This window comes from Williamsia deligens, from assembly GCF_024171765.1.
Taxonomy (GTDB): domain Bacteria; phylum Actinomycetota; class Actinomycetes; order Mycobacteriales; family Mycobacteriaceae; genus Williamsia_A; species Williamsia_A deligens.
The window spans coordinates 114,308-344,993 of record NZ_JAMTCI010000003.1 but is presented as its reverse complement, the minus strand read 5'-3'; the positions used below and the strand labels follow the sequence as shown (position 1 = coordinate 344,993).

208 protein-coding genes, 1 tRNA gene, 2 rRNA genes, 1 other RNA gene, 1 pseudogene and 1 riboswitch (2 of these 214 cut by a window edge) are annotated in these 230,686 nt (G+C 70.6%); of the genes and pseudogenes, 75 read left to right on the top strand and 138 right to left on the bottom strand.

Features of this window, described 5'->3' with window-relative positions; translation table 11 throughout:
• The 20 genes from LX14_RS18815 to infC all read right to left on the bottom strand — a co-directional run.
• Positions 1 to 2,858: ribosomal RNA gene (locus LX14_RS18815) — 23S ribosomal RNA — on the bottom strand; it reaches 275 nt to the left of the window's first position.
• Positions 2,859 to 3,203: 345 nt separating this feature from the next.
• A 16S ribosomal RNA gene (locus LX14_RS18810) occupies positions 3,204 to 4,715 on the bottom strand.
• Together the 16S and 23S rRNA genes form the textbook arrangement of a ribosomal RNA operon.
• A gap of 365 nt (positions 4,716 to 5,080) precedes the next feature.
• Positions 5,081 to 6,361 carry a tyrosine--tRNA ligase gene (gene tyrS, locus LX14_RS18805; RefSeq protein WP_253648885.1) on the bottom strand — a complete coding sequence of 427 codons (1,281 nt, stop codon included), beginning with the start codon at positions 6,359 to 6,361 and terminating at the stop codon, positions 5,081 to 5,083.
• Positions 6,358 to 7,038, bottom strand: coding sequence for a DNA-3-methyladenine glycosylase (locus tag LX14_RS18800; protein ID WP_253648884.1), 681 nt, complete (start codon positions 7,036 to 7,038; stop codon positions 6,358 to 6,360). Before LX14_RS18800 ends, tyrS begins: the two co-directional genes overlap by 4 nt.
• A 1-nt stretch (position 7,039) precedes the next feature.
• Complete coding sequence (locus LX14_RS18795; RefSeq protein ID WP_253648883.1) at positions 7,040 to 7,261, bottom strand: Trm112 family protein; 222 nt, start codon at positions 7,259 to 7,261, stop codon at positions 7,040 to 7,042.
• Between the two features lie 61 nt (positions 7,262 to 7,322).
• Positions 7,323 to 10,307, bottom strand: coding sequence for an AMP-binding protein (locus LX14_RS18790; protein WP_253648882.1), 2,985 nt, complete (start codon positions 10,305 to 10,307; stop codon positions 7,323 to 7,325).
• A gap of 74 nt (positions 10,308 to 10,381) precedes the next feature.
• Entirely contained in the window at positions 10,382 to 11,824 is a 1,443-nt protein-coding gene (argH, locus tag LX14_RS18785; RefSeq protein ID WP_253648881.1) for an argininosuccinate lyase, read from the bottom strand.
• Entirely contained in the window at positions 11,821 to 13,068 is a 1,248-nt protein-coding gene (locus tag LX14_RS18780) for an argininosuccinate synthase (protein WP_253648880.1), read from the bottom strand. Before LX14_RS18780 ends, argH begins: the two co-directional genes overlap by 4 nt.
• 66 nt (positions 13,069 to 13,134) lie before the next feature.
• Positions 13,135 to 13,641 carry an arginine repressor gene (locus LX14_RS18775; protein WP_253648879.1) on the bottom strand — a complete coding sequence of 169 codons (507 nt, stop codon included), beginning with the start codon at positions 13,639 to 13,641 and terminating at the stop codon, positions 13,135 to 13,137.
• Entirely contained in the window at positions 13,638 to 14,567 is a 930-nt protein-coding gene (argF, locus tag LX14_RS18770) for an ornithine carbamoyltransferase (RefSeq protein ID WP_253648878.1), read from the bottom strand. The genes LX14_RS18775 and argF overlap by 4 nt, the downstream gene beginning before the upstream one ends.
• Positions 14,564 to 15,748, bottom strand: coding sequence for an acetylornithine transaminase (locus LX14_RS18765; protein ID WP_253648877.1), 1,185 nt, complete (start codon positions 15,746 to 15,748; stop codon positions 14,564 to 14,566). Before LX14_RS18765 ends, argF begins: the two co-directional genes overlap by 4 nt.
• Positions 15,745 to 16,671, bottom strand: a complete 927-nt coding sequence (argB, locus tag LX14_RS18760) for an acetylglutamate kinase (RefSeq protein ID WP_253648876.1) — start codon at positions 16,669 to 16,671, stop codon at positions 15,745 to 15,747. The genes LX14_RS18765 and argB overlap by 4 nt, the downstream gene beginning before the upstream one ends.
• Positions 16,668 to 17,879 (bottom strand): bifunctional glutamate N-acetyltransferase/amino-acid acetyltransferase ArgJ, encoded by a 1,212-nt coding sequence (gene argJ / locus LX14_RS18755; RefSeq protein WP_253648875.1) that lies wholly within the window; start codon positions 17,877 to 17,879, stop codon positions 16,668 to 16,670. Before argJ ends, argB begins: the two co-directional genes overlap by 4 nt.
• Entirely contained in the window at positions 17,876 to 18,913 is a 1,038-nt protein-coding gene (gene argC / locus LX14_RS18750; protein ID WP_253648874.1) for an N-acetyl-gamma-glutamyl-phosphate reductase, read from the bottom strand. The genes argJ and argC overlap by 4 nt, the downstream gene beginning before the upstream one ends.
• 56 nt (positions 18,914 to 18,969) lie before the next feature.
• Positions 18,970 to 21,459 carry a phenylalanine--tRNA ligase subunit beta gene (gene pheT, locus LX14_RS18745; protein ID WP_253648873.1) on the bottom strand — a complete coding sequence of 830 codons (2,490 nt, stop codon included), beginning with the start codon at positions 21,457 to 21,459 and terminating at the stop codon, positions 18,970 to 18,972.
• Between the two features lie 59 nt (positions 21,460 to 21,518).
• Positions 21,519 to 22,526, bottom strand: coding sequence for a phenylalanine--tRNA ligase subunit alpha (pheS, locus tag LX14_RS18740; protein WP_253648916.1), 1,008 nt, complete (start codon positions 22,524 to 22,526; stop codon positions 21,519 to 21,521).
• A 167-nt stretch (positions 22,527 to 22,693) separates the two neighbouring features.
• Entirely contained in the window at positions 22,694 to 23,530 is an 837-nt protein-coding gene (locus tag LX14_RS18735) for a TrmH family RNA methyltransferase (protein WP_253648872.1), read from the bottom strand.
• A 23-nt stretch (positions 23,531 to 23,553) separates the two neighbouring features.
• Positions 23,554 to 23,934, bottom strand: coding sequence for a 50S ribosomal protein L20 (rplT, locus tag LX14_RS18730; RefSeq protein WP_253648871.1), 381 nt, complete (start codon positions 23,932 to 23,934; stop codon positions 23,554 to 23,556).
• Between the two features lie 65 nt (positions 23,935 to 23,999).
• Positions 24,000 to 24,194, bottom strand: a complete 195-nt coding sequence (gene rpmI, locus LX14_RS18725; protein ID WP_253648870.1) for a 50S ribosomal protein L35 — start codon at positions 24,192 to 24,194, stop codon at positions 24,000 to 24,002.
• Positions 24,195 to 24,252: 58 nt separating this feature from the next.
• The gene (gene infC / locus LX14_RS18720; protein ID WP_253648915.1) at positions 24,253 to 24,834 is read right to left on the bottom strand and encodes a translation initiation factor IF-3; all 582 of its coding nucleotides are present in this window, start codon (positions 24,832 to 24,834) and stop codon (positions 24,253 to 24,255) included.
• A 351-nt stretch (positions 24,835 to 25,185) separates the two neighbouring features.
• Between infC and LX14_RS18715 the strand changes: the two genes are divergently transcribed.
• Positions 25,186 to 25,569: a DUF1844 domain-containing protein gene (locus LX14_RS18715; RefSeq protein ID WP_253648869.1), complete on the top strand. Its 384-nt coding sequence runs from the start codon at positions 25,186 to 25,188 to the stop codon at positions 25,567 to 25,569.
• Between the two features lies 1 nt (position 25,570).
• On the opposite strand, the gene uvrA is transcribed toward LX14_RS18715, so the two are convergent.
• Complete coding sequence (uvrA, locus tag LX14_RS18710) at positions 25,571 to 28,552, bottom strand: excinuclease ABC subunit UvrA (protein WP_253648868.1); 2,982 nt, start codon at positions 28,550 to 28,552, stop codon at positions 25,571 to 25,573.
• Positions 28,537 to 28,659 (bottom strand): hypothetical protein, encoded by a 123-nt coding sequence (locus LX14_RS20785; RefSeq protein ID WP_301283868.1) that lies wholly within the window; start codon positions 28,657 to 28,659, stop codon positions 28,537 to 28,539. The genes uvrA and LX14_RS20785 overlap by 16 nt, the downstream gene beginning before the upstream one ends.
• Before the next feature lie 89 nt (positions 28,660 to 28,748).
• Here LX14_RS20785 and LX14_RS18705 point away from each other — a divergent pair, with 89 nt between their 5' ends.
• The 3 genes from LX14_RS18705 (at position 28,749) to LX14_RS18695 (ending at position 33,112) form a co-directional block, all read left to right on the top strand.
• Positions 28,749 to 29,432, top strand: coding sequence for an MBL fold metallo-hydrolase (locus LX14_RS18705; protein WP_253648867.1), 684 nt, complete (start codon positions 28,749 to 28,751; stop codon positions 29,430 to 29,432).
• Between the two features lie 148 nt (positions 29,433 to 29,580).
• Positions 29,581 to 30,726 carry a DoxX family membrane protein gene (locus tag LX14_RS18700; protein ID WP_253648866.1) on the top strand — a complete coding sequence of 382 codons (1,146 nt, stop codon included), beginning with the start codon at positions 29,581 to 29,583 and terminating at the stop codon, positions 30,724 to 30,726.
• A gap of 133 nt (positions 30,727 to 30,859) precedes the next feature.
• Positions 30,860 to 33,112 (top strand): PhoH family protein, encoded by a 2,253-nt coding sequence (locus LX14_RS18695; RefSeq protein ID WP_253648865.1) that lies wholly within the window; start codon positions 30,860 to 30,862, stop codon positions 33,110 to 33,112.
• A 59-nt stretch (positions 33,113 to 33,171) separates the two neighbouring features.
• On the opposite strand, the gene LX14_RS18690 is transcribed toward LX14_RS18695, so the two are convergent.
• Positions 33,172 to 33,624 (bottom strand): universal stress protein, encoded by a 453-nt coding sequence (locus tag LX14_RS18690; protein ID WP_253648864.1) that lies wholly within the window; start codon positions 33,622 to 33,624, stop codon positions 33,172 to 33,174.
• Positions 33,625 to 33,763: 139 nt separating this feature from the next.
• Entirely contained in the window at positions 33,764 to 35,920 is a 2,157-nt protein-coding gene (gene uvrB / locus LX14_RS18685) for an excinuclease ABC subunit UvrB (RefSeq protein WP_253648863.1), read from the bottom strand.
• Positions 35,921 to 36,046: 126 nt separating this feature from the next.
• Between uvrB and LX14_RS18680 the strand changes: the two genes are divergently transcribed.
• Complete coding sequence (locus tag LX14_RS18680; RefSeq protein ID WP_253648862.1) at positions 36,047 to 36,565, top strand: ribonuclease FAU-1 family protein; 519 nt, start codon at positions 36,047 to 36,049, stop codon at positions 36,563 to 36,565.
• 7 nt (positions 36,566 to 36,572) lie between these two features.
• On the opposite strand, the gene coaE is transcribed toward LX14_RS18680, so the two are convergent.
• The 3 genes from coaE to rpsA form a co-directional block, all read right to left on the bottom strand.
• On the bottom strand, positions 36,573 to 37,484 hold the full coding sequence (coaE, locus tag LX14_RS18675; protein ID WP_253648861.1) for a dephospho-CoA kinase: 912 nt from the start codon (positions 37,482 to 37,484) through the stop codon (positions 36,573 to 36,575).
• Between the two features lie 51 nt (positions 37,485 to 37,535).
• Complete coding sequence (locus LX14_RS18670; RefSeq protein WP_253648914.1) at positions 37,536 to 38,777, bottom strand: MCE family protein; 1,242 nt, start codon at positions 38,775 to 38,777, stop codon at positions 37,536 to 37,538.
• 280 nt (positions 38,778 to 39,057) lie between these two features.
• The gene (rpsA, locus tag LX14_RS18665) at positions 39,058 to 40,539 is read right to left on the bottom strand and encodes a 30S ribosomal protein S1 (protein ID WP_253648860.1); all 1,482 of its coding nucleotides are present in this window, start codon (positions 40,537 to 40,539) and stop codon (positions 39,058 to 39,060) included.
• Positions 40,540 to 40,768: 229 nt separating this feature from the next.
• Here rpsA and LX14_RS18660 point away from each other — a divergent pair, with 229 nt between their 5' ends.
• Positions 40,769 to 41,584: a class I SAM-dependent methyltransferase gene (locus LX14_RS18660; protein ID WP_253648859.1), complete on the top strand. Its 816-nt coding sequence runs from the start codon at positions 40,769 to 40,771 to the stop codon at positions 41,582 to 41,584.
• A 15-nt stretch (positions 41,585 to 41,599) separates the two neighbouring features.
• Here LX14_RS18660 and LX14_RS18655 read toward each other — a convergent pair whose 3' ends face one another.
• The 5 genes from LX14_RS18655 to LX14_RS18635 form a co-directional block, all read right to left on the bottom strand.
• Complete coding sequence (locus LX14_RS18655) at positions 41,600 to 42,361, bottom strand: helix-turn-helix domain-containing protein (protein ID WP_253648858.1); 762 nt, start codon at positions 42,359 to 42,361, stop codon at positions 41,600 to 41,602.
• Positions 42,358 to 42,693 (bottom strand): hypothetical protein, encoded by a 336-nt coding sequence (locus LX14_RS18650; RefSeq protein ID WP_253648857.1) that lies wholly within the window; start codon positions 42,691 to 42,693, stop codon positions 42,358 to 42,360. The genes LX14_RS18655 and LX14_RS18650 overlap by 4 nt, the downstream gene beginning before the upstream one ends.
• 75 nt (positions 42,694 to 42,768) lie before the next feature.
• On the bottom strand, positions 42,769 to 43,533 hold the full coding sequence (locus LX14_RS18645; RefSeq protein ID WP_301283867.1) for an amino acid ABC transporter ATP-binding protein: 765 nt from the start codon (positions 43,531 to 43,533) through the stop codon (positions 42,769 to 42,771).
• Positions 43,530 to 44,489, bottom strand: coding sequence for an amino acid ABC transporter permease (locus LX14_RS18640; RefSeq protein WP_253648856.1), 960 nt, complete (start codon positions 44,487 to 44,489; stop codon positions 43,530 to 43,532). Before LX14_RS18640 ends, LX14_RS18645 begins: the two co-directional genes overlap by 4 nt.
• 4 nt (positions 44,490 to 44,493) lie before the next feature.
• Positions 44,494 to 45,396 carry an ABC transporter substrate-binding protein gene (locus LX14_RS18635; RefSeq protein ID WP_372505453.1) on the bottom strand — a complete coding sequence of 301 codons (903 nt, stop codon included), beginning with the start codon at positions 45,394 to 45,396 and terminating at the stop codon, positions 44,494 to 44,496.
• Between the two features lie 170 nt (positions 45,397 to 45,566).
• Here LX14_RS18635 and LX14_RS18630 point away from each other — a divergent pair, with 170 nt between their 5' ends.
• Entirely contained in the window at positions 45,567 to 46,091 is a 525-nt protein-coding gene (locus tag LX14_RS18630; RefSeq protein ID WP_253648855.1) for a 2'-5' RNA ligase family protein, read from the top strand.
• Between the two features lie 22 nt (positions 46,092 to 46,113).
• Here LX14_RS18630 and polA read toward each other — a convergent pair whose 3' ends face one another.
• From polA to LX14_RS18595, 7 genes are all read right to left on the bottom strand, one after another.
• Positions 46,114 to 48,870, bottom strand: a complete 2,757-nt coding sequence (gene polA / locus LX14_RS18625) for a DNA polymerase I (RefSeq protein ID WP_253648854.1) — start codon at positions 48,868 to 48,870, stop codon at positions 46,114 to 46,116.
• Between the two features lie 51 nt (positions 48,871 to 48,921).
• Positions 48,922 to 49,653: an ABC transporter ATP-binding protein gene (locus LX14_RS18620; RefSeq protein ID WP_253648853.1), complete on the bottom strand. Its 732-nt coding sequence runs from the start codon at positions 49,651 to 49,653 to the stop codon at positions 48,922 to 48,924.
• Positions 49,654 to 49,660: 7 nt separating this feature from the next.
• Positions 49,661 to 50,632 (bottom strand): ABC transporter ATP-binding protein, encoded by a 972-nt coding sequence (locus tag LX14_RS18615; RefSeq protein ID WP_253648911.1) that lies wholly within the window; start codon positions 50,630 to 50,632, stop codon positions 49,661 to 49,663.
• Positions 50,633 to 50,667: 35 nt separating this feature from the next.
• A complete protein-coding gene (locus LX14_RS18610; RefSeq protein ID WP_253648852.1) occupies positions 50,668 to 51,888 on the bottom strand; it encodes a branched-chain amino acid ABC transporter permease in 1,221 nt (406 codons plus the stop codon).
• Positions 51,885 to 52,919, bottom strand: coding sequence for a branched-chain amino acid ABC transporter permease (locus LX14_RS18605; protein WP_253648851.1), 1,035 nt, complete (start codon positions 52,917 to 52,919; stop codon positions 51,885 to 51,887). The genes LX14_RS18610 and LX14_RS18605 overlap by 4 nt, the downstream gene beginning before the upstream one ends.
• A gap of 94 nt (positions 52,920 to 53,013) precedes the next feature.
• Positions 53,014 to 54,240: a branched-chain amino acid ABC transporter substrate-binding protein gene (locus LX14_RS18600; protein WP_253648850.1), complete on the bottom strand. Its 1,227-nt coding sequence runs from the start codon at positions 54,238 to 54,240 to the stop codon at positions 53,014 to 53,016.
• 210 nt (positions 54,241 to 54,450) lie between these two features.
• Positions 54,451 to 55,038 (bottom strand): ANTAR domain-containing response regulator, encoded by a 588-nt coding sequence (locus LX14_RS18595; protein WP_253648910.1) that lies wholly within the window; start codon positions 55,036 to 55,038, stop codon positions 54,451 to 54,453.
• 258 nt (positions 55,039 to 55,296) lie between these two features.
• Between LX14_RS18595 and LX14_RS18590 the strand changes: the two genes are divergently transcribed.
• Positions 55,297 to 55,373 (top strand) — tRNA-Leu (locus LX14_RS18590).
• Positions 55,374 to 55,490: 117 nt separating this feature from the next.
• Positions 55,491 to 56,135 (top strand): DUF8020 domain-containing protein, encoded by a 645-nt coding sequence (locus tag LX14_RS18585; protein WP_253648849.1) that lies wholly within the window; start codon positions 55,491 to 55,493, stop codon positions 56,133 to 56,135.
• A gap of 22 nt (positions 56,136 to 56,157) precedes the next feature.
• Here LX14_RS18585 and LX14_RS18580 read toward each other — a convergent pair whose 3' ends face one another.
• From LX14_RS18580 to LX14_RS18565, 4 genes are read right to left on the bottom strand one after another with little or no spacing between them, the layout of a single operon-like run.
• Positions 56,158 to 56,541, bottom strand: coding sequence for a YchJ family protein (locus tag LX14_RS18580; RefSeq protein WP_253648848.1), 384 nt, complete (start codon positions 56,539 to 56,541; stop codon positions 56,158 to 56,160).
• Between the two features lie 22 nt (positions 56,542 to 56,563).
• Positions 56,564 to 57,313, bottom strand: a complete 750-nt coding sequence (locus LX14_RS18575; protein ID WP_253648847.1) for an MBL fold metallo-hydrolase — start codon at positions 57,311 to 57,313, stop codon at positions 56,564 to 56,566.
• A gap of 60 nt (positions 57,314 to 57,373) precedes the next feature.
• Positions 57,374 to 58,174, bottom strand: coding sequence for an alpha/beta fold hydrolase (locus LX14_RS18570; protein WP_253648846.1), 801 nt, complete (start codon positions 58,172 to 58,174; stop codon positions 57,374 to 57,376).
• Positions 58,171 to 58,749, bottom strand: a complete 579-nt coding sequence (locus tag LX14_RS18565) for a TetR/AcrR family transcriptional regulator (protein ID WP_253648845.1) — start codon at positions 58,747 to 58,749, stop codon at positions 58,171 to 58,173. The genes LX14_RS18570 and LX14_RS18565 overlap by 4 nt, the downstream gene beginning before the upstream one ends.
• 305 nt (positions 58,750 to 59,054) lie before the next feature.
• Between LX14_RS18565 and LX14_RS18560 the strand changes: the two genes are divergently transcribed.
• The 8 genes from LX14_RS18560 (at position 59,055) to LX14_RS18525 (ending at position 66,038) form a co-directional block, all read left to right on the top strand.
• A complete protein-coding gene (locus tag LX14_RS18560) occupies positions 59,055 to 59,723 on the top strand; it encodes an HAD family hydrolase (RefSeq protein ID WP_253648844.1) in 669 nt (222 codons plus the stop codon).
• Positions 59,724 to 59,748: 25 nt separating this feature from the next.
• Positions 59,749 to 60,972 (top strand): sedoheptulose 7-phosphate cyclase, encoded by a 1,224-nt coding sequence (locus LX14_RS18555; RefSeq protein ID WP_253648843.1) that lies wholly within the window; start codon positions 59,749 to 59,751, stop codon positions 60,970 to 60,972.
• Positions 60,965 to 61,837: an O-methyltransferase gene (locus LX14_RS18550; protein ID WP_253648842.1), complete on the top strand. Its 873-nt coding sequence runs from the start codon at positions 60,965 to 60,967 to the stop codon at positions 61,835 to 61,837. Before LX14_RS18555 ends, LX14_RS18550 begins: the two co-directional genes overlap by 8 nt.
• Positions 61,834 to 63,144 carry an ATP-grasp domain-containing protein gene (locus LX14_RS18545; protein ID WP_253648841.1) on the top strand — a complete coding sequence of 437 codons (1,311 nt, stop codon included), beginning with the start codon at positions 61,834 to 61,836 and terminating at the stop codon, positions 63,142 to 63,144. The genes LX14_RS18550 and LX14_RS18545 overlap by 4 nt, the downstream gene beginning before the upstream one ends.
• Positions 63,144 to 64,193 (top strand): D-alanine--D-alanine ligase family protein, encoded by a 1,050-nt coding sequence (locus LX14_RS18540; RefSeq protein WP_253648840.1) that lies wholly within the window; start codon positions 63,144 to 63,146, stop codon positions 64,191 to 64,193. The genes LX14_RS18545 and LX14_RS18540 overlap by 1 nt, the downstream gene beginning before the upstream one ends.
• Positions 64,190 to 64,960: a TauD/TfdA dioxygenase family protein gene (locus LX14_RS18535; RefSeq protein WP_253648839.1), complete on the top strand. Its 771-nt coding sequence runs from the start codon at positions 64,190 to 64,192 to the stop codon at positions 64,958 to 64,960. Before LX14_RS18540 ends, LX14_RS18535 begins: the two co-directional genes overlap by 4 nt.
• A 104-nt stretch (positions 64,961 to 65,064) precedes the next feature.
• Entirely contained in the window at positions 65,065 to 65,811 is a 747-nt protein-coding gene (locus LX14_RS18530) for a HemK2/MTQ2 family protein methyltransferase (RefSeq protein WP_253648838.1), read from the top strand.
• 80 nt (positions 65,812 to 65,891) lie between these two features.
• On the top strand, positions 65,892 to 66,038 hold the full coding sequence (locus tag LX14_RS18525) for a CDGSH iron-sulfur domain-containing protein (protein ID WP_253648909.1): 147 nt from the start codon (positions 65,892 to 65,894) through the stop codon (positions 66,036 to 66,038).
• 26 nt (positions 66,039 to 66,064) lie between these two features.
• Here the strand turns inward: LX14_RS18525 and LX14_RS18520 are convergent, their stop codons facing one another.
• Positions 66,065 to 67,162, bottom strand: coding sequence for an iron-containing redox enzyme family protein (locus LX14_RS18520; RefSeq protein WP_253648837.1), 1,098 nt, complete (start codon positions 67,160 to 67,162; stop codon positions 66,065 to 66,067).
• A gap of 131 nt (positions 67,163 to 67,293) precedes the next feature.
• On the opposite strand from LX14_RS18520, the gene LX14_RS18515 reads away from it, so the two are divergent.
• Complete coding sequence (locus LX14_RS18515) at positions 67,294 to 68,910, top strand: phytoene desaturase family protein (protein ID WP_253648836.1); 1,617 nt, start codon at positions 67,294 to 67,296, stop codon at positions 68,908 to 68,910.
• A gap of 32 nt (positions 68,911 to 68,942) precedes the next feature.
• Positions 68,943 to 69,377: an SRPBCC family protein gene (locus LX14_RS18510; RefSeq protein ID WP_253648835.1), complete on the top strand. Its 435-nt coding sequence runs from the start codon at positions 68,943 to 68,945 to the stop codon at positions 69,375 to 69,377.
• Positions 69,378 to 69,456: 79 nt separating this feature from the next.
• On the opposite strand, the gene LX14_RS18505 is transcribed toward LX14_RS18510, so the two are convergent.
• A complete protein-coding gene (locus LX14_RS18505; protein WP_372505451.1) occupies positions 69,457 to 70,317 on the bottom strand; it encodes a ferritin-like domain-containing protein in 861 nt (286 codons plus the stop codon).
• A gap of 166 nt (positions 70,318 to 70,483) precedes the next feature.
• On the opposite strand from LX14_RS18505, the gene LX14_RS18500 reads away from it, so the two are divergent.
• The gene (locus LX14_RS18500; protein ID WP_253648834.1) at positions 70,484 to 71,149 is read left to right on the top strand and encodes a hypothetical protein; all 666 of its coding nucleotides are present in this window, start codon (positions 70,484 to 70,486) and stop codon (positions 71,147 to 71,149) included.
• Positions 71,150 to 71,158: 9 nt separating this feature from the next.
• On the opposite strand, the gene LX14_RS18495 is transcribed toward LX14_RS18500, so the two are convergent.
• The 21 genes and pseudogenes from LX14_RS18495 to nadA form a co-directional block, all read right to left on the bottom strand.
• Entirely contained in the window at positions 71,159 to 72,031 is an 873-nt protein-coding gene (locus LX14_RS18495) for an acyl-CoA thioesterase (protein WP_253648907.1), read from the bottom strand.
• Positions 72,032 to 72,060: 29 nt separating this feature from the next.
• Positions 72,061 to 73,479, bottom strand: coding sequence for a pyruvate kinase (pyk, locus tag LX14_RS18490; protein ID WP_253648833.1), 1,419 nt, complete (start codon positions 73,477 to 73,479; stop codon positions 72,061 to 72,063).
• A gap of 332 nt (positions 73,480 to 73,811) precedes the next feature.
• Positions 73,812 to 74,661, bottom strand: a pseudogene (lgt, locus tag LX14_RS18485) (prolipoprotein diacylglyceryl transferase); the annotation flags it as partial.
• Complete coding sequence (trpA, locus tag LX14_RS18480; RefSeq protein WP_253648832.1) at positions 74,658 to 75,461, bottom strand: tryptophan synthase subunit alpha; 804 nt, start codon at positions 75,459 to 75,461, stop codon at positions 74,658 to 74,660. The gene trpA and the pseudogene lgt, both read right to left, overlap by 4 nt.
• A complete protein-coding gene (trpB, locus tag LX14_RS18475) occupies positions 75,458 to 76,759 on the bottom strand; it encodes a tryptophan synthase subunit beta (RefSeq protein WP_253648831.1) in 1,302 nt (433 codons plus the stop codon). Before trpB ends, trpA begins: the two co-directional genes overlap by 4 nt.
• A gap of 3 nt (positions 76,760 to 76,762) precedes the next feature.
• The gene (gene trpC, locus LX14_RS18470) at positions 76,763 to 77,581 is read right to left on the bottom strand and encodes an indole-3-glycerol phosphate synthase TrpC (RefSeq protein ID WP_253648830.1); all 819 of its coding nucleotides are present in this window, start codon (positions 77,579 to 77,581) and stop codon (positions 76,763 to 76,765) included.
• Between the two features lie 131 nt (positions 77,582 to 77,712).
• Positions 77,713 to 78,543 (bottom strand): TIGR02234 family membrane protein, encoded by an 831-nt coding sequence (locus LX14_RS18465; protein ID WP_253648829.1) that lies wholly within the window; start codon positions 78,541 to 78,543, stop codon positions 77,713 to 77,715.
• Positions 78,540 to 80,147, bottom strand: coding sequence for an anthranilate synthase component I (locus tag LX14_RS18460; protein WP_372505459.1), 1,608 nt, complete (start codon positions 80,145 to 80,147; stop codon positions 78,540 to 78,542). Before LX14_RS18460 ends, LX14_RS18465 begins: the two co-directional genes overlap by 4 nt.
• A complete protein-coding gene (locus LX14_RS18455) occupies positions 80,144 to 80,326 on the bottom strand; it encodes a tautomerase family protein (RefSeq protein WP_253648827.1) in 183 nt (60 codons plus the stop codon). The genes LX14_RS18460 and LX14_RS18455 overlap by 4 nt, the downstream gene beginning before the upstream one ends.
• 3 nt (positions 80,327 to 80,329) lie before the next feature.
• The gene (gene hisI / locus LX14_RS18450; protein WP_253648826.1) at positions 80,330 to 80,692 is read right to left on the bottom strand and encodes a phosphoribosyl-AMP cyclohydrolase; all 363 of its coding nucleotides are present in this window, start codon (positions 80,690 to 80,692) and stop codon (positions 80,330 to 80,332) included.
• A gap of 37 nt (positions 80,693 to 80,729) precedes the next feature.
• Complete coding sequence (gene hisF / locus LX14_RS18445; protein ID WP_253648825.1) at positions 80,730 to 81,503, bottom strand: imidazole glycerol phosphate synthase subunit HisF; 774 nt, start codon at positions 81,501 to 81,503, stop codon at positions 80,730 to 80,732.
• Positions 81,500 to 82,333, bottom strand: coding sequence for an inositol monophosphatase family protein (locus tag LX14_RS18440; protein ID WP_253648824.1), 834 nt, complete (start codon positions 82,331 to 82,333; stop codon positions 81,500 to 81,502). Before LX14_RS18440 ends, hisF begins: the two co-directional genes overlap by 4 nt.
• Positions 82,333 to 83,076 carry a bifunctional 1-(5-phosphoribosyl)-5-((5-phosphoribosylamino)methylideneamino)imidazole-4-carboxamide isomerase/phosphoribosylanthranilate isomerase PriA gene (priA, locus tag LX14_RS18435; protein WP_253648823.1) on the bottom strand — a complete coding sequence of 248 codons (744 nt, stop codon included), beginning with the start codon at positions 83,074 to 83,076 and terminating at the stop codon, positions 82,333 to 82,335. Before priA ends, LX14_RS18440 begins: the two co-directional genes overlap by 1 nt.
• Before the next feature lies 1 nt (position 83,077).
• Complete coding sequence (locus LX14_RS18430; RefSeq protein ID WP_253648822.1) at positions 83,078 to 83,329, bottom strand: hypothetical protein; 252 nt, start codon at positions 83,327 to 83,329, stop codon at positions 83,078 to 83,080.
• Complete coding sequence (gene hisH, locus LX14_RS18425) at positions 83,326 to 83,961, bottom strand: imidazole glycerol phosphate synthase subunit HisH (protein WP_253648821.1); 636 nt, start codon at positions 83,959 to 83,961, stop codon at positions 83,326 to 83,328. The genes LX14_RS18430 and hisH overlap by 4 nt, the downstream gene beginning before the upstream one ends.
• A gap of 13 nt (positions 83,962 to 83,974) precedes the next feature.
• Entirely contained in the window at positions 83,975 to 84,595 is a 621-nt protein-coding gene (gene hisB, locus LX14_RS18420; protein ID WP_372505449.1) for an imidazoleglycerol-phosphate dehydratase HisB, read from the bottom strand.
• A complete protein-coding gene (locus LX14_RS18415; protein ID WP_253648820.1) occupies positions 84,592 to 85,731 on the bottom strand; it encodes a histidinol-phosphate transaminase in 1,140 nt (379 codons plus the stop codon). The genes hisB and LX14_RS18415 overlap by 4 nt, the downstream gene beginning before the upstream one ends.
• Positions 85,728 to 87,089 carry a histidinol dehydrogenase gene (gene hisD / locus LX14_RS18410; protein WP_253648819.1) on the bottom strand — a complete coding sequence of 454 codons (1,362 nt, stop codon included), beginning with the start codon at positions 87,087 to 87,089 and terminating at the stop codon, positions 85,728 to 85,730. Before hisD ends, LX14_RS18415 begins: the two co-directional genes overlap by 4 nt.
• A 206-nt stretch (positions 87,090 to 87,295) precedes the next feature.
• On the bottom strand, positions 87,296 to 88,345 hold the full coding sequence (locus tag LX14_RS18405; RefSeq protein ID WP_253648818.1) for an NAD(P)-dependent alcohol dehydrogenase: 1,050 nt from the start codon (positions 88,343 to 88,345) through the stop codon (positions 87,296 to 87,298).
• A gap of 126 nt (positions 88,346 to 88,471) precedes the next feature.
• Positions 88,472 to 89,371 (bottom strand): carboxylating nicotinate-nucleotide diphosphorylase, encoded by a 900-nt coding sequence (gene nadC / locus LX14_RS18400; protein WP_253648817.1) that lies wholly within the window; start codon positions 89,369 to 89,371, stop codon positions 88,472 to 88,474.
• The gene (gene nadA, locus LX14_RS18395; RefSeq protein ID WP_253648816.1) at positions 89,368 to 90,378 is read right to left on the bottom strand and encodes a quinolinate synthase NadA; all 1,011 of its coding nucleotides are present in this window, start codon (positions 90,376 to 90,378) and stop codon (positions 89,368 to 89,370) included. The genes nadC and nadA overlap by 4 nt, the downstream gene beginning before the upstream one ends.
• 89 nt (positions 90,379 to 90,467) lie before the next feature.
• Here nadA and LX14_RS18390 point away from each other — a divergent pair, with 89 nt between their 5' ends.
• Entirely contained in the window at positions 90,468 to 91,157 is a 690-nt protein-coding gene (locus LX14_RS18390; protein ID WP_253648815.1) for an NUDIX hydrolase, read from the top strand.
• Here the strand turns inward: LX14_RS18390 and LX14_RS18385 are convergent.
• The 6 genes from LX14_RS18385 to LX14_RS18360 all read right to left on the bottom strand — a co-directional run bounded on the left by LX14_RS18385 (position 91,068) and on the right by LX14_RS18360 (position 96,378).
• A complete protein-coding gene (locus LX14_RS18385) occupies positions 91,068 to 91,769 on the bottom strand; it encodes a DUF2567 domain-containing protein (protein ID WP_253648814.1) in 702 nt (233 codons plus the stop codon). The two genes, LX14_RS18390 and LX14_RS18385, sit on opposite strands and share 90 nt — an antisense overlap.
• Positions 91,766 to 91,996 carry a biotin synthase auxiliary protein BsaP gene (bsaP, locus tag LX14_RS18380; protein WP_253648813.1) on the bottom strand — a complete coding sequence of 77 codons (231 nt, stop codon included), beginning with the start codon at positions 91,994 to 91,996 and terminating at the stop codon, positions 91,766 to 91,768. Before bsaP ends, LX14_RS18385 begins: the two co-directional genes overlap by 4 nt.
• Positions 91,997 to 92,004: 8 nt before the next feature.
• The gene (gene bioB / locus LX14_RS18375) at positions 92,005 to 93,054 is read right to left on the bottom strand and encodes a biotin synthase BioB (RefSeq protein ID WP_253648812.1); all 1,050 of its coding nucleotides are present in this window, start codon (positions 93,052 to 93,054) and stop codon (positions 92,005 to 92,007) included.
• Between the two features lie 107 nt (positions 93,055 to 93,161).
• Entirely contained in the window at positions 93,162 to 93,848 is a 687-nt protein-coding gene (gene bioD / locus LX14_RS18370) for a dethiobiotin synthase (RefSeq protein ID WP_253648811.1), read from the bottom strand.
• Positions 93,845 to 95,065, bottom strand: coding sequence for an 8-amino-7-oxononanoate synthase (locus LX14_RS18365; RefSeq protein WP_253648810.1), 1,221 nt, complete (start codon positions 95,063 to 95,065; stop codon positions 93,845 to 93,847). The genes bioD and LX14_RS18365 overlap by 4 nt, the downstream gene beginning before the upstream one ends.
• Positions 95,066 to 95,079: 14 nt before the next feature.
• A complete protein-coding gene (locus LX14_RS18360; protein WP_253648905.1) occupies positions 95,080 to 96,378 on the bottom strand; it encodes an adenosylmethionine--8-amino-7-oxononanoate transaminase in 1,299 nt (432 codons plus the stop codon).
• Positions 96,379 to 96,549: 171 nt separating this feature from the next.
• On the opposite strand from LX14_RS18360, the gene LX14_RS18355 reads away from it, so the two are divergent.
• The 4 genes from LX14_RS18355 to xylB all read left to right on the top strand — a co-directional run bounded on the left by LX14_RS18355 (position 96,550) and on the right by xylB (position 105,011).
• The gene (locus tag LX14_RS18355; RefSeq protein WP_372505446.1) at positions 96,550 to 98,838 is read left to right on the top strand and encodes an acyltransferase family protein; all 2,289 of its coding nucleotides are present in this window, start codon (positions 96,550 to 96,552) and stop codon (positions 98,836 to 98,838) included.
• A gap of 94 nt (positions 98,839 to 98,932) precedes the next feature.
• On the top strand, positions 98,933 to 101,311 hold the full coding sequence (gene glgX, locus LX14_RS18350; protein ID WP_253648809.1) for a glycogen debranching protein GlgX: 2,379 nt from the start codon (positions 98,933 to 98,935) through the stop codon (positions 101,309 to 101,311).
• Positions 101,312 to 103,609, top strand: a complete 2,298-nt coding sequence (treY, locus tag LX14_RS18345) for a malto-oligosyltrehalose synthase (RefSeq protein WP_253648808.1) — start codon at positions 101,312 to 101,314, stop codon at positions 103,607 to 103,609.
• Between the two features lie 7 nt (positions 103,610 to 103,616).
• Positions 103,617 to 105,011: a xylulokinase gene (xylB, locus tag LX14_RS18340; RefSeq protein WP_253648807.1), complete on the top strand. Its 1,395-nt coding sequence runs from the start codon at positions 103,617 to 103,619 to the stop codon at positions 105,009 to 105,011.
• Positions 105,012 to 105,227: 216 nt separating this feature from the next.
• Here the strand turns inward: xylB and LX14_RS18335 are convergent, their stop codons facing one another.
• A complete protein-coding gene (locus LX14_RS18335) occupies positions 105,228 to 106,697 on the bottom strand; it encodes a mannitol dehydrogenase family protein (protein WP_372505445.1) in 1,470 nt (489 codons plus the stop codon).
• Positions 106,694 to 107,704: an NAD(P)-dependent alcohol dehydrogenase gene (locus LX14_RS18330; protein ID WP_253648806.1), complete on the bottom strand. Its 1,011-nt coding sequence runs from the start codon at positions 107,702 to 107,704 to the stop codon at positions 106,694 to 106,696. The genes LX14_RS18335 and LX14_RS18330 overlap by 4 nt, the downstream gene beginning before the upstream one ends.
• 127 nt (positions 107,705 to 107,831) lie before the next feature.
• Here LX14_RS18330 and LX14_RS18325 point away from each other — a divergent pair, with 127 nt between their 5' ends.
• From LX14_RS18325 to LX14_RS18295, 7 genes are all read left to right on the top strand, one after another.
• A complete protein-coding gene (locus tag LX14_RS18325; protein ID WP_253648805.1) occupies positions 107,832 to 108,845 on the top strand; it encodes a sugar-binding transcriptional regulator in 1,014 nt (337 codons plus the stop codon).
• A 29-nt stretch (positions 108,846 to 108,874) separates the two neighbouring features.
• Complete coding sequence (locus LX14_RS18320) at positions 108,875 to 110,242, top strand: ABC transporter substrate-binding protein (protein ID WP_301283927.1); 1,368 nt, start codon at positions 108,875 to 108,877, stop codon at positions 110,240 to 110,242.
• Positions 110,243 to 110,245: 3 nt separating this feature from the next.
• Positions 110,246 to 111,199, top strand: coding sequence for a carbohydrate ABC transporter permease (locus tag LX14_RS18315; RefSeq protein WP_372505444.1), 954 nt, complete (start codon positions 110,246 to 110,248; stop codon positions 111,197 to 111,199).
• A complete protein-coding gene (locus LX14_RS18310; protein ID WP_253648804.1) occupies positions 111,199 to 112,077 on the top strand; it encodes a carbohydrate ABC transporter permease in 879 nt (292 codons plus the stop codon). The genes LX14_RS18315 and LX14_RS18310 overlap by 1 nt, the downstream gene beginning before the upstream one ends.
• Positions 112,078 to 112,130: 53 nt before the next feature.
• Positions 112,131 to 113,243, top strand: coding sequence for an ABC transporter ATP-binding protein (locus tag LX14_RS18305; protein ID WP_253648803.1), 1,113 nt, complete (start codon positions 112,131 to 112,133; stop codon positions 113,241 to 113,243).
• Between the two features lie 77 nt (positions 113,244 to 113,320).
• Positions 113,321 to 115,060, top strand: coding sequence for a malto-oligosyltrehalose trehalohydrolase (gene treZ, locus LX14_RS18300; protein ID WP_253648802.1), 1,740 nt, complete (start codon positions 113,321 to 113,323; stop codon positions 115,058 to 115,060).
• Positions 115,061 to 115,098: 38 nt separating this feature from the next.
• A complete protein-coding gene (locus LX14_RS18295; protein WP_253648801.1) occupies positions 115,099 to 116,112 on the top strand; it encodes an LLM class flavin-dependent oxidoreductase in 1,014 nt (337 codons plus the stop codon).
• 276 nt (positions 116,113 to 116,388) lie between these two features.
• Here the strand turns inward: LX14_RS18295 and ilvA are convergent, their stop codons facing one another.
• Complete coding sequence (ilvA, locus tag LX14_RS18290) at positions 116,389 to 117,702, bottom strand: threonine ammonia-lyase IlvA (RefSeq protein WP_253648900.1); 1,314 nt, start codon at positions 117,700 to 117,702, stop codon at positions 116,389 to 116,391.
• A 127-nt stretch (positions 117,703 to 117,829) separates the two neighbouring features.
• A complete protein-coding gene (locus LX14_RS18285; protein ID WP_253648800.1) occupies positions 117,830 to 118,273 on the bottom strand; it encodes a nitroreductase family deazaflavin-dependent oxidoreductase in 444 nt (147 codons plus the stop codon).
• Positions 118,274 to 118,437: 164 nt separating this feature from the next.
• Between LX14_RS18285 and LX14_RS18280 the strand changes: the two genes are divergently transcribed.
• Positions 118,438 to 118,659, top strand: a complete 222-nt coding sequence (locus LX14_RS18280) for a hypothetical protein (protein WP_253648799.1) — start codon at positions 118,438 to 118,440, stop codon at positions 118,657 to 118,659.
• Between the two features lie 42 nt (positions 118,660 to 118,701).
• Here the strand turns inward: LX14_RS18280 and dnaE are convergent, their stop codons facing one another.
• The 4 genes from dnaE to lspA form a co-directional block, all read right to left on the bottom strand.
• Entirely contained in the window at positions 118,702 to 122,241 is a 3,540-nt protein-coding gene (gene dnaE, locus LX14_RS18275; protein ID WP_253648798.1) for a DNA polymerase III subunit alpha, read from the bottom strand.
• A gap of 140 nt (positions 122,242 to 122,381) precedes the next feature.
• A complete protein-coding gene (locus LX14_RS18270; protein ID WP_253648797.1) occupies positions 122,382 to 123,086 on the bottom strand; it encodes a hypothetical protein in 705 nt (234 codons plus the stop codon).
• A complete protein-coding gene (locus tag LX14_RS18265) occupies positions 123,076 to 124,002 on the bottom strand; it encodes an RluA family pseudouridine synthase (RefSeq protein WP_253648796.1) in 927 nt (308 codons plus the stop codon). The genes LX14_RS18270 and LX14_RS18265 overlap by 11 nt, the downstream gene beginning before the upstream one ends.
• Complete coding sequence (gene lspA, locus LX14_RS18260) at positions 123,995 to 124,606, bottom strand: signal peptidase II (protein WP_301283925.1); 612 nt, start codon at positions 124,604 to 124,606, stop codon at positions 123,995 to 123,997. Before lspA ends, LX14_RS18265 begins: the two co-directional genes overlap by 8 nt.
• Positions 124,607 to 124,638: 32 nt before the next feature.
• Here lspA and LX14_RS18255 point away from each other — a divergent pair, with 32 nt between their 5' ends.
• Complete coding sequence (locus LX14_RS18255) at positions 124,639 to 125,643, top strand: hypothetical protein (protein ID WP_253648795.1); 1,005 nt, start codon at positions 124,639 to 124,641, stop codon at positions 125,641 to 125,643.
• 83 nt (positions 125,644 to 125,726) lie between these two features.
• Here LX14_RS18255 and LX14_RS18250 read toward each other — a convergent pair whose 3' ends face one another.
• A complete protein-coding gene (locus tag LX14_RS18250) occupies positions 125,727 to 126,260 on the bottom strand; it encodes a WKL family lipoprotein (protein ID WP_486389655.1) in 534 nt (177 codons plus the stop codon).
• A 187-nt stretch (positions 126,261 to 126,447) separates the two neighbouring features.
• On the opposite strand from LX14_RS18250, the gene LX14_RS18245 reads away from it, so the two are divergent.
• Positions 126,448 to 127,389, top strand: coding sequence for an asparaginase (locus tag LX14_RS18245; RefSeq protein WP_253648793.1), 942 nt, complete (start codon positions 126,448 to 126,450; stop codon positions 127,387 to 127,389).
• On the opposite strand, the gene LX14_RS18240 is transcribed toward LX14_RS18245, so the two are convergent.
• Positions 127,358 to 128,824: a DNA polymerase IV gene (locus LX14_RS18240; protein ID WP_253648898.1), complete on the bottom strand. Its 1,467-nt coding sequence runs from the start codon at positions 128,822 to 128,824 to the stop codon at positions 127,358 to 127,360. The genes LX14_RS18245 and LX14_RS18240 overlap by 32 nt on opposite strands.
• An 86-nt stretch (positions 128,825 to 128,910) precedes the next feature.
• The gene (locus LX14_RS18235) at positions 128,911 to 129,363 is read right to left on the bottom strand and encodes a nitroreductase family deazaflavin-dependent oxidoreductase (protein ID WP_253648792.1); all 453 of its coding nucleotides are present in this window, start codon (positions 129,361 to 129,363) and stop codon (positions 128,911 to 128,913) included.
• 112 nt (positions 129,364 to 129,475) lie between these two features.
• On the opposite strand from LX14_RS18235, the gene LX14_RS18230 reads away from it, so the two are divergent.
• Positions 129,476 to 130,150 (top strand): TetR/AcrR family transcriptional regulator, encoded by a 675-nt coding sequence (locus tag LX14_RS18230; protein ID WP_253648791.1) that lies wholly within the window; start codon positions 129,476 to 129,478, stop codon positions 130,148 to 130,150.
• Between the two features lie 15 nt (positions 130,151 to 130,165).
• Here the strand turns inward: LX14_RS18230 and ileS are convergent, their stop codons facing one another.
• From ileS to LX14_RS18120, 22 genes are all read right to left on the bottom strand, one after another.
• Positions 130,166 to 133,312, bottom strand: coding sequence for an isoleucine--tRNA ligase (gene ileS, locus LX14_RS18225; protein ID WP_372505458.1), 3,147 nt, complete (start codon positions 133,310 to 133,312; stop codon positions 130,166 to 130,168).
• A gap of 363 nt (positions 133,313 to 133,675) precedes the next feature.
• Positions 133,676 to 134,107 (bottom strand): hypothetical protein, encoded by a 432-nt coding sequence (locus LX14_RS18220; RefSeq protein ID WP_253648917.1) that lies wholly within the window; start codon positions 134,105 to 134,107, stop codon positions 133,676 to 133,678.
• Between the two features lie 110 nt (positions 134,108 to 134,217).
• Positions 134,218 to 135,069: a DivIVA-like cell division protein Wag31 gene (gene wag31, locus LX14_RS18215; protein WP_253648789.1), complete on the bottom strand. Its 852-nt coding sequence runs from the start codon at positions 135,067 to 135,069 to the stop codon at positions 134,218 to 134,220.
• A 290-nt stretch (positions 135,070 to 135,359) separates the two neighbouring features.
• Positions 135,360 to 135,650 carry a YggT family protein gene (locus tag LX14_RS18210; RefSeq protein ID WP_253648788.1) on the bottom strand — a complete coding sequence of 97 codons (291 nt, stop codon included), beginning with the start codon at positions 135,648 to 135,650 and terminating at the stop codon, positions 135,360 to 135,362.
• Positions 135,651 to 135,694: 44 nt separating this feature from the next.
• Positions 135,695 to 136,438: a cell division protein SepF gene (locus LX14_RS18205; protein WP_253648897.1), complete on the bottom strand. Its 744-nt coding sequence runs from the start codon at positions 136,436 to 136,438 to the stop codon at positions 135,695 to 135,697.
• A gap of 87 nt (positions 136,439 to 136,525) precedes the next feature.
• Complete coding sequence (locus LX14_RS18200) at positions 136,526 to 137,296, bottom strand: YggS family pyridoxal phosphate-dependent enzyme (RefSeq protein WP_253648787.1); 771 nt, start codon at positions 137,294 to 137,296, stop codon at positions 136,526 to 136,528.
• On the bottom strand, positions 137,293 to 138,054 hold the full coding sequence (gene pgeF, locus LX14_RS18195) for a peptidoglycan editing factor PgeF (protein ID WP_253648786.1): 762 nt from the start codon (positions 138,052 to 138,054) through the stop codon (positions 137,293 to 137,295). Before pgeF ends, LX14_RS18200 begins: the two co-directional genes overlap by 4 nt.
• Positions 138,055 to 138,058: 4 nt before the next feature.
• Positions 138,059 to 139,228, bottom strand: a complete 1,170-nt coding sequence (gene ftsZ, locus LX14_RS18190) for a cell division protein FtsZ (protein WP_253648785.1) — start codon at positions 139,226 to 139,228, stop codon at positions 138,059 to 138,061.
• Between the two features lie 199 nt (positions 139,229 to 139,427).
• Positions 139,428 to 140,177 carry a cell division protein FtsQ/DivIB gene (locus tag LX14_RS18185; protein WP_253648784.1) on the bottom strand — a complete coding sequence of 250 codons (750 nt, stop codon included), beginning with the start codon at positions 140,175 to 140,177 and terminating at the stop codon, positions 139,428 to 139,430.
• Complete coding sequence (murC, locus tag LX14_RS18180; protein ID WP_253648783.1) at positions 140,174 to 141,733, bottom strand: UDP-N-acetylmuramate--L-alanine ligase; 1,560 nt, start codon at positions 141,731 to 141,733, stop codon at positions 140,174 to 140,176. The genes LX14_RS18185 and murC overlap by 4 nt, the downstream gene beginning before the upstream one ends.
• Positions 141,730 to 142,860: an undecaprenyldiphospho-muramoylpentapeptide beta-N-acetylglucosaminyltransferase gene (gene murG, locus LX14_RS18175; protein WP_253648782.1), complete on the bottom strand. Its 1,131-nt coding sequence runs from the start codon at positions 142,858 to 142,860 to the stop codon at positions 141,730 to 141,732. Before murG ends, murC begins: the two co-directional genes overlap by 4 nt.
• Complete coding sequence (gene ftsW / locus LX14_RS18170) at positions 142,854 to 144,425, bottom strand: putative lipid II flippase FtsW (RefSeq protein WP_253648781.1); 1,572 nt, start codon at positions 144,423 to 144,425, stop codon at positions 142,854 to 142,856. Before ftsW ends, murG begins: the two co-directional genes overlap by 7 nt.
• Positions 144,422 to 146,005 (bottom strand): UDP-N-acetylmuramoyl-L-alanine--D-glutamate ligase, encoded by a 1,584-nt coding sequence (gene murD, locus LX14_RS18165; protein WP_372505441.1) that lies wholly within the window; start codon positions 146,003 to 146,005, stop codon positions 144,422 to 144,424. Before murD ends, ftsW begins: the two co-directional genes overlap by 4 nt.
• Before the next feature lies 1 nt (position 146,006).
• A complete protein-coding gene (gene mraY / locus LX14_RS18160) occupies positions 146,007 to 147,104 on the bottom strand; it encodes a phospho-N-acetylmuramoyl-pentapeptide-transferase (protein WP_253648780.1) in 1,098 nt (365 codons plus the stop codon).
• Between the two features lie 59 nt (positions 147,105 to 147,163).
• The gene (locus LX14_RS18155) at positions 147,164 to 147,655 is read right to left on the bottom strand and encodes a UDP-N-acetylmuramoyl-tripeptide--D-alanyl-D-alanine ligase (RefSeq protein WP_253648779.1); all 492 of its coding nucleotides are present in this window, start codon (positions 147,653 to 147,655) and stop codon (positions 147,164 to 147,166) included.
• Positions 147,652 to 149,310 carry a UDP-N-acetylmuramoyl-L-alanyl-D-glutamate--2,6-diaminopimelate ligase gene (locus tag LX14_RS18150; protein WP_372505440.1) on the bottom strand — a complete coding sequence of 553 codons (1,659 nt, stop codon included), beginning with the start codon at positions 149,308 to 149,310 and terminating at the stop codon, positions 147,652 to 147,654. The genes LX14_RS18155 and LX14_RS18150 overlap by 4 nt, the downstream gene beginning before the upstream one ends.
• A gap of 92 nt (positions 149,311 to 149,402) precedes the next feature.
• The gene (locus tag LX14_RS18145; protein WP_253648778.1) at positions 149,403 to 151,352 is read right to left on the bottom strand and encodes a peptidoglycan D,D-transpeptidase FtsI family protein; all 1,950 of its coding nucleotides are present in this window, start codon (positions 151,350 to 151,352) and stop codon (positions 149,403 to 149,405) included.
• 140 nt (positions 151,353 to 151,492) lie between these two features.
• Positions 151,493 to 152,449, bottom strand: a complete 957-nt coding sequence (gene ftsL, locus LX14_RS18140) for a cell division protein FtsL (RefSeq protein WP_253648777.1) — start codon at positions 152,447 to 152,449, stop codon at positions 151,493 to 151,495.
• 61 nt (positions 152,450 to 152,510) lie between these two features.
• Positions 152,511 to 153,485 carry a 16S rRNA (cytosine(1402)-N(4))-methyltransferase RsmH gene (gene rsmH / locus LX14_RS18135; protein ID WP_253648776.1) on the bottom strand — a complete coding sequence of 325 codons (975 nt, stop codon included), beginning with the start codon at positions 153,483 to 153,485 and terminating at the stop codon, positions 152,511 to 152,513.
• 176 nt (positions 153,486 to 153,661) lie between these two features.
• Positions 153,662 to 154,093, bottom strand: a complete 432-nt coding sequence (mraZ, locus tag LX14_RS18130) for a division/cell wall cluster transcriptional repressor MraZ (protein WP_253648775.1) — start codon at positions 154,091 to 154,093, stop codon at positions 153,662 to 153,664.
• A gap of 419 nt (positions 154,094 to 154,512) precedes the next feature.
• The gene (locus LX14_RS18125; RefSeq protein WP_253648774.1) at positions 154,513 to 154,920 is read right to left on the bottom strand and encodes an SCO2097 family morphological protein; all 408 of its coding nucleotides are present in this window, start codon (positions 154,918 to 154,920) and stop codon (positions 154,513 to 154,515) included.
• A 164-nt stretch (positions 154,921 to 155,084) separates the two neighbouring features.
• Positions 155,085 to 155,501, bottom strand: coding sequence for an SAV_6107 family HEPN domain-containing protein (locus LX14_RS18120; RefSeq protein ID WP_253648773.1), 417 nt, complete (start codon positions 155,499 to 155,501; stop codon positions 155,085 to 155,087).
• A 353-nt stretch (positions 155,502 to 155,854) separates the two neighbouring features.
• Here LX14_RS18120 and LX14_RS18115 point away from each other — a divergent pair, with 353 nt between their 5' ends.
• The 5 genes from LX14_RS18115 to LX14_RS18095 are packed head-to-tail and all read left to right on the top strand — an operon-like array spanning position 155,855 to position 160,920.
• Positions 155,855 to 156,442, top strand: a complete 588-nt coding sequence (locus LX14_RS18115; RefSeq protein ID WP_253648772.1) for a GNAT family N-acetyltransferase — start codon at positions 155,855 to 155,857, stop codon at positions 156,440 to 156,442.
• Between the two features lie 35 nt (positions 156,443 to 156,477).
• Positions 156,478 to 158,127 (top strand): phytoene desaturase family protein, encoded by a 1,650-nt coding sequence (locus LX14_RS18110; protein WP_253648771.1) that lies wholly within the window; start codon positions 156,478 to 156,480, stop codon positions 158,125 to 158,127.
• Positions 158,124 to 158,972, top strand: coding sequence for a carotenoid biosynthesis protein (locus tag LX14_RS18105; protein WP_253648770.1), 849 nt, complete (start codon positions 158,124 to 158,126; stop codon positions 158,970 to 158,972). The genes LX14_RS18110 and LX14_RS18105 overlap by 4 nt, the downstream gene beginning before the upstream one ends.
• A complete protein-coding gene (locus LX14_RS18100) occupies positions 158,969 to 159,700 on the top strand; it encodes an LppM family (lipo)protein (protein ID WP_253648769.1) in 732 nt (243 codons plus the stop codon). The genes LX14_RS18105 and LX14_RS18100 overlap by 4 nt, the downstream gene beginning before the upstream one ends.
• Before the next feature lie 20 nt (positions 159,701 to 159,720).
• On the top strand, positions 159,721 to 160,920 hold the full coding sequence (locus LX14_RS18095; protein ID WP_253648768.1) for a glycosyltransferase family 2 protein: 1,200 nt from the start codon (positions 159,721 to 159,723) through the stop codon (positions 160,918 to 160,920).
• Positions 160,921 to 160,973: 53 nt separating this feature from the next.
• Here the strand turns inward: LX14_RS18095 and metF are convergent, their stop codons facing one another.
• A complete protein-coding gene (metF, locus tag LX14_RS18090) occupies positions 160,974 to 161,909 on the bottom strand; it encodes a methylenetetrahydrofolate reductase [NAD(P)H] (protein WP_253648767.1) in 936 nt (311 codons plus the stop codon).
• Between the two features lie 71 nt (positions 161,910 to 161,980).
• On the opposite strand from metF, the gene LX14_RS18085 reads away from it, so the two are divergent.
• The 4 genes from LX14_RS18085 to LX14_RS18070 all read left to right on the top strand — a co-directional run bounded on the left by LX14_RS18085 (position 161,981) and on the right by LX14_RS18070 (position 167,290).
• Positions 161,981 to 163,093 carry a polyprenyl synthetase family protein gene (locus LX14_RS18085; protein WP_372505439.1) on the top strand — a complete coding sequence of 371 codons (1,113 nt, stop codon included), beginning with the start codon at positions 161,981 to 161,983 and terminating at the stop codon, positions 163,091 to 163,093.
• Positions 163,090 to 164,610 (top strand): phytoene desaturase family protein, encoded by a 1,521-nt coding sequence (locus tag LX14_RS18080; protein ID WP_253648765.1) that lies wholly within the window; start codon positions 163,090 to 163,092, stop codon positions 164,608 to 164,610. The genes LX14_RS18085 and LX14_RS18080 overlap by 4 nt, the downstream gene beginning before the upstream one ends.
• A 65-nt stretch (positions 164,611 to 164,675) precedes the next feature.
• Positions 164,676 to 166,247: a polyprenol phosphomannose-dependent alpha 1,6 mannosyltransferase MptB gene (gene mptB, locus LX14_RS18075; protein ID WP_253648764.1), complete on the top strand. Its 1,572-nt coding sequence runs from the start codon at positions 164,676 to 164,678 to the stop codon at positions 166,245 to 166,247.
• Between the two features lie 59 nt (positions 166,248 to 166,306).
• Positions 166,307 to 167,290: a phytoene/squalene synthase family protein gene (locus tag LX14_RS18070; RefSeq protein WP_301283911.1), complete on the top strand. Its 984-nt coding sequence runs from the start codon at positions 166,307 to 166,309 to the stop codon at positions 167,288 to 167,290.
• Here the strand turns inward: LX14_RS18070 and LX14_RS18065 are convergent.
• On the bottom strand, positions 167,287 to 168,165 hold the full coding sequence (locus tag LX14_RS18065) for a cutinase family protein (protein WP_253648762.1): 879 nt from the start codon (positions 168,163 to 168,165) through the stop codon (positions 167,287 to 167,289). The genes LX14_RS18070 and LX14_RS18065 overlap by 4 nt on opposite strands.
• Positions 168,166 to 168,239: 74 nt before the next feature.
• Positions 168,240 to 168,605 (bottom strand): Rv2175c family DNA-binding protein, encoded by a 366-nt coding sequence (locus tag LX14_RS18060; protein WP_253648761.1) that lies wholly within the window; start codon positions 168,603 to 168,605, stop codon positions 168,240 to 168,242.
• Between the two features lie 128 nt (positions 168,606 to 168,733).
• Here LX14_RS18060 and LX14_RS18055 point away from each other — a divergent pair, with 128 nt between their 5' ends.
• Complete coding sequence (locus LX14_RS18055; RefSeq protein ID WP_253648760.1) at positions 168,734 to 170,089, top strand: protein kinase domain-containing protein; 1,356 nt, start codon at positions 168,734 to 168,736, stop codon at positions 170,087 to 170,089.
• Between the two features lie 31 nt (positions 170,090 to 170,120).
• On the opposite strand, the gene LX14_RS18050 is transcribed toward LX14_RS18055, so the two are convergent.
• Together LX14_RS18050 and LX14_RS18045 are read right to left on the bottom strand one after the other, a co-directional pair.
• Positions 170,121 to 171,521 carry a class II 3-deoxy-7-phosphoheptulonate synthase gene (locus LX14_RS18050; protein ID WP_253648759.1) on the bottom strand — a complete coding sequence of 467 codons (1,401 nt, stop codon included), beginning with the start codon at positions 171,519 to 171,521 and terminating at the stop codon, positions 170,121 to 170,123.
• Positions 171,522 to 171,534: 13 nt separating this feature from the next.
• Entirely contained in the window at positions 171,535 to 172,020 is a 486-nt protein-coding gene (locus LX14_RS18045) for a polyadenylate-specific 3'-exoribonuclease AS (RefSeq protein ID WP_253648758.1), read from the bottom strand.
• A 44-nt stretch (positions 172,021 to 172,064) separates the two neighbouring features.
• On the opposite strand from LX14_RS18045, the gene LX14_RS18040 reads away from it, so the two are divergent.
• The gene (locus LX14_RS18040) at positions 172,065 to 173,411 is read left to right on the top strand and encodes a glycosyltransferase 87 family protein (protein WP_253648757.1); all 1,347 of its coding nucleotides are present in this window, start codon (positions 172,065 to 172,067) and stop codon (positions 173,409 to 173,411) included.
• Here LX14_RS18040 and LX14_RS18035 read toward each other — a convergent pair.
• The 11 genes from LX14_RS18035 to LX14_RS17985 form a co-directional block, all read right to left on the bottom strand.
• Positions 173,372 to 174,103 carry a lysophospholipid acyltransferase family protein gene (locus LX14_RS18035; RefSeq protein ID WP_253648756.1) on the bottom strand — a complete coding sequence of 244 codons (732 nt, stop codon included), beginning with the start codon at positions 174,101 to 174,103 and terminating at the stop codon, positions 173,372 to 173,374. The genes LX14_RS18040 and LX14_RS18035 overlap by 40 nt on opposite strands.
• Before the next feature lie 83 nt (positions 174,104 to 174,186).
• Complete coding sequence (locus LX14_RS18030) at positions 174,187 to 175,158, bottom strand: ROK family protein (protein WP_253648755.1); 972 nt, start codon at positions 175,156 to 175,158, stop codon at positions 174,187 to 174,189.
• Positions 175,155 to 175,574 carry a hypothetical protein gene (locus LX14_RS18025; protein WP_253648754.1) on the bottom strand — a complete coding sequence of 140 codons (420 nt, stop codon included), beginning with the start codon at positions 175,572 to 175,574 and terminating at the stop codon, positions 175,155 to 175,157. Before LX14_RS18025 ends, LX14_RS18030 begins: the two co-directional genes overlap by 4 nt.
• A 64-nt stretch (positions 175,575 to 175,638) precedes the next feature.
• Positions 175,639 to 176,787, bottom strand: a complete 1,149-nt coding sequence (locus LX14_RS18020) for an ArsA family ATPase (protein ID WP_253648753.1) — start codon at positions 176,785 to 176,787, stop codon at positions 175,639 to 175,641.
• 23 nt (positions 176,788 to 176,810) lie between these two features.
• Positions 176,811 to 177,260: an SRPBCC family protein gene (locus tag LX14_RS18015; protein ID WP_253648752.1), complete on the bottom strand. Its 450-nt coding sequence runs from the start codon at positions 177,258 to 177,260 to the stop codon at positions 176,811 to 176,813.
• A gap of 1 nt (position 177,261) precedes the next feature.
• On the bottom strand, positions 177,262 to 177,669 hold the full coding sequence (locus tag LX14_RS18010; RefSeq protein WP_253648751.1) for a hypothetical protein: 408 nt from the start codon (positions 177,667 to 177,669) through the stop codon (positions 177,262 to 177,264).
• Positions 177,670 to 177,743: 74 nt separating this feature from the next.
• Positions 177,744 to 178,865 (bottom strand): glycosyltransferase family 4 protein, encoded by a 1,122-nt coding sequence (locus LX14_RS18005; RefSeq protein WP_253648750.1) that lies wholly within the window; start codon positions 178,863 to 178,865, stop codon positions 177,744 to 177,746.
• A 44-nt stretch (positions 178,866 to 178,909) separates the two neighbouring features.
• Positions 178,910 to 180,292, bottom strand: coding sequence for a hypothetical protein (locus tag LX14_RS18000; RefSeq protein ID WP_253648749.1), 1,383 nt, complete (start codon positions 180,290 to 180,292; stop codon positions 178,910 to 178,912).
• Position 180,293: 1 nt separating this feature from the next.
• Entirely contained in the window at positions 180,294 to 181,331 is a 1,038-nt protein-coding gene (locus LX14_RS17995; RefSeq protein WP_372505456.1) for a C40 family peptidase, read from the bottom strand.
• A gap of 82 nt (positions 181,332 to 181,413) precedes the next feature.
• Positions 181,414 to 182,001 carry a C40 family peptidase gene (locus LX14_RS17990; RefSeq protein WP_253648748.1) on the bottom strand — a complete coding sequence of 196 codons (588 nt, stop codon included), beginning with the start codon at positions 181,999 to 182,001 and terminating at the stop codon, positions 181,414 to 181,416.
• Between the two features lie 14 nt (positions 182,002 to 182,015).
• A riboswitch (cyclic di-AMP (ydaO/yuaA leader) is annotated at positions 182,016 to 182,184 on the bottom strand.
• Positions 182,185 to 182,297: 113 nt separating this feature from the next.
• Positions 182,298 to 182,492, bottom strand: a complete 195-nt coding sequence (locus LX14_RS17985) for a hypothetical protein (RefSeq protein ID WP_253648747.1) — start codon at positions 182,490 to 182,492, stop codon at positions 182,298 to 182,300.
• Positions 182,493 to 182,708: 216 nt separating this feature from the next.
• Here LX14_RS17985 and LX14_RS17980 point away from each other — a divergent pair, with 216 nt between their 5' ends.
• Positions 182,709 to 184,508, top strand: coding sequence for a DEDD exonuclease domain-containing protein (locus LX14_RS17980; RefSeq protein ID WP_253648746.1), 1,800 nt, complete (start codon positions 182,709 to 182,711; stop codon positions 184,506 to 184,508).
• Positions 184,505 to 184,780 carry an Lrp/AsnC family transcriptional regulator gene (locus tag LX14_RS17975; RefSeq protein ID WP_253648745.1) on the top strand — a complete coding sequence of 92 codons (276 nt, stop codon included), beginning with the start codon at positions 184,505 to 184,507 and terminating at the stop codon, positions 184,778 to 184,780. The genes LX14_RS17980 and LX14_RS17975 overlap by 4 nt, the downstream gene beginning before the upstream one ends.
• A 30-nt stretch (positions 184,781 to 184,810) precedes the next feature.
• On the opposite strand, the gene trpD is transcribed toward LX14_RS17975, so the two are convergent.
• Together trpD and LX14_RS17965 are read right to left on the bottom strand one after the other, a co-directional pair.
• Complete coding sequence (trpD, locus tag LX14_RS17970; protein WP_253648744.1) at positions 184,811 to 185,887, bottom strand: anthranilate phosphoribosyltransferase; 1,077 nt, start codon at positions 185,885 to 185,887, stop codon at positions 184,811 to 184,813.
• Positions 185,888 to 185,909: 22 nt separating this feature from the next.
• The gene (locus LX14_RS17965) at positions 185,910 to 186,383 is read right to left on the bottom strand and encodes a hypothetical protein (protein WP_253648743.1); all 474 of its coding nucleotides are present in this window, start codon (positions 186,381 to 186,383) and stop codon (positions 185,910 to 185,912) included.
• 80 nt (positions 186,384 to 186,463) lie between these two features.
• Between LX14_RS17965 and ctaE the strand changes: the two genes are divergently transcribed.
• The 4 genes from ctaE (at position 186,464) to qcrB (ending at position 190,852) form a co-directional block, all read left to right on the top strand.
• Positions 186,464 to 187,075, top strand: coding sequence for an aa3-type cytochrome oxidase subunit III (gene ctaE, locus LX14_RS17960; RefSeq protein ID WP_253648742.1), 612 nt, complete (start codon positions 186,464 to 186,466; stop codon positions 187,073 to 187,075).
• Positions 187,076 to 187,140: 65 nt separating this feature from the next.
• On the top strand, positions 187,141 to 188,028 hold the full coding sequence (qcrC, locus tag LX14_RS17955; protein ID WP_253648741.1) for a cytochrome bc1 complex diheme cytochrome c subunit: 888 nt from the start codon (positions 187,141 to 187,143) through the stop codon (positions 188,026 to 188,028).
• Positions 188,025 to 189,230, top strand: coding sequence for a cytochrome bc1 complex Rieske iron-sulfur subunit (gene qcrA / locus LX14_RS17950; RefSeq protein ID WP_253648740.1), 1,206 nt, complete (start codon positions 188,025 to 188,027; stop codon positions 189,228 to 189,230). Before qcrC ends, qcrA begins: the two co-directional genes overlap by 4 nt.
• Positions 189,227 to 190,852, top strand: coding sequence for a cytochrome bc1 complex cytochrome b subunit (gene qcrB, locus LX14_RS17945; RefSeq protein ID WP_253648739.1), 1,626 nt, complete (start codon positions 189,227 to 189,229; stop codon positions 190,850 to 190,852). The genes qcrA and qcrB overlap by 4 nt, the downstream gene beginning before the upstream one ends.
• 398 nt (positions 190,853 to 191,250) lie before the next feature.
• On the opposite strand, the gene LX14_RS17940 is transcribed toward qcrB, so the two are convergent.
• Genes LX14_RS17940 through ctaC form a run of 3 tightly spaced genes read right to left on the bottom strand, consistent with a single transcriptional unit; the run spans position 191,251 to position 193,338 of the window.
• Positions 191,251 to 191,757: a GNAT family N-acetyltransferase gene (locus LX14_RS17940; RefSeq protein ID WP_253648738.1), complete on the bottom strand. Its 507-nt coding sequence runs from the start codon at positions 191,755 to 191,757 to the stop codon at positions 191,251 to 191,253.
• A gap of 28 nt (positions 191,758 to 191,785) precedes the next feature.
• Positions 191,786 to 192,202 carry a cytochrome c oxidase subunit 4 gene (locus LX14_RS17935; RefSeq protein ID WP_253648737.1) on the bottom strand — a complete coding sequence of 139 codons (417 nt, stop codon included), beginning with the start codon at positions 192,200 to 192,202 and terminating at the stop codon, positions 191,786 to 191,788.
• The gene (gene ctaC / locus LX14_RS17930; RefSeq protein ID WP_253648736.1) at positions 192,199 to 193,338 is read right to left on the bottom strand and encodes an aa3-type cytochrome oxidase subunit II; all 1,140 of its coding nucleotides are present in this window, start codon (positions 193,336 to 193,338) and stop codon (positions 192,199 to 192,201) included. Before ctaC ends, LX14_RS17935 begins: the two co-directional genes overlap by 4 nt.
• Before the next feature lie 229 nt (positions 193,339 to 193,567).
• Here ctaC and asnB point away from each other — a divergent pair, with 229 nt between their 5' ends.
• Positions 193,568 to 195,496, top strand: a complete 1,929-nt coding sequence (asnB, locus tag LX14_RS17925; protein WP_253648735.1) for an asparagine synthase (glutamine-hydrolyzing) — start codon at positions 193,568 to 193,570, stop codon at positions 195,494 to 195,496.
• Between the two features lie 22 nt (positions 195,497 to 195,518).
• Here asnB and LX14_RS17920 read toward each other — a convergent pair whose 3' ends face one another.
• The 3 genes from LX14_RS17920 to LX14_RS17910 all read right to left on the bottom strand — a co-directional run bounded on the left by LX14_RS17920 (position 195,519) and on the right by LX14_RS17910 (position 198,263).
• Entirely contained in the window at positions 195,519 to 196,493 is a 975-nt protein-coding gene (locus LX14_RS17920) for a carbohydrate kinase family protein (protein WP_253648734.1), read from the bottom strand.
• 127 nt (positions 196,494 to 196,620) lie between these two features.
• Positions 196,621 to 196,995 (bottom strand): HesB/IscA family protein, encoded by a 375-nt coding sequence (locus LX14_RS17915; protein WP_253648733.1) that lies wholly within the window; start codon positions 196,993 to 196,995, stop codon positions 196,621 to 196,623.
• 137 nt (positions 196,996 to 197,132) lie between these two features.
• Entirely contained in the window at positions 197,133 to 198,263 is a 1,131-nt protein-coding gene (locus LX14_RS17910; RefSeq protein ID WP_253648732.1) for a glycerate kinase family protein, read from the bottom strand.
• A 59-nt stretch (positions 198,264 to 198,322) separates the two neighbouring features.
• Between LX14_RS17910 and LX14_RS17905 the strand changes: the two genes are divergently transcribed.
• From LX14_RS17905 to LX14_RS17895, 3 genes are read left to right on the top strand one after another with little or no spacing between them, the layout of a single operon-like run.
• Complete coding sequence (locus LX14_RS17905; protein ID WP_253648731.1) at positions 198,323 to 199,015, top strand: DUF3043 domain-containing protein; 693 nt, start codon at positions 198,323 to 198,325, stop codon at positions 199,013 to 199,015.
• A 4-nt stretch (positions 199,016 to 199,019) separates the two neighbouring features.
• On the top strand, positions 199,020 to 200,795 hold the full coding sequence (gene cobT, locus LX14_RS17900) for a nicotinate-nucleotide--dimethylbenzimidazole phosphoribosyltransferase (protein WP_253648730.1): 1,776 nt from the start codon (positions 199,020 to 199,022) through the stop codon (positions 200,793 to 200,795).
• A gap of 2 nt (positions 200,796 to 200,797) precedes the next feature.
• The gene (locus tag LX14_RS17895; protein ID WP_253648729.1) at positions 200,798 to 201,574 is read left to right on the top strand and encodes an adenosylcobinamide-GDP ribazoletransferase; all 777 of its coding nucleotides are present in this window, start codon (positions 200,798 to 200,800) and stop codon (positions 201,572 to 201,574) included.
• A gap of 28 nt (positions 201,575 to 201,602) precedes the next feature.
• On the opposite strand, the gene LX14_RS17890 is transcribed toward LX14_RS17895, so the two are convergent.
• Together LX14_RS17890 and gcvT are read right to left on the bottom strand one after the other, a co-directional pair.
• Entirely contained in the window at positions 201,603 to 202,706 is a 1,104-nt protein-coding gene (locus LX14_RS17890) for a branched-chain amino acid aminotransferase (RefSeq protein ID WP_253648728.1), read from the bottom strand.
• Positions 202,707 to 202,791: 85 nt separating this feature from the next.
• Positions 202,792 to 203,904 (bottom strand): glycine cleavage system aminomethyltransferase GcvT, encoded by a 1,113-nt coding sequence (gene gcvT / locus LX14_RS17885; RefSeq protein ID WP_253648727.1) that lies wholly within the window; start codon positions 203,902 to 203,904, stop codon positions 202,792 to 202,794.
• Between the two features lie 112 nt (positions 203,905 to 204,016).
• Between gcvT and LX14_RS17880 the strand changes: the two genes are divergently transcribed.
• The 6 genes from LX14_RS17880 (at position 204,017) to LX14_RS17855 (ending at position 211,145) form a co-directional block, all read left to right on the top strand.
• Positions 204,017 to 205,525, top strand: a complete 1,509-nt coding sequence (locus LX14_RS17880) for a leucyl aminopeptidase (RefSeq protein ID WP_253648726.1) — start codon at positions 204,017 to 204,019, stop codon at positions 205,523 to 205,525.
• A 172-nt stretch (positions 205,526 to 205,697) separates the two neighbouring features.
• Positions 205,698 to 207,668, top strand: a complete 1,971-nt coding sequence (gene sucB / locus LX14_RS17875) for a 2-oxoglutarate dehydrogenase, E2 component, dihydrolipoamide succinyltransferase (protein WP_253648725.1) — start codon at positions 205,698 to 205,700, stop codon at positions 207,666 to 207,668.
• A gap of 5 nt (positions 207,669 to 207,673) precedes the next feature.
• Entirely contained in the window at positions 207,674 to 208,561 is an 888-nt protein-coding gene (locus LX14_RS17870) for a TIGR01777 family oxidoreductase (protein ID WP_253648724.1), read from the top strand.
• A 26-nt stretch (positions 208,562 to 208,587) separates the two neighbouring features.
• Positions 208,588 to 209,268, top strand: a complete 681-nt coding sequence (gene lipB / locus LX14_RS17865) for a lipoyl(octanoyl) transferase LipB (protein WP_372505455.1) — start codon at positions 208,588 to 208,590, stop codon at positions 209,266 to 209,268.
• Positions 209,265 to 210,323 (top strand): lipoyl synthase, encoded by a 1,059-nt coding sequence (gene lipA, locus LX14_RS17860; protein ID WP_372505437.1) that lies wholly within the window; start codon positions 209,265 to 209,267, stop codon positions 210,321 to 210,323. Before lipB ends, lipA begins: the two co-directional genes overlap by 4 nt.
• 78 nt (positions 210,324 to 210,401) lie before the next feature.
• Positions 210,402 to 211,145 carry a DUF4191 domain-containing protein gene (locus tag LX14_RS17855; protein WP_253648722.1) on the top strand — a complete coding sequence of 248 codons (744 nt, stop codon included), beginning with the start codon at positions 210,402 to 210,404 and terminating at the stop codon, positions 211,143 to 211,145.
• Positions 211,146 to 211,171: 26 nt separating this feature from the next.
• Here LX14_RS17855 and LX14_RS17850 read toward each other — a convergent pair whose 3' ends face one another.
• On the bottom strand, positions 211,172 to 211,636 hold the full coding sequence (locus tag LX14_RS17850) for an RDD family protein (protein WP_253648721.1): 465 nt from the start codon (positions 211,634 to 211,636) through the stop codon (positions 211,172 to 211,174).
• Between the two features lie 91 nt (positions 211,637 to 211,727).
• Between LX14_RS17850 and glnA (LX14_RS17845) the strand changes: the two genes are divergently transcribed.
• From glnA (LX14_RS17845) to LX14_RS17820, 6 genes are all read left to right on the top strand, one after another.
• Positions 211,728 to 213,161 carry a type I glutamate--ammonia ligase gene (gene glnA / locus LX14_RS17845; protein ID WP_253648720.1) on the top strand — a complete coding sequence of 478 codons (1,434 nt, stop codon included), beginning with the start codon at positions 211,728 to 211,730 and terminating at the stop codon, positions 213,159 to 213,161.
• Between the two features lie 372 nt (positions 213,162 to 213,533).
• Complete coding sequence (locus LX14_RS17840; protein WP_253648719.1) at positions 213,534 to 213,977, top strand: SRPBCC family protein; 444 nt, start codon at positions 213,534 to 213,536, stop codon at positions 213,975 to 213,977.
• A complete protein-coding gene (locus LX14_RS17835) occupies positions 213,974 to 214,426 on the top strand; it encodes a MarR family winged helix-turn-helix transcriptional regulator (RefSeq protein WP_253648718.1) in 453 nt (150 codons plus the stop codon). Before LX14_RS17840 ends, LX14_RS17835 begins: the two co-directional genes overlap by 4 nt.
• A 34-nt stretch (positions 214,427 to 214,460) precedes the next feature.
• Positions 214,461 to 215,057: a sulfite oxidase-like oxidoreductase gene (locus tag LX14_RS17830; protein ID WP_253648717.1), complete on the top strand. Its 597-nt coding sequence runs from the start codon at positions 214,461 to 214,463 to the stop codon at positions 215,055 to 215,057.
• Positions 215,058 to 215,069: 12 nt separating this feature from the next.
• Positions 215,070 to 215,801 (top strand): FAD-binding oxidoreductase, encoded by a 732-nt coding sequence (locus LX14_RS17825; protein WP_253648716.1) that lies wholly within the window; start codon positions 215,070 to 215,072, stop codon positions 215,799 to 215,801.
• A gap of 29 nt (positions 215,802 to 215,830) precedes the next feature.
• Positions 215,831 to 216,016, top strand: coding sequence for a hypothetical protein (locus LX14_RS17820; protein ID WP_253648715.1), 186 nt, complete (start codon positions 215,831 to 215,833; stop codon positions 216,014 to 216,016).
• Between the two features lie 7 nt (positions 216,017 to 216,023).
• On the opposite strand, the gene LX14_RS17815 is transcribed toward LX14_RS17820, so the two are convergent.
• From LX14_RS17815 to LX14_RS17795, 5 genes are all read right to left on the bottom strand, one after another.
• Positions 216,024 to 216,995 carry an endonuclease/exonuclease/phosphatase family protein gene (locus tag LX14_RS17815; RefSeq protein ID WP_253648714.1) on the bottom strand — a complete coding sequence of 324 codons (972 nt, stop codon included), beginning with the start codon at positions 216,993 to 216,995 and terminating at the stop codon, positions 216,024 to 216,026.
• Complete coding sequence (locus tag LX14_RS21020) at positions 216,992 to 217,972, bottom strand: endonuclease/exonuclease/phosphatase family protein (protein WP_253648713.1); 981 nt, start codon at positions 217,970 to 217,972, stop codon at positions 216,992 to 216,994. Before LX14_RS21020 ends, LX14_RS17815 begins: the two co-directional genes overlap by 4 nt.
• Positions 217,969 to 220,977 carry a bifunctional [glutamine synthetase] adenylyltransferase/[glutamine synthetase]-adenylyl-L-tyrosine phosphorylase gene (locus LX14_RS17805; protein WP_253648712.1) on the bottom strand — a complete coding sequence of 1,003 codons (3,009 nt, stop codon included), beginning with the start codon at positions 220,975 to 220,977 and terminating at the stop codon, positions 217,969 to 217,971. The genes LX14_RS21020 and LX14_RS17805 overlap by 4 nt, the downstream gene beginning before the upstream one ends.
• A gap of 82 nt (positions 220,978 to 221,059) precedes the next feature.
• Positions 221,060 to 222,400 (bottom strand): type I glutamate--ammonia ligase, encoded by a 1,341-nt coding sequence (gene glnA, locus LX14_RS17800; protein WP_253648711.1) that lies wholly within the window; start codon positions 222,398 to 222,400, stop codon positions 221,060 to 221,062.
• Positions 222,401 to 222,646: 246 nt separating this feature from the next.
• Positions 222,647 to 224,251: an alpha/beta hydrolase gene (locus tag LX14_RS17795; protein ID WP_253648710.1), complete on the bottom strand. Its 1,605-nt coding sequence runs from the start codon at positions 224,249 to 224,251 to the stop codon at positions 222,647 to 222,649.
• A gap of 204 nt (positions 224,252 to 224,455) precedes the next feature.
• Here LX14_RS17795 and panB point away from each other — a divergent pair, with 204 nt between their 5' ends.
• From panB to LX14_RS17780, 3 genes are read left to right on the top strand one after another with little or no spacing between them, the layout of a single operon-like run.
• On the top strand, positions 224,456 to 225,313 hold the full coding sequence (gene panB / locus LX14_RS17790; RefSeq protein ID WP_253648709.1) for a 3-methyl-2-oxobutanoate hydroxymethyltransferase: 858 nt from the start codon (positions 224,456 to 224,458) through the stop codon (positions 225,311 to 225,313).
• 43 nt (positions 225,314 to 225,356) lie between these two features.
• Positions 225,357 to 226,334 carry a prolyl aminopeptidase gene (gene pip, locus LX14_RS17785; RefSeq protein ID WP_253648708.1) on the top strand — a complete coding sequence of 326 codons (978 nt, stop codon included), beginning with the start codon at positions 225,357 to 225,359 and terminating at the stop codon, positions 226,332 to 226,334.
• Positions 226,331 to 227,830, top strand: coding sequence for a CYTH and CHAD domain-containing protein (locus LX14_RS17780; RefSeq protein ID WP_253648707.1), 1,500 nt, complete (start codon positions 226,331 to 226,333; stop codon positions 227,828 to 227,830). The genes pip and LX14_RS17780 overlap by 4 nt, the downstream gene beginning before the upstream one ends.
• An 81-nt stretch (positions 227,831 to 227,911) precedes the next feature.
• On the opposite strand, the gene rnpB is transcribed toward LX14_RS17780, so the two are convergent.
• Positions 227,912 to 228,321: RNase P RNA component class A (rnpB, locus tag LX14_RS17775), an RNA gene on the bottom strand.
• Positions 228,322 to 228,373: 52 nt separating this feature from the next.
• Here rnpB and LX14_RS17770 point away from each other — a divergent pair.
• From LX14_RS17770 to LX14_RS17760, 3 genes are all read left to right on the top strand, one after another.
• A complete protein-coding gene (locus LX14_RS17770; protein WP_253648706.1) occupies positions 228,374 to 228,892 on the top strand; it encodes a DUF1697 domain-containing protein in 519 nt (172 codons plus the stop codon).
• Positions 228,893 to 228,911: 19 nt separating this feature from the next.
• Positions 228,912 to 230,138: an SLC13 family permease gene (locus tag LX14_RS17765; protein ID WP_301283865.1), complete on the top strand. Its 1,227-nt coding sequence runs from the start codon at positions 228,912 to 228,914 to the stop codon at positions 230,136 to 230,138.
• A gap of 104 nt (positions 230,139 to 230,242) precedes the next feature.
• Positions 230,243 to 230,686 carry the beginning of an alpha/beta fold hydrolase gene (locus LX14_RS17760; protein ID WP_253648705.1) on the top strand. It continues 507 nt past the right edge of the window, so 444 of the gene's 951 nt are visible here — the first part of the coding sequence; its start codon is at positions 230,243 to 230,245; its stop codon lies off the right edge, out of view.

Sequence of the window (230,686 nt, the reverse complement as noted above, 5' to 3'; positions counted from 1 at the left end):
GCGCGCGGCGGATAGAGACCGAACTGTCTCACGACGTTCTAAACCCAGCTCGCGTGCCGCTTTAATGGGCGAACAGCCCAACCCTTGGGACCTACTCCAGCCCCAGGATGCGACGAGCCGACATCGAGGTGCCAAACCATCCCGTCGATATGGACTCTTGGGGAAGATCAGCCTGTTATCCCCGGGGTACCTTTTATCCGTTGAGCGACACCGCTTCCACTTGCCGGTGCCGGATCACTAGTCCCGACTTTCGTCCCTGCTCGACATGTCCGTCTCACAGTCAAGCTCCCTTGTGCACTTGCACTCAACACCTGATTGCCAACCAGGCTGAGGGAACCTTTGGGCGCCTCCGTTACATTTTGGGAGGCAACCGCCCCAGTTAAACTACCCATCAGGCACTGTCCCTGAACCAGATCATGGTCCGAGGTTGAGGTATCCAATACGATCAGAGTGGTATTTCAACAACGACTCCACCCACACTGGCGTGCGAGCTTCACAGTCTCCCACCTATCCTACACAAACCGAACCGAACACCAATACCAAACTATAGTGAAGGTCCCGGGGTCTTTTCGTCCTGCCGCGCGTAACGAGCATCTTTACTCGTACTGCAATTTCGCCGAGTCTGTGGTTGAGACAGCAGAGAAGTCGTTACGCCATTCGTGCAGGTCGGAACTTACCCGACAAGGAATTTCGCTACCTTAGGATGGTTATAGTTACCACCGCCGTTTACTGGGGCTTAAATTCTCAGCTTCACCACCGAAGTGATTAACCGGTCCTCTTAACCTTCCAGCACCGGGCAGGCGTCAGTCCGTATACATCGTCTTACGACTTCGCACGGACCTGTGTTTTTAGTAAACAGTCGCTTCTCTCTGGTCTCTGCGACCCCCACCAGCTCACCACGTACATGGGTCACCAGCAGAGGCCCCCCTTCTCCCGAAGTTACGGGGGTATTTTGCCGAGTTCCTTAACCACAGTTATCTCGATCGCCTTAGTATTCTCTACCTGACCACCTGTGTTGGTTTGGGGTACGGGCCGTGTTCCAACTCGCTAGAGGCTTTTCTCGGCAGCATAGGATCATGGAATTCGCCTCAATCGGCTACGCATCACCTCTCAGGCTGAATGAGACACGGATTTGCCTATGTCTCGCCCTACAGGCTTACACCAGTACAACCACTGACTGGCCCCACTACCTTCCTGCGTCACCCCATCGCTTGCCTACTACCACACAAGGTCCCATGCAGCCCCACACTCGAGACCCGAAGGTCTTCTCGATGGTTTTGGATGGTTAGTACATGTGATTCAGCATGGACGCTACGAACACGGGTACGGGAATATCAACCCGTTGTCCATCGACTACGCCTGTCGGCCTCGCCTTAGGTCCCGACTCACCCTGGGCGGATTAGCCTGGCCCAGGAACCCTTGGTCATCCGGCGGAAGAGTTTCTCACTCTTCTTTCGCTACTCATGCCTGCATTCTCACTCCCACACCCTCCACGCCTGGATCACTCCGACGCTTCCACGGATGCAGGACGCTCCCCTACCCACCCACACCACTACACGACCCCCCGCAGGAGACCGTGGATGTCTTGTGTGAGTGCCGCGGCTTCGGCGGTGTACTTGAGCCCCGCTACATTGTCGGCGCAGGATCACTTGACCAGTGAGCTATTACGCACTCTTTCAAGGGTGGCTGCTTCTAAGCCAACCTCCTGGTTGTCTTCGCGACCCCACATCCTTTTCCACTTAGTACACGCTTAGGGGCCTTAGCCGGCGATCTGGGCTGTTTCCCTCTCGACTACGAACCTTATCGCCCGCAGTCTCACTGCCGCACTCTCACTCACCGGCATTCGGAGTTTGGCTGACGTCAGTAACCTTGTAGGGCCCATCGGCCATCCAGTAGCTCTACCTCCGGTGAGAAACATGCGACGCTGCACCTAAATGCATTTCGGGGAGAACCAGCTATCACGGAGTTTGATTGGCCTTTCACCCCTACCCACAACTCATCCCCTCCATTTTCAACTGAAGTGGGTTCGGGCCTCCACGTCGTCTTACCGACGCTTCACCCTGGCCATGGGTAGATCACTCCGCTTCGGGTCTAGAACACGCCACTGAACCGCCCTGTTCAGACTCGCTTTCGCTACGGCTACCCCACACGGGTTAACCTCGCGACGTGCCACTAACTCGCAGGCTCATTCTTCAAAAGGCACGCCATCACCCACCCCTCACGGGCGCAGGCTCTGACGGATTGTAAGCGCTCGGTTTCAGGTACTATTTCACTCCCCTCCCGGGGTACTTTTCACCTTTCCCTCACGGTACTTGTCCGCTATCGGTCACCAGGAAGTATTCAGGCTTACCGGGTGGTCCCGGCAGATTCACAGCAGATTTCACGGGCCCGCTGCTACTTGGGCACCTGGCACACGAGACCACACACTTTCGACTACCGGACTCTCACCGTCTACGGTCGACCATTCCAGGCCAGTTCACCTAGCATGCAGTTTTCTCACTCGCACCCAACACGGCAGTATTGGGAAAACCAGACCCCACAACCCCACACACACAACCCCTGCCGGGTATCACATGCGCATGGTTTGGCCTCCTCCGCTTTCGCTCGCCACTACTCACGGAATCACTATTGTTTTCTCTTCCTGTGGGTACTGAGATGTTTCACTTCCCCACGTTCCCTCCACACCCGCTATACATTCACAGGTGGGTAACACGACATGACTCGTGCTGGGTTTCCCCATTCGGACACCCTCGGATCACAGCTCGTTTGACAACTCCCCGAGGACTATCGCGGCCTACCACGTCCTTCATCGGCTCCTGGTACCAAGGCATCCACCGAACGCCCTTACACACTTACAACAACAAACACTAAATAAAGATGCTCGCATCCACTGTGCAATTCTCAAACAACACACACCCACCACCCACACACCCAAACCCACACAGGCCACCGACTCTCACCGAGCCAGCGCGCCCCAGGTTCTTACCGGGCTGCGCGATGATGGACTACCGAGAAACCACACACAGTGTGTTCTCTCAGGACCCGATAGTGCATCGACACCCACACCACCTCACGATGATGCGGAACCACCACACCCACCCCACAACGGGGCCGGCACGGCACACGGCTTGTTGGCGCTCACAGATGAACACACCCACCCCACACACGAACGGTGTGAGCCTGAGCTGTTGTGTTCTCCTTAGAAAGGAGGTGATCCAGCCGCACCTTCCGGTACGGCTACCTTGTTACGACTTCGTCCCAATCGCCGATCCCACCTTCGACGGCTCCCTCCACAAGGGTTAGGCCACCGGCTTCGGGTGTTACCGACTTTCATGACGTGACGGGCGGTGTGTACAAGGCCCGGGAACGTATTCACCGCAGCGTTGCTGATCTGCGATTACTAGCGACTCCGACTTCACGGGGTCGAGTTGCAGACCCCGATCCGAACTGAGACCGGCTTTAAGGGATTCGCTCCACCTCACGGTATCGCAGCCCTCTGTACCGGCCATTGTAGCATGTGTGAAGCCCTGGACATAAGGGGCATGATGACTTGACGTCATCCCCACCTTCCTCCGAGTTGACCCCGGCAGTCTCCTGCAAGTCCCCGGCATAACCCGCTGGCAATACAGGACAAGGGTTGCGCTCGTTGCGGGACTTAACCCAACATCTCACGACACGAGCTGACGACAGCCATGCACCACCTGTACACCAACCACAAGGGGGGCTGTATCTCTACAGCTTTCTGGTGTATGTCAAACCCAGGTAAGGTTCTTCGCGTTGCATCGAATTAATCCACATGCTCCGCCGCTTGTGCGGGCCCCCGTCAATTCCTTTGAGTTTTAGCCTTGCGGCCGTACTCCCCAGGCGGGGTACTTAATGCGTTAGCTACGGCACGGATCCCGTGAAAGGAACCCACACCTAGTACCCACCGTTTACGGCGTGGACTACCAGGGTATCTAATCCTGTTCGCTCCCCACGCTTTCGCTCCTCAGCGTCAGTTACTACCCAGAGACCCGCCTTCGCCACCGGTGTTCCTCCTGATATCTGCGCATTTCACCGCTACACCAGGAATTCCAGTCTCCCCTGTAGTACTCAAGTCTGCCCGTATCGCCCGCACGCTTGATGTTAAGCATCAAGTTTTCACGAACGACGCGACAAACCGCCTACGAGCTCTTTACGCCCAGTAATTCCGGACAACGCTCGCACCCTACGTATTACCGCGGCTGCTGGCACGTAGTTGGCCGGTGCTTCTTCTCCAGGTACCGTCCTAAGTTCGCCCCTGGTGAAAGAGGTTTACAACCCGAAGGCCGTCATCCCTCACGCGGCGTCGCTGCATCAGGCTTCCGCCCATTGTGCAATATTCCCCACTGCTGCCTCCCGTAGGAGTCTGGGCCGTGTCTCAGTCCCAGTGTGGCCGGTCGCCCTCTCAGGCCGGCTACCCGTCGTCGCCTTGGTAGGCCATTACCCCACCAACAAGCTGATAGGCCGCGGGCCCATCTCGTACCGAAAAACTTTCCACCAACCCCCATGCGAGGGAAGGTCATATCCAGTATTAGACCCAGTTTCCCAGGCTTATCCCAGAGTACGAGGCAGATCACCCACGTGTTACTCACCCGTTCGCCACTCGAGTACCCCGAAGGGCCTTTCCGTTCGACTTGCATGTGTTAAGCACGCCGCCAGCGTTCGTCCTGAGCCAGGATCAAACTCTCCATGAAAAAACACTGAAACCAAACAGTTTCAACACAATCAGGAAAGCAAAACCTGACCAAACAATCCAAAAAACAAACCCACACCACCACTGACGAATGATGCAGGCAAACAAAACTCACCAACAAAAATGTCAACACACTATCGAGTTCTCAAAGAACACACATCCATACAGTCGGCCTCGCGGAGTTCCGTATGAACTGTCAGAGGAGTCAGCTGTTTCCAGCGATTCCATCTGGGGTTCTGCACCTCGCGCTAGCGGTTCCGGCGGGATTCGAACCCGACCGGCGTTTTCCCTCGCTGCGGTGCAAAGAAGAAGTTACACAGGCTGGAACACAGCGTCAAATCCCCTGGTCAGGGCGCTGCCGGCCGTTCACGTGCCGGCCGGGATACGCGCACCGGCGACGGTCCGCTTGCCCCGTCGCACCACCAACCAGCCGCCCGGCAGCAGGTCACCGGCCTGCGGGGACCACTCGGCGTCCTCGATCTTGGTGTTGTTCACGTAGGCGCCTCCTTCGGAGACCACCCGTCGTGCCGCCTTGTTGCCGTCGCTGAGCCCGGTTGCGACAAGCAGTTCGACGATCGTGGGGTGCGAGCCGGCCTCGAGGTCGACAGCCCCCGTCTCCCGCAGGGCAGCGGAGATGGTGGCCTCGTCGACATCGGTGAGGTCACCGCGTCCGAAGAGTGCCGCGCTGGCCGACTCGACCGCCGCGGTCTGGTCCGCCCCGTGGACCAGCGTCGTCATCTCCGCCGCCAGGCGCTTCTGCGCGCTGCGCAGATGAGGCGTGTCCCGCGTCGCCTGCTCGAGCGCCTCGATCTCGTCGCGCTCCAGGAAGGTGAACCAGCGCAGGTAGCGGACGACGTCGGCGTCGGCCGTGTTCACGAAGTACTGGTACCAGGCGTAGGGACTGGTCATCGCGGGGTCGAGCCACAGGCTCCCTCCCCCGGTCGACTTGCCGAACTTCGTACCGTCGGATGCGGTGACCAGCGGGACGGTCAGCGCATGCAGCGCCGTGCCGTCGGTCCGTCGGGCCAGGTCGACGCCGGCGACGATGTTCCCCCACTGGTCCGAGCCCCCGATCTGCAGCTCGCATCCGTGCGTCCGGTTGAGCTGCACGAAGTCGTTGGCCTGCAGGAGCATGTAGCTGAACTCGGTGTAGCTGATCCCGTCCCCCGCGAGCCGGCGCTTCACCGTGTCGCGCGCGAGCATGACGTTCACCGAGAAGTGCTTGCCGATGTCCCGCAGGAAGTCGACCACCGACAGTCCGCCGGTCCACTCGAGGTTGTCGGCGACCACCGCACCCGTCGGGGAGTCGTCGAGGGTGACGAAGCGCTGGAGCTGGGTGTTGATCCGCGCCGCCCAGTCCCGGACGACGTCCGCGGTCTGCATGGTCCGCTCCCCCACGTCACGGGGGTCACCGATCATCCCGGTGGCGCCGCCGGCCAGGACGACCGGTCGGTGCCCGGCCAACTGGAACCGGCGCAGGGTGAGCAGCGGCACGAGATGGCCGGCGTGCAGGCTCGGTCCCGTGGGATCGAACCCGGCGTAGAGCGCGATCGGTGCGCGGGTCACCCGCGCGCGGAGCTCGTCGAGGTCGGTCGACTGGGCGATCAGACCCCGCCACTGCAGGTCGTCGATGATGTCGGTGCTCACCAGTCCGATCCTTCCGCATCCCCGGTCCCCGATCCCAACCGGCGCGCACGCACCGCCGCCGAGCCGGGACGGTAGGCGGAGACCGACGGCTCACCGTCGATCCAGAACCGCCACGGGCGACCGGTCGCGACGGTCAGCCCGACCCGCGGTCCGGTCCCGACGGACGACGGGGCCACGGGCTCCCCCGGGAGGAGTCGCAGGTCAGACGTCCGGTCGAGGACATCGCGGCCACTGTCCTGCAACGTCACGCCCAGCGCGGCCCCCAGGTTGCCCGGCCCCATGGCCCATCGGTGAGGACTGGGCACGACACCGCTGCGCGACGTCCGCCGCTGCGCGACCACGTCGTCCCCGGTCAGGACGGCGGCCGAGCGCAGGAGGACCGCTCCCGCCTCACCGTCGCCCTCGCAGGTGATGTTGACGCACAGGTGGATCCCGTAGGAGCGGTAGACATAGGCGTGGCCGGCGGGTCCGAACATGACCGCGCTGCGGGGGGTGGGCCCCCGGTACGAGTGCGCACCCGGGTCGGGGTGCCGCCCGCCGTCCGGACCGCCGTACGCCTCGGTCTCGGTGATGCGCAGTGCGACGGGGCCGTGGACGACCACGTGACCGAGCAGCCTGCGCGCGGCGGTCACCGGGTCGACGGCGAGCCGCGACCTCGGCGGGGTCTCCCCCGCCACGTCAGCGGTGCGAGCGCGCGATCAACGCAGCGTGTTCGTCGTCGTCGACCGCACGGGCCTCGTCGAGGAGGAGAACCGGGATGCCGTCCTCCACCCGATAGACCGTCCGCAGGCGCGGGTTGTAGAGCACCTCGTCGGGACCGGAGTCGGTGCCCAGGTAGAGCAGGGGTCCGTGGTCGCGCGGGCACACGAGACGGTCGGTGAGAAAGGCGTCGAGCGGCATGCGGGTCTCCTCGTCAGGGACGGACGGACTGGCGCGGGTCCGGGGACACGAGCCGGGCGTGTCAGGACGACTTCGCCTGGCGCTCGGTGTCGCCCTGGTCGCTCCACCCCTTCTCGTGCGCGATCGTGCGGGTCAGTCGACGGTATCGGCCGTTCTCGTCGCGGTACCAGACGCGCGCGCTCGGACGCGGCAGCCCCTCGGCCCGGAAGCAGTTCGGGACCGGCCGGAACGAGTGACTCACCGGGATCTCGTCGACGGCCCAGATGACGTGCGGACGCTCGGCCGCGGGCAGGCCGGCCAGCGCCACCCGCAGCGACGACACGGTGAAGTTGGCGGTCCGTCGTCGCGGTGAGATGACCGCCACCGCCAGCTCGTGCTCGCCGACGGACGTCCCGTAGACGACGACCTGGTCGACGTCGGGGTGACGGCTCAGCGACGAGATGATCGGTTGTGGGTAGACCGGGCCCTCGTCGCTCTTGATGACGGCGTGCACGCTGCCCATCAGCCAGTGGTCGCCGTCGACGTCGCGGCGGACCAGCTGACCCGAGGTCTCCCATCGGTCGTGCGAGCCGAACACGTCACGCAGGACGGTGACCCCCGATTCGTCACGCTGACGAGTCTGGGCGAGCAGGACACCCACCTCGTCGACGTGGGCCTCACGGACGTACCCGCGGCCGTCGAGGAGGAACCGCTCCTCGAGGACGTCCCACGCGGCGACGCGGACACGGTTGGTCTCGGGCAGCGCGCGACCGATCGACCCGATCTTGGCGCCGGAGACGTCGCCGAGGATCGCGGACCCGTCGGCGGTCGCGAAGAACTCCATCACCCCGGCGTCGGGGAACCGCGCCACCACGTCGTCCCACAGTCCCGCGGGCATGCCTGCACCCATGAAGAGGCGGATCGGGTTGTGGTCGGTGATGGCCAGGTCGGGATCGCGCACGATCCCGGCGAGCATCGTCCACGTGTAGGCCACGACGGTGATGCCGTAGCGGTACACCTCACGGGCGAAGCTCTCCGGACCGATCCCCGACGACAGCGCGATGCGCGCGCCGCCGACGACCGTCGCACCGAGGGTGGTGAGCAGCCCCGACGCGTGGTGCAGCGGGGTGAGGCAGTACACGGTGTCGTTGCCACCGATCGCGGCGGCAGACGCCGCGCCGAACGCCGACAGAGCCCAGCGGTGGTTGGTGACCGGCCACCGCTGCAGGGTCCCACCGGAGGTCGTGAAGAGGATGAAGGCGAGGTCGCCGGCGAGCCCGGGGTCGGGGCGGAACCACGACGGCAGCGCGACCTCGTCGGGGTCGATTTGCTCCATGTCGACGACGACGTCGCCGTCCGCGGCGGGGATGGCCCGCTCGTCGCCACCACCGAGCACGAGGACGCGCTCGGCGTGTCCGACGACGTGGTCGACGTGGTCGGGGTCTGCCACGACCACGACGACGTCGGCCAGGGTGAGCATCGGGTCGATCGCCGCGTCCGGCGGCAGGGGCACGATGACCGCGCCCAGTCGCGACAGCGCCGCGATGGCGACGAGCGCACTGGGGCGCGTCTCCATCATCACGCCGACGTGTTCGCCGGGGCGCACACCGCAGGCGATGAACCCGCGCACGACGTTGTCGATGCGGCGGTTGACCTCGATGTGGCTCAGGACGCGGTCCTCGAACAGGAACAGCTCCCGCTGACCGAGGCGTTCGGCGTTCTCCGTCATGAGCTTGCCCAGCGAGATCCGGGTGCCCGGCTGGATCTGGCCCAGACGCACGAGACGCGGCAGCGTGCGGACCGACTCGCGCAGCACGGCCTGCGAGGTCCGCCGGAACGAGTCGGCGGCGTGGGCGATCTCGCGCCCGACGCCGGCGCTCGCGTCGGCGACCGCCCCGATCCCGTGGGTGAGCCGCGACGTGACGCTCACCCCCGAGCCCGTCGAGTCCTCGGGGTTCTCGATCATCGGTGCGATGGCCGCGGGCATCTCGTCGTCGCCCTCACGCCACCGGATCCACTGCGCGGTCGTCGGCCAACTCTGCGTCCCCGCCACGGACCCGACCACCAGCCCGAAATGCCCGACGGGCAACACCGACTCGAAGACCTCGGCGCGGGGCGCGGCGCGCTTGATGCCGCGGACCGCGAGCGGTTGACCGATGTCGTCGGCGCTGCCGACGAACGCCAGGACCGGGCAGGTCACCTCGGCCAGGGTGACGAGGCGGTCGCGGATGACGAAGCCGCCGGACACCATCCGGTTGTGGACGACGAACTGCCGCAGCAACTCCGCGATCGCCGGCCCGGACCAGGCGACCCACCCGTCGTTCTCGAGGAAGCGCCGCTGGTCCTCACGCGGCAGCAGTGCGTTGCGGTCGTGGAGTTGGCGGAGGAAGTCGATGCGACTGCGGGCGGCCTTCACCGGGTCGAGCATCTGGAAACCGGTGCGCGCGAGCCATCCCGGGATCGCGATGCGGTTGAAGACGTTGTCGGCGAAGACCTCGGCGAGCGGCGCCATGATGTTGGCCGGCAGTCCGAGCGGCAGGGCTGCGAGCACGTCGACCGGGCTGCCGAAGGTGGTCAGGCTCGCGATCTGCCGCGAGCGTCGGTAGGCCGCGGTCTGGTACGCGAACATGCCGCCCTGGGAGTACCCGACGAGGTGGACGGCCCGCCCGGTCTCCTCGTGGATCAGGTCGACGATCTCGTCGAGCGCGACGATGTGGTCGGCCAGGGTGCGCTCCATGCCGCCGGCCACCTGGTCGGGTGAGCCGAAGTCGACCACCCAGGGGTCGATGCCCGCCGAGTGCAGCACGGACACCGCGCCGTTGTGGCGGGTGACGTCGTAGATGTTGGCCGACACCATCATCGGGTGGATCAGCAGGACCGGCGGACCGTCGGGGATCTCGTCGGGGAAGTACCGACGCAGCCGGTACATCGGGGATGTCTCCTCGACCCGGAACGGCGCCGGCGTGGTGCCGGTGTCCAGCCCGCCCATGCGGACCACCTCGAGGCCGTTCTGGGCGGTCGCGACCACCCGGTCCAGAGCCCTGCCGAGATTCGGGATGCCCACCATCGAGACCACACCTCCTCATCACGATCCCGCTGCCCCCACCGCGGCGCCGGGGTCACACGCGCAACGCGCTCACTCTACTGGTGCGCTCCGATGGTCCGTACCCGTTCTCGCAGGCTGTCGACGCGGGCCGCGAGGCCGTCCCGCTGCTGCGCGACGCGCACCCCGGCGGTGCCGCCGCGCGCGGACCGCGATGCGATCGACCCCTCGACCGTGAGCACCGACCGGACGTCCGGGGTGAGGTGCTCGGAGATGCCCGCGAACTCGTCGTCGGTGAGATCGGCGAGGCCGACACCTTTGGCCTCGGCCGCACGGACACAGGCACCGGCGACCTCATGGGCCACGCGGAACGGCACGCCCTGGCGCACGAGCCACTCGGCGATGTCGGTGGCCAGCGTGAAGCCCGCGGGCGCGAGGTCGGCCATGCGCTGCGGATGGAATGTCAGCGTGCCGACCATCCCCGCGACCGCCGGCAGCAGCAGGGTCAGCTGGGCGACGGAGTCGAAGACCGGTTCCTTGTCCTCCTGCAGATCACGGTTGTAGGCCAGCGGCTGGGCCTTGAGGGTGGCGAGCAGTCCGGCGAGGTTGCCGATGAGACGCCCGCTCTTCCCGCGCGCGAGCTCGGCGACGTCGGGGTTCTTCTTCTGCGGCATGATCGAGCTCCCCGTCGACCACTCGTCGGCGAGGGTGGCGTACCCGAACTCCGAGGTGGTCCACAGGATCACGTCCTCCGACAGCCGCGACAGGTCCACCGCGATCATGGCGAACACGAACGCCGCCTCGGCGGCGAAGTCACGCGAACTGGTCGCGTCGATCGAGTTCTCCGCGGCCGCGTCGAAACCGAGGTCCTCGGCGATGCCGTCCGGGTCGAGACCCAGCGACGATCCCGCCAGTGCGCCGGATCCGTACGGGGACACCGCGGTCCGACGGTCGAGGTCCAGCAGTCGCTCGACGTCACGGGTCAGTGGGTGGGCGTGGGCCAACAGGTGGTGGGCGAGCAGCACCGGTTGCGCGGCCTGCAGATGGGTCTTGCCCGGCATCACGGCGTCGGGATATGTACGCGCCCGGTCGACCAGGGCGTCGCACACGTCGAGGACCTGGGCGGCCACCAGCGCCGCGGCGTCGCGCAGCCACATCCGGAAGAGCGTGGCGACCTGGTCGTTGCGCGAGCGACCCGCCCGCAGTCGACCACCGACCTCCGGACCGACCCGCTCGATCAACCCGCGTTCCAGCGCGCCGTGCACGTCCTCGTCGCCGTCCGCGGCGACGAACGCACCCGACGCGACGTCGGCAGCGAGGATCCCGAGACCGTCGAGCATGGTGGCGAGGTCGTCGTCGGACAGCAGCCCCGCGCGGTGCAGGACCCGGGCGTGGGCCTGCGAGGCACGCACGTCGTAGGGGGCCAGCGCCCAGTCGAAGTGGGTCGACTTGCTCAGCGCCGCCATCGCGTCGGCGGGACCGCCGGAGAACCGACCACCCCACAGCGCACCGGCGTTGGTGCCGTGCGGGGTGTCGCTCACGCGCCCGACTCCACGTTCCCCACGTCGGACAGCGCCTGCGGGGCCACCGCACCGCGGTCGCGACGGGCGGCGATCTTCGACGACAGGCCGTGCAGCTGGACGAAGCCCTTGGCCGCCGACTGGTCGAACGCGTCGCCCTCGTCGTAGGTGGCGAGGGTGAAGTCGTACAGGGACTCCCCGCTGCGCCGACCGTTCACGTCGATGACGCCCGCGTGCAGCGTGAGCCGGATGTCGCCCGTCACGTGCTCCTGGGTGCGCGCGACGAAGCTGTCGAGGGCGGTCTTCAGCGGCGAGAACCACAGTCCGTCGTAGACCTGCTCGGCCCAGTCCTGGTCGATGTGCCGCTTGTACCGGCCGACCTCGCGCTCGAGGGTGACGTGCTCGAGTTCCTCGTGCGCGCGGATGAGCACCATCGCGCCGGGCGCCTCGTACACCTCGCGGCTCTTGATGCCGACGAGCCGGTCCTCGACCACGTCGAGGCGTCCGACACCGTGCCGCCCGGCCCGCTCGTTGAGTTCCTGGATCGCTTGCAGCACCGACACCGGGCGTCCGTCGATCGCGATCGGCCGACCCTTGTCGAAGGAGATGACGAGCTCGTCGGGCGCGGTGAAGTTCGCGGCCGGGTCCTCGGTGTAGTCGTAGACGTCCTTGGTCGGCGCGTTCCACAGGTCCTCGAGGAACCCGGTCTCGACCGCGCGCCCCCACACGTTCTGGTCGATGGAGAACGGCGAGCGCTTGGTGACGTTGATGGGGATCGCGTTCTCCTCGGCGAAGGCGATGGCCTTCTCCCGGGTCCACGCGTAGTCACGGACCGGCGCGAGCACGTCGAGTTCGGGTGCGAGCGTGTTGAAGCCGACCTCGAAGCGGACCTGGTCGTTGCCCTTGCCGGTGCAGCCGTGCGCGACGACGGTGCCGCCGTGGGCGCGGGCGTTGTCGACCAGGTGCTTGACGATCAGCGGACGGCTGATCGCGGAGACCAGTGGATAGCGGTTCATGTAGAGCGCGTTGGACTGGATCGTCGGCAGGCAGTACTCCTCGGCGAACTCGTCGCGGGCGTCGACGACGACGGCCTCGACGGCACCGCAGTCGATGGCGCGCTGCCGCACGACCTCCATGTCCTCGCCGCCCTGACCGAGGTCGATCGCGACGGCGACGACCTCCTTGCCGGTCTCGCGACCGATCCAGCTGATGGCCACCGAGGTGTCGAGGCCTCCGGAGTAGGCGAGGATGACGCGTTCAGCCATGGTTGTCTGCAGCTCCTGGGTCGTGATGGATGGACGTACGTGCGGGCCGACGGTGAGCGCGGGCGCTCACGCGAGGTCCTCGATCATGCGGGCGATCTGCTCGCCGGTCACGGGGTCGCGGGCGACCACGAAGATGGTGTCATCCCCCGCCACCGTGCCGACCACCTGAGGCAGGCTCGCGCGGTCGATGGCGCTGGCGAGGTAGTGCGCCGCCCCCGGCGGCGTCCGCAGCACCGCCATCCCGCCGCTGTGGTCGGTGGAGACCAGCAGGTCGGCGAGGAGACGGGACAGCCGGTCGGTACCGCCGGAGACGCCGCGGACCGGCGATCCGTCCTCGGGGACGACGTAGACGCCGGCGCCGCCGTCGGCGGCACGGAGTTTGACGGCCCCGAGTTCGTCGAGGTCGCGCGAGATCGTGGCCTGCGTCGCCTCGATGCCCGACCGGACGAGCAGTGCCTGCAGCTCGGCCTGGCTGTGCACGTGGTTCTCGGCGAGCAGCGCGATGATGGCCGCGTGGCGCCCGGCCCGGGTGTGCGACAGGCGACCGGCCGGGACGTGCTCGGGCACGCTCATTTCGACCGCTCCAGCAACCACACGAGGAGGGCCTTCTGTGCGTGCAGTCGGTTCTCGGCCTCGTCGAACACGACGCTGCGGGGACCGTCGAGGACGTCGGAGGTGATCTCGTCGCCGCGGTGCGCGGGCAGGCAGTGCAGGACGATCGCCTCGGGGTCGGCGCGCTCGAGCAAAGCGTCGTTCACCTGATACGGCCGGAAGGGGCCGACACGGTCGAGACCGTCGGTCTCGTCCCCCATCGAGGTCCAGGTGTCGGTGACGACGACGTCGGCGCCCTCGACCGCCTCGTGGGGGTCGATGACGACCCGCGCGACCGCGCCGGTCTCGGCGGCCCTGGCCCGGACGGCCTCGAGCACGAACGGGGCGGGGACGAACCCCTCCGGCGCCGCGACGGTGACGTTCATCCCGGCCGTGACCCCACCGAGCAGCAGCGAGTGCGCCATGTTGTTCGCGCCGTCGCCGAGGTAGGTCATCGTCATGCCGGCCGCGCTGCCCTTGCGTTCGATGATCGTCTGCAGGTCGGCGAGGACCTGGCACGGATGGAACTCGGTGGACAGCGCGTTGACGACGGGCACGGTCGCCGTGGCGGCCATCTCGTCGAGGCGCTCCTGTCCGAACGTGCGCCACACGATGGCGTCGACGAAGCGCGACAGCACGCGTCCCGTGTCGGCGAGGGTCTCGTCGCGACCCATCTGGGTGCTCTTCCCGTCGACGATCACGGCGTGCCCGCCGAGCTGGGCGATGCCCACCTCGAACGAGAACCGTGTGCGCGTGGAGTTCTTGTCGAAGATGACCGCCACGCCCTTCGGGCCCTCGAGGGGTCGACGGGAGAACGGCTCGGCCTTGAGCTGCGCGGCGAGCGTGAGCACCTCCGCCTGCTCGTCGGGCGTCAGGTCGTCGTCGCGCAGGAAGTGTCGGATGGTCATGCTTCGGCCTCCAGAGCCGCGTCGAGGATCGCCGGCAGCGCAGTGACGAATCCGCGGGCCTGCTCGTCGGTGAGGACGAGCGGGGGCGCGAGCCGGATCACGTCGGCGGCCGGGGCGTTGACGAGAAATCCTGCTGCGCGCGCAGCGGATTCGACGGATCTGGCGCGGTTCTGGGTGAGGACGACGCCGAGGAGCAGCCCCGCGCCGCGCACATGGGACACGAGCGGGTGACCGAGTTCCTCGACCCCGGTGGCGATGGTCTTGCCGACGGCCGCGGCGTGGTCCCCGAGTCCCGCGGAGTCGACCTCGGCGAGCACGGCCAGCGCCGCCGCGGCACACACCGGGTTGCCGCCGAAGGTCGTGCCGTGTTGTCCGGGCGACAACAGGTCCGCCGCGGCACCGGTCGCCAGGCAGGCCCCGATGGGCAGTCCCCCGCCGAGGCCCTTGGCCATGGTCACCACGTCCGGGACGATGCCTGCCGCCTGGTGGGCGAAGAACGGCCCGGTGCGGGCGACACCGGTCTGGACCTCGTCCAGGACGAGCAGGGCCCCGTGGTCGGCGGTGACGGCACGGGCGGCGGCGAGATAGTCGGCGGGCGGGACCACCACGCCCCCCTCGCCCTGGATCGGCTCCAGGATCACCGCGGCGGTGTCGTCGTCGACGGCGGCGCGCAGTGCGTCGGTGTCGCCGTAGGGGACGAACTCCACGCCGGCGGGCATCGGCTCGAACGGCGCCCGCTTCGCGGGCTGACCGGTCATCGAGAGCGCGCCCATCGTACGGCCGTGGAACCCGTTGTCCGCGGCGATGATCCGGCTGCGTCCGGTGCGTCGGGCGATCTTGAAGGCCGCCTCGTTGGCCTCGGCCCCGGAGTTGCAGAAGAACGCCCGCCCCGGGACGCCCCACCGGCCGAGCAGTTCCTCGGCCAGTCGCACCACCGGCTCCGACACGTACAGGTTCGAGACGTGACCGAGGGTCTGCAGCTGCCGGGTCACCGCATCGACGATGGCGGGGTGCCCGTGACCGAGGGCATTGACCGCGATCCCGCCGAGAAGGTCGAGGTACTCGCGCCCGTCGGCGTCGACGACGACCGCGCCCGATCCGTGGCTCAACGCGAGTCCCGGCGTGCCGTAGTTGTCCATGAGTGCGGCGGACCACCGCTCGCGCACCGTGTCCGTGCTCATGACGCCACCCCTTCCGGAGTCCTCGGCGGTTCGGGGAGGACCATCGTCCCGATGCCCTCCTCGGTGAACAGCTCCAACAGCATCGAGTGTGGGATGCGGCCGTCGATGACGTGCGCCCGCGGGACGCCGCCGCGCACGGCGCGCAGGCACGCCTCCATCTTGGGCACCATTCCCGAGTCGAGGCGGGGCAGCAGCGTCTCGAGATCGTCGGCGACGATCTGCGATGTCAGCGACGTCCGGTCGGGCCAATCGGTGTAGAGGCCCTCGACGTCGGTGAGGACGACGAGTTTCTCGGCACCGAGGGCCTCGGCGAGCGCGGCGGCGGCGGTGTCGGCGTTGATGTTGTGGACGACCCCGTCGGCGTCCGGCGCGATCGACGAGACCACCGGGATGCGCCCCGCGGCGACCAGATCGGTGACGGCAGAGGGGTTCACGGTGGTCACGTCACCGACGAGACCGATGTCGGTGGCGACGCCGTCGATGTCGACCGTGCGGCGCGTGGCGGTGAACAGGTGCGCGTCCTCGCCGGAGATGCCGACCGCGTGTGGACCGTGGGCGTTGATCAGTCCGACGAGCTCGCGACCGACCTGGCCGAACAGGACCATGCGGACGACCTCCATCACCTCCGGCGTCGTCACCCGGTACCCGCCACGGAACTCCCCGCTCAGCCCCAGCCGGGACAGCATGGCCGAGATCTGCGGGCCACCGCCGTGCACGACGACGGGGTGCAGGCCGCACGTCCGCAGGAACACCATGTCCTGCGCGAACGCCGCCTTGAGACCGTCGTCGATCATCGCGTTCCCGCCGTACTTCACGACGATCGTCTTCCCGGCGAACCGCTGCAGCCACGGCAGGGCCTCGGTCAGGACGTGCGCCTTCGCCAGTGGGCTGAGCGCCGCGGCGGTGGGATCGGGTGCGGTCACGACGAGTACGCCGAGTTCTCTTCGACGTATGCGTGCGACAGGTCCGTGGTGCGGATGGTCGCGGTGGCGTCACCGACGCCGAGGTCGATCGCGAGCGCGATGTCGGGACCGGAGAGGTCGACGTCGCGAGCACCGGGCACGCCGCAGGTCTGCCGGTAGACCTCGATCCCGTCGAACGCGACGGTGAGCCGCTCGACGTCGAGGTCCACCGGTGCCATGCCGACGGCCGCGACGACGCGTCCCCAGTTCGGGTCGGACCCGAACAGCGCGGTCTTCACGAGGCTGTCCCGGGCGACGGTCCGGGCGGCGGCGACGGCGTCGTCCTCGGTCGCCGCGCCGGACACGGTGATGCGGATGCGTTTGGTGACGCCCTCCGCGTCGGCCATCAGCTGGTCGGCGAGGTCGTCGCAGACCGCGAGGACCGCAGCCGCGAGATCATCCGCGGCAGGGGTGATCTCACTCGCACCGGACGCCAGCAGCAGGACGGTGTCGTTGGTGGAACACGAGCCGTCGACGTCGAGCCTGTCGAAGCTGCGTGCGGTCGCCGCGCGCAGGGCCGCGTCGAGGGCGGCCGCGTCGACGGCGGCGTCGGTCGTGAGGACGACGAGCATCGTCGCCAGCGACGGCGCCAACATCCCCGCGCCCTTCGCCATGCCGCCGACGTTCCAGCCGTCCGGGTGGTGCACCGCAACCTGTTTGGGCACCGTGTCGGTGGTCATGATCGCGTGGGCGGCGTCGGTCCCACCGGACAGTCCGCCGGCCATGTCCTTGACGATGGCGTCGACCCCGGGGAGCAGCTTGTCCATCGGCAACCGGTCACCGATGAGCCCTGTCGAGCAGACGGCGACCTCGCCGGCCCCGGTCTCGGTGCCCCAGTTGCTCAGCGACGCCGCCACGGCCTCAGCCGTGGCGTGGGTGTCACCGAAGCCGTCCGGCCCGGTGCATGCGTTGGCACCGCCCGAGTTCAGCACGACGGCGCGCAGCCGTCCGGCGGTGAGGACCTGCTGAGACCAGAGCACCGGCGCGGCCTTGATCTTGTTGCGGGTGAAGACACCCGCGGCGGCGTACTCGGGGCCCTCGTTGAACACCAGGGCGAGGTCCGGTCGACCCGAGACCTTGATCCCGGCGGCGATCCCGGCGGCGCGGAACCCCAGTGGCGCCGTGACCCCCTGGCCCCGGACGACGGTCGGCGACGTCTCGACACTCACGGCGCGACCCCCACGGTGGTCAGGCCCTCGGTCTCGGCGAAACCGAGTGCGAGGTTCATGGACTGCACCGCGGCACCACCGGTGCCCTTGGTGAGGTTGTCGATGGCCCCGACCACGACCAGCGTCTGTGCACGCTCGTCGACGGTGACGGACAGCGCCACCGAGTTCGAGCCGATCACCGCGCCGGTGGTCGGCAGCACGCCCTCGGGCAGCAGGTGGACGAACGGCTCGTCGGCGTAGGCCTTCTCGTAGACGGCGCGCACCTCGTCGGTCGTGGCGGTGGTCCGCGCGGTGCAGGTCGCCAGGATCCCCCGTGCCATCGGGACCAGGACCGGGGTGAACGAGACGGTGACCGGCTCCCCGGCCGCCACCGACAGCGCCTGACCGATCTCGGGGTTGTGCCGGTGCGCACCGCCGACGCCGTAGGCGCGTGCGGACCCGATGACCTCCGAGGCGAGGAGGTCGACACGGGTCGACCGGCCGGCACCGGAGGTCCCACTCACGGCGACCACGGTCACCGCCGACTCGACGACCCCGGCGGACACCGCGGGCAGCAGCGACAGCACCGAGACGGTGGGATAGCAGCCGGGTACCGCGACCCGCGTTGTCCCCGACAGGACGTCGCGGGCGCCGGGGATCTCGGGCAGACCGTACGGCCACGTGCCCGCGTGCGGGGTCCCGTAGAAGCGGGTCCACTCGTCGGCGTCGGTGAGGCGGTGGTCGGCGCCGCAGTCGACGACCAGCGTCGCGGGCGGCAGGTCGTCGGCGAGCGGCCCGGAGGCCCCGTGCGGCAACGCCATGAACACGACGTCGTGGCCGGCGAGCACCTCCGGCGTCGTGTCGGCCAGGATGCGATCGGCCAGGGGGAACAGGTGCGGCTGGTGGTCACCGAGGCGGGTGCCGGCGTTGCCGCCCGCGGTCAGCGCCCCGATGGTCACCTCGCCCGAGGCGACGCGGGGGTGCCCGAGGAGCAGACGCAGGATCTCGCCACCCGCGTACCCGCTGGCGCCCGCCACGGCGATCGACATCGTCATGCGTTCATTATGCAGACCAGTGCAACTCTATTCAGCAGCGGGGTCTCGGGCACGCGTCAGCGCAGGTGCGCCCCGACCTCCCGCTCGGCGCGGGCGACCGCCGCCATCCGCGCCTCGCTCGCCTCGTCCTCGGTGAGGGTGCGATCGGGCGCACGGAACCGCAGGGCGAAGGCCAGCGACTTCACGTCGTCGCCCAGCCGCTCGCCGGTGAAGACGTCGAACAGCCGGATGTCCTCCAGGAGAGGCCCGGCGCCGGCCGCGAGCGCGGCTTGGACGTCTGCGGCGGCGACCGCCCGATCGACCACGACGGCGACGTCCTGGAGGACGGCGGGGTACGCGGACAGCGTCGGCGCGGGCAGGGTCGCACCGACCGGCAGCGCGTCGAGGTCGATCTCGACGGCGCACGACCGCGGGGGCAGCCCCGACCGTTCGATCACGCGCGGGTGCAGCTCACCCGCCCACCCGACGTCGACGGGTCCGTCGGCGGTGTCGACGACGACCCGGGCACACCGGCCGGGATGCCACGGCAGGTGGTCGTCGGCGACCATCCTCACCTCGACGCCCGACGCCTCCCCGACGATGCGGGCGGCCTCGAACGCGTCGGCGGGGTCGACGGGCCGGCCGGGCCCCCACGGGCCGGACGGTTCGCGATTTCCCGCCAGCAGGATCCCCACCGCGAGAGGCTGTCGCGGCAACGATGCGTAGAGCGCGGCGATCTGCTCGTCGCTCGGTCGGGCGGACACGTCGATCGGCCCGATCGGCCGCGCGTGTTCGTCGGCCTGGACGACCTGCCCGATCGCGTACAGGGCCACATCCCGCTGGCCGCGCGCGATGTTGCGGATGGCCATCTCGATCAGGTTCGGGACGAGGGTCGTCGCCAACTCCGCGCGGTCGGACTCCAGCGGGTTGAGGACGCGGACCGTCGCGCGACGCGGGTCGTCGGCGTCGAGACCCCAGGAGTCGAACACGTCGGCGGGCAGGAACGGGAACGGCAGCACCTCGACGAGACCCGAGACGGCGAGCGCACGTCCGATCGCGCGACGACGACGCTGGACGGGGGTCAGCCCGGTGCCCGCGGGTGCGGTCGGTGGCACCGCGGGGATGTTCTCGAGCCCCTCCAGCCGCACGACCTCCTCGACGAGATCGGCCGGACCGCGCAGGTCCGGGCGCCAGGACGGCGGCTCGACGCGCAGGGGTCCGTCGCCGCTCACGGTGCACCCGACCTGCTCGAGCCGCCGCACGGTGGTCCCCGGGGGGTAGGTGACGCCCGCGACGCGATCGGGCAGGTCCGCGTCGAGCACGATGACGGTCGGGTCCGGCTCCACGGCGACGTCGGTGTAGGTCGGGTCCACCGTCCCGCCCGCGATCTCGGCGAGCAACGAGGCCGCGCGCGCCAGTGCCACCGGCGCCAGCGCGGTGTCCACACCACGTTCGAAACGCTTGCCCGCCTCGCTGGACAGTCGATGGCGGCGCCCCGTGCGGAAGACGGCGACCGGGTCGAACCGGGCGGACTCCAGGACGACGTCGGTCGTCGAGTCGGCGACCTCGCTGTTCGCGCCGCCCATCACGCCGGCGAGGGCGATGGGCCCGTCGTCGTCGGCGATGACGACGTCGTCGGTGTCGAGCGCGCGGTCGGTGCCGTCGAGGGTGGTCAGCCGCTCCCCCGCGCTCGCCCGACGGACGACGATCGTGCCGGAGACCCGGTCGGCGTCGAAGGCGTGCATGGGCTGACCCAGTTCGAGCATCACGTAGTTGGTGACGTCGACCACGGCGGAGATCGGCCGCACCCCGGCGACGAGGAGCCGCTTGCGGATCCACCACGGCGACTGCGCGGACGGGTCGACGCCGCGCACGACCTGCGCGCAGTACCGGCCCGCGGCCGAGTCGGGATCGATCCGGACCGCGGGCGACGTCCGGCCACCGTCGGTGGGGGTCGCGTTCACGACGAGGTCGGCGGGATCGACGAAGTCGAGGTCGAAGCTGGCCGCCAGTTCACGTCCCAGTCCGCGAGCGCTGAACGCGTACCCCCGGTCGGGGGTCACGTTGACGTCGATGGCCGTGTCGTCGAGGCCCAGCACCGTCCGCGCATCGGCGCCCGGCTCGGCGGATCCCGGCGTCAGCACGAGGATGCCCGAGTGGTCGTCGCCCACACCGAGTTCGGTGACCGAGCAGATCATGCCGTCCGACACCCGGCCGTAGGTCTTCCGGGCGGCGATGGCGAAGTCGCCGGGGAGGACCGCCGACGGGAGCGCCGCCACGATCAGATCCCCCTCGGCGAAGTTGCGCGCCCCGCAGACGATCCCGCGCGGCTCGTCCTCACCGACGTCGACGCGGCAGAAACGGATCGGCTTCTTGAAGCCCTCCAGTTCCTCGATCTCCGCGACGCGGCCCACGACGAGCGGACCGGTGATCTCCGGGAACGGCTCGACCGACTCGATCTCGAAGCCGACGCGGACGAACGCGGCGTCGAGCTCCTCGGGCGTCGGGGTGAAGTCGGGGGCGCCGCCACGCACCACGTCGACCATCCAGGATTGGGTGACACGCACTTGTCTCTCGACCTCTCTCGGGGAGATACGGGTTGTCGGCTGGTGGGTCGGACCGCAGGTCAGACAGCGGGGCCGAACGGCAGGGTGAACCGGACGTCACCCTCGACCATGTCCCGCATGTCGGGCAGGTCGTTGCGGAACTGCAGGGTCCGCTCGAGACCCATCCCGAACGCGAAGCCGGAGTACACCTCGGGGTCGATCCCGCTGGCGCGCAACACCGCCGGGTTCACCATCCCGCAGCCACCCCACTCGACCCAGCCCGGCCCACCCTTCTTCGCCGGGAACCACACGTCGACCTCGGCGGACGGCTCGGTGAAAGGGAAGTAGTTCGGTCGCATCCGGGTGGTGGTGTCCGGCCCGAAGAGCGCCCTGGCCAGGATCTCCAGCGTCCCGCGCAGATTGGCCATCGTCAGGCCCCGGTCCACCGCGAGTCCCTCGACCTGGTGGAAGACCGGGGTGTGGGTGGCGTCGAGTTCGTCGGTGCGGAACGTCCGCCCCGGGCAGGCGACGTAGATCGGGACGTCGCGCTCGAGCATCGTGCGCACCTGCACCGGGGAGGTGTGGGTGCGCAGCACCTGCCGTGATCCCTCGGGGGCGATGTAGAAGGTGTCCTGCATCGACCGTGCCGGGTGGTCCGGGAGGAAGTTCAGGGCGTCGAAGTTGAAGTGCTCGGTCTCGACCTCGGGTCCGTCCGCGATCTCCCACCCCATCGCGACGAACACGTCGGCGACCTGCTCGGCGATCACGGTGATCGGGTGTCGCGCGCCGAGGGGTCGGCGCGACGACGGGAGCGTGACGTCGATGGACTCGGCGACGAGCACCGCGGCGTCCCGTTCGGCGACGAGCTCCTCGCGGCGGGCGTCGTGGGCGGCCTGCGCGCGGCCGCGCGCCTCGTTGACGGCCTTGCCCGCGGCCGATCGCTGCTCCTTGGGCAACTCGCCCAGCCGACGACGGGCCAGCGCGATGGGCGACCGGTCACCGAGGTGCTCGGTCTTCGCCTCGGCCAGGGCGGCCAGGTCGCCGGCGGCCGCGAACGCCGCCACCGCCGACTCGGTGGCCGGGGCCAGATCGAGGTCGTCGGTGGCGGGGGCGTCACCAGGGGCGGTCGGGTCGGTGGTCACGACGGCGCGGACTCCTTCAGGGGTCGGGGCGGGGGCGTCGCAGGGATGTCGGGGACGTCCAGGCGTCGAGGATATCGGATGACGTCGAGGGGATTTCCGCCCCGCGTCGCAGGTCAGACCGTTCGGGCGGCGGCGTGCACCCGCGCCGTGACGTAGAGACACATCGCAGCCGCCGCCGCGATGTTGAGGCTCTCGGCGCCACCGCGCAGCGGGATCGCGACGCGGTGGTCGGCCGCGTCGGCCGTCGTGGGCGCCAGTCCGTGGGCCTCGTTGCCGAACAGCCACGCCACGGGACCCGCGAGAACCCCGGTGGGCCCGGCGGCGTCGAGCTCGTCGAGCGAGACCTCGCCGTCGCCGGCGGTCGCGAGCACCGTGTGTCCGGTGGCGCGGAGTGCGGCGAGGACGGCGTGGACGTCACGGGCACGCGCGATCGGGAGGTGGAACACCGACCCCGCGCTGGCGCGGACGCATTTGCCGTTGTGGATGTCGACGGAGTCGCCCGCGAGGACGACGCCCGCGCATCCCATCGCGTCCGCGGTGCGCACGAGGGTCCCGGCGTTGCCGGGTTCGGACACGTCGACCGCGACGGCGACGGCACGGGTCCCGCCGTCCTGCGGAGCCGCGATCACGGCCTCGAGGGGCGCCTCGATCGTCGTGCACACCGCGAACAGACCGGGCGTGGTGGTGGTCTCGGCGAGCTTGTCCGCGGCGCGTGCGGTGATCGCGACGACCTCGACGCCGCGCCCGGTCGCCTCGGCGAGGACCGGGGCGAACGCGACGCGGTCAGCCTCGCGGACCAGCACCGCACGGGCCAGACCCGACGACACCGCCGCGTCGACCGAGTTCTCGCCCTCGACGAGGAACTCGCCACGGTCCCGTCGGACCGACGAGCGATGCAGCTTGGACAACGAGACGACCCGGGTGGAGCGCTCGGTGAGAGCGGCGTCCACCACGGGTCGTCTGGTCGGGTGCGTCAGGCCGCGGGGGCGTTGACGTCGGCCGGGAGCGCGGTCCGGGCCACCTCGACGAGGCCGGTGAAGGCCTCCGGATCGCTCACGGCGATCTCGGCGAGGATCTTGCGGTCCACCTCGAGGCCGGCGATCTTCAGGCCCTGGATGAAGCGGTTGTAGGTGATGTCGTTCGCGCGGGCCGCGGCGTTGATACGCGCGATCCACAGCTTGCGGAACTCACCCTTGCGGGCGCGACGGTCGCGGTAGGCGTAGGTCAGCGAGTGGAGCTGCTGCTCCTTCGCCTTGCGGTACAGGCGCGACCGCTGTCCGCGGTAGCCCTTGGATGCCTCGAGCGTCGACCGACGCTTCTTCTGGGCGTTGACCGCCCTTTTCACGCGTGCCACGTGCGTACCTCGTTACTTCTCGGGCGACCGCGCTGGCGGTCGACTGGGTGGGGTGAGCGCGGGGCTCAGATGTTCAGCAGGCGCTTGATGCGCGGGGCATCGACCTCGGCGACGACGGTGGTGCCGTCGAGCCGGCGGGTGCGCTTGGTCGGCTTGTGCTCCATCAGGTGGCGACGGTTCGCCCGCTGACGCTGGATCTTGCCGCTGCCCGTGACCTTGAATCGCTTCGCGGTCCCCTTGTGGGTCTTCGCCTTCGGCATGACTGCTCCTCGAGTGCTGTGTGGTTCCTGGCGTGGTGCTATGTCGTGGACGCGGTGGTCACTGCGCGGCAGGGGCTGCGCCGGCGGGGCCGGCGTCGCGTGCCTCCGCGACCTTCGCGCGCGTCTTCGCGCCCTTGTGCGGGGCGAGCACCATGGTCATGTTGCGTCCGTCCTGCTTGGCGGACGTCTCGACGAACCCGTACTCCCCCACGTCCGCTCCGAGCCGCTGCAGCAACCGGTAGCCGAGCTCCGGTCGGGACTGCTCGCGGCCACGGAACATGATGGTGACCTTGACCTTCGAGCCCGCCTCCAGGAATCGGATGACGTGGCCCTTCTTGGTCTCGTAGTCGTGGTCGTCGATCTTCGGTCGGAGCTTCTGCTCCTTGATGACCGTCATCTGCTGATTACGGCGTGACTCACGCTGCTTCTGCGCGGCCTCGTACTTGAACTTGCCGTAATCCATGATCTTGCAGACCGGCGGACGGGCGTCGGGCGCCACCTCCACCAGGTCCAGGTCGGCCTCGATGGCCAACCGCAAGGCATCTTCAACACGCACGATGCCCACCTGCTCCGAGTTGGGCCCGACGAGTCGGACCTCCGGGACGCGGATGCGCTCGTTGATGCGGGTCTCTGTGCTGATGGGGCCTCCTCGTTAGAACTCCGGTGGTGCGGGTCCGCCTGCCCTCTGGGCGGACGGTCCCGCTGTGTGCGACACGCTGCTCGTCGACACGCCCTCAGTCAGCAGAAGAGCCCCGTCCGATCGATGATCGGCGGGGCCCACACTGACCGGTCGACAGCGCTGTGTGGATCGTCGACCCACGCACACGTGCCACCTCCAACAGGAGGCACCGGACCGCTATTCCCGGTGAGGGACGGGTCCGGTGACCGGACCGTACAGCGACGACACGAGGTCGGGCCGGACGGTGGGAGCGGGCTCCACTTGCAAACCCCGACTCTCACCGGGGCGGTCTGACGTGGAAGTCTAACAGCCATGCCGGAGAATCCCCAGTTCGACGACGCGCCCGACGGCGGAATCCCCGGTTCGCCGGGCCCCGACGACATCCGCGACCTCGCCGACGTCCCGGCCGTCGAGGTGGTCACCCGCGCCATCGTGATGATGATGAGCGCCGCGGCGGAGAAGCTCGGCCTCGCCGACGACCCGACTGCGGCCGCACGCGTCGACCTCGACGAGGCCCGACGCCTGATCACCGCACTGGCCGGGCTGGTCACGGCGGCGCTGCCCGATCTCGGGCTGCACGCCGCCCCGATCCGCGACGGGCTCAAGGGCCTGCAGCTCGCCTTCCGTGAGGCGAGCAGCGTTCCCGACGAGCCCGGTCAGGGACCGGGCGAGAAGTACACCGGCCCGGTCCGCTGACCTACGCCGTCGCCCGGTCGCGTGATCGGGCGGTGGCCTTCGTCGCCCGCGCCTTCGTGGCTCCCGTCGAGGCGGACTTGGACGAGGCCGCCGACTTCGTGGCCTTGGCCGCGCTGCGCGGCTTCGCCGGCGTGAGGATCTCGCGCAGGAACCCTCCGGTGTGGCTCGCGGTCACGGCCGCGATCTCCTCGGGGGTGCCCTCGGCGACGACCGTGCCACCACCCGAGCCGCCCTCGGGTCCCATGTCGACGACCCAGTCCGCGGTCTTGATGACGTCCAGGTTGTGCTCGATGACGATCACCGAGTTGCCCTTGTCGACCAGGCCGTTGATGACGTCGAGCAGTTTGCGGATGTCCTCGAAGTGCAGGCCGGTCGTCGGCTCGTCGAGGACGTAGACGGTGCGTCCGGTGGAGCGCTTCTGCAGTTCCGACGCGAGCTTGACGCGCTGCGCCTCGCCGCCGGACAGGGTCGGCGCGGGCTGACCCAGTCGCACGTATCCCAGACCCACCTCGTCGAGCGTCTTGAGGTAGCGGTGGATCGAGGTGACCGGCTCGAAGAAGTCCGCGGCCTCCTCGATCGGCATGTCCAGGACCTCGGCGATCGTCTTGCCCTTGTAGTGGACCTCGAGCGTCTCCCGGTTGTACCGGGCCCCGTGGCACACCTCGCACGGGACGTAGACGTCCGGCAGGAAGTTCATCTCGATCTTGATGGTGCCCTCACCGGTGCACGCCTCGCAGCGCCCGCCCTTGACGTTGAAGCTGAAGCGTCCGGGCTGGTAGCCGCGCACCTTGGCCTCGGTCGTCGCGGCGAACAGGGTACGGATCTTGTCGAACACGCCGGTGTAGGTGGCGGGGTTCGACCGGGGGGTGCGACCGATCGGCGACTGGTCGACCTGGACGAGCTTGTCCAGGTGGTCCAGGCCGGTGATCCGGGTGTGACGGCCGGGGACCTGACGGGCACCGTTGAGCTTGTTCGCCAGCGTCGTGGCGAGGATGTCGTTGACGAGGGTCGACTTGCCCGACCCCGACACCCCCGTCACCGCGGTGAGCACGCCGAGCGGGAACGCGACGTCGATGCCGCCGAGGTTGTGTTCCCGGGCACCGATCACCTTGAGCTGGCGCTTCGGGTCGATCGCGCGGCGCTGCGCCGGGAGGGGCAACGTCTCACGACCGGACAGGTACGCACCCGTCAGCGATTCCGTGTTCGCCAGCAGCCCCGCGTAGTCACCGCTGTGGACGACCTTGCCGCCGTGTTCGCCGGCGCGGGGGCCGATGTCGACGATCCAGTCCGCCGAGCGGATGGTGTCCTCGTCGTGTTCGACGACGATCAGCGTGTTGCCCAGGTCGCGCAGGCGGGTGAGCGTGTCGATGAGGCGACGGTTGTCCCGCTGGTGCAGACCGATCGACGGTTCGTCGAGGACGTAGAGGACACCGGCCAGACCGGAACCGATCTGCGTCGCGAGTCGGATGCGCTGCGCCTCTCCACCGGACAACGAGCCGGCCGCACGCGACAGCGACAGATACTCCAGCCCGACGTCGAGCAGGAACCGGATCCGCGCCTGGACCTCCTTGAGCACCCGCCCGGCGATCGCCTGCTCCCGCGCCCCCAGGGTGAGGTCGGTGAGGAAGTCGGCGCAGTCGGCGACGGACAACGCACACACGTCGGCGATGGACTTCGTCCCCAGGCGGGGGTGGTCGAGGGTGACGGCCAGGATCTCCGGCCGCAGACGCGCACCGGAACAGACCGGGCACGGGACGTCGCGCATGTAGCCCTCGTACCGGTCCTTCATCTGCTCGGACTCGGTCTGTTCCATCCTGCGGTGCAGGAACTTCATCACACCCTCGAACTCGGTGTAGTACGACCGCGTCCGCCCGTAGCGGTTCCGGAACCGCACGTGCACCTGGTGGTCGGAACCGTTGAGCAGCGCGCGACGGGCCTTGACGGGCAGGCGGTTCCACGGCGTGTTCACGTCGAAGCCCATCTGCTCCGCGAGACCCGACATGAGACGGAGGAAGTAGTCGGCGTTGTGGCCGGTGGACCACGGCGCCACCGCCCCCTCGGCCAACGTCATCTCCGGATCGGGCACGACGAGGTCCTCGTCGACCTCTTTGCGGATGCCGAGGCCGTCGCATTCGGGACAGGCACCGTAGGGCGAGTTGAACGAGAACGAGCGCGGTTCGAGGTCGTCGATGGCGATGGGGTGACCGTTCGGGCAGGCCATCCGCTCGGAGAAGCGGCGCTCCCGCTCAGGATCGCCCTCCTCGAGGTCGACGAAGTCCAGGACGATCACGCCGTCGGCCAGGCGCAGGGCGGTCTCGACCGAGTCGGTGAGTCGCTGTTTGGCCGAGGTCTTCACGGCGAGACGGTCGACCACGACCTCGATGTCGTGCTTCTCCTGCTTCTTCAACGTGGGCGGCTCGGTGAGCGGGTACACGACACCGTCGACGCGGACGCGGGAGAAGCCCTGCGTCTGCAGCGAGGCGAACAGGTCGACGAACTCGCCCTTGCGGGTCCGGACGACCGGGGCGAGGACCTGGAAACGGACCCCCTGCTCCATCGCCAGGACCTGGTCGACGATCTGCTGCGGCGTCTGCTTGGCGATCGCGGCGCCGCACTCCGGGCAGTGGGCCTTGCCGGCGCGGGCGTAGAGCAGTCGGAGGTAGTCGTAGACCTCGGTGATCGTCCCGACCGTCGACCGCGGGTTGCGGTTCGTCGACTTCTGGTCGATGGAGACCGCCGGCGACAGACCCTCGATGAAGTCCACGTCGGGCTTGTCCATCTGCCCCAGGAACTGGCGCGCGTAGGCCGACAGCGACTCGACGTAGCGGCGCTGCCCCTCCGCGAAGATGGTGTCGAACGCGAGGCTCGACTTCCCTGATCCCGACAGCCCGGTGAAGACGATCAGGCTGTCTCGCGGGAGGTCCACGTCGATGCCACGGAGGTTGTGCTCACGCGCGCCCCGCACGATCAGACGGTCTGCCACTGGTTGATCCCCTGCTCTGCGTCGATGGCCGGGCGGTCGGTCGACAGCCCGGCATCCGGTTGCACGGCCTGCGAACACACGGCCGAATCCACTCTAGGTGTGGGCACCGACAGTCCGCGTGTCGGTGGCGGTGCCCCGTGCGGCCGGGCCGGAGACGACCGGTGCGACCCGGGCGGCCGCGGGTAACTTGGCCGGCATGAGCGCAACGCCGATCACGATCACAGACGACTACACCGGCGACGTGAGCGATCAGTCCGGGGCGCAACGCCGGTCCACGCCCACCGCGACGATCACCAAGATGTCCGTGGGCCCCATGGACAACAACACCTACCTGGTGACGTGTTCCCGGACCGGCGCGCAACTGCTCATCGACGCGGCGAACGACGCCGACCGCGTGCTCGGGCTCGTCGAGGCGGTGCCGGGCGACCTCGGCACGGTGTTCACCACCCATCAGCACTTCGACCACTGGCAGGCCCTGGCCGCGGTCGCCGCGGCGACCGGCGTCCCCACCGCCGCCGGCCGCATCGACGCCCCGGAGATCCCCGTGGCCGCCGACCGACTCGTCGACGACGGCGACGTGCTCGAGGTCGGCGACCTCCGCCTCGAGGCGATCCACCTCGTCGGGCACACGCCCGGGTCCATCGCGCTCGCACTCACCGACTCCGGCGGCACGCACCTCTTCACCGGCGACTCCCTGTTCCCCGGCGGCGTCGGGAAGACCTGGCAGCCAGGTGATTTCGAGCGCCTGCTCGACGACGTCAGCAGGAAGCTGTTCGACCGTTACGACGATGAGACCAAGGTCTACCCCGGTCACGGTCTGGACACGACCTTGGGGACAGAACGTCCCCACCTGGGTGAATGGCGCGAACGCGGCTGGTGAGACGTGTCGGGACGCCTCGCGGCACCCCTGTCGGCCGGTAACGTCGACCTCGCCCTGCCGGTGCCGGATGACATCCGGAGCTCCGGCGTGTGACCTGTCCGTTGCCCCAGGAGGCCCATCAGTGTTGATCCGCCGCATTGCCCGACCGATGCTCGCGAGCGTGTTCGTCGCGTCGGGTGTCACCGCCCTGCGTCACCCCGAACAGTTCGCCGACACCGCGCGGCCGTTCGTGAAGAAGTCGCAGGAGACACTCCCCGACGACATCACCGATCCGCTGCCCGACGACACCGAGTCGCTCGTCCGGATCAACGCGGCCGTCCAGGTCGGCGCCGGCGTGCTGCTGGCCACCGGCAAGGTCCCCCGCATCGCCGCCCTGGCTCTCGCCGGGTCGCTGGTGCCGACGACGTTGGCGGGTCACGACTTCTGGAACGAATCCGACGCCGAGGCGCGCAACGCGGCGCTGATCCACTTCCTCAAGAACGTGTCCCTGCTCGGCGGGCTGCTCATCACCGCCGTCGACACCGAGGGCAAGCCGTCGGTCGCCTACCGCGGTCGCAAGGCCGCCGAGCACGCGGCGGACGCGGTGAGCTCGGCCATCCCGTTCGTCGGCGACGACGACGACCGTTTCGACCACATCAAGTCCATCGCCGCCGATCGCGCGGGCCAGCTGGCCGAGGTCGCCCGCGAGAAGGCCCCGGTCGTCGCCGAGGCCGCCAAGGAACGGGCCATCCCGCTCGCCGAGGCCGCGAAGGAGCGGGCCATCCCGCTCGCCGAGGCGGCACGCGAGAAGGCCACCCCGATCGCGGAGTCCGCTGCGGAACGCGGCGCCGAGCTCGGACGGAAGGCCGCCAAGGCCGCGCGCAAGCGCGCCGAGGAGGCCTCGAAGGAGGCGTCCAAGCGCGCCGAGGAGCTGGCCAAGCAGGCATCCAAGGAGCGGGACAAGCTGGCGAAGAAGGCATCCAAGGAGAGCGACAAGCTCGCGAAGAAGGCCCGCAAGCGTGGGTCCGAGCTCGCCGACCGGGCCGCCGACCGCGGCTCCGACCTGGCCGACCGCGCGCGCGACCGCGGGTCGGACCTGCTCGACACGGCCAAGGACCGCGGCTCCGACATCGCCGACCGCGCCCGTGACCGCGGCGTCGATCTCGCCGACTCCGCGCGCGACCGTGGACCCGATCTGGTCCAGCAGGCCCGCGCGCGCGCCGAGGCACTCGCCGCGACCGCCCAGGACGAAGGCGTGCACCTGAGCCGTCGTGCGCGCAAGCGTCTCGAGAAGGCCGCCTCCGACCTGCGGTGACACCCCTGCACGCCCCGGCCCGGCACATGCCCATGTGCCGGGCCGTGGTGTGCGCGGACCACGGCGTCCGCCCCACCCCCGCCCCACCGCTCGCACCAGACGGACACATCTGCACACACATGATCTCGCCCCGATGACACAGACCACCCCCGATGCCACGACGGTGGAACAGGCCCACCTCGACAGCGTCTACGCCCGACTCGACCGGATGCGGTCGTCGACGAACCGGCGACTGGCCACGGCCCTGATCGAGTCCGACGGCACACCCCAGTCGCAGTCGGAACGCGAGTCCTACGAACGCAAGTACAGCGACGACCTCGCGAAGTTCGACGCCGCCGAGCACAACCTGTACTTCGGTCGCCTCGACCTCGAGGACGGTGAGATCCGCCGCATCGGCCGCATCGGCATCCTGGACGACGACGACGAGGACTCGACCCTCCTGCTGGACTGGCGGGCCCCGCTCGCCCGCCCCTTCTACCTGGCGACACCCGCCGAACCGGAGTCGGTCGCGGTCCGCCGCCACGTCCGCACCCGCAGCCGTCGCGTGATGGCCGTCAACGACGAACGCCTCGACTCCGGCGACCTCGACGCGACGACGCGCGGCGACGTGGTGAACGAGGCGGCCCTGATCGGGGCACTCACCGCGGCGCGCACCGGCGAGATGACCGACATCGTCGAGACCATCCAGCGCGAGCAGGACGAGATCATCCGCTCGTCGCACCGTGGGGTCACCGTCGTCCAGGGAGGACCGGGTACGGGCAAGACCGCCGTCGCACTCCACCGCGCCGCATACCTGCTGTACACACACCGGGATGTGCTGTCGCGCAGCGGCGTCCTGGTGATCGGGCCAAACGACGACTTCCTGCGCTACATCGGACAGGTGCTGCCGTCACTGGGCGAGACGGGCGTCCTGCTGGCGACGGTCGGGGACCTGTACCCCGGGGTACGCGCGGTCGCCCACGACCCCGCGGACGCCGCGACGATCAAGGGCGAGCTGTCGGTGATCGACGTCCTCAGAGATGCTGTGCGCGAACGGCAGTCGCTCCCGGACGAGACCATCACCGTCCGTTTCGACGGGTACCCGCTCCACATCGACCGCGCCGTCGTGAAACGTGCCCGCGGTCGGGCGCGGTCGACACGGCGTCCCCACAACCGTGCGCGCTCGGTCTTCGTCCGGGCCGCCCTGGACGCCCTCGCCGAACAGCACGCCGCCCGGATCGGGTCGTCGATCGTCGACGGTTCCCAGCTGCTCAGTGCGGGGGACATCGCCGACATCCGCGACGAGATGGAGCAGGACGACGCCATCCGGGCCGCCCTCGACGGGCTGTGGCCGCATCTGACCCCGGAGATCGTCCTCGACGAACTCCTCCACGACCCCGCACGACTGGCCGACGCCACACGCGGCCGGGACGCCGGTGTCCGCCGGGCGCTGCTGCGCCCGGGTGCGTCGCGGGGCACCTTCACCGTCGACGACGTCCCACTCCTCGACGAGCTGGCCGAGATCATCGGCTACGACACCGGCGAGGACGAGCGGGCCGAGCAGGAACAGTTCCGTCGCCGTCTGGTCGAGGCGCAGGAGGCGTTGGACATCCTCACCGGGTCAGCCCCGCAGGACATCGAGGACGAACTGGACCCCGAGGTCCTCATGGCCTACGACCTGATCGACGCCGAGCAGCTCGCGGCCCGACAGACGCGCCGCAGCTCGATGACGACGGCGGAACGGGCCCAGACCGACCGCACCTGGACGTTCGGGCATGTCATCGTCGACGAGGCGCAGGAGCTGTCCGCGATGGCGTGGCGGATGATCATGCGGCGCATCCCGAACCGCTGGATGACGGTCATCGGCGACACCGCGCAGACGGGTGCACCCTCGGGGACGCGCTCCTGGGCCACGGTGCTGGAACCCTATGTCGCGCAACGGTGGCGACGTCACGACCTGACGGTCAACTACCGGACCCCCGCCGAGATCATGGATCTCGCGGCCCGCGTGCTGGCGCGCATCGATCCGCAGGCGCAGGCACCGCGGTCGATCCGGCGCGCAGGCGTGTCACCCGCGATCGTCGAGGTCGACGCCGCCGCGCTGGCCCCCACCGCGGTCGAGGCGGCGCGGATGGACGGTGTGGACGGCATCAGCGCGGTCGTCGTCCCCGACGACCTCCACTCGACGGTGGTCGCAGCGGCGGGCGACACGGCCACCCAGGTCCTCACCGTCGCCGACTGCAAGGGCCTGGAGTTCGACCGAACCGTGGTCGTCGAGCCGGCGGCGATCGTGGCCCAGTCGCCCCGGGGTCTGAACGATCTGTACGTCGCGCTGACCAGGGCGACGCAGCGCCTGACCGTCGTGCATGCAGCGGGACTGCCGTCGTTCTTCGACGACCTCGACTGACCCGGATACGACGCGACCGCCGCACCCACGGGGTGTGGCGGTCGCGTCGTACGGACTTCTCAGACGGTGTGGACGATCAACACGTCGCACGCCGACTTGCGGGCCACATCGGCCGGGACCGAGCCCAGCAGGCGTCCCGCGATCGAGTTCAGGCCCTTGTTGCCCACGACGAGCAGGTCGGCCTTGGTGTCGCCGACGAGCTGCAACAGCGCGTCCACGGGGGCGCCCTTCACGGGACGGGTCTGGATGTTGGCGGTCGAGCCCCCGGCCTTGACCGCACGCTCGCGGGCGGTGCGCAAGATCTCCTCGGTCGGCGAGCTGCCGTGGACCTGGTACGCCTCGTCCTTCAGCACGTCGGACATGGTGTTCACGTCCTTGTTCTCGTGCGGGAAGAAGGCGCACGCGATGACGAGCTTCGCCGAGTCACCGGCGATCGCACCGGCCCGCTCGACAGCCTTCATCGACGACTCGGAGCCGTCCGTACCGACGACAACCGTGGTGTACGCGCTCATCCATTCCTCCGTCTGATCACCGATGACCGATCGCTCGCGGTGCTCGCAGATCGAACACCCACTCGATGCGGACAATAATGGCACGACACGGGGTTTGTCCGACGATCGTGGTGATCGACACACCGGTCCCCCGGTGTGGTCAGCGGATCCCCGCGGCGTCCATCCCCCGCAGTTCCTTCTTCAGGTCGGAGATCTCGTCACGGAGGCGACCGGCGAGCTCGAACTGCAGATCACGTGCGGCGGACATCATCTGATCGGTCAGGGCCGCGATGAGGTCGGCGAGTTCGGCCCGGGGCATCGCCGAGACGTCCCGCTTCTCGATCACGCCGGCGCTGGCACCGGACCGTCCCGGCTCACCCTGGGCACGACGACCCCGGCTGGCGTTGCGGCCCGACCCGCCGATGTCGACGCTGTCCTCGGCCTCCTTGTAGACCTGGTCGAGGATGTCGGCGATCTTCTTGCGCAGCGGCTGCGGGTCGACCCCTGCCGCCTTGTTGTAGGCGATCTGCTTCTCGCGACGACGGTCGGTCTCGTCGATGGCGTTGCGCATCGAGTCGGTGATCTTGTCGGCGTACATGTGCACCTCGCCGGAGACGTTGCGGGCCGCACGCCCGATGGTCTGGATGAGGCTGGTCGTGCTGCGGAGGAACCCCTCCTTGTCGGCGTCGAGGATCGCCACGAGCGAGACCTCGGGCAGGTCGAGACCCTCACGCAGCAGGTTGATGCCGACCAGGACGTCGTAGTCGCCGGAACGGAGCTGACGCAACAGTTCGACGCGGCGCAGGGTGTCGACCTCGGAGTGCAGGTACCGCACCCGGATCCCCATCTCGAGGAGGTAGTCGGTGAGGTCCTCGGCCATCTTCTTGGTGAGGGTGGTGACCAGGACACGCTCGTCGCGTTCGGCCCGGGTGGTGATCTCGTGCACGAGGTCGTCGATCTGGCCCTTCGTCGGCTTGACGACGACCTGCGGGTCGACCAGACCGGTCGGCCGGATCACCTGCTCGACGAACTCGCCGCCGGACTGACCGAGCTCGTACGGACCCGGGGTGGCCGACAAGTAGACCGTCTGGCCGATGCGGTCGACGAACTCGTCCCACGTCAGCGGGCGGTTGTCGACGGCGGAGGGCAACCGGAAACCGAACTCGACGAGGTTCCGCTTCCGCGACATGTCCCCCTCGTACATGCCGCCGATCTGGGGCACGGTCACGTGGGACTCGTCGATGACGAGCAGGAAGTCGTCCGGGAAGTAGTCGATGAGGGTCGCCGGTGCGGTGCCGGGGCCGCGCCCGTCGATGTGGCGCGAGTAGTTCTCGATCCCGGAGCAGAACCCGACCTGCCGCATCATCTCGAGATCGTAGGAGGTCCGCATGCGCAGACGCTGCGCCTCCAGCAGCTTCCCCGCCCGCTCGAGCTCGGCGAGACGCGCCTCGAGCTCCGCCTCGATGCTCTCCATCGCGCGGTGCATCCGGTCCGGTCCGGCGACGTAGTGGGTGGCGGGGAAGATCCGCAGCGAGTCCACCCGGCGGACCACGTCCCCGGTCAACGGGTGCAGGTAGTACAGGGCCTCCACCTCGTCCCCGAAGAACTCGATGCGCACCGCGAGCTCCTCGTACGACGGGATGATCTCGACCGTGTCCCCGCGGACACGGAAGCTGCCGCGGGTGAAGCTCAGGTCGTTGCGGGTGTACTGCACGTCGACCAGGAGGCGCAGCAGTGCGTCGCGGTCCACCTGCAGTCCGACCTCCAGCTCGACCGACCGGTCGAGGTAGGACTGCGGCGTGCCGAGGCCGTAGATGCACGACACCGACGCGACCACGACGACGTCACGGCGTGACAGCAGGCTCGAGGTCGCCGAGTGCCGGAGGCGCTCGACGTCGTCGTTGATGGACGAGTCCTTCTCGATGTAGGTGTCCGTCTGCGCGATGTACGCCTCGGGCTGGTAGTAGTCGTAGTAGGAGACGAAGTACTCGACGGCGTTGTTGGGCAACATGTCCCGCAGCTCGTTGGCCAGCTGCGCGGCCAGCGTCTTGTTCGGCGCCATCACCAGCGTGGGTCGCTGCAACTTCTCGATCAGCCAGGCCGTGGTCGCCGACTTGCCGGTGCCGGTGGCCCCCAGGAGCACCACGTCCTTCTCGCCCGCGGTGATCCGACGTTCGAGTTCGGCGATCGCCGTCGGCTGGTCGCCGGCGGGCTTGTGCTCGCTGACGACCTCGAACGTCGCCTCGGACCGTTCGATGTCGCCGACCGGCCGGAACTCCGAGTGGGCGACGACCGGGTGCTCTGCCGCGAATGCCATACCTGCCAGGGTAGGCGCGGGGTCCGACAGTGACACTTTCCGGCGACATCTCCCCGCGACATCTCCCGGCGACATCCCGGACGTTCTCGGCGGGACAGCGTCGGGAGTCGGCGTTAGAGTCCGCCGATGGAGCGCCCTCATCCGCCCAAACGCGAGGTGTTCGACGTGCCCGCGGGGACGAACACCGACAACAAGGGGTTCGTGCGTCCGGTCGCGGTGTTCCGGGAGACCGCGTACGGCCTGTACATGTCACGGGCGGCGGATCATGCGCGGTTCCACCACCTGGAGTCGTGGCTGCTCCCGCCTCTCGGGCTGCGGGTGAGCATCTTCCACTTCCGTCCCGCCCACGACACCGGGCAGCGTCTCTACCTCGACGTGGGGCACTTCCGCGGTCCGGACGAGTCGGGACGGTGGCACTCCGTCGACTGGTATCTCGACCTCGTCGACCACCCGGGGCGGCCGGTGGAACTCCTCGACGTCGACGAGCTCGTCGACGCCCACCGCGCCGACCTCATCTCGCGGGAGGACACCGTGGCCGCCGTCGAGATCGCCACGACGACGATGGCGGGGATCGCCGCGGCCGGTCACGACGTCGAGGCATGGCTGGCCGCGCAGGGATGTCCGGTGCGCTGGCGGGACGGCTGAGCGCCGCTCAGGCGCCGGGCACCACCCGCACGGTCGCGGGACGACCGGGGTCGGCCGACCCGTGCACCTGCTCGCCCCCCTGCGACCCCGCACGGGGGAACCCACCGTCGGCGAGCGTGTCGGTCAGAGCCTCACCCGCGGCCGCGTCGGCGACGGTGACCACCACCTCGACCCCGGCGCCGGGACCCCGCTCGACCCCGCGGGCCGCATCGCCGACGACCGCACGCACCCGGTTCACGACACGGGTGGCCACGGTGTCGGCATCGGTGTCGGCGCCGACGGACGGCACGGACGGGGTCGCGACCGTGCGCGCGCGGACGTGGGCCTCGAACGGGACGAGCCGGTCGTCCCAGAGCGATGCCGCGGCGACGGCGAGGTCCTCGGCGGATCCCGAGTTGTCCAGCCAGACGTCGGCGACCGCCCGCCGCTGTTCATCGTCGGCCTGTGACCGGATCCGCGCCAGGGCGTCGTCGCGGTCCATCCCACGCTGCTCGGTGAGGCGGGCCAGCCGCGTCCCGATGTCCGCGTGCACGATGACGACGAGGTGGAACCAGGCGGCCATCCCGCCCTCCACCAGCAGTGGGATGTCCTGCACCACGACCGCGTCGTCCGGCGCCGCCTGCAGCAACTCCCACGTCCGCGCACCCACGAGGGGGTGCGTGATCCCGTTGAGCCTCTTGCGGCTGTCCTCGTCGACGAAAGCCCGTGCCGCCAGGGCCGGTCGGTCGAGCGCGCCGTCGGCGTCGAGGATGTCGTCGCCGAACTCGGCGACGAGCTGCGCCAGACCGTCGGTCCCGGGGGCCACGACCTCCCGGGCTATGACATCGGCGTCGATGAGATACGCCCCGCGGTCGGCGAAGACCCGCGCGACCGTGGACTTGCCGGCACCGATCCCACCTGTCAGACCCACTCTGATCACCGGGTCAGTGTGGCAGACGCCAGTGGGGGCACCCGGGGGTGTCGTCCGCGGTCAGCGGGGTGTCACGCCGAGCAGGTACGACAGCTGCGTGACGATCGGGTTCAGGTCCAGCTTGTCGGGATCCCGCTTGGCTCGGGCGTCCCAGGGCTGCGTGACGCCCGGGTCGGCGTAGACGGCGTTCTGGGCGCCACGGACATCGGTCGGGTTCCCCTGCGCCACCGCACATCTGGCGTCGGTGTTGAACGGGAAGTCGTCGTAGTTCACGTCGAAGTCCGGGTTCTTGCGCTTCTCCTCGGCGATGATCTGCTGCGTCTTCTCGTAGCCGAGGGTGCAATCAGGGGGGTTGTTGGTCTCCAACGTCGTGCCGAAGTGGATGGTCCCGTCACCCGGAGCTGTCGAGTAGCTCCCGGAGGAGATCGCCGAGAGCTGACCCAGTGCGGGGGACACGCCGTAGAAGGCCCCGCTGACGTTCCGGATGTCCTTGCCCAGGTCCCGCAGGGCCGTGGTGACGTCGCCACCGCTGCGTTCGAGCAGCGCTGACAGCTGCGTCGCCGACGTCTGGCCCGTCGTCAGCAGACGACGCAGGTCGGGGTCGCTCGACGCCAGCTGCGCGGTGACCAGGGTGAGGTTCTTCGACCAGTCCAGGATCGCGTCGGACTGTGCGGCCTGGGTGCTGAGCACCGTGTCGGAGTTGCGGATGAGCGAGATCGTCTGCGGCAGGTTGTCGTTGCCCGACTTCGACAGGTTCGCCAACGAGTCGACGAGGACCCGAAGGTTCTCACCGTTGTTGTCGAACGCCTTGCCGAGCTCGGTGACGACGGTCCGCAGGTCGTCGATTGGCACGGACTCGGTGAGGTCCACCGCCGAGGCCAGGACGTCCTGCACGGGGACGGGGATGGACGTGTCGGTGATGACGGAGCCGTCGCCGAGTGCCGGTCCGCCCGTCGTGGCAGGCCGCAGATCGACGTACTGCTCGCCGATCGCCGACCGGTTCGCGACGACCGCCTGCGACGACGCCGGGATCCTCGGTCCCCCGGAGTCCAGGGCGAGGTCGACGCGGACACCGTCGGGCCGGAGGCTCAGCGCCCCGACCCGGCCGACGGGGACACCCTGGTAGGTGACCTCCGCGTTGGTGAAGATGCCGCCGGAATCGGGGAAGTCGGCGTGGACGGTGTAGACGCCGGCGCCGACGAGGTGGTCGAGCTTGACGTAGCGGATCCCGACGTAGGATCCGAAAACCAGTGCCACGAGCAGGATTCCGACCAGCTGCCAGATCTGCAGGCGCGAGACCATGTTCACGGTGGTCGTCCTGTCGCACTCGAGATGTGTTCGCGCCGCGCCGGACTCACGACGCCGATGACGAATCGATGCCATCCACCGACGTCGAGAACACTGTCAGGCGCCGATGAACGTTGGCAAGGTCGCGGGCCGGGAACTCGAGAACGGTTGCCCACGAATCGATCACATCACGGCCCATGTGTGATCCGCGTCATCCTCAATGGGGCGGAGAACGCGACGACGCCCCGACCGGGAACCGGTCGGGGCGTCGTCGGTGAATCAGACGAGGGAGATGTCAGGCGTTGCCGGACAGCTTCTCGCGCAGCGCTGCGAGCTGCTCGTCGCTGGCGAGCGATCCACCGCGCGGCGCACTCGTGGACGACGATGCCGCCTCCGAGGAACCACCGGTCGACGCGGACGACTCCGAGGAGTAGTCGGTGGGGGCGTTGGCCGCCTCCTCCGCCGCCTTGGCGAACTTCTCGATCTGCGCGGTGTGCAGCTTGTGGCGACGCTCGGCCTCGGCGTACCGGGCCTCCCATGCCTCACGCTGCTTCTCGAAGCCCTCGAGCCACTCGTTCGTCTCGGAGTCGAAGCCCTCCGGGAAGATGTAGTTGCCCGCGTCGTCGTAGCTGTCGGCCATGCCGTACTTCGAGGGGTCGAACTCCTCGGTGTAGTCCTCGTTGGCCTGCTTGAGGCTCAGCGAGATGCGGCGACGCTCGAGGTCGATGTCGATGACCTTGACCATGGCGTCGTCGTTGACGGCGACCACCTGGTCCGGCACCTCGACGTGGCGCTCGGCCAGCTCCGAGATGTGCACGAGGCCCTCGATGCCCTCCTCGACGCGGACGAACGCACCGAACGGCACCAGCTTGGTGACCTTGCCCGGGACGATCTGACCGATCGCGTGGGTGCGGGCGAACTGACGCCACGGGTCCTCCTGCGTCGCCTTCAGCGACAGGGAGACACGCTCGCGGTCCAGGTCGACGTCGAGCACCTCGACGGTGACCTCGTCGCCCACGGCGACGACCTCCGAGGGGTGGTCGATGTGCTTCCACGACAGCTCGGAGACGTGGACCAGACCGTCGACCCCACCGAGGTCGACGAAGGCGCCGAAGTTGACGATGGACGACACGACGCCCTTGCGGACCTGGCCCTTGGCCAGCTGGTGCAGGAACTCGCTGCGGACCTCGGACTGGGTCTGCTCGAGCCATGCGCGCCGCGACAGGACCACGTTGTTGCGGTTCTTGTCGAGCTCGATGATCTTGGCCTCGATCTCCTTGCCGATGTACGGCTGGAGATCGCGCACACGGCGCATCTCGACGAGCGAGGCGGGCAGGAAGCCGCGCAGCCCGATGTCGAGGATGAGGCCGCCCTTGACGACCTCGATGACGGTGCCCTTGACGGCCTCGTCCTTCTCCTTGAGCTCCTCGATCGTGCCCCAGGCGCGCTCGTACTGAGCGCGCTTCTTGGACAGGATCAGCCGGCCCTCCTTGTCCTCCTTGGTGAGGACGAGAGCTTCCACCGCGTCGCCGACCTCGACGACCTCGTTGGGGTCGACGTCGTGCTTGATGGACAGTTCACGGGAGGGGATGACGCCCTCCGTCTTGTAACCGATGTCGAGCAGGACCTCGTCGCGGTCGACCTTGACGATGGTGCCCTCGACGATGTCGCCATCGTTGAAGTACTTGATCGTGGAGTCGATGGCGGCGAGGAAGTCCTCGGCAGTGCCGATGTCGTTGACGGCAACTTGCGGCGAGGCGATTGTGGAGGACGGCATGTGGTGGGTTGCTCCGGACAAGTGGTAGTAGGTTTCGTGGAACTCGGGTGACGTCGATGCAACCGGCGAGGCGGATCTCGTGTTCCGCCACCGGTCGTCTCGTCGGCCGTGCGGCCGAACTGACCGGGGCATGACTCCCCACGCGAGCATGGGCACGCGCACGCCTGAGATTACGCGAGCGCGACGGTGCTGGACAAACACGGGTTCACGACAGGGCGGGAGTGGACGGGTGAGCAGACCGGCGCGAGGCCCCCGACCGGACTCCGCGGCCAGTGAGGACGCGAATCGTCGCTGGTGGGACGCCGATGCCGCCTCCTACGACGCCGAGCACGGACGATTCCTCGGCGTCGACTCCCCCGCCGGTGAGTTCGTGTGGTGTCCGGAGGGTCTGCACGAGGGCGACGCGCGGCTGCTCGGCGACGTCGTCGACCGCGACGTGCTCGAGATCGGGTGCGGGTCGGCGCCGTGCGCGCGATGGCTCGCCGACCACGGGGCGCACGTCGTCGGCCTCGACGTCTCGGCCGCCATGCTCGCCCGTGGGCGTCGGGCGATCGCAGACGGGTCCGCGTCCGGGGTGCCCGCGCTGGTGCAGGCCGGCGCCGAGAACCTCCCCTTCGCCGACGAGTCGTTCGACGTCGTGTGTTCGGCGTTCGGTGCGGTGCCGTTCGTGGCCGACTCCGCGCGGGTGATGGCAGAGGTGGCGCGGGTGCTGCGACCGGGCGGTCGGTGGGTCTTCGCGGTGAACCACCCGATGCGGTGGGCCTTCCCCGACGATCCCGGACCCGCCGGGCTCACCGTCGCGATCCCGTACTTCGACCGGACCCCGTACGTGGAGGTCGACGACGCGGGGCGGGTCTCCTACGCGGAGCACCACCGCACGATCGGCGACCGGGTCCGGGAGATCCGCGCGGCCGGACTCGTCCTCGACGACATCGTCGAACCCGAGTGGCCGGAATGGCTCGAGCAGGAGTGGGGTCAGTGGAGTCCGCTGCGCGGCCAGTACTTCCCCGGCACCGCGATCTTCGTGACCCACCTGCCCCGCTGAGGCGTCGGGGCCCCGTCATCGGGCGGTGAACCACGCGCGGGTCTCGTCGTCGGCCGGGAAGAACAGCTCGACGGCCAGCTCCTCGACGGTGATGTCCCCGGCCGTCTGCACCGCCGCGCTCATCGAGAACAGCGACACCACCGCGTCGCCGACGCGCAGCCGCAGCAGCACGACCGGATCCGTGGGCGCAGGCGCCTCGTCGGGGAACCGGTCGAACTCCGCGAGCACCGCGCGGAGATCCGCGTCTCCGGTCGCTCTGTGGCGCCGACGGACCCGCCCCAGCAGATGCGCGCGCCATGTCGGCAGGTCGACGATCCGCGGCGCGAGGCCGCCGGCGTCCAGTGTCAGCCGGAGCACGTCGATCGGCGGCGCGAGGAGCTCCTCGGCGCATCCCACGAGCAACGGCGCCACGGCGTCGTTCGCCGCGACGACCCGCCACCGGCGGTCGAGGACGAGGGCCGGGTACGGACGGTGCGCGTCGAGGATCGTCGTCATCGCCTCCGCGACCGCGGCCACCTCGGGGTCGTCGAGGGCGTGTTCGGAATGGACCGGGGCGTGCCCCGCCGCCAGCAGCAGGCCGTTGCGGTCGCGGAGCGGGACGTCGAGGTGGTCGGCGAGACGGAGGACCATCGCCGCCGACGGTCTCGACCGACCGGTCTCCACCCAGCTGAGGTGGCGGGTCGACACGCCGGTCTCCGCCGACACGGCCAGTTGACTCAGTCCCCGTCGCTCGCGCCATCCGCGCAGCTGCTCCCCCACCGGGACGCGGGTGCTCACCGGCGGCCCGGTGCGGATGGAGGCGCCGCCACCGGGGGCATCACGATGATCGACGCCCAGAAATCATGCGGCAGTTCGTCGCCCGCGCGGAGCACGTGGGCGAGGCCCCACGCCATGCCGATCCCGAGCAGACCGAGCCACAGTCCGGCGACGGCGATGACGGTCACCGCGAGGGCGGTCGCCCACGGTGCGTGCGCCACCGCGAGCAACAGCGGCGCGAACCCGAAGCCGCACCCGACGAACCAGGCGGACAGCGTGCGGTCGGCGACCATCACCGGCCGCAGCCACCGGGGCAGGCTCGCCGGGACCGGCGGCGTGGGCGGATGCGGCATGGTGACCTCCTCGGTGACGACCCCATCGTGGTCGCACACAGGTCATCGCGTCGATGACCTCGGAGGTCATGTCCGTCAGAGGATGCGGGAGAGGAAGGTCTTGGTGCGCTCCTCACGGGGCGCCGACAACACCTCGCTCGGGATCCCGCTCTCGACGATCCGCCCGGCGTCCATGAAGACCAGGTGATCGGCGACCTCGCGGGCGAAACCCATCTCGTGGGTGACGACGACCATCGTCATCCCCTCCGAGGCCAGGTTGCGCATGACCTGCAGCACGTCGCCGACGAGTTCCGGGTCGAGCGCGGACGTCGGCTCGTCGAACAGCATGAGCTTGGGGTCCATCGCCAGCGCGCGGGCGATCGCGACCCGTTGTTGCTGTCCGCCCGACAGCTGCGCCGGATAGGCCTCCGCCTTGTCGGACAGGCCCACCTGGTCGAGGAGATCGCGGGCACGGGAGACGGCCTTCGCCCGGTCGACACCCTTGACCCGGATCGGCGCCTCGACGATGTTCTCCAGCGCCGTGCGGTGGCCGAACAGGTTGAAGTGCTGGAACACCATGCCGATGTCCCGGCGCTGCCTGGCCGCCTGTTTCCCGCTCAGCTCGTAGAGCTTGCCGCCGGACTCGCGGTAGCCGATCAGGTCACCGTCGACGTACAGGCGGCCGGCGGTGACGGTCTCCAGGTGGTTGATGCACCGCAGGAAGGTCGACTTCCCCGACCCTGACGGTCCGATCACGCAGAGCACCTCGCCGCGCCCCACCTCGAGGGACACCCCGTTGAGCACCCGGAGGGACCCGAAGTCCTTGCAGACCTGCTCGGCCCGCACCATCGGTGTCGTCATGAGCCTCCCGCCCCCGCACTGCCGTCGCGATTGCCGGTCGCGGCCGCGAGGGCCGCGAGCTGCCGTCCCGTCAGCTGTCGTGTCGCCCCGCGGGCGTAGTACCGCTCGACGTAGAACTGACCGACCATGAGGATGCTGGTGACCACGAGGTACCAGGTCGACGCGACCAGCAGCAGCGGGATCGGTTGGAAGTTCACGCCGGAGATGTCGTTGGCGCGACCGTAGAGTTCCAGGCTGTAGGGCACCGCGGTCACCAGGGTGGTGGTCTTCAGCATGCTGATGACCTCGTTGCCCGTGGGCGGGATGATCACCCGCATCGCCTGCGGCAGGACCGTGCGCCACATCGTCTGCGCCCACGACATGCCGAGCGCCTTGGACGCCTCGGTCTGGCCCTCCCCGACCGACAGGATCCCGGCGCGCACGATCTCGGCCATGTAGGCCGACTCGTTCAGCGCGAGTCCGATCACGGCGAAGGTGAACGCGGCATTGAGGTCCTGGATGTCGAACTGGGCGAACGTCGTCGAGAAGGGGATGCCCAGCTTGATCGTCTTGTAGATCGACGGGAACAGACCCCAGAACACCAACTGCACGTAGACCGGGGTGCCGCGGAAGATCCACAGGTAGACCCAGCTCACCGTCCGCAGCACCGGGTTCGGGGTCAGGCGCATCACCGCGAGCAGCGCGCCGAGCAGCACGCCGATCACCATGGACAGCACCGTCAGCGCGAGGGTGTACCCGACGCCGGAGAGGATCCTGGTGTCGAACAGGTACTTGCCGTAGGTCGACCACCCGTAGGCCGGGTTGGTGGCCGCGCCGTAGACGAACAGCACGACGAGGATCGCGACGACCACAGCGGCCGCCCACTGCCCCGGGCGACGGACGGGTATGGCCTTGATCGGCACCGGATCCGACGGGCCGGGAACACCCTGGCCCCCGCCGGATTCGCTGGATGTCACCGCGTCAGCTGGTGGCGCCGTTGATCACGGACTGGGTGACGGCGCCGTCCTGCACGCCCCACGAGCCTGCGATGGCGCGGTACGTCCCGTTGTCGATCAACGCCTGGACGGCCTTCTGCAGGAGCGGTCCGAGCGGGGAGCCCTTCGTGACGGGGTAGCCGTAGGGCGCCGAGTCGAAGATGGACCCTGCCTTCTCGATCTTCCCGGTCGACTGCTTGATCGCGTAGGCGGTGACCGGCGAGTCCGCCGACATCGCGTCGACACGACCGAGGACGAGCGCGTTGGTGGCGTCGGCCTGGCTGTCGTACTTCTGCTTGTTGATGGCGGGCTTGCCGGCCTTGGTGCAGGCCTCGCTCTTCGCCGGGATCTCGTCGGTGTCCTGGACCGTGTCGGACTGGACGGCGACCCGCAGGCCACAGGCGTTGTTCGGGTCGACGGTCTTCCCCGACGGCTGCGCCCACTGCGTGCCCGCGCTGAAGTAGTCGACGAAATCGACCTGCTGCTGCCGCGCCTTGGAGTCGGTGAAGGACGACATGCCCATGTCGTATGTCCCCTGCTGGACCGCCGGGATGATCTTGGCGAAGTCCGACTCCTTGTACTCCGCCCGCACGCCGAGGGTGGCGGCGATCGCGTTCACGAGGTCGACGTCGAAGCCGACGATCTTGCCGCTGGAGTCCTTGAACTCGTTGGGCGCGTAGGGCACGTTCACTCCGACGACGATCGCGCCGGCGGTCTTGATCTTCTCGGGCAGCTGCGCCGCGAGCGCGTCGTTCTTCGCGACCGAGGTGGGCGCACCCGACGACGGGGCCGCGCCCGAATCACCGCCCTCGCTGTTCGAGCAGCCTGCGGCTGCGAGCAGGACCACCGCCGCGGCGGCGATGGTGGTGGCGAGTCGTGTCGATCGCACTGGGAATCCCCCTCGGGTCGTCGGGCGACACGGCCTGTCGTCGCCTCCGGTGACAGTAGACGACATCACCGCCCCGCAGCGCCTCGGTAACCGGCAATTAACTGACCCTCCCGGCTCGGGACAATCGAGCGACCTTCCCGGGTCGAGGCCACACCGATCAGACTGTCCCCATGGCACATTCCGTGGAGCTCCTGCCGGATCCCGACGCGCAGCGGCGGGTGCGGGCGCTCTGGGACGCGCTGGCGGCGGCCGACCTGCCCAGCCAGGCGTCCGTCCTCTCGGAGTCGAACCGCCCCCACATCACGCTGGTCGCTGCTCGCACGGTCGGCGACACCGCCGACGACGCGCTCCGCGAGCTGGCGTCGGCGCGGCTGCCGGTACCCGTGATGCTCGGTGCGCCGGTGGTGTTCGGCGGGCGGACCGCGACCGTCGCGCTCGCCGTCGTCCCCACCGCCGATCTGCTGGCCACGCACGCGGCGGTGGTCGAGACGAGCGCCGTGGCGGTCGACGACATGGTGGAGCACTGCACGCCCGGACGGTGGACCGCCCACGTCACGGTGGCGCGCCGGGTGCCGTTCGATCTCCTGGGCGCCGTGATGCGCGTGGTCGTCGACCACCGGATCGACGACGAGATCCACCTCGCCGGGCTCCGACGATGGGATTCCGACGCCCGGTCGGTGACCGACCTGACCTGACGCCGCCCGCAGCCCCGCAGCGCTAGTGCGCGGCCTCGTCCCAGCTGCGGCCGTAGCCGACCGACACGTCGAGCGGCACCGACAGCTCGATGGCGCCGCCCATCTTCGCGCGCACCATCTCCTCGAGTGCCTCGCGTTCTCCGGGCGCCACCTCGAACACGAGCTCGTCGTGCACCTGGAGCAGCATCCGGGACCGCAGTGCGCCATCGGTGAGCGCCCGCTGCACGTCGATCATGGCGACCTTGATGATGTCGGCCGCGGTCCCCTGGATCGGTGCGTTCAGCGCGGCACGCTCGGCGACGTCGCGACGCTGACGGTTGTCGCTGTTGAGGTCGGGCAGATACCGGCGTCGGCCGAACAGCGTGGACGTGTACTCGTTGCGGCGTGCCTCCTCGACCGTCTCGTGCAGGTAGTCGCGGACGCCGCCGAAGCGCGAGAAGTAGGCGTCCATCTGCTCCTTGGCCTCGGTGGTGCTGATCTTGAGCTGCGCCGCCAGGCCGAACGCGCTGAGACCGTAGGCCAGTCCGTAGGACATCGCCTTCACCCGCCGGCGCATGTCGACGGTGACCTCGTCGATGGGGACACCGAACGCCCGGGACCCGACGAAGCTGTGCAGGTCCTCCCCGGTGTTGAACGCCTCGATGAGTCCGGCGTCCTCCGAGAGGTGCGCCATGATCCGCATCTCGATCTGGCTGTAGTCCGCGGTCATCAGCGTCTCGTAGGGGTCGCCCGAGGGCGAGACACCCACCACGAACCCCTTGCGGATGTCGCGGCCGGCCTCGGTGCGCACGGGGATGTTCTGGAGGTTGGGTTCCGTCGAGGACAGCCGCCCGGTGGCCGCGATGGTCTGGTTGAACGTCGTGTGGATGCGGCGGTCGTCGGACACGGACTTCAGCAGTCCGTCGACGGTGACCTTGAGCCGGGTGGCGTCCCGGTGTTCGAGCAGGTGCTCGAGGAACGGGTGCTGCGTCTTCTCGTACAGACCTGCCAGCGCGTCGGCGTCGGTGGTGTAGCCGGTCTTGGTGCGCTTCGTCTTCGGCATCTCGAGCTTGTCGAAGAGGACGGTCTGCAGCTGCTTGGGGGATCCGAGGTTGATCTGCTCCCCGATGACCGCGTACGCGGCGTCGGCCGCGGTGCGGATCCGGTCGGCGAAACCCTGACCGAGCTCGTCGAGGTGTGCGGTGTCGACGGCGATCCCGGCCGCCTCGATCTCCGCGAGCACCATGAGCAGCGGCAACTCCATGTCGGTCAGCAGCGACAACGAGTCGATCGTCCTCAGCTCGCCGTCGAGCGTGGCGGCGAGCTCGTGGACGGCCTGGGCGGCGATCATCTGCTGCTCGGCCGCGTGGGCCTCCTCGGCCTCACCGTCGAGCAGGGACATCTGTCCGTCGTCGGGGGCGTCGTCCGACCGCAGCTCGCGACGCAGGTACCGCAGGGCCAGGTCGTCGAGGTTGAACGACCGCTGACCGGGCCGTACAAGGTAGGCGGCCAGCGAGGTGTCGCTGGTGACGCCGGCCAGAGGCCACCCGCGTCCCCGCAGCGCGTGGAACGCCCACTTGGCCTCGTGGACCGCCTTGGCGGCGGTCGTGTCACCGAGCCACTCGACGAGTGCGTCCTCGTCGTCGGGCTCGACGACGGCCGTGTCGAGATAGGCGGCGCTGCCGTCCTCCGCCGCGAAGGCGATGCCCTCGGTGTCGGAGTCGAACACGCGGGCCGGACCGACGACGCTCAGCGCGGTGCGCCCGGTGCGGGCGTGTGCGTCGAGCCAGGCGCGCACCGATCCCGGTGCCAGCACCTCGCCGTTGACCTCGAAACCGGACTCGGCCTCGGGCTCGACCGAGCTGAGGGTGGAGAACAGGCGGTCGCGCAGGACCCGGAACTCGAGGTCGTCGAAGAGTTGGTGGATCTTGTCGCGGTCCCACGGCTTGAGGGCGAGGTCCTCCGGGCCGTACGGCAACTCGACGTCGCGGACGAGCTCGGTGAGACGGCGGTTCATCAGCACCGACGAGAGGTTCTCGCGCAGCGCGTCGCCGACCTTGCCCTTGACCTGGTCGACGTCGTGCACGAGGGAGTCGAGCGAGCCGTACTCGCGGATCCACTTCGCCGCGGTCTTCTCCCCCACCCCGGGGATGCCGGGGAGGTTGTCGCTCGGGTCACCGCGGAGCGCGGCGTAGTCGGGGTATTGCGCCGGCGTCAGGCCGTACTTCTTGTCCACCTCCTCGGGGGTGAACCGGGTGAGGTCCGAGACGCCCTTGCGGGGATAGAGGACCGTCGTCTGGTCGTCGACGAGTTGCAGGGCGTCACGGTCGCCGGTGACGGCGAGGACGCGGAACCCGGCGGCGCGGGCCTGCGTGGTGAGGGTGGCGATGATGTCGTCGGCCTCGTACCCCTCGATGGCCATGACCGGGATGCCCATGGCCGCGAGGACGTCCTTGGTCAGGTCCACCTGTCCGGCGAACTCGTCGGGCGACTTGGACCGCTGCGCTTTGTACTCGGAGAACATCTCCGCACGGAACGTCTGGCGCGAGACGTCGAAGGCGGCCGCGATGTGCGTCGGCGCCTCGTCCCGCAGGAGGTTGATCAGCATCGACGTGAACCCGTAGACCGCGTTGGTGGTCTGTCCCGACGCCGTCTTGAAGTTCTCGGCCGGGAGCGCGAAGAACGCTCGGTAGGCCAGGGAGTGGCCGTCGAGGAGCATCAGCGTCGGCACCGACGACCCCTTCGCGGACGATCCCTTCGCGGGGGCGGTACGGGTCGCGGACGGCGAGGCGGGAGTCACAGCTCCCGAGTCTAGGGAGCGCCTGCGACAGGGCGCGAGGACCCGGTGCGCTCAGGCGACGCCGAGGTAGGCGTTGCGGATGGAGTCGTCGGCGAGCAGCTCGGCGCCTGTGCCCGACCGGGTGATCTCGCCGGTCTCCAGGACGTACCCGCGATCGCACCGCTTGAGCGCCTGGTGGGCGTTCTGCTCGACCAGGAGGATGGTGGTGCCCGCCGCGTTGATCTCGCCGATGATGTCGAAGATCTGCGCGATGACCATCGGTGCGAGCCCCATCGACGGCTCGTCGAGCAGGAGCAGCGTCGGACGCGCCATCATCGCGCGACCGATCGCGAGCATCTGCTGCTCGCCGCCGGACATGGTGCCGCCGAGCTGGGACCGCCGTTCGGCCAGTCGGGGGAACAGGTCGAAGACGCGGTCGCGGGTGGCGGCGTAGTCGGCCTTGGAGTCGAAACCCCGCCCGTAGCAACCCATGTCGAGGTTCTCGACGACGGTCATCCCCGGGAAGATACGACGTCCCTCGGGCACCTGGACGACCCCCATCTTCACCCGCTTGTGGGCGGGCATGCGGGTGATGTCGGTGCCGAGGAACTCGATCGACCCCGACGACAGCGGCCGCAGCCCCGACAACCCCCGCATCGTGGTCGACTTGCCCGCGCCGTTCGCACCGAGCAGCGTGACCAGCTCCCCGGATCCCACGGTCAGCGACAGGTCGCGGATGGCCTGGATGCGGCCGTAGTGCACCGACATGTTCTCGATGCGCAGGACGATCTCGCGGTCGGTCATCGTCGCCTCACTCATGATGGTCGGTGTCGTCGCGCACGGACTCGTCCCCGTCGGAGTCGTCGGGGACACCGAGGTACGCCGAGACGACGCGCGGGTTGTCCCGCACCTCCTGCGGTGTGCCCTCGGCGATCTTGCGACCGAACTCGAGCACGACGATGCGTTCGGTCACCCCCATGACGAGTTTCATGTCGTGCTCGATGAGCAGCACGGTGAACCCGTCGTCACGCACCTTCTGGATGAGCTCCATCAGGGCGACCTTCTCGCTGGGGTTGAAGCCGGCGGCGGGCTCGTCGAGGCACAGCAGCTTCGGCTCGGTGGCCAACGCCCGGGCGATCTCGAGCCGACGTTGATCGCCGTAGGGCAGGTTGCGCGCCTTCTCCGCCGCGCGCGCGCCGATGCCCACGAACTCCAGCAGCGCCATCCCGCGGTCGACGGCGTCGCGCTCCTCACGTCGGTGTCGGGGCAGACGGAGCGCTGCGCCGAGCACCGAGGTGCCGTGCCGCGCATCGGTTCCCACGACGACGTTCTCCAGGGCGGTCATCTCGCCGAAGAGACGCACGTTCTGGAAGGTGCGGGCGATGCCGCGACGCGTGATCTGGTGCCGCTTGACCTTCTTGAGCGGCCGGCCGTCGAACGTCACCGATCCCGCCGACGGTTCGTAGACACCCGTGATCGCGTTGAAGCAGGTGGTCTTCCCGGCGCCGTTGGGGCCGATCAGCCCGAAGATGTCACCCCGGTTGATCGTGAAGTCCACGCCGTCGAGCGCGGTCACACCGCCGAACCGGACGGTGAGGCCGGACACCTCCAGCAGCGGCTCGCCCACCTTCGCCGCGATGTCGCGACTCGGTGCGACGGCGTCGGCGACGAAGTCCGGATCGGCCAGATCGGGGTTGACGGCGGTGGGGTCGACGACGGTCGTCGACGCGGGGTCGGCGAGTACCGCCTGTACCTCCTGCTCGGGTGTCGGGTCCCCCGACACCGCGCCCTGCGAGCCGTCCGAGGTGTGTCGACCGGTCACGACTTCGCCTCCACCGCAGCGGCATCGGATCGCCTGGCGCGGGCTGGCCTGCTCATCGCGGCGTAGACCTGCCGTCCGTAGGAGAGCAGGCGCGCACGGGCCGGGAACATCCCCTGCGGCCGGAAGATCATCAGGGCGACCAGCGCCACACCGAAGAACAGGTACTTGAAGTCGCCGAGGGACTGGCCGCCCACCTCGATCCCCTGAACCCGCGCGGGCAGGTAGACGATGATGAACGCCCCGACGATGACGCCGAGCTTGTTGCCCTGACCGCCGACGACGACCGCGCACAGGAAGAGCATCGAGTTGATGACAGTGAAGCCCTTCGGGTCCACGTACTGCACCTGGCCCGCGTAGAGCGCACCCGACAGTCCGCCGATGCCCGCGCCGATCACGAACGCCCACAGCTTGAACCGGAACGTCGGGACGCCCATGATCTCGGCGACGTCCTCGTCCTCGCGGATCGCGATCCACGACCGGCCGACCCGGCTGCGCTCGAGGTTGCCGACGAAGAACAGCACGGCGATCACCAGGACGAGGCCGAGCCAGAACCACCAGACGCCGAAGTTGAGGGTGCCGGAGTTGTTGCCGGAGGAGAAGACGCCGTCGGGGTTCGCGTCCGAGCGACCGATCTCCGGGAAGAGCACGTTCTGCAGACCCGCCGCGCCGTTGGTGACGTCGGTGAGGTTGTCGGCGAGCAGACGGACGATCTCGCCGAACCCCAGGGTCACGATCGCGAGATAGTCACCCCGGAGTCGCAGCGTCGGGGTCCCCAGGATCACGCCGGTGACGCCCGTCAGCACGATCGCCAGCGGTACACACGCGAGCCACGCCCAGGGACCCGAGAAGAAGCCGTGGTCGCTCGAGTTCCACACCGGGCTGGCGGGACTGGTGAACAGGGCGACCACGTAGGCGCCGACGGCGTAGAAGCCGACGTAGCCGAGGTCGAGCAGTCCGGTCTGGCCGACCACGACGTTGAGCCCGATCGCGATCAGCGCGATCATCGCGAACTGCGCCATCATGCCGCCGAAGTCGACCGCCGTCGTCGAGATGAGGGGCGGCTTGATCACCGGCAGCAGGGCGATGGCGAGCACCGCGGGGATGCCGATGGCCCACTGCTGCGGACGGGGCAGGTTGTTCCACCAGGTCCGGAGCCGGTCACCCACGCCCCGACCCCGGCCGGGAGCGGCGGTCGTGTCCGACGTCGTGGCGCTCATACGCGGGCCCTCGTCAGCTTCTCCCCGAGGATGCCGGTCGGCCGGATCATCAACACCAGGATCAACAACACGAAGGCCACCACGTCCTTCCACTGGTTGCCGAACACCACCGAACCGTAGTTCTCCATCACACCGAGCAGAAGGCCACCGAGCAGCGCGCCGCGGATGTTGCCGATACCGCCGAGGACCGCCGCCGAGAACGCCTTGATGCCGAGGATGAAGCCACCGTTGTAGACGATGCCGGTCGGTACGCGCAGCGTGTAGAGCAGCGCGGCGGCGCCGGCGAGGAGACCGCCGAGGAGGAACGTCAGCATGATGACCCGCTCACGGGACACGCCCATGAGCGTCGCGGCCTCGGGATCCTGTGCCACCGAACGGATGCCGCGGCCCAGCTTCGTCCGGTTGATGAGCGTGTCGGCGAGGAACGTCAGCACCAGCGCACTGCCGATGATGATGAGCGTCAGGTTGAACACCGAGGCGTCGAAGAGGTCGAAGAGTTTCTTCTGCTCCACGAGACGGATCCCGGGCTGCGCCGTCGACCCGCCCAGCGGCGGGTCGCCGCCGAACTTGGGGAGCACGTAGTGCACGAACTCCTGGAGGACGAACGACATCCCGATGGCGGTGATGAGGAACGTCAGGGGCTTCGCGCCGCGCTTGCGCAGCGGTCGGTACGCGACGCGTTCGAGTCCGACCGCGGTCACACCGGAGACGATCATGCCGAACACGCAGGCGATCACGAGGTACATCAGCGTCATCGCCGTGCCCTCGGCGTAGGCGTTGCCCGACGGCGTGAAGCCGAGCAGCAACAGCGCGACGTACTGGCCGAACATGCCCACCATGAACACTTCCGAGTGGGCGAAGTTGATGAGTTTCAGGACGCCGTAGACGAGTGTGTACCCGACCGCCACGAGCGCGTAGATCGCGCCGTAGGTCAGTCCCTCGATGGTGAGCGTCCAGAACCCGTCGTAGAGCGACCTGAGGTCGAAGTCGACGGTCGAGGCCAGGACCATCCCGTCGGCCAGTGCATGCATTCCCGTGGTTCCCTCCCGGCCGAAGCCGACCGCGCGGAGCCGTCACACGGCGGTGCGCCCGGACCCGCGTCCGGGCGCACCACCGATCGTGCGACTACTTGACGTCGTACATCCAGATGAGCGAGCTGGTCAGCTCACCGTCCGACGTCCACTTGTAGGTGCGGGCCAGGCCCTGACCGTCGTAGCCGCGCACGTACTCGAGCAGCTTCGGACGGGTGGTGTTGCCGGCACCGATGCCGCGCATCAGGATCGTCGCGAGGTCGTAGGCCTCGACCGAGTACACGCCCGGGTCCTGGTTGAACTGCGTCTTGTACGCCGACTTGAAGGCGTCCGGCGCCGGCCCACACGGGCAGGACAGGTCCGAGCCCTTCGCGGCCGATCCGGCCTGCGAGACGAACTGCGGGTCGTTGACGCCGTCGCCGGAGACGAACGTCGCGCTGACGCCGGCGTTCTTCATCTGCTGCACCAGCGGTGCGGCCTCGGCGTAGTAGCCGGCGTAGAACACCGCGTCGGGCTTGGCGGCGTTGACCTTCGTGATGATCGCGGAGAAGTCGCGGTCCTTGGTCTTGACGTCACCGTTGCAGGAGCTGTCGTTCGCCGAGCCGAGGCCGGTGGTGATGGCCTTGGCCAGGCCGGCCGCGTACTCGCTGTCGTCCTTGATGACGCAGACCTTCTTGTAGCCCAGCTTGCCGGTCATGTACTTGGCGACGGCAGGACCCTGCACGTCGTCGTTGGCGAGGCCGCGGAAGAACGTCTTCCAGCCGTTGGACGCCAGCGTCGGGTTGGTCGCCGAGGCCGTCGTCGCGACGAGGCCCGCCTGGTTGAACACACTGCCGGTGGCCTTGGTCTCGCCGGAGAACGCCGGGCCGATGAGACCGATGATCGACTGGTCGTTGGTGATCTGCGGTGCGACCTGGCTGGCCTTCTGCGGGTCACCCTCGGTGTCGAAGGTCTTCAGCGAGATCTGGCAACCGGGGTTGGCCTTGTTGTGCTGGTCGACGGCGAGCTGCGCGCCGTCGCGGATGTTGATGCCCAGCGCGGCGTTGTCGCCGGTGAGCGCGCCGGCCATCGCGATGGTCGACGCGGGACAGGTCGCCTTGCCGTCACCGGCCGGCAGGATCGCCGACGAGGCGTCCGCGCTCGGCACCACCTTGCCGGAGGTGTCGATCTGGGCGACCGGCGAGATGGTGACGTCGGACGATCCGGCCGACGACGACGCACCACCCTCGGAGCCACCCGAACTCTTGCTGCCACAGGCAGACACGGTCAGCACGGTGGCCATCGCGACCGCGAAGACCCCCACCGTCACCCGACGATTCATTCCCACATCCTCCGATCGGCGGCGGCCGTGTGGACCCCGCGCGAAGTTCGTCAGCGACTGCCACTGACGCTGATGTGAGAACTTATCCCCGATCGTCCGTCCCCGCGCGACATCGGCGTCATTCATTCGTGTCGCCCCGCGTTGCCGCTCTCTTTGTGGCAAACACGTTGCGACAGTGTGACGTTCAGCCCAGGGAATAGTTAGTCGAGGTCACTTCCCCGGTTGGGTGGCGCTCTCACCGGCGTCGCCGAGGGTCTCCACGACGACCTGGGCCACCGCCTTCATCGTGGTGCGCCGGTCCATCGCCGCACGCTGGATCCACTTGAAAGCCTCGGGCTCGGAGAGTGATTGACCGGACATCAACAATCCTTTGGCGCGCTCCACGAGTTTCCGTGTCGCGAGCCGGTCGTTCATGTCCGCGATCTCACGTTCCAACGTCGTCAGCTCGGTGTAGCGCGACACCGCCACCTCGATGGCCGGGACGAGATCGGCTTTGCTGAAGGGTTTCACGAGGTAGGCCATCGCACCGGCGTCGCGGGCCTTCTCGACGAAGTCGCGCTGGGAGAACGCCGTCAGCATCACGACCGGCGCGAGACGTTTCCGGGCGATCTCCCCGGCCGCGTCGATGCCGTCCCGGACCGGCATCTTCACGTCCATGATCACCAGGTCCGGCGACAGGGACTCGGTGAGCTCGACCGCCACCTGTCCGTTCGGTGCCTCCCCGACCACGTCGTAGCCCTCCTCGCGGAGCATCTCCGTGAGGTCCATCCGGATGAGCGAGTCGTCCTCGGCCACCAGGACGCGACGGGGGGCGGGGGTCGTGTCGACGACGGGTTCGGCCGGGGCGGCGGACGGGGCCGGCTTCGGCGCCGGGCGCTGCGGCGGGACCGACGAGGGAGACGGTGCGGGCGACGACGTCACGGCGGACCTCCGGGGGACGGGGCGCGGTTCCGAGAGGCTCGGATCGCGACGGCATGTGCCGGGCAACCCTACCGGCTGGCTCCCACCACCGCGGATCCACTAGCGTGGTGCAGCGCGCTCGGCGACGGGCGCCACGCCCTCGTAGCCCAATTGGCAGAGGCAACGGATTCAAAACCCGTCCAGTGTGAGTTCGAGTCTCACCGAGGGCACCACGACAGACCCCGGTCACGCCGTCGGCGTGGTCCGCGCGCGCCGCCCGATCCCTCCGCCGATGTCGGATAGCATCCGCATCGACGCAGTTGAGGGGGATCGATATGCGGGGTGGACGCATGGGTGTCGGCACACGGGCGGTGTCGTCCATGGCGGTGCTCGTCAGTACGACGTTGGCGATCGTGGGCGGGACGGGCGTGGCGGACGCCGCGGGCCACGCCGGCTACCGGGTGACCGCGTCACCCGGCGGGGGCATCACCTCGACGGTGACGAATGCGACCTTCTCCCCCACCCCGGGTGCCCTGGCGGTCACCGACCCCCGAGGCACCGTCCTGGACCGCATCCCCACATCGGTGGTGCTGAACGGCGTGACGGTCCCGCTGCGCACCACGGTCGCGGCCGACCGGCGCACCGCGACCATCGACCCGGTCCTGAACCCGGCACTGTGGTCCGCGATCGAACACGGGCGGCATCCGGCGTCAGCACGCAAGGACCGCGCCTACTACGACATGTTGTTCCACGTGGCCAACGGCCTGAACCGAGCGGGCACGGTCTCGGCCGCCGCGGGTGCGGGTGTCGGGACCGCCGTGGGGGCCGCGGTCGGTCTCGTGGTGGGTTGCACGGTGTTCGGTGCCTGCCTCCTCGCGATCCCCGCCGCCGCCGCGGGCGCGGCGATCGGCGGGACCGTCGCCGGCGTGGTCGGGACCCAGTACGGGGACCCGCGGGCAGCACAGTCCGTCCTGACCTGGCTGTCCACCCGCTGACCCCGGCCGTCGGCGACGACGATCAGCCGACGACACCGTCGAGGTAGAACCACCGGCCGTGCTCCCGGACGAACCGGCTGCGCTCGGACAGCACGCCACGACCGTCCGCCGAACGGTGATGTGCCCGGAAGACGACCTCACCGGAGGAGTCCAGGAGACCACCCGCGGACACGGACTCGATGTCGAGGCGGTACCACCGCGTGCCCGGGTCGAGGTCGAGGCGATCCGGACGTGTCGTCGGGTGCCACGACGCGCGCAGATGGTCGACGTCGCCGAGCGCGAACGCGGTGAACCGTGACCGCATCAGCGCGACGGCGGTCGGAGCGGGTCGATCCCCCGCGAGGACGGGACCGCAACAGTCCTCCAGCGGCAGGCCGGACGTACACGGACAGCGCTCGCTCGACATCACCCCGCGAGTCTCGCAGCCGTCAGCCGGACGTGGTGCGCGCGAGGTCCACGGCCGCGGCGACCCCATCGCGCCACGGTGACCCGTGGCCGGGGAGGACGACCTGTGCCCCCGTCTGTTCCAGAGCCCCGAGCGACGCCCGCGTGCGATCGATGTCCGCGGTCGCGGCCCCGGCGACGATCCGCGGACCCGTGGCCCCTGTGTAGGGGTCGAGGGTGACCAGCGCGTCGCCGGAGATCACCGCGTCGCGGTCCGGCAGGTGCAGCGCGACGTGCCCGGCCGTGTGACCCGGCGTCGGCACCAGCACCGCCCCGCCGGGGAGCGGGGTCGTCGCGTCGAGGGTGGTGACGAGTCGGGACGGCACCCCGCGGACCGTGAGCGCGCCCGCGCCGACCATGCCGGCCAGCAACGGCCATGACCGCGGGTGGCGCAGCGGCGCCCCCACGCGGGTGTCCTGGTGCGCGTACCGGTAGGGATGCGCGACGAGACGCCGGTCCAGTTCGGGCGCGAGGACCGGGAGATCCCACTGCGACGCCAGTCGACGCGCCGTCCCCACGTGGTCGAAGTGCCCGTGGGTGAGCACGATCGCCGACAGGTCGCGCGGGGTGCGCCCGAGGTCGGCGATCGCGTCGAGCAACGGGCCGTACGACCGTGGGAGACCGGTGTCGACGAGGAGGAGACCGCCGTCGGTCTCCACGAGATAGAGATTCGTGTGGGCGTGCTCGAGGCGGTGGATCCCCGGTGCGGCGTCGCGTTCCCAGCGTGTGGTCATCGCTGCGGGTTACCCGGTGCCGGGCCCGACAACCCTGCGGGGACGAGGACGACGTCGGAGTCAGTCGCGAACGCCCACGGGGTCGCCCCGGAGGAACGCCACGACCGCCCGCGTGAAGGGGTCCGGCCGGTCGCGGTGCACGCTGTGGCCGGCGTCGATCGTGAGGAATCGACCAGCAGGCAGGGTCCCGGCGAGTGTGCGCAGGTGCCGCGGCGGCAGGAAGCTGCGGTCGCCGCCGGAGACGACGAGCACCGGCGACCGCACGCCGGCGACGGCGGCCCACCAGTCCGGGTCAGGCACGTCGAACGCCGCCTGCACGCTCGGCGCGACGGTCACGTCGAAGCGCATCAGGGGCCGCGGGTCGCGGATGAGGTCGACGACCCCGAGCACCGCCTCCCACGCCGACGCCCGCGGCGCGATCCCCTCGGCGACGTCGGCGGCGTCGCGCGGCATCGGCGGCACCTCCTCGAGCACCAGTCGACCGAACCGGTCGGGTTCGGCCATCACCGCACGCAGGGCGACGTGAGCCCCCAACGAGTGCGCGACGACGTCCACGCGTCCGGACGGACCGGCCTCGGCGAGTACCGCGAGGAGGTCGTCACGCAGAGCGTCGAGGCCATACGGCCCGCGCGAGCTCAGTCCGTGGCCGCGCTGGTCGTAGGAGACGACCGGTCGACCCTCGTCCCGCAGCCGGGACGCGAGCCGGCGCCACGTCGTGTGGTCACCACCCATCCCGTGGACGAGGAGCACCGGCCGTCCGTCACCGGTCCCGGACCGCCGGATCGCGAGATCGATGGCCCGGTCGCCGTCCAGACGCCGATGCAGTCGGACCCCACCGTCGTCGGCGGCGGTGTCGCTCACGCGGTGCCGGCGCCCTGTCCGCCTGTGCCCAGCCCGCCCAGCAGGATGTCGACCGCCTGGGCGATCAACTCGTCGTCGGGGAGTTCGCCGTACATCACCGCCGGACACAGCACCACGCCCGACATCATCTGCACGGCGGCGTCGCACCGGGGACCGTCGGCGACGGTGCCGAGCAGGTACCGGACGTGACGCTCACCGTCGGCGACGAGCGCGCGTCGGACCTCGGCGATCTGCTCCACGGTCGCGCCCTGCTGGGCCAACGCCATCAGCACCTTGTCCAGGGCGAGTTCCTCGATCGCGATCCGGAAGGCGGTGACCTCCGCGATCAGGTCCGCGCGCAGGTCGCCGGTCGCCTCGCTGTGCGGGAGATCGCCGAGCGACTCGACCGCGATGCGTAGGAGGTCGGCCCGCGCCGGCCAGTGGGTGTAGAGCGTCGTCTTGGAGTAGCCGGCGACACGGGCCACGTGCGCGTGGGTGACCGCGTCCCACCCCTCCTCGGCGAGGAGGCGACGCACGGTTCGCGAGACGTCGGCGCGGGTACGTGCCACGCGCGCATCCTCGTTGCCCACCGTCATCTCCGGTCCCTGAAGTCATCCCCCGTCGTGCCACTGTCCCCGTCGACTCTGCCATCTCCGGCCGGGAAAGCCCGGAGACGGTCCCGACAACGTCGCGTCGAAACTTCTCACCTGAAGCCTATTGGACGATGCATCCAATACTGTACGCTGTGTTTTTGACACTGTCCTGAGGGTGAAAACCGCGCGCCTTCAACGAGTTTCATCAGGAGAACTGATCCGCCGCTGTGGCGTGTTCTCCCAGGCACCCCGAGCGGGCCGATGTCGACCGCGACGTCGTCCCGTCACCCCCACCCGGAAGGCCCACCGTGTCCGCAATCCTGTTCGGCTCCATCAGCACCCTCGTCGACACCTCCGAGACGCAGCGCCGCGCCTTCAACGAGGCCTTCCGCGCCCATGACCTCGACTGGCAGTGGTCGCGCGAGGACTACCGCGCGATGCTCGACAGCAACGGTGGCGCCGACCGGATCGCCGAGTACGCCCAGCAGCGCGGGGACACCGTCGACGCCGCGGCCGTCCACCAGACCAAGTCCGAGATCTTCCGGACCCTCCTGCAGCAGGGCGACGCGACCGCACGCCCCGGCGTGCTCGAGACCATCACCACGGCGCGCGAGCGTGGCATCAAGGTCGGTCTCGTCACCACGACCTCGTCGGAGAACGTCGCCGCGATCATCTCCGCACTCGGCCCCGACGTCACCGCCTCGTCGTTCGACGTGATCACCGACGTGACGTCCGTCGACTCCCCCAAGCCGGACAAAGCCGTCTACATCCATGCGCTCGACCAGCTCGGCGAGCAGGCCGGCGACGTCGTCGCGATCGAGGACAACAAGGGCGGCGTCACCGCCGCCGCCGCCGCGTCCATCCGCTGCATCGCGTTCCCCAACGAGAACACCGCCGGCACCACCTTCGCAGAGGCACTCGAGCAGGTCGACTCCCTCGACCCGGCCCACGTCGGCGATCTCGCCGCCGCCGCCTGATCCCCGACCGTCACCAGGAGACCCCATGAGCACCATGCAGGCCAGCGTCACCGCGACCGACACGTCCTTCCACGTCGAGGGCTACGAGAAGATCGAGTACGACCTCGTCTACGTCGACGGCGTGTTCGACACCGCCAACACCCACCTCGCCGACGCCTACCGCCCGTACGGCCGGTGCCTCATGGTCGTCGACGAGTCCGTCGCCGCCCTCTACGGCGACCGCTACCGTGCCTACTTCGAGCACCACGGCATCGAGCTCACGGTGGTGCAGGTCGCCATCGCCGAGACCGCGAAGTCGCTGGAGACCTTCGAGCAGATCGTCACCGCGTTCGACGCGTTCGGTCTCGTGCGCACCGAGCCCGTCCTGGTCGTCGGCGGCGGCCTGAGCACCGACGTCGCCGGGTTCGCCTGTGCGGCCTACCGCCGCAGCACGCCCTACATCCGCATCCCGACCACGCTGATCGGCCTCATCGACGCCAGCGTGTCGATCAAGGTCGCGGTCAACCACGGCAAGCACAAGAACCGTCTCGGCGCGTACCACGCCTCGCAGCAGGTGCTGCTGGACTTCTCGTTCCTCGCCACGCTGCCCGAGGACCAGGTCCGCAACGGCATGGCCGAGCTGATCAAGATCTCGGTCGTCGGCAACCGCGAGATCTTCGACCTCCTCGACGAGCACGGACCCGATCTGCTCCGCACCCGCTTCGGGCACCTCGACGGCACCCCGGAGATCCGCGCCATCGGTGACCGCGTCACCTACGCCGCGATCGCGACGATGCTCGAGCTCGAGTCGCCGAACCTGCACGAGATCGACCTGGACCGGGTCATCGCGTTCGGCCACACCTGGAGCCCGACTCTCGAGCTGACACCGCCCGCGCCGTACTTCCACGGACACGCGATCAACGTCGACATGGCGTTCTCGACCACCCTCGCCGAGCAGCGCGGCCACATCACACCCGAGGAGCGCGACCGCGTCCTGGGTGCGATGAGCCGCATCGGTCTCGCCCTCGACAGCCCGTACCTGACCCCGGAGCTGCTCACCGAGGCGACCGACTCGATCCTGCGGACCCGCGACGGCATCCTGCGCGCGGCGATCCCCGACCCGATCGGCAATTGCGTCTTCCTCAACGACGTCACGACGGGTGAACTGGTCGACACCCTCGAGGCGCACCGCAAGATCTGCGCCGACTTCCCGCGCGGGGGTGACGGCACGGGGATGTTCACCGACGGCAGTGACGTCCGGGATGCCTGACGACCCCACCCGCGGGGCCTTCGCCCCGACCGTGTCCGCTCCCCGACCGGTCACCCCGACCACGGTGCTGGCGGCCGAGTTGATCGACCTGTGCGATCGGCTCGACGCCGGCACCGGGACGGACCCGGAGGTCGTCGCCGCGGCACGCCGGGCGCGGGATCTCGCCGTCGGGCTCGACGACTACGTCGCCGCGTGCACGTCGCCCGAGACATCCGCGCTCGCCGGTCTCGCGCGGCGGACCCACGAGCACGACTGGGACGCCGACGAGCACGCCGTCCATCTCGAACAGGAGATGCTCTCCGGACACGTCGAGGGTCGATTCCTGGCCTTCCTGGTCCACATGACCGGGGCGCGTCGGATCCTGGAACTCGGGATGTTCACCGGCTACTCCGCGTTGGCCATGGCCGAGGCGGCCGGGCCGGGAGCAGTGGTGGTCGCGAGTGAGATCGACCCCGCGGTCGCCGGGTTCGCCGCCGAGTCGTTCGAGCAGTCGGGGATGGCCGACCGGATCGACGTCCGCGTCGGACCCGCCTCGGAGCTGCTGCGCGACCTGGCCGCGTCCTGCGCCGCGGGCGACACGGCACCCTTCGACCTCGTCTTCGTCGACGCCGACAAGGGCGGGTACGCCGGATATCTCGACGCCCTGCTCGACTCGGACCTGCTCGCCGACGGTGCGGTCGTCGCCGTGGACAACACGCTCATGCAGGGACAGCCCTACCGCGACGGTGTCCCGAGCACATCGAACGGCACCGCGATCGCAACGTTCAACGCGTCGGTCGCCGACGACCCCCGCGTGGAGCAGGTGCTGGTCCCCCTCCGGGACGGCGTCACGCTCATCCGACGCACGGGGGACCCGAGGTCGTGACCCCACTGCGGGAGGCCAACGCCGGTCGGACCGCCGCCGCGCTGCTCGCCTCGGTCGTCACCCTCGCGGTCGACGCACCGGTGGTCGCGGCGGCGGTTCTACGCCGTCGTGGCGAGACGACCACGACCGCCACCGCCGACAGGCGGACGGTGCTCGTCACCGGGGGCAAGATGACCAAGTCGCTCGCCCTCGTCCGGGCGTTCCACGCCGCCGGCCATCGCGTCGTGCTGGTCGAGTCTGCGAAATACCGTCACACGGGGCACCGATACTCGCGGGCGGTGGACGCGTTCCACACCACGCCGGAGACCGGATCACCGGACTACGTCGAGGCACTGGCCCGCATCGTCGACCGTGAGCGCGTCGACGTGGTCGTGCCGGTGTCGAGCCCGGCGTCGAGCGTGGTCGAGGCGGCTGCACGGTCCGTCCTCGACGAGCGCTGCGAGGTCCTCCACGGCGACGTGGCGACGATCCGCATGCTCGACGACAAAGCGCAGTTCTCCACCCGCGCCGAAGAACTCGGCCTGTCGGTGCCGCACTTCGCCCGCATCTCCGATCCCGCACAGATCGACGACTTTCCGTTCCGCCCCGGATGCGAGTACATCCTGAAGCGGATCGCCTACAACCCGGTCGGACGCATGGACCTGACCCGATTGCGTGCCGAGACCCCCAGGGAGAACGCGGAGTTCGCCCGCCGGCTGCACATCACGCCCGACGACCCGTGGATCCTGCAACAGTTCATCCCCGGCCGGGAGTACTGCACACACGGCACGGTGCGCGACGGCCGGCTGCAGGTGTGGGCGTGCTGCGAGTCCTCGGCGTTCCAGATCAACTACGCCATGGTCGAGCACCCCCGCATCCGCGCGTGGGTGGAGGCGTTCCTCGCGCCCACCGGCCTCACCGGACAGGCGTCCTTCGACTTCATCGAGGCCGACGACGGCGAGGTGTACGCGATCGAGTGCAACCCGCGGACGCATTCGGCGATCACCATGTTCTACGACCACCCGGATCTCGCGGCGGCCTACCTGCAGGACGGACACCCGACGATCGTCCCGACTGCGACATCCCGTCCGACACACTGGATCTACCACGAGGTGTGGCGTCTGCTCACCGGGCCGGACCGGCGGGCGCGGTGGGCGAGCATCCGCCGCAGCACCGACGCGATCTTCTCGTGGTCGGACCCCCTGCCGTTCCTCATGGTCCACCACCTGCACATCCCGTCGCTGCTGCTCGCGAACCTGCGCGCCCGTCGGGGATGGACCCGGATCGACCTGAACATCGGCAAACTCGTCGAGAACGGTGGGGACTGATGGCACCCGTCGCCCCGCGCCGCCGACTGCTGCACCTCGCCGGTTCACCAGTCGACGAGTTCTTCGCCGACCTGTCCCGGCTCTACGCGGCGGGGGCACTCGACGCACTGTCCGGTGACGACCGGTACGAGCACGTGATCGTCCACGTCGCCCCGGACGGCACCTGGACGTTCCCCGCCGGGCTCACCGCCGCCGACGTCGCGGCCGCCGAACCGTTGTCCGCCGCATCGGCGATCGACCGGATCACGCGGTCCGACATCGATGCGGTGCTGCCGCAGATGTTCTGCCGCCCGGGGATGACCTCGTACCGATCGCTCTTCGACGTCCTCGACATCCCCCTGGTCGGCAACCCCGCCGAGGTGATGGCGATCGCCGCGGACAAGGCCACCGCGCGGGCCGTCGTCGCGGCCGCCGGGGTGGCCGTCCCCGCCGGGGAGGTCGTCGTGTCCGGTGACCGACCGTCCACGCCGCTGCCCGTCGTGGTCAAGCCCGTCGACGCCGACAACTCGCTCGGCGTCACCCTGGTGACCGAGCCGGATGGTCTCGTCCCGGCGCTGGAGTCGGCGTGGGAACACGGGACCCGCGCACTGGTGGAGACGTTCGTGCCGCTGGGGCGGGAGGTGCGCTGCGGCGTCGTCGTCCGCGACGGCGAACCGGTCTGTCTCCCGCTCGAGGAGTACTCGGTGCACGCCGAGGGCTCCCCCATCCGGACGCCGGCCGACAAACTCGCGCGCACCGGCGACGGCGACCTGTACCTCGTCGCGAAGACCGCCGACCACGCGTGGATCGTGCCCGACGACGACCCCGTCGTCCCGGCCGTGCACGCGGCGGCCCGGCTCGCGCACGAGGCCCTGGGGTGTCGCCACTACAGCCTGTTCGACTTCCGCATCGACCCCGACGGACGACCGTGGTTCCTCGAGGCCGGCCCCTATTGCTCGTTCTCCCGCGGCAGCGTCGTCGCGGTGATGGCCGCCGCCGCGGGGATGGACGTCACCACATTGTTCGCGACCGTGCTCGACGAGCTCGATCGAGAGAGGACGACACCATGAGATCCACTCCCCTGCAGCCCTTCGGCGCCCGGGTGACCGACGTCGTCGTCGGATCCCTCGACGCCGCGACGGTGGACGAACTGCGCGACCTCCTCGGCCGCCACGGGGTCCTGGTCTTCCCCGGTCAGGAGGTCGACGACGCAGCGTTCCTCGACTTCCTGCACGCCTTCGGCGAGACCACCTTCACCGACGGCGAGACACCGGTGGACGGGTTCCCCGAACTCAACGTCATCTCCAACGTCGGTCGCACGACGCCACCGAAGTCGCAGTTCCACACCGACACCAGCTATGTCGCGAACCCACCCGCGTACACGGCGCTGCGGGCCGTCACCGTCCCGGCCCACGGTGGTCAGACGCTCTTCGCCGACCAGTACCGGGCGTTCGAGACACTGCCCGAACTCGTCCGCGAAGACCTGGCCGAGCGTGTCGTCACCCACGTCGTGACGGGGGTGGACCTCGACGACGACGCCGAGACGTCGGCGCGACATCCGCTGTGCGCCCGCCATCCCCGCTCCGGTCGGACCGCGTTGTACCTCTCGACCCCGCAACGGTGTGCGGCCGTCAGCGGACTCGGTTCCGAGGAGGCGGAGGACACCATCGCGTCGTTGCTCGCCCACAGCACCCGCGACGACAACATCCTCGCCCATGCGTGGTCACCGGGAGACGTGGTGATGTGGGACAACCGATGTGTCCTGCACCGCGCCGACCACTCCGGCGTCGTCGGCGACAGGGTCATGCACCGCGGGATGGTGCTCGAGAACGTCTGATCGGACGTGTCGAGCCGGGGGGTTGAATTCCCCCGGGATGGGTATCCGAGCTCCGAGGTGTCGATGTCACGGCACCGATCGACATCGACGTCGCGAGGTGACACGTGCTCCTGCAGACTCCCGCCCAGCCGACCCATCAGAGCGGCCCGCCCACGCTGACGCAACGTCCGTTGGAGACGCCGTCGGCGCCGTCCACCGAGGACCTCGTCGTCGGTGCGTCCGTCTACGCGCCCCAGGGTGATTCCCACATGCTCGTGGAGGCCATGCGCGCCCACGCCGAGCACATCCGCGGCGGCCGCGTGGTCGACCTGTGCTGCGGCAGCGGTATCGCCGCCGTGTCGGCAGCGCGCCTGGGTGCCGCCGAGGTCCTCGCACTCGATCTCAACCCGGCCGCTGTGGCGAGCGCAGCAGCGAACGCCCTGCGCCATGCACCCGCGATGCACGCCCGTCGCGGGACCCTGACCGACGCGGTGGAACTCGGCCCGTTCGACGTCCTCCTCTGCAACCCGCCGTACGTGCCCGCCCCCGACGACGCGGTGGACCATGCGTCCGCCGCCTCCGCGTGGGATGCCGGCCACGACGGCCGCATGGTGCTCGACCCGCTGTGCCGGATGCTCCCCGACATCCTCGGCACCGGGGGGATGGCCCTCATCGTGCACTCGGAGGTGGCGGACTTCGCGGCCACGGTGGACCAGTGCCGCGCGGCAGGGTTGACCGCCGACGTCATCGCCAGGACACACGTGCCGTTGGGGCCGGTCATGCGCGAACGCGCCGACTGGTTGGCGCAGCAGGGTCACCTCCCCGCGGGCGCCGAGGCCGAGGAGTTGGCCGTCGTGAGGGTCACACGGTGACCGACGCCCTGGCGTCCTCCCATCCCGGCGAGGTGCCCTCGGGCCGCCGCACCGTCCGGGTGGTCCGCAACGGCCCGATCATGGTCGAGGGACCGGTCCGCATCGAGATGCCCGACGGTGAGGTGGTCGAGTCGGACCGGTTCATGGTCGCTCTGTGCGCGTGCAAGCGCAGCAAGACCTTCCCCCTGTGCGACACCAGTCATCGCAAGCGGGTCCGCGGGGCGTGACGTGACCTGACGCCCCGCGAGGGGCGTCAGGTCAGGTCGATCGCGGGCTCGCCCGCGGTCCAGCTGTCCATCATGTGTGCGGCCAGACGGTCCTCGACGAGCCCGAACGCCCGCATCCCGAACAGCACGTCCCGGGCCGTCCCCGGCTCACGGGCGATGAGGTCGCCGACGACATCGGTCCGCAGGACCTGCTCGTGGACCGCGTCCGCCTCGACGTGCTCGAGGTAGAAGCCGCGGCACGCGGCCGGGGCGTCCATGCGGGCCAGCGCGTCGGCCAGTCGGCGTGAACCCGGCGACGAGGTGATCTCGGTGGCGGCGAGGTGCCCGACGGTCGCGCCGCGCGACGACCGGTGCAGCCCGAACATCGACATCAGGGTGATCGGCGCGAGAGCCGATGCCGGTGCCCTGTCGAGGTAGGCGAGGTAACCGGTCTCGAGGTCGGCCGCCGCCAGCAGGTCGGCGAACAGGTTCTGGTGCATGCGGTCTCCGCGGCCGCCCCCGAACTCGTCGAACTCGACCGCGACGTACGCCGCCTTGGCCTGACCGGACAACCGCGGGATGGCCCAGGCGTGGGGGTCGGCTTCCTTCAGGTGGTAGATCGACCGGATCGCGAACATCTCGCGCATCTGGTCCCAGGTCCCCTCGTCGCGCAGGAACCACGACGGGCCCTCGCCCGCGATCTGCTCCGTCGACAGCGCGTCCATCTCCGCCTCGACGTCGGCGGGACCGACCTCGTCGGGGATCGCGGTGCCGGCGACGACGGCGGCGCGGAAGGACTTCTCGAGTCGGGTGCGCAGTGCCAGCAGCGTCGGGCACCACTCCCACTCCGCGTCGACCCCGACGAAACCGCGGTAGTGCAGCTCATAGCAGGTGTGCAGCGCAAGGTGCAGATCCGCGCCCCAGGGGTCGGCTGCCGCGAGATCGGCCTCCGCGGGCATCACGACCGCGTCGACGGCACCGGGATCCGCACCGGAGCCGAGAGCGTTCACGACTGCCTGCGACAGCGGCCCACGCGGGGTCGGCAGTCGCGGCGACGCGGCGTCGGTCGCGGTGTGGACGGACTCGAGTGTGTCGGTGATGGCTCCTCCTGGGGATGCATGGCGGGACGGGGTCGGCGTGACCATGGTCGTCACGGTCGCCGATGACGGGCGCGGGTACCTCCATGGTCCCGCATGTCACCCGGATACCCACGCGACGCCGACTCAACCGTCGGTCCGGTGTTTGGATCCCACCCGGCGGGGAAACCCCGCCGCTGATGACTGCGCAGACGACAGGGACGGGCGGCACGACGAGGTCGGATGCCGTGGTGGTGGGTGCTGGACACAACGGGCTCGTCGCCGCGATCCGGCTAGCCGACGCGGGCTGGGACGTGACGGTGCTCGAGGAGCAGTCGACCCCGGGCGGCGCCGTGCGCAGCGCGGAACTGACTCCCGGGTTCGTCACCGACCTCTACAGCGCGTTCTACCCGTTGGCGGTCGACTCCCCCGCCTTCGCCGGACTCGACCTCGAGAGCCACGGCCTGCGCTGGCGGCACGCACCCGCCGTGTACGGCCACCCGCTCTCGCCCGACGACTCCGCCGCCTCGGTGGTGTCCCGCGACCCGACCGTCACCGCCGCGGCGCTGGCCGCCCACGATCCCCGCGACGGCCGCACCTGGACGCAGCTCGTCGACGAATGGCAGGTGATCGGACCGGCGGTGCTGAACACCCTGTTCCGTCCCTTCCCGCCGGTGCGGGGACCGCTCGACCTCATCCGCGCACTCGACGCCGCCGACCTGCTGCGGCTGACCCGCTTCCTGCTGCTGCCGGCCGCGCGGATGGTGACCGAGCTGTTCCACAGCGACCACGCGCGGATCCTGTTCCTCGGCAACGCGATGCATGCCGACGTACCCCTAGACGCCCCCGGCAGCGGGGTCATGGGGTACCTGCTCACGATGCTCGCCCAGGACGGTGGGTTCCCCGTGCCCGAGGGCGGGTCGGGCGAGCTGACGCGTGCGCTCTGCGCGCGCGCCCGCAGCGTCGGGGTCGAGATCGTCACCGACGCGGCCGTCGACCACATCGAGACGTCGTCGCATCGGGCGACCGGGGTGCGGACCCGCGACGGACGACGGTGGTCGGCGCGGCGTGCCGTCCTGGCCGACGTGTCCGCACCCGCGCTCTACGGATCGCTGCTCGATCCGCGGGACGTCCCCGCCCGGGTCACCGCCGATCTCGACCACTTCGAGTGGGACATGCCCGTGGTGAAGGTCGACTACGCGGTCGGCTCCGCGATCCCCTGGCGGAGTCCGTCGCTGGCGGGCGCCGGGACCGTGCACCTCGGGGCCGACCAGCACGACATGGTCCGGTGGATGGCCGACCTCACCACCGGGACGGTGCCCCGCCGACCGTTCCTGCTCATGGGTCAGATGACGACCGCCGACCCCTCCCGTTCGCCCGCCGGCACCGAGAGCGCCTGGGCGTACACCCATCTCCCCCGCGGGGTGGACGACGACGAGTCCGCCCTCGCCCTCGCGGCGCGCGTCGACGAGACCATCGAGGCCCACGCCCCCGGTTTCCTCGACGCCGTCGTCGGACGACACGTCCAGACACCGTCCGAGCTCGTCGCCGCCGACGACAACCTGCGCGGCGGCGCCGTCAACGGCGGGACCTCACAACTGCACCAGCAGTTGGTCTTCCGGCCCACGGCCGGACTCGGACGACCGGAGACCCCCGTCGAACGGCTCTATCTCGCAGGCGCGTCGGCGCATCCCGGCGGCGGGGTGCACGGCGCCTGCGGCAACAACGCCGCCCACGCCGCCCTGCGCGCCACCGGTGTCCGGGGCGCCCCGCGCCGCCGCGTCATCACCTCGCTCGTCCGTCGTCTCAACCGTTGAGACGTCTCCCACCAGAGAAAGAGAATCGACCGATGCCCGCAGTCACCCACCGCACCTCCGCGACACCCGCCCAGGTGTGGTCCATCCTGGCCAACGGCTGGCTCTACTCGTCCTGGGTCGTCGGGACGTCCCGTATCCGTGACGTCGACCCCGACTGGCCGCAGGAGGGTGCTCGTGTCCACCATTCCGTCGGTGGCTGGCCCGTCCTCCTCGACGACGAGACCCGCGTGCTCGACTCGCGCGCCGGGCATCTCGAGTTGTCCGCGCACGCGTGGCCGTTCGGCTCCGCGCGGATCGCCCTGACCGTCGAGAAGGACGGGAACGGCTCCCGCATCGTGATGGACGAGCACGCCGAGACGCCGCCCTTCTCGTGGGCGCCGGACGAGGTCCAGCGGATCGCGATGGCACCGCGGCTGCGGGAATGCCTCCGCCGCCTCGCCCTTCTCGCCGAGAACGGCGCCCACTGATCGCAGGGTGAACGCACCTGCACAGACAGCGGCGGCGCCGGGGATCATCCCCGGCGCCGCCGTCGTCGTCTGGCAGTCGTCAGCTGTCGATGCCGACGATCTCCTGGGCGATCCCCGCCAGCCTCGTCTGCGCGGCGGACACGACGCCGCTGCGGTTGCGGTGGCTCTCCTCGTAGGCGACCACGGAGCGGATGTCCGAGGGGTCCTCGAACTCCTTGATCTCCGCGACGATCTCGGACACCTTCTTGGCGTCGTAGCCGGCGATCGGCAGATCGTCGGCGTCCTGTCCCGCGATCTCGTCGCGCACGCGATCGGCCTCCGCCTGCCCCTGTTCGACGACCGCGGTCGCGGCGTCCGGGGCACGACGCAGGAGTTCGACCGCCTTGTCGATCCCCCGCATCGCGGCGTTCGCGGGCGCGGCGGCCACACGCAGTGCGACACCCGCACCCCACTGACCGGGACCCCGGCGCAGCGCGACCGGTCCGCCGATGGCCTCCTCCGCGAGGACCGTCGTCAGCCACTCGACCGTGGCCTCGTGCGCGGTGACGAGGCGTCGCGCCAGATCGGTCACCGAGGCGTCACCGGCCGCGGTCGCCAGTGCGACGAGGTAGCGCGACCGGTCGAGCAGCTGGTGCTCGAGCGCGAGATCGCCGAGAAGGGCTTCGTCGAGCGGCGCGACCTGCTCGGCCACGACCTTGGCCAGCGCGTTCAGACGACCGACCAGGGGCCGGATCACGTCGGGGGCGGCGCCGATCTCGCGGATCGCGGCCTCGATCTGCGTTGCACGGTCCTTCGCGTTGGCCGCGTTCTCGGTGAGTTCGCGGCGGACGGCGTCGGTGCGGGCCTGGGCGATCCGGGTCTGGGCGACCTGGATCTCGGTGTTCGTCAGCGCCAACACGGCGCGCAGCTGATGGGTGATGGTCGTCGTCGACACGGTCACGGTGTCTCCTTCGTCGAGGGTCACGCGGTCGTCGCCGAGGCGACGCCGGTGTGGTCGCAGAGAGGGATGCCCCTCCGACGGGGGGCCGCAAACCCGTGATCTGTCTCGCATGTGTGGGTCGCCACATTCGGGTTTCGGCCCCGTCGTGCCGGACATCCGTCATCGCATGAGTGCGCAGTCACCCGAGACCGTCCCGTCGCCGCTCCTCGCCCGCGCCGTCGGCACCCCGTTCCGTGCGGCCGCCGCACTGCGACACGCGAAGGCCTTCCATCCCGACGGGCGTCTGCTGACCGGGTCACTCGTCGTCGACGGGCCCATCCTGGGTGTGGTCCGTCCGAGCGCGGGCGACGTCACCCTCCGGCTGTCGCAGGGCGCAGGACTCCCGGGCGGGCTCCCCGACGTCCTCGGGATCGCGCTGCGGGTCGACATCGGGGCCGGCCGCCCGTGGGACCTGCTCCTGGCGTCGTCGACGGTCGCGGCCACGCGTGTCCCGCTCCCCGTCCCCGCCCGCACCTGGTCGGAGACGACGTTCTCGTCGCTCACCCCGTTCGAGGCGGACGGTGCGTGGTGGTGGATACGGGCGCAGACCGTGGTCGCGTCGCGGACCGCGGCCGTACCCGACCCACCCGTCCGCATCCGGTTGTCGCAGGCGCGGGGCCTGTCACCGTTCCGGTCGATCGGTGAGGTGGAGGCGACGGACGTCGCACCTGTCGCCGACATCGACTTCGATCCCGTACGCAATCTCCCCGCCGACGTCCGCATGGCGCCGGCGTGGTTGGCGCGGACACGGAGGTCGGCGTACGACGACAGCCGACGTGGCCGCCGCGGGTGACCGCAGCGATCAGTCGCGCGACGGGAAGTGCTTGATCAGCGCCTCCTGCGCCACCGTGGTCGCCAACACACCGTCGCGGGTGAAGAAGCGACCCGACGCGAGGCCGCGTGACCCGGCCGCCACCGGCGACTCCGTGGCGTAGAGCATCCAGTCGTCGAAACGGAACTCCCGGTGGAACCACATGGAGTGGTTCACCGTCGCCGCGAAGAGCCGATCGATGCCCCAGGACAGACCGTGGGTGCTGATCACCGAGTCGAGCACGGTGGTGTCCGAGGCGTAACACATGGCCGCGACGTGGAGCAGCGGGTCGTCGGGGAGGACACCGTCGGCCCGCATCCACACCCGGTTCTTCTCGATGCGCTCGCCGGACTCCCGTGCCTTCCACGTGGGGTCGTTGGCGAAGCGGATGTCGATGGGATGGATCGCGTCGACGAAGGCGGCGATCCGGTCCTCGTACCCCTTGAAGTGCTCACCCAGTGGCGGCAGATGCTCCGGGTAGGGCACCTCCGGGATCTCCACCGCATGCTCGAGACCGGCGGCGTTGTCCTGGAAGGCGACCAACATCGTGACGATCTCGGCGTCACCCTGCATCGCCGTCACCTGACGGTTGGCGAAGCTGCGCGCGTCCCTCGAGCGGTGGACGTGGTACTCCAGCGGTGCCGACGTGTCGCCCCCGCGGATGAAATGGGCGTGGACCGCGTGCACCGGCGGTGAGCCCTTCGTGATGGTGCGACCCGCCGCCAGCACTCCCTGCGCCAGCAGCTGTCCGCCGAAGGTGCGCGGTGTCCTCTGCTCCGGATGGTGCCCGACGAAGACGTCCTCAGCGGTCTCGGTCAGATCGAAGAGGTCGAGCAGCTTGTCGAGATCACTCTGCACGGTCAGTCCCACACGTCCGCCCCCCGGCTGGTCCGCTAGTGATCCTCTTCCCCGATGCGGTGGACGTGGATCAGGTTGGTGGACCCCACCGTACCGGGGGGTGCACCCGCGACGATGACCACCTGATCGCCCACGCCGAGGCGCCCGATCTTCAACAGCGAGCTGTCGACCTGGCGGATCATCGCGTCGGTGGTCTCGACGGAGTCGACGAGGAACGTCTCGGTGCCCCAGCTCAGGGCCAACTGACTGCGCACCTCGGGCAGCGGGGTGAAGGCCAGCAGCGGGAGCCGGGTGTGCAGCCGGGCCAGCCGTCGCACGGTGTCACCGGACTGGGTGAAGGCGACCAGGGCCTTCGCGTCGAGGCGTTCGCCGATGTCGCGGGCGGCGTAGGAGATGATGCCGCGCTTGGTCCGGGGGACGTGGCTGAGCGGCGGGACGTCCCGCGTCCCGTTCTCGACGGCGTTGACGATCCGGGCCATCGTGCGCACCGTCTCCATCACGTACTTGCCGACCGATGTCTCGCCGGAGAGCATCACGGCGTCGGCGCCGTCGAGCACGGCGTTGGCGACGTCGGACGCCTCCGCGCGGGTGGGTCGCGAGTTCTCGATCATGGACTCGAGCATCTGCGTCGCCACGATGACCGGCTTGGCGTTCTCCCGCGCCATCTGGATGGCCCGCTTCTGCACGAGCGGGACCTCCTCGAGCGGCAGCTCGACGCCGAGGTCGCCACGTGCGACCATCACAGCGTCGAACGCCAGGACGACGGCCTCGAGGTTGTCGATCGCCTCGGGCTTCTCCAGCTTCGCGATGACGGGCACGCGGCGGCCGACACGGTCCATGACGTCGTGGACCAGCTCGATGTCCGACGGTGACCGAACGAACGACAGCGCGATCAGATCCACCCCGAGCCGCAGCGCGAACTCCAGGTCGGCGGTGTCCTTGTCGGACATGGCCGGCACGGAGACGTTCATGCCGGGCAGCGAGACACCCTTGTTGTTGCTGACCGGGCCGCCCTCGGTGACCCGGCACACGACGTCGTTGCCGTCGATGTCGGTGACGGTCAGACCGACCTTCCCGTCGTCGACGAGCAGACGGTCACCGGGCTGGGCGTCGACCGCGAGCTCCTTGTATGTGGTCGACACCCGATCGTGTGTGCCTTCGATGTCGTCGACGGTGATGCGCACCTGCTCACCGGTCGCCCACTCCGTGCGTCCCTGCTCGAACCGACCGAGCCGGATCTTCGGGCCCTGCAGGTCGGCGAGGATCCCGACCGCGCGCCCGGTCGCGTCGGAGGCGGCGCGCACCCGTTCGTACATGGCCTTGTGGTCGTCGTGGCTGCCATGACTGAAGTTCAGGCGCGCGACGTCCATCCCGCTCTCCACCAGCTCGCGCACACGCTCCGCGCTGTCGGTCGCAGGGCCCAGCGTGCAGACGATCTTGGTGCGGCGATTCACGGGAGTGAGCCTAGTCCTCCGACAGGGGTGTCTCCACGATGGCGCCGAGCTGTCATCCGCCGTCCACCACCCTGTCGACGAACATCCGCGTGCGACTGGGGAAGTCACGAGCGCAGGTCGTGCGACCGGTCAGCGTGTCGCGGTGTCGGCGGCCGTGTCGGTGTCGCCGTCGGCCTTCTCGTCCGACGGCTTCTTCTCGTCGGGAGCAGCCTTGTCGTCGGCAGTCGGCTTCTCGTCGGACTCCGCGGTGGTCGCGTCCGTCTCCGCGTCGGTCGCGGTGTCCGGGCCGTCCTCGGCGTCGGGACCGTGCTCTCCGCGGTACACGTCGTCGGGTGCTTCCCGGCCCTTGCGGGCGAGGACGATGTACGCGACGGCGCAGAGGAACACGATGCCGGCCGTGAACACGTTGATGCGGATGCCCAGGACGTGGGTGGCGGAGTCCTCGCGGAGCATCTCGATGAAGAACCGCCCGAGGCAGTACCCGGCCACGTATCCCGCGAACAGACGCCCGTGGCCGATGCGGAACCGCCGGTCGAGTGCGACGAGCGCGACGACGACGAGGACGTTCCAGATCAGCTCGTAGAGGAACGTGGGCTGGACGACGTCGACGACGGTGCCGGTCGACCTGCCGTCGATCAGTCCGGGTCCGACGTTGCCGTTGGAGTCGACGCGTTCGTAGATCTCCAGACCCCACGGCAGCGACGTGTGCGCGCCGTAGAGCTCCTGGTTGAAGTAGTTGCCGAGCCGACCGATCGCCTGGGCCAGCAGGATCGGCGGGGCGATCGCGTCGCCGAACGCCGGCAGACGGATCCCCGCCCGCCGGGTGCCGATCCACGCGCCCACCGCGCCGAGGAGGACGGCACCCCAGATCCCGAGACCGCCGTCCCAGATCTTCAGGGCGTCGATCGGCTGTTTCGGGCCGTCACCGAAGTAGGTCCGCCAGTCGGTCGCCAGGTGATAGAGCCGTCCGCCGACCAGGCCGAAGGGCACCGCCCAGATGGCGACGTCGAGGACCTCGCCCTCACGGCCGCCCCGGGCGACCCAGCGACGGTTGCCCCACCACACGGCGGCGACGATGCCGACGATGATGCACAGGGCGTAGGCCCGGAGCGGGAAGTCGCCGAGGTACCAGACACCCTGCGGGGGACTGGGGAACGCCGCCAGCACCGTGGGTGCGGTCATCGAGCCTGCGCCGATCGTGGTGCCGACCGCACCCCGTCGGCGAGGTCACCGACGAGCGTCGCCAACGCCGACTCGCTCTCGTCGGCTGCGCTCACCAGGGCGGACCCGACGATGACGCCGTCGGCGTATGCGGCGATCTGCGCAGCCTGCTCACGGCTGCGCACCCCGAGTCCCACACCGATCGCGATGTCGGAGTGGGAGCGGATCCGTGCGCACAGCTCCGGCGCGGCGTCGGACACGGCGTCGCGGGCGCCGGTGACACCCATGACGGAGGACGCGTAGACGAACCCCGAGCTCTTCTCGAGCGTCATCGCCAACCGCTCCTCGGTGGACGACGGCGCGACGAGGAAGATCCGGTCGAGCTCGTGCGCATCCGAGGCCTCGACCCAGGCGTCGGCCTCCTCGGGGATGAGGTTGGGCGTGATGATGCCCATCCCACCCGCGGCGGCGAGGTCCCGGGAGAACGCGTCGATCCCGTAGCGCAGCAACGGGTTCCAGTAGGACATGACCACCGGGGCGCCACCGGCCTCGGCGACGACCTCCGCCGCGGCGAACACGTCACGCACCTTGGTGCCCGCGGCGAGCGCTGTGTCGGCGGCGGCCTGGATGGTGGGACCGTCCATCACCGGGTCGGAGTACGGGATGCCGAGTTCGACGATGTCGCAGCCGGATTCCACGAGCACCCGCACCAGCCGACGGGACTGCTCGGGGTCGGGGAAACCGACCGGGAGGTATCCGATGAGCGCCGCGCGGGCCTCGGCGGAACACCGGGCGAAGACGCCCGACAGGCGTGACGTCACGACGCGGACTCGGGCTTGTCGAACAGCCCGAACCAACGGGCTGCGGTGTCGACGTCCTTGTCACCGCGGCCGGACAGGTTCACCAACACCGCGGCGCCGTCGCCCAGTTCGCGGCCGAGCGTGAGCGCCCCCGCCACCGCGTGCGCGGACTCGATGGCCGGGATGATGCCCTCGGCACGGCTCAGCAGCGACAGCGCGTCCATCGCCTCGACGTCGGTGACCGGGCGGTACTCGGCGCGACCGGTCTCCAGCAGGTGGGCGTGCTCCGGGCCGACACCCGGGTAGTCCAGGCCGGCGGAGATCGAGTGGGACTCGATCGTCTGGCCGTCGTCGTCCTGGAGGAGGTAGGAGTACGCGCCCTGGAAGGCACCGGGCGTGCCGCCGCTGAACGTCGCAGCGTGCCGACCCGAGTCGACGCCGTCGCCCGCGGCCTCGAACCCGACCAGACGCACACCCTCGTCCTCGATGAACGGGTGGAAGATGCCGATCGCGTTCGAGCCGCCACCGACACAGGCGACCACGGCGTCGGGGAGGCGCCCGACGGACGAGAGCATCTGCGCACGGGCCTCGAGCCCGACGATGCGCTGCAGGTCACGGACCATCAGCGGGAACGGGTGCGGTCCCGCCGCGGTGCCGAAGCAGTAGTAGGTGTTGTGCGCGTTCGTCACCCAGTCGCGCATCGCCTCGTTGATCGCGTCCTTCAACGTCGACGACCCGGTGTCGACGGCGACGACGGTCGCCCCCAGCAGACGCATACGGGCGACGTTGAGCGCCTGACGCTCGGTGTCGACACGGCCCATGTAGATGACGCACTCGAGGCCGAACAGCGCACAGGCCGTGGCGGTCGCGACACCGTGCTGACCAGCACCGGTCTCGGCGATGATCCGGTGCTTGCCCATCTTCCGGGCCAGCATGGCCTGGCCGAGGACGTTGTTGATCTTGTGCGAGCCGGTGTGGTTCAGGTCCTCGCGCTTGAGGAATATGCGCGCGCCGCCGGCGTGCTCCCGCAGACGCTGCGCCTCGAACAACGGGGACGGTCGGCCGCTGTAGTCGCGCTGCAGCCGGTCGAGCTCGGCCAGGAAGTCGTCGTCGACACGAGCCTTCTCGTAACTGGTGGTGACCTCGTCGATGACGGCCATCAGCGCCTCGGGCACGTGACGCCCGCCGAACGAGCCGAAATACCCGCGCTCGTCGGGGTCAGAGGAGGTGCGTTCGGCCAGTCCCCTGCTGGCGGTGGGGAACTCGGCGTCGAGAGAGGTGTCCGCGGACAGAGAGGGCTCCTGGTGGTGCGTGGTCACCGGTCAGCGGACCGGTTTGGGGCAGGACGGGTGGGCGCCGGCCGTGACGAGCTCGGCCACCGCGGCGCGGGGGTCCCCGCGCGTGACCAGGGCCTCGCCGACGAGGACTGCATCCGCACCGGCGCCGGCGTAGGCGAGCAGGTCCGCGGTGCCGTTGACACCGCTCTCGGCGATGCGGATGGTCTCCGTCGGCAACCCGGGTGCGATGCGGGCGAACACGTCCCGGTCGACCTCGAGGGTCTTGAGGTTGCGGGCGTTGACGCCGACGACGGTCGCGCCCGCGGACAGGGCACGGTCGGCCTCGGCCTCGGTGTGGACCTCCACCAGGGCGGTCATCCCGAGGGACTCGGTGCGGTCGAGCAGGGAGGCCAGCACGTTCTGTTCCAGCGCGGCCACGATGAGCAGGACGACGTCCGCCCCGTGGGCCCGGGCCTCGTGGATCTGATACGGCCCGATGATGAAGTCCTTGCGCAGGACCGGGATCCGGACCGCTGCACGGACCGCGTCGAGGTCGGCCAGGGAACCGCCGAAGCGACGCTCCTCGGTGAGCACGCTGATGATGCGGGCCCCACCGCTCTCGTAGGCGCGTGCGAGCTCGGCGGGATCGGGGATGTCGGCGAGAGGACCCTTCGACGGGCTCGATCGCTTGCACTCGGCGATGACGGCGATGCCCGGCTCCCGCAGTGCCGCGGCGGCGTCGATCGGGTCGGGGGCGGCCTTGGCCGCGGCTTTCACGGCGGCGAAGTCCAGGACCGCCTCCCGGGCGGCGACGTCGGCGCGGACGCCGTCGATGATCGAGTCGAGGACGGTCGGCGAGCTCATGGCGCGGTCCCCTTCCAGCGTCTCGAGATCGTCGGCGACTGCGCCGCCCGTGTGACCTGTGGTGAGAGCAAGGGTAGCCCGGTGGCGGGTGGCCGCCTGTTCGGGGGTCGGGGTGGGTCGTGTGTGCGGCGTCACCGCGGCGCGTCGTCGTCCCCGCTGTCGGCCCCCGGTCGGGCGTCCGAGGAGGTCGGCCTGGTCGCGCGCGGATCTGTCGGGTCCGCACCGGTGTCCAGCGCGTCCCACAGCATCCGTTCGGTGACCCCGTCGGCGCCGTCTGCGGTACCGGCGGCGGCGGTCGGGGAGCTCGGCGCCGACAACTCCGGCGCCGTGTCGTCCCGGCGGGCCTCGCGCTCGGCGAACACGGTCTCCTCGAGCTCGGCGCGCCGGGCGGCGGGTGTCTTGTACCGCGACGACATCGCCGTCCCGCCGCGGGCGACCCGCAGCAGCATCGTCGCCCCGGCGAGCGCGAGGACGGCCCCGAGGACCACCACCGCAGCCACCCACGGGTGGGTGTCGACGGAGGCCACCTGATACCGACCGGCGAGGTCGATCGACCGGGCTGCGTACGCGCCCGGGTCGTTCCCGGTGAGCAGCGAGATGACCGGGAGGATCGAGACGACCCCGATCACCGTGACGACGGCCGCGGTGATCCGCAGTGCCCATCCCCGCAGGGCGACGGCGGCGGCGACCGCCGCGACGAGCACGATCGCGACCGGTGTCAGCCAGGGACTCCAGTCGGACCCGTGCACCGTGAAGTGGCGCTCGGGACTGAGTCCGTCCTGGGCTGTGAGCGACGCCCACGGGAGGCGGGACGCGCCCCAGAGCGCAGCCGCCGACAGCACCAGGAGGATCGCGGCGGTGCGCACCCCCCGTCGGCGGATCGCGGCGGCATCGGGTTCGGTGACCGTCGACGTGGTGTCGCCGCCGTTCTCCTCGGGCTCGCCCGTCCGGGGTCCGGTCATGACTGCACGTCCGCTCTCTCGGAGGCGACGGGTGTGGCCGGTGCCGGTGTCCCCGTCGCCGGTGACCCCGTCGCGGGTGTCATGGTCTCGGCGGCGGCGATCGCGGTGAGGACGGTGCGCGCCTTGTTGCGGGCCTCGTTGTACTCGTAGTCGGCGTCGCTGTCGGCGACGACGCCGCCGCCGGCCTGCACCACGGCCCGCTCCCCCGACATGACCGCGGTGCGGATGGCGATCGCCGTGTCGGCGTCGCCGGCGAAGTCCAGGTAGCCCACCACCCCGCCGTACAGCCCCCGTCGGGTGATCTCGTGCTCGTCGATCAGCTCCATCGCCCGCACCTTGGGGGCCCCGGTTAGGGTGCCCGCGGGGAAGCACGCCGCGACCGCGTCGAGGGCGGTCGCGCCCTGCTGCAGACGCCCGGTCACCGTGGACACCAGGTGCATCACGTGGCTGTAGCGCTCGATGTGGCGGTAGTCGTGCACGGCCACCGTGCCCGGTTCGCACACGCGCCCGAGGTCGTTGCGTCCGAGGTCGACGAGCATCAGGTGCTCGGAGTTCTCCTTCTCGTCGGCCAGGAGGTCCTTGGCGAGCAGGTGGTCCTCGTCCTCGGTCGCCCCGCGCCAGCGGGTCCCCGCGATCGGGTGGGTCGTCGCCGTGCCCTGGGACACGGTCACCAGCGCCTCGGGGGACGACCCGACGATCGTGAACGGGTCGCGCCCCACACCGGGCATCCGCAGCAGGTACATGTACGGGCTCGGGTTCGACGACCGCAGCACCCGGTAGACGTCGACGGGATCGGCGTCGGTGGTCATCTCGAAGCGCATGGAGGGCACCACCTGGAACGCCTCGCCCGCCTCGATCTCGCCCACGAGCGACGCGACGACGGTGGCGTACTCGTCGCGCGTGCGTTGCGCGCGGTAGACCGGGTCGGGCTTGTGGAAGGTGGACACGGTCGACGGCGCCGGGGCCGCGAGTGCCTCCGTCATCCGATCCAGTCGGGCGACGGCGTCGTCGTACGCCTCGTGCACGCGGTCGTCGGTGCCGTCCCAGTTGATCGCGTTGGCGATCAGGGTGATCGATCCCTCGTGGTGGTCGACGGCGGCGAGGTCGGTGGCCAACAGCATGAGCATCTCGGGGAGCGCCATGTCGTCGATGCAGGTGTCGGGGAGTCGTTCCAGGCGACGGACGGCGTCGTAGGCGAGGTAGCCGACGAATCCGCCGGTCAGCGGCGGCATCCCGGGCAGTCGATCGGTGGCGAGCAGTCGCAGCGACTCGGCCAACGCCACGAGCGGGTCGCCGTCCCGGGGTGCGCCGTCGGGGACGGTCCCCCACCAGTGCGCCTCGCCGTCGACGACCGTGAGGGCCGCGGGCGCACCGGCGCCGATGAACGACCAGCGCGACCAGGAGCGGCCGTTCTCCGCCGACTCCAGCAGGAACGTGCCCGGCCGGTCACCGGCGAGCTTGCGGTACGCCGACAGCGGTGTCTCCGAGTCGGCGACGACCTTGCGGGTGACGGGCACGACACGGTGATCGCGCGCCAGGTCGACGAACTGCTCGCGGGTGGTGGTGCCGTCGGTGGGAGGCAGGTCGCTGGTCACGCCCTTCAGTGTCCCAGCGGTTCGCCGCCGACGCCCCAGTGGGACCGGGGCACCTCGGTGATGGTCACCCACACCGAGTCGGGGTTCTTGCCCGTGGCTTTCGCGTACGCCTCGGTGACCGCGGCGATGGTCTCGCGCTTCACCCGGTCGGACAGGCCGGGTGTCTGGCTGATCTGGATCAACGGCATGGGCTACTCCTGGTCGTCGGGGGTGGTCAGCGGCAGGGCGCGGCTCGCGTCGAAGCAGCTGTGGGTGCCGGTGTGACACGCCGGGCCCGTCTGGTCGACGGTGAGCAGCAGGGCGTCCCCGTCGCAGTCGAGGCGGACGTCACGGACCATCTGGACGTGCCCGCTGGTCTCACCCTTCACCCAGTACTCGCCGCGCGAGCGGGACCAGTAGGTGGCGCGCCCGGTGCGCAGCGTCCGGTCGAGCGCCTCGGCGTCCATCCAGGCGAGCATCAACACCTCACCGGTGCCCGCCTCCTGGGCGATCGCCGCGACCAACCCGTTCTCGGACAGCGACAACCGCTCGGCGATCTCCGACGGCAACGTCATGGCCACTCCTCTCAGCGGACGGTGTGATCGTGTTCGCTCAGCGGACGGTGATCCCGTCGGCCCGCATCGCGTCCTTCACCTCACCGATGTGCAACTCCCCGAAGTGGAACACCGAGGCAGCGAGCACGGCATCGGCGCCCTGGTGGACGGCCGGCGCGAAGTGCTCGACCTTCCCGGCACCGCCGCTGGCGATCACCGGGACGGCCACGGCCGCACGGACCGCGGCGATCATGGCCAGGTCGAACCCGTTCTTCGTCCCGTCGGCGTCCATCGAGTTCAGCAGGATCTCCCCCACCCCGAGGTCCTGGCCGCGCCGGGCCCACTCGACCGCGTCGATGCCGGTCCCGCGACGACCACCGTGGGTGGTGACCTCCCAGCCCGACGGTGTCGGCGCCGAGCCCTCGGGGACCGTGCGGGCGTCCACCGACAGCACGATGCACTGCGACCCGAAATGCCGGCTCATCTCCGCGAGCACCTCGGGGCGGGCGATGGCCGCGGTGTTGACGCCCACCTTGTCGGCCCCGGCGCGCAGCAGGACGTCGACGTCGGCGACGGTCCGGACCCCACCACCGACCGTGAGCGGTATGAAGACCTGGTCGGCGGTGCGGCTCACGACGTCGAGCATCGTCGACCGACCCGAACTCGACGCGGTGACGTCGAGGAAGGTCAACTCGTCGGCCCCCGCGGCGTCGTAGGCCGCGGCGAGCTCCACCGGGTCGCCGGCATCACGCAGGTCGACGAAGTTGACGCCCTTCACGACCCGTCCGGCGTCGACGTCCAGACACGGGATGACCCGTACGGCGACCGTCATCGGAAGTCCTCCGGATCGCCCACGCCGGCGATGATCTCGAGCAGTTCGGAGTGCACACCGGGACTCGCAGCCAACATCGACGTGGACGACGCGGTCCACGGGGCGCCGGTGAGGTCGGTGACGACACCGCCCGCGGCTTGCACCAGGGCCGCACCGGGTGCGTTGTCCCAGGGGTGGTGCCCGAAACAGACGGCGCCGCCGAGGTTCCCGGCCGCGGTGAGGGCCATGTCGATCCCGGTGCTGCCGAGCAGTCGCAGTCGGGACACACGGCGGGAGGCCTCGCCGAGGACGTCGACACGCCAGCGACCGGGGAACCGTCCGCGGCTGTCGAGGTTGAACGCCCCCACCGCGATGACGGTGTCGTTCAGTGCCGTGTGCCGCAGGCGCGGGAGGGTCTCGCCGTTGCACGTCACCGGGCCGTCGACCACCGCGGCGTACCGACGGTCCAGCAGCGGGAGCCACGTCAGGCCGAGGACCGGCTGTCCGTCGTGCAGCAGGGCCAGCAGCATCCCGGCCAACGGCAGACCGGCCGAGTAGTTGTACGTCCCGTCGACCGGGTCGACGACCCACACGGTGCCGGTGGTCGGGTCGGGTCCGCCGAACTCCTCGCCGTGGACACCGATGCCGGTCGCGTCGGACAGACGCTGCGAGAGCATCCGTTCGAGCTCGAGGTCGATCTCGGTGGCGAAGTCGTTGCCGCCCTTGTCGACCGCGCTCGGCGCACCGATCCCCTCGACGAAGCGGGGTTCGGCGGCGTCGAGCAGATCGGCCGCGACGGCCAGCAGACGTGGGGGGTCGAGGTCGGACGGGAGACCGGCGGGCAGCGACATCAGACCGCAGCCACCGCCGCGAGCGCGTCGGGCAGCGTGAACCGTCCCGCGTACAACGCCTTCCCGACGATCGCGCCCTCCACACCGGTGTCGACGAGGCCGGCGATCGCGGTGAGGTCGTCGATGGTCGAGACACCACCGGACGCGACCACCGGGGCCGACGCGGCGCTCGCGACGTCGCGCAGCAGCTCCAGGTTCGGGCCGGTGAGAGTGCCGTCCTTGCTCACGTCGGTGACCACATACCGGGCGCACCCGTCGCGCTCGAGACGCTCCAGGACCTCCCACAGGTCGCCGCCGTCGGACACCCATCCCCGACCGCGCAGCCGCCATCCTCGCTCCTCGTGGACGGCGTCGAGTCCGATGGCGATGCGGTCACCGAACTCACCCACCACGCGGGCGCACCACTCCGGGTTCTCCAGCGCGGCCGTGCCGAGGTTGACGCGGGTGCAGCCGGTGGCCAGCGCCGCCCGCAGCGAGTCGTCGTCGCGGATGCCGCCGGAGAGCTCGACCTTGACGTCGAGTTCGCCGACGACCGCCGCGAGCAGTTCGCGGTTGTCGCCGCGACCGAACGCCGCGTCGAGATCGACGAGGTGGATCCACTCCGCGCCGTCGGACTGCCAGGCCATCGCCGCATCCCGCGGCGACCCGTACGAGGTCTCCGAACCCGCGGCTCCCTGGACGAGGCGCACGGCCTGCCCGTCGGCGACGTCGACCGCCGGGAGCAGTTCCAGCGTGGTGCCCATGTCAGATGTGTCCTTCTTCTCGGGGGTGTGCGGTGTCGTCGGCGTCGGTCAGCGCGTGATCCACCATGCGGCGGGCCACCAGGCCCATGACGGCGATCACGGCGACGATGCCCAGCAGGGCCACGATCAGCGCCGCGAGCGCGGAAGCCTGAGCGAGCAGGACGGCGACCACGGCGACGATCGCCAGCGCGATCACCCCGGCCCCCATCACGGTGACCGCGAGCCGGGCCACCGAGAACTCGCGACGTGTCACAGATTCCCGACCCAGTTGGCCAGCAGCTGCGCACCGGCGTCGCCGGACTTCTCCGGGTGGAACTGGGTCGCCGACAGTGGACCGTTCTCGACGGCCGCGAGGAACGGACCCCCGTGCTCGGACCACGTCGTGATGGCCGGGCGGAGACGGGAGCCGTCTGTGTTCATCTCCCACTCCTGCACCGCGTACGAGTGCACGAAGTAGAAGCGGGTGTCGGCGTCGAGGCCGTCGAACAGCACAGATCCCTCGCCCGCGCGCACGGTGTTCCAGCCCATGTGCGGCAGGACGGGAGCAGGCAGCTGACGCACGGTGCCCGGCCATTCCCCGCAGCCCTGCGCGTCGACGCCGAACTCGACGCCGTGCTCGAAGAGGATCTGCATGCCCACGCAGATGCCGAGGACGGGACGGTCGCCGGCGAGGCGGCGTCCGATGATCCGCTCGCCCCCGACGGCGCTCAGCCCGGCCATGCACGCCGCGAACGCCCCCACGCCGGGCACGACGAGACCGTCGCACTCGAGGGCGGCGTCGCGGTCGGCGGTGACCGTGACCTCCGCGCCGGTGCGTTCCAGCGCCCGCTGCGCCGAGCGGAGGTTGCCCGAGCCGTAGTCGAGGATGGTGACGCGGGCCGTCACCGTACTGCCCCGATCACAGCGCGCCCTTGGTGGACGGGACGGCTCCGGCGCGGCGCGGATCGGGTTCGCTCGCAGCGCGCAGCGCGCGGGCCACCGCCTTGTACTGCGCCTCGGTGATGTGGTGTTGGTCGCGGCCGTACTCGACGCGGACGTGCAGCGCGATGCGTGCGTTGATCGCGAACGACTCGAACACGTGCCGGTTGATGACAGTGTTGTAGGCGACCCCGGGGTTGCCGCCGATGACTGCGGTGAGCAGGTGCTCGGGCTCGCCGGTGTGCACGAAGTACGGCCGTCCCGACACGTCGACGGCGGCGTGCGCGAGGGTCTCGTCCATCGGGATCCACGCGTCGCCGAAGCGTCGGATGCCGACCTTGTCGCCCAGCGCCTCGCCGAAGGCCTGGCCCAGCACGATCGCGGTGTCCTCGACGGTGTGGTGGGACTCGATCTCCACGTCGCCGCGCGCACGCACGGTGAGATCGAAGCTGCCGTGGGCGCCGAACGCGGTCAGCATGTGGTCGAAGAAGGCGACGCCGGTGTCGATGTCGGTGACACCGGTGCCGTCGAGGTCGATGTCGACGGTGATCGACGACTCCCTCGTGGTGCGCTCGACGTGGGCCGTGCGGTGCTCGCTCACAGCGATGCTCCTGTCTGGATCGCGGGCCGCCCGGCGTGGGCGACCTGCTCGGCGGCGGCCAGGAAGGCGTCGTTCTCCTCGGGCAGTCCGATGGTCACGCGCAGATGGCCGGCGATCCCGACGTCGCGGATGAGCACGCCACGGTCGAGGAAGTCCTGCCAGGCGACGCGGGCGTCGTCGAACGTACCGAACAGCACGAAGTTGGCGTCGGAGTCGACGGTCACGTACCCGAGGTCGCGCAGTGCCCCGACCACGCGGCCCCGCTCGGCGACGATGTGGGCGACGCCGGCCAGGGTCTCGTCGGCGTGACGCAGGGCCGCACGGGCGGCGGCCTGCGTGATGACCGAGAGGTGGTAGGGCAACCGCACCAGGAGCAGTGCCTCCACGACGGCGGGCGCGGCGACGAGGTACCCGAGGCGTCCCCCCGCGAAGGCGAATGCCTTGCTCATCGTGCGGCTCACCACGACCCGGTCACCGAGGTCCTCGAGGAGCGAGACCGCACTCTCCCGGTCGGAGAACTCGGCGTAGGCCTCGTCGACGACCAGGATGCCGCGGGTGGCCTGCGCCAGGGCGCGGATGTCCTCGGCGGACACCGACTGCCCCGTCGGGTTGTTGGGTGAGGTGATGAAGACGACGTCCGGTGTGCGACGACGGATCTCGTCCACGGCGGCGTCGACGTCGAGCGAGAAGTCGGCGCGGCGCGGCGCACCGAGCCAGGTGGTGTCGGTGCCGGTCGCGATGATCGGGTGCATCGAGTAGGACGGGACGAACCCGAGCGCGGTGCGCCCCGGGCCACCGAACGCCTGCAGCAGTTGCTGGAGGATCTCGTTGGAACCGTTCGCCGCCCACAGGTTGTCGACCGTGACGGCGACGCCTGTGCGTCGCGCCGTGTACGCCGCCAGATCGGTGCGCAACGCGACGGCGTCACGGTCGGGGTAGCGGTGCAGCCGGTCGGCCGCCGCACGGACCGATTCCGCAACGTCGTCGATCAACGCCTGCGACGGGGTGTGCGGGTTCTCGTTGGTGTTCAACGCGACGGGGACCGACAACTGCGGGGCCCCGTACGCCGACTCGCCCCGCAGCGCGTCGCGCAGCGGGAGATCCCCGACGCCGAACCGGGATCCGGGCGCGGTCACGACGGTGCGCCCGTGTCGATGTCAGGGTCGGTGTCGATGCCGGGGCCGGCGAACCGCACGCGGACCGCGTCGCCGTGGGCGGGCAGGTCCTCGGCGGTGGCCAGGTTCACCACGTGCGGTGCGACCTCCGCCAGGGCGGCACGGTCGTAGTCGATGACATGCACCCCCCGCAGGAAGGTCTGCACCGACAGCCCCGAGCTGTGCCGGGCCGACCCGGACGTGGGCAGGACGTGGTTCGACCCCGCGCAGTAGTCACCGAGACTCACCGGCGCGTACCGGCCGACGAAGATCGCGCCCGCGTTGCGGACACGGTCGGCCACGGCGGGGGCGTCCGCCGTCTGGATCTCCAGGTGCTCCGCCGCGTAGGCGTCCACCACGCGCAGACCCGCCTCGAGGTCGTCGACGAGGACGATGCCCGACTGCTGGCCGGACAGCGCGGCGCGGACACGCTCGTGGTGCTTCGTCGACTCCACCTGCCGGTCGACCTCGGCGTCGACCGCGTCGGCGAGGTCCGCGCTGTCGGTGACGAGCACCGATGCCGCGAGCACATCGTGTTCGGCCTGGCTGATGAGGTCGGCCGCGACGGCGACGGGGTCCGCGTCACCGTCGGCGAGGATGGCGATCTCGGTGGGGCCGGCCTCGGAGTCGATGCCGACGAGTCCGCGACACAACCGCTTGGCCGCGGTCACGTAGATGTTGCCGGGCCCGGTGATCAGGTCGACCGGTTCGAGTTCGGTCGCGTCGGTGTCCTCACCGCCGTAGGTGAGCAGGGCCACCGCCTGCGCACCGCCGACAGCCCACACCTCGTCGACACCGAGGAGTGCGCACGCCGCGAGGATCGTCGGGTGCGGCCACCCGCCGAACGCGCTCTGCGGCGGCGACGCCACCACGAGAGACCCGACGCCCGCCTCCTGGGCCGGGACGACGTTCATCACGACACTGGACGGGTAGACGGCGTTGCCGCCCGGGACGTAGAGGCCCACGCGCGCGACGGGGATCCACTTCTCGGTCACCGAGCCGCCGGGGGCGACGTCGGTGCGCGTCGAGCCGCGTCGCTGGTCGGCGTGGACGATGCGCGCACGACGGATCGACTCCGTCAGCGCCGCGCGGACATCGGGGTCGACGTCGTCCAGCGCGCGGCCGATGACGTCTGCGGGCACCCGGACCGAGTCGGGGCGGACACCGTCGAACCGCTCCCCCGCGTCGAGCGCGGCCGTCGAACCCGTCTCACGGACCGCGTCGACGACCGGGCGCACCGTGGCCAGCACCGAGTCGACGTCGGTGCCGCCGCGCGGGAGCGCGCGACGCAGCGCCGCCGTGGACAGGGTCCCGCCACGCAGGTCGGTTCGGGCGAGCATCGCGGGTCGGACTCCTCGGGTGGGGTGCGGATCGGCGTGTCCAGCGTATTCGGTGGTGCGACCGGTTTTCGAATCGCACCTGGCGCGGGGTGGCGCCGCACACAGACGACGTCGGCCGCCGACCCGGGAGGGTCGACGGCCGACGGCGGTCGTGCCGGTGTCACACCGGCGTGGCGGTGACGACCAGGCCAGGGAGGCCGTGACGATCAGGCCAGCGAGGCCGTGTCGATGACGAAGCGGTACCGCACGTCGGACGAGACGGCGCGGTCGTAGGCCTCGTTCACCTGGTCGGCGTTGATCTTCTCGATCTCGGCGGCGATGTGGTGCTCGGCGCAGAAGTCGAGCATCTCCTGGGTGAGGGCGATGCCACCGACCATCGAGCCGGACAGCGAGCGACGGTTGGTGAGCAACGCGAACGCGGCGACCTCGAGCGGGTTCTCCGGCACACCCAGCTCGACGAGCGCACCGTCGATGGCGAGCAGACCGATGTAGTCGGTGAGCGGCAGGTTCACCGACACCGTGTTGAGGATCAGGTCGAACTGACCGGCCAGGTCCTTGAAGAGCTGCTTGTTGTCCTTGGTGGCGTAGTAGTGGTCGGCACCGAAACGCTTGCCGTCCTCCTCCTTGCTCGTGGTCTGGCTGAGCACGGTGACCTCGGCGCCCAGGGCGTGGGCGATCTTGACGCCGACGTGACCCAGTCCGCCCATGCCGATGATCGCGACCTTCTTGCCCGGACCCGCGCCCCACTTCTTCAGCGGTGCGTACAGGGTGATGCCGGCGCACAGCAGCGGCGCGGCGACGTCGAGCTCGATGCCCTCGGGGATCTTCAGGACGAACTTCTCGGTGACCACGACCTCCTGCGAGTACCCGCCGTGGGTGAACTCGCCCTCGTAGGTCTTCGAGTTGTAGGTCTGGACGACGCCCTTCTCGCAGTACTGCTCGTCGCCGTTCTTGCACGGCTCACACTCACCACAGGAGTCGACGAAGCAGCCGACGCCGACGCGGTCGCCGACCTTGTGCAGGGTGACCTCGGAGCCGACCTCGGCGACGATGCCCGCGATCTCGTGGCCGGGGACGACCGGGTACTTGGTGCCCTTCCACTCGTTGCGTGCGGTGTGGATGTCGGAGTGGCAGATGCCGGCGAACTTGATGTCGATCCGGATGTCCTTGGGACCCAGATCGCGACGCTCGATGGTGGTGATCTCCAGCGGATCGGTGGCGGAGACAGCGGCGACAGCGTTGACGGTGGTCGTCACGAAATCGGTTTCCTCTCGTACTCGTGGCACGCGTGATCGTCACGCGCGGTACGGAGGGGTTCAACTCACGCGGGCGCGAAACTATGCCCGTATGCGCATGAGCGCTCGTGGAACGGCGCGCTCGCGTCAGAGATCCAGCCCCAGGTCCAGCGCCGCGACCGAATGTGTGAGCCCGCCCACGGCGAGGAAGTCGACGCCTGTGCGTGCATAGTCCTGCGCGTCGGCGAGGGTGAGACCGCCCGAACTCTCCAGCAGGGTCGACGACCCCGAGCGTGTGCGGCGCGCGACCGCCATCTGGGTCTCCCACAGCTCGAAGTTGTCGAGCAGGATCAGCTGCGCGTCGAGGGCGAGCGCCTCGTCGAGCTGGGTGAGTGAGTCGACCTCGATCTCGACCGCGATGTCGGGGGCGGCCTCGCGGACCGCGCGCCACGCCGCCTCGACCGACCCGGCCGCCGCGATGTGGTTGTCCTTGATCAGCGCGGCGTCACCGAGTCCCATGCGGTGGTTCAGGCCGCCGCCCGCCCGCACCGCGTACTTCTGCAGCGACCGCAGCCCGGGCAGGGTCTTGCGACTGTCCCGGACGAACGCGCCGGTCCCCTCGATCGCGTCGACCCATGCCGCGGTGGCCGTCGCGATGCCCGACAGGTGGCACAGCAGGTTGAGCGCGGTGCGCTCGGCGGTCAGGAGGCCGGCCGTGGGTCCGGTCAGGCGCAGGACGGCGTCCCCGGGGGCGATGCGGGACCCGTCGGCGACCCGCTCGACGACGTCGACCTCATCGCCCATCACCTCGGCGAAGACGGCGAGCGCCACGTCGACGCCGGCCACCACACCGTGGCCTCGGCTGGCGACGACCGCTGTGGTCGTCGCACCCGCGGGGACCGTCGCGGCGGTGGTGATGTCGGGGCCGTACCGCAGGTCCTCGGCGAGACCCTCCGCGACGACGCGCGCGACGTCCTGCGCCGGCGGGGGCTCGAGTGGTCCCGCGTCGCCGGCGACGATCTGCCCGACGCGTCCGCTCGCGGTCACTCCCCGCCGCCCCCGGGCGTGCCGATGGCGATCATCGCCTCGACGCTGGCGCGGGCCGCGTCGGCGACGGCGCGGTCGAGGTGGACCTCGTCGGTCCCGTCCCGCAGCGACCGCAGGAGCGCCTCCGGCGTGATCATCTTCATGTACCTGCACGACGCCTTGGCGTTCACCGGCTGGAAGTCGATCTCGGGTGCGGCACGGCGCAACTGGTGCAGCATCCCGATCTCGGTGGCGACCAGCACTTCGCGGGCGCCGGTCGTCCGCGCGGCGTCGAGCATGCCGCCGGTCGAGAGGATCTTCACCTTGTCGGCCGGGACCGCGCCCTCGCCCGCGAGGTAGAGCGCCGACGTCGCACACCCGCACTCGGGGTGGACGAAGAGGTCCGCGTCGGGGTGGGCGGTCGCCTGCGCGGTGAGCTCGTCCCCGTTGATCCCGGCGTGCACGTGGCACTCGCCGGCCCAGATGTGCATGTTCGTCCGGCCCGTCACACGCTTGACGTGGGCGCCGAGGAACTGATCCGGCAGGAACAGCACGGTGCGGTCGGGGTCGATGGACTCGACGACCTCCACCGCGTTCGACGACGTGCAGCAGATGTCGGTGAGCGCCTTCACCTCGGCGGTCGTGTTGACGTAGGAGACCACCACCGCGTCGGGGAAGTCGGCCTTCCACTCGCGCAGCTCGTCGGCCGTGATGGAGTCGGCCAGTGAGCAGCCCGCGCGCGCATCGGGGATGAGCACCGTCTTCTCCGGCGCGAGGATCTTGGCGGTCTCGGCCATGAAGTGCACGCCACAGAAGACGATCGTGTCCTCCGGCGCCGACGCGGCGATCCGCGACAGGGCCAACGAGTCGCCCACGTGATCGGCGACGTCCTGGATGGCGGGGAGCTGATAGTTGTGCGCCAGCAGGGTGGCGCCCCGCAGGTCGGCCAGGCGGCGGACCTCCGCCGCCCACTCGGGGCCGGGGACGCCTGCGTCGACGATGTCGGGACCGGCGGTGGTGATCGTCACGACCGCTCTCCTTTCACGGGGTTTTCGACTGTGGGTCGAAAACGTGACGCCAGCCTAACACCGCGATCGTGGCGACCTAGACTCCAGCCATGTCACAGAGCATCTTCCACGAGGTGCTCACGGCCGTGTTCGGCGTGCGGGGGCTCCCGGACGGCGCGCCGCGGTTGTCGGTGCTGTTGTGGGAACGCGGGCTCGATCCCCAGGCCGGCACCTGGTCGCTGCCGGGTGGACTGCTCGACGCCGACGAGGATCTCCGGACGTCGGCGCGCCGACAGCTCGCCGAGAAGGTGGACCTGCGCCAGGTCGCCCACATCGAGCAGCTCTCGGTGTTCTCCGCACCGGACCGCATGCCCGGGCCCCGCGTCATCGCCTCGACCTATCTCGCGCTCGTGCGGCCGGACTCGGTGTGCAACCCACCGACCGACACCCGATGGCACCCCGTGGACGCGTTGCCCGTCACCAGTTTCGACCACGGCGCCGTCGTCGAGTCCGCACGCCGTCGACTCGCCGCGAAGCTCTCGTACACCAACATCGCATTCGCTCTCGCCCCGACCGAGTTCTCGATGTCGACGCTCAGCGACATCTACGGCGCGGCGCTGGGATATCCCGTCGACTCGACGAACCTGCTGCGGATCCTCAGCAGGCGCGGCGTGGTCGTCGCCACCGGGACGACGGGTCCGACGGGACGCTCAGGCGGGCGGCCGCCCGCCCTCTACCGCTTCACGGACACCGGCCTGCGTGTCACCGACGAGTTCGCCACCCTGCGTCCCCCGCCCTGACACCGGGTCGGCGGGTACCGCGAGATCGGGCGCGGGTGCGGCGAGGATGCGGACGAGCACCACGACGAGGCCGGTGAGAGGGGCGATCACGACGATCGCCCACGACAGGCCCAGGGTGAGCGAGACGTCGAGTCCGCCGGTGAGGTCGATCCGGGCACCGTCGAGCCGCAGACCCGGGGCGCTGCGGAAGTACTCCCCCGCGGACACGCCCCCGGGCCCGGGGTGTCGCACGTGGGCGACGAGACCGCCGAGCCAGATCCCCACCGCGGACCCGGCGAGGGAACCGATCGTCACGACGAGTGCGCCGACCGGCCCGCGCAGGATCCGCACCGTCCAGACGAACAGCGCCCCGACGACGCCGACCACGGCCGAGATGCACGCGAAGAGGGCGATCGCGTCGAACCGGTGGGTGGTGTCGGCACCGAGCGACCCCGCCCGTCCGGGGGCGATCACCACGCCCGTCACACCCGGGACGATCACTCCCCAGACGACGCCACCCACGGCCCCGAGCGCGATGAGCACACAGACCGCGATGGCGGAGCGCACCACGAGCGGGCGCGGTGCGCGCGTCACGAGCACCCTGGCGGGCACCGTCGTGTCCGGGTCGGTCATCGACGTGTCGGGTCGGAGGAGTCGACCGACCCGTGTCGCGAGCAGCGTGCGGTCCATCCCGTGGGGACCACCTGGACCACCATGCGGCGGCCACACCGTCCGCAGTACCGCGGCGGCTCGAGGCCCAGACGCGCGGCCGTGAACGTCTCGCCCTCACCGTCCTGCGCGACGGGCACACCCGTGTAGACGCTGTACGCCAGCGGCTCGTCGAGGGGTGAGTCGGCCACGGCTGCGCTCAGATGCTGTCGTTGAGAGCCTTGATCGGCATCTGCAGGTCGACGAGGAGATCGAGGTCGGCCTCGGCTGGGCGTCCCAGCGTCGTCAGGTAGTTGCCGACGATGACGGCGTTGATGCCGCCGAGCATGCCCTGCTTGGCGCCGAGGTCGCCGAGGGTGATCTCGCGACCGCCGGCGAACCGGAGGATCGTGCGCGGCAGCGCCAGGCGGAACGCGGCGACCGCGCGGAGCGCGTCGGACGCGGGCAGCACGTCGAGGTCACCGAAGGGGGTGCCCGGACGCGGGTTGAGGAAGTTCAGGGGCACCTCGTCGGGCTCGAGGGCGGCGAGGTCGGTCGCGAACTCGGCACGCTGCTCGAGCGACTCGCCCATGCCGAGGATGCCGCCGCAGCAGACCTCCATGCCGGCCTCGCGCACCATGCGCAGGGTGCCCTCGCGCTCCTCCCAGGTGTGGGTGGTCACCACGTTCGGGAAGTGGCTGCGCGCGGTCTCGAGGTTGTGGTTGTAGCGGTGAACGCCCATCGCGGCGAGCTCGTCGACCTGCTCCTGGGTGAGCATGCCGAGGCTGCAGGCGATCTGGATGTCGACCTCGTCGCGGATGGCCTCGATGCCAGCCGCGACCTGGCTCATCAGACGCTTGTCGGGGCCGCGGACGGCGGCGACGATGCAGAACTCGGTGGCACCGGTCTTCGCGGTCTGCTTGGCCGCCTCGACCAGCGACGGGATGTCGATCCAGGCGCTGCGCACCGGCGACGTGAACAGTCCCGACTGCGAGCAGAAGTGGCAGTCCTCGGGGCACCCGCCGGTCTTGAGCGAGATGATCCCCTCGACCTCGACCTCGGGGCCGCACCACTTCATCCGCACGTCGTGGGCGAGCTGCAGCAGCTCGGTCAGGCGGTCGTCGTCGAGGTTCAGGACCGCGAGGACCTCGTCGCGGTCGAGCGGTTCCCCGCGTTCGAGGACCTTCTCCCGGGCCAGCTCGAGGATGTCGGACGGCGCCGCGGCGGGCTGCACGTCGGTCTCCTCCGGACGGATCGGGGCCTGGGTCACGCGAGCTCCTCGGGTCGAGATGTGGTCGGTCGTCGAGATGGGTCGTGCCGGGCGCGGTCACCGTCCGATCGCTCGGTCGACGGCCGCGGACCGTGGATCAGTGTGCCCTATCCGGACGTGAGCGCGGCCACCCAGTCCGCCGCGAACCACGACGGGGCGCGATCGCGGAAGGCCTCCGGTGCCAGCTCGCCGGCGCCGGCCGGGATGACCCCGACGATCGGCACACCGGTCAGTCGCGGGAGGTCGTCGCGGTTGCAGCGCGTGGCGAGGTCGGGGTCGTCGGGCCACGACCCGATCACGATGCCCGCCACCGCGACCCCCCGGGCGCGCGCGGCGGCCACGGTCAGTTCGGTGTGGTTGAGGGTGCCGAGGCCCGCGGCGGCGACGATCACCAGTGGCGCGTCGAGCGCGGTGGCGACGTCGAGGACGGTGAGATCGGCACCCAGTCGTACGAGGACGCCCCCGGCCCCCTCGACGAGCACCAGGTCGTGTCCGTCGACCTGACCGACGGTCTCGACGACGTCGGACAGGGTGAGCGTCGGCATCCCGGCCCGCGCCGCCGCCGTCTCCGGTGCCAGCGGTTCGGGGTAGCGCGCGCCCTCGACGGCCGCGGTGACCCCCGACAGTCGGACGACCTCGGCGATGTCCCCGGGCTCGTCTCCGACGACACCGGTCTGGCCGGGCTTGCACACCCCCACCGACATCCCGGCGGACCGGGCGGCGACGACGATCGCCGCGGTCGCGATGGTCTTGCCGACATCGGTCGACGTGCCGGTCACGATCAGTCGGGTCATCGAACGGCCGCCACGGCCGCCCGACGGGCGGCGGCCACGACGGCCGCGGCACGCGCGACGTCGGCGTCGGACAGGTCGGCGCGGGCGGTGAGGCGCAGCCGCGCCGTCCCGTGCGGCACCGACGGCGGTCGGAAACACCCCACCGCGACCCCCTCGGCCCGGCAGCGGGCCGCGGCGTCGACCGCGGGACCCGGTTCACCGATCACGAGGGACACGACAGCGGCCTCCGGTTCGTCCCCTCCGCACGCGGCGGCCAGTCGGCGCGCGACGTCGCGGACCCGGTCGGCCAGGTCCGGTTCCGCGCGCAGGACGGCCAGCGCGGCGGACGCGGCACCGACGGCGGACGGTGCGAGCCCGGTGTCGAAGATGAACGTCCGCGCACGGTCGATCATGTGGTCCCGAACGGCCGTCGACCCGGCGACGAAGCCGCCCTGCGATCCCAACGACTTCGACAGCACCCCGGTGAGCAGCAGATCGGGCGCGCCCGACAGCCCGACCTCGGCGACGACACCGCGACCACCCGGTCCGCGGACACCGATCGCGTGTGCCTCGTCGACCAGGAGCGCGGCACCGTGGTCGCGGGCGGCGGCGTACAGCTCCGGCACGGGAGCGACGGCACCGTCGATGCTGTAGACGGAGTCGGTCACCACCAGGGCGCGGTCCTCGGTGCGGCGGGCGAGTTCCTCGCGCACCGCGGCGTGGTCGCCGCGGTCGACGACGACGACGCGGGCCCGCGACAGGCGGCAGCCGTCGATGAGGGACGCGTGGGCTCCCCCGTCGCTGACGATGAGGTCGCCGCGGCCCATCAGGGCCGAGACCGCACCGACGTTCGCCATGTAGCCCGACGAGAACACCAGAGCCGCCGGGACACCGAGGAACGTCGCGAGGTCGTCCTCGAACTCCTCGTGCGCAGCGGTGGTGCCCACCACGAGCCGCGACGCCGTCGACCCACCACCCCACCGCTGGGCGGCACGCGCGGCGCCGGCCACGATCCGGGGGTCGCGCGCGAGCCCGAGGTAGTCGTTCGAGGCCAGGTCGAGCAGATCGTCCTGTGCGCGACGCGGGGTGAGCGTGCGGTGCAGCCCCTCGGCGTCCCGGAGTCGCGCCGCCTCGGCGAGCCAGTCGAGCGCGTCGGGGCGCCGGGACGGGGAGCCGCCCGGGTCGGACCCGTCGGTGTCAGAGCCGTCGGGGGCGGGCGTGTCGGGGCTGTCGATCATCGTCGGCCAGCGTCTCACACGCGGTCGTGCGCCCCGGGCCCGTCACCGTGGGCCGCGACGACCGCGCGGACGCCGGCGACGATGGTGTCGAGGTCGTGGGGTGAGCTGATGTAGGGCGGCATCGTGTAGACGAGATCGCGGAACGGCCGCAGCCAGGCACCGGCTCCGACGGCGGCGTCGGTGGCCCGTGCCATGTCGACCGGACGCGTCAACTGCACGACGCCGATCGCCCCGAGGACGCGGACGTCGGCGACCTGTGGGAGGTCCCGCAGGTCCTCCAACCCGACACGGAGGTGCTCGGCGATGCCGGCGACCTGGGCCCGCCACCGTCCTGTCGCGATCAGCGACAACGACGCGCTGGAGACCGCGCACGCCAGCGGGTTGGCCATGAACGTCGGCCCGTGGGCGAGCACACCCATCTCGCCGTCGCTGATCACCTGGGCGACGTGGTCGGTGCACAGCGTCGCCGCCATGGTCATGTAGCCGCCGGTCAGCGCCTTGCCCAGGCAGAGGATGTCGGGGGACACACCGGCATGGTCGGCGGCGAACAGCTCGCCGGTCCGCCCGAACCCGGTCGCGATCTCGTCGAAGATCAGCAGCACACCGTGGGCGTCGCAGATCCGTCGCAGATCCACCAGCAGCTCGGGATCGTGGAAGCGCATGCCACCCGCGCCCTGCACGACCGGCTCGACGATGACCGCCGCCACCTCGTCGGCATGACGTGCCAGCGTCTCCTCCACTCCGGCGACGTAGTCGGCGTCGCGCACACGTGGCGGCGCGGGGACGAAGACCTGGTCGGGCAGGACACCGGTCCACTGCGCGTGCATGCCGCCGTCGGGGTCGCAGACGCTCATCGGTGTGACCGTGTCGCCGTGGTAGCCGCCGCGCCAGGTCAGCAGACGGGTCCGCCCGCGCACACCCTGACCGCGCCAGTACTGCAGGGCCATCTTCGCGGCCACCTCGACGCCCACCGACCCGGAGTCGCTGAAGAACACGCGTCGCAGCGGGTCGGGGGTCATCTCCACCAGCGCTGCGGCCAACCGGGCCGCGGGCTCGTGCGTCAGGCCACCGAACATGACGTGCGCCATCGACCCGAGCTGCTCGCGGACCGCGTCGTCGAGGACGGGGTGGGCGTACCCGTGGATGGCCGCCCACCACGAGCTCATCCCGTCGACCACCGACCGACCGTCGGCGAGGTGCAGGCGCGTGCCGGCGGCGGAGTCCACGACGATCGGCGGTGTCCCCGGACGGGCGGAGCCGTAGGGGTGCCAGATCGAGGCGGCGTCGATCGCCGCGATCTCGGCGGCGTCCAGCCGACGCGCGGGTCGCGACGAGGTCTCCGTGGGGCTGTGCACACCGGCCACGCTAATCCGTGACCCGGCAGCCTCACCGACGGGCGGGACAGCGGCACGAGCGTCGGGCGAACGCTTCGTGAACGGCACGCGAGGGCGACGCGCAGAGCCTGCGACGTGGAATCGGCGGAGATGGCCGGTAGATTACGTGCGGTGGTGACCGCCCCGACCCGCTCGACGGAGCGGACACAGCCCTCCCGGGCCGATCGGGCGACCGCGTACCGCGTCGATCTCGACGGTCTCCGGGGCGTCGCGATCGCCCTGGTGGCGTGTTTCCACATCTGGTTCGGCCGGGTCTCGGGCGGCGTCGACGTCTTCCTCACCCTCTCCGGCTACTTCTTCGTGGGGTCGCTGCTGAAGCACGTGATGGTGAGCCGGTCCCCGTCGGTGACGCTGTGGGCCGCGGTCGACCCGCGCACCCGTCTCACCCGACTGCTGCGACGACTGCTGCCCGCCCTGATCACCGTCCTGCTGGCGATCACCGTGCTGACGGTGTTGGTCCTGCCGCAGACCCGCTGGGTCGCCGTCGGCCGCGAGGTCGTCGCGAGCGCGCTGTACTACCAGAACTGGCATCTGGCGTTCAACAGCCAGGACTACACCGCGGCGAGCTCGGCGAACAGCCCGCTGCAGCACCTGTGGTCGATGTCGGTGCAGGGCCAGTTCTTCGTGGTCACGATGCTCACCGCGCTGGTGTTCTGCGGTCTCGTCAAGGTGGCCGCACGGTGGATTCCCGCGCTCACCCGTCCTGCTGTGCTGCGCGCGCTGGTGGCGCTGGCCATCATCGGTGTCGCCGCGGTCTCGTTCTACTGGGCGCAGATGCGGATGCCCGTCAACCAGCAGTTCAACTACTACGACACCATCGCCCGCACCTGGGAGCCACTGGCGGGCGGCCTGCTCGCGGTGTGGATGCCGCGGTGGCGGGTCCCCAACGCCATCCGCGTGCTGGTCGGGGTCGTCGCCCTGGGACTGATCATCACCTGCGGGTGGTGGATCGTCGGTGTCGAGCAGTACCCGGGCCCGATGGCGTTGGTCCCCGTCCTCGCGACGCTGGCACTGATCTGGGCGGGCGCGACGGCGACGCAACGCGGTACCCCGGTCGCGCAGCCGGCCGTCAACCGCGCCCTCGCGGGTCGCTTCCCGGTGTGGCTCGGATCGATCTCCTACGCCCTGTACCTGTGGCATTGGCCGTTGCTGATCTTCTATCTGGCCTGGCGGGACAAGAACCACGCCTCGTTCGTCGAGGGTGTCGGGCTCATCGCCGTGTCGCTCGGCCTGGCCTGGCTGACCAAGCGCTACGTCGAGGACCCGTTGCGCGCGCCGCGCTCGGCCGCCCCGACCGGGTCGGCCGTCCGCACCACCGGCCGACATCGCGTCGCCGACCACTCCCACGCCGACGGCGCCGCCACCGCGGAGTCGCTCGCGGATCCCGTCGTGCCGACGCGTCGGCCGCACCTGCGCCTCGCCACACCCGGGTACGCCGGTGTGCTGACCATCCTGCTGGTCGTCGGGACCCTGGCGACCGGCGTCGGGATCACCGCGTGGCAGCGCCACGTGGACGGCATCGTCGTCGACACCACGAACCTCGACGCGAAGATCTATCCCGGTGCGCGCGCCTTCCTCGACGGGGCTCCCGTGCCGAAGGTCGACGCCGTCCCGAGCGCTTTGGAGGTGCTCAAGGACCTCCCGGAGACGTCGTACAACGGTCACATCTCCAACTTCACAGACCCGGCGATCCACGAGGGCGTCTACGGCAACCCGACGGCGACCCGCACCATCGCGCTCGCCGGGGGCTCGCACGCCGAGTACTGGATCTCCGCGCTCGACCTCCTCGGCAAACAGAACGACTTCAAGGTCGTCACCTACCTGAAGATGGGGTGCCCGCTCTCGACCGATCCCGCCCCCACCTCCGACGGCGTGCCGTATCCCCAGTGCGCCGACTGGGTACGGCGGGTGATGGACCGGATCGTCGCGACCCGTCCCGACGCGGTGTTCACGAACTCCACCCGCCCGCGCTACGGCATCACCGACGACTGGGTGCCCCCGGACTACCTCGGCATCTTCGACCGCTTCCGCGATGCGGACATCCCGGTGTTCGGTGTGCGCGACTCCGTCTGGCCGCACAACGCCAAGGGTGCGATCGACACCCCCACCTGCCTGGCCGACGGAGGTGACGCCCGGTCCTGCGGCACCGACCGCGCGTCGAGCTACGGCCCGACGAATCCCACCGAGGACCTCGTCGGGCGGTATCCGGATCTGCACCCGATCGACCTCTCGAAGGGCTGGTGCACCGACACCTTCTGCCCCGCGGTCATCGGCAACATCACCGTCTATCACGACTGGCACCACCTGAGCGCGACGTTCGTCCGCAGCCTGGCCCCCGAGCTGCAGCGACAGATGCGCGCGGCACTCCCCTGGGCCTGACGGCCCGCGGTCTGCCCGGTGTGACCTGCTCGCGCGGGGATGAGGGCGACGTCGTGGGCCGATAGGGTCATCACATGACGTCACGAGCGTGGGAATGACCGCGGACACCAGCACCACCGGCGGCGCTCCCGCCGACGATCCCACGACGGACCTCCCCGCGCCGGAGTCGCTGGAGGTGTGGCCCGGGGACCCTTACCCCCTGGGGGCCACCTACGACGGCGCCGGCACCAATTTCTCGGTCTTCTCCGAGGTGGCCGACGCCGTGGACCTGTGCCTGATCGGTCGCGACAACACCGAGATCCGGGTCCGGATGGACGAGGTCGACGGCTTCGTCTGGCACTGCTACCTGCCCTCGATCGCCCCGGGACAGCGTTACGGCTTCCGCATCCACGGCCCCTACGACCCGGCGCGGGGTCTTCGGTGCGACCCGTCGAAGCTTCTCGTCGACCCGTACGGCAAGGCGTTCCACGGTGAGTTCGACGGCGACCGGTCGCTGTACTCGTACCCGATCGAGCTGCCCGGGGACGACCCGGCAGACGAGACCGGCGGCGAGGACGTCGCGCCGGAGACCGCGGCCCCGGCCTCCGACGACATCGCCGGACCGCCCGGATCCGACGACGTCGTCCACCCCGACGAACCGCTGGTGCGCGCCGCCGACGACGAGGACCTCTCCGCCGAACTCGCCGCCATCGACGCCTCGGACGACGCGACCGTTCCCGGCATGCCCGGCCTCGACTCGCTCGGCCACACGATGGTGTCGGTCGTCATCAACCCCTTCTTCGACTGGCAGCACGACCGGGCGCCCAACCGCCCGTACCACGAGACCGTCATCTACGAGGCCCACGTGAAGGGCATGACGGCGACCCATCCCGAGGTCCCCGAACACCTCCGCGGCACCTACGCGGGGCTGGCGCACCCGGCGATCATCGACCACCTGACCGGCCTGGGCGTCACGGCGATCGAGCTCATGCCGGTCCACCAGTTCCTGCAGGACCAGACACTTCTCGACCAGGGTCTGCGGAACTACTGGGGCTACAACAGTTTCGGGTTCCTCGCACCCCACGCCGACTACGCGGCCAACGCCCGGGCCGGCAGCGCCGTCACCGAGTTCAAGGCGATGGTCCGTGCGTTCCACGAGGCGGGGATCGAGGTCATCCTCGACGTGGTCTACAACCACACCGCCGAGGGCAACCACATGGGGCCGACGATCTGCATGCGCGGCATCGACAACGCCGCGTACTACCGCCTCGTCGACTCCCAGCCCGAGATGTACATGGACTACACGGGAACCGGCAACAGCCTCAACGTGCGCCACCCGCACACGTTGCAGCTCATCATGGACTCGCTGCGGTACTGGGTGCTCGAGATGCACGTCGACGGGTTCCGCTTCGACCTCGCCTCGACCCTGGCCCGCGAGCTGCACGACGTCGACAAGCTGTCGGCGTTCTTCGATCTGGTGCAGCAGGATCCGGTGGTCAGCCAGGTCAAGCTCATCGCCGAGCCGTGGGACGTCGGCGAGGGCGGCTACCAGGTCGGCAACTTCCCCGGTCTGTGGACCGAGTGGAACGGCAAGTACCGCGACACGGTGCGCGACTACTGGCGTGGCGAGCCGGCGACCCTGGGCGAGTTCGCATCCCGGTTCACCGGATCGTCGGACCTGTACGAGAACAACGGCCGGCGTCCGGGCGCGAGCATCAACTTCGTCATCGCCCACGACGGTTTCACCCTGCGAGACCTGGTGTCCTACAACGAGAAGCACAACGACGCCAACGGTGAGGACAACCGCGACGGCGAGAGTCACAACCGGTCGTGGAACTGCGGCGTCGAGGGCCCGACCGACGACCCGCAGATCGAGGACCTGCGCCTGCGTCAGCAGCGCAACATCCTCGCGACCCTCGCGCTGAGCCAGGGCACCCCGATGATCGCGCACGGCGACGAGATGGGCCGCACGCAGCAGGGCAACAACAACGTGTACTGCCAGGACTCGACGCTGTCGTGGATGGACTGGACGCTGGCGGAGAAGAACGCCGACCTCGTCACCTTCACGAGCAAGGCACTGGCGCTGCGCACCGATCACCCGGTCTTCCGTCGGCGACGCTTCTTCGTCGGCCGGCCGATCCGCACCGGCGAGGAGGCGCGGGACATCGCGTGGCTCACCCCCGCCGGCACGGAGATGACACCGGAGGACTGGGACAGCGGTTTCGGCAAGAGCCTCGCGGTGTACCTCAACGGCGACGGCATCAACGAGAAGGACAGCCGCGGCCGTCTCGTCCTCGACGACACGTTCCTGCTGTGCTTCAACGCGCACTTCGAACCCATCGACTTCGTGCTCCCGTCGAGCTACTACGGCTCGCGCTGGGCGGGCGTGCTCGACACCGCCCACCCGACCGGGGACACCACCGCAACAGCGGAATCCGGTGGGACCGTCGTGGTGCGGGACCGGTCGGTGCTCGTGCTGCGCAAGGTCGCCTGAGTGACCCGCCCCGCGCTCGTCGCCACCTATCGACTGCAGCTCACCGCCGACTTCACCCTCACCGACGCGCTCGACGTCCTCGACCACGTCCGTGACCTCGGGGTCAGCCATCTGTACCTGTCGCCGATCAACACCGCGACCGCCGGCTCCACCCATGGCTACGACTGGATCCCGCCGATCGCCGTCGCGCCCGTCCTCGGCGGGATCGACGCCCTGCGCAGCCTGCGCCGGGCTGCCGCCGAGCGCGGACTGGGCATCGTCGTCGACATCGTGCCCAACCACACCGGCGTGGAGGACCCGCGGCAGAACGCGTGGTGGTGGGACGTTCTCACCCACGGCGCACAGTCGGCGTACGCGCACTTCTTCGACATCGACTGGGACGGCGACAACGGCGCGGACGGGAAGATCGCCCTGCCGGTGCTGGGCGGACCCGACGACGTCGACGCGCTCGAGATCGACGCCGAGGCGGACGAACTCGTGTTCTACGAACACCGGTTCCCCCTCGCCCCCGGGACACCACACGACGACGCCCGTGCGGCGCACGACGCCCAGGCCTATCGGCTGGTGCCGTGGGACTCCGGCGTCATCGGTTATCGACGGTTCTTCGCGGTGAACGGGCTCGCCGGCCTGCGTCAGGAGGACCCCGACGTCTACGCCGCCACCCACGAGCTCGTGCGTGCCCTCGTCGCCGAGGACCTCGTCGACGGCATCCGCGTCGACCACCCCGACGGTCTCGTCGATCCCGTCGGATACCTGCAGCGCCTGCGCTCCGACATCGGCGACGACCGTGTGCTGTGGGTCGAGAAGATCCTCGCCACCGACGAGCAGCTCGATCCTGTCCTCCCGGTCGACGGCACGACCGGGTACGACGCCCTGCGGTGGGTGGACGGCGTCTTCGTCGACCCCGCCGCCGAGACCACGTTCACCGAGGTCCACCAGGCGATCACGGGTGACACCGGCGACGCGGGATGGCTCCACGGGGCCGAACACCGGCGCAAGCGGGACACGCTGCACACGCTGTTCCCCGCCGAACGCGCGCGGCTCTCGCGGGCGATCCGGGCAGCCGCCCGGGATGCGGGCGATGTCGACCCCACGGCGGTGCCGCGCCCCGAACTCGACGACGCGATCGCCGAGGTGATCGGCCGACTCGGCGTCTACCGCGCCGACTATCCCGTGCTCGAGGGGCTCCTGGCGTCGACCCTCGACTCCGTCCGCGACGCTCGTCCCGACCTCGCCGGTGCGGTCCGTCTGCTCGCGGCGACGGTCCTCACCGACGGTGAACCCGCCGTCCGACTGGCCCAGGTGTGCGGGGCCACGACGGCCAAGAGCGTCGAGGACAGCCTGTTCTACCGGACGGCCCGGCTCGTCGCCCTCCAGGAGGTCGGTGGCGATCCCGGTCGCTTCGGGGTCACCGCGGACGAGTTCCACACGCGGGTGGCCGCACGGGCCTCGAGCCACCCGCGCGCGATGACGACGTCGTCGACCCACGACACCAAACGCGGCGAGGACGTGCGGGCACGGATCATCGCCCTCACCGCCCATCCCGACCGGTGGCGCGATCTCGTCGAGACCATGCGGTCGCAGACACCCCCTCCCGACGGGGTCACCGGACTGTTCCTGCTGCAGAACATCATCGGCGTGTGGCCCACCACCGGCGCCGTCGGCGACGGACTGCGCACCCGCCTGCACGACTACGCCACCAAGGCGATCCGCGAGGCAGGGCTCATCACGGGTTGGACCGACGTCGACGAGGCCGCCGAGACCGCCGTGCACCGGTGGATCGACGACGTGGTCGACGGGCGGGTCGGTGCGGAGATCGCCCGCCTGGTCGGCGATCTGGCCGCGGAGATCGAGTGGGTCGTGCTCGCCCACAAGGGCCTGTCGCTGCTGGTTCCCGGCGTGCCCGACGTCTACCAGGGCACCGAGTGGTTCGAGGACTCCCTCGTCGACCCCGACAACCGGCGTCCGATCGAGTGGGACGCATCGACTGATCACCCCAAGGTGCGCCTGGTGCGGTCGGCGCTCGCGGCACGGCGTGACCATGCATCGGCCTTCACCTCCGCCGGCGGGTACGGCCCGCTCGTCGCCGACGGTGCCGACGCCGACCGCGTCGTCGCGTTCACGGTGGGTGCGGACGCAGCCGAGGTCGTCGTGGTCGTCGCGACACGGCCCGGTCTGCGTGCGTCGCTCGATGTCGAGGGCACCTGGCGCGATCACGAGACCGGCGAGATCGTCTCGGGCACACTGGACGTGGGGGCCACGCCGATCACGGTGCTGGAGCGACACACGAAGGAGTGAGTCGGCGATGACGCTGGTGGCCGGGATCGACTCGTCGACCCAGTCCTGCAAGGTCGTGATCCGCGACGCCGACGACGGGTCCCTCGTCCGGTCGGGTCGCGCATCCCACCCCGACGGGACCGAGATCCACCCGGACCGGTGGTGGGATGCGCTGACCACCGCCGTCACCGACGCCGGTGGTCTCGACGATGTCGCCGCCGTGGCCGTCGGAGGTCAACAGCACGGGATGGTCTGCCTCGACGACACCGGCGCCGTCGTCCGAGATGCCCTGTTGTGGAACGACACCCGGTCCGCCCCCGCGGCGAGAGACCTCGTCGACGAGTTGGGCGGCGCACAGGCCTGGGCGGACCGCGTCGGCGTCGTCCCGGTGGCGTCGATCACCGCGACGAAGCTGCGGTGGCTCGCCGACACCGAACCGGACCACGCGGACGCGACAGCGGCCGTGTGTCTCCCCCACGACTGGCTCTCGTGGCGACTGCGGGGTGCGCCGGGACTCGACGCACTGGTCACGGACCGCAGCGACGCCAGCGGCACGGGGTATTTCGCGGCTGCGACCGACGCCTACGACGACGGGCTGCTGCGGCTGGCGTTCCGCGATCGCGCGCCGCACCTCCCCCGCGTCGCACGGCCCGCGGAGACCGTCGGCACGATCGCGTCCGGGGCCGTCGTCGCACCCGGTGCGGGCGACAACGCCGCGGCGGCACTGGCGGTCGACGCGCGACCCGGCGACATCGTCGTGTCCCTGGGAACCTCCGGCGTCGTCTCGGCGGTGTCGGTGTCGCCCACCCACGACGGCAGCGGCTACGTCGCCGGCTTCGCCGACGCGACCGGTCAGCACCTGCCGCTGGTGTGCACGCTGAACGGTGCGCCCGTCCTCACCGCCGTCGCGCGCATGCTCGGCGTCGACCTCGATCGCCTCGCCGAGCTGGCGCTCGCCGCGCCGTCCGGTGCCGACGGCGTCGTCCTCGTGCCGTACTTCGAGGGCGAGCGGTCACCCGATCTCCCTGAGGCGCAGGCGAGTTTCACGGGACTGACACTGCGGTCGACCCGCCCCGAGACCATCGCGCGGGCGGCCGTCGAAGGCCTGCTGTGTTCGCTGCGGGACGGCCTCGACTACATCCGCGACTGCGGCGTCGAGGCACGCCGCATCCTTCTCGTCGGCGGCGGGGTGCGATCGGCGGCCGTCCGTGCGATCGCGCCGGTGGTCTTCGGCGTGCCCGTGGCGGTCCCGGCGCCCGGGGAGTACGTCGCCGACGGCGCCGCCCGCCAGGCCGCGTGGGCACTCTCCGGTGGCACGACCCCGCCGTCGTGGGCCGCTCCCGTCACCGAGACCGTCGAGGGCGACGAGGACCCGGCTGTCATGGAGCGCTACCGGGCGGCGCGGACACAGCTCCACGGCTGACCCCACCCCCCGAGCGGGCCCAAACCCACCCCCGAGTGGGCCACAACCCACCCCCGAGCGTGCCGAAACTGCCCGCCGACCGGGCCAGAACTGCCCGTCGAGCGGGCGCACTTTCGCGACCCGCTCGAACGAGTGCACGGTGGGCGGGATCTACCGCCCACTCGGCGGGGGGTTTCTGCCCAGTCGGCGGGTGTTTGTGGCCCACTCGGCGAGGGGTCAGCGGTCGCGGAGGAGCTCCTCGAGGGTCGCGCGGGTCCCGTTCTCGCGCAGCGCCGTCAGGACACGGGTGTAGGGCTCCATGAACCGCGGCTCGTCGACGATGTCGCCGAACAGCTCTCGCACACCGACGAACGCGCGGGGATCCTCGCGCGTCGCGCTGGCCAGCGGCATCAGCTGATCGCGACGGCGGTCGACGACGTCGATCGGGTCGCCCTGCTCGTCGACGCCCTCGGCGTATCGCGTCCACAACGCGATGACAGCGGCCGACACGTCCACCGACCCACCGGCCGCCAGGCGTTCGCGCACGACGGGCACCATCCACTGCGGGATGCGGTCCGACGACTCCGCGCACAGCCGGGCGATCGTGTCACCGATCGCGTCGTTGGAGAACCTCTCGACGAGTGTGTCGATGTAGTCGTCGAGATCGACACCGGGGACCGGCGGCAGGCTCGGGCGCCCCTCGGTCTGCATGTACGCACGCAGCAGTGCCGCGACGAGCGGATCCCGCGTGGCGTCCGCGACAGCCCGATACCCGAGCAGATGGCCTGCGTAGCACAGGGTCTGGTGCCCGGCGTTGAGGAGCCGGAGCTTCATCAACTCATACGGCTCGACGTCGGCGACCATCTGCACACCGACGTCCTCGAACGGCGGACGGCCGTCGACGAAGTCGTCCTCCAGCACCCACTGTGTGAAGGGTTCGGCGACGACGGGCCAGGCGTCGTCGACACCGGTCCGCTCACGGACCTCCGCGGCCAGGTCCGGCGGAGTGGCCGGGGTGATGCGGTCGACCATGCTGTTCGGGAACGCGGTGTGCAGCTCGATCCAGTCGGCGAGGTCACGGTCGAGGGCTCGGGCGAACGTGGTGAACACCCGTCGCGCCATGTGCCCGTTGCCGGGGATGTTGTCGCACGACATCAGCGTGAACGACGCGGTGCCGCGTTCCCTGCGCCGGCGCAGTGCCTCCACCACGAGCCCGAACACCGTGCGCGGAACGGCGTTCGGCGCCAGGTCGGCGGCCACGGCCGGGTTCTCGAGGTCGAACTCGCCGGTGGTCGACGAGATGTTGTAGCCGCCCTCGGTGACCGTGAGCGAGACGATGCGCGAGGTCGGGGCGGCGAGCGCCTCGATCACCGCCTCCGGGTCGTCGGGGGCGACGAGGAAGTCGACGATGGCGCCCAGCACCTCGGTCTCGACGGCACCGTCGGGATGTTTGAGCGTGAGCGTGTAGAGGTGGTCCTGCGAGGCCAGGGCGTCGCGCATCCGACGGTCGCCGTCGAGGACGCCGACACCGCAGATCGTCCACGGCGCGTCGGGATCCCGTCGCAGGAGCCTGTCGACGTACATCGCCTGGTGGGCGCGGTGGAACCCGCCCACCCCGATGTGGACGATCCCCGACGTCCGGCCGTGGCGCGGGTAGGGCGGTTGCGCCGCGGCCCATCCCGCCACCGCGAGGTCCGACCCGGTCACCGCTGTGCCCCGGCGACGTCGATGACGGCCTTGATGCTGCCGGGTTCGCGGTCGGCGTCGAGTGCCTGCGCGGTCTGCTCGAGCGTGAACCGACCGGTGACCATCCCGTCGAGGTCGATCGACCCCGACGCGGCCAGCGCGATGGCGGCAGGCCAGGTGTTGGCGTAGCGGAACACCCCGGTCACCCACAGCTCGCGGTTCTGGATCACCGAGAGCGGCACCGCGATGCTGTCGGATCCCATGCCCACCAACACCACCCGACCCGCGGGTCGGACGCGACGCAGCCCGTCGACGATCGCGGGTTCGGCGCCGGAGGCGTCGACGAACGCGTCGACGGGGTCGACCCCGGCCACCTCGTCGGGACGGACGACGTCGGTCGCGCCGAACCGGTCGGCGTTGTCGCGACGCAGCGCATCGGGGTCGGACACGACGATCCGCGTCGCACCCATCGCGCGGGCGACCTGCGCGCACATCACACCGATCGGTCCCGCCCCCGCCACGAGCAGCGACGAACCCGCCCCCGTGCCCGCCTTGCGGAGGGCGGCGATCGCGACGGACGTCGGCTCGAGGAGCGCGGCGGCGGTGTCGCTCACGGAGTCGGGCACCTCGTGGGCGAACGCGGACCCGATGGTGACGAACTCGGCGAGTGCGCCGTCGACGGGCGGGGTGGCGTAGAAGCGCATGTGCGGGCACAGGTTGTAGACGCCGCGCAGGGTCTCGGCGGAGGCGGGGTCTGGGCGTTGGGGCTCGATGGACACCCGCTGACCGATCCGGGCGTCGTCGACCCCCCGGCCGACGGCCACGATCCGGCCCGCGGCCTCGTGCCCGAGGACCATCGGCTCCTCGACGACGAAGTCCCCGATCCGCCCCTCACGGTAGTAGTGCGCGTCGGATCCGCAGACACCGACCGCGCTCACGGCGACGAGCACGTCGCCGTCACCGGGCGTCGGCACCGAGCGCTCTTCGACCTCGACGCGACCGGTCTCGACGAGCACCGACGCTCTCATCGTGTCGGGAATGACCGGGATTCGGGCCGAAAGTGTTGTGTGGGTCACACTCAGGATGCTAGCGTACTGATCATATGACCCGCCAGTGAGCATTTGCTCACGTCTCGACGACGAGAAGGGGGCGACGATGACCGCGCCGCAGTCGCCTCGCCAGTCCCAGCAGTCCGGCGTCCCCGACTCGGGACAGGACATCCGCCTGCTCCTGCGCGCCGCCACGATGTACCACCTCGAGGGCGCCACCCAGGCCGAGATCGCGTCGCGTCTGGGTGTCTCGCGGCCCACCGCCGGCCGGCTCGTCGCCCGGGCCCGCGCCCAGGGACTGGTCACCGTCACCGTGGCCGCCCCCGATCACCTCGGCGGGTCCCTGCACCCGGACACCGAGCGCGCGGTCGAGACGGCGTTCGGCCTCGACGAGGTGTTCGTCATGGACGAACCCGCCGACGGGACCACCTTCGGGGACGCCGCACTCGGCCGCGCAGGGGCATCCATCCTGGCCCGCCGCATCCACCCCACCGACACCCTCGCCTTCACCTGGGGTCCGGAGCAGGTCGCCGTGGCCGACGCGCTGTCCGCCCGGAACGCGTCCTGCCGCAGGGTCGTCCAGATGGACGGGTCCATGACATCGGTCGACTACCACACCGGCGTCGACCACGCGCTGACGCGATTCGCCGAACAGCTGCACGCACAACCGATGCGGCTGATCGCGCCGCTCTACGCCGACGTCGACACCGTCGCGGCGATGCGGCGTGACTCGATCATGTCCCAGGCGCTCATCGCCGCCGAGAACGCCGAGATCATGCTGTTCGGAGTCGGTTCGGTCTCGACCTCGACCACGTTGTTCGAGGGCGCCTACATCGACAGCGCCGTCCTCGACGAGCTCACCGCCCTCGGTGCGGTGGGCGAGATCGGCGGCCGCTTCTACGACATAGCGGGCACGCCGGTCGACTCCTCGCTCGTCGCGCGGACCGTGTCGGTGTCACTCGATCGCGTGCGCGCCTGCGCGACGACAATCCTCGTCTCCGGCGGATCGCATCGCCAGGAGTCGATTCTCGGGGCACTGCGCGGCGGGTTCGCGACCATCCTGGTCACCGACCTCGACACCGCGCAGTGGCTGCTGACGGAACAGAAGGGTCAACGGTGACTGCACATCTCGCCACCGCAGGGGCGACTCTGCGCACATTCGCACGGCGGTCCTGGCGCCGCAGGACGGCAGGTGTCGCGATCGCGACCGCGGTCGGACTCACGGCGACCGGATGCGCCGGCGCCGGGTCGTTCACCGACGGCGGCAGCAAGGCGGTCACGATCGCCCTGGTCTCCAACTCCCAGATGAAGGACGCCATCTCGCTGTCCGGGCAGTTCGAGAAGGACAACCCCGGTGTGACACTCAAGTTCGTCACCCTGTCGGAGAACGAGGCCCGCGCCAAGATCACCGCCTCGGTGGCGACAGGAGGCGGCGAGTTCGACGTGGTGATGATCAGCAACTACGAGACGCAGCAGTGGGCCGAGAACGGCTGGCTGGTCGACCTGACGCCGTACATGGACTCGACCCCCGGTTACGACGCGAACGACTTCATCCCGACCCTGAGAGACGCTCTCTCCTACAAGGGCGGCATGTACTCCGCTCCGTTCTACGGCGAGTCGTCGTTCCTGATGTACAACAAGAAGATGCTGGCCGCGGCCGGCGTCACCATGCCCTCCACGCCGACCTGGCCGCAGGTCGCCGAGGCCGCGGCCAGGCTCGACAAGCCCGGCGTCTCGGGGATCTGCCTGCGCGGCAAGCCCGGATGGGGCGAGGTTCTCGCACCGCTCGACACCGTCATCAACGCCTTCGGCGGCCGGTGGTACGACGAGAACTGGAACGCGCAGCTGACCAGCCCCCAGGTCACCGCGGCGGTGAAGTTCTACGTCGACACCGTCCGCGAGCACGGCGAACCCGGAGCCGCCTCGTCGGGCTTCCAGGAGTGCGGAAACCTGTTGTCGCAGGGCCAGACCGCGATGTGGTACGACGCGACGTCCGCCGTCTCGGTGCTGGAGAGCCCCGACACCTCGACCATCGCCGGCGACGTCGGCTATGCACAGGCACCGAGCATGGCGAAGGGCGACAACGGCTGGCTGTACACGTGGTCCCTGGGCATCCCGTCGAGCAGCAAGAAGAAGGACGACGCCTGGAAGTTCATCAACTGGATGACGGACAAGAAGTACATCGCGTACGTGGCCGACAAGCTCGGTGCCAGCCACGTCCCCCCGGGCAGCCGGCTCTCGACCTACGAACTCCCCGCCTACAAGGCGGTGTCGTCGGCGTACGCACAGCCCACACTCTCGGCGATGACGGCGGCGAACCAGCTCAAGCCGTCGTTGCAGCCGGTGCCCTACACCGGCGTGCAGTTCCTCGCCATCCCGGAGTTCCAGGACCTCGGAACCCGCGTCAGCCAACAGATCTCGGCCGCGATCGCCGGTCAGATCAGTGTCGAGGACGCGCTGAAGCAGTCACAGACCTACGCCGAGACCGTCGGCAAGACCTACCAGAAGGAGGGGTGACCTGTGGCCACCGCACTCGTCGAACCGGCACAGGCGCCGCGCGAACCGGCGCCGCTGACCTCCGGTAGAGATCACATCAGCCGCGCCGAGGGGTGGCGCCGACGGGGTCCGCTGCTCCCGGCGCTGATCTTCATGGTCGTCGTCACCCAGATCCCGTTCGTGGTGACGCTCTACTACTCGACGCAGTCCTGGAACCTGGTCCGCCCGGGTTCCCGGGAGTTCACCTGGCTCGACAACTACGTGCAGGTGTTCAAGGACACGCAGTTCTGGACCGTCACGCTCAACACGGTGCTGCTCATCGTGGGCACCGTGATCATCTCGGTCGTGTTCGGTCTGATCTTCGCGTTGCTGCTCGACCGGAAGTTCATCGGCCGCAGCATCGTCCGCACCCTGTTGATCACACCGTTCCTCGTCACCCCGGTCGCGTCGGCTCTGCTGTTCAAGACGAGCCTGCTCTCCCCCACCAGCGGTCTCCTCAACTACGCGCTGAGCCCGTTCGGCGTCGAGACCGACTGGCTCAGCGAGTACCCCCTCGCGAGCGTGATGGGGGAACTCGTCTGGCAGTGGACGCCGTTCATGATGCTGCTGATCCTCGCCGGCCTGCAGTCGATGCCCAAGGACATCTCCGAGGCCGCGAAGGTCGACGGCGCCACCAGCTTTCGCCTGTTCCGGGAGCTGACACTCCCCCACCTGCGTCGGTTCATCGAACTCGGCACCGTCCTCGGTGCGATCTACCTCGTCAACACCTTCGACGCCGTCTACATGATGACCTCGGGCGGACCGGGTGTCGCGAGCTCCAACCTGCCGTTCTACATCTACCAGCGCGCGTTCCTCGGCTTCGACATCGGTCAGGCCGCGGCCATGGGCGTCGTCACCGTCGTCGGGACCATGGTCGTCGCGACCCTGGCCCTGCGGCTCATCTTCAAGTCCTTCAGCGGAACCCAGGAGGCGGTCTGATGGCCACCGCGACCCCCGCCCGCCCCGTCACGACCGACACCACGCCCACCCCGACGGTCCGTCGCAAGCGGCGCCCGCAGGCGGGCCTGCTCACCGCCGTCACGTGGATCCTGGCCATCGGGTTCTTCTTCCCCGTGCTCTGGATGGTGTTGACGGCGTTCAAGAAGGAGAGCGACGCCAACACCAACCCCCCCACGTTCTTCTTCTCCCCGACGCTCGAGCAGTTCCGCAACGTGTTCGACGCGGGGATCGGGACGCCCCTGCTGAACTCGGTGTTCGCCACGGTCGCGTCGACGATCCTGGTGCTGCTGCTCGGCGTGCCGGCGGCGTTCGCGCTGTCACTGCGACCGGTCCGCAAGACCTCCGACGCGCTGTTCTTCTTCCTCAGCACGAAGATGCTGCCGATCGTCGCCGCGATCATCCCGCTGTACGTGATCGTCGGGAAGATCGGCATGCTCGACAACGTGTGGACGCTGGTCGTCCTCTACACGGCGATGAACCTGCCGATCGCGGTGTGGATGATGCGGTCGTTCTTCCTGGAGGTGCCGGGAGAACTGTTGGAGGCGGCCAGCATCGACGGCGCGAGCCTGTGGACGTCGGTGCGTGAGGTCATCCTGCCGCTCATCTCGCCCGGCATCGCCGCCACCGCCCTGATCTGCGTCATCTTCTCGTGGAACGAGTTCTTCTTCGCCGTGAACATGACCGCGGTCAACGCGCAGACCATGCCGGTCTTCCTCACCGGCTTCATGTCCGGGCAGGGGCTCTTCTGGGCGCAGCTCTCGGCCGCGTCGGTCCTGGCCGCGCTGCCGGTCGTCATCTGCGGCTGGATCGCGCAGAACAAGCTGGTCCGCGGCCTGTCCTTCGGGGCGATCAAGTGACCGCCTGACCACCCCTCATCCGTTCAGACCGTCTCTCGCACAAGGAGAACCCCATGGCTTCCATCACCTACGACAAGGCCTGCTGCGTCTACCCCGGCGCCGACAAGCTCGCCGTCGACTCCCTCGACCTCGACATCGCCGACGGCGAGTTCGTCGTCCTCGTCGGACCGTCCGGATCCGGCAAGTCCACCGCCCTGCGCATGCTCGCGGGTCTCGAGGAGATCGACTCCGGGGCGATCACGATCGGCGGCGCGAACATGGTCGGTGTCGCACCCAAGGACCGCGACATCGCGATGGTCTTCCAGAACTATGCGCTGTACCCGAACAAGACCGTCGGCGAGAACATGGGTTTCGCGCTGAAGATGCGGGGCATCGGCGTCGAGGAGCGCAAGCAGAAGGTCGCCGAGGCCGCGAAGTTGCTCGACCTCACCGACTTCCTCGACCGCAAGCCGGCGAAGCTGTCGGGAGGTCAGCGCCAGCGCGTCGCGATGGGCCGCGCGATCGTCCGCGACCCCCAGGTGTTCTGCATGGACGAGCCCTTGAGCAACCTCGACGCCAAGCTGCGCGTGCAGACCCGCACCCAGATCGCCGCCCTGCAGCGACGTCTGGGCACGACGACGGTCTACGTCACCCACGACCAGGTCGAGGCGATGACCATGGGTGACCGCGTGGCCGTCCTGCGCGACGGGAAGCTGCAGCAGTTCAGCACCCCCACCGAGCTGTACGACCGACCGGTCAACGCGTTCGTGGCCGGGTTCATCGGATCACCGGCGATGAACCTGTTCACCGCGCCCCTGGTCGACGGTGGCGTCACCGTCGGCGGTGCCACGCTCGCGATCGAGCGCACCGCCCTCACCGCCGCGCACCGGTCCGGGTCCCAGGACTCGGTCGTGGTCGGGGTGCGACCCGAGGCTCTCGGCCTGTCCGACGACGGTCAGGGCATCCCCGCCACGGTCGCCCTGCTCGAGGAACTGGGCAGCGAGACATATGTGTACGCGACCGTCGACGACCCGGCCGTGCGCACCCTGGACGGTGACCCCGTGACCCTGGTCGCGCGGACACCGCAGCGCGCTCCCGCCAAGCTCGGCGAGCAGGTGCGCTTCCGACAGACCGATCCGACGGTGCACCTGTTCGCCGCCGGCACCGGTGAGCGCCTCGGCGACTGACGGCTCCCCCGACCACCCCCGTGCGGCGTGCGCATCGCCGCCGCGCGGGGGTTTCCAGCGGTCCGTAGGCTGACCCCGTGGCGCAGCAGACGTTCTCGGTGTGGGCACCCTCGGCGCAGACCGTCGGCCTCTGGCACGACGGTTCGGTGACCCCGATGAGTCGCGACGGTCAGTGGTGGAGCGCCGTCGCCGACATCGACGGCGAGACCGGACGGTACGGCTACGTCGTCGACGGCGACTCCGACCAGGTCCTGCCCGACCCGCGGGTCCCCCGTCTGCCCGAGGGCGTCCACGCACCCGGCGCCCTCGACGACCCGTCCGCGTTCGCGTGGACCGACCAGGCATGGTCGGGGCGCCATGTCGGTGGCGCGGTCATCTACGAGCTGCACATCGGGACCTTCACCCCGCAGGGCACTTTCGACGCGGCCGCGGACCGACTGGGACATCTGGCCGACCTCGGTGTGGAGTTCATCGAGGTCATGCCGATCAACGGCTTCAACGGCACCCTCAACTGGGGATACGACGGGGTCGCCTGGTACGCCGTGCACGATCCCTATGGCGGTCCCGAGGGTTTCCGTCGCCTCGTCGACGCGGCCCACGCCGCGGGGATCGGCGTCATCCTCGACGTCGTCTACAACCACCTCGGACCGTCGGGCAACTACCTCCCCCGGTTCGGCCCGTACCTCACCGACGGGGCCAACACCTGGGGCCAGTCACTCAACCTCGACCAGGCCGACTCCGACGCGGTCCGCGCCCACATCATCGACAACGCGCTGCGGTGGATGCGCGACTTCCACGTCGACGGCCTCCGCCTCGACGCCGTCCACGCACTCGTCGACCACACCGCCGTCCATGTGCTCGAGGAACTGGCCGTCGCGACCGACGCGCTGGCCACCTCGGTCGGGCGACCACTGTCACTCATCGCCGAGAGCGACCTCAACGACCCGCGTCTGGTGACCGGTCGCGGCGACGGCGGCTACGGGCTCGCGGCGCAATGGGACGACGACGTCCATCACGCCATCCACACGACCGTCTCGGGTGAACGTCAGGGCTACTACGCCGATTTCGGCAGCCTGGACTGCCTCGCCACCGCGCTCACCCGCGGGTTCTTCCACGCGATGACCTACTCCTCGTTCCGGCGACGCCGCCACGGCCGGCCCATCGACCCGCGCACGGTGTCGCCGTCGCAGATGGTCGTCTACACCTGCGACCACGACCAGATCGGCAACCGGGCGATCGGCGATCGACCGTCGGCGTACCTCGACCACGGACAGTTGGCGATCAAGGCGGCGCTGGTGCTCACCTCGGCATACACCCCGATGCTGTTCATGGGCGAGGAGTGGGGCGCGTCGACCCCGTTCCAGTTCTTCACGTCGCACCCCGAACCCGACCTCGGCAAGGCCACCGCCGAGGGACGCAAGGCCGAGTTCGCCGACCACGGGTGGGACGCCGCGGAGATCCCCGATCCGCAGGACCCCGAGACGTTCCGGCGGTCGAAGCTGGACTGGACGGAACCGACGGAGCCCGCACACGCACGGCTCCTCGACTTCTACCGGGCACTGATCAGCCTGCGCCGCAGCGTGCCCGACCTCACCGACGACCGATGGGAGTCGGTCTCGGCGTCCTACGACGTCGACCGTGGGTGGTTCGCCCTGCACCGCGGTGCGGTGAGCACCATCTGCATCCTCGGCGACCGGACGACATCGGTCCCCATCGCGATCGAACCCCTGCTCGCCTGGGAGCCGGTGGAGACATCGGCCGACGGCATCTCGTCGCCCGGACACAACGTCGTCGTCGGGCGCCGCCTTCTCCCGTGATGGGAAATAGCCACACAAGTGGAGGTGTTGACTCCGGTATGAGTGTGTCGTTCTCCGTTCTCGATCTCGCCCCCGTCGTCGACGGGTCCACCGTCTCGCAGGCCCTGAACCAGTCCATCGCCCTGGCCGTCGCCGTCGAGGAGATGGGCTACCGGCGGTTCTGGCTGGCCGAGCACCACAACATGCCGGGCATCGCCAGCTCGAGCCCCGCGGTGATGATCGGGCAGGTCGCCCGCGCCACGTCGACCATCCGGGTCGGATCGGGTGGCGTCATGCTGCCCAACCACGCACCGCTCGTGGTCGCCGAGCAGTTCGGCACCCTGGACGCGCTCTTCCCCGACCGCATCGACCTGGGGATCGGGCGTGCCCCCGGCACCGACCAGGTCACCGCGCACGCCCTGCGACGCGCCGCGGCCGCACTCTCGGCCGACGACTTCCCGCAGGAACTGGCGCAGCTCCGCGCGTTCCTGTCCGGGCAGTTCCCGCCCGAGCACCCCTACTCCGCGATCACCGCCGTCCCCGGCGAGGGCGCCGAGCTGCAGATGTGGATGCTGGGGTCGTCGACCTACAGCGCCCAGGTCGCCGGGTTGCTCGGTCTGCCGTTCGCCTTCGCGCGCCACTTCGCACCGGCGGCAACCTACGACGCGCTGGCCGTCTATCGCGACTCGTTCCGGCCCGGCGTGCTCGACGAGCCCTACGCCATGGTCACCGTGACCGTCGTCGCCGCCGGCGACGACGCCACCGCTCGCGAGCAGGCCGCACCGCATCGGCTGGCCATGGCCCGCCTGCGCGAGGGCGGACGGCCGGGCCGCTACCCGACCGTCGCGCAGGCGCTCGCCGAACCCCTCACGGCCCGGCAGGAGGCGACCATCGGTGACTCCGCGTCGGCCTGGATCGTCGGGGGCCGCGACCGCGTCGCCGCCGAGCTGCGCTCGCTCATCGACTCGACCGGCGCGAACGAGATCATGGTGAGTTCGATGCTCGCCGACTTCGACGCCCGCCTGGAGTCGCACCGCATCGTCGCGGACATCCTCGCTCCCGCCCACGCCTGATCCGCCACGGTCCACAACCGGTCTTCCTGCACCCGTCGAGTGGGCGGGTAGAGACGTCGAGTGGGCGGATACAGGCGTCGAGTGGGCGGGTAGAGACGTCGAGTGGGCGGGTAGAGACGTCGAGTGGGCGGGTAGAGACGTCGAGTGGGCGTCGCATCGAGCTGCCCGTCTGCAACCGCCCAGTCGACGTTTGTAAACGCCCGGTCGACGTCCACAACCGCCCAGTCGACGGGTCTGCCCGTCGAGGGTGCCGCCCGGATCAGATGAGGTACCGGATCAGGTGAGGTAGCGGTACGCCGGCGAGTCCGGGCGTAGCTGTTCGGTCCCCAGGTTCGAGGCCTCCATGCGCTCGAGCAGCGACGGCAGGCCGTCGGCCCTCCCGAGTTCGATGCCGACCAGCGCGGCGCCCGTCTCGCGGTTGTTGCGCTTGACGTACTCGAACAGCGTGACGTCGTCCTCGGGACCGAGGACCCGGTCGAGGAAGCCGCGCAGCGCGCCGGGCTCCTGCGGGAAGTCGACGAGGAAGTAGTGCTTGAGCCCCCGGTGCACCAGCGATCGCTCGATGATCTCGCCGTACCGGGACACGTCGTTGTTGCCGCCCGACAGCAGCGACACGACCGTCGAATCCGGGTGTAGCGGTAGCAGTTCGAGGGCGGCGACGGCGAGGGCCCCGGCGGGCTCGGCGATGATCCCGTCGTCCTGGTACAGCTCGAGCATCGTCGAACAGAGCGCACCCTCGTCGACGTGGACGATGTGCGTCGACCCCCGCGACAGGACCCGGTCCGCGGAGTCGACCGTCGCCGACGAGGACAGCTCCGGATGCGCGGCGATCGCGGGATCCAGCGGCGCCATGACTTCGAGGACGAGTTCGCCGACCCGCTTGACCGCGGCGCCGTCGACGAACGGGTCGATGTCGGCGAGGGTCACGGGTCCGCCCTCGATCACCGCGGCCGACAACGACGGCGCCCCGGCCGGTTCCACGCCGACGACGATCACGTCGGGGTTCGCGTCCCGCAGGAAGGTCACCATCCCGGACAGGCATCCGCCGCCGCCCACGGGGATGACGACGACGTCGGGGACGGCACCGAGCTGCTCGACGATCTCGGCCGCGATCGTCCCCTGCCCGGCGGCGGTGCGCGGGTCGTCGAACGCGTGGATCCACGTGGACCCGGTGCGCATCACATCGGCCTGCGCCGCGGCGGCCGCCGCGTCGTAGGTGTCCCCGACAGCGATCAACTCGACGGCGTCACCGCCGTGCCACAGGATGCGATCGCGCTTCTGTTTCGGCGTGGTCGTCGGGACATAGATCCGACCCCGCACACCCATCGCCTGGCAGGCGTAGGCGACACCCTGCGCATGGTTGCCGGCGCTGGCGGCGACGACCCCCGCGGACAACTCGTCCGCGGACAGCTGCGCCATCGTGTTGTACGCACCGCGGATCTTGTACGACCGCACCCGCTGCAGGTCCTCACGCTTGAGGTAGACCTGCGCACCGGTGGTCCGCGAGAGTCGTGCGCTGGGCTGCAGCGGCGTCAGGTCGGCGACGTCGCGGACACGCTCGGCGGCGGCACGGACGTCGTCGGCGGTCAGCCGGGGAACCGACGGGATCGGGTCCGGACCGGTGTCACCGACCGACCCGACATCCGCGCGCGCTGCTGTGCTCACGGCCCCATCGTCTCACCGGCACCACGGTGCGGCGAACCCGCGTGCACGGCGTTCACTCCTGCGGGGTGGCCTCCAGCACGAACACCGGGATCTCGCGGTCGGTCTTCGCCTGGTAGTCGTCGTAGGGCGGGTAGGCCGCCACCGCACGCTCCCACCACTCCGCCTTCTCGCCGCCGAACACCTCGCGCGCGGTCATGTCGAACACCTGCTCGCCGTCGCGCAGTTCGACGTGCGGGTTTGCGACGACGTTGTGGTACCAGACGGGGTGCTTGGGGGCGCCGCCCAGCGAGGCGACCACCGCGTACTTCCCGTCGTGCTCGACGCGCATCAACGGTGTCTTGCGCAGCTTCCCGGACTTGTTGCCGACGGTGGTCAACAGGACGACGGGCATCCCGTTCATCTCGGTGGCCTCGGTCCCGCCGGACGCCTCGATCTTCTCGGCCTGCTCGCGTGCCCAGTCGCTCGAACTCGGCGCGTACTCACCCTGCAACGGCATGTGCGGTCTCCTCCTGCTCGGGTCCCCGCGACACGAGATTTCGGTCGTCCGAACTTCTCGACACGGGATGGCATACACTGGCGTCGTCAGGGCCCGAACACACGTCGTGCCGGGCATCGAGGCGACATCACCATGGTGGCACGGACCGAGGACAGGAGAGGCCGATGACGACAGTCGACACCGTTCACGGGGTGCGCGAGGTCCCGTCGGTCGACGTCGCCGGTGTCCCCTGGCCCGCCTACAAGGTGCACGCCCTGCTGATCGGCCTGCTGGCCACATTGGTCCTCGCCGCTGCGACGCAGTCGGCCGAGACCACCGTGCTCGCCGCCGCCGCGATCACCACCGCACTCTGGTGGGGCCTGCGCGCCGCACACCTGCGCACGTAAGGACGCCCGACGGCGTCCGGACACCGCCGGCGGCGGTCCCGCTCAGCCGGCCAGGCAGCTCGGACCGAGCAGCGCCTTCAGGTCACCCATCAACGCCGAGCTCGGCGTCACGCGGAACGTGTCGTCGAGGCGGAGCAGCGTCGCCGAGTCACCGCTGATCAGACGCACGTGCACATCGGACGTGCCCGGGTGCCGCGCGAGGACGCGCTTGAGCTCACCGACCCGATCCCGCGTGCACAACCGCGTGGACAGGCTGACCGCCACGGGACGGGACTCACCGGCGTGGGACAGGTCGGGCACGGCGAGATCGTTGGCGCTGATCATCGTCGAGTCGTCGCGCTTGTTGATGCGCGCCTTGATCAGCACCACAGCGTCCGGGGTGATGTCCATGCCGTAGGCCTGGAACGCCCGCGGGAAGAAGTAGACCTCCACGCCACCGACCATGTCCTCGAGGGTGACCACCGCGTACGGCTCGCCCTTCTTGTTCACCCGGCGGGTGACCGCGGAGATGATGCCGCCGATGACGATCTGCGCACCGTCGGGGACATTGCCCTCCAGCAGGCTGGTGATCGACGTGTCCGTCTGGGCCGAGATGATGTGCTCGATCCCACCGAGTGGATGCCCGGACACGTAGAGCCCCAACATCTCCCGTTCGAGTGCGAGCTTGTGCTTGGTGTCCCACTCCTCGTCGGGGACGGGCACCGCGAACACGTCGTCGACGACGTCCTCGCCACCGGCGTCGCCGAAGAGGTCGAACTGGCCGACGGCCTCGGCCTTCTTGGTGCCGAGCACCGCGTCGACGGCGTCGGAGTGGATGAGGAACAGACCCTTGCGCGGATGACCCAGGGAGTCGAAGGCACCGGCCTTGATCAGCGACTCCGTCACCTTCTTGCTGCAGGCGACGACCTCGATCTTGCCGAGGTAGTCGGAGAAGCTGGTGAACTTGCCGCGCTCCTCGCGGGCGCGCAGGACCGCGGAGACCACGTTGGTGCCGACGTTGCGCACCGCGGCCAACCCGAAGCGGATGTCGTGGCCGACCGCGGCGAAGTTGCGCTGCGACTCGTTGACATCCGGTGGGAGCACCGTGATCCCGAGCTTGCGACAGTCGGCGAGGTAGATCGCCGCCTTGTCCTTGTCGTCGCCGACGGACGTCAGCAGTCCCGCCATGTACTCGGCCGGGTAGTTGGCCTTGAGGTAGGCGGTCCAGAACGACACCAGGCCGTAGCCGGCGGCGTGGGACTTGTTGAACGCGTATCCGGCGAACGGGAGGATCGTGTCCCACAACGCCTTGATGGCCGGGGCCGAGAACCCGTTGGCCTTCATGCCGGCCTCGAAGCCCTCGAACTCGGCCGCGAGGACCTCGGCCTTCTTCTTGCCCATCGCGCGGCGCAGGATGTCGGCTCGACCGAGCGAGTACCCCGCCACCTTCTGCGCGATCTGCATGATCTGCTCCTGGTAGACGATCAGGCCGTAGGTGTCGCCCAGGATCTCCTTCAGGGGTTCGGCGAGCTCGGGGTGGATCGGCGTGACCTGCTGACGACCGTTCTTGCGGTCGGCGTAGTCGTTGTGGGCGTTCATGCCCATCGGGCCCGGGCGGTACAGCGCGAGGACCGCGACGATGTCCTCGAAACCGGTGGGCTGCATGCGCTTGAGCAGTTCGCGCATGGCGCCGCCGTCGAGCTGGAACACACCGAGCGTGTCGCCGCGCGCGAGGAGCTCGTAGGTCGCAGGGTCGTCGAGGGGTGCGGCGTCCATGTCGAAGTCGATGCCGCGGTTGATCTTGATGTTCTCGATCGCGTCGCCGATGACGGTGAGGTTCCGCAGCCCGAGGAAGTCCATCTTCAGCAGGCCGATGGCCTCACACGACGGGTAGTCCCAGCCGGTGATGATCGCGCCGTCCTGTGCGCGCTTCCACACGGGGATGGCGTCGGTGAGCGGCTCCGACGACATGATGACCGCACAGGCGTGGACGCCCGCGTTGCGGATCAGACCCTCGAGTCCCAGGGCGGTCTCGTAGATCTTCTTGACCTCGGGGTCGGTCTCGATGAGACCGCGCACCTCCGACGCCTCGCCGTACCGCTCGTGGTCGGGGTCGGTGATGCCCTTGACCGAGATGTCCTTGGCCATGATGGGCGGCGGCAGGGCCTTGGTGATGCGGTCGGCGATGGAGAAGCCGGGCTGCCCGAACTGGACGCGGGCGGAGTCCTTGATGGCCGCCTTCGTCTTGATGGTGCCGAAGGTGATGACCTGGGCGACCTTGTCGCTGCCCCACCGCTCGGTGGCGTAGCGGACCATGTCGCCGCGGCGACGGTCGTCGAAGTCGATGTCGATGTCGGGCATGGACACGCGCTCGGGGTTGAGGAACCGCTCGAACAGCAACCCGTACGGGATGGGGTCGATGTTGGTGATGCCCAGCGCGTATGCGACGAGTGACCCGGCGGCCGATCCTCGTCCCGGGCCGACACGGATGCCGACCTCCTGGGCGTGCCGGATCAGATCACCGACGACGAGGAAGTAGGCCGGGAACCCCATCTGGATGATGACGTCGAGCTCGTACTCCGCACGGGAGAGGTAGTTCTCTGGCACGGGGCCGTCCGGGAAGCGCCGCTTCAGGCCCGCCGCGACCTCCTGGCGCAGGTGGCTGTCCTGCGTCTGGCCCTCCGGCACCGGGAACACCGGCATGCGGTCGCGGTGGGTGAACACCTCGGAGTAGTCGCCGATGCGCTCGCCGATCTCGACTGTCGTGTCACAGGCACCGGGCACGACGTCGTCCCAGAGGGCCCGCATCTCGTCGGCGGACTTCAGGTAGTAGCCGTCACCGTCGAACTTGAAGCGCGTCGGGTCCGACAGCGTCTTGCCCGTCTGGATGCACAGCAGCGCCTCGTGGGTGACGGAGTCGGTCTTGTGCACGTAGTGGCAGTCGTTGGTGACGATGGGCTTGATGCCGAGCTTGCGACCGATCTCCAGCAGTCCGTCGCGGACGCGGCGCTCGATCTCGAGCCCGTGTTCCATCAGCTCGAGGTAGAAGTTCTCCTTGCCGAAGATGTCCTGCCACTTCGCCGCGGCCTCGAGCGCCTCCCGCTCGTGCCCGAGCCGCAGGCGGGTCTGCACCTCGCCCGACGGGCACCCGGTGGTGGCGATGATCCCGGACGCGTGCTCGGCGATGATGTCGGCGTCCATGCGCGACCACTTGCCGAGCTGCCCCTCGATCGACGCCAGCGAGGAGAGCTTGAACAGGTTGCGCAGACCGGTCGCGTTCTCGGCGACCATGGTCATGTGGGTGTAGGCACCCGAGCCCGAGACGTCGTCGGACTTCTGGTCGCGGTCACCCCAGAGGACGCGCTTGGTGTCGAACCGGGAGGCCGGCGCGATGTAGGCCTCGATGCCGATGATCGGGGTGATGTCGTGCTTCTTGGCGACGGTGTAGAACTCGCTGGCGCCGAACATGTTCCCGTGGTCGGTCATGCCGATCGCGGTCATCCCCAACCGTTTCGCCTCGGCGAACAGCGGCGCCACCTTGGCCGCACCGTCGAGCATGGAGTACTCGGTGTGGTTGTGCAGATGAACGAACTGACCCGGCACTCGACGACCTCTCCCACAGCATTCACGACCCGCGACACGGGGTCTCGACACGACCCGGCGGCCCGCTCAGTCTAGGCGGGGGCACCCACAGGATCGTGGTCCCACGCGGTGGCGGCGACGATCGGCCGGACCCCCGCTGGTCACCGGGCCGGGACCGCGCCGTCGTCGGCGAGCGGCTCCCCACCGGCACCCTGCCCGGGCAGCAGCGGGACCACGGTGACGAGACCCCCCGCGGCGTCGGCGGGCAGCACCTGGACCACCCGGACACGCCGATCGGTCGCGATCGCCCGCAGACGGTCGGCCGGTCCGCGCACGACGACACCGACGACGCACGCGCACCCCCCGAGCAGCCGGGTGGTGACGACCGAGGCGACCTCGTCACCGCGCCGGCCGTCCTGCGCGACGATCCCGCCGGTACCGCCGCCGGGCGACGCTGCGCCGTCGAGCAGGGCCACCGCGAGGACCCGCGCGGTCTGCGACGACCGCGCGTCCGGTGTCACGGGGACCACCGCGGTCGGTGTGGCGACCCCGTCGATCGGGACGTGCAGTGCCACCCGCGCCGGGGTCGTCCCCGCGACGAGCGACCGCGCGGCGGAGTCGTCCAGGGGGGTGCCCAGCGTCACCAGGGCCCACCGGGTCCCGATCGCGGCGGCGAGCCCCCGCGACGCGGACGCGCGGTAGTCCTGCACCGACTGCCCGCTGTCCGGGCCGAGCCTGTCGGTGCCGACGACCGACCGCCGCGGTGGGTGCGTGGCGCCCAGCCAGTACAACCCGGCAGTGACCACCAGGACGGTGACGACGACGACCGCGCCGGTCCGCGCGGCGCGGGCGACGTCACCCCGCACGCAGGACGTCCAGCGCGTGGGTCAGATCGGCGGGGTAGGGACTGGTGAACTCCACGGTGCGTCCGTCGGCGGGATGCGCGAACGACAGGGCACGCGCGTGCAGCCACTGTCGCTCGAGTCCGAGCCGCGCGGCCAGCGTCGGGTCCGCACCGTAGGTGAGGTCACCGCAGCAGGGATGGTGCAGCGCCGAGAAGTGCACCCGGATCTGGTGGGTCCGGCCCGTCTCGAGGTGGACGTCGAGCATGCTCGCCGAGGCGAACATCTCCAGCGTGTCGTAGTGCGTGACACTGGGTTTGCCGGCCGTGGTCACGGCGAAACGCCACTCGCTGCCGGGGTGACGTCCGATCGGGGCGTCGATGGTGCCGCTGGGCGGATCGAGACGACCCTGCACCAGCGCGTGGTACCGCTTGTCGACGGTGCGCTCGCGGAAGGCTCGTTTGAGCAGGGTGTACGCGCGCTCGGACACGGCGACCACCATCACGCCCGACGTGCCCACGTCCAGGCGGTGGACGATGCCCTGCCGTTCGTGGGCACCCGACGTGGAGATCCGGTAACCGGCGGCCTCCAGGCCGCCGATGACGGTCGGCCCGGTCCACCCGACCGAGGCGTGGGCGGCGACGCCCACCGGCTTGTCGACCACGACGATGTCGGAGTCGGCGTAGATGACCCCCATGTCGTCGACCGGGGTGACCGGGTTCTCCGGCGGCCGCGGCGGTTCGGGCAGCGTCACCTCGAGCCAGGTCCCCGCCGTCAGCCGATGGGACTTGCCGACCGCGGCGCCGTCGACGGTGACGTCGCCGGAGTCGGCCAGGGCGGCGACCGTGGTGCGGGACAGACCCAGGATGCGCGACACCCCGGCGTCCAGACGCATGCCGTCGATGCCGTCGGGCACCGGCATCGACCGACTGTCACGCATCGGCGGACCCCGAGCGATCGCGGCCCGCGCTGCGGGTCCCGTCGATCTCGACGCCGAACACGGTCAGCGCCACCAGCAGCACCGCACCGCACACGACGGCGGAGTCGGCGACGTTGAACACCGGCCACCACCCCACCGAGACGAAGTCGACGACATGCCCGCGCAGCGGACCCGGTGACCGGAAGAACCGGTCGACGAGGTTGCCGATCGCGCCGCCGAGGACGAGCCCGAGACCGACGGCCCACCACACCGACCGCAGTCGACCACTGAACCGGATGATGCCGACGACGACGGCCGCGGCGACGATCGTGAGCACCCACGTGTAGCCGGTGGCGAAGGAGAACGCCGCACCGCTGTTGCGCACCAGACGCAGGGTGACGGTGTCCCCGATGACGTGGACGGGACGCCCCGGGTCGATCGTGGCGACCACGATGATCTTGGTCACCAGGTCGGCGACGAGGATGACCAGCGCGACCACGGGCAGCACCGCGACGATCGCGCGGGACCGGCCGGGGTGGCCTGTCGCGGCGGTCTCCTGCGGTGCGCGTCCGTCGACCGGCGGGGCTGCGGGGTCGGCGCGGGGGTCGTCGGTCACGCGGACCATCATCCCCCACCGGCGTCGCTAGCCTGAATCGCGTGCATCCCGCCGGTCGAGCTCGTCGTGTCCCCCGTCCGACCGCGGTCGTGGTGGTCGTCTCCGCCGCACTGGTCGCGCTCGCCGGGTGCGGGTCCGCGTCCGAGTCGTCGTCAGGGTCGCCCGCCGGGCCGTCGGGCGTGGGATCGTCGGCCGCCGCCGGCTCCGGTTCCGCATCCGGCTGCGCCGGGACGACCACCGTGGGCGCCGAGGGGGCGTCGCTGTTGCCGGTGCCGCCGGCGGCCGTGACGCTGGAGGATCCCGGCGCCGCGCCGCAGGCAGCGCTCACCGGCACCCCCGATCGCACGACCGCGCAGCAGGTGTCGCTGCGTGTGGTGTCGTCCTCGACGACCGCCCGCGCCGGCGATCAGCCGTCGTCGTCGACGCAGGACGTGACGCTGCCGCTCACCGCGCGGGTCGCATGCACCGACCCGACCGATGTCGAACTCGACCTGGGCCGCCCGTCCTCCCCCGACACCGGACTCGCCGGATCGCTGGCCGCCGTGGCGGGTTCCCGCGCGGGGCTGGCCGTGACGACGGGGTCGGTGCCGGTGTCGCTACGCCTGCTCCCCGCGGCAGGCGCCGACGACGCCGCCCGGGCGGCGATCGAACAGACGATGATCTCGGCCCTGCAGCGCTCGGTGAGCCTGCCGACCCAGCCGGTCGGAATCGGCGCGCGGTGGCGAGCAGTGCGGACCATCGACGGCGCCGCGACCGTCACCCAGACGCTGACCGCGACCCTGCGCGCCCGGACGGGATCACGACTCACCCTCGACGTCACCGTCGACGAGACCCCGGTGAGCTCGACGTTCACCGTGCCCGGTCAGGGTCAGCAGCTCACCATCGACTCGTTCACCTTCGCCGGCAGCGGCACCCTCGACGTCGACCTCACCCGGGGGTTGCCGGTCTCGGGGTCGCTGTCGGTGTCAGGGGGACGGACGCTCGTCGGCGACGACCCCGCCCGGCCTCTCGTGCAACGCACGTCCCTCGCCGTCACCTGGAGCTGACTGCAGCCCGCCCAAGCCCGGAGACGACTCCGCCCCGTCACCGAGGTCGGTGACGGGGCGGATCGATCAGGCGGCGGGGTACGTCAGCTGGCGGCCGGGCACATCGCGCTCTGGACGTTGTTCGCGGCCAGCAGCGGGCAGACGGTGGTCTTGGCGAGCTTCCACTTGCCCTGGTCGTAGACGATCGCGGCGTCGATGGTCTGCTCCGGGACGTTCGGCAGCTTCACCTGCACCTTGACGGTGGCCTGACCGTTGCCGGTCGCGATCACCGGCGGCACCAGCTTGTAGGTGATGCCCTGGTTGGCCTGGCGCGCCTTCACGAGCTTGTCGAACAGCTGCGGGTCGGCGGACGACCCCTGCACGAGGTCGGTCTTCTTCGACGCCGGGACGTTCGGGTCCAGCGCCGTGGTGAGCAGACCGTTCAGCGTGGCCGCGCTCGGCGGCGTCGACGGATCGGTGACCGAGGTGCCCCCGGTGTCGGTGGCAGAGCTGGTGGCCGACGAGGTCGGCGCGTCGCCGCCGGTCGCGCCGCCGTCGTCCCCGTCGCTGCACGCGGCGGTGAAGGTCAGGGCGGCGACGACCGCGAGCCCCGCGGTCATGATCTTCTGCAGCTTCACGTGGGTGAACTCCTTGTCGAGGTCGATGACGTCGTCGTCATGGGGAGACGGCCGTGACGGCCGTGGTCCCCCCGGATCGGACACCACTATGCCAAACGGACCCGGCGGCGACGTCCGGACCGGCCGCCGCCCGGCGTTGTCGGCCGGTTTGACCAGCACGGGGTGGGGGCTGTGAGGTGGTCGGATCATGAGCGCACCACGGCGGGTCGTCGTCCTCGGCACCGGCGGGACCATCGTCGCCGTCGACGGTCCCGCGGGCGCCGTCCCGGGCGTGGGCGTCGGTGAGCTGCTCGGCGGTGCCGGCGTCGGCGACACCACCGATGTGGAGACCGTCGACGTCCTCGCGATCGACTCGTCGGCGATGACGCCGGCGCTGCAGCGGCGGGTGCGCGACGCCGTGTCCGCCGCCCTGCACGATCCCGACGTCGCCGGCGTGGTGGTCACCCACGGCACCGACACGCTCGAGGAGACCGCGATCCTCCTCGACCTGACCCACGCCGACCCCCGTCCGGTCGTCCTGACCGGTGCGCAGCGTCCCGCGTCGGACCCCCGCCCCGACGGTCCCGCCAACCTCGCGGCGGCGATCGCGCTCGCGCGGGATCCCGCCGCCCGCGCCCGCGGTGTGCTGGTCGCCGTCGGCGGCGCGACGCTGCCCGCCCGCGGCCTGTCGAAGGCGCACACCACCGATCCGGTGGCGTTCGCGGCGGTCGTCGACGACCCGGCTCGCCCGGTGATGCCCGCGGCGACCGACGTGGCGACACCGCGGGTGGACGTCGTCGCGGTGCATCCCGGGATGGACGTCGACCTGATCGACGTCGTCGTGGGTCGCGGTGCCCGCGGACTGGTGGTGTCGGGGTACGGCTCCGGCAACGTCCACCCGGACCTGGCCGCACGACTGGCGTCGGTCGTGTCGCAGGGGGTCGCGGTGATCGTCACCACCCGGGTGCCCGCCGGACCCGTGACGCCGACCTACGGCGGGGGCGGTGGCGCGGTGGATCTCGTCGCGGCGGGGATCCTGGTGTCGCCGTGGCTGCGGACGCCGCAGGCGCGCATCGTGCTGCAGGAGGGGATCGCCCGCGGGATGACCGCGGAGCAGATCAGCCCATTCCTCGACCTGCGTCGCGGCTGACGAACCGCTCCTGCTCCGCGGCGCGACCATCCGACCCGGCGTCTCCGACGGTGTCCGCCGCGACGTCCCCGACGGCGACGTCCGCCCAGTCGAGGCTGTCGAGCGGGTCGGCGGGTGCCAGGTCGGGTGTGTCGACAGGGAGGGTCCTCGACGGGCCGACGCCGGTGGACCGCGTCTCGAACCGGACCGTCACCACGCCGTGTCCGCTGCCCTGCACCCACCCGTGACCCAGCTCCGGGTGCACGACGTCGGTCCCGGTCGCCCAGACGACCGTGCCGTCGTCGGCCACCGACCGGCCACTGCCCTTCTGCACCCCGCCGTCCTCGCCGGCCCCGGGCGGCTCGGCGTCCGGCCTCGTGGTGTCCTGCGATGACGGACCGACCGTGCCGAGGTCGTCCTCGCCGGCCGGGAACAGCTGGAACTGCTCGTCGGCCGTGAGCCCGCTGTATCCGACGCCCACGAGGCGGACCGGACCGATCTCGAGCGGGTCGAGCGCGAGGCGCTGCGCCGCGGCGGTCAACACGGCGAGGTCGGTGCTGGCGGGGGCGAACGTGGTCGAGCGGGTGAGCACCGACATGTCCGACCGCTTCACCTTCACCACCACCGTGCGTGCGCCGCGCCCGTCGGCCAGCAGCCGCCGATGGGCACCCGCGGCCGCCTGATCGATCGCGGTGCGCATCCGGTCGAGGGTCGAGATGTCCTCGGCGAAGGTCGATTCCGCGCTGATCTGTTTCGCCGAGGCCCGTTCGGCGACGGGCCTGTCGTCGATGCCCTGCGCGAGGCGGTGCAGGGCCGGACCGACCGTCGCCCCCAGCACCGACGCGACCTCGACGGGCGAGAGGTCGGCCAGGTCCCCGATGGTGTCGATGCCCAACCGGTGCAGCTTGTCGCCCGCGACCGGTCCGATCCCCCACAGCTTGCGCACCGACAGCGGACGCAGGAAATCGTGGTCACCGGCCGGGTCGACGACCAGCACCCCGTCGGGTTTGGCCATCCCCGATGCGATCTTCGCGATCTGCTTGCCGCTCCCGACACCGATGGAGGCGGCCAGACCGAGCTCGTCGCGTATCCGCGCGCGGACCTTCTCGACGAAGGCGGTCACCTCGGTGACGTCGGCGCCGACGAGCTCCTCCGGTTCGCCGAACGCCTCGTCGAACGAGAGTGTCTCGATCACCGGTATCGACTCCCGCACGATCGCGAACACCCGGGCGCTGACGACCCGGTACACCGACCCACGGGGAGGCACGACCACCGCGCCGGACCCGATCAGCCTGCGCGCCTGGTGCATCGGCATCGCCGACCGTGCGCCGTATCGCCGGGCCTCGTAGCTCGCGCCGGCCACCACGCCGCGCCCACCCGTCCCGCCGACGAGCACCGGCCGGCCGCGCAGGGTGGGGCGGGTGAGCTGCTCGACGGAGGCGAAGAACGCATCCATGTCGATGTGCAGAACCCACCGCGATCCCCGCGTCCGGCCCACCTCGCTCACCTGCCCAGCCTAGGCAGGCCGGGTGGGCATCCGGGTCATGCCGGGGTGAGCACGAACACCGGGACGTCGTGGGCGACGGCCAGCAGTTCGTCCTCGGTCGAGGTGTGCGAGACCTTCGTCGGCAGGTAGTTCGCGACCTCCCAGCCCCACCGCTTCAGGTACGGCCGCAGCAGGGCCGGCTTGTCGGCGTCGGCGATCTCCGTCGCGGCGTAGGCCACGACGTCCCGTCCCCGACGGATCTCGCAGGTGCCCGCCGCCCGCAGGTTGCGCGACCACTGGGTGTTGCCGCGCGGGGAGATCAGGTACGTCCGCCCGTCGATCGTCATGGGGTTGACCGGGGTGGTCCGCGGGGCACCGCTGGTCCGCCCGACGACGGTGAGCGTCCGGGCACCGGCGAGTCCGATGCCGTGGTCGGACAGCCACCGCACGGTGCGGTTGAAGGACGCCTGCATGCGACCGGTGGGCTCGGCGTAATGGGTGACGGTCATGGGCTTCTCCTGATCCGAGGGGGTTACGAGAGCACTGCTCTCGCAGATGAGTGTGCGCCTGCCCCGGGCAGAATGCAAGAGCACTGCTCTCGCAATGTGGGAGGATGGCCCCATGAGCCCGACGACCCGCGCCGACGCGCGCGCCGAGATGGCCGCCGACATCCTCCGGATCGCCCGCGACCACCTCGTCGCCCACGGGCCGGCGGGGCTGTCGCTGCGGGCGGTCGCGCGCGATCTCGGCGTCGTGTCCTCGGCGGTCTACCGCTATGTCCGCAGCCGCGACGAGTTGCTGACGCTGCTCGTCGTCGACGCCTACACCGAGCTCGCCGACACCGTGGACGCCGCGATCACCGAGACGGACGACCCGCGGGATCGCATCGTCGACGCGGGCACCGCGATGCGTGCCTGGGCGATCGCAGAGCCGGCACGGTGGGCTCTGCTCTACGGCACACCCGTCGCCGGCTACGAGGCACCCGGCGAGACGACCACCGGCCCGGGCACCCGGGTGATGGCCACGCTCGTCGCGTGCGCCGCGCAGCTGACCGCCGCCCCGGTGTTGCCGGTCCCCACCGGCCTGCACACCGACTTCGACAGCATCCGCACCGAATTCGACACCGACATCACCGACGCGGCGATGGTGCGCGCGCTCTCGCTGTGGTCGGTGATCGTCGGCGCGATCAGCTCCGAGGTGTTCGGACAGTACGGCCGCGACACCTTCTCCGACACCGCGTCGCTGTTCGGCCTGCAGCTGCGGTCCGTCGTCGACGCGGCGTTCCCCGCGACCTGACGCGCCGCGGTCGCGTCAGACGCGGGTCAGCTCCGCGCGGACACCGTCGCCGAGATCGGCTGCGCCGTCGCCGAGATCGGTCGGGTCGACCACGTCGAGACGCACCGCCAGCACCTCACCCGCGATGAGCTCGCGGTGCCGCAGCGCCCACTCCTGCCGCCCCTGCGGCACGCCGAGGCGGACCTCGATGCGGTCGGACACGTCGAAGCCGGCGGACCGCCGCGCGTCCTGCAGTTCCCGGACGCGGTCCTTGGCCCAGCCCTCCGCCTCGAGCTGCTCGGTCACCGCGGTGTCCAGCACGACCAGACCCTCACCGGAGGGCAGTTCGGCGGTCGACTCGGGCTCCACGGCGACGAGCTTGCGGCTGAACTCGCCCTCGAGCAGCGCGATGTCGGCGGCGACCACCGTCTCCACGCCGTCGACCTCGCGCACCCCCCAGTCACCCGCCTTCACCGCCTTGATGACGCGCTGGACGTCCTTGCCCAGGCGCGGTCCGGCGACACGTGCGTTGACGACCACCTCGACGCGACCGAACTCCTCGGCGTCGTCGGCGAGATGGACGGCCTTGACGTTTATCTCGTCGGCGACCAGATCCGTGAAGTCGGCGAGGCGTCGGGCGGCCGGCCCGGCGACGGTGATCGCCGGCAGCGGCAGGCGCACCCGCAGCTTGTTCGCCTTGCGCAGGCTCGAGGCCGTCGAGCAGACGCCCCGCACCTCGTCCATCGACCGCACCAGATCGGGGTCGGCGGGGACCTCGTCGGACGTCGGCCAGTCGGCGAGGTGGACCGACCGTCCACCGGTGAGCCCCCGCCACATCGCCTCGGTCACCATCGGCAGCAGCGGCGCCGCCAGGCGGCAGGCCACCTCGAGCACCGTGTACAGGGTGTCGAACGCGTCGCCGTCGGAGTCCTGTCCCGCCCAGAACCGTGACCGCGACCGGCGCACGTACCAGTTGGTCAGCGACTCGCACAGCTCGCGGAACGACTCGCACGCCCCGGCGACGTCGTAGGTGTCCAGCGCCACGGTCATCTCGTCGCGGGTCGCGGCCAACTTGGCGAGGATGTAGCGGTCCAGCACACCCGGGGCGTCGGTCCGCCATGTCGCGGGCCGGTCGGCGTAGAGCGCCAGGAAGCTGTAGGCGTTCCACAGCGGCAACATCGCCTGCCGCACGCCCTCGCGGATGCCCTGCTCGGTGACGATGAGGTTGCCGCCCCGCAGGATCGGCGACGCCATGAGGAACCAGCGCATCGCGTCCGCGCCGTCACGGTCGAAGACCTCGTTGACGTCGGGGTAGTTGCGCTTGGACTTGCTCATCTTCTGCCCGTCGTCGCCGAGCACGATGCCGTGCGCCGCGGCGGTCCGGAACGCCGGCCGGTCGAACAGAGCGGTCGCCAGGACGTGCAGGTTGTAGAACCACCCGCGGGTCTGCCCGTTGTACTCGACGATGAAGTCGCCCGGGTTGCGCGCCGGCACACCGTGTTCGACGTCGCCGTCGAACCAGTCTGCGTTCTCGAACGGGTAGTGGACCTGAGCGAACGGCATCGACCCGGACTCGAACCAGCAGTCGAGGACCTCGGGGACGCGACGCATGGTCGAGCGCCCCGTCGGGTCGTCGGGGTTCGGACGGGTCAGCTCGTCGATGTACGGCCGGTGCAGGTTGGTCGGACGCACACCGAAGTCCCGTTCGAGCTCGTCGAGCGAGCCGTACACGTCGACCCTCGGGTGTTCGGGGTCGTCGGATACCCACACCGGGATCGGCGCGCCCCAGAAGCGGTTGCGGCTGATGTTCCAGTCCTTGGCACCCTCGAGCCACTTGCCGAACTGTCCGTCGCGGATGTGTGACGGCGACCAGGTGATCTCCTGGTTGAGCTCGAGCATCCGCTCCTTGATCGGCTGGACCGCGACGAACCACGACGGCACGGCCATGTAGATGAGCGGCTTGCCCGACCGCCACGAGTGCGGGTAGCTGTGCTCGATGGTCTCGTGCCGCAGGATCCGCCCGACCTTCTTGAGGTCGGCGATGATCACGGGGTTCGCGTCGAACACCATCTGACCCTCGTACGGCGGGACCAGGGCCGTGAAGCGGCCGCCCGGGTCGAGGGGTTGCACCACCTCTATGCCGTTGGCGGTCGCCAGCTCCATGTCCTCCTCACCGAACGCCGGTGCGAGGTGGACGATCCCGGTGCCGCTGTCGGTGGTGACGTAGTCGCCGAGCAGCGCACGGTGGGCGCGCGGGTGGCCGAGGAAGAAGTCGAACGGCGGGGTGTAGGTCGCATCGGCGAGGTCGGCGCCGCGGTGCGTGCCCAAAACCTCCGGGCTGTCGCCGAGTTCCCGCGCGTAGTGGCCGAGACGGGCGGTGGCGAGCAGGTACTCCTGACCGTCCTCACCGCGGACGTGGCTGTACTCGACGTCGGGGTTCACCGCGATCGCGAGGTTCGACGGCAGGGTCCACGGCGTCGTGGTCCAGATGAGCGCGTTGACCCCGACCAGGGAGTCGGGGACGCCCCCGGTCAGCGGCATCCGCACGGTGACCGCCGGGTCCTGCCGCATGCGGTAGGCGTCGTCGAGCTTGCTCTCCTGGTTGCTCAGCGGTGTCTGCTCGTACCAGGAGTACGGCAGCACGCGGTAGCCCTGGTAGACGAGGCCCTTCTCGTGCAGGCGGGAGAACGCCCACATGACCGACTCCATGAAGTCGATGTCGAGGGTCTTGTAGTCGTTGTCGAAGTCGACCCAGCGCGCCTGACGGGTCACGTAGTCGCGCCATTCACCCGTGTAGCGGAGCACCGACTCCCGGCAGAAGTCGTTGAACGTCGCGACGCCCATCGTCTCGATCTCCGACTTGTCGGTGATCCCGAGTTGACGTTCGGCCTCGAGCTCGGCGGGCAGGCCGTGGGTGTCCCAGCCGAAGCGCCGCTCCACCTTCCGGCCGCGCATCGTCTGATAGCGCGGGACGAGGTCCTTGACGTAGCCGGTGAGCAGGTGGCCGTAGTGCGGCAGTCCGTTGGCGAACGGAGGACCGTCGTAGAAGACGAACTCCTCCGCGCCGTCGCGGTGCTCGATCGACGCGCGGAACGTGTCGTCCTCGGCCCAGTACCGCAGCACGGCGTTCTCCAGATCGGGGAACACCGGTGCGCGCGAACCGGTCCCGGCGACATCGACCACCGGGTAGACACGTCGTCCGGACGCGACGGCATCGTGGTTGTCGGCCTGTGCGGCGGTGTCGGTGGACTCCGGTGCGGGGGACACTGGTTCTCCTCGTGTCGGTCGGACCGTGCGTCACGGTCTGTCTCGGACACGGGGACGACGAACGCTCGCCGCGGTACCACCCCGCTTGCGCCGGTGACCGGCGCCTCTCATGCCGCATCCGTCCCGGTGGACGGCGCGGGCCACGGCTGTGTCGGGCCGCTCCCGTCCGGGTCTACTGCGGGCGACGCGTGCCGCCCGGTTCTTCCGGATGCTCCCCGGTGATGGCCGGATCGACGCGTGACCAGTCTAGGTCAGGGCGCGGCCTGTCCTCGACCGGGTTCAGTCGTGCTCGGGCCGCTCCTCGCCGGACCGGTCGACGCCGTGTCGGGACCGGTGGGGTGGCGCGGGGTCGGACAGGGCATCCGCATCCGCCTCCGCCGTCGCATCGGCAGGTGCGTCGGGTCGTTCGTGGCGACCGTGGTGGGCGGGAGGTGGATCGGAGAGGGCGACAGGGTCGTCGACGACCCGGTCGAACTGTTCGGTGGGCGCGTCGTCGGCGACAGCCTCGTCACCGGTCGACCCCGCTGCGACGCCGGGACGGCCACGCCGACGGCGCGTCGGACGGAACCCGAGCGTGTCGGCGAGGAGCAGCACCGCGCCGAGGACACAGATCGCGATGCATGCGACCGCCAACCACAGTGCGCCGGTCGCAAGGGCCAGGACGAGCAGGGCGAAACCGACGAGCGTCGCCCCGAGCGCCGACACGAGCACGGTGACACCCCTTCACAGCGACGACCGGGCACGACGGCCAGGTGGCCGTCGGACCCGGTCGGTCGGACTCAGCTGTACGGATCCAGTCGGTTCAGATCAGCTCGGCGGATTCAGTTCGACGGGGTGGCGTACCCACCCGAGTTGGTGAACCCACCGTTGCCGGGATCGGACGAGAAGGCGTCACCGCCGCGAGAGTTGTCGACCGGGGCCGCACTCCCCCGCTGCTGCAACTCCTCGAGCTGGGACTCCAGGTACGTCTTGAGACGCGTCCGGTACTCACGCTCGAACGTCTTGAGCTGCTCGATCCGTCCCTCGAGCACCGACCGCTGCTGGTTGATGGTGCCCATGATCTCGGTGTGCTTGCGCTCGGCGTCGGCCTGCAGGGCGTCGGCCTTCTCCTGCGCCTGACGCGTGGTGGCCTCGGCGCGGGTCTGCGAGTCGGCGAGGATGGCCTCGGACCGCTGACGGGCGTCGGCGAGCATGGTCTCCGACTTCTGACGCGCCTCGCCGACCATCGAGTCGGCACGGGAGCGGGCGTCGGAGAGAAGTGCCTCGGACTCGGTCCGGGCGTTGTTCGTGAGACGGTCCGCCGTCTCCTGGGCGAGTCCGAGGACCTTCGCGGCGCGGACATGGTGGTCGTCGCCGGACGTCTGCGACTCGGCCGGGGCGGCCGCAGCAGCCGGGGCCGCGGCGGCGGGAGCCGCGCTGAACGCCTGCGTGGGGGCCGGTGCCGACTCCTCGGTGCGGGCCGCGGGCTGCGATGCGCCGGAACGCGCCTGCTCGAGGTCACCCTCGAGCTCGCTCACGCGCGCCTTCAGATCGGAGTTCTCCTCCAGCAACCGGGCCAGCTCGGCCTCGACGAAGTCCAGGAACTGGTCGACCTCGTCCTCGTTGTATCCGCGCTTGCCGATCGGCGGTTTGCTGAACGCGACGTTGTGCACATCAGCCGGTGTGAGCCGCATTGTCGGTCCCCTTCAACATCATTTTCGTGTGGACGTGTCCGTGGTCTCGGTGCGGGCTGCTTCGGGACCGGTCTGACTCGGTCGGGCGACACGTCGTGCCACCCGTCAGAGTAACTGGCGTCCCATCCTGTCACAGCAGAACCGTTCGTCGCACCTTCGCTGTACGGCGCCGGATCTGTCCGGTGTCGCCGCGTCAGCGCGGTCGTCGTCGGTCCCTGTGACAACCCACGATGAGTTCACTCAGAGGTCACAGTAACGACACCGCGCTCGTCGGCACAGCCGCCTGTCCCCTATCCGGGCCCCGGCGACACCAGCGCCATGGCCACGAGCACCACGATCATCGTGATCATCAACGAGAGATCCAGCCGCACGGGACCGAGCGGGATGGGGGGCAACACCCTGCGCAACGCCTTGATCGGCGGGTCGGTCGCGGTGAACACGCCCTCGATCACGACCACCGACGCACCGGTGGGCCGCCACTCGCGGGCGAAGGACCGCACCAGCTCGATGACCAGCCGTCCGAGCAGCAACAACCAGAACAGGAACAGCAGGTAATAGATGACCTCACGCGCAACCGTCACGCGTCAACCATGCCTGATTCGTCCGACCCCCGCCGAAGCACCTGTCAGCTCTGGTTGTAGAAGCCGGTCTCGACCAGCTTGCGCCGATCCTCCGCGGACACGTCGACATCCGCGGGCGAGAGCAGGAACACCTTGGTGGCGACCTTGTCGAACGCACCACGCAGCGCGAAGGCGAGTCCCGCGGCGAAGTCGACGAGGCGCTTGGCGTCCTCGTTGCTCATCTCGACGAGGTCCATGATGACCGGGTTCCCGTCGCGGAAGCGCTCACCGATGGTGCGGGCCTCGCTGTAGTCGCGCGGTCGCAACGTGGTGATCTTGGCCAACGGGCTGCCTTCCTCGAAGACACGGTCCATGGAGTCGATGGCGAGCGCGCCCCGCGTCGTCATCCGTCCGCCGGCTGCCCCGCCACGCACGACGCCGCGGGACCCGAGGGGCTCGAGCCGACCGCTGCGACCCAGACGCTCCATCGACGACCGCTCGAGACCCGAGCGCTCCATCGCGACGTGGTCGAGGGTCGACGCGCGACCGGGAGCCGCGCCACGGACGGGGCCGGCGTAGGCGTAGTCGGGGACACGGTCGTACTCGTACTCGAGCTCGTCGGCGTACGCGGCGTCATAACCCCCGCGGGCACCCTCGACGTCGTACCCGCGGGCGCGGGGGCGCTCGTCGTGGGCGTACCGCTCGTCGTACCGGTCGTGGCGGGCTGGTCCCTCGTCGAGGTAGTCGTCCTCGTACTCACCGGGCGGGACCATGCCGAAATATGCCTTGAACTTCTGCATGGTGGTCATCGATGTGCCTTCCTCGCCGTCGGCAGGTGCCGGGAGTCCCGTGTGAAAACTGGTGTCCGTGATCCGCATGGTGCTCATGTGAATTGGCTACGGCGAGCGTAGCGGCCGCTCTCCCAGGATCGCCGTACCGACACGCACACATGTCGAGCCGTGTCGGACCGCATCCTCCAGGTCGCCCGACATTCCCGCGGAGAACTCCACCGCGTCGGGGTGCGCGGCCGTCAGACGCGCGTGGTGCGCCGCAGCCTGCTCCATCCAGTACCCCGGCGTGTGCGTCTGCGGCGCGATGACCATCGACCCGCGCAACCGCAGACCGTCGGTCTCCGCGACGTGGTCCGCCAGAGCCTCGAGGTCGTCGACGACGACCCCGCCCCGCCCGGTGTCACCGTCGAGGTTGATCTGGATCAGCACGTCGAGGTCGGTCTCGCGGTCGCCGTCATCGCGGGCCTGCTCCACCCCGCGCGCGAGGGCGTCGACGATCGACTCCCGGTCGACCGACTGCACGAGATCGGCCCAGCGCGCCACCGACGTCGCCTTGCGGCGCTGCACCGTGCCGATCATGTCGAACCGCACCGGCCGTTCGCTGCGCGCGCGGACCGCGGCGGCCTTGCGGCCCGCCTCCGGCTCGCGGCTCTCCCCGAACGCCCGACAGCCGAGCTCGAGCAGGGCGACGACGTCGGAGGCCGGATGGAACTTGGTGACCACGAGCAGCTCGACGTCGTCGGGGTCCCGCCCCGCGTCCCGTGCGGCCGCCGCGAGGCGCTCACGGGTGGCGTCGAGTGCATCGGACAGTTCGGCCACCCGCTCGGCCGACGCGGTGTCGTCCTCGGACACGCTGTCGCTGCCGGGCTCGCTCACCGTGTACCGCCGACGGGGTCGACACGGCCGGGGTCGACGCCCTGGGGGTCGATCCAGATGACCGACGCGATCCGCCCGGTCGGCGCACCGCGCCGATGGCTGAACAGGGTGCGGTCGGAGATGGTGCAGCGGGGATCGCTCGCGACGGCCGCGATCCCGGACTCCAGCAGTTGCCGGGTGATCCCCGCGCGCAGGTCGAGGCCGCAGGTCCCCGCCCGCGTGCGGGTCGCACTGCCGGGCAGGTGCGCCTCCACGTCGCGCTGCATCGTCGCGGGCACCTCGTACATCTCACCGCTCGCGGCGGGTCCGAGGAACGCGCCGATACGGCCCATCTCGGCGCCGGCCTCGACCATGGCGTCCAGGACCCGCGGGATGATGCCGATCCGCGCGCCCACGCGACCGGCGTGGACCGCCGCGATCACACCGGCCTCGTCGTCGGAGAGCAGGACCGGGACGCAGTCCGCGGTGAGGACGGCGAGCGCGAGGCCGGGACCGACGGTGACGAGGGCATCGGTGGCCGGCACAGCCTCGGTCCGCGGCCCGTCGACCACGGCGACCGACCGGCCGTGGATCTGTTCCATCCAGATCAGGTGGTCGTCGGCGACACCGATGCGCTCGGCGAGGCGGGAGCGGTTGGCCGCGACCGCGGCCGGGTCGTCGCCGACGTGGTCACCGAGGTTGAACGAGTCGTACGGCGCGGCGGAGACACCGCCCGCCCGTGTGGTCGTGACCCGACGGACGCGTCCGGGGGCGGGCATGCCCTCAGCGCTTCATGAAGGGCGGCACGTCGACGTCGTCGTCATCGTCGAGGGTGACCGCGTTGCGCCGGGGCGCGGGGGCGTCGGTGAACGAGTCGCCGCGTGACGGTGCCGAGGACGAGAAGATCGCCTCCGACGCCGGCGCGGATCCACCGACGGTGCCGGCACTCGCCGACTCGACCGTCGACCGTCCCGTCGCCGCGGCCACCGGACGAGCCCGCTGCGGTGCGCCCGCGTCGAACCCGGCGGCGATGACCGTCACACGCACCTCGTCACCGAGGTTGTCGTCGATCACGGTGCCGAAGATGATGTTGGCGTCCTCGTGCGCGGCCTCCTGGACCAGGGTCGCGGCGTTGTGGATCTCGAACAGACCCAGGTCGCTGCCACCGGCGATCGACATGAGCACGCCGCGCGCACCGTCCATCGAGGCCTCGAGGAGCGGCGAGTTTATGGCCGACTCCGCCGCCTTCTTCGCCCGGTCGTCACCGCGCGCCGAGCCGATGCCCATGAGGGCGCTGCCCGCGTCCTTCATGACGCCCTTGACGTCGGCGAAGTCGACGTTGATCAGGCCGGGCGTCGTGATGAGGTCGGTGATGCCCTGGACACCGTTGAGCAACACCTCGTCGGCACTGCGGAACGCGTCCATGAGCGACACGGCCGCGTCGCCGAGCTGCAGCAGCCGGTCGTTGGGGATGACGATGAGGGTGTCGCAGGACTCGCGCAGCGAGGAGATGCCCGAATCCGCCTGTCCCCCACGACGCTTGCCCTCGAACGAGAACGGCCGCGTCACGACACCGACGGTCAACGCACCCATCTTGCGCGCGATGCTCGCCACCACCGGCGCGCCACCGGTGCCGGTGCCACCACCCTCGCCCGCGGTGACGAAGACCATGTCGGCACCCTTGAGCAGTTCCTCGATCTCGTCCTTGGCGTCCTCGGCCGCCCGACGACCCACCTCGGGGTCGGCGCCGGCGCCGAGTCCGCGGGTCGAGTCACGACCGACGTCGAGCTTGACGTCGGCGTCGCTCATCAACAGCGCCTGGGCGTCGGTGTTGATGGCGATGAACTCGACGCCCTTCAGGCCCTGTTCGATCATGCGGTTGACGGCGTTGACGCCACCACCGCCGATGCCGACGACCTTGATGACGGCCAGGTAGTTGTGCGGTGGCGTCATGAGACTCGCCTTCTCCTCGGGTCATGCCCCCCGGCGGGTGCCTGCCGGGAGTACGTCTCCACCCCGCTCGACAAAAGTCTCAACCTCAACCACAGGCTTAGAGTTATGTCAAGTAGCGGCGTGATGGGGGAAACGCTAGGCACGAAACCCGGTGTCGGCCAGCAGGCGCGCCGTGCGACACGCGTGTTGGTGCCCGCACTCAGCGATAGGTCGGGAACTGCGGCGCCGACACGTTGTACTCGGTGCCGTCGCGGGTCAGGAGGTACCCGAGTGTCCGCGCCTTCGCCGGCCCGTCCTCGTCGTCGCCCCAGATGACCTTCTTGCCGCCGGCGAGGGTGAGGGTGACACCGGCGGGACCGTCGGCGCCCACCTCGATCACCCGACCGCGCAGGTCGGCGGGGAGCCCGGCGACGACCGACAGCGCCGCACGGTCTGCGGAGGAGTCGGTCGACCGGTCGTCGGTGAGACGAGGCAGGCGCGGCAGCGCCTTCTGCTGGGCGAAATCGACCCCGTCGACGTCGACCAGGTGCCACTGTCCCGAGCGTGCGACGAACGCCACGGGGACCCGTTCGACGATGGTGATGTCGATGCCGGAGGGGTAGGAGCGCTGCACCCGCACCGTCTTGACCCGCGGGATGGCCGCGATACGCGCGGCCGCGGGGGCCGTGTCCACCTGCAGCAGCGGCTTGCCCATCGGGATGGCGGCGGTGCTGATGATCTGGGCGGGCTCGAGCACGTCGGCACCCGAGACGTCGATCGACCGCACCGACATGAGCGGCGTGAACCAGGAGACGGCGATCGCACCGACGACGGCGAGGATCGCGACGACGGTCCACGCGAGGCGCTTGACCCCGGCGACCTTCCGCCGTCCGCGCCGATCCCGCGGGTCCCGGGCACCCCGGCCGTCGGCCTCGTCGACGTCGGGCGCGTCGGTCAGCGATGCGGTCATGCGTGCTCTCCCTGCTGTGCGTCGGATCCCGGTACCGCCTCGGATCCCTGTACTGCGCCGGGTCCCTGCGTCCGGGCCGTCAGCGCGGCGACGATCTCGGGACCCTGCATGGTGATGTCGCCGGCACCGAGGGTGAGCACGACGTCCCCGGGGGCGGCGAGGTCGGCCACGACCCCCGCCACCTCGGAGATGTCGGCGACGTAGTGCACGGACGCGCGGACACGGTCGGCGATGGTGCGTCCGGTCACGCCGTCCAGAGGCTCCTCCCGCGCGCCGTAGACGTCGAGGACCACCACCTCGTCCGCTCCGTCGAGCGCTGCGGCGAACTCCTCGGCGAAGGTCGCGGTCCGCGAGTACAGATGCGGTTGGAACACCGCGACCACACGACCGCCGGTGGTCTCGGTGGCGAGCTCGCGGGCGGCGGTGACCACTGCGGCCACCTCGGTCGGGTGGTGGGCGTAGTCGTCGTAGACCGCGATGCTGCCGACGCGGCCCCGGAGCTGGAAGCGGCGGTGGACCCCGGTGAACGTCTCGATGCCCGCGACCACGTCGTCGAGCGGGGCACCCGAGCACACCGCCGCCGCGATCGCACCGAGGGCGTTGAGGGTCATGTGGATCCCCGGCACCCCGACGGTGACCGTGTAGCGGTGCTCGCGCGCTGCGTCCGCGCCGGCCTCCAGGCCGCGCACGGTGATCTCGGCGCGCCCGCCCGACCCGTGGGCACGGAAGTCGTCCAGCACCACCGCGTGGTCGACCGACGGCACGCGGTCGGCGAGAACCCCACGGCCGTAACCGATCACGCGCACACCGCGGGCGATCAGACGATCGCTGTTGCGCCTGGCCAGCTCGACGGATCCCTCGTCGTCGAGGCAGACCACGAGGGCGCCTCCCGCACCGAGGCGGTCGACGAAGGCGTCGAACACGGCGACATAGGCGGCGACGGTGCCGAAGTGGTCGAGGTGGTCGGCCTCGACGTTGGTGACCACGATGACGTCGGGACGGTAGGCCAGCAGCGACCCGTCGCTCTCGTCGGCCTCGGCGACGAACACCGCGCCGGACCCGTGGTGGGCGTTGGTCCCGGACTCGTTGAGCTCGCCACCGACGGCGAACGACGGGTCGAGTCCGCAGTGCTGGAGGGCGACGACGGTCATCGACGTGGTCGAGGTCTTGCCGTGCGTCCCGGCGATGAGCGTGGTGCGGTAGGGCGACATCAGGTCCGCGAGGACCTGCGGACGCAGGATGACCGGGATCCCGCGCCGATGTGCCTCGACGAGTTCGGGGTTCGTCTTCGGGATGGCGGCGTGGGTGGTGACGACCACCGACGGCCCGCCCTCGAGGAGGTCGAGCGCCGACGGATCGTGTCCGATCGAGATCCTCGCCCCGCGGGTCCGCAACGCCAGAACGCCGCGCCCGTCCTTCGCGTCCGACCCCGACACCTGTGCGCCGCGCGCGAGGAGGATCCGGGCCAGGCCCGACATCCCGGCTCCACCGATGCCGACCATGTGCACCCGGCGCAGGTGCTCGGGCAGCTGGTCGTCGCGTGTCGGGGAGGTCATCGACGCCCCCGGTACGCCGCGGCGACCTCCAGTCCGGCACGTGCCACCGCGTCCGCGGCGTCGCGGTGACCCACACCCGATGCGGCGCGCGACATCTCGGCCAGACGCGCGGGATCGGTGAGCAGGTCGACGATCTCCCCCGCGACGCGGTCGGGGGTCAGGTCCGCGTCGTCGACGAGGATGCCGCCCCCCGCGGTCACGACGGGGAGCGCGTTCAACCGCTGCTCGCCGTTGCCGTGCGGCAGCGGCACGTACACGGCGGGGAGCCCGGTGGCCGAGATCTCGGCGACGGTCATCGCACCCGACCGGCAGAGGACGAGATCCGCTGCGGCGTAGGCGAGGTCCATCCGTTTGAGGTATCCGACGGCGACGTAGGGCGGTGCCCCCGCCGGCGACCGGGGACTGACGGAGTTCTTCGGCCCGTGGGCGTGGAGGACGCCGATCCCCGCCCGCCCCAGTGCATCGGCCGACGAGGCGACCGCCTCGTTGATCGTCCGCGCACCCTGGGACCCGCCGAACACCAGCAGGGTCGGTGCGTCCGGGTCGAGCCCGAAGTAGTGGCGCGCCTGAGCGCGTGTTGCACCACGATCAAGGGTGGTGAGCGCACCCCGCACCGGGATGCCGACGACCTCGGCGTCGAGTCCGGACCCCTCGACCGCCGCGAGGACCCGCTCGGCGAGGCGTGCACCGATCCGGTTGGCCACGCCCGCACTGGCGTTCGCCTCGTGGACGACGACGGGGATGCGCGACCTGCGGGACAGCTTCTCCCGCGCGGCGAGGTAGGCGGGCATCGCCACGTACCCACCGAAGCCGATCACCACGTCGGCGTCGACGTCGTCGAGGACGCGACGTGTGGCCTTCACCGACCGGCGCAGCCGGAACGGGACGGCGGCGAGGTCGCGGCCGGGCTTGCGGGGCAACGGCACCGGCGGGATGAGCTCGAGGGGGTACCCGCGTTCCGGGACGATCGTGGTCTCCAGACCGCGCGCCGTGCCCAGTGCGGTCACCCGGGCGTCCGGGGCGAGGCGGCGCACGGCGTCGGCGACCGCGAGCGCGGGTTCGATGTGTCCGGCGGTGCCGCCCCCGGCGACGACGACCGAGAGCGGACGGGCGTCTCCCGTCACCATCGGGGCCCCGGCGGGCCCTGGCGTGCTGCGGGTGCCGCTGCGCGGACACGGGGGCGCGGCACGGGCTGCTGCGATCGCCACGACGGATCGGGCTCGGGGTGCGGCCGTCGCATCGAGGTGTCGGCGCCGGCACCGAAGCCGAAATACGATGCGGGACCGCGGCGGCGGGGTTCGGACTGTCGGCCGCGGGGACGGGGATGCCCTCCGACCACCCGGTCGCGTGCGGGACGGGCATCGTCGGGACGGCCCTGCGCGCGACGGGCGCGCCACTGCTGCACTCGCGGTGGGACATAGGACTCCGGCTGCGGCAGGCGCAGGAAACGTCCGAGACGACCGTCGCCGGTCACGGCCAGAGCCGCCACCGCCTCCGGCTCGTGCCGCGCAGCGTTGGCCAACAGACCCAACATGACCAACACGGTGAACGTCGACGTCCCGCCCGCGGACAGCAACGGCAGCTGGATGCCCGTCACCGGCAGGAGCCCGATCACATACCCGATGTTGATCAGGGCCTGCACGCTGACGAGCACCGTGATCGCGGCGGTCATCATGCGTAGGAAGGGGTCCACCGCGCGCAGCGCGATCCGCAGGCCCACGAACGCCAGCAGGATGAACAGGGCGATGACGGTCAGCCCGCCGAGCAGACCGAGCTCCTCACCGATGATCGCGAAGATGAAGTCGTTGTGGGCGTTGGGCAGGTAGTTCCACTTGGCGCGACTCTGCCCGAGGCCCTGACCGAACACCCCGCCGTTGGCCAGGGCGTACCGGGCCTGTCGGGCCTGGTAGCCCGCGCCCTGCGGGTCGTCGATGTTGCCCAGGAAGCTCTGCACACGCTGCGACCGGTAGCCCTCGACGAGCGCGAGCATCACGGCGAGTGCGGCACCGGTGGCCACGAACATCACGAAGACCCGGATGTGCAGTCCCGCGAACCACAGCAGCGAGCCGACGATGATCGCGATGGTGATGGTGGTCGAGAGGTTCGGCTCCAGGATGATCAGCGTGCAGATGAGCACGGCCACCGGCACCAGCGGGACCAGGAGCTCCTTGAGGGACGCCTGCTCGCGCAGCCGCGACGACAGCAGGTGGGCGCCCCACACGCACAGCGCCAGCTTCACCAGTTCGGACGGCTGCACCGAGAACCCCGCGACGACGAACCACCGGCGCGCGCCGTTGCTCAGGTTGCCGATGCCCGGGATGAGCACCAGCGCCAGCATCACCGTGGTCACCGCCATCATCGGCGCCGCGAGACGACGGATGTGGCGCACCGGGACCCGCAGTGCGACGTAGAACAGCACGGAGCCGAGGACCGCGAAGACGACCTGGGTGGTGAAGAGGCCGTAGGCGGACCCCTTGGCCGAGTAGCCCTCCACCGACGAGGCGGACAGCACCATCACCAGACCGAAGACCGTGAGGATCACCGCGAGGGTGACGATGAGGTGGAACGACGCCAACGGGCGACGCAGGACGCCGGCCACGACGTTGCGCGGGCCGTCCCACCAGGCGCCGGCCGATGTCGCGGACCGTCGGGCCGACGTCGTCCGGGCCGGGCGGGCCTCGACGTCGGTCATGCGGTGACCTCGCGCCGCGCGCCGGCGGCGACCGCCGCCGCCGCGAACGCGTCACCGCGGGCGCCGTATCCGCCGAACATGTCCAGCGAGGCCGCGGCCGGGGCCAGCAGCACGGCGTCGACGGGGGCCGGCGACGACGTCGCGAGGTCGTGGGCGGCGAGGACCGCGGCCGTCATCACCTGCTCAGCGGGGGTGCCGGCGTCGTCGGACGGGGTGTGCATCGCTGCGCGGGCGGCCCGCTCAGCGCGGTCGGCTGCAGTGGCGTCGGCTCCCGACCGGACGGGCATGGCGTTCACCCGGCCATCGTCCCCTGTGAACAGTGTGACTGTTGGGATTGTAGGGGCGTGTCGCAGGATCGCCGCCGAGATCAGGTCCCGGTCGACCCCGAGCACCACGACCCCGGCCAGTCGATCGGCCACGGCGACGACGAGGTCGTCGACCGCGGCCCCCTTCAGCTGCCCGCCGGCGACCAGCACGACCCGTCGGCGCGCCGCGATCGACGCCTGCGCCGCATGCGGGTTGGTCGCCTTGGAGTCGTCGACGGCCGCGATCGCACCCCAGCGTGCGACGACCTCGCCGCGGTGCCGTCCGGGGACGAACCCCGACAGGCCGACGGCGACCGCCGCGGGATCGATGCCGATGCCCAGACACAGTGCGGCGGCGGCGGTCGCGTCGGCGACACCCGGTGGTCCGGGGGGACGGAGGCCGTCGACGGCGACGATCCTGCGGGTGACGCGCCCCGGACCGAACGCCCTGTCGACGATGTGTCCGTCGACGACGCCGACCTCGCCCTCGGCCGGTGCCCCCAGCCGGGTCGCGACGGTGACCGCGCCGGGGGAAGTGGCCGACATCGTCCCGGCGACCGGGTCGTCCCCACCGATCACCGCGAGCGGACCGCGCAGGGCGCCTGCCTTGGCGGCGACGTAGGCGTCCATCGAGCCGTGCCAGTCGAGGTGGTCCTCGGCGATGTTGAGCACCACACCCGCGGTCGGCATCACCGACGGCGCCCAGAAGAGTTGGAACGAGGACAGCTCCGCCGCGAGCACCTCGACGCGGGGCTCCGCGGTCAGGGCGTCGAGGACGGGCAGTCCGATGTTGCCGCAGGCCGCGACCGTCCGGTCGCTGTGCTCCACGATGGCCTCGACCATCGACGTCGTCGTGGTCTTGCCGTTGGTCCCGGTGATCACGACCCAGGTACGCGGCGGGCCGAGCAGCCCGGATGCGTCGACGTGCCAGGCGAGTTCGACCTCACCCCACACCGGGACGCCACCGCGTCGTGCGCAGGCGACCACCGCGGCCTCCGGGCGGAACCCGGGCGAGACGACGAGCAGGTCGGCGTCGAGGGCGGCGGTGCCGTCGGCACCGACGGCCACGGCCGTCGGGATCACCGTGACACCGGAGTCGGCGAGACCCGCGCCCGCTCCGGCGCGATCGTCGACGACGGTCACCGTCGCGCCCCGGGAGGCCAGGAACCGCGCTGCGGAGGCCCCTGCCGTTCCCGCGCCGGCGACGACGACGCGCAACCGGGTGATGTCGGAGAGGAGCCCCGCTCCCCCGGTGTCGGTGGGGCGGTTCGGCACGTCAGCCACCGTTCGACGTGAGGAACTCGCTGTAGAATAGGGACAGGCCCAGTGCGCACGCGATGGCGGTGAGCAACCAGAACCGGATGATCACCGTCGTCTCGGCCCAGCCCCCGAGTTCGAAGTGGTGGTGGAACGGCGCCATCCGGAACACCCGTCGACCGGTGGTGCGGAAGAACGCGATCTGCATGACCACCGAGACGATCTCGGCGACGAACAGCGCGCCGAGGACGACGGCGAGGAGTTCGGTGCGGGTGGTGATCGACAGGCCCGCGAGCATGCCGCCGAGCGCGAGCGATCCGGTGTCACCCATGAAGATCTTCGCCGGTGCGGCGTTCCACCAGAGGAACCCCAGACAGGCCCCTCCACCGGCGACGGCGATCAGCGCGAGGTCGAGCGGGTCGCGCACGTTGTAGCAGCCCGCGCTGACCTCGGCACCCACCTTCGGTCCCCCGGCGCAGGCGTTGCGGTACTGCCAGAAGGTGACCAGGACATACGAGCCGAGGACCATCGCCATCGACCCCGCGGCGAGGCCGTCGAGACCGTCGGTGAAGTTCACCGCGTTCGACCAGGCGGCCACCACCAACCAGCAGAAGACGACGAAGGCGAGGGTGCCGAGGGTCACCGCGTTGATGTCGCGGGTGTAGGACAACTTGACCGACGCGGGGGCGTCGCCGTTGCCGTTGCGGAACTGCAGCGCCAGGACACCGAAGAGCAGCGCCGCGATCAGCTGACCGACCGACTTGGCGGTCTTGTTCAGACCCAGGTTGCGCTGCTTGCGGATCTTGATGAAGTCGTCGAGGAAGCCGACGCCGCCCAGCACGGTCGCGAGGCCGAGCACGAGCATCCCCGACGCGCTCGGGCGCTGGCCACCGTTGATGAGTCCGGTGAGGTGCGACCCCCAGTACCCGGCCCACATCGCCGCGATGATCGCGACGCCGCCCATCGAGGGCGTCCCCCGCTTGGTCTTGTGGCTCTCGGGACCCTCGACACGGATCTCCTGCCCGAACCCCTGGCGGGAGAAGACCTTGATGAGCACGGGGGTCAGGAGAATCGACACCGCCAGCGCGAGCGCGCCGGCCACCAAGATCTGCGTCACCTAGTCCGTCCCCATCCTGCATCCACCCCGCGTGTGCGGGCGGGATCCACCGCGCGGTGTCACGGGCGGGCCGTGCACCGTTGGTCATCCAACAATGTCCGCGCCAACCGGGACAACTCGGCCCCGCCGCCGGCGAGCAGGATCACGTCACCGTCCCCCAGTTCCTCGTCGAGCAGATCGCGGGCGGCGTCGGCGTCGGCGACCAGTCGCGCCTCGTCGCCCCACGACCCCTCCATCACCGCACCCTGGTGCAGTGCGCGGACCCAGCGTGAGTCGTCACCCACCGAGACGACCGTGTCCACCGCCAGGCGCACGGCGCGACGACCCACGCGATCGTGCGCGACCGCCCGATCGGCGCCGGTGGGGTCGGAGGTGTCGTCGGATGCGTCCCCGGTCGCGAGTTCTCCCAGGACCGCCCACGTCCGCACCGTCCCCGGGACGGAGGACCGCTCTCGGGCGGCGCGGACCAGATCGGCCAGCGCGTCGGACACGGCGTCGGGTCCGATGGCGCCCCCGGTCCGGTCGATGACCCAGATCGTCTCGTCGCTCATGCGGTTCCCCCCTCGTCGTGCGTCGGGCGGTCGTCGATCGCCTGCGCCACCACCAGTCTGTCGTCGAAGGGCGTCTTCACACCCGCGACCTCCTGGCCCGTCTCGTGTCCCTTGCCGGCGACCAGGACGATGTCGCCCGTCCGCGCCCAGGTGATCGCATGACGGATGGCCTTCTCGCGATCACCGATCTCGACGACGTCGTCGGCGCCGGCCGGACGCTCGTCGGCGGCGACCCCGTCGGCCCCGGCGCGCACCGCGGCCCGGATGAGAGCGGGATCCTCGTCGCGCGGGTTGTCGTCGGTGACGACCACCAGGTGCGCGCCCCGCGCCGCGGCTGCCCCCATCAGCGGACGCTTGCCCACATCGCGGTTGCCTCCCGCGCCCACGACCACCGCCAGTCGCCCGTCACCCTGGCCGCGCAGGGTGGCGATCACCGCGTCGAGCGCCGCAGGTTTGTGCGCGTAGTCGACGACGGCGAGGAAGTCCTGCCCTCGCTCCACGAGCTCCACCCGCCCGGGCACCCGCACGTCTGCGATGCCCCGCGTGGCGTCGTCCACACCGACCCCGGCGGCATCGGCCACGGCGAGCGCGACCACCGCGTTCGCGACGTTGTAGCGGCCCGGCAGGGGCACGCGCAGTGTGTGATCCGTGCCCGACGGCGTCCGGACCGAGACGGTCTGCGATCCGTCTGCGGCCAGCTCGGACGGGCCGGCGAACCAGGCCGCGGCGGAGTTCTGCGTCGACACGGTCACCGCGTCGTCACCCACCATCCCGGCCAGCCGGGTACCCCACTCGTCGTCGACGCAGACCACCGCGCGCGCGGCCTGCTCGGACGATCCCGGCAACGTGAGCTCCGACGGCACCGGCACGAAGAGCCGCGACTTGGCCTCGAAGTAGTCGAGCATCGTCGGGTGGAAGTCGAGGTGGTCCTGCGACAGGTTCGTGAACGCGCCGATCGCGAACCGTGCCCCCCGCACCCGTCCGAGCGCGAGGGCGTGGCTGGACACCTCCATCACCACGGTGTCGACGCCCTGCTCGACCATGGTGGCCAACAACGCCTGCAGGGCGGGGGCCTCCGGTGTGGTGAGGGAACTCGGTTGGCGCACACCGCCGATGCGGGTCTCGACGGTGCCGATGAGTCCGACGGTGTGGCCGGCCGCCATGAGCGCCGACTCCAGCATGTAGCTCGTCGTCGTCTTGCCCGACGTCCCGGTGATGCCGATCAGACGCAACCGCCGGGACGGATCGCCGTACACGCGGGCGCACACGGCACCGAGCACGGCGCGCGGGTCCGGGTGCACCAGCACGGCCACCGACGTACCGGGCGGCACCGACGACTGCAGGAGGGCGGCACCCGCCGGGTCGGTGAGCACGGCGGTCGCGCCGGCGTCAACGGCGTCCACGGCGAACTGGGCGCCGTGCACCCGGGCGCCGGGCAGCGCGGCGAACAGGTCACCGGCGACGACGTCCTGCGCGCGCAGCGTGGCGCCCGTGACGGTGGTGTCGACGGTCGCGCCGCCGAGGAGGTCGAGGCGGGCCGAGACCGCGGTGGCGATGGTCGCCACGGCGCTCGGGGCGACGGAGGTGGGGCGCAGACCGCCGGTCGGCGGGGGTCCGCCGTCACCACCGGGACGGGACGTCGACCTCTCGCTCACCCGCCCACCACTCCTTCACACCAGATCGCTGCGTGCGCACGCGTCGGGGCGTGCCTGTCGAACACGTCACCCTACGCGGGCGGGGCGGCCGGTCAGGTCGCCTGCAGGACCATCTCGGGCGCGGGGCGGGCCGACATGGGCACGTGCTCACGCTGCAACATCCACGACGCGATGGTCTCGAACAGCGGCGCCGCGGACTGTCCCCCGCTGCCGTCGCTGCTGCGCGAGGGGTTGTCGAGCATGATGCCGACCACGAACCGCGGGTCGTCCGACGGCGTGATGCCCGCGAAGGTGATGTTGTAGCTGGAGTTCGAGTAGCACCCGCAGTTGGGGTCGACCTGCTGCGCGGTCCCGGTCTTCGCGCTGACCTGGTAGCCGGGGATGGCGCCCTTCGACCCCGTCCCCTGCTGCTCCCCCATCGGGTCGCGCTGCACGATGGCGCGGAACATGTCGCGGACCGTCTGCGCGGTCTGCGGACTCACCACCCGCACCCCGGCCGGCGGTGCGGCGGGATCGTCGGACCCGGTCGACCGCACGATGCGCGGCGGCACGCGGACGCCGTCGTTCGCGATGGCCTGGTACATGCTCGTCATCTGCAGCAGCGTCATCGAGAGACCCTGTCCGATCGGCAGGTTGGCGAACGTGCCACCGGACCACTGACTGCGCGCGGGGACCTCGCCGGAACTCTCACCGGGGAGGCCGACCTGCGTGCGCTGACCGAGCCCGAACTTCTGCACCAGGGCCGCGAACCGGTCCTCGCCCACCTGTCGGGCGAGCATCAGCGTGCCGACGTTCGACGACTTCCCGAAGATGCCGGTGGTCGTGTACGGCGCGACACCGTGCACCCAGGCGTCGTGCACCGTGACGCCGGACATGTCGATGCTCCCCGGCACCTGGTGAATTTGGGTGGGGGTGGTCAAGCCGTACTCGATCGCGGCCGAGGCCGTGATGAGCTTGTTCACCGATCCCGGCTCGAACGGTGAGGTGACGGGCAGGTTGCCGAGTTGGGCGTTCTGCTGCTGTCCCAACGGCTTCGACGCGTCGAAGGTGCCGTCGTTGGCCATCGCGATGACCTCGCCGGTGTGGGCGTCGAGGACGACGGCGGAGGCGTTCTTCGCCCCCGACAGCTGCTTGGCCTTCTGCACCTGCGTCTGCACGAACCACTGCACGTCGGAGTCGAGGGTGAGCTGCACGGGCCGTCCGTCCGCGGCCGGATGGACGTTGCGGGTGCTGCCGGGGATGACGGCGCCGTCGCTGCCACGGTCGTAGGTACGTGACCCGTCGGTGCCGTGCAGGGTCGAGTCCATCGACGACTCGAGACCGATGAGCCCGTTTCCGTCGAAGTCGACGTCGCCGACGACGTTGGCGGCCAACGCCCCTCCGGGGTAGAGGCGGATGTCCTGACGCTCGGCGCCGATCTCGGGGAACTCGTCGGTGATCGACGACGCCGTCTGCATGCTGACCGACCGCGCGAGGTAGACGAACGGCGACGAACTCTGGAGTTCCGACAGCACCGACTCACGGGTGACCGCGCCACCGAGCGCCTTGTAGACGCCGTCGGCGATCTGGCGGATACGGGTGGACGCGTCGGGGACCGCGGGGTCCTTGGCGTGGGCGGCGTCCATCGCGGCGCGTTCCTTCACCGGCTGGAAGGTCAGCGCCCGCGCCTCCTCGGTGTAGGCGATGGGCTTGCCGTTGCGGTCCAGGATCGGCCCGCGCTTGGCCGCGAGCACCTCGGTCACCGCACGCTGGTCCGCGGCCTGCGCCGACAGGGACGACGACTCGAAGACCTGCAGCGACACCAGTTTCCCGGCCACGAGGACGACGGCGAGCCCCAGCACCAGCGCGCCGAGACGTGTGCGCGAGACGAACTGCGGGACCTTCGGTCGACGCGACGGCGCCGAGGCACTCGCGCGGCCGTCGCCGCGGATGGTCCCGGAATGCGGGCGCGCTGCACGGGGCGGCGCGTCGTCGCGGTTGCGCGCTCCGGAGGTGGAGCCGCGGGCGCCGGCCGGTGGACGGCGTGTACGGGTGGTGCTCATGTCGTCGCCACCTGACCGACGGCGGACACCCTCACCGGGGCGGCCCCGACGGGAGCGGTCGGATGCGGGTGCGGCATCCCCCGAGTCTCCCCTCCGGGACGGGTCGCGACCGGCAGCCCGCCCGGCGTGGCGCCGATCCGTCATCGCGGAACGGAGGAATCCGTCGAACCGTTCGCACCACCACGCGCGCCGCTCGCAGCGGTCGGCGTCGCGGCAGCCGGGCTCTGCGGTGCGGTGGCGGTCTGCGGGGTGGCGGTCTGCGGGGTGGCGGTCTGGGGGGTGGCGGTTTGGGGCGTTGTCCCGGTCCCCGGCAACACATTCGGGGCGGGGGCGAGCGCAGGGTCACCGGCGCCCGGGGTGGTCGCCGAGGCGGGCGCCTGGGCGGTGTTGCCGTCCGTCGACGACCCGGGCTGCGGCGCGATGGTCCGCTGTGATCCGTCGTTCATGGTCGGCGCGGGCGATCCCGCTGCGGGAGTGGGGTCCCCGACGACGCGGACCCGACCGTCGGCGCCGACGACCATGCGCGCCACGTCCTTCGCCGGGATCAGCCCACGCTGACCCGCCTTCTTCGCGAGTTCGGGTGCGCTGAGCGCGAATTCGTAGGACTTGTTGAGGGCGTCGCGCTGCGCCGACAGGGTGGCGTTCGCGGCGCGTGCGTCGGACAGTCCGTAGGAGTCCTCGGCCGCGGTGGTCGACAACCACAGTGTCAGTGCGAGTCCCACGGCGAGGATCGCGGCGACCATCACGGCGAACGGCATCCGCCGCAGGGCCGTCGCCGGGGAGGACAGCAGCCGCGAGGACCACGACCGGGACACCGGGCCGCGACCGACGAGTTCGGCCGTCGACCGCTGGACGGTGCGGCGGCGGCGGCGATCGATCGCGCGTTGCGCAGCGGCCGACCGCTGCGGCCGGGCGCGGTCGCCCGCACCGGTGCGGTCGCGGCGGGTGCCGGTCCGGTCTGCGTCACGGGATCCCGTGTCGAGAACGGCTGTCCCCGGGGGGCGCCCGTCCCCGTCGATCTCGACGGTGTCGAACCCCCTGGTGTCGAACCCCCTGGTGTCGAACTCTCCGGTGTCGACTTCATCGTGCACGGTCATCGACACGTCTCCTCGGTGAACACAGCGGTGGCAGGGATGGCGGAAGGGGTGGAGATCCGGGTCACGGGGTGGCGATCCGCTCGACCGCGCGCAGTCGGACCGGTGCCGAGCGAGGGTTGCGCTCGAGTTCCTCGGCGTCGGCGCGCTCGGCGCCCCGGGTGACCGCGGTGAACAGCGGCGCGGTTCCCGGGAGGTCGAACGGCAGGCCGGGAGGCGTCGACGACGTCGTCCGCTGGGCGAACTCGCGTTTGACGATGCGGTCCTCGAGCGACTGATAGCTCATGACGACGAGCCGACCGCCGACGCCGAGTGCGTCGAGCGCGCGGGGTACCGCCGATTCCAGGGACTCCAGCTCGCGGTTCACCTCGATGCGCAACGCCTGGAACGTGCGCTTGGCGGGGTGCCCGCCGGTCCGGCGGGTGGCGGCGGGGATCACCCGGTAGAGCAGCTCCACCAGACGCCCACTCGTGGTGAACGGCTCGACGGCGCGCTCCCGCAGGACGGCCGAGGCGATCTTGCCGGCGAAGCGCTCCTCCCCGTAGGTCGACAGGACGCGCGCCAGGTCGCCGTGCTCGTAGGTGTTCAGCACGTCGGCGGCGGTGGGCCCGTCGGTGGTGTCCATGCGCATGTCGAGCGGGGCGTCGACGGCGTAGGCGAACCCGCGGTCGGGACGGTCGAGCTGCATCGACGACACCCCGAGGTCGTAGAGGGCGGCGTCGACGGCGTCGATCCCCTCCTCCGCGAGGACCTCGTCCACGGCGTCGTAGCGGCGGTGCGCGATGGTGAGGCGGTCGGCGAAGCGGGACAACCGCTCCCGTGCACCCTCGATGGCCGAGGCATCGCGGTCGAGGGCCACCACGTGGACCGCCGGGAACGTCTGCAGGATCAGTTCCGTGTGACCACCCGCACCGAGCGTCCCGTCGACGAAGACGGCACCGGCGCCGTCGGTCGACCGACGTGTCAGGGACGGGGTGACGAGTTCCAGCATGCGGTGCGCCATCACGGGGACGTGCCCGTGCTCGCCGGAGATGGTCATGTGGTGCACCCTTTCGCGGCGGCCACGGGGGTCGAGGCGAGCGGTGAGACCGGGTCCCCGCCCGAGTCCGCACCTGGCGCTGGGGAAGTGCGTCAGGGTCGGATCGGGCGAAGGCCTGGTGTCGCCGTTCGGGGTCGCGGTGCGTCCCGCCGTCGTCTCCGGTGGCGGGACCGTGGTCACAGGATCGTTCCGAGTGCCGGGTTGTCGCCGCGCGAGTAGCTCTCCTCGTGCTGCGACCGATAGGAGTCCCAGGACTGCGCGTCCCAGACCTCCACGTTGTCGAAGTTGCCGATCACGGTGCACACCTTCGACAGGCCGGCGTAGCGCCGGTGATCCGCCGACAGGGTGATGCGCCCCTGTGCGTCGGGGACCATCTCCTCCGTGCTCGACATGAGGGTGCGCTGGAACATGCGCGCCTTCTCGTCGACCTTGGACGCCGCCGCTGCCCGCAGCGCGATCTCCTCGAACTTCTCCGGGGAGTAGATCGTGAGGCACCGGTCCTGACCGTGTGTCACCAACATCCCTCCCGCCAGCTGTTCGCGGAACTTCGCGGGGAGCGTCAAGCGCCCCTTCTCGTCCAACTTGTGCGTGTGGGTGCCGACGAACACGTCCGCGACACCTCCCGCCGGTGGAGGAGGAAGTCCGGCACTCCCTGCCTCCGCGGGCCACATTACCCCACTTCCCCCCACTTGCCACCCCCCTGAGGCGACAACCCTCCCATCGGATGGGCTACAGGGTGTCTGAACTGGGCAGATACCGGTGGGGCGTCGAGATCGACCGGTCGGGGTACGGGCATGTCCTCCCCCGCGGATTCCCCAGGTCACGGCGGCCGAAGTCCCACCCGGGGCCCATGGGGGCGCCGATGTGGGTGGAAGTGGGGGATCAGGGGGCGGGCGTCATCCGTACGCCCTCGCCAGACCGGGCGGGCGCGGGCGAAGACGGGCGCACAGACGACGAAGCCGCGTACCCGATCGGGTACGCGGCTGATGTCGTGCGTCAGATCTGTCCGGCAGCGGCCGGACGGGGACTACTCCTGCTCGAACCGACGGTTGAAGCGGTCCTCCATGCGTTCGCTGAACGACCGGTTCGACCGACCGCGTCCGCCCCGGCGGCTGCCGCCCGAGCCGGCGTCGCCCGCGGGACCGGGCTCGCTCGACGACCCGACGCCCCAGAGGGCGAGGAGACCGGCACCGAACATGACCAGGAATCCGATGAGGCTGAGGATCGGGAACCCCCCGACGGTGACGTCGACGACGACCCCGCCGATGAGGAGGGCCAGTCCGACCACGAAGACCACAGCGGCCTGCAACCGACGACGCGCCGCCGATCCCCCGAACCGCCGACGACGGACGTTCGAGGCGAACTTCGGGTCTTCGGCGTAGAGCGCGTTCTCGATCTGTTCGAGCATCCGCTGCTCGTGCTCCGAGAGTGGCACCGCCCCTCCTAACAGCACTCGATCCGGTGACCGGATCCGTTGTGAGTCGTCTGGCCCGTCTGAGGTGTCCGAGCGGCTCGGGCCCGCGTCACGGGCCTGTTCGCCAATAGTACGAGGTGTTCGCCGAACCGACCACCATTACCCGGGGGACACATGGCGATGTCTCACGCGGTCCGTACATCGGGTCGCGACCACCGCTGCGGTGCGACATCGCCATGGGCACAGTCCTCGACGAGCGCCTCGACGTCGGCGAGGAAATCGGCGACGGCGGTGCGGGTGGCGAGGACGGTCGACCGCGGCACGTCGTGTGTGATGCCGAGCTCGATGTCGCTCCGCAGGCGCGACAGGCCGGCGAAGTAGGTCGCCCAGTGGGTGAAGGCGGGGACGCTGCGGGGCAACCGTGCCCATGCGCTCAGCGAGCCCCGCGGCCGACCGGTCGTCTCGCCCAGGGCGAGGGCCGCGCCCGCCGCGCGGAGCGCTGCGAGGTACAGGCCACGGACCTGCTCGGTGGTGTCATCGACATCGGTGGCGTGCACGGCCATCGTGTCCGCCCGGACCAGGAGGTCACGCGCTCTCGACATCGCCCTCGGATCAGGTGTGGACCGTCGCGTGGTCATCGCACTCCCCTCTCCTGGCTGTCGTCTGTCCTGTTCAACACCGCCGCGGTGCCGAGCGTTCCGTCGATCCGTCGTCTGTCGTCGTCGATGTCAGTGATACCGGCCACCTCCGACAACCTCGGCAGGGACGAGGACCGGTCTCCGGAGTCGGATGCCGGACCGGCCCGGCGGTAGACGCTTCCCTCGTCCGACCGCCGGGCCGACCGGAGGTCGCCGGGTGGAAGTCACTCGTCGCGGAGGTTGAGTACTCGAACACCCGTTCGACCTATTCAATATAACCACCCCCCGCGACGGTCTCAAGAGGAGGCGGAACACCTGTGCCGGTGCGATTCGTCGAGCTCTCGGTCGCGGACCTGGACTCCTGGCTGTCCCCCGCGCTCGACATCTACGTCGCCGCCATGGGATACCCCCGCGGGACCCAGGCGCACCGTGCCCCGCTGTGGACCGAACACACCCGCCGACCCGGCTGGCAGGCGGTGGGCGCACTCGACACCGACGACCGGACGGGCCGCGAGCACCTCGTGGGCATCGGTTACGGCTATCGGGGCGCGCCGGACCAGTGGTGGAACCAGCAGCTGTGCATCGGACTGCGACAGGCCGGGTTCACGGCCCCGCAGATCACCGAGATCACCCGCGACTACTTCGAGCTGACCGAGCTCCACATCGACCCCGCCCGGCAGGGGTCGGGGCTGGGTCACCGTCTGCTCACCCGGTTGCTCGCCGACCGCCTCGAGAGCTCCGTCCTGCTGTCGACCCCGGAGGTCGCGGCCGACGACAACCGCGCCTGGCGGCTCTACCGTCGACTCGGGTTCGACGACCTGCTCCGACACTTCAGCTTCACCGGTGATCCGCGCCCGTTCGCCGTGCTCGGACGTCGCCTCCCGCTGCGCCCATCGGGCCGTTGACCCCGGCCGGTCGTGACGACCGGCACCATGGGGGTATGACAACTCACGACGTCGTCGTCGTCGGCGCGGGACACAACGGGCTCGTCGCGGCAGCCCTCCTCGCGCGATCGGGGCTCGACGTCGTCGTCGTCGAGCGGGACACCGTCCCCGGCGGCGCTGTCTCGACCGTCGAGCGGTTCCCCGGGTACAAGGTCGACCGCGGCTCCAGTGCGCACATCATGATCCGCCACACCGGCCTCGTGGAGAGGCTCGGACTCGACCGCCACGGGCTGCGCTACGTCGACTGCGACCCGTGGGCGTTCGCCCCCGCGGTCGGTGACTCCCCCGCGATCGTCTTCCGGGTCGACCTCGACGCGACGTGTGCGTCCATCGAGGCGTCGTGCGGCGCGAGGGACGCCCAGGCCTACCGCGAGTTCGTCGGCGTCTGGGGGCCGCGCTCCGCCGCGGTGATGCGCATGTTCGGCGCACGGCCCGCGCCGGCGACGTTCGTGCGCGCCTTCTGGGGCATGCCCACCCGCGACGGGAAGTCCGGGCGCACGGCGGGCCCCGAGCTGGCGCAGGAGTTCCTGCGGTCCGGCGACGCCCTGCTCGACAGCTGGTTCTCGTCCGAGCGGCTCAAGGCCGCCCTCGCGTGGTTCGGCGCCCAGTCCGGGCCGCCGATGAGCGAGCCCGGCACCGCACCGATGGTGGGGATGGCCGCGCTGATGCACAGCGGGCCACCCGGGCGCGCGATCGGCGGCAGCGGCGCGCTGACCACCGCGTTGATCTCGTCCCTCGAATCCGACGGCGGCCGCGTGGCCCTCGGTGACGCGGCGGTGGCGATCGCGCGCGCCGGGGACAAGTGGGCCGTGCGGACCGCGGCCGGGGTCGAGTTCACCGCCGGTCAGGTCATCGCCGCGTGCCACATCCTCACCACGCTCGACATGCTCGGCGAGGGTGGTCCGGACCGATCGACCATCGACCGGTGGCGCGCACGCATCGACGTGGGACCCGGTGTGGGCAGCGCGATCCGCGTCGGTACCACCGCACTGCCGGAGTACGCGGGGCTGCCCGCCGGACTCCCCGCCCACGGGGTGCACTCCGGCCTCGGTCTCATGGTCACCGACCGTGGCCACCTCGCCCGCGCCCACGGCGACGCACGCGCCGGCGATCTGCCGCGGCGACCGGTGGTGCTGCCGATGGGCTTCTCGGCCATCGACCCGTCGTTGGCGCCGCCGGATCGCCACATGCTCACCATCTGGACGCAGTGGCACCCCTACCGCCTCTCCGGCGGACGCACGTGGGAGTCGGTGCGGGAGGAGGCCACCGACGCCGTCGTCGCCGAGATGGACTCGTGGGCGCCGGGTTTCGCCGACAGCATCGAGCACGTGTACGCCCAGACGCCCGACCGGCTCGAGTCGGAACTGGGTCTGGTGGGCGGCAACGTGATGCACGTCGACATGTCCGCCGACCAGATGTTCACCTTCCGTCCCCACCCCGACCTCGGCGGACACACCGTGCCCGGCACGCAGGGGCTGTTCCTCGCGGGTGCGTCGACGCACCCGGGCGGCGGTGTCTCGGGCCTCTCGGGATCGATCGCCGCGCAGGCCGTCCTCTCGGCGCGGACGCGACCGGTCGAGCGCGTGCAGTCGGTCATCGCGGGCGCGTGGTCGGGGCTGCGGGAGTCCGTGGGAGGGCGACGGTGACCCGGACGGTGGCGGTGGCGGCACAGCGGCACAGCGGCGTCCTGATACCTGTCGCCGTGGCCGCCGTCTGCGTCTCCATCGCGGCCCAGGTCGCGTACCCGCTCGCCGGCCCGGGGGTGCGGGACACCGTCACGGTCCTGGTCCTGGCGGCCGCCGTGGTCGCGATGGCCGCCGACGTCCTGGTCACCCTCGGCACCCGGCGCGGTCTCGTGGTCGTCGTCGGCATCCCGGTGCTCGCGTTCGCCGCGGAGTGGTCGGGCACGCACACCGGGTTCCCGTTCGGCACCTACGCCTACGCCGGTGACCGTCTCCCGCCCTACATCGCCGGGGTCCCGGTGTGGATCAGCGCCGCCTGGCTCATCGGCGTGTGGGCGGTGTGGCGGGTCGCCGCTCTGGTGGTCCCCGACCGCGCGGTCCCCCGGGTCGCCCTGGCCACGGTCGGCCTCCTCGGATGGGATCTCTACCTCGACCCCCAGATGGTCGCGGACGGCCTGTGGGCCTGGAGCAGCACCGACGCGGGACTGCCCGGGATGGCGCAGATCCCGCTGACGAACTTCGCCGGATGGGCGTTGGTCGGCGTGGTCGCGATGACCGTCATCGAGCTGTGCCGTGCATCCCCGGGAGCCCCCGACGCACCGCGGACGGTCCCCCTCGTCCCGATGATCTGGGTCGTGTGGACCTGGGTCGGCTCCGCCTTCGCGCAGGCCTTCCTCCTGCACGACGGGACCCTGCGCTCGGGCCTCGGCTACGGCGCCGTGGTCATGGGTGTGCTCGCCGTACCCGCGCTGGTCGTGGCGGCGCGTCCGCGACGACGGGCGGTCCGAGCTGGCACCATGTCCGCGTGACGTCCCCGCGAACCCCCGCCGTCCACCGCGGTCCCCGCATGCTGCGTGTCGCTCTCGCCCTGCTCCTGCTGCTGGCCGCCTCGTCGGCGCTCACCTCGTGCATGCAGTCCTCGGAGTACGTCGGCGACCGTCTGTGGGGCGGGATGGTGGTGGCCCAGAAGTCGTCCGGCGACGCCAACGGCGCCACCGGCGCCTCGTCGGGGGCCCCGCGCATCGAGGTCCCGCAGTCGATGGCGGGCAACGTCGTCGCCGAGGACTACGACTCCGACGGGTTCCGCGGGACCCGGATCACCTACAGCGCACTGCCGCTCGGACAGTTCAACCAACTCGGGGACCTGCTGCTCGAGGCGTACCCCAACTCGTCGGTGAGCATGCAGCTCACCACCAAACGCAACGGCGACGTGGTGCGGATGCGCGGCTCGGCCGACCTCACCGCGCTGGCGTCCGGCCGGGACCTGGTGACACTGAGCGTGCGCTTCGCCGGTCCGATCTCGGCCACCAACGGCAAACAGTCCGCCGACGACACCGTCACCTGGACGCCGCAGATCGGCGCCACGAGCGACCTCGCGGCCGAGGCCGACTACCCCGACCCGGGTACGGCCGCCTTCGGTGACTGGACCTGGTTGCTGGTCGGGCTGACCCTCGCCGTCGTCCTCATCGTCGGCGCCGTCGCCTACCTCACCCGGGACACCAGCCCCCGGGTGACCACGACGCCGCCGAACAGCTGAGAACCGGACACCCCGAACCGGTGAGCGTCGGTGCACGCCGCGCGGGACCACCGCCGTGGCCGGTCACGCTGGTGGGCGTGCAACTGGTCCTCGCGGCCGTGAACCGTCTGACCGTGCCCGGCCTGTCGCCCCGGTCGCCGTCCGCGCCGCCGGTCGACACCCCGATCACCGTGTGCGTTCCTGCCCGCGACGAGGCCGACCACATCGCCGACATCGTCGGGGACCTGCGCGCGCAACGCGGCCTCACCTCGCTGCGGGTGGTCGTCCTCGACGACGGCTCGACGGACGGCACCGGTCACCTCGCGCGGACCGCCGCGGGCGGCGACCCCCGCGTCACGGTCATCGACGGCGCGGCGCCGCAGGCCGGCGGGGAACCGCCCGCAGGCTGGACCGGGAAGGCGTGGGCGATCGACCGGATGACGCGCGGCCGGATCGTCGACCCGCCGGCGCCGGGCCTCCTGGTCCTCGTCGACGCCGACGTCCGGATGACCCCGGACGCGATCGCCGCCGCCGTCGACCTGTTCGCGGCGGAGCGGCGCCGACGTCCGGGCGGACGCGACGTCGGGTTGCTCAGCCTCTGGCCGCGGCAGGACACCGGGTCGGTCGCCGAGGCCGTCATGCAGCCGCTGCCGTGTTGGTCGTGGTTCACCACGGTGCCCATACGGCTCAGCGAGCGGCGGCCCACGGCGGCCACCGCGTTGGCCAACGGTCAGTTCCTGCTGCTGCCCACCGACGTCCACCGGATCATCGGCGGACACCGCAGCGTGGCCGGAGCCGCCGCCGACGACATCGCGCTCGCCCGCGTGGTCCGGGACGCCGGCCTGGCGTCGGTGATCCGCCTCGGCCGCGGCGAGGTGACCTGCCGCATGTACTCCGACGCGCGATCACTCGCCGGCGGGTACCTCCGCTGGTTGGGGACGGAGTTCGGTACACCCGCGGCACTCGCCGCGGTCGTGGCCACGGGGTTCGCACAGGCGACCCCGACGGTGCGCGTGCTGTCGCGACCCCACCACCGGACCGCGTGGGCGTTGCTGGCCGCCACCGTCACGACCCGACTGCTCACCCGCTCGGCGGAGAGCGGACGACTGACGACCGGCGACGTCGCGTCCGCGGTGGTGCACGGTCCCGCGGTCACCGCCGCGGTCGGACTGGTCCTGGAGTCGGTGCGGCGCACCCGGACCGACGGCCTGCGATGGAAGGGCCGATCGCTGCGCGCCTAGGTGTCCCCCGAGGGGGCCGAGGCGCTTCGTGCTCGGTGGGTCGGGCCGTGGGATCAGGAGACGAGCGCGTCCATGCCCAGTCGCTGCAGCACCTCGCCGGTCGCGCGGGCGAAGTTCAGGCTGCAGAAGTGCAGGCAGGGCGCGCCCTCGGAGATGAGCCGTTCGGCGATCTCGGTGGCGATGTCGATGCCGACCGCGCGGATCGCCTCACGGTTGGCCTCCTCGTCGTTACCGGCCGCCCGGGTCAGACGCTCGTCGAAGTCGCCGGGGAGCTGCGACCCCGACAGCTCGAGCATCCGACGCACCGACGCCAGCGACGTGATCGGCATCAGCCCCGGGATGATCGGCTTCGCGCCCTGCTCGGGGTCGGCGGCGACCACACGGTCGCGCAGACGCAGGTAGTCGTCGACGTCGAAGAACATCTGCGTGATCGAGTACTCCGCGCCCGCACGCAGTTTCGCCACGAGGTTGCGCGTGTCCTCCTCGAGGTCGGGCGCGCGGTAGTGCCCCTCGGGGAACGACGCCACACCCACCTCGAACTCGCCCAGTTCGTCGACGAGACGGACGAGTTCCTCGGCATACTCCACACCCTGCGGGTGCTTCTCCCAGTCGCCCAGCGGGTTGCCGGGCGGGTCCCCCCGGAGCGCCAGGATGTTGGTGATGCCCTGGTCGGCGTACGAGCCGACGAGGGCGCGCAACTCCTCGATGCTGTGGTTCACGGCGGTCAGGTGCGCCACCGTCGTCAGGGTCGTCTCACGCGCCAGCTGTCCGGCGATGCGGACGGTGCGGTCGCGGGTGGTCCCGCCGGCGCCGTAGGTCAGTGAGACGAACGCGGGACGCAGCTGCTCGAAGATCCGCACGGCGCGCCACAGTCGGTCCTCGGCGGCCGGGTCCTTCGGCGGGAAGAACTCGACGGAGAACGGCACCGGTCCGGCGTGCGGCGCGGCCAGACGTGCGATGACGTTCTGCTGAGCGGTCGGAGATGTCACGCGTCCGATGATAGAGGCCACCCCCGTCCGCCAGCTCGGTCACGCCCGCGGCGTGATCGCCGTCGCACGGGATGGCGCACGCGCGTCGGTACCATCGAAGCGTGCTCCCGGCCACCATCGACGACGTCCCCGCCGCCGTCCACGGTCTGCTGGCGGACGTGTTCGCCGAACGGCGGACCGCGACGTCCGTCGTCGCCGACCGCATCGCCGATCTCACCGACCTCGTGGGCGACTTCGTCCTCGGCGGCGGCAAGCGGGTCCGGCCGACGTTCGCCTGGGCCGGTTTCCGCCTCGCCGGCGGGCGGTGCGACGACGCCCACGCCGACGCGGCCTTCCGTGTCTGCGCCGCCCTGGAGCTGATCCAGGCCTGCGCCCTGATCCACGACGACATCATGGACCGGTCCGACACCCGACGCGGACGGCCGACCGTCCACCGCGCCGTCGCCGCCCGTCACCGCGAGAACGGCTGGCTGGGCGATCCCGACCACTTCGGCGTGTCCACCGCGATCCTCCTGGGCGATCTCGCGTTGAGCTGGGCCGACGACATGCTCGCCCAGGCCCCCCTCGAGGGCACCGTCCGCGACGGCGTGGTGTCGGTGTGGACGGCGATGCGGACCGAGGTGCTCGCCGGACAGATGCTCGACGTCGTCACCGAGGCGGCCGCCGACGAGTCCGTCGACGCCGCCTACCGCGTGATGCGCTTCAAGACCGCGGGCTACACGGTGGCCCGTCCGCTGCAGCTCGGGGCGTGTCTCGCGGGAGCGCCCGCCGAGGTCGTCGAGACCCTCGGCCGCATCGGCGACGGGTTGGGGATCGCGTTCCAGCTCCGCGACGACATGCTCGGTGTCTTCGGCGACCCCGCCGTCACCGGCAAGCCCTCCGGCGACGACCTCGTCGCGGGCAAGCGGACCGCGTTGCTCGCCGTCGCCCTGCGCCGCTCCGACACCGACGATCCCGAGGCGGCGCGGCGTCTGCGGTCCCTCGTCGGCCGCCCGCTCGGCGACGACGAACTCGACGCGGCGCGGCGCATCCTCGTCGACAGCGGGGCGGCCGCCGAGATCGAGACCGAGATCGAGGTCCTCGTCGACGACTCGTTGGCCGTCCTCGACGCCCTCGACGCACCCTCCGATGCGCGTGCAGACCTCGCCGCCGTCGCCCACGCCCTCACCAGGAGGCGCTCATGAGTCCTCGTCGCGTCCCCGGTCCCGTCGGCCACGTCGTGGTCGTCGGCGCCGGGCTGTCGGGCCTCGCGGCGGCCCTGCACCTCCGCGGAGCCGGGCACGAGGTGACCGTCGTGGAGTCGGCGGCGTCGCCCGGTGGTCGCGTGCGGACCGAGGTCATCGACGGGATCCCGTTCGACACCGGTGCGTCGGTCCTGACCATGCCGGGTCTGATCGTGCGTCCGATGACCGCCGTCGGCGTCGACGCCGACGAGGCGCTGCGTCGTCTGGACCTGCGTCCGCTCGACCCGACCTACCACATGCGCTACGCCGACGGCGTCGAGTTCGCCGTCCGCCGCGACTTCGAGGACCGGGTGGAGGGCATCGCGGCCACGTTCGGGGCCGAGTCCGCCGACGGGTACCGCAGGTACGACGCGTGGCTGCGGCGCCTCTACGAGGTCGAGTTCGACCGGTTCATGGACCGCAACACCGACGGCATCCTCGACTACGTCGCCACCGCGGAGATGCGGTCGGGCGTCAAGGATCTTTTGACGATGGGCGCCGTCCGCCGACTCACCGCCGCCGTGGACCGCTTCGTCCACGACGAGCGACTGCAGCGCGCGGTCACGTTCCAGGCGCTCTACGCCGGGGTGCCGCCGAGCCAGGCGCCGGCGATCTACGCCGTGATCGCCCACATGGACGTCGGTCTCGGCGTCGACTACCCGATCGGCGGCATGGGGCGGGTGGGTGCGGTGATGGCCCAGGCCCTCACCGACGCCGGCGGTCGCGTCCACTACGGCGAACCCGTGACCTCGGTGCGTTTCTCCGGCCAGGGGTCCGCCCGTCGGGCCGTCGCCGTGGTGACCGACGGCGGCGAGATCGCCTGCGACGCCGTCGTCGTCACCACCGACACCCCCGTCACCCGGCGCATCCTCGGCGACACCGCCCGCCGACGGTCGGTGCGGCACTCGCCGAGCGCGGTCGTCGCCCACATCACCGTCGACCGTCACATCACCGCGTCCTGGCCGGGTGGGCACCACACCATCGACTTCGGTGCCGCCTGGACGGACACCTTCCGCCAACTCACCGCCCGGCGCGGTTCGCTGATGAGCGACCCGTCACTGCTGATGAACCGGCCGGCCGTCACCGACCCGGACCACTTCGTCACCGACGGGGCCGAGTCGGTCTCGGTGTTGGCGCCGTGCCCCAACCTCGACTCCGCCGACCTCGCCTGGGATGCGCTCGCCGCCCCCTACGTCGCCGAGTACCTCGGCGTGTTGGAGGACCGCGGGTACAAGGGCATCTCCGAGGCCACGGTCCATCGCATCGACCACCCCGGCACCTGGGCCGCCGACGGCATGTCCGCCGGCACACCCTTCGCCGCGGCCCACACCCTCGGCCAGACCGGTCCGCTGCGCACACCCAACCTGTGGCGCGACGCGCAGAACGTGGTCCTCGCCGGCAGCAGCACGGTGCCCGGCGTCGGGATCCCACCGGTGCTGGTGTCCGGTCGCCTGGCGGCCGAGCGGATCACGGGCTGAGCCGGGTCGTCGTGGGGCGCCCGCGCCGCGCGGCGACCATCGCCGGCGGCGATACGATCGCCGCTGTGCCAGCAGACGTCGATCCCCGTCCGGATCTCGACGTCTCCGCCTCCCGCGACAGGCCGCTGCCGTCGACCGCGGTGATCGTGCTCGGCGTGGTCGGTTCCGTGTGCGTCATGCTCGGCAGCGCGGGCGTCGGCGACCTCCCCCGGGCGCAGACCTGGTTGCAGGACGTCGGTATGGCCTGGGTCGGCTACGGCCACGGCAAGTCGGTGTCGTCGCTGCTGTTCTGGGGCGGCGTGGCCGCGCTGGTCGTCGCCTGGGTCGCGGTGGGACGCCACATCATCACGCGCACGGGGCCGGTGGCAGGCGAGCTCCGCCGCCTGCGCTGGGCGGCCGTGGGGTGGACCGCGCCGTTGCTGCTGGCCGTACCCGTCTACAGCCGCGACGTCTACGCCTATCTCGCCCAGGGGGCGTTGTTGCGGGACGGCCTGAACCCCTACGTCGACGGCCCCGCGACCTCCCCCGGCCCCCTCCTGGACTCGATGGCACAGGTGTGGGCGACCACCACCGCGCCCTACGGCCCGTTGTTCATGACCGTCACCCGGTGGGTCACCGAGCTCACCGGCGACAACCCGATCACCGGGGTCCTCGCCATGCGCGCGGTGATGCTGCCGGGATGGGCGCTCGCCATCTGGGCCGTCCCCCGCCTGGCCGCGGCACTCGGCCGCGACCCGCGCATCGCCCTGTGGCTCGCGGTGCTCAACCCGATGCTGCTGATCCACCTGGTCGGCGGCCCCCATGTCGAGATGCTCCTGGCCGGGCTGCTCGTCACCGGCGTGCTGCTCGTGCTGCTCCGACGACACGTGGCCGGCACCGTGGTCCTCGCGCTGGCCGTCGCGGTGAAGATCACCGCGGGTGTGGCGGTGCCGTTCGTGCTGTGGATCTGGTGGGCCCACGCCCGCGAGCGCGGCCCGATCTCCCGGCGATCGGTGGCCGGGATCCTCGCCGCGATCGTCGGGATCACCCTGGCCGTGTTCGCCGTGTTCACGGTCGTGGTCGGGCACGGACTCGGGTGGCTGGCCGGTCTCGGCTACGCCGACCGCATCATCAACTGGCTGACCATCCCGACGGCGATCGCGCACCTCGCGACGCTGGTCGCGGCACCCTTCGCCGCGGTGCCGTTGCCGGGCGTGCTCGCCGTGACCCGGTTCGTCGGCGCCGTGGTGCTCGCCGTGACGCTGGTCGTCGTGTGGTGGCGCAGTCGCCCCGCCCCGGGTGGTGGCGGCGACGGCGCCGACGACGTGCGCCGCGCGGTGGTGGGTGTCGCCGTCGCGATGACGGCGGTGCTCCTGCTCGAACCGTCGACGCTCCCCTGGTACTACAGCTGGGCGCTGGTGGTGGCCGGTGCCGCGGCGATCGGTCGTCGCGGTCTGGCCGGGGTCGCCGCCGCGTGCGTGTATCTGCTCCTGGTGTTCCAGCCGGACGACTCGATCCTGCTGTACGAGCCGGTCAGCGCGCTGCTCGCCCTCGTCCCGGCGGCGGTGGTCGCCGTCGCGCTGCTGCGCACCGCCCCCGCACCGACCACCCCAGCACCGACCGCCCCCGCACCGACCCCCACGGAGGCCTCATCGTGACCCCCACCCCCGTCGACCGCACCCCTGTCGACCCCACCGCAGTCGATGTCGTCGACGACCTGCATCCGGACGACCGCGTCCGCGTGGAACGCGGGTACGCGGTCGCCGAACGCGTCACCGCGGAGCACGGGCGCACCTACCACCTCGGGACGCGACTGCTTCCCGAGCACCGTCGACGGGCCGTCTATGCGCTGTACGGCTTCGCGCGCCTCGTCGACGACGTCGTCGACGTCGACCCCGATTCCGCCGTCACCGACGGCGTCGTCGACCCGGGCACGTCGATCTGGTCGTCCCCCGACGCCGATCCGCTCGACCCGACCACCGTCGTGAACGCCCTCGACGACAGCCTCCGTCGTGCGCTGTCCGCACGACGATCGCCCGGAACCCGACTCCCCGTCGACGCCGACGACCGGATCCTCGCCCTCGCCGACACGATCGTCGGCTTCGACATCCCCGAGGACCACTTCTCGGCGTTCATGGTGTCCATGCGCATGGACCTCCCCGGCGACCCGCTGTTCCGCGACCGCTACGCCACCTTCGACGACCTCGACGTCTACATGTACGGATCGGCGTCGGTGATCGGGCTGCAGATGGTCCCGATCCTCGGCTCGAGCGACCCCGAGGCGGCGCTCCCGCTCGCCGCAGCGCTCGGTGAGGCGTTCCAGCTCACCAACTTCATCCGCGACGTCGGCGAGGACCTCGACCGGGACCGGATCTACCTGCCCACCGACGAGCTCGCGGCGTTCGGCGTCGACGAGGAGATGCTGCGCGACGCCCGCCGCAGCGGGATCAGCCCGCCGTCGCTGCAACGGGCGCTGGCGCACTGCATCGCCGTGACCCGGGCGCGGTATCGCGTCGCCGAGCCCGGCATCGCCTTGCTGGACCGTCGCAGCCGACCCGCGATCCGTGCGGCGTTCGAGCTGTACCGCGACATCCTCGAGGAGATCGAGGCGGCGGACCACCACATCCTCGGTCGTCGCGTCGCGGTCGGGACCCCGCGGCGGGCCCGCCGCGCGATGGGTGCCGTGGTCCGCGGGGGCTAGCGTCCGGCGACCGCGGTGCGGATGAAGGACCGCAGGGTCTCGACCGCCACCACGAGTTCCGTTCTCCGCGTGGCCGGTCGGCCGGCGGCGGGGACATACCGGAGCCCCGCCCGCAGATAGGTGTTGTGCGGCGAACCCGTGGGGTCGGCGGTCGGACCGAGGTCACAGACCGGGTCGCCCCCGTGGCACAGGGACCATCGCGTGACACCCGGGAGCCGGTAGAAGGAGTCGATGCCGACGGTGTCGATCCCGGAGACCGCTGCCCCGGCGTCGGTGCGCCACACGCCGATCCCCCGCGAACCCGCACCGACGACACCGTCTGCGCCGGGCAGCTGGAACGGGTCACCGAAGGTCATCACCGCCCGCACCACTGCCCGCGCCGCCAGCCGACGAGCGGCCTCGCGCACCACCGCGGCACCCTGCGAGTAGCCGACCAGGACAGCGCGGGGGCGACACCCCGGCCCACCCGCGCGAGCGACCGCGTCGTACCGCGCGGTCACCGCCGACACCCCCGAGGCGATCGACGCCCCGAATCCGCGCGTGGCCGCGCCCTCGGGCACGGAGACGGCGCGATACCCCGGGCCGGTGCTGACCACCGGGACCGCGGCGATGTCCGCGGCACCGCCGTAGGTTGCCGTCAGCAGCATCGACAGCAACGGTCCCTCGAGGCCGTCGGTGGTCGAGCGCCCGTATCGCTGCGGCGCGACCGCGGGATCACCGCTGCCCCGCGCCGGGATCACCACCGCTGCCGGACACGTCGCGCCTGCGACGCGTACCGGCGGCGCGGTGTGCGCCCCCGCGGCCGTCACCGACATCGTCGGACCCACGACGATCGCCGCACAGATCACCATGGCTCGCGCCACCCCCGTCACCATGAGGACGATGATGCACCGCCGACCCGCGGTGTGCGCGCCGACGAGCGCCCGCCCCGGGTGCCGCCGACGACGCCTCAGAAGGCGAGAGCCTGGGCGCGCCTGATCATCTCGCGGGCGGAGTGTCCGTGCAGCGCCCGGGCCGGGTACTCCCCGAGGTCGTCCTGGGTGGTGAACAACCACGCCATCGCCTCGTAACGCGAGAACCCGCCGTCGAGGAGCACGTCGACGAGTCCGGTGAGGTGCTTGGCGATGCCCTCGTCGTCGAAGAACACCTCGGGGACCATCGGCTCGCCGCCGCGCGAGATCGCCAGCAGGTGATGGTCGGCGATGAGGGTGCGCGTACGACCGATCGACACGCCGAGTCGGCGCGAGACGTCGGACAGGTCGAGCACGGGTTCGTCGGCGGGCAGGACATCGTCCGTCAGGGGCAAGGAGACCACCGCCGTACGATACCCACCCCTCACGGGCGGCTCGTCGAGGAGCGGTAGCGGCGACGATAGGCTGGGCCCGATGATCGTCGGCGTCACGCTGCGTCTCCGACGCACCGGAGGAGATGAGGGGGCACGAGGTGAGCACCGCGCGTGACGTCCTCCTCGGCGCTGCGCTCGACGGCCGCTACCGCATCGACGCGCTGATCGCGCGCGGTGGCATGAGCGGGGTGTACCTCGGCGTCGACCTCCGTCTCGACCGACCGGTCGCGGTGAAGGTGATGGATCCCCGCTACAGCGCCGACCCGCGCTTCCTCGCCCGGTTGGAGTTCGAGGCGCGTTCGGTGGCCCGGCTGAAGGACCCCGGGCTGGTGCCTGTGTACGACCAGGGTGTCGACGGCGAGTGGGCGTTCCTCGTGATGGAACTCGTCGAGGGCGGCACCCTGCGCGAGCTCCTCGCCGAGCGGGGTCCCATGCCGCCGCACGCCGCGACGGCCGTGGGGATGCCGGTGCTGGGCGGACTGGGTGCGGCGCACGCGCACGGTCTCGTCCACCGCGACGTGAAGCCCGAGAACGTCCTCATCTCCGACGCCGGCGAGGTCAAGGTCGTCGACTTCGGGCTCGTGCGCGCGATCGCCGCGGCCGGCATCACCAGCGACAGCGTCATCCTGGGGACCGCCGCCTACCTGTCACCGGAACAGGTCGAGTCCGCCGACGCCGACGCCCGCAGCGACATCTACTCGTTCGGCATCCTGCTCTACGAGATGCTCACCGGCAGCACGCCCTTCCGCGGCGACACCCCGCTGGCACTGGCCTACGCACGACTGCGCGGCGACGTCCCGCCGCCGAGTCGGGTGATCCGGGGTGTGCCACGTGCCTTCGACGAGCTCGTCCTCACCGCCACGGCCCGGGACCCGGCGGATCGGTTCGCCGACGGCGACGACATGCTCGACGCGCTGACCGAGGTCGCCGGCCGGCTGCGGTTGCCGCCGTTCACCGTCCCGGCACCCCGCGTGTCGGCCGAACGCGCCACGGCACTCGCCCGCCGCGTGGCCGCCGCCCGTCCCGACGCCACCGCCCGTCCCGATCCCGATCCCGCCGATGCGCACGACGAGGACCGTCGGCGCGCGACGCGGATGATGGGGGCCGACGGCGACGCGCAGCACACCCGACTGGATCGACGGGTCGACGCCGACGAGATGCACGACGAGCTCGACGACGACCCGTGGGACCACCACGGCGTTCCCGACGATCGTGCCCTCGGCGATCGTCCACGCCCGGCGCTGCTGGCCGCGGCGGACGCCGAGATCGGTCGGCGCAGACGCGGTCGTCGCCGGGGGTGGGTGATGACGGCGGTGATCCTCGTGCTGGCGATCACGCTCGCCGCGCTGGGGTGGTGGCTCGGGGTCACCGTCGCGGGCGCGCAGCCCACGGCACCCGGCTCTGTCGCGGCCGTGTCGACCGTGGCGCAGATCGTCAGCCTCCCGGCCGACTGACCCGGGACGAGGGCCCGGCAGCTGTCAGCTGTCAGCCGCGCAGCATCTCCGCGACGAGGAACGCCAGTTCCAGCGACTGCTGGGTGTTCAGGCGCGGATCGCAGGCGGTCTCGTACCGACCGGCGAGATCCATGTCGGAGATGTCCTGTGCCCCACCGAGACATTCGGTGACGTCCTCGCCGGTCAGCTCGATGTGCACACCACCGGGGTGGGTCCCGAGAGCACGGTGCACCTCGAAGAACCCCTGCACCTCGTCGACGATGCGGTCGAAGTGACGGGTCTTGAACCCCGTCGACGACTCGTGGGTGTTGCCGTGCATCGGGTCGCACTGCCAGATCACCTTGTGCCCGGTGGCCTCGACGGCGGAGACGATCGGCGGGAGGACGCTGCGCACGTTGCCGTTGCCCATGCGCGCCACCAGGGTCAGGCGGCCGTCGACCTTCTTCGGGTCGAGACGGCGCACGTACTCGACAGCCTGCTCGGGCGTCGTCGTCGGCCCGATCTTCACACCGATCGGGTTGTTGATCAGCTCGGCCAGGGCGATGTGCGCGCCGTCGAGGTCGCGGGTGCGCTCCCCGATCCACAGGAAGTGCGCCGAGAGGTCGTAGAGGACCGGGTCACCGTCGGGATCGCGGGGGTCGTCGGCGAGACGCAGGAGTCCGCGTTCGTAGTCGAGGACGAGAGCCTCGTGCGAGGCGTAGATGTTCGCCGACTCGAGGTTGCTGTCGCGCACCTCGCAGGCGTCCATGAAGCGTAGCGCGCGGTCGATCTCGGAGGCCAGGGCCTCGTAGCGCGCACCGGCCCGCGAGGTCCGCACGAACTCCCGGTTCCAGTCGTGCACGCGGTGCAGGTCGGCGAGGCCGGCCCCGGTGAGCGCGCGCACCAGGTTCATCGCGGCGCTGGCGTTGGCGTAGGCACGCACCAGTCGTGACGGGTCGTGGATGCGGGCGGCCTCCTCGGCCGGGAACCCGTTCACCATGTCGCCGCGGTAGGACGTCAGGCCGAGCGCGTCGGTGTTCGACGACCGCGGCTTGGCGTACTGACCCGCGATCCGGGCCACCTTCACGACGGGGAGGCTCGCGCCGTAGGTGAGCACGACCGCCATCTGCAACAGGGTGCGGATGTTGCCCTTGATGTGGGGTTCGGTGTTCGCGACGAAGGTCTCGGCGCAGTCGCCGCCCTGCAGGAGGAACGCCTCGCCGCGCGCGACCTTGGCGAGGTTGTCGGAGAGCTGCGCGACCTCCTCGGGCATGCAGATCGGCGGCACGCTCTCGAGCACGGTGCGCATGGCCCGTGCCTTGTCCTCCGGCCAGCTCGGCTGCTGCAGCGCCGGCTTCGACAGCGCGTCGGCGAAGCGGCCCGCGAGGTCGCCGGGCAGCGGCGGCAGTTCGGGGAGCTCGTCGATGGGCACGTCCACAGTCCAGTTCACCACCCGACCAGCGTAGTCAGCGCCGGATGGCGGCCTGCATCGCCTCCCAGCGACGGAGGTTGTGCCGGGCGTCGACGAGTGCGTCGTGGGCGTCGGCGGGCGAGGGCGGCAGCGCCGGGCGGCCCAGGGACTCCCAGAGCTGCTTCAACTCTCGCGTGTAGCGCGGGATGGGCCGCGGCAGGTCGGGCATCGATCCCCAGAGCTGGCACAGCGCCACGTGGTCGTAGGCGCCGATCCACGCCCAGAGTTCGATGTCCCCGTCGAACGATGTGAGAAAGTTCAGCAGGTCGTCACGGATACGTCGGCGACCGGCCCACGACCGGGAGGACGGTGGAGGCAGATGCGGCAGCACATGAGCCCGGACCCAGTCCCCGGCCCGCTCGGGGTCGAACTCCGTGGACACCGCGTAGTACTCGCTGCCGTCCTCGGCGACCACCCCGATCGACACCAGTTCGATGGTCCGACCGTCCTCGATGAACTCCGAGTCGTAGAAGAAGCGCACCCGCCGAGCGTAGGCGCCCGCGCGGATGCGGGATGATCGCCGTCATGTCCACGCTCCGTCCCCGCGCCGCGGACGCGCCCCGTCGCGCCCCGGACGGTGACCGGCCCGCCCCGATCCTGGCGCGGTGGTCGCCGTCGCGGGTGACCACGATCCTGATCGCGGTCGCGTTCGCGGTGACCGCCCTGATCCGCGTCACGGGTACACCGTTCTCGCACTCGTTCGGCGAGCTCGACCGCATCGACATCGACGTCTACCGTCTCGGTGCCCAGATGTGGCGCAACGGCGGTTCGCTGTACGCGTCGGGGTCGATGCCGTTCACCTCCGACGGCATCTGGCTCCCCTTCACCTACCCGCCGTTCGCCGCGCTGTCGTTCCTGCCGTTCACGGTGGTGCCGCTGGTCGTCGCGGGGACCGTCATGGCGACGATCACGGTGATCGCGACGGTCGTCGGCACCGCCGTCGTGCTGCGACGCCTGCGGATCGGCTCGTCGACGAACCGTCGGTGGCTCGTCCTGGCGGTGGCGACGGCGGCGCTGTGGACGAACCCCTACTGGATGACACTGGGCTTCGGTCAGATCAACGTGGTGCTGCTGGTCCTGGTCGCGGTGGATCTCCTGGTGCTGGGGCCCCGGGGGTCGCGGTGGCACGGGACGCTGATCGGCGTGGCGGCCGCGATCAAGCTGACCCCGCTGGCGTTCGTGCTCTACCTGGTGGTGCGCCGCGACGGGCGGGCCGTCGCGCGCGCGGTGGGGACGTTCGCCGTGGCCGCCGTCGTCGCACTCATCTGGGCCCCCACGGACTCGATCCGCTACTGGAGCCACACCGTGTTCCACACCGATCGCATCGGTGACCTCGCCGGCGGGATCAACCAGAGCGTCAACGGCATGTGGATCCGACTGCTCGGTGAGGGCGGTGGCGAGAAACTGGTGTGGGCGGCGTCGGTGCTGGTCCTCACCACGCTCGCGTGGTTCGCGATCTCCCGCGCGCAGCGTCTCGGCGGGGACGTCCTGTCCGTCTGCGTCACCGCGTTGTGGGCGGTCATGGTGTCTCCGACGTCCTGGGCGCACCACTGGGTGTGGGCGGTGCCGGCGATCCTCGCGCTCGCCGCGGCCGCGTCGCGATCGGACCGCACCGCGGTCCGCCGCACGCTGGGTGTCCTCGCGGCGAGCGGGACGGTGGTCCTGGTGCTCGCGCCGTTCCAGTTCTTCCACGGCGACCCACGCCACTGGTCGGTCCCGGAGACGGTGCTGGGCAACGCCTTCTGCCTGTGGGGGCTGGCGGTGCTCATCACGATGGTCGCGCTCGGCGGCGTTGGCGTCCGCCTCTCACCCGACCCGACGGGTGGCGACGCTCAGGCCGCGGGCTCCGACCGGGCGTCGGTCGACGGCTGAGCGGCGTCGGTCCCGGCCCCGTCCTTCTTCTTGAGGCTGGCCGCGTAGATGTCGACGTACTGCTGGCCGCTGAGCCGCATCAGCTCGTACATGATCTCGTCGGTCACGGCGCGCTCGATGAAACGGTTCCCCTTCATGCCCTCGAAGCGCGAGAAGTCGAGGGGCTTGCCGATCCTGACCGTGATCTGCGTGGGACGCGGGATGGTCGTCCCGGGCGGGTTGAGCTTCTCGGTGTTGATCATGGCGACCGGGATGACCGGCACCCCGGTCTCCATCGCGATGCGGGCGAGACCTGTCTTGCCCTTGAACAACCGCCCGTCCGGTGACCGCGTCCCCTCGGGGTACATGCCCATCAGCTCACCGGCCTCGAGCTTGCGGCGTGCGGAGATCAGGGCGTTCTCGGCGGCGTCGGCGCCGCTGCGGTCGATGGGGATCTGTCCGACGGCGGTGAAGAACCAACGCTGGAACCCGCCCTTGAGTCCGGTGCCGGTGAAGTATTCGCTCTTGGCGAGGAAGTAGATCCGGCGCGGCACGGCCATCGGCAGATAGAAGCTGTCCACCACGGCGAGGTGGTTGCTGGCGAGGATCGCCGGACCGCGCGACGGCAGGTTCTCCAGACCCTCCACGCGGGGACGACCGACCACCTTGAGGACGGGTCCCAGCAGGACGTGCTTGAAGAGCCAGTACCACATCGTGGAGAACTCCGATCATCCGTGCCGCACCGTGTATGCCGAGCTGGCGAGGCCGTCGCGCCGTGACGCGACTCTACCCACCCTCAGCGCGTGGCGGATACTCGCGCGAGGTCGCTGCGCGCGATCGCCGACGCACCGATCAGTCCGGCCGCCTCGCCGAGCTGCGTGCCGCGGATCCGGGCCAGCCGGCGGTGCCCGCTGCCGGTGAGGAGCGCGGCGTAGTGGTCGCGCGCCTCGTCGAGGAACAGGCCGCTGGACGCGCCGACGCCGCCGGCCAACACGATGAGATCGGGGTCGAAGACGTCGCCGATGAGGGCCAATCCATAGCCCAGCCACCGCGAGAAGTCGGCCAGGGCGGCGAGCCCGAGTGGGTCGCCGTCATGGGCCGCGGCCGCGACGCGACGACCGGTCAGGGACCCGGGGTCCTGCTCGGTCTCCCGCGCGAGCGGACTGGTGCGGTGGAGCCCGGCCGCCACCAGCTCGACGACGTTGTCGACGAGAGCCGTCCCGCTGCAGTAGCGCTCCCAGCAGCCGCGCTTCCCGCAGGGGCACGGCCGGCCGTCGGGCACCACCGGGAGGTGGCCGAGCTCGGGTGCGACACCGTGGCTGCCGCGGAACACCTCACCCTCCAGCAGGAGTCCGGCGCCGATACCGGTGCCGATGGCCAGGACCAGCGTCGTGCGTCCCCCGCCGGCCGCACCGAACCGTCGCTCGGCGACTGCCGCGGCGTTGGCGTCGTGCTCGCACGAGACCGGGAGACCGATGCGGGTGCTCATCTCGCGCGCCACCGCGACCTCGCGCCACGGCAGATGCGGCGCGAACCGCACCACCGACCGGTCGGGGGTCAGGAACCCGGCGACGGCGAGGCCGACGGCGGCGACCTCGGTGCGGGAGCGCAGCTCGTCGACGAGCATGTCGAGACAGCGTTCGAGCGCGGGTGCGGTCGACGGGGTCTGTGCGCGCTGCGAGTCGTGGATCTGACCCCGGTCGTCGACGACGGCGGCACGAATGCTGGTCCCGCCGATGTCGACACCGATCGTCAGCGGCCCGCTCACGTGGGTCGCACCTCGACGGTGATCGGTTGGAACGTCCCACCCGCCCGTCCGGGGCGGGCCCGCGCGTCCGGGTGGGCGCGACGACCCCGCTCGGAACCGATCTCGTCCAGGGCCGACGAGATCGCCTGCAACGCCGCGATCAGTGCCGCCAGCACCCGGTTCACCAGTTCGCTGATCTCGATGACCATGGCGTCGACGGCCGCACGGACCGCCGGGCCCATGTCCACCGGGGGGCGAGTCGGGTCACGGGCCTCGACACCCTCGCCGATCACCGTGGTCGCGAAGTTCTCGACCCGCTCGAGCATGGCCAGCACCAGCGCGCGCATCGGCTCGGCGTCCCTGCCACCGGGATCGCGACCGCCGGCGTCCCGGGCACCGTGGGCGTCGCGACGCCCACCTGCACCCGAGCTGTCCATCGCGTTCGCACTCCCCTGGCGGTCGATTCGAGATCCTGCGGCGGGCGCCGGCCCGTCGTGGCGGTCAGTCGTCGGTGTGTCCCGCCCGCGGCCACACCGCGGGATCGGGACTGAACCGGACACTCAGCGTCCCATCATCCCATCGGGCGTCGAGGACGGTACACCGGCGCAGCACCGAGGGAAGGGTCACCCGGTGGCGGACACCGCTGAGGGTCACCAGGAGGTCGTCCCCCGACCGCCCCAGCGCGAGCGTCTCCGGATCGGGCAGCAGCTGTGGCCACGACAGCCGGTAGACGGAGGACAGTCCGGTCCCGGAGACGTGTTCGACCTGCGCGGCGGCCGACCCGACGACCACGCCCGGCTCGTCGTCGAGTCGGACGTCGAGCTTGCGCAGCGCGGCGACCGTGCGCGGCTCAACCGAGAGTTCCTGTGTCTCGACACATCTCAGGCTCCCGGCCCGACCTGTCGGGACGGGGTCCTGTCCGTCGTCGCGGCCGCGGTTGACCACCACCTCGGTGGTACAGACCCCCATGAGGTCCAACGCGGCGAGGAACCGGTGTGCGCTCTCGCGACCGTGCGACCCGGCGGGGGTGACGACGTGGGCACGGGTGACCGTCGGGTCGGAGAGCAGCCCGGCGATGTCGGAGCAGTCGGCGGCGAGACCGTCGACGATGCCCGCACCACCGGCGAGACGCGGCGTCTCGGCCGCCCCGGCCAGGCGGCGATGCCGGGGCCAGATCTGCTCGAGGTATCCCGCGACCAGGCCGGGCACGCCGAGGAACCCCAGCGGGTCGATGCCGCCGGAACAGTCGACGACGACGCGCCGCCATCGCCCCGACACCGCCTCGTCGCGGATCCTGCGCCACGCCAACAGCTGCTCGATGCCCGGCATCCCGCCGAGCTCGTCGGGATCGATCGTGGCGACGTCGGCGACCGCGCCGCCCACCAGCGACATCGGTCCGCGCAACACGGCCCACGTCTCCCCCAGCATCGCCAGGGTGTCCAGCTCCAGCAGATGCGTCTGCTGGGACACCGCGACGGCCTGCCCGGGCGCGGAGTAGACGCCGAAGACCCGGGACGCCTGGCGGAACCGGTCGAGCGTGACGAGCAAGGTGTCCCCGGCATCGGCGGTACGGGCGCGCCGGGACGACCCCTCGCCGACCGCGAACGCCGCGGCGACGGTGGTGACGCCCGCGCCCCCCGGGCCGAGCACGACGTGGACCGGTGCGACGTCGATCAGCCTTCCACCCTCTTCTTCAGCTCCTTGAGCGCGGCGTCGGTGATCGCCTTCTCGGCGCGGCGCTTGAGTGCGCCGATGATCGGGATGGCGAGGTCGACGGTCAGCCGGTAGGTCACCTTCGTGGACCCGGATGCCTGCTGCACCAACGTGTATCGCCCGTGCTGCGCCGTCTGCAGCTCGCTGGAGACGAGCTCCCACTCGACGGACGCGCCGTCGGCCGACCACGTGTAGGCCAGTTCGTAGGTGTCGCGCAGCACCCCGGCGTCGAGGCGGAAACGCACCCGGCGCGCACGCTGCGTGCCGTCGGCCCCGGTGCCGGGCTCGGTGATCGTCACCTCGTCCGCGGCGGAGACCCATTCGGGGTACCGCTCGAAATCGGCGATGACCGCCATCACGGCGTCCGGGTCCGCGTTGATCACGATGGATTGTTCGGTGCTGTCGGCCATCTCACGCCCCTTCCGTGACGGCGGGGAATCCCCGCGCGGGTCCGCCTGCGGCCCTGCCGTTCTCGAGCCGACGCTTCACCTCGGTGGACATCCTGCGGCCCGCCACCCGTCGCCGGTGGGTCTCGGCGATCCCGGCCCGCGCGCGCCCGTCGGTGCCGTTCGTGGGCTCGGCGTGCAGGAAGTAGTGCAGCACGAACCCGTCGAGTTCGGGCTTGCACCAGATCTCCATCGTCCCGGTCAACGCTCCGCCGACGCGCCACCGCACGCCCGCCTCGCCGCGATCCTCCACGACCTCGAGGCGCAGGTCGGGCCACCAGAGCGACCACCTCGACCGGTCGCCCACGACGCCCGGCACCGACGCCGTCGACGCGGCGACGAAGGTCTCGTCGGCGACCTGGACGCTGCTCACGCGTCTAGCTTCACACATCCGCCCCGCGACCCCCGCGCCCGCGTGCGGGGCGTCGATCACCCCGGCCGGCGCCGTCACGCGAGCACCCTGCTCATCCGCGCGGCGATCGAATCCCACTCCCACGTGCTCGTCGCCCACTCGCGGCCGGCGCGCCCCATCGCCCGCGCGCGCTCGGGATCCGCGAGGAGGCACCCGACGGCGTCGGCGACGGCCGCCGCATCGCGTCCGTCGACGACATGCCCGGTCTCACCGTCGACGACGGTCTCGGGCGCCCCACCGGAGTCACCGGCGACGACCGGCACCCCGCTCGCCGACGCCTCGAGGTACACGATGCCGAGCCCCTCGACGTCGAGGCCGCGACCGCGGGTGCGCGCCGGCATGGCGAAGACGTCGGCCGCTACGTGGTACGCGGGGACGTCGTCGGCGTCGACGGACCCGGTCAGCACGATGTGATCGCGTGCGGGCGAGGCGTCGCGGCGACGCTCCAACTGGTCGCGGTACGGTCCGCCGCCCACGATCAGCAGGGTCGCGGCCGGGTGCTGTCGGAGCACCGCCGGCATGGCGTCGATGAGGACGTCCTGGCCCTTGCGGGGCACCAGCCGCGACAGGCACAGGACGACGGGCGCCTCCCCGAGACCGTGGCGCGCGCGGATGCGTGACCGCGCGTCGGCGTCGGGGGCGAAGCGTCGTGTGTCCACACCCGGCGGCAGATGCTCGAGCGCCGCGTCGGGTCCGAACGCGGCGGCGAAGCGTCCGCGGGTGTAGCGGCTGACGAAGGTGACGACGTCGGTGTGGCGACCGATGTGGCCCAACACCTGGCGCGCCGCCGGCAGCATCGACCAGCCGACCTCGTGACCGTGTGTGCTGGCGACGACCCGGCGGGCACCCGCGCGGCGCACGATCGGCGCGAGGGTGGCCAGCGGCGCGGCGGCACCGAACCAGACCGTGTGCACGTCCCCGTCGGCCACCAGGTCCGCCGCACGCCGTGCCACCGCCGGCGTGGGCAGCATCAGGCGCGTCGGATGGCGGTGGACGGTGTACGGGACCGACGCATCGAAGGCGGCGTCACCGCGCCACCGGGGTGCGTAGACCGTCACCTCCCCCGGCGGGAGGCGGTCCACCAGGTTCTGCAGGTAGGACTGGATCCCGCCGGGCCGCGGCGGGAAGTCGTTGGTGACGAGCAGGGTGCGGGACATCTACCGGGACCCGTGGCCCGACCCGGTCCGTCCCCGCGAGGTCGTCATCGCGCGGCGGCCGACGTCGTGAGCCACACGCGCCACCGGTCCAGCACGGCGTCGCCGGGTGCCCCGAGCGTCGCCGACATGGCGTCGGACTGTGCCTGGGCGGTGCTCGGGCCGCCGGCGAGTCGAAGGTAGAGGGCGCGCAGCCGGGCCGGCGTGTACGCCTGCGCGGCGAAGGCCGCGAAGGACCACGCGGTCTGATAGGCGATCTGCGCGTCCGGTCCCGAGACCGCGAACGCGGCGTCGTCGGGCAACGCCGTCGGTGTCCGGCCGGACCGCACCTGCGCCGCGAGGTCGGGCGCGGCGTCGGCGAGGACCCGGTAGGTGCCCGACCGTCCGACGTACTCCGCCACACCCTCGGTGAGCCACTTCGGGGCCGTGTCCGCGGTGCGCGGGCGCGCCGCGACGTGCGTGAGCTCGTGACGCAGCACGACGTCGAGCGCGGCCCCCGGGAGGTCGTCGACCGCGCCCGGGGTGAAGACGACCCGCTGGCCGAGCGCACTGGTGCCGGTGTCGTCGCCGGAGACCGTCGCCGCCGCGGCGGCCGCGGTGTCCCCCTGGGCGCGGGCCAACCCGACGAAGGCGCCGGAGGTGTCGGTCGCGATCACCACGGTCCGCCGGGGCCACTGCGCGCCCCAGAACGCGGTCACCGCACCGACGGCCCCGGGCAGACCGGACCGGATGCGGTCACCGAGGGACCTGCTGCCGGGGTAGTCGAGGACGATCGAGGTGCCGCCTGCCGTGGACACCCGCTGCGCGCGGACGCCGTCGTAGTCCCAGAACTGTGGGCGAGGCGTGCCGGTGCCGAGCACCGGCCCGGCGTCACCGACGACCGTCCACGAGTCGCCGTAGCGCGCCATGACGAGCGGTCGGGACACCGAGGTCGGCGCCTCGTCGACCCCGGCGAACTGGTAGCGCAGGACGGTCGGGACCACCCAGGAGTCGGTGCTGCCCTGGGCGTCGAGTCGCTGCTGCACCTCGGTGGGCAGGGTCAGCTCGCCCAGGGCGCCGTTCTGTCCGAGCTGCCCCGATCGGTCGCCGTCCCCGGTGTCGCGCTGGACGCGGTACTGCGCGGTGCCGATGCCCACGGTCGCGAACGCGCGGGCGGTGCGTGCCACGGACTCGCGGAAGGCGGGCGTCGCCGAGGCGTCGACGAGTGCGGTCGCGGCGGCGACGTCACCGGCCCGTTCCGCGGCGGTGAGCTTCGTCAGCGTCGCGAGGACGCCTTGCTCCCGGGTGGCCTCGTAGGCGTTCTGCGACGACGACGGGCTCGCGGCCGGCGGCGTGTCGGACCCGCAGGCACCCAGGAGCAGCGTCACCACGGCGATCAGCGCGAGTGCGGGAGCCGATGCGGGGATCCGACGGCGAGGGGGCTGGCGCACCTCAGTAACGGCGCGCGGCCTTGTAGGGCCCGGCCTGGTCCACGGGGACCACCTTCACGGGCACCCCGAAGGTGGAGGCGTGCACCACATAGCCGTCGCCGACGTACATGCCGACGTGGCTGGCGTCGTCGTAGTAGATGATCAGGTCGCCGGGTCGCAGGTCCTTGCGATCGACCGGAGTGCCGCCGCCGAGCTGCGCCTCGCTGGACCGGGGCAACGTCTCGCCGGCCTGCTTGTAGGCCCACACCATCAGCCCGGAGCAGTCGAACTGCGACGGCCCCGTCGCACCCCAGACGTAGGGGTCGCCGATGCGGGTCAGCGCGGCCTGCACCGCCACCACCCACGGAGCCGTGCCCCGCGGGATCAGGGACCTGTCGAAGGTGATGTCGGGACCGCGCAGTGCCGCGAGCTGTTTGCCCGTCAGCGACTCGTACACGGCCTTGACCTGCGCGATGTTCAGCTGCAGATCGCTCTGCTTCGCCTGGAGCCCGGCTCGGGTCCTGTCGACGGCGGCGACCGCCGCCGACGCGCTCTCCCGAGCCTTCTCGGCCTGCGCTCGCGCTGTCGCGGCGGATGCGGACGCCGCGCGATAGGCGCGCACGTCGGCTGCAGTCTGTCGCGACAGCATCTCCAGGCCGGACATCTGGTCGAGCAGGGACTGCGGCGAGTCGGAGACGAGCACCGCGTACAGACGGTTCACGCGAGCCCCGCGGTACGAGGCCCGGACGAGGGTGTCCACCCGCGACTGCAACGCGTCGAGCCGTCCGGAGAGGGCGGCGAGCTGCTTGTTGGCCGAGGCCACGGCTGCGTCGGCCGATCGCAGCTCGGCCTGTCGGCGGTCGAGGTCGATCTGGGCGGAGTGCATCGCCTCGGAGGCCTTCTCCGCCTCACGTCCGAGAGAGGTGTAGCGGGCGAGGAGCTGGTCCGGACTCCGCGGGGCGGGGTCGGCGCCTGCAGGCCACGCCATGCAGAGCGCGACGACCCCGACGAGCAGTGCGGACAGACACGAGACGAGGGTGCGAGCGCCACGCTGTCCCACGATCACGACTACCGACTCACCCTCTGCATCTGTCCGTCCCGACGACCTCGTCGGTCGATCCGCGACCGTACCCCTGCCGCGATCAGTAGCGGCGCGCGGCGTAGAAGTCGACGCTCTTCAGGCTCGCCTTCGACACCGGTACGCCCTCGGTCAACGAGTGCACGATCGTGCCGTTGCCGACATAGATCCCGGCGTGCGATCCGCCGTTCATGATGATGACGTCACCCGGACGCAGGTCGGACTCGGCCACGGGGGTCCCGCCACCGAGCTGACCGTAGCTGTCACGCGGGATGGTCTTGCCGGCCTGCTTGTAGGACCAGTAGACGAGGCCGGAGCAGTCGAAGGCGCTCGGGCCCGCTGCGCCGTAGACGTACGGCGAACCGATGCGGGTGACGGCCGCGGACGCCGCGCGCTGCCCGATCGCACCGAGGCGCGGGTTCAGGTTCGGCGCCGCTTCGGGGCCCTTGGGCTTGGCCTTGAACTGCGGGGGGATCTGGTTCTGGGTGACGCCGGGGATCTCGAAGGTGCCGATGCCCGGCACGGTGATCGGGGCGGCGAGCGCCGGGCCTGCCCCTGTCGCCACTGCCCCCAGGGTGATGGCCCCCGTCAGGACGGCGCCCCGGGCGGTCTTCAGGCCGGTGTTACTGCTCTGTGCGCGGTGTTTCGCCACGTACGGGTTCTCCTCGGTTCTTCCTCGACCGCCGACCGGGTTAGCTGTCGGATTCGGGCCGGAAGAATGGCCCTACGCTGCGCACGCCGTCACCGACGCACGCAGAGATTCACCCCAATCGGACTGTGTCCGCGTTGATGGTTCCCCGGTTCACCCAGCTGGGTGATTGAGCGGTGACCCCCGGTCCGGCTCGGTGTGAGACCGGTGTGCCCGCAAGGTCTCGGAAAGGTTACGAAACCGTACGTCGATCTGTCCACCGCGACACGAGTCGACGGCGACCGCGTCGACGACTCGCCTCAGCCGGCGCGTCGGGAAGCGAGATCGGTTACGGTGGCACGCTTTTCGACGACGATGGGTGACCTGCGGGCCGACGGTCCCACGAGGCCCGCGTCCACGAGCGTCTCGATGGCGGCGCGGATGTCGTCGACCTCGACGGCCCGGGGGTCCTGGGCTGTGACGACGCCGTCATCGCTGATCACCGCGCTGCGCACCGGGATCAGGACGCCCATGATGCAGTCGCCACATGCCCGGGGGCGGCCGGGACAGGTGGCACAGTCGATGTGCATTGTGATCTCCGTCTCACTGGGGAATTCGTGTCCCGGCCGGCCGGGGCGGCTGTCGGGATCGGACGTCGTGGACGCTAGGGCCCACCACCGACAAGAACGGGGTCCGCGGCGATGTCGCAGGGTCGAACTAGTGTTCGCCTCATGCGTCACGCAGACCACAGGGGTTCGCCGGACACGGCCGTGCAGCTGACCCTGGACGCGGAGCCCTCACTGTTCGCCGAGACCTTCGTCATCGTCGACCTCGAGACGACCGGGGGCAGTCCCGCCCGCGACCGGATCACCGAGATCGGCGCCGTGAAGGTGCGTGGCGGTGAGGTGCTCGGCGAGTTCGCGACCCTCGTCGACCCGGGATGTGCGATACCGCCCCACATCGTGCGGCTCACCGGCATCACCGAGGCGATGATCTACCGGGCCCCGCCGATCGAGGAGGTCCTGCCCGCGTTCCTGGAGTTCGCCCGCGACGCCGTGATCGTCGCGCACAACGCCCGCTTCGACACCGGGTTCCTCAGGGCCGCGGCGGCGGCGCACGGGCACACCTTCGCGCCGCGACGTGTCCTGTGCACCGTGAAGATGGCGCGTCGGGTGCTGACGAAGGACGAGGCCCCGACGGTGAAGCTGTCCGCGCTGGCGCGTCTGTTCTCCGTGTCCACCACGCCCACCCACCGCGCACTCGACGACGCCCGCGCCACCGTGGAGGTGATGCACGCGCTCTTCGAACGGGTCGGCAACCTCGGGGTGGACACCTACCGCGAACTCGTCGACTTCCTGCCCGGCATCCCGGCGGCGCACCGTGCGAAGCGCTCGATGGTCGCGGGGCTGCCCAACCGCCCGGGCGTGTACCTGTTCCGCGGCCCGTCGGACGAGGTCCTCTACGTCGGCACCGCCACCGATCTGCGACGTCGCGCCGGGCAGTACTTCACCGGCGCCGAGACCCGCACACGGATGCGGGAGATGATCGCGCTGGCCACCCGTGTCGACCACGTGGAGTGCGCGCACCGCCTGGAGGCGGGCGTACGGGAGCTACGGCTGCTGGCCGCGCACCGACCCGCCTACAACCGCCGGTCGAAGGCGCAGCACGACGGATGGTGGGTCACGCTGACCGACGAGCCGTATCCGCGCCTGGCGGTGACGCGGACACCGCGGGAGGTCGCCGTCGGGCCGATCCGGTCCCGCGCCGACGCCCGCGAGGTCGCCGACCTGATCGCCGGGGTCTGCGGCCTGCGGACCTGTCGTCACCGGATACCCGCGTCCAGGCGGCACGAGTGTGCGGCCGGGCCCGACGGGAGACCACCGGTCGGCGGCTGCACCGCCGCGGGCACACCCCTCGACGTCGAGGGGTATCGGCCCGCCGTCGCCGCCGCCCGCGCGGTGATCACCGGTACCGACGACGCTCCGCTCGAGTCGGTGCTGACACGCATCGGACACCTCGCCGGCGTCGAGATGTTCGAGACCGCCGCGCGCCTGCGGGACCGGCTGGCCCTGACCCTCGGGGCCCTCGAGCGCTGTCAGCGCCTCACCGCCCTCTGCGCAGTCGCCGAGATGGTCGCGGCGCGCCCGGACGGGGCCGGTGGGTGGGAGTTGGTGGTGGTGCGTCACGGGCGACTCGCCGCCGCCGGTGTCGCGACGATCGGTGTCGCACCGGTCCCGGTGGCGCAGGCCCTGTGCGCGTCGGCCGAGACCGTCGTCCCCGACGTGGGGCCGCTGGCCGGTGCACCGTCGGAGGAGACCGCGCTGGTCTACCGCTGGCTGGTGGGATCGGATGTCCGCATCGTCTGCAGCACGGACCCGTTCGCCGTCCCCGCACGGTCGGCGGCGCGGTGGTCGCGATGGCGGGACACCGTCGCGCTCGCCCGCGACCGCGCACGCGAACTGCGCGGGGTCGACGACACGCCTCAGGTCACCCCGACCCCGACACCCCGCCGCCTACAGTTGACCGGGTGATCACGGCCATCGTCCTCATCTCGGCAGACGTCCACGCGATCGACGAGACGGCCCAGGCCGTCGCCGACGTCGACGGTGTGCGGGAGGTGTTCTCGTGTGCCGGTGACGTCGACCTGATCGCGATCGTGCGCGTCCGCGACCACGAGAGCGTCGCGAAGGTCGTCACCGGGACGATCAACAAGCTCGCGGGCGTGCGGCACACCGCCACCCACATCGCGTTCAAGGCGTACTCCAGCGCCGACGTCGACGCGGGGTTCGCCATCGGTGAGTGAGGCCCACGCCGTCGCCGACGGCTGAGTCCCTCAGGCCCGGAAGGCGGCCCAGCGGTCGAGCAGTGCCGCGGCCGACCCGTCGTCGATCGCAGCGGACATCCGGCGCAGCGCGTCCCGCAGACGTCCCTCGAGATCGTCCAGGGGCGCCTCCGACGAGAGCGCTGCCCCGGTGGACGCCAGATCGTGCGCGACGGCTGCGCCGGCCGCGTTGAGCAGGACCGCGTCCCGTACCGGTCCCGGCCGCCCCGCGAACACGTCCCGCGCGACCGCGGCGTTGCGATCGGCGTCGCCGCCGCGCAGGTCGGCCGGATCACAGAACGCGATGCCCAGTCTCCGGGGGTCGAGGTGCAGTTCCACGACACCGCCGGACGCCGCCACCCAGACCGTCGAGGTCGCCGTCGTCGTCAGTTCGTCGAGCCCATCGTCGCCGCGGGCCACCAGCACGGTGTCGCCGCGGTCGGCGAACGCCTGTGCCACGACCGGTGCCAGGTCCTCGAAGGCGCAGCCGACCAGACCCGCGCCCGGGCGGGCGGGGTTGGTGAGCGGACCCAACACGTTGAAGACGGTGGGGATGCCGATCTCCTTGCGCGGGGCGGAGGCGAACCGCAGCGCCGGGTGGAACACGGGCGCGAAGCAGAAGCCGATCCCGACCTCGGCCACACATCGCGCCACCCCGGCGGCGTCGAGAGTGATGTCGACGCCGAGGGACTCGAGGACGTCCGCACCGCCGCTGCGTGAGGTCTGGGCGCGGTTGCCGTGCTTGACCACGGGCACGCCGCTCGCCGCCACCACCACCGAGGCCATCGTCGAGATGTTCACCGTCTGCGCGCGATCGCCGCCGGTGCCTACGATGTCGACGGCGAGGCCCTCCACGGGCACGGTCACCGCGTGCGCCAGCATCTCGGCGGCCAACGCGGTCAGCTCCTCGGGCGCGGGCCCTTTGATCTTCAGCGCGATGCCGAACGCCGCGATCTGCGCCGGGGTGGCGGCGTCGGACATGATCTCGTTCATCGCCCACCGCGCGTCCGCGGGCGCGAGATCCCGACGCTGCGACAACGCACCCAGGACGGCCGGCCAGCTGGTGGGCGCGCTCTGTGCGGTGCTCATGGATGAGCAGCCTAGGCGGGGGCTAGCGGGGTGGACGCTGTCGCACCTGCCACCCGAGGACGGTCCCCTCGTGGCGGGCTCCGAGCCCGGCCATCCGCGACCGTTCCTGGGAGAGATGCAGTGCGTCGAGGAGCTGCGGTCGCGCCAACGCCACCAGTGACGCACCGGAGGGCACCGCACCGACCACGTCGTCCGGGACCGCGGACGGTTCGACACGCCGGTAGCCGTCCTGCGCCGCGGTCTCCTCGACCTCTCCCTCACGGCCTGCGGGCACCGTCACGAGGTGGGTCACGACGACCTCGTCGGCCTCCCTCCACCCGGAGTCGGCGAGGACCGACGAACTCGCCGCCGCGTCGTCGAAACTCTGCGCGACCAGCACCAGCGCGGGGTCGTCCAGGGGTGCGTCGGCCGCGTCGCCGCCGCGGCCGCCGAGGCGGCCCGCCCAGCGCTTCAGCACGCCGGGGCGCACCGTCTTGCCGTTGAGGTCTCGGGTCATGACCGGTGCTCCTGTTTCGTCGACGACATTTTCGGTACCCAGGTGGTCACGGGATACTACGAACCGTCATACTTCAGTCTGTGACTAGCGTTGCGGGTACCCAGGGCACGGCCATCACGTCGCGAGTGCACTCGCTGAACAGGCCGAACATGGTCAGCGTCGGCACCATCGTGTGGTTGTCCAGCGAGCTGATGTTCTTCGCGGGCCTCTTCGCGATGTACTTCGTGGCCCGCGCGAACTCGGGCGGCAACTGGCCCCCGGAGCCCACGAAGCTCAACCTCTTCCTCGCCATCCCCGTGACGGCGGTGCTGGTCCTGTCCTCGGTGACCTGCCAGATGGGCGTCTTCGCCGCCGAGCGCGGCGACGTCTTCGGCCTGCGCCGCTGGTACATCCTCACCTTCTTCATGGGCGCGTTCTTCGTGAGCGGTCAGGGCTACGAGTACTACCACCTGGTCCACGAGGGCACGACCCTGTCGTCGAGCGCCTACGGGTCGGTCTTCTACATGGCGACCGGGTTCCACGGCCTGCACGTCATCGGCGGCCTCGTCGCCTTCATATTCCTGCTGATCCGCACGCGGCTCAGCAAGTTCACGCCGGCACAAGCAACGGCCGCGATCGTCGTCTCGTACTACTGGCACTTCGTCGACATCGTGTGGATCGGCCTGTTCGCCACCATCTACTTCATCCGGTGAGCGCGGCCCGGTCAGCCCCGGTCCGCCCCCACCCGCTCCATTCGTCACGACCAGAGAGAGCAGAGATGAGTTCTTCTCCCCCGCCCGGGACCCCTCGGGCGACCGAGGCCCGGCGCGCGAAGGCCCGTCGCAAGCTGCGTCGTCGCGCCAGCGGTGCACTGCTCCTGCTGGCCGGGCTCGTCGTCGCCGGTGGCCTGGCCGCCGCGATCACACCCACGCCGCAGGTCGCCACGGCCGACGCGCAGTCGAACGCCGCCCTCATTCAGGACGGCAAGAAGCTCTACGAGACGTCGTGCATCACCTGTCACGGCAAGAACCTCGACGGTGTCCAGGACCGCGGTCCTTCGCTCGTCGGTGTCGGTGACGCGTCGGTGTACTTCCAGGTGTCCTCGGGCCGCATGCCCGCGGTCCGCGGCGAGGCCCAGGCCGCCCGCAAGCCACCGAAGTTCACCGAGAGCCAGGTCGACCAGCTCGGCGCCTACGTGCAGTCGGTCGGTGGCGGCCCCACCGTCGTCTACGAGAAGAACGCCGACGGCACCGTCAAGATGGAGAACGGCTACCCGGTCAAGGCACAGGGGTCGCTGCGCGGCAGCGACGTCGCCCTCGGCAGTGAGCTCTTCCGTCTGAACTGCGCCTCCTGCCACAACTTCACCGGTCGCGGTGGTGCTCTGTCCTCGGGCAAGTACGCGCCCAACCTCGACCCGGCCAACGAGCAGCAGATCTACACCGCCATGCTCAGCGGCCCGCAGAACATGCCGAAGTTCTCCGATCGCCAGCTCACGCCGGACGAGAAGAAGGACGTCATCGGCTACATCAAGTACGCCACCACGACCAACCCCCAGGGCGGGTACGCGCTCGGCGGCTTCGGCCCCGTGTCCGAGGGCATGGCCATGTGGGTCATCGGCGTCGTCGCCGTGGTCGCCTCGGCGATGTGGATTGGATCACGGTCATGAGCGACGAGACGACGACACCGGAGAAGACGGAGGGCACCAACCACCCCCCGACCTTCACCAAGGACCAGCTCGACAAGATGAGCAACGACGAGCTCGTCAAGCTCGGTACGAACCTCGACGGCGTGGAGATCATCCACCGCGTCGAGCGCTTCCCGACCCCGGGGACGAAGGCCGAGAAGCGCGCCGAGCGGTCGGTCGCCTTCTGGTTCACCGTCGCCGGTCTGTCCGCGCTCGCATGCTTCGTCATCTTCGCGTTCAACCACTGGGAGTTCGTCCTCCCCGACGAGAAGAACTACTTCCTGTACACGCTGAACACGCCGTTGCTCGGTGTGACGTTCGGTCTGTCGATCCTCGCGGTCGGCATCGGGCTGGTGCAGTACACGAAGAAGTTCATTCCCGAGGAGATCTCGGTGCAGGACCGCCACGACGGCGGCTCCAACGACATCGACCGCGCCACCACGACGGCGCTGCTCGCCAACGCGGGCACCACGTCGACGATCGGTCGTCGCAAGATGATCATCGGGTCGGCCGCGTTCGGTGTCGGGGCGTTCGCGTTCACCGGCGTCGTCGCCCTCCTCGGTGGCATCGTCAAGAACCCGTGGGCCAAGGGCAAGGACTCCGACCTCTGGCACACCGGGTGGTCGCCGATCTACAACGACCCGAAGACCCCGAACGAGACGGTGTTCCTCCGTCGCGACACCGGTGACCCCGCGCAGGTCGTCCTGGTCCGTCCCGAGGACCTCGACGCCGGCGCCATGGAGACCGTCTTCCCGTGGCGGCTCTCGGACGGCTTCGGTGCCACCGAGGAGTCCCGCGAGAAGCTGCGTCAGGGTCTGCGGGCCGTCCGTAACCCCGTCATGCTGATCCGCCTGCGTCCGACGGACACGGCGAAGCTGATCAAGCGTCAGGGCCAGGAGAGCTTCAACTACGGCGACTACATCGCCTACACCAAGGTCTGCTCGCACCTCGGGTGCCCGACCTCGCTGTACGAGCAGCAGACCAACCGGATCTTGTGCCCGTGCCACCAGAGCCAGTTCAACGCCCTGGAGTACGGCAAGCCTGTGTTCGGTCCCGCAGCGCGGGCACTGGCACAACTCCCGATCACGGTGAACAATCAGGGATACATGGTTGCAGCAGGCGACTACATAGAGCCTGTCGGACCGGCGTTCTGGGAACGCGGCCAAGGGAAGGACAAGCCATGAGTGCCATCGCTGACCGCGCGGCATCACAGGCGAACGAAGTCGACTCTCGATATCACGTCGCAGCAGGCCTGCGTCGGCAGATCAACAAGGTCTTCCCGACGCACTGGTCGTTCCTGCTCGGCGAGATCGCGCTGTACAGCTTCGTGATCCTGCTGATCTCGGGCGTCTACCTGACCCTCTTCTTCGACCCGTCGATGGCGGAGGTCACCTATCACGGGTCGTACCAGCCGCTGAACGGCGTGGAGATGAGCCGCGCGTACGCCACCGCTCTCGACATCTCGTTCGACGTGCGCGGCGGGTTGTTCGTCCGTCAGATCCACCACTGGGCGGCGCTGCTGTTCGCGGCCGCGATCATCGTCCACATGGCGCGCATCTTCTTCACCGGTGCGTTCCGTCGGCCCCGTGAGGCCAACTGGGTCATCGGTTGCGTGCTGCTGCTGCTGGCGATGTTCGAGGGCTTCTTCGGCTACTCGCTCCCCGACGACCTGCTCTCGGGCACCGGCGTCCGCGCCGCGATGTCGGGCATCGTCATGGGTATCCCGGTCGTCGGCACCTGGGTCCACTGGGCCCTGTTCGGTGGCGACTTCCCCGGCGACATCATCATCCCGCGCCTGTACATCCTCCACGTGCTGCTCTTCCCGGGGATCATCCTGGCGCTGATCGGCGCGCACCTGGCGCTGGTCTGGTACCAGAAGCACACCCAGTTCCCCGGCCCGGGCCGCACGGAGAAGAACGTCGTCGGCGTCCGCATCCTGCCGGTCTTCGCGGTGAAGTCGGGTGCGTTCTTCGCGGTGACCTTCGGCATCCTCGCGATCATGGCCGGCGTCCTGCAGATCAACCCGATCTGGACCATCGGCCCGTACAACCCGGCCCACGTGTCCGCCGGCTCGCAGCCGGACATCTACATGATGTGGACCGACGGCATGGCCCGGTTGATGCCCGCGTGGGAGATCTACTTCGGCAACACGTACACGATCCCGGCGATCTTCTGGGTCGTCGTCATCATCGGCGTGGTGGTCATGGCGATGATGGCCTACCCGTGGATCGAGAAGAAGCTCACGGGCGACGACGCACACCACAACCTGCTGCAGCGTCCGCGTGACGTCCCGGTCCGTACCGCGATCGGGGCGATGGCGCTGGCGTTCTACGTGGTGCTGACGCTGTCGTGCATGAACGACATCATCGCGCTCAAGTTCCACATCTCGCTGAACGCGACGACGTGGATGGGTCGCATCGGTCTCATCGTGGTGCCGCCGCTGGCGTACTACATCGCCTACCGCTGGGCGCTCGCTCTGCAGCGCAGTGACCGTGCGGTGCTCGAGCACGGCATCGAGACCGGCATCATCAAGCGGATGCCGCGCGGTGAGTACATCGAGGTGCATCAGCCGCTCGGCCCCGTCGACGGTCATGGTCACCCGATCCCGCTGCCGTACGAGGGTGCTGCACTGCCCAAGCGGATGAACAAGCTGGGCTCGGCCGGCTCTCCCGGTACCGGTTCACTCATGGTGGCCGATCCTCCGGAAGAGCAGCAGCTGGCCCGCGAGATCGAGCACGAGAACCATCGTGCCGAGCACGAGGCCCTCTCGAACCTTCAGTCGAAGGGCGGGCGCATGCTCGAGTGACCTTCCGGTCACACAGACACGACGGCGGCGGATCCACACGGATCCGCCGCCGTTGTCGTATCTGCCCCTCCCCTCCCCCATCGCGTCTGAGTCCGCACCGTCTGTTGGGCGGTAGGGACCGCTTATTGGGCGGTGGGGACCGCCCGTTGGGCGGCGGGAACATCCCGGCCGCCCAACGAACGTCTCCAACCGCCCACTCGACCGCCGTGGAGTTCGTCTGCTGGGCAGCAGGAACCCGTCAAGTGGGCGACAGAAACCGTCGAGTGGGCAGCAGGAATCGTCGGGTGGGCGGCAGGAGCTGTCGGGTGGGCAGTACAAGTCGTCGATTGGGCGCAGCAGGGGTGTTCCAACCGCCCAACGAACGCCTCCAACCGCCCGGTCGACGGGGTGGGCGGGAGCTACCAGGGATCTCCGGGGCGGTCGTCGATCGCCATCGTCGGGGTCTCGTCGTGGGCCGACGCGATCACCCATTCGTCTCCGTGGACCATGACGGAACCGCGTCCGTCTTGGGTCTCGACGACGTCGCCACCCGCTGATCGGACGGCCAATCGGCCACGCCACGTCACCCAACCGCTGTGTTCGTGGTCACTCACCAGAACGTCCACCGCGGCCATCAGTGCGACGCCCAGTCCCCGACGACGGGCGGACGCACCGACCGCGACAGCCTCGACGTAGCCGCAGGACAGTTCGCGACGGGCCATGGTGACCCGTCGCGGCACTACCGACGCGTGACCGACGAGCATGCCGCCGATGTCGGCGAGCAGGTGTGTCCCGCCGAGAGCGTGATCCCGGTCGTCGTCGGAGAAGTCACCGTCGAACGCGTCGTCCAGCAACAACCGCAGGGAGCACCGCAGATCGCGGCTCAGTTCGTCGGAAAACAGACGACGAAGGGCAGGTGCCTCCAAGCACCTGCCCTTCGTGAAGCGTCTGCGGTCAGTGCTTCTCAGGACCGACGTGGTACTCCATGACCAGTCCGCCGACCGTCCCGATGATGAACACCGCGCCGACGGCGACGAGCCAGAAGTTGGCGGTGGCCATCGCGACACCGAGGATCGCCGCACTGGCGGCGATCGAGATGGGCCACCAGCTACCGGGGCTGAAGAACCCGAGCTCGCCGGCGCCGTCCTCGACCTCGGCCTCCTCGTAGTCCTCGGGGCGGATGTCGACTCGACGCGCGACGAAGCGGAAGTACGTGCCGATGATGAGCGTCAGGCCGCCCGTCATCACCATGCCGGTCACGCCCACCCACTCGACGTTCTTGCTCGAGAGACCCGAGCAGACGCCGTAGATGATGGAGGCGCCGAAGAAGAAGACGGTCAGGACCTCGAAGAGGCGCGCTTCGATCTTCACTGTTGTGCTCCTACCGTGCAGCCGGCGATCGACGTGTCGGAGGCCGAGCCACCCTCGGCGATCGCACCGGTCTGGTCGTTGCTGTCGCGCCGGGTGTCGAACGGACGCGTGGTGACCGACACCGGTGTCTCACAGATGCTCTGCAGCGCCTGGGCGTTGGTGGCGTTGGGGTTCGCCGCCCGGTACGCGATGTAGCTGTCGAACTTGTCCTTGGACACCGCACGCACCTCGAAGTTCATCATCGAGTGGTACGTGCCGCACATCTCCGCACACCGCCCGACGAACGCACCGGTCCGGTCGATGGAGCTGACCTGCCACCGGTTGTCGGTGTGGTTCTGCTTCGGGAACGGCATGACGTCGCGCTTGAAGAGGAACTCCGGCACCCAGAACGAGTGGATGACGTCCGCCGCGGCCTGCTCGAACTCGATCCGCTCGCCGACCGGGAGGACCAGCACCGGGATCTCCGACGAGGTGCCGACGGTCTCGATGCGGTCGAACTTCAGGTAGTTGCGGATGTCGTCGTCACGACCGTTGGCGGGACCGGGGATCTCCTCGCCCTCCTTGTTGAGCTCCTTCTGCTGGAGCTCGTACGGGCTGCCGTTGCGCAGGAAGCCGTTGTAGGTCGAGCCGTCGGCCATCTCCACCGTGCGGTAGCCGAACTTCCAGTTCCACTGGAAGGCGGTGATGTCGACGACGACCTTCGGATCCGACTTCTTCGTCTCGACGTTGTTCTGCACGATGATCGTGAAGTAGAAGAGCACGGCGATGATGACGAACGGGATGGCCGTGTAGGTCAGCTCCAGCGGCACGTTGTACGCGGTCTGACGCGGGAACTCGTCCTCGGCGGTGGCCTTCGAGCCACGCTTGCGACGGTGGAACGTGATCGTCCAGAACGTCAGCGCCCACACGATGATGCCCATGACGAGGGCGGCGATGACCGACCACGTCCACAGGTGCCGCATGTCCTCGGCCTCGGGGGTGATGCCCTCCGGCCACCCGAACCGCATCGCCTCCTTGGCGGAACACCCCGACATCAGCAGCGCGGTCAGCCCCAGGACGACGACGGCCCCGATCTGCTTGAACCGGCGGCGGCCGGGGGGAGTCGTCCGTCGGGACTGTTCTCCGTGAGTCACCATCCACGCCTTCCGCATGTGAAACCACCACTGGGCGTGGGCACGCGCCGCCTGCGCGGCACGCACCCATGTACTACGCAGCGTAGACCAACCCGGGCCGGTGTCCGTGATCGGGGTTTGCCCACCGTGGCGGTGGTCGAGCAGCCCCGGACAGGTGCGGCATACTCGACGACCGGCGGAGGAGTCCCGACGCCGACAGCCGCTGGACGACGACGGATCGGAGGGCGCACGCATGTGCGGGCTCGTGGGATTGCTGACCTCCGACCGAACAGGGGCACGCGCCGCGGAGGATCTCCCGGACGCCGTGCACTGCATGCGTCACCGGGGTCCCGACGAGCCGGGCGGCACCTGGAACGACGACGACATCGCGTTCGGGTTCAACCGCCTCTCGTTCATCGACATCGAGCACTCCCACCAGCCCCTGCGCTGGGGTCCGCCGGAGTCCCCGGAGCGCTACGCCCTCGTCTACAACGGCGAGGTCTACAACTACCTCGAGCTGCGCGAGCAGCTGCAGCGTGACCACGGTGCCGTCTTCCACACCGAGGGCGACGGTGAGGCCGTCGTCGCGGCGTTCCACCACTGGGGCGCCGACTGCGTGCGCCGCCTGCGCGGGATGTTCGCGTTCGCGATCTGGGACACCGAGACCCGCATGGTGTTCCTCGCCCGGGACCAGTTCGGCATCAAGCCGCTGTTCCTCGCGACCGGGCCGGGCGGGACGGTGTTCGCCAGCGAGAAGAAGAGCGTCCTGAGCCTGCTGTCGACCGTCGGACTCGGCACCGACCTCGACCTGCGGGCCGTCGAGCACTACACCGTCCTGCAGTACGTCCCCGAGCCCGAGACGCTGCACCGCGACATCACCCGGCTCGAGTCGGGGTGTCACGCGACGGTGAGCCCGGGTGAGCCGCCCAGGATCGAGCGCTACTTCACCCCGAAGTTGATCGCGTCGCCGGTTCCGGCCGGCGGTGAGCAGGCCCGCTACGACCGCATCGCGGAGGTCCTCTCGGACTCGGTGGCCAAGCACATGCGGGCCGACGTGACCGTCGGCTCGTTCCTGTCGGGCGGCATCGACTCCACGGCGATCGCGGCGCTGGCCATCCGCCACAACCCCGACCTGATCACCTTCACCACCGGGTTCGAGCGGGAGGGCTACTCCGAGGTCGACGTCGCCGCGGAGTCGGCCGAGGCGATCGGTGCGCGCCACGTCGTCAAGGTCGTCAGCCCGGCCGAGTTCGCCGCGTCGATCCCCGAGATCGTCTGGTACCTCGACGATCCCGTCGCCGACCCGGCGTTGGTGCCGCTGTATTTCGTCGCCAAGGAGGCCCGCAAGCATGTCAAGGTGGTGCTGTCGGGCGAGGGCGCCGACGAACTGTTCGGCGGGTACACGATCTACCGGGAGCCGTTGTCGCTCAAACCGTTCGACCGTCTCCCCCGGGGTCTGCGCCGATCCGCGGGTCGGTTGTCGGAACGCATCCCGGAGGGGACGCGCGGCAAGAGCCTGCTGCATCGCGGGTCGATGACGCTCGAGGAGCGCTACTACGGCAACGCCCGCAGCTTCGACGACGCGCGACTGCGTGCCGTGCTCAAGACCTACCGCCCGGAGTGGACCCACACCGACGTCACCGCGGACATCTACGCGCAGACGCAGGGGTGGGATCCGGTGGCACGAATGCAGCACATCGACCTGTTCACCTGGCTGCGCGGCGACATCCTCGTCAAGGCGGACAAGATGACGATGGCCAACTCACTCGAACTGCGGGTGCCGTTCCTCGACCCCGAGGTGTTCGAGGTCGCACGCCAGCTGTCCACGGACGAGAAGCTCTCCCACGGCACCACCAAGTACGCGTTGCGCCGTGCGCTCGAGCAGATCGTCCCGGCACATGTCCTGCATCGCAAGAAGCTCGGATTCCCCGTGCCGCTGCGGCATTGGCTCGCCGGCACCGAGTTGTACGACTGGGCACGCGAGACGATCGCGGCGTCGGGCGCCGGACACATCATCGACCTCCCCGCGGTGTCGGCGATGCTCGACGAGCACCGTGCCGGCACGGTCGACAACAGCCGACGACTCTGGACGGTCCTGGTGTTCCTCGTGTGGCACGGCATCTTCGTCGAGGAGCGCATCACCCCGGACATCGCCGACCACACGTACCCCGTACGGCTCTAGGCCGCACGGGGTCGGCGTCGGATCAGGGGACGACGGCGCCGATCTCGGCGGCGGCGTCGGCGCCGTAGGTCTCCTCGATGCGTGCGAGGGCGGTGTCGCGGTCCCAGCTCCAGTCCTGCGGGGCGACGGTCTCGAGGACCGACGTCGCGATCAACGCCCCGAGCTGGGCACCCCGCTCGAACGACAGGCCCTTCTGCTGCGCGAAGAGGAACCCGGCGCGGAAGCCGTCACCGACGCCGGTCGGGTCGACCTTCTCCTTCGCGGGGACGACGTCGACGTGGACGGTGGTGCCGTCCTTGCCGACGATGTCGGCGCCGTCGCCGCCCAGCGTCGTGACGCGGGTGGTGACCATGCCCGCCACCTCGTCGGCGGTGAGGCCGGTCTTCTTCTGCAGCAGACCCCACTCGTACTCGTTGGTGAAGAGGAACTCCGCCCCGTCGATCAGGCTGCGGATCTGATCACCGTCCAGCAGCGCCAGCTGCTGGGAGGGGTCCGCGGCGAAGGGGATCTCGAGGTCGCGGCAGGACTGGCTGTGCTGCACCATCGCGACCGGGTCGTCGGCGCCGATGAGCACGATCTCGGGGCGGCCGTACTCGTCGGCGAGGTCGGACAGCGAGATCTGGCGGGCGTCGGCCATCGCGCCGACGTAGAAGCTGGCGAGCTGCGCCATGTCGTCGTCGGTCGTGCACATGAAGCGCGCGGTGTGGGCGGTGCGCGAGGTGCGGACCCCGCTGCAGTCGACCCCGTTGGAGGTCAACCACTCGCGGTACTCGTCGAAATCACTGCCGACGGCGCCCACGAGCATGGGTGCCGCACCCAGCACACCGAGGCCGTAGGAGATGTTGCCGCCGACGCCGCCGCGCCGGACGACGAGATCCTCGACCAGGAAGCTCAGGGAGATGTGGTCGAGGTGTTCGGCGAGCAGCTGCTCGGAGAACTTGCCCTCGAACCGCATGAGATGGTCGGTCGCGATGGAGCCGCAGATGGCGATGGCCACGGTGGGTGAGCCCTTTCGTCGGGATCGGTCGAGGGCTCACGCTACTGCAACGGCCGTGGCCCCCACCGTCTCGGTGAGGGCCACGGCCGTCGGTCGCGATGACGCGGGTCGGCGACCCGCGATCAGCTCAGTTGAACGAGTCGCCGCAGGCGCAGCTGCCGGTCGCGTTCGGGTTGTCGATGGTGAAACCCTGCTTCTCGATGGTGTCGACGAAGTCGATGGACGCGCCCATGACGTAGGGCACGCTCATGCGGTCGACGGCGAGCTTCACGCCACCGAAGTCGGCGACGACGTCCCCGTCGAGGCTGCGGTCGTCGAAGAAGAGCTGGTAGCGCAGGCCCGCACATCCACCCGGCTGCACGGCGATGCGCAGGGCGAGGTCGTCACGACCCTCCTGGTCGAGCAGTGCCTTGGCCTTGCTCGCGGCCGCATCGGTCAGGATGACTCCCGTCGCGGGGGCGGTGGTCTCGGTGTCTGCGGTGACCTGGTTGTCGACGGTCATACGTTCTCCTCGTGTACTGACGGTCCGACGATCGCTCGTCGTGTCGACGTGCACGCGTGTCTTGCCGTGTCGCGCCGATCAGGTGCCTGAGGTGTCAACGGTACTCCTGCACGGGGTGTTCCCGTCCACCACGGGCGTCACCGAGTCGGGTGCCGCCAGGAGGCCGCGACACCGGCGGTGAGCTCGGTCACCAGCGGTCCGGCCTGCGCCATCGCGTGCTCCACCGACGTGGCGATGTCGACCACGGCGTGCGCGGCCACGATCCCCGCCTCGCGGAGCGCCGCGGCGTCGAGGCGGACCTGTCCGGCGACGACGATCGTCGGGACGTCGTGGAGCACGGCCATGCGGGCCACCGCGGCGGCCACCTTGCCGCGCAGCGTCTGTTCGTCCACCCGACCCTCGCCGGTGATGAGCAGATCCGCCCCGGCGACGAGGCCGTCGAGGCCGATCGCGTCGGCGACGACCTCCGCCCCCGACACCCGCCGTCCACCGAGCGCGAGCAGTCCGGCGCCCAGTCCCCCGGCGGCGCCGGCTCCCGCCTCGGCGGCCCAGGACCGTCCGGTGGCCGCGGACAGCGATCGGTCCCACGCGGCGAGGCGGTCGTCGAGCAGTCGGACGGTCGCCTCGTCGGCGCCCTTCTGCGGCCCGAAGACGACCGCCGCACCCGAGGCACCCAGCAACGGGCTCTCCACGTCGGAGGCGACGACGACCTCCACACCGGCCAAGCGTTCGCGGGCCGCCCGGACGAGGTCGGCGGGATCGGCGCCGGAGACGGCGGCAGGGTCCTCGTCGGCGGCAGGTGACGGGTGGCCCGCGAGCGCGGCGACCATCCCGGCTCCCCCGTCGGTGCTCGACGACCCGCCGAGGCCCACGACGATCCGACGGGCGCCGGACGCCAGGGCAGCCGCGACGAGCTCACCGACACCCCAGGTGGAGGCGGCCAGGGCCGTCCGCGGATCGGGGGTCCCGACGAGATGGAGGCCGCATGCGGCGGCGCACTCGATGTAGGCGGTCGCGGTCCCGTCGGCGTCGTCGAGGAGCCATCGGGCGTCGGTCGGGTCGCCCAGCGGTCCCCGCACCGTGGTCGTGACGGCGGTCCCGGCGCGCTCCGACAGGACGTCGACGAAGCCCGGACCCCCGTCCGACAGCGGCGCGCACACCACCTCGTCCGCAGGTCGCGCACGGGACCATCCCCGCGCGACGGCGTCCGCGGCCTGCACCGCGGTGAGTGTGTCGCCGAACGAATCGGGCGCGACGAGGACCCGCATGGGCGAAGTATAGGAACGCGCGCCCCACACCGCAGTCGCGGTCGAATACCCTGGCGGGCGTGAAGTTGCCCTGGAAGAACGACACCCCCGACAGCGCCGAGGCGAGTGCCTCCGCCGCGTCCCGCACGGCGGGCGACGACGGGTCCGCCGGCGGCGACGGCACCACCGCCACCGCGACCCGGACCACCCAGGGCAAGGGCCGTCCGACACCGAAACGCCGGGAGGCGGAGGCGCGCCGCCGCGGACCCGTGACCCCGGCACCGCTGACCCGCGCGGAGGCCCGGGCCCGTCGCAAGGAGCTGAAGGGTCCGAAGAAGAGCCGCGCCGAACGCAAGGTCGCCGGCGAGGACCGCAAGTCCGCTCGGCTCGAGCAGCGTCAGAAGATGATGGAGGGCGACGAGCGCTACCTGATGCCGCGGGACAAGGGCCCGGTGCGCAAGTACGTGCGTGACGTCGTCGACTCGCGGCGCAACTTCGCGGGACTGTTCATGCCGTTCGCGATCCTGCTCATCATCGTCATGTTCCTGCCGGCCATCGCCGTCTACGCGACCCTGCTGATGCTCGTCTTCGCCGTGTTCCTCGTCATCGACGGTGTGATCCTGGGCCGACTGGTCAACAAGCGTGTGCGCGAGCGGTTCCCGGATTCCACGGACGGCGGGTTCGCTCTCGGGTGGTACTCGTTCAGCCGGTCCATGCAGATGCGCTTCATGCGCGCACCCCGCCCGCAGGTGAAACCCGGCGACGCGGTCTGAGGACGTGCGCACGCTGATTCTGGGCGGGATCCGCTCGGGCAAGTCCGCGCTGGCCGAGGACCTCATCCGACGGTCGTCGGCCGGGGACACGCCCGGTGTCCGCTATGTCGCGACCGCGAGCCTCCCCCCGACCGGTGACCCGGATTTCGCCGCGCGGATCGCCGCGCACCGTGATCGCCGTCCCCCGACCTGGGCGGTCGTCGAGGACGACGACGTCGCGACCGTCCTGCGCGCTGACGCCGACGCCCCGACCCTGGTCGACGACCTCGGCAACTGGGTGTCCTCGCACCTCGATCGTCTCGGCGGCTGGGACGACGCGTCCGTCGATCTGACCGATCGCATCGCGGATCTCGCGGCCGCGGTCGCCGGGCATCGCGGGGACCTCGTCCTCGTCTCCCCCGAGGTGGGACTGTCGCTGGTCGCACCGGTGCCGTCGGGTCGACGGTTCCAGGACGAGCTGGGGCGGGTGAACACGGCGGTCGCCGCGGTGTGCGATCGCGTCCTGCTGGTCGTCGCGGGCAGGGTCGTCGAACTCGCAGGCACCGACAGCGACCACGCGGCGGCGCTCCCGTCGATCGCTCCCGCAGCGGTCGCGACGTCCGTGGCGCCGGCGGTCATCCCGGAGTCCGCGACGCCGGCCACACCCCCGCCGGCGGCACCTCCGTCGACCCCCACTCCGGTCGCACCGACGCGCCGGTCCGGGTCGCACCACGACGCCCCGGACGAGTTCGACGTCGTCGAGTCGCCCGACCCGGTCGTCGCCGAGGACGCCCGGGCCCGTCAGCGCACCCTGACCAAACCCGAGGGTTCCCTGGGTCGCCTCGAGGAGCTCTCGGTGTGGGCCGCGTCCTGCCAGGGCGTGTGCCCGCCCACACCGTTCGCCGACCCCGTCGTCGTGGTGTTCGCCGGCGACCACGGCGTGGCGCGCGGGGGCGTGTCGGCCTATCCGCCCGAGGTCACTGCGCAGATGGTCGCCAACATCCTCGGCGGTGGCGCCGCGGTGTCCGTGCTCGCCGACCGTGTCGGGGCACGCGTCCGTGTCGAGGACATCGCGGTCGACGCCGACACCGATGACGCGGTCAGTGCCCACAAGGTGCGGCGTGGAAGCGGCGACCTCCGGGTGGAGGACAGCCTGACCCCCGAACAGGTGCGCGCCGCGCTCGCCAACGGTCGTGCGATCGCCAACGACCTCGTCGACGCCGGGGCCGACCTGCTCGTCGCCGGCGATCTCGGCATCGGCAACACCACGCCCGCGGCCGTCCTCGTCGGGACGCTCACCGGTACCGAACCGGTGGTGGTGGTCGGACGCGGGACCGGCATCGACGACGATGGCTGGATCCGCAAGACCGCCGCCATCCGCGACGGGATGCGCCGTGCCAGGAAGGTGTCGCGCTCGCCGCTGGACCTGCTCGCCACGGTCGCCGGTGCGGACATCACCGCGATGGCCGGGTTCCTCGCCCAGGCCGCCGTGCGGCGCACCCCGGTCATCCTCGACGGGGTCGTGGTCACCGCGGCCGCGCTGGTCGCCGAGGATCTCGCTCCCGGCGCGTCGCGCTGGTGGCTGGCGGGTCACCGGTCGGCGGAGCCCGCCCACCAGATCGCGCTGCGACAGCTCGACCTCGACCCGGTGCTCGACTTCGGCATGCGCCTCGGCGAGGGCACCGGCGCGTTGACCGCGCTCCCGATCCTGCAGGCGGCGGTCACGACGCTCGCCTCGATGGCCACCTTCGCCGACGCGGGTGTCGCCACGCGCGACGAGACCGCCGCCGAGTCGGTCTGAGCGTGGCCGCCGACGAGCGGTCGCCCCGGTCCACCCCCGGACGCGGTGTGTGGCTGGCGTTCTCGTGGCTCACCGTCATCCCGCTCCCCCAGCCCCGGTTCACCGTCGACCGGTCTGCGGGTCGGGCGGCGATCGCCGCGGCGCCCGTCGTCGGCCTGGTCCTCGGTGCAGCTGTCGCAGCACTGTCCGCCGCGCTGGCGGCGAGTGCTCTGCCCGCCGTCGCGATCGGGGCCCTGTGCGTGGCCCTGCTGGCGCTGGTGACACGAGGGATGCACCTCGACGGCCTCGCCGACACCACCGACGGTCTGGGCAGCATGCGGCCTCCCGAGGACGCCCGTGCGGTGATGCGCTCCGGTCCCGTGGGCCCGTTCGGGGCCGCGTGTCTCGCGATCGTGCTGCTGGTGCAGGCGACGGTCGTCGGCGCTCTCGCGTCGGATCACCGGTGGGGGGCGATCGTCGTCGCGGTCGCACTGGGCCGGGTCGGGGTGGTCCTCGCCTGCCACCGGTCGCTACCGGCGTCGGACGGCGGCTTCGGCGCCCTCGTCGGTGCGACGCAACGGTTCTCGGCACCCACGTGGGCCGCGATCGCCCTCGTCGGATCTGTTCTCGCCGACACCGGGCAGTGGTGGCGCGGTCCGGTCGTGTCGGCTGTCGTCCTGGCCGGGGTGCTCCTGTGGACCCGTCACTGCGCGCGACGTCTCGGCGGTGTCAGCGGCGACGTCCTGGGCTCGGCGGTCGAACTCACGACGACGGCGGCCCTGGTCGGCTTCGCGCTCTGAGCCGAGCGCGGCACCGGACGGGGTGGTCTCAGGCGCCGTACAGCGGCGTCATCCAGCCGTGGGTGTCGGCGAAGGTGCCGCGTTGGATGCCGGTGAGGGTGTCGCGGAGGGCCGTCGTGACCTGCCCCGGTTCGCCGCTGCCGATCGTGTAGTCGTCGGAGTCGCCGACGACCCGTCCGACCGGGGTGATCACGGCCGCTGTACCGCACGCGAACACCTCGGTGATGTCACCGGAGGCGACGCCCTTGCGCAGCTCCTCGACGGACACCTTGCGCTCCTCCACGGCGATGCCGGCGTCGACCGACAACGCGAGCAGCGAGTCACGGGTGACACCGGGGAGCAGCGACCCGGTCAGCTCGGGGGTCACCAAACGCGCGTCGGCGCCGGACCCGAACACGAAGAAGAGGTTCATCCCACCCATCTCCTCGATGAACCGGCGCTCGATCGCGTCGAGCCAGACCACCTGCTCGCATCCGTGTTCGGCGGCCTGCGCCTGCGCGAGGAGCGACGCTGCGTAGTTGCCGCCGGTCTTCGCGTCCCCGATGCCGCCGGGTGCGGCGCGCACGTACTCCGAGGAGAGCCACACGCTGACCGGCTTCACGCCACCCGGGAAGTACGCACCGGCAGGCGAGGCGATGACGACGTAGAGGTAGGTGTTCGACGGACGGACGCCCAGCGCCGGGTCCGTCGCGAACATGAACGGTCGCAGGTAGAGGGAGTCCTCACCGCCGGCGGCGGGGACCCACTCGTGGTCGACCTCGAGCAGGGCGCGCAGGGAGCCGAGGAAGTCCTCCTCGGGCAGCTCCGGCATGGCCAGGCGCCGGGCGGAGGAGTTCAACCGGCGCGCGTTGGCGTCGGGCCGGAACGACGCGATCGTGCCGTTCGGCTGGCGATAGGCCTTGAGGCCCTCGAAGATCTCCTGCGCGTAGTGCAGCACCATCGCCGACGGGTCCAGCGCGATGGGACCGTAGGGCTGCACGCGCGGCGAATGCCACCCGCGGTCCCGGTCGTAATCGACGAGCACCATGTGGTCGGTGAAGTGGTTGCCGAATCCGGGCGCCTGCAGGATCTCCGACCGCCGTGACTCCGAGACCGGATCTGTGTTCTCGGTCCGGGCGAACTGCATGGTCATGGGGCGATCGTAGACCCCGGCGCTCAGGGCTCGACCGACCCCACGCGGCACGCGGCGCAGGGCACGGTCGTCGTCGGAGTCGGGGTCAGCTGGTGCGCAACGCCACGAACGGTGGTGCCACGACCTCGCATTCGAGGCCGCGCCCCCGCACGTCGACGACGACGGTGTCCCCGTCGGCGATGCCGGCAGCGCTGTCGATCAACGCCAGCGCGATGCCCTGCTTCAGGGTGGGCGAGAACGTGCCCGACGTGCAGACACCGATGTCCTCGCCCGCGGCCGTCGTGACGCGGCAGTCGGCGCGCGGGACACCGCGCCCGGTCGCGGTCAACCCCCACAGCCGGCGGCGCGGACCCGCCTCCTTCTCGGCGAGCAACGCGTCGCGGCCGAAGAACTCCGGCTTCTTCCAGCCGACCGCCCACCCGCAGCGGGCCTGGACCGGACTGATGTCGAGCGACAACTCGTGTCCGTGCAGCGGATACCCCATCTCGGTCCGCAACGTGTCGCGGGCGCCGAGTCCGGCGGGCAGGCCACCGGCCTCGGTGACCGCCGCGAGCACCGCCTCGAAGACGGCGGCGGTGTCGTCCCATGCGGGCAGGAGCTCGTAGCCGTGCTCCCCGGTGTAACCGGTGCGGCAGACGCGGACGCGCCGTGTGGCGCCGCCCATGTCGACGTCGGCGTCGGCGAAGGACATGTACCCCATCTCGGTCGGGAGCCCGACCTGGGTGAGGACCTCCGCCGACCGCGGGCCCTGGACGGCGAGGACGCCGTACTCGCGGTGGCGGTCGACCACCTCGATGCCCTCGGGCGCCGCCGCCGCGAGGGCCGCGACGACCGCGGCGGTGTTGGCGGCGTTGGGCACCAGGAAGATGTCGTCGTCGGAGACGCGGTACGCGATCAGGTCGTCGATGACCCCGCCGGAGGCGTCGGTGCACAGCGTGTACTGCGCGCGCCCCGCCTCGATCCGGTCGAGATCGTTGGTGAGACACCGGTTCACGAACGCCGCGGCGCCCGGCCCGGTGACCGACGCCTTGCCCAGGTGGCTGACGTCGAACAGGCCCACCGACTCGCGGACGGCGGTGTGCTCGGCGACGGTGCCCGAGTACGACACCGGCATCGACCACCCGCCGAACTCGGCGAACGTCGCACCGAGAGCGGTGTGGACGTCGGTGATCGGACCCGGGATCGGTGCATCGGCCATGCCCGTCAACCTATCGGGTGACCCGCGGTGATGCCTCGCGGCGCGACACCACCGGTGCCGGCGCGCCCGTAGGCTGGGCGATCGCAACCGACCTCTGATCGAAAGGTGCACCGTGACGACATCTTCCCGCCGACTCGGCCCCGACCTCGCCGTCGTCGACACGGTGACCGAGACCGATGTCCTCGTCGTCGGCCTCCACGCCGCGGCGGGCGGTGACGGCGATCCCACCGTCGCCGGGACGGGACTGTCGCAGGATGTCGCGACGGCGATCGGCACGGCGGCCGCGGCCGTCGGTGCGACGGGGTCCGTCAACCAGGTCCACCGGATCCCCGCCCCCGCGGGCGTCGCCGCCACCAGCGTCGTCACCGTCGGACTCGGGGGCCCGGCCACCGATCCCGCCGGCGACGTGATCCGTCAGGCCGCCGGCACCGCGGCCCGGACGCTGGAGGGCGTCGGACGCGCGGTGACCACGCTGTCGACGCTGGATCTCGCGGCCGCCGCCGAGGGCTTCTTCCTCGGCGCCTACCGGTTCGAGGAGTTCCGGTCGGACAAGACGCGGTCGACGAGCGAGCCGCTCGGGTCGGTGGAGCTGGTCGTCGCCGACGGCGCGATCGACCCCGACGCCACCCTGACCCACGCGCGCCACGTCGCACAGGCCGTCGCGACCGCGCGCGACTTCGTGAACACCCCGCCGAGCCACCTCTTCCCCGAGGAGTTCGCCGATCGCGCCGCGGCCCTGGGGCGCGACGCCGGCCTCGAGGTGGAGATCCTCGACGACGAGGCGCTCGTCGCTGGCGGGTACGGCGGGATCGTCGGCGTGGGCAAGGGGTCCTCGCGACTTCCCCGCCTGGTGCGGCTGATCCACCGCAGCGGCGCGGCCGACGCGAAGACGGTCGCGCTGGTGGGGAAGGGCATCACGTTCGACACCGGCGGCATCTCCATCAAGCCCGCGGCCGGGATGGAGAACATGACGTCGGACATGGGTGGCGCGGCGGCCGTGGTCGCGACCGTGGTGCTCGCAGCCCGCCTCGGTGTCGGTGTCGACGTGATCGCCACCGTCCCGATGGCCGAGAACATGCCGTCGTCGACGGCGCAGCGGCCCGGGGACGTGCTCACCCAGTACGGCGGGACCACGGTCGAGGTCATCAACACCGACGCCGAGGGACGCCTGGTCCTCGCCGACGCCATGGTCCGGGCCGCGGAGGACTCCCCCGACTACCTGATCGACACCGCGACGCTGACCGGCGCGCAGATGGTCGCGCTCGGCACCCGCACCCCCGGGGTGATGGGCACCGACGGGTTCCGCGACCGCGTCGCCGCGATCTCCCGTCGGGTGGGCGAGAACGGATGGGCGATGCCCTTCCCCGAGGAACTGCGCGCCGACCTCAAGTCGCGCGTCGCGGATCTCGCCAACGTCACCAACCACCGGTGGGGCGGGATGCTCGCGGCGGGGATCTTCCTGCGCGAGTTCGTCGGCGAGGGCATCGAGTGGGCCCACATCGACGTCGCCGGACCGGCGTTCAACACCGGCGGGCCGTGGGGGCACACCCCCAAGGGCGGGACCGGCGTCCCGGTCCGCACGATGATCGCCGTCATCGAGGACATCGCCGCGCTGGGCTGACCCCGGGACACTCCCGCGACATCGCCGTCGGCGGCGTGTCCCGTACGGGTAGGGTTTCGACGAGGGCGCGGCCGCACCATGTCACGCCCACACCGAACGCACGTGCCGCCTCACCCGTGGTGGCCGAGAACGACGATCGCACACCGGATCTCGAGTCGAGGAGTCGACACACATGGCCTTCTCCGTCCAGATGCCCGCCCTCGGCGAGAGCGTCACCGAGGGAACTGTCACCCGCTGGTTGAAGCAGGAGGGGGACACGGTCACCGAGGACGAGCCGCTGCTCGAGGTGTCGACCGACAAGGTCGACACCGAGATCCCCGCACCGGCATCGGGCGTGCTGACGAAGATCATCGCCCAGGAGGACGACGTCGTCGAGGTCGGTGGCGACCTCGCCGAGATCGGCGAGGAGGGTGAGGCACCCTCCGGCGGCGACGACTCCGGCAGCGATGACGCCGAGTCCGACACCGACGACTCGGACGCCGCCGACGACTCCGACGACGAGGCCGGCGGAACCGCCCCCGAGGACGAGTCCGGGGACTCCCCCGCCGATGAGCCCGAGCCGTCCGACGAGTCCGATCAGCCCGCGAAGAAGCCGACCGCAGGCACCGACTCCGGTGGCGGCGACAACACCGACGTCACGATGCCCGAGCTGGGCGAGTCGGTCACCGAGGGCACCGTGACCAACTGGCTCAAGTCCGTCGGCGACGAGGTCGCCGTCGACGAGCCGCTGCTCGAGGTCTCCACCGACAAGGTCGACACCGAGATCCCCTCGCCGGTCGCGGGCACCCTGCTCGAGATCGTCGCCGAGGAGGACGACGTCGTCGAGGTCGGCGGCAAGCTCGCCGTCATCGGATCCGGGAGCCCCTCGTCGGGCGGTGACTCTTCGGGCGGCGACTCGTCCGGGAGTGACTCGGATGAGGGTTCCGACGACGACGCGACGCCGAGCTCCGACGACGCCGGGGCCGATTCGGCCGACGCCGACACCGACTCCGGCAGCTCCGACGCGGGCAAGGAATCGGTGGCGTCCGAGTCGGACACCTCGCCGCAGCCCGAGCCCGACGCCCCGAAGCAGGAGTCGGCACCCGAGAAGAAGTCCGCACCGAAGCAGGAGTCCGCCCCGGCGAAGGAGTCCTCGTCCGGCGGTGACTCGTCGAAGTCGCAGCCCGACACGCTGTCGTCCACCCCGTATGTCACCCCCCTGGTCCGCAAGCTGGCCCAGGAGAACAACGTGGACCTCGAGTCGGTGACGGGCACCGGCGTCGGCGGTCGCATCCGCAAGCAGGACGTCCTCGCCGCCGCCGAGGAGGCGAAGAAGCCCGCCGAGCAGCCCGCGCCGGCAGCGAGCGAGTCGTCGGCACCCGCGCCGTCCACGCCCAGCAAGCCCTCGGCACCCAAGGGTGTCCGTCCGGAGCTGGCCGAGCTGCGCGGGACGACGCAGAAGGTCAACCGCATCCGCCTCATCACGGCGAAGAAGACCCGCGAGTCGCTGCAGACCAGCGCACAGCTCACGCAGGTCTTCGAGGTCGACCTGACCCGTGTCGTCGCACTGCGGACCGCGGCGAAGGCGTCGTTCAAGTCCGCCGAGGGCGTGAACCTGACCTACCTGCCGATCATCGCCAAGGCCACGGTGGAGGCGCTCAAGGCGCACCCGAACGTGAACGCCAGCATCGACGAGGACGCCAAGGAGATCACCTACCACGGGTCGGTGAACCTCGGCATCGCCGTCGACACCGAGCAGGGCCTGCTGTCGCCGGTCATCCACAACGCCGACGACCTGTCGATCGCCGGGCTCGCCCGGGCCATCGCCGACATCGCATCGCGGGCACGGGAGAACAAGCTCAAGCCCGACGAGTTGGCCGGTGGCACGTTCACCATCACCAACATCGGCAGCCAGGGCGCGCTGTTCGACACCCCGATCCTGGTCCCGCCGCAGGCGGCGATGCTGGGCACCGGTGCGATCGTCAAGCGGCCCACGGTGATCACGGCCGAGGACGGTTCGGAGTCGATCGCCGTGCGGTCGATGTCGTTCCTGCCCCTCACCTACGACCACCGACTCGTCGACGGCGCGGACGCCGGCCGGTTCCTGACCACGGTCAAGCACCGGCTCGAGGAAGCGGCGTTCGGGGCCGAGCTGGGCCTCTAGCCGCCGTGCGCGTGGTGGTCGCCGGGTCTTCCGGTCTCATCGGCACGGCACTGGTGGAATCGCTGCGGTCAGGCGGGCACGACGTGTCCCGCCTGGTCCGTCGCGAACCCCGCTCCGCCGACGAGATCGGATGGGCACCGGAGACGTTCGGCCTCACCGACGACGCCCTGACCGGTGTCGACGCCGTGGTCAACCTCTGCGGCGTCGGCATCGCGAGTCGTCCGTGGTCGGGACAGTTCAAGCAGGAGTTGCGCGACAGTCGCATCATCCCGACGCAGGTCCTCGCCGACGCGATCGTCGAGCACGGGGTGCCGACGTTCATCAGCGCGAGCGCGACGGGGTTCTACGGCTTCACCGGCGACGACGAGCGGACCGAGCAGAGCCCACGCGGCAGCGGATTCCTCGCGGACCTGTCGGCCGACTGGGAACGCACGGCCGCCCTCGCGACGACGGCGCGGGTCGCCCACCTGCGCACGGCTCCGGTGTTCTCGCGTTCCGGCGGACTGCTCGGCCCGTTGCGTCCGCTCTTCAAGGCGGGCCTCGGCGCGCGGCTCGGGAGCGGCGAGCAGTGGTTCCCCTGGATCACCCTGACCGACCACGTGCGCGCTGTCCGCCACGTGCTCGAGGGCGACATCGCGGGCCCCGTGAACATCACCGCCCCGCAACCGGTCACCAACGCGGAGTTCACGGCCGCGTTCGGGCGCGCGGTGCATCGCCCGGCTTTCTTCCGGGCACCGCGAACCGTCCTCCGGGTCGCCGGTGGTGAACTGGCGCTCGAGATGCTGCTCGGTGGTCAGCGTGCCGTGCCGACGGTCCTGACCGAGTCCGGTTTCACCTTCACCCACAGCACCGTCGACGAGGGGCTGCGCTGGGCGAACGGATCGGACTCGTGACCGGGGCACGCCGCAGCGGGTCGCCGATGGAGGTCCGCGCGCTGGGCACCGTCGACTACACCGAGGCGTTCGACGAGCAACACCTGCTGGCCGCGGCCCGCGCCGACGGCACCCTGGACCACGACGTGCTGCTGCTGCTGGAACACCCGCCGGTGTACACGGCCGGCAAGCGGACCGAGCCCGGCGACCGCCCGACGGACGGCACCCCCGTCGTCGAGGTCGACCGGGGCGGCAAGATCACCTGGCACGGTCCGGGGCAGCTGGTGGGCTACCCGATCGTCGCGCTCGCCGAGCCGCTGGACGTCGTCGACTACGTGCGGCGTGTCGAGTCCGCGATGATCGCGGTCTGCGCCGACCTGGGTGTCGAGGCGGGCCGGGTGGAGGGCCGCAGTGGCGCCTGGGTCGCCGCCGACCCGGCCACCGGACGCCCGGACCGCAAGATCGCGGCCATCGGCATCCGCGTCGCACGCGGGGTCGCGCTGCACGGCTTCGCCCTGAACTGCGACTCCGATCTCGGCGCCTACTCGTCGATCGTCCCGTGTGGGATCCCCGACGCCGGCGTGACCTCGCTGAGCGCCGAGACCGGTCGACGCGTCACCGTCGACGAGGTCCGCGATCGCGTCGCGGACGCCCTGGCCGTGGCGCTCGACGGTCCGCGACCGCAGACCGGGCCGGAAGCCCGGCCGCGCGTAGCATCGTCACAGTGACCGTGCACTCCGAGGACACCGCGACCACCGATCCACGCAGCACAGAGAGCGCCGCCCCCGGCGGGCGGAAACTGCTGCGCCTGGAGGTCCGCAACGCCGAGACCCCCATCGAACGCAAACCGGAGTGGATCCGCACCCGGGCGAAGATGGGCCCGGAGTTCACCGAGCTGAAGAAGCTGGTGAAGCGCGAGGGCCTGCACACGGTGTGCGAGGAGGCCGGGTGCCCCAACATCTACGAGTGCTGGGAGGACCGCGAGGCCACCTTCCTCATCGGTGGTGAGCAGTGCACCCGTCGCTGCGACTTCTGCCAGATCGACACCGGCAAGCCCGACGAGCTGGACCGTGACGAGCCGCGCCGTGTCGCCGAGAGCGTCCAGGCCATGGGCCTGCGCTACTCCACCATCACCGGCGTCGCCCGCGACGACCTGCCCGACGGTGGCGCCTGGCTCTACGCCGAGACCGTCCGACAGATCCACGCGCTGAACCCCGGCACCGGGGTGGAGAACCTCATCCCCGACTTCTCCGGTCACGCCGACCAGCTCGCCGAGGTCTTCGAGTCACGACCGGAGGTGTTGGCGCACAACGTCGAGACGGTGCCGCGCATCTTCAAGCGCATCCGCCCGGCGTTCCGCTACGACCGCTCGCTCGACGTGATCACCGCCGCCCGCGACTTCGGTCTGGTCACCAAGTCCAACCTGATCCTCGGCATGGGCGAGACCCCCGACGAGGTGCGCGAGGCGCTGGCCGACCTGCACGACGCCGGGTGCGACATCATCACGATCACGCAGTACCTGCGCCCCTCGGCCCGCCACCACCCCGTCGACCGGTGGGTGAAGCCCGAGGAGTTCGTCGAGCACTCGCAGGCGGCCGAGGAACTCGGGTTCGCCGGTGTCATGGCCGGGCCGTTGGTGCGGTCGTCGTACCGCGCCGGCCGGCTCTACGCGCAGGCGATGCGCCGCCACGGGCGGGAACTCCCCGCCGCGATGACGCATCTCGCCGACGAGTCCGGGGCGGCCCAGGAGGCCACCTCCGTGCTCGCGCGTCTCGGGCGCTGACCCGGGCCGGGTCCTTCCCCGGGTACGCATGCCGACGGCTGGTCGGGTGCAGTCGACAGGTCACCTATCCTGGTAACCATGGCGAAGGCAGATCCGTCGAAAGAGGCGAAGGCGGCGGCCAAGTCCGCTCGCAAGCAGGCGTCGCGGGATCGCCGCAAGCAGCTCTGGCAGGCGTTCCAGATGCAGCGCAAGGACGACAAGCTGCTGCTGCCCTTGATGATCGGTTCGCTCCTGCTGAGCACGGCCGTGTTCGTCGTCATCGGGCTGATCGTCGGACTGCTGTGGTTCCTGCTGCCCCTGGGCATCGTGCTGGGTGTGCTGATCGCCTTCATCATCTTCGGCCGTCGCGTGCAGAGCAGCGTCTTCCGCAAAGCCGAGGGGCAGGCGGGCGCCGCGGGATGGGCACTGGACAACATGCGGGGTCGCTGGCGGGTGAAGCAGGCCGTGACCGGTACAGCTCACCTCGACGCCGTGCACCGCGTCATCGGCAAGCCGGGCGTCATCCTCGTCGGTGAGGGTTCACCGACACGGGTCCGCCAGCTGCTCGCGCAGGAGAAGAAGAAGATCTCGCGCGTCGTCGGCGACACCCCGATCTACGACGTCGTCGTCGGCAACGACGACGACCAGGTCCCCCTCAAGCGGCTCGAGCGACACCTGAACAAGCTGCCGAACAACATCGACGGCAAGCGGATCGACGCCCTCGAAGGTCGGCTGGCCGCCCTCGGCGGTCGTCAGGCCGGACCCGGCGTCCCCAAGGGACCGATGCCCGCGGGCGCCAAGATGCGCAACGTCGCACGCACCGCCCGTCGCCGCGAGGGCTGAGGCCGCCACCTCCCTGTCGGCAAGGGTCAGCGGGTGCGCACCAGCGCCGTACCGGTCGCACGGTCATGCAGACCACGTCCGTCCGGGTCGTTGAGCAGCGGCGGGACGATGAAGACGATCAGCAGCTGACGGAAGAACGCGCGGACGATGCCGACGCGACCCGCGCCGTCAACCCGGACCACCCGCATCCCGACCACGAACTGGCCGGGGGTGAACGAGAACAGCGTGACGGTGAGCAGTCCGACGACGGCCCAGATGCCGAGCACGACGGTCGACAGCGACTGCGACAGGAACCCGACGAACAGCAGCGAGACGCCGTAACACATCACCCAGTCGACGAAGAGCGCGAGCACACGCGGCCAGGACGACGCCAGCGACCCCGGCCCGGACTCGGGGAACCCGAGCTTCTCGCCCCGCCAGGCGCCGGTGTCTGCGGCGGAATCCATGCCCGCCTGCGGTCCGGACAGCCAGGAACCGAGAGGTCTGCTCATACCTCGATGATAGGGAACGCGCAGGGAGAAGTGGCCGGACGCTAGTGTGAGGGCCGCATCATCCCGTCTGTAGTGAAGGAGACACCGACAGGTGTACAGCTCAAAGGAAGAACTCCTCGAGGGCATCAAGTCCGAGGGAGTCGAGTACGTCGACATCCGGTTCTGTGATCTCCCGGGTGTCACCCAGCACTTCTCGATTCCCGCGTCCGCCTTCGACGAGAGCGTGTTCGAGGACGGCCTCGCGTTCGACGGCTCGTCCGTCCGCGGTTTCCAGTCGATCGACGAGTCGGACATGATGCTCCTGCCCGACCCGGCGACCGCCCGGATCGACCCGTTCCGCCGGGCCAAGACGATGAACGTCAGCTTCTTCGTCCACGACCCGTTCACCCGCGAGGCCTACAGCCGCGACCCCCGCAACGTCGCCCGCAAGGCCCAGGACTACCTCGCCTCCACCGGTGTCGCCGACACCGCGTTCTTCGGGGCCGAGGCCGAGTTCTACATCTTCGACGGCGTGTCCTTCGCCTCCGAGATCAACGGCACGTTCTACGAGATCGAGTCGGAGTCGGGCTGGTGGAACACCGGCTCCCCGACCGACCCCGACGGCAGCCCCAACCTGGGCTACAAGGTCCGCCCCAAGGGCGGGTACTTCCCCGTCGCCCCGTACGACCACTACGTGGACCTGCGCGACGACATCGCGACCAACCTGCAGAACGCCGGTTTCACCCTGGAGCGCGGCCACCACGAGGTGGGCACCGCGGGCCAGGCGGAGATCAACTACAAGTTCAACACGCTGCTGCACGCCGCCGACGACGTCCAGCTCTTCAAGTACATCGTGAAGAACACCGCGTGGCAGGCCGGCAAGTCCGTCACCTTCATGCCGAAGCCGCTCTTCGGTGACAACGGGTCGGGCATGCACACCCACCAGTCGCTGTGGAAGGACGGCACGCCGCTCTTCCACGACGAGGCCGGCTACGCGGGCCTGTCGGACCTGGCGCGCTACTACATCGGCGGCATCCTGCACCACGCGCCGTCGCTGCTCGCGTTCACCAACCCGACGATCAACTCCTACAAGCGTCTGGTCCCCGGATACGAGGCCCCGATCAACCTGGTCTACAGCCAGCGCAACCGGTCTGCCGCCGTGCGTATCCCCATCACTGGCAACAACCCGAAGGCCAAGCGCCTCGAGTTCCGCGCCCCGGACGCCTCGGGCAACCCGTACCTCTCGTTCGCCGCGCAGATGCTCGCCGGACTCGACGGCATCAAGAACAAGATCGAGCCGCACGAGCCCGTCGACAAGGACCTCTACGAGCTCCCGCCGGAGGAGGCCCGCGGCATCCCGCAGGCCCCCACCTCGCTGGGTGCCGTGATCGACCGCCTCGAAGAGGACCACGAGTACCTCACCGTCGGCGGCGTGTTCACCGAGGACCTCATCGAGACCTGGATCGCGCTCAAGCGCGAGGGCGAGATCCTGCCGACGCAGATCCGTCCGCACCCGTACGAGTTCTCGCTGTACTACGACTGCTGAGTCGCCTCCGGCGACGGACTGCTGAGTCGCAGACCGGAACACAGAATCCACCCGCTCGCACATCGCGAGCGGGTGGATTCGTCTGTGCGGGCCCCGTCCGTCGTCCTGGCACCGCGCACGCCGAGACCCCCGATCCAGACCAGGGGGGGCGGTGTGGATCGGGGGCTTGCTCGACGCGCATGCGTGTGCGTATGCGTGCCGCAAGCGACGTCGTACACCGGTGCCAGGGGGGTGGGTTGTCCGGCCCGCGCCACGTGCGCCGCTGACAGTACGGCACGCACGCTCATTTCGTAAGAGCAAAGACCTCGGGAACGTTGTGCGCGAGAACGACACGCCATATAGTAAACGCGCATACTTTCTATGGAGGCAGCCATGTGGACGACCACTCATCAGGCCACGACATCCGCACCGATCGACGCCGTGTGGGCAGCCCTGGAGGCGCTGCACCACGGGGAACCGCTCGGCCCCGCGTCAGATCACTTCGAACTGCACGGGCCGTTTGCGGTGGGCACCACGGTCACCGTCACCCCTCAGGGCCAGGATCCGCTCGACTCGGTCATCGTCGACCTCGAGCCCGGGCGGCACTACGCCGACCAGACCGTCTTCGGGGATCTGACCCTCACGTTCCGGCACGTGCTCACCCCCACCGACGACGGCGGCACCCACGTCCGGCACACCCTCGTCGTCGAGGGCCCGGGATCCGACGAGATCGGTCCCGAGCTGGGGCCGCAGATCGCGGGTGACTTCCCGGTGACGATGGACGAGTTGTTCGCGGCAGCGGCGCGACGGGCCGCGACCGCAGACGCGACCGGATGACAGGCCTGCGCACCCGGCACCGATCGGCCGACGACAGTCCGGGCCTCGCGCTGTGGCGGACGACCAACGCGTGGCAGCGCGAGATCCGTGCGGCGCTGACCCCCCACGATCTGACCCACGTCCAGTACGTGCTGCTGGCCTCGGTGACGTGGATGGACCGATCGGAACCGGTGACCCAGCGCGACCTCGCGGCGCACACCGGTGCGGACGTGATGATGACGTCCCAGGTGGTGCGCACGCTGGAGCGCAAAGGCCTGGTGACCCGGGACAGTCATCCGCGGGACCGGCGCGCCGTGGTCGTCGCGCCGACCGCCGAGGGTGCGGAGCTCGCCGGCCGGGCGACGGTCGACGTCGAGGCCGTCGACGACGCCTTCTTCGCGTCCCTCTCTTCGGACCGTCGGACGGCGTTCGTCGCCGCGCTCCGCGACCTGGCGGGTCGACCGGTCTGACACCGGCCGCAGAGACCTGGGATGATCGGTGCCCATGGCCGTCATCAACGCGAGGTTCCGCGGAAAACGCCGCGACGGACCGCAGTTGCCGCCCGGGCAGTACCTGACCACCGATTTCCCGGTCCTGCAGATCGGCACCACACCCCGGGTCCTCACCGACCGCTGGTCGCTGTCGGTCACGACACCCGACGGGCAGGGTCACCGCTGGACGTGGCGGGAGTTCCTCGACCTCCCGCAGAGCGAGTTCACCGTCGACATCCACTGCGTCACCCGGTGGTCGAAGCTCGCGACGACCTGGAAGGGTGTCACCGTCGACACGCTCCTCGACGCCGCGGGCGCGACCGGCGTCGGGACGCACGTGATGGCGCACAGCTCCGACGGGTACACCACCAACATGCCGATGGCGGATCTCGTCGGCGGACAGGCGATGGTGGCGCACACATTCGACGGGAAGCCGCTCGCACCCGAGCACGGCGGCCCGGCACGTCTCGTCGTGCCACACCTGTACTTCTGGAAGAGCGCCAAGTGGGTCAGCGAACTGCACCTGCTGGACGGCGACGAACCCGGGTTCTGGGAGCGCAACGGCTATCACATGTACGGCGACCCCTGGCTCGAGCAGCGCTATGGCTGACCGGGTGACCCGATGACAACCTGGCGGGTGGCGACGGTCGTCGGCGCAGTGACGGAGAGCCCCACGGCGCGGTCGATCTGGTTGCACGTGCCCGGCCTCCCGGTTCCCCGGGCAGGCCAGCACATCGATATCCGGCTCACCGCACCCGACGGCTACTCGACGTCACGGTCCTACTCCCTTTCCGACGTCCGCGAAGGCGAGACCGTCGCCGTGAGCGTCGAGGAACTCGACGCTCACGGCGACGTGTCCCCGTTCCTCGTGCGCGACCTGGAGATCGGTGAGCAGGTCGAGGTGGCCGGACCCGTCGGCATGCAGTTCGTGTGGCCACCCACCGACAGCGACGCGAGCCGGCCTGTCCAGCTGATCGCGGGCGGGTCGGGCATCGCGCCGCTGATGTCGATGGTGCGACTGCGGGAGGCCGCCCACCCCGCGACGCCCATGCGCCTGCTGTACGCGACGCGCTCCCCCGAGCACGCCTTCTACCGGGACGAGTTCGCGCTCCTCGACCGCACCGGTCGCCTCTCGGTCGACTGGTTCTACAGCCGCTCCGCTCCGCCCGGGGCACCCCGTGAGCCCGGCCGCATCACCCGGGACGAGTTCTTCACCGCCATCCTCCCCCGGGAGCGCGAACCGCTGTTCTACCTGTGCGGCGGGAACGCCTACGTCGAGATGCTCGGTGACTGGCTGCTCGAGGCCGGGTATCCCATCGGGGACATCCGGATCGAGCGCTTTCTCGTCACCTGAGGCCGCCGGGCGATACGGTTTCCTCACGGATGGCCGAGGAAAGGGCGCACATCGTGGGGTTCGAGCACGCAGCGGAGAAGGCCGACGAGGCTGCCGGTCTCGCGAGCATCGCGAAGACGCACCTCGAGGAGGACCGGGGACACAAGCTGCTGGCCGAGGCGGTCGAGACCCTGTCGCACGCGAACGCCGAACTCGCTCGAGCGCAACAGGACTGAGCTCCCGTCAGCCGCCGGGTCGGTCGACGTGGACCGTCGCGAGCAGTGCGCGATGGTCGGACCCGGGAAGTCGCAGCGCCACCACACCGCTTGCTCGGACACCGCGGAGCAGGACGTGGTCGATGCCGATGAGCGGCGGGATCCACCGGCGGTGGGCCGGATAGGTCGGCAGCGGTCCCGATCGTGACGACGCGCCCGCGTCGAGGAGGTCGTCGGCGAGCAGATCCCGGAACGCCGCGTGGTCGTGTGCGGCGTTGAGGTCGCCTCCCACGACGACGGGGCCGGCGCACCGGTCGATCGCGGCGCGGACGGAAGCGAGCTCGGACAGCCACAGTCGCGGCTCGTAGGGGTAGGGCGGCATGGGGTGCACCGACAGCACCGTGACCTCCCCGCCCCCGGGCAGGTGCATCTGAGCCTGCACCGCGGCGAGCGTGAAACCGGGTAGTTCGCGAGCGCCCCGGAGTGGACGGCGGGACCAGAGCCCCGTACCCGCGCCCTCGGGCGCCGCCGCCACATGGCGGTACGGGAGCTGCTCGTCGAGGCCCGCCCGCGTCAGGGCATCCCGACACTCCGGCGTGAGCTCCTGTACGCACAGCAGGTCCACGTCGTGTGCGAGGACCGCGTCGACGACAGCCTGCGGGTCGGCCCGTCCGAGCCAGAGGTTGGCCTGCAGGACACGCAGTCCCCCGGCCTCGGACCCACCTCGCCGCCACCGCGGGATCAGGGCACGACGATCGGCGACGGCGACCGCTGTCACCGCCGTCGCCGCGGCGAGTGCGAGAGGTCGTCGTCGTACCCCCGCGACCGCGACCGCCGCGGGGGCGCCGAGCACCATCCACGACGCGAAACTCTGTGCGGCGATGGGCAACTGGGCGGTGCCGCGATATCGACGCAGCGCGGTCGCCGCGACCGAGACGCCGAGCGCCGCGACGACGACCCCGTCGCACACAGCGGCACGCGCCGCCCGCGCACCGGTCACCCGACGGTCAGTCTCGCGACGAGTGCACGGTGATCGGAGCGGGCCACGTCGGCGGTGTGGACGTCGGTCGCGGTGAACCCGCGGGCGAGCACATGATCGATCCCGATGAGCGGGCCGTACCACTCGTCCCGCGGGTAGGTCGGCAGCCACCCGGCACCCGCGGTCTCGGTCGCGTCGGTGTAGCCCTCCCTCAGCAGATCGCGGAACTGACGGTGGTCCCAGGTGGCGTTGAAGTCGCCGCCGACGAGGACCCGGGCACCCCGCTGTGCCCGCAGTTCGGCACGCGTCATCCCCATCTCCCGCACCCAGCGCGAGGAGTCGTACGGGTAGGGCGGGATCGGGTGCATCGCGTAGACGACGGTGTCGCCGACACCGGGGATCTCGACGGTGGCGCGCAACGAGTTCAACGCGTAACCGTCGAGCAGTGCGGTGTCCCGCAGCGGGTATCGGCTGAGGATCGCCGTGCCGACGCCGCCCGTGCCCGCGACGACGTAACGGAACGGCAGCAGCGATCGCAGCGCGGAGGTCTCGATGCGGGCGGCCGCGTCGGGCGTCACCTCGTTCATCGTCAGCACCGCGGCGTCGTTGTCGGCCACGATCCGACCGACCGCGTCGAGGTCTCCCGCGCCCAGCTTGATGTTGCTCTGCACCAGCGTGATCCGCTGTCCCGACGGCGCGGTGTGCGCGACCCACAGTGGGACCTGCGTCCACACCCCGGCCGCGACCACCACGACACCGATGCCCGCGAGGATCCAGCGCCGCGCGAGCAGCGCCACGACGAGTGCCACCGCCGCACCGGCCACGGCGATCGGTACACCCGCCGTCAGAGCGGTCGAGACGCGTCCGCGCCCGGGATACCAGTGCAGCCAGATCGCCGTGATGCCGCCGACGAGCAGCACCGTGGACACCACCACGGCGAGAGCGCGCAGAACCGACGGCCAACGGCGACGGGGCACCGACGACCGGGACCGCCTCACCCGCCGAACACCTTCAGCACGACCGCTTTCGCGCGCCGCGTGACCCGCAGGTAGTTGTCGAGGAACTCGGCAGCCTGGTCCTCCGGCCACCCGGCCGCGTACGCCACGGCCCGCAGCTGTTGCCCGCGGGCGGGCAACTGGTCGATCGCCTTGCCGCGCACGAGGACTATCGCGTTGCGTGCTGCCGTCGCCGTGAGCCACGCCTCCTTGAGCAGGGTCACGTCGGTCTCGCTGAGCAGCTCCGCCGAGCCGATGGCGTCGAGCGTCTGCAGCGTGGACGTGTTGTGCAGCGACGGCAACCGGTGCCCATGACGCAGTTGCAAGAGCTGCACGGTCCACTCGATGTCAGCCAGACCGCCGCGGCCCAGCTTGGTGTGGGTGTGCGGGTCGGCGCCGCGCGGCAGCCGCTCGGCGTCGATGCGGGCCTTGATACGCCGGATCTCGCGCACCGCGTCGGGCGACACCCCGCCCTCGGGGTAGCGGGTCTGATCGGCCATGTGCAGGAACGCGGTTCCCAGGGCGGCATCACCGGCCACCGGGTGCGCACGTAGCAGCGCCTGGATCTCCCACGCCTGCGCCCACTGTCGGTAATACGCCGAGTAGGCGCCGAGCGTGCGCACAACGGGGCCGTTGCGGCCCTCGGGACGCAGCCCGGTGTCGATCTCCAGCGGTGGGTCCGCGCTCGGCGTGTTCAGGAGGGTCCGGACGCGTTCGGCGATCGTGTTGGACCACCGCACCGCCTGCGACTCGTCGACGCCGGCGACCGGACTGCAGACGAACAGGACGTCGGCGTCGGAGCTGTAACCCAGTTCGCCACCGCCGAGGCGGCCCATCCCGATGACCGCGATGCGGGCGGGTGCGGCCTCGCCGTCCTTGAGGGAGTCGGCGATGACCACCTGTAGGGAGGCGTTCAGCACGGCGCCCCACACGCTGGACAGGGCCTCGCACACAGCCGGTACGTCGAGCATGCCCAGGATGTCGGCCGAGGCGATGCGCACGAGCTCCGCGCGCCGCAGCGACCGGGCGACGGCGATCGCGCGCTTGGGATCCTTCTGGCGGCGGGCCGACGCGACGAGACCGTTGGCGACGTCACCCCGATCGACCTCGACGAGCTTGGGTCCGGTGGCGGAGTCGGCGTAGAGCCGGATGACCTCCGGCGAGCGGATCACCAGGTCCGAGATGTACGCCGACGCACCGAGCACCCGCATGAGCCGTTCGGCGACGACGCCGTCGTCGCGGAGCAGCCGCAGGAACCAGTCCTGGTCGGCGAGTTCGTCGCACAGGCGTCGGTAGTTGAGGAGTCCGGCGTCGGGGTCGGGGGTGTTGCTGATCCACTCGAGCAGCGTGGGCAGCAACAGTTCCTGGATACGTCCGCGGCGTCCGCGCATGCCGGTCAGCGCGCGTAGGTGGCTCAGTGCGTGCTCGGGCTTCGCGTAGCCCAGCGCGGCGAGGCGACGGGTGGCCGCGTCGTCGGAGAGGCGGAGCCCGTCGATGTCGAGCTTGCTGACCGACTCGAGGAGTGGGCGGTAGAACAGTTTCTCGTGCAGCCGACGCACCCGCTGGGACTGCCGCCGGATCTCCGCACGCAACGACTCCGCCGCGTCGAGATCGCCCTCGGGGCGGATGTGGGCCGATCGCGCGAGGAACCGCAGGGCCTCGGTGTCGTCGAACTCCGGGAGCAGGTGGGTGCGTTTGAGTTTCGTCAGCTGCAGCCGGTGCTCGAGCAGTCGCAGGAACTCGTACGACGCGGTCAGGTTCGCGGCGTCGTCGCGTCCGACGTAGCCACCGGCGTTCAACGCGGCGAGCGCGTCCACCGTCGACGCGACCCGCAGCGACTCGTCGGTTCGGCCGTGGACGAGCTGCAGCAGCTGCACGGCGAACTCGACGTCCCGGATGCTGCCCCGGCCGAGTTTGAGCTCCCGCGTGCGCAGTTCGGCGGGGACGTTGCTCTCCACGCGTCGGCGCATCGCCTGGACCTCGCTGACGAAGTCCTCGCGCTCGCATGCCTCCCACACCATCGGCGCCACCGCGTGGAGGTACTCCCACCCCAGGCTCATGTCCCCGGTCATGGGCCGCGCCTTCAGCAGGGCCTGGAACTCCCAGGTCTTGGCCCACCGCTGGTAGTAGGCCAGATGCGAGGCCAGGGTGCGGGTGAGCGCGCCGGCCTTGCCCTCCGGGCGCAGCGCTGCGTCGACCTCGAAGAAGGCCAACGACCCGACCCGCATCAACTCCCCCGCGATGCGGGCCGAGGTCGTGTCCGCGGGTTCGCTGACGAACACGATGTCCACGTCGCTGACGTAGTTCAGCTCGCGCGCACCGCATTTGCCCATCGCGATGACGGCCAGACGCACCGGCACGTCGTTCTCGCCGCACACCTCGGCGATGGCCACGGCGAGCGCGGCGGTCAGCGCGGCGTCGGCGAGATCGGCCAGGTAGCGACCCACCTCGGGGAACCACACGACGGGCTCGTCCTCGACCGCGGGGGCGACGTCGCGGGCCGCCATCTGCAGCAGCAGATCCCGGTAGGCGAGCCGCAGGGCGACCACGGCCTTCGGGCCGGTCAGCCGGGCGCGGAACACGTGGTCGTCGTCGCCGATGTGTTCGCCGGTCGCCCGCACGGCGTCGACGGCGGCGAGCATCGTCTCCTCCATCTGCGCGGCGGTCGGGAGGTCGGCCGCATCGAGCAGATGCCACGTGGCGGGTTCGGCGACGAGGTGGTCGCCGAGCGCCTCCGACGCACCGAGGACCGCGAACAACCGACCCCGCAGCGTCGACCGCTCCCGCAGCCCGGCCTCGAGGTCCGCCCAGTCCGGTACGGCCGCCCGCAGGCGCGTCAGGGCGCGCAACGCCAAGTCGGGGTCGGGGGCGCGCGACAACGACCACAGCACGGCGAGGTCGGCCTGGGTGGTCCAGCCGAGCTCGTCGAGCGAGGCGGCGGCCGTCTCGTCGAGCAGACCGAGACGCGCCGGACCCGGCACCACCGCCCGCGACGGGAGAGAACTCACGCCACAGACGGTAGCGGCAGTGTCCGATCGGTCACAGCGCCCCGCCGGTCACCGGGCCCCGCGGGACACAGGGGGGCTCCCGTCAGAGTGAGAGGTAGCGGCCGAGTTCGAACGGGGTGACCATGCTGCGGTAATCGTTCCACTCGGTCCACTTGTTGCGCAGGAAGTAGTCGAAGACGTGCTCGCCGAGCGCCTCGGCGACCAGCTCGGAGGACTCCATCGCCTTCAGTGCGTCGGCGAGGCTCCCCGGCAGTTCCGTGTAGCCCATGGTGCGACGCTCGGCCGACGTCAACGACCACACGTCGTCCTCGGCCTCGTCGGGCAGCTCGTAGCCCTCCGCGATGCCCTTCAACCCGGCCGCCATCAGCACCGCGAAGGTCAGGTACGGGTTGCAGGCCGAGTCGGGGCTGCGGACCTCGATGCGTCGCGACGACGCCTTGTTCGGGGTGTACAGCGGCAGCCGGATGAGCGCCGAGCGGTTCGCACCGCCCCACGTCGCGGCGGTCGGGGCCTCACCACCGTGGATGAGTCGCTTGTAGCTGTTCACCCACTGGTTCGTCACCGCGCTGATCTCCGGCGCGTGCGTCAGGATCCCGGCGATGAACTGCTTGCCGGTGTCGGAGAGCTGCATCGGGTCGTCGGGGTTGTGGAACGCGTTGGTGTCGCCCTCGAACAGGCTCATGTGGGTGTGCATCGCCGAGCCGGCGTGATCGGAGAACGGCTTGGGCATGAACGTCGCCTGGACGCCCTCACCGATCGCGACCTCCTTGACGACGTAGCGGAAGGTCATGACGTTGTCGGCCATCGACAGCGCGTCGGCATAGCGCAGGTCGATCTCCTGCTGGCCGGGTGCGCCCTCGTGGTGGGAGAACTCGACGGAGATGCCCATCGACTCCAGCGCCTCGATGGCGTGGCGACGGAAGTTGGGTGCACTGCCGTGGACGACCTGGTCGAAGTAGCCGCCGCCGTCCGCCGGGGTCGGCGGGGTCCCGTCGGTGGGTGAGTCCTTCATGAGGAAGAACTCGATCTCGGGGTGCACGTAGCAGGTGAAGCCCTGGTCGGCCGCCTTGTTCATCTGGCGGCGCAGCACGTGGCGCGAATCGGCCCAGGACGGTGTCCCGTCGGGCATCGCGATGTCACAGAACATCCGCGCCGAGTGGTGCTTGCCCTGGCTCGTGGTCCACGGCAGAACCTGGAACGTCGACGGGTCGGGCTTGGCGATGGTGTCGGCCTCCGACACCCGCGAGAACCCCTCGATCGACGAGCCGTCGAAGCCGATCCCCTCGGCGAAGGCGCCCTCGAGTTCGGCCGGTGCGATCGCCACGGACTTGAGGTATCCGAGCACGTCGGTGAACCAGAGCCGAACGAATCGGATGTCGCGTTCCTCCAGCGTGCGGAGCACGAATTCCTTTTGGCGATCCATACCGTCAGAGGCTAGGAGCGCGCTGTTAAATCCGTGTTACAAGCGGTGGTGTGTCGCCGGTCCGCCTGTGTGAGATCACGGATTCGGCCTACTCCGGGGCCTCCCGGCGGCCCAGCGGCCGGATGATTCGCGCCCGTTCGCACGGTCTCGGGACGTTCGCACGACGACGTGCTGTTCGCACGCTCCCGGCGGCATGCGAACGACGAGCGGCCACGCGAACGACGGGTGGCCGTGCGAACAGGCGCATCAGCAGCGGAGTCCCTCGGCCGGCAGTGTGAGATCGGTGAGGTATCGCGTCAGCGGCCCGTCGAGGCAGGCGTTGCCCTCGAACGCTGCGGTGTGCTGGGTGCCGCGGAAAGTGACGAGCCGCGCACGGAGTTGCTGGGCGAGGGAGACACCCGCGGCGTAGGGCGTGGCGGGGTCGTCGGTGGTCGAGACCACGACGGTCGTCGGCAGCCCGGGGGCGTCGATCCGGTGGGGTTGAGACGTCGGCGGCACCGGCCAGAACGCGCACTCGTCACCGGCTCCGCGTCCGGACCCGCGCCCGTCGTCGCGGAATGGCGCGGTGCGCCGCAACTCGTTGTCGAGACGGTCGATGGTGGCGCGGTCGGCGATCGGCGGTCCGTCGACGCACCGGATGGCGGTGAACGCATCCGCGGTGGTGTCGTAGCGACCCTGCCGGTCGCGCCCCTCGTAGAGGTCGGCCAACCGCAGCATCACGTCGCCGCGTCCCGCGAGGAGCTCGCCGAGTCCGTCGCGGAGGTACTGCCAGAGCGTCTGCGCGTAGAGCGCCTGGCCGGTCGCGGTGATCGCGTCGCCGTACGAGAGCGCCCGCGGTCCCCCGGTCGGGGCGGGGCGCCCGATCAGCGATCGGACCAGGGTGACGTACCGCTCGGTGGCGCGGGCGGGGTCCGAACCGAGCGGGCATCCACGACGCGTCGCGCAGTCGGCCGCGAAGTCGTCGAAGGCGCGTTGGAACCCGGCGTTCTGCGCGACGGTGTCGGCGACCGGGTTCGACGACGGATCGACAGCGCCGTCGTTGATCATCGCGCGCACCCGCGTCGGGAAGCGTTCGGCGTAGCGGGCGCCGATGTAGGTGCCGTAGGAGTACCCCAGCCAGTTCAGTTGTTGTCGGCCGAGCGCACCGCGCAGGACGTCGATGTCGTCGATGACGTCGCTGGTCCCGAGATGCGCGAGGAACTCCCGGCCCATCGCCTGCAGACAGGCGGCGCCGACGGCCGCGTTGCGGGCCTCGGTCGCAGCGATCCCGGCCGGCGACGTGTCGACCCAGTCCTTGGCGCGCACCTCGTCGCGTTGCGCGTCGCTGCGGCACCGCACCGCCGGCGTCGACCGGCCGACGCCCCGTGGGTCGAACCCGATGATGTCGAGGGTGTCGCCGACCGCCATGCCCGCGAACTGGGACGCGGTACCGGCCATGTACTCGACGCCGGACACACCCGGCCCGCCCGGATTGGTCAGCAGGATGCCGGTCGACTGTTTCGCGGCCCGCAGCCGGAAGACCGCCAGCGACGCCGTCGCCCCGTCAGGCCGGTCATAGTCGACGGGGACGGTGAGCCGTCCGCAGTCACTGCGCTGGGGCGGGTAGTCGGCGTCGGGCGCGAACTCCGCGCAGGTCCCCCACGCGATGCGCTGCGTGTAGAACCGCGCGAGCGGCCCACTGGTGGGCGAGGGCACGGTCGACGACACCGGCGGTGCCGCCTCCGACGACGACGCCGCGCCGCTGTCGAGCCGGGACAGCCGGCCGCCGCTGCATCCCGACAGCACCAGCGCCGCGCACACGAGGACCGCGGTGCCGACGACCGTGAGGCGACTGCGCCGGCGGGAGGTCATCGGGCCATCGTGGCACGCGCGCGACGCCGCACCGGTCGGCGCCGCGCGCTGGTCGACGACGGTGGTGGCTGCACCTCGACCCCGGGTGTGAGCGAGGGCACACCGGGCAGCTCTGGGGGTCCCGGCACCGCGGTGCCACACTTGTCGGGTCACCATCCACCCGGGTACTCGCGACGCGAGACCCGAGGCACGAAAGGGACGACGATGTCCGACACCTCTGATGCACCCGTCTACGGGTCCGTTCCCACCGAATCCGCAGCACCCCGCCGCCGCGCCACCCGGATCCACCACCTCGCGCAGATGAAGGCCGAGGGTGAGCGCTGGTCGATGCTCACGGCCTACGACTACTCCAGCGCCCGCGTCTTCGACGAGGCCGGCATCCCCGTGCTCCTCGTCGGCGACTCGGCCGCGAACGTCGTCTACGGCTACGACACCACCGTCCCGGTCACCATCGACGAGATGATCCCGCTGGTGCGCGGCGTGGTCCGTGGCGCACCGCACGCGCTGGTCGTCGCCGACCTCACCTTCGGGAGCTACGAGAGCGGCCCGACGATGGCACTGGCGTCGGCCACGCGCTTCATGAAGGAAGCCGGCGCGCACGCGGTCAAGCTCGAGGGCGGCGAGCGTGTCGCCGAGCAGATCGCGACGCTGACGGCCGCGGGCATCCCCGTGATGGCCCACATCGGCTTCACCCCGCAGAGCGTCAACGGTCTCGGCGGCTTCCGCGTCCAGGGCCGCGGTGACGGTGCCGAGCAGCTCGTCGCCGACGCGATCGCCGTCGCCGAGGCGGGTGCGTTCGCCGTCGTGATGGAGATGGTCCCGGCCGACCTCGCCGGACAGATCACCCGCAAGCTGACCGTCCCCACCGTCGGCATCGGTGCCGGCAACGAGACCGACGCCCAGGTGCTGGTCTGGCAGGACATGGCCGGCATGACGCACGGCAAGACGGCGAAGTTCGTCAAGCGCTTCGGTGACGTCGGTGGCGAACTCCTCCGTGCCGCCGAGCAGTACGCCGACGAGGTCCGTCGCGGGGTCTTCCCGGGGCCCGAACACAGCTACTGAGTCCTGCGCCCGGTATGCCCTCCTCTCCTGGCAGAGTGGAGGCATGCGAGAGCTCTATCCCCCGATCGAGCCGTACTCCTCGGAGATGCTCGACGTCGGTGAGGGACAACGGATCCACGTCGAGTGCAGTGGTGCGCCCGACGGCAAGCCCGTCGTGTTCGTCCACGGCGGGCCGGGCGGGGGCACGTCACCCGAGCAGCGTCGCTTCTTCGATCCCGCGGCCTACCGCATCGTCCTGTTCGACCAGCGTGGCTGCGGGAAGTCGACGCCACACATCGCCGACGGCGCCGACCTGTCGGTCAACACCACCGACCGCCTCGTGGCCGACATGGAGCGGATCCGTGAGCACCTCGGCATCGACCGCTGGATGGTGTTCGGCGGGTCGTGGGGATCCACGCTCGGGCTGACGTACGCGCAGACGCACCCGCACCGGGTCACCGAGCTCGTGCTGCGCGGCATCTTCCTGCTGCGCCGCAGCGAGATCGACTGGTACTACAACGGCGGCGCGGCCCACGTCTTCCCCGATCTCTGGGAGGGCTACCTGGCGCCGGTCCCCGCCGACGAGCGCGACGGCGATCTCGTGGCCGCCTACGCCCGACTGCTCGCCTCCGACGACCCGACGGTCGCGCAGGCAGCGGCGACGGCGTGGACGAACTGGGAGCAGTCCACCAGCCACCTGCTCCCCCGCCCCGACGACGGCGAGGTCGACGTCCGCTTCGATCTCGCGTTCGCCCGCATCGAGAACCACTACTTCACCCACGGCGGCTTCCTCGACGACGGCCAGTTGCTGCGCGACATCGACCGGATCGCCGACATCCCCGGCGTCATCGTCCAGGGCCGCTACGACGTCGTCTGTCCGGTGCGCAGTGCGTGGGATCTGCACCGCGCGTGGCCGTCGGCCAGGCTGCACATCGTCGACGACGCCGGGCACGCCTCGTTCGAACCCGGCATCGTGCACCACCTCGTCGAGGCCACCGACGGGTTCCGACCGACCACCGAACAGGAAGGGGTGCCGGCGTGAGTGCGCGCGAGCACATCGAGATCGAGCTGAAGTTCGACGTCGACGCCGGACGTGCCGTCCCCGATCTGTCGGGCCTTCCCGGTGTCGACTCGGTGACCGGCCCGGTCGAGGAGAACCTCGACGCCACCTACTTCGACACCGAGAACCTGGACCTCACGGATCACCGGATCACGCTGCGGCGCAGGATCGGCGGGCACGACGAGGGCTGGCATCTCAAGCGGCCGGGCAACGCCGGTGGGCGACGCGAGCTGCAGGCACCGCTGGGACCGCTCACCGCCGACGGCGACCTCGATGCGACCGTCCCCGAGGACATCCTCGATCCTGTCCGGGTCCACGTCCGGGGCCGCCGCCTCGACCCCATCGCCACCATCGCGACCCGTCGTCTCATCAGCGAGGCCCGCGACGCCGACGACCGCGTGCTGGCCGTCCTGTGCGCCGACATCGTCACCGCCGACTCCCTGCTGCCGGGCGGCAGTTGCCACACCTGGGCGGAATGGGAGTTCGAACTGGTGGAAGGTGGGCGCGAGCTGTTGCCGGAGGCCGAGGCACTCCTGCGCGGCGCGGGCGCCCGGACCGCGTCGGCCGCGTCGAAACTCGCCCGTGCCATCGGCGCGACGCCCGCTCATTCCGGTGTTCCTCGGCTGACGTCCTCACCCACGGCACTCGAGCTGGTGGTGGCCGAACTCGCCCGTCACCGAGAGCAACTCGTCGACGTCGACCCGCGCGTCCGTGCCGACGAGGAGGACGCTGTCCATCAGATGCGCGTGGCCACGCGCCGCCTGCGCAGCGTGCTGCGGGCGTTCCGCGGCGTGATCGACGGCCCCAAGGTCGACCGCCTCGACGCCGAGCTGAAGGAGCTGGCGTCCATCCTGGGCGTCGTCCGCGACGCGGAGGTGACCGCCGAGCGCTATCGGGATCTGCTGGCCGACGAGGACGCGTCGGAGACCGTGCGCGACCGTCTCGTCGGCGAGCAGCTGCGACGTCGGTCACGCGGTCAGCGGTCGGCAGTCGCCGCCCTGAACAGCTCGCGGTACTTCTCTCTGCTCGACGCTCTCGACGACCTGCTGGTGCGCCCGCCGGCCGGCGCCGACGCCGAGATGCCGGCCAAGAAGGCGTTGCGGGACGCGGTGCGGGGCAGCGCGAAGAAGGTGCGCAAGGCGCAGGCGACGGCCGACGGCCTCGAGACGGACTCCGCGGACTGGGTGGAGCAGATGCACACCGTCCGCAAGCGCGCGAAACGTCTGCGGTACGTCGCGGACTCCGGTGCGTCGCTGGGCACCCGCAAGTACGCGGCCACGGCGTCGGCGGCGAAGAAGATCCAGTCGGCTCTGGGTGACTCCAACGACGCCTCGTTGAGCCGCGAGCTGATCGCCGAGGTGGTCCACAGCGTGACCGACCCGGCCGACGCGTTCGTGCTCGGACGTCTCGATGCGCGCGAACAGGCAGCGCACGACGCTGCGCTGCGCACCTACGAGCGCGTCGCCGAGAGCCTCTGACCGCGTCGGTGGGCGACGGTCTCTGATCGTCGACGGCCGAGCGCCACGGACCGCAGCGGTGTGGGGCGCGGCGGTGTGGGGCGAACGAGCCGGCCTGTAAGCCGGATCCTGTCCCGACCGCATGCGGTCGGTGGTGATCATCCATCTGGACACACCGTCACCGGGTGCCTCGTGCGGTCCACCCGCAGGCTCGGGCGAGCAGCCCTCGTGCACCTGCGCAGCCGCACCTCGCGGTGCGACCTTCGACCTTGCTCCGGGCGGGGTTTACCGAGCCGCTGTGGTCACCCACGGCGCTGGTGCGCTCTTACCGCACCGTTTCACCCTCACCGGCCCTCACGGGTCGGCGGTCTGTTCTCTGTGGCACTGTCCCGCGGGTCGCCCCGGGTTGCTGTTGGCAACCGCCCTGCTCTGTGGAGTCCGGACTTTCCTCGACACCGGGCCCGCCGCCGGAAGGCGGCTGTCCCCGACGCCGCGATCACCCGGCCGACTCGTTCGCCCCGTCATCGTAGACACGTCCGGTGAGGCACCCTCTACCCTTGCCCGGTGACCGAGTACGTCGCGCTCCTCCGGGGCATCAACGTCGGCGGCATCCGCATCGCCATGGCGGACCTGCGCGCACTGATCAGCGAACTCGGACACACCGACGTCTCGACCGTCCTCGCCACCGGCAACGTGCGGTTCACCAGCGACTCCGACGATGTCGCAGCGCTGCGGGCGCAGCTCGAATCGGCACTGTCCGACCGTTTCGGCTACGACGCCTTCGCGTTCGTCCATCGCGCCGACCACGTGGCCGCGGTGACCGAGGCGTACCCCTTCGAGGAACAGGACGGGGTCCACGCCTACGTCGTGTTCGTCGCCGACGAGGCTGTCGTGGACGAGCTCCTCGGCGTCGACATCGACCTCGACATCGAGTCGGTCGAGCGCGGGGACGGCGTCGTCTACTGGTCGGTCCCCCAGAAGAAGACGCTGTCGAGCGCGTTCGGCAAGGAACTCGGCCGGTCGCGTCACAAGGCGACGACCACGAACCGCAATCTGCGCACCCTGCGCAAGATCCTGGGCTGAGGCACCGGGGTCGAGGGAGATGATCGAGGCGGGCGCGGTGGCGCTCATGGTGCTGGCGCTCGCGTTCGCCGTCTGGCGGCCGCGCGGGCTGCCCGAGGCGACTGTCGCGGTCCCCGCCGCCGCGATCGCGATCGCGGTCGGCGCGGTGACCCTCGGTGAGGCGTTCGACGAGGTCCACCGTCTGACGTCCACCGTCGCCACACTCGCTGCGCTGCTGGCCCTCTCGCATGCGTGTGAGGTGCTCGGGGTGTTCGACTGGGTGTCCCGCCAGATCGGGCGCGCGGGTGCCGGCAACGGACGGCGACTCTTCGCGCTCGGTTTCGTCGGCGCCGCGGTGACCACCGCGGCGCTGAACCTCGACGCCACCGTCGTCCTGCTCACCCCGGTCCTCATCGCGGTCACCCGCGGGCTCGGTGTGCGACCCCGACCCCTGTCGGTCGCGACCATCAGCCTCGCGAACGCGGCGTCGTCGCTGATGCCGGTCTCGAATCTGACCAATCTGCTGGCGTTCTCGGCCACCGGGCTGAGCTTCGGTCGGTTCACGGTGCTGATGGCACTGCCGTGGCTGGCGACGCTGGTCGTCCAGTACGCGGTGCACCGCTGGTGGTTCCGGGCAGAGATCGCCGACGTCCCCGACCACGATCCGGAGGAGCCGGGACCGGCACCGGTCGCCGCGCTGTGCGTCCTCGCCGCGACCCTCGTCGGCTTCGTCCTCTCGTCCCAGGTCGGTGTGGAGCCGGTGTGGTTCGCGACCGCGGGCGCGGTGGTGCTGACGGTGATCGCCATGGCGCGCAGGAGGTCCGGCGCCACCGACGTCGTCCGCGCGATCAACCCGCTGTTCCTGCTGTTCGTGTTCGCGCTCGGCGTTCTCGTCGCCGCCATCGCCGACGGCTCGATCGGACGCTGGCTCGCCGGGATCGTGCCCCACGGCACCGGCCTGCTCGCGCTGCTCGGGATCGCCGCGATCGGCGCGGTGGTCGCCAACGTCATCAACAACATCCCCGCGACGCTCCTCCTGCTCGCCGCGATGTCCGGCTCGCCGACCGTCGCGCTGCTGGCGATGATGCTCGGCGTGAACATCGGCTCGAACCTGACCTACGTCGGCTCGCTGGCGAACCTGCTGTGGCGCCGCATCGTCAGCCGCGACGGGGTCGAGGTCTCGGCCGTCGGCTTCTCCGCCCTCGGTCTCGTCGCGGGCCCGCCGTCGATCGTCGCCGCGGTCACCGCGCTGTGGTTGGTCAGCTGAGCACGTGCGGACGGGGTCTGTCCGCGGCAGCGTCGACATCTCGTTGACTCTCAGTCAGCGAGATGTGAAGATGGGGCCTCCCGCAAACGACCTGGAGGTCCGCCGTGCCCGAGGTCCCCGACGTCTGGGCCGACTACGGCGTGGTGCCGTCCGGAGCTGTGCCGACGGACCGCCGGCACCGGTCGACACGCAGCGTCGAGACCCCGACCACACGGGTCAGCTACGTCGATGTCCCCCACGACGACGGGCCGACCCTCGTCCTCCTGCACGGCATCTCGGCGAGCTGGCGCTGGTTCGCACATCTCTTCCCCGTGCTGGCACAGCGCTATCGGGTGATCGCGCTGGACCTCCCGGGGTTCGGTGCGTCGCCGTTGTCGCGACACCACCTCACCCTCGACGGGTTTGCCGATGCCGTCGTCGACGTCTGCGACGCACTCGAGATCGACGCACCCGTCCTGGTCGGCCATTCGATGGGGTCACTGGTGGGTACGCGTGCCGCCGTGCGACACCCGACCCGGCTGGGAAAGTTGATCATCACCGGCGGCCCG

Excerpts from the sequence above, each read along its gene's own strand:
- LX14_RS18795 (WP_253648883.1), bottom strand. The coding sequence starts at position 7,261 with ATGCCGCTCGACGCCTTTCTCACCGACCGTCTCGTGTGCCCGCGCGAC.
- LX14_RS18790 (WP_253648882.1), bottom strand. The coding sequence starts at position 10,307 with ATGGTGGGCATCCCGAATCTCGGCAGGGCTCTGGACCGGGTGGTCGCG.
- LX14_RS18780 (WP_253648880.1), bottom strand. The coding sequence starts at position 13,068 with ATGGCTGAACGCGTCATCCTCGCCTACTCCGGAGGCCTCGACACCTCG.
- LX14_RS18775 (WP_253648879.1), bottom strand. The coding sequence starts at position 13,641 with ATGAGCGTGCCCGAGCACGTCCCGGCCGGTCGCCTGTCGCACACCCGG.
- argF (WP_253648878.1), bottom strand. The coding sequence starts at position 14,567 with ATGACCATCCGACACTTCCTGCGCGACGACGACCTGACGCCCGACGAG.
- LX14_RS18765 (WP_253648877.1), bottom strand. The coding sequence starts at position 15,748 with ATGAGCACGGACACGGTGCGCGAGCGGTGGTCCGCCGCACTCATGGAC.
- argC (WP_253648874.1), bottom strand. The coding sequence starts at position 18,913 with ATGACGATGTCGATCGCCGTGGCGGGCGCCAGCGGGTACGCGGGTGGC.
- rpmI (WP_253648870.1), bottom strand. The coding sequence starts at position 24,194 with ATGCCGAAGGCGAAGACCCACAAGGGGACCGCGAAGCGATTCAAGGTC.
- LX14_RS18715 (WP_253648869.1), top strand. The coding sequence starts at position 25,186 with ATGCCGGAGAATCCCCAGTTCGACGACGCGCCCGACGGCGGAATCCCC.
- LX14_RS18705 (WP_253648867.1), top strand. The coding sequence starts at position 28,749 with ATGAGCGCAACGCCGATCACGATCACAGACGACTACACCGGCGACGTG.
- LX14_RS18700 (WP_253648866.1), top strand. The coding sequence starts at position 29,581 with ATGCTCGCGAGCGTGTTCGTCGCGTCGGGTGTCACCGCCCTGCGTCAC.
- LX14_RS18695 (WP_253648865.1), top strand. The coding sequence starts at position 30,860 with ATGACACAGACCACCCCCGATGCCACGACGGTGGAACAGGCCCACCTC.
- LX14_RS18690 (WP_253648864.1), bottom strand. The coding sequence starts at position 33,624 with ATGAGCGCGTACACCACGGTTGTCGTCGGTACGGACGGCTCCGAGTCG.
- uvrB (WP_253648863.1), bottom strand. The coding sequence starts at position 35,920 with ATGGCATTCGCGGCAGAGCACCCGGTCGTCGCCCACTCGGAGTTCCGG.
- LX14_RS18680 (WP_253648862.1), top strand. The coding sequence starts at position 36,047 with ATGGAGCGCCCTCATCCGCCCAAACGCGAGGTGTTCGACGTGCCCGCG.
- LX14_RS18670 (WP_253648914.1), bottom strand. The coding sequence starts at position 38,777 with ATGGTCTCGCGCCTGCAGATCTGGCAGCTGGTCGGAATCCTGCTCGTG.
- rpsA (WP_253648860.1), bottom strand. The coding sequence starts at position 40,539 with ATGCCGTCCTCCACAATCGCCTCGCCGCAAGTTGCCGTCAACGACATC.
- LX14_RS18650 (WP_253648857.1), bottom strand. The coding sequence starts at position 42,693 with ATGCCGCATCCGCCCACGCCGCCGGTCCCGGCGAGCCTGCCCCGGTGG.
- LX14_RS18645 (WP_301283867.1), bottom strand. The coding sequence starts at position 43,533 with ATGACGACACCGATGGTGCGGGCCGAGCAGGTCTGCAAGGACTTCGGG.
- LX14_RS18630 (WP_253648855.1), top strand. The coding sequence starts at position 45,567 with ATGGCACATTCCGTGGAGCTCCTGCCGGATCCCGACGCGCAGCGGCGG.
- LX14_RS18620 (WP_253648853.1), bottom strand. The coding sequence starts at position 49,653 with ATGACCGACCGCGAGATCGTCCTGCGCATCGAGAACATGTCGGTGCAC.
- LX14_RS18610 (WP_253648852.1), bottom strand. The coding sequence starts at position 51,888 with ATGAGCGCCACGACGTCGGACACGACCGCCGCTCCCGGCCGGGGTCGG.
- LX14_RS18605 (WP_253648851.1), bottom strand. The coding sequence starts at position 52,919 with ATGCATGCACTGGCCGACGGGATGGTCCTGGCCTCGACCGTCGACTTC.
- LX14_RS18600 (WP_253648850.1), bottom strand. The coding sequence starts at position 54,240 with ATGAATCGTCGGGTGACGGTGGGGGTCTTCGCGGTCGCGATGGCCACC.
- LX14_RS18585 (WP_253648849.1), top strand. The coding sequence starts at position 55,491 with ATGGGTGTCGGCACACGGGCGGTGTCGTCCATGGCGGTGCTCGTCAGT.
- LX14_RS18580 (WP_253648848.1), bottom strand. The coding sequence starts at position 56,541 with ATGTCGAGCGAGCGCTGTCCGTGTACGTCCGGCCTGCCGCTGGAGGAC.
- LX14_RS18575 (WP_253648847.1), bottom strand. The coding sequence starts at position 57,313 with ATGACCACACGCTGGGAACGCGACGCCGCACCGGGGATCCACCGCCTC.
- LX14_RS18565 (WP_253648845.1), bottom strand. The coding sequence starts at position 58,749 with ATGACGGTGGGCAACGAGGATGCGCGCGTGGCACGTACCCGCGCCGAC.
- LX14_RS18555 (WP_253648843.1), top strand. The coding sequence starts at position 59,749 with ATGAGCACCATGCAGGCCAGCGTCACCGCGACCGACACGTCCTTCCAC.
- LX14_RS18550 (WP_253648842.1), top strand. The coding sequence starts at position 60,965 with ATGCCTGACGACCCCACCCGCGGGGCCTTCGCCCCGACCGTGTCCGCT.
- LX14_RS18540 (WP_253648840.1), top strand. The coding sequence starts at position 63,144 with ATGGCACCCGTCGCCCCGCGCCGCCGACTGCTGCACCTCGCCGGTTCA.
- LX14_RS18535 (WP_253648839.1), top strand. The coding sequence starts at position 64,190 with ATGAGATCCACTCCCCTGCAGCCCTTCGGCGCCCGGGTGACCGACGTC.
- LX14_RS18525 (WP_253648909.1), top strand. The coding sequence starts at position 65,892 with ATGGTCGAGGGACCGGTCCGCATCGAGATGCCCGACGGTGAGGTGGTC.
- LX14_RS18520 (WP_253648837.1), bottom strand. The coding sequence starts at position 67,162 with ATGGTCACGCCGACCCCGTCCCGCCATGCATCCCCAGGAGGAGCCATC.
- LX14_RS18515 (WP_253648836.1), top strand. The coding sequence starts at position 67,294 with ATGACTGCGCAGACGACAGGGACGGGCGGCACGACGAGGTCGGATGCC.
- LX14_RS18510 (WP_253648835.1), top strand. The coding sequence starts at position 68,943 with ATGCCCGCAGTCACCCACCGCACCTCCGCGACACCCGCCCAGGTGTGG.
- LX14_RS18500 (WP_253648834.1), top strand. The coding sequence starts at position 70,484 with ATGAGTGCGCAGTCACCCGAGACCGTCCCGTCGCCGCTCCTCGCCCGC.
- trpC (WP_253648830.1), bottom strand. The coding sequence starts at position 77,581 with ATGAGCTCGCCGACCGTCCTCGACTCGATCATCGACGGCGTCCGCGCC.
- LX14_RS18465 (WP_253648829.1), bottom strand. The coding sequence starts at position 78,543 with ATGACCGGACCCCGGACGGGCGAGCCCGAGGAGAACGGCGGCGACACC.
- LX14_RS18455 (WP_253648827.1), bottom strand. The coding sequence starts at position 80,326 with ATGCCGTTGATCCAGATCAGCCAGACACCCGGCCTGTCCGACCGGGTG.
- hisI (WP_253648826.1), bottom strand. The coding sequence starts at position 80,692 with ATGACGTTGCCGTCGGAGATCGCCGAGCGGTTGTCGCTGTCCGAGAAC.
- hisF (WP_253648825.1), bottom strand. The coding sequence starts at position 81,503 with ATGACGGTCGCCGTACGGGTCATCCCGTGTCTGGACGTCGACGCCGGA.
- LX14_RS18440 (WP_253648824.1), bottom strand. The coding sequence starts at position 82,333 with ATGTCGCTGCCCGCCGGTCTCCCGTCCGACCTCGACCCCCCACGTCTG.
- priA (WP_253648823.1), bottom strand. The coding sequence starts at position 83,076 with ATGGGCACCACGCTGGAACTGCTCCCGGCGGTCGACGTCGCCGACGGG.
- hisD (WP_253648819.1), bottom strand. The coding sequence starts at position 87,089 with ATGCTCGCCCGAACCGACCTGCGTGGCGGGACCCTGTCCACGGCGGCG.
- LX14_RS18390 (WP_253648815.1), top strand. The coding sequence starts at position 90,468 with ATGTCACAGAGCATCTTCCACGAGGTGCTCACGGCCGTGTTCGGCGTG.
- LX14_RS18385 (WP_253648814.1), bottom strand. The coding sequence starts at position 91,769 with ATGACCGACCCGGACACGACGGTGCCCGCCAGGGTGCTCGTGACGCGC.
- bioD (WP_253648811.1), bottom strand. The coding sequence starts at position 93,848 with ATGACCCGACTGATCGTGACCGGCACGTCGACCGATGTCGGCAAGACC.
- LX14_RS18365 (WP_253648810.1), bottom strand. The coding sequence starts at position 95,065 with ATGATCGACAGCCCCGACACGCCCGCCCCCGACGGCTCTGACACCGAC.
- LX14_RS18355 (WP_372505446.1), top strand. The coding sequence starts at position 96,550 with ATGGCCGGTAGATTACGTGCGGTGGTGACCGCCCCGACCCGCTCGACG.
- glgX (WP_253648809.1), top strand. The coding sequence starts at position 98,933 with ATGACCGCGGACACCAGCACCACCGGCGGCGCTCCCGCCGACGATCCC.
- xylB (WP_253648807.1), top strand. The coding sequence starts at position 103,617 with ATGACGCTGGTGGCCGGGATCGACTCGTCGACCCAGTCCTGCAAGGTC.
- LX14_RS18330 (WP_253648806.1), bottom strand. The coding sequence starts at position 107,704 with ATGAGAGCGTCGGTGCTCGTCGAGACCGGTCGCGTCGAGGTCGAAGAG.
- LX14_RS18325 (WP_253648805.1), top strand. The coding sequence starts at position 107,832 with ATGACCGCGCCGCAGTCGCCTCGCCAGTCCCAGCAGTCCGGCGTCCCC.
- LX14_RS18310 (WP_253648804.1), top strand. The coding sequence starts at position 111,199 with ATGGCCACCGCGACCCCCGCCCGCCCCGTCACGACCGACACCACGCCC.
- LX14_RS18305 (WP_253648803.1), top strand. The coding sequence starts at position 112,131 with ATGGCTTCCATCACCTACGACAAGGCCTGCTGCGTCTACCCCGGCGCC.
- LX14_RS18295 (WP_253648801.1), top strand. The coding sequence starts at position 115,099 with ATGAGTGTGTCGTTCTCCGTTCTCGATCTCGCCCCCGTCGTCGACGGG.
- LX14_RS18285 (WP_253648800.1), bottom strand. The coding sequence starts at position 118,273 with ATGCCGTTGCAGGGTGAGTACGCGCCGAGTTCGAGCGACTGGGCACGC.
- LX14_RS18280 (WP_253648799.1), top strand. The coding sequence starts at position 118,438 with ATGACGACAGTCGACACCGTTCACGGGGTGCGCGAGGTCCCGTCGGTC.
- LX14_RS18265 (WP_253648796.1), bottom strand. The coding sequence starts at position 124,002 with ATGCGTGACAGTCGGTCGATGCCGGTGCCCGACGGCATCGACGGCATG.
- lspA (WP_301283925.1), bottom strand. The coding sequence starts at position 124,606 with ATGGTCCGCGTGACCGACGACCCCCGCGCCGACCCCGCAGCCCCGCCG.
- LX14_RS18245 (WP_253648793.1), top strand. The coding sequence starts at position 126,448 with ATGAGCGCACCACGGCGGGTCGTCGTCCTCGGCACCGGCGGGACCATC.
- LX14_RS18240 (WP_253648898.1), bottom strand. The coding sequence starts at position 128,824 with ATGGATGCGTTCTTCGCCTCCGTCGAGCAGCTCACCCGCCCCACCCTG.
- LX14_RS18235 (WP_253648792.1), bottom strand. The coding sequence starts at position 129,363 with ATGACCGTCACCCATTACGCCGAGCCCACCGGTCGCATGCAGGCGTCC.
- LX14_RS18230 (WP_253648791.1), top strand. The coding sequence starts at position 129,476 with ATGAGCCCGACGACCCGCGCCGACGCGCGCGCCGAGATGGCCGCCGAC.
- wag31 (WP_253648789.1), bottom strand. The coding sequence starts at position 135,069 with ATGCGGCTCACACCGGCTGATGTGCACAACGTCGCGTTCAGCAAACCG.
- LX14_RS18205 (WP_253648897.1), bottom strand. The coding sequence starts at position 136,438 with ATGACCACCATGCAGAAGTTCAAGGCATATTTCGGCATGGTCCCGCCC.
- pgeF (WP_253648786.1), bottom strand. The coding sequence starts at position 138,054 with ATGCCCGCCCCCGGACGCGTCCGTCGGGTCACGACCACACGGGCGGGC.
- ftsZ (WP_253648785.1), bottom strand. The coding sequence starts at position 139,228 with ATGACGCCACCGCACAACTACCTGGCCGTCATCAAGGTCGTCGGCATC.
- LX14_RS18185 (WP_253648784.1), bottom strand. The coding sequence starts at position 140,177 with ATGACCGCATCGCTGACCGACGCGCCCGACGTCGACGAGGCCGACGGC.
- murC (WP_253648783.1), bottom strand. The coding sequence starts at position 141,733 with ATGACCTCCCCGACACGCGACGACCAGCTGCCCGAGCACCTGCGCCGG.
- murG (WP_253648782.1), bottom strand. The coding sequence starts at position 142,860 with ATGGTGACGGGAGACGCCCGTCCGCTCTCGGTCGTCGTCGCCGGGGGC.
- ftsW (WP_253648781.1), bottom strand. The coding sequence starts at position 144,425 with ATGACCGACGTCGAGGCCCGCCCGGCCCGGACGACGTCGGCCCGACGG.
- LX14_RS18155 (WP_253648779.1), bottom strand. The coding sequence starts at position 147,655 with ATGAGCGACGAGACGATCTGGGTCATCGACCGGACCGGGGGCGCCATC.
- LX14_RS18145 (WP_253648778.1), bottom strand. The coding sequence starts at position 151,352 with ATGAGCACCACCCGTACACGCCGTCCACCGGCCGGCGCCCGCGGCTCC.
- ftsL (WP_253648777.1), bottom strand. The coding sequence starts at position 152,449 with ATGACCGTGCACGATGAAGTCGACACCGGAGAGTTCGACACCAGGGGG.
- rsmH (WP_253648776.1), bottom strand. The coding sequence starts at position 153,485 with ATGACCATCTCCGGCGAGCACGGGCACGTCCCCGTGATGGCGCACCGC.
- LX14_RS18120 (WP_253648773.1), bottom strand. The coding sequence starts at position 155,501 with ATGTCGAGAGCGCGTGACCTCCTGGTCCGGGCGGACACGATGGCCGTG.
- LX14_RS18110 (WP_253648771.1), top strand. The coding sequence starts at position 156,478 with ATGACAACTCACGACGTCGTCGTCGTCGGCGCGGGACACAACGGGCTC.
- LX14_RS18085 (WP_372505439.1), top strand. The coding sequence starts at position 161,981 with ATGGCGCACGCGCGTCGGTACCATCGAAGCGTGCTCCCGGCCACCATC.
- LX14_RS18080 (WP_253648765.1), top strand. The coding sequence starts at position 163,090 with ATGAGTCCTCGTCGCGTCCCCGGTCCCGTCGGCCACGTCGTGGTCGTC.
- LX14_RS18065 (WP_253648762.1), bottom strand. The coding sequence starts at position 168,165 with ATGGTGACGGGGGTGGCGCGAGCCATGGTGATCTGTGCGGCGATCGTC.
- LX14_RS18040 (WP_253648757.1), top strand. The coding sequence starts at position 172,065 with ATGTCCACGCTCCGTCCCCGCGCCGCGGACGCGCCCCGTCGCGCCCCG.
- LX14_RS18035 (WP_253648756.1), bottom strand. The coding sequence starts at position 174,103 with ATGTGGTACTGGCTCTTCAAGCACGTCCTGCTGGGACCCGTCCTCAAG.
- LX14_RS18025 (WP_253648754.1), bottom strand. The coding sequence starts at position 175,574 with ATGGACAGCTCGGGTGCAGGTGGGCGTCGCGACGCCCACGGTGCCCGG.
- LX14_RS18015 (WP_253648752.1), bottom strand. The coding sequence starts at position 177,260 with ATGGCCGACAGCACCGAACAATCCATCGTGATCAACGCGGACCCGGAC.
- LX14_RS18005 (WP_253648750.1), bottom strand. The coding sequence starts at position 178,865 with ATGTCCCGCACCCTGCTCGTCACCAACGACTTCCCGCCGCGGCCCGGC.
- LX14_RS17980 (WP_253648746.1), top strand. The coding sequence starts at position 182,709 with ATGCGTCACGCAGACCACAGGGGTTCGCCGGACACGGCCGTGCAGCTG.
- trpD (WP_253648744.1), bottom strand. The coding sequence starts at position 185,887 with ATGAGCACCGCACAGAGCGCGCCCACCAGCTGGCCGGCCGTCCTGGGT.
- LX14_RS17965 (WP_253648743.1), bottom strand. The coding sequence starts at position 186,383 with ATGACCCGAGACCTCAACGGCAAGACGGTGCGCCCCGGCGTGCTGAAG.
- qcrC (WP_253648741.1), top strand. The coding sequence starts at position 187,141 with ATGAGTTCTTCTCCCCCGCCCGGGACCCCTCGGGCGACCGAGGCCCGG.
- qcrA (WP_253648740.1), top strand. The coding sequence starts at position 188,025 with ATGAGCGACGAGACGACGACACCGGAGAAGACGGAGGGCACCAACCAC.
- qcrB (WP_253648739.1), top strand. The coding sequence starts at position 189,227 with ATGAGTGCCATCGCTGACCGCGCGGCATCACAGGCGAACGAAGTCGAC.
- ctaC (WP_253648736.1), bottom strand. The coding sequence starts at position 193,338 with ATGGTGACTCACGGAGAACAGTCCCGACGGACGACTCCCCCCGGCCGC.
- asnB (WP_253648735.1), top strand. The coding sequence starts at position 193,568 with ATGTGCGGGCTCGTGGGATTGCTGACCTCCGACCGAACAGGGGCACGC.
- LX14_RS17915 (WP_253648733.1), bottom strand. The coding sequence starts at position 196,995 with ATGACCGTCGACAACCAGGTCACCGCAGACACCGAGACCACCGCCCCC.
- LX14_RS17910 (WP_253648732.1), bottom strand. The coding sequence starts at position 198,263 with ATGCGGGTCCTCGTCGCGCCCGATTCGTTCGGCGACACACTCACCGCG.
- LX14_RS17890 (WP_253648728.1), bottom strand. The coding sequence starts at position 202,706 with ATGACCATGCAGTTCGCCCGGACCGAGAACACAGATCCGGTCTCGGAG.
- gcvT (WP_253648727.1), bottom strand. The coding sequence starts at position 203,904 with ATGGCCGATGCACCGATCCCGGGTCCGATCACCGACGTCCACACCGCT.
- sucB (WP_253648725.1), top strand. The coding sequence starts at position 205,698 with ATGGCCTTCTCCGTCCAGATGCCCGCCCTCGGCGAGAGCGTCACCGAG.
- lipB (WP_372505455.1), top strand. The coding sequence starts at position 208,588 with ATGGAGGTCCGCGCGCTGGGCACCGTCGACTACACCGAGGCGTTCGAC.
- LX14_RS17855 (WP_253648722.1), top strand. The coding sequence starts at position 210,402 with ATGGCGAAGGCAGATCCGTCGAAAGAGGCGAAGGCGGCGGCCAAGTCC.
- LX14_RS17850 (WP_253648721.1), bottom strand. The coding sequence starts at position 211,636 with ATGAGCAGACCTCTCGGTTCCTGGCTGTCCGGACCGCAGGCGGGCATG.
- LX14_RS17840 (WP_253648719.1), top strand. The coding sequence starts at position 213,534 with ATGTGGACGACCACTCATCAGGCCACGACATCCGCACCGATCGACGCC.
- LX14_RS17835 (WP_253648718.1), top strand. The coding sequence starts at position 213,974 with ATGACAGGCCTGCGCACCCGGCACCGATCGGCCGACGACAGTCCGGGC.
- LX14_RS17830 (WP_253648717.1), top strand. The coding sequence starts at position 214,461 with ATGGCCGTCATCAACGCGAGGTTCCGCGGAAAACGCCGCGACGGACCG.
- LX14_RS17825 (WP_253648716.1), top strand. The coding sequence starts at position 215,070 with ATGACAACCTGGCGGGTGGCGACGGTCGTCGGCGCAGTGACGGAGAGC.
- LX14_RS17820 (WP_253648715.1), top strand. The coding sequence starts at position 215,831 with ATGGCCGAGGAAAGGGCGCACATCGTGGGGTTCGAGCACGCAGCGGAG.
- glnA (WP_253648711.1), bottom strand. The coding sequence starts at position 222,400 with ATGGATCGCCAAAAGGAATTCGTGCTCCGCACGCTGGAGGAACGCGAC.
- LX14_RS17795 (WP_253648710.1), bottom strand. The coding sequence starts at position 224,251 with ATGACCTCCCGCCGGCGCAGTCGCCTCACGGTCGTCGGCACCGCGGTC.
- panB (WP_253648709.1), top strand. The coding sequence starts at position 224,456 with ATGTCCGACACCTCTGATGCACCCGTCTACGGGTCCGTTCCCACCGAA.
- pip (WP_253648708.1), top strand. The coding sequence starts at position 225,357 with ATGCGAGAGCTCTATCCCCCGATCGAGCCGTACTCCTCGGAGATGCTC.
- LX14_RS17765 (WP_301283865.1), top strand. The coding sequence starts at position 228,912 with ATGATCGAGGCGGGCGCGGTGGCGCTCATGGTGCTGGCGCTCGCGTTC.